Genomic DNA, 230,686 nt, shown 5'->3' with positions numbered 1-230,686 from the left:
GGTCGCGCGTGACCGCCGGGGCCTTGGCGTATTCGGCCACGATCTTGTCGAAGCGCGCGGCATTGCCTTCGGCCGTGTTCTCGACGGTGGCACGATAGCCCTGTGCGTCCTGCAGCTGGCGCGCCGCGCGGCCGCGCGCCTGCAGGATGACGTCGCTGGCATAGGCATCGGCCTCGCTGCGCAGGCGCGCGCGGTCCTCTTGCGCGCGCACGCCGTCCTCGAAGGCGGCCGCGACCTGCTCCGGCGGCTGCGCCGACTGGACGGTGACGGCGACGACCTCGGCGCCGAGCTTGTAGCGCTCGAACATGTCCTGGATGCGCCCGCGCGCCTCCAGCGCCACGCGTTCGCGGCCGTCGTACAGCACGTAATCCATCTTGCTGCCGCCGACCACTTCGCGCACCGCGGTCTCGGCGGCGCCGCGCACCGTATCGACCTGGTCGCGGTTGTTGAACACCCAGGCGACCGGGTCCTTGATCTTGTATTGCACCGAAAACTGCAGGTCGACGATGTTCTGGTCGCCCGTCAGCATCAGCGCCTCGTTCGGCTGCTTGTTGCGCACGTTGCCGCGGTAGCCGATCTCGGCGGTTTGCACCTGCGCCACGTTGACGACTTCATGCGCCTGGAACGGCGCCGGCCAGCGCCAGCTGACGCCGGGGCCGGTCTTGTGCGACAGCTGGCCGAAGGTGGTGACGATGCCGACCTGCCCTTCCGGCACCACGAAGGCGCCGCTGGACAGCCAGATCGCCGCGGCGATGGCGGCGGCCAGGCCGGCGACGGCGCCGACGCCGCGCGCGCCCGGGCGGAACGAACCGTCGCCGCCGCTACCGCCGCGCTTGCCGAACAGGCGGTTCAGGCGCTGGTTGAAGTCGCGCCACAGCTGGTCGAGGTCGGGCGGACCGTCGCCGCCGTCGTTCTTGTTGCCGTTCTTGTTGTCGTTCTTGCCCGGACGGCGGCCTTCCTGCGCCTTGTGGCCCTCTTCGGGACGGTGGCCCCAGCGCGGGTCGTTCAGCGAGAGCTTGATCCCGGAAGAGACAGGGAAACGGAAGCCGGCACCGCCAGCGGGCGGCGCAAGCGGCGCCGGGACGCCGCGCGGCGCACCCGCCGGCATGGCGGCCGCAGCGGGACGCTTGAAGGAAAGAACGGGCATAAATCGCTTAATAAGGCCTGCGCGCCGGTTGAAGGTGCGAACGCTCAATGCGGCCCGACAGGCGTGGTTGCGGAAATACTCTCGGCCGGGCCACTGATGCCGGTTTCCAGGTCGTGCACGAAGCCGCGTGGGTCGGCGTCCTCGTCGGACTGCGCCGGACCGGGTCCGCGGCGCGCCGCCTCGACGATCGCCTCGCGCAGCAGGTCCAGGCCGGCGCCGCTGTGGGCGCTGATGAAAACGCGGCTGATTTTATCATATTCATCACGTTCCACTCCCGGCTCGAGGCCGGCCGCATCGATCTTGTTCCACACCAGGATCTGCGGAATGTGGTCGGCGCCGATCTCGCGCAGCACCTCGTTGACCTGCTGGATCTGCTCCATGCGCACCGGCGACGAGCCGTCCACCACGTGCAACAGCAGGTCGGCGTGGATGGTTTCCTCGAGCGTGGCGCGGAACGCCGCCACCAGCTGGTGCGGCAGTTCGCGCACGAAGCCGACGGTATCCGACATGACCACGTTGCCGGTTTCCTCGCCCAGGTACAGGCGGCGGCTGGTGGTGTCCAGGGTCGCGAACAGCTGGTTCGCCACGTACACCCCGGCCTTGGTCAGGGTGTTGAACAAGGTCGACTTGCCGGCATTGGTATAGCCGACCAGCGATACCGAAAAAGTCTTGTTGCGGCCACGCGCACGGCGCTGGGTCTCGTGCTGCTTGCGCAGCTTGGACAGGCGCGCGCGCAGCATCTTGACGCGCTCGCCGATCAGGCGGCGGTCGGTCTCCAGCTGGGTTTCGCCGGGACCGCGCAGGCCGATACCGCCCTTCTGGCGCTCCAGGTGGGTCCAGCCGCGGATCAGGCGCGTGGCCAGGTGCTGCAGCTGCGCCAGCTCGACCTGCAGCTTGCCCTCGTGGCTCTGGGCGCGCTGGGCGAAGATATCGAGGATCAGGCTGGTGCGGTCGACCACGCGGATGTTGAGGCGCCGCTCCAGGTTGCGCTGCTGGGCGGGCGACAGGGCGTGGTTGAAGATGACGATGTCGATGTGCTCGGCCAGGCAGGCCTGGGCGATCTCGTCGGCCTTGCCGCTGCCGACGAAGTGGGCCGGATCGGGGCTGCTGCGTTTGGCGGTGATGGTGGTGACCGGCGTGGCGCCGGCGGAACGCGCCAGCAGCGCCAGCTCTTCCAGGCTGGCCTTGAAGTCGCCGGCGCCGAAGTCGATGCCGACCAGTGCCGCGCGCATGGTGTCGGCGCCCTGGCCGTCAGGCTTGTCCCTCACTCAGCGTCGTGCTCGAGGTTGAGGTTGACGGCGCGGGCCGGAACGACGGTGGAGATTGCGTGCTTGTAGACCATCTGGGTAACCGTGTTACGCAGCAAGACCACGTACTGGTCGAAGGATTCGATGTGGCCTTGCAGCTTGATGCCGTTGACCAGGTAGATCGAAACAGGGACATGCTCCTTGCGCAAGGCGTTCAGGAATGGGTCTTGTAACAGTTGCCCTTTGTTGCTCATAACAGCTCCGTAATGTTGTTGTCGTATAAAAATTGAGGCGGTATGCCGTTTTTCAAGTGCTTGGGCCAGCATTCTCGGGTTGAATGCTTTCCTAGGGCTACTCTACCCTGTTTCACCGATTTTTGTCGTCCTGCTAGGCTTATGAAACGCTTAAAGCCGCGTTGCCGTCGCCCCAGGCACGCCTGCGACGACGCCCGCGCAGGCACATGACTGTCCAAGATGATCGTACTGACCTAGAGACCGTCTTCCCCGCGCAGGCGGGGACCCATGCAGAGTGTCATGCAGCCGCAGTGCCGGCAGGCCGACGATAGTTGCCACGTATGGGTCCCCGCCTGCGCGGGGACGACGTGCAGGTGGCTTGCCGCGCGGTACGTCGTCGAAGCGTTTTACTCGCCGCCTTTGGCAAACGGGTTCTTGCCGCTGCGCAGCTCGATCCGCAACGGCGTGCCGATCAGGTCGAAGGTATCGCGGAAGTGCTTTTCCAGGTAGCGCTTGTACGGCTCGGTGATGCCGTCCAGCGCATTGCCGTGGATGACGATGATCGGCGGATTCTGGCCGCCCTGGTGGGCGTAGCGCATCTTCGGGCGGGTGCTGCCCTTGCGCTTCGGTTCCTGCTTCTCGATCGCTTCCTGCAGCGCGCGCGTCAGGCGCGGCGTGCTGAGCTTGGCGGTGGCGGCGGCATAGGCGGTGTCCACCGACTTCAGCAGCTGCGGAATGCCGGTGCCCTTCAGCGCCGAGATGAACTTCATTTCGGCGAAGCCGAGGAAGTCCAGCTTGCGGTCGATGTCGTTCTTGACCTGGTCGCGCTGGTCGGAGGTCAAGCCGTCCCACTTGTTGACGGCCACCACCAGCGCGCGCCCGGTTTCCAGGATGAAGCCGGCGATGTGCGCGTCCTGCTCGGAAATGTCGAGCTGGGCGTCCAGCATCAGCACGACCACGTTGGCCTCCGAGATCGATTGCAGCGTCTTGACCACCGAGAATTTTTCGATGGCCTCGAACACCTTGCCGCGGCGGCGGATGCCGGCGGTGTCGATCAGCGTGTAGTTCTTGCCGTTCTTTTCGAACGGCACCTCGATCGAGTCGCGCGTGGTGCCCGGCATGTCGAAGGCGATCACGCGCTGCTCGCCGACCAGGGTATTGATCAGGGTCGACTTGCCGACGTTCGGGCGCCCCACCAGCGCGATCTTGACGCCGTGGTCGGCCGGGTCGAACTCGGCCTCCTCGGCCGGACGCAGGGTCACGGCTTCGTCGATCGCCTCGTTGACCAGGTCGAGCACGCCGTCGCCGTGGGCGGCCGAGATCACATACGGGTCGCCCATGCCGAGCTCGTAGAACTCGGCGGTGACCGAGGTGTACTTCATGCCCTCGGACTTGTTCACCACCAGCATGACCTTGCGGCCCGACTTGCGCAGGAAGTCGGTGATGGTCTTGTCGTGCGGGGTCAGGCCCTGGCGGCCGTCGACGATGAACATCACCACGTCGGCCTCGGCCACCGCCTGGCGCGTCTGCAGCGCCATCTCGTGCATGATGCCTTCCTTGGCGACCGGCTCGAAACCGCCGGTGTCGATCACCAGGAACGGGCGTTCGCCCATGCGCCCTTCGCCGTAGTGGCGGTCGCGCGTGAGGCCGGGCAGGTCCGCCACCAGCGCGTCGCGCGAGCGGGTCATGCGGTTGAATAAGGTCGACTTCCCGACGTTCGGGCGTCCAACGAGTGCGATTACCGGCTTCATGTAATTATGCTATTCGACCGCGATGGCGGTCACAGTTCCATTTTGTGTTTGAAAAATCAGGTTCGACCCCGCCACCAGCGGGGTCGACGAGATGGCGCTGCCGTCGGTGGCGGCGCGCGCCAGGAAGGCGCCGTCCTCGCGCGACAGGAAGTGCACGTAGCCCTGGTAGTCGCCCACCGCCACCGTGCGGCCGTAGGAGACCGGGGTCGACAGGCGGCGGTAGGACAGCTTGTCGTTCTTCCAGGCGCTGGTGCCGCCGTCGCGGTTGTAGGCGGAGACGGCACCCTTGTCGTCCGGGACGAACACGAAGCGCTGGTCGACCGCCACGCCGGCCTCGGACGAGATGTCGCGGGTCCAGCGCGGGCTGCCGGTGGCCAGGTCGAAGCAGCCGACGCGGCCCTGGTAGGTCACGGCGCAGACATCGCCCTCGTAGACCACCGGGTAGCCGCCGATGTCGGTCACGCGCTCCAGTTCGGTGGCGCCCTTGGCCACGCCGACCTCGATTTCCCAGCGCGGCGCGCCGGTGGCCAGGATCAGCGACATCAGCTTGCCGCCCGGCTGGGCGATGATGACGTCCTTGTCGTGCACCACCATGCCCGGCGCCAGGCGCAGGGTCAGCGGCGGCGAAGTACGCTGCACGGTCCACTTCTTCTGGCCGGTCTTGACGTCGTAGCCGACGATGCGGTTGTCGATGCTGCGCGCCACCACCACGCCCTGCCCCACGGCCGGCGCCGACAGGATCTCGCTCGACAACTGGGCTTTCCACAGCGGCTTGCCGTCCATGTCGAAGGCCATCAGCACGCCCTTGGCGCCGCCCACCACGATGGTCTCGCCGTCGGTGCCGACGCCGGCGGTCAGGTCGCTGCCGGCTTTCACGCGCCACAGCTGGCGGCCGCTGGCGGCGTCCACGCGCACCAGGGTGCCGTCGCCGCCGGCGGCGACCACGGTGTTGCCGGCCAGCGCAGGCGTCAGCGGGTAGTTGTTGGACTTGCCGACTTCCAGCTTCCACGCGGTACGCACCGCCATCGACGCCTTCAGCTCGACCAGCGGCGCCGGCAGGTTGCCTTTCGGCTTCGAGGCGAACGGATTGAGCGAACTAATCGTCGAGCAGCCCGTCATCAGGGCGAGGACACCGACACCAACCAGCTTGCGGGAAATACGCATGTTGTTTTTTACCTTGTTCTGAAAATCAGCTTGCGAGAGCAACTTGAGCGTCGTCCCCGCCCTAGCCGGGCGCCTCGGCGGGGACCCATACAGAGCATCCATGACGCGACATATGAGAGGCCGCAAAATACGCAAATGAACGATTTCTGTGCTTCAGTATGGATTCCCGCCTGCGCGGGAACGACGGTGGTTATGCTGCGACCGACAAATTACGTAACGCTCGACGATTACGCGGCGGCTTTCTGCGTCACGGTCACGGCCGGATTCACCGGCGCGCCGCCGATGGCGTCCAGCTTGACCTGCACGATCTGGCGGCCAGGATGCTGTTTGCCCATCTTGTCGAGCGCGTTCTGGTAGGCGGTGCGCGCGTCCGCCAGCTTGTTCTGCGCCACCAGCACGTCGCCCCTGCGGTCGGCCACCTCGGCGGCGAACTGCGGCAGGAAGTCGCCGTTCAGCGCGGCCAGCGCGCCGTCGTAGGCTTTTTCGTCGAGCAGCACGCCGGACAGGCGCAGGCGCGCCACCGACTTGTACTCGTCGTTGCCGTGGTCGATCGCCCACTGCAGCTGCGCCTTGGCGGTCTTCAGGTCGTTGGCGTCGAAGGCCGACTTGGCGGCGGCCAGCGCCGCCATCGGGGCATAGGCGCTGCGGCCATATCCCTTCTCGACTTCGCCGGCGATGCGCTGCACCTTGGCGTTGTCCTTGGCGTCGAGCGCCTCGGTCAGCAGCACGTAGCGGTTGGACGCTTCGCGCGACAGGTCGCGTTCGTGCGAGTTCCAGAAATTGTAGGCGGCATAAGCGCCGCAGGCCAGGATCAGCACCCAGCTGATCAGGTTGCCGAAACGGTTCCAGAAAGCCTTGAAATTGGCTATCTGTTCCTGTTCTTCGAGATCGTATGCCATGGACGTGTTGTAAGTTATCGGTGGATCGGATGGTTGGGATTACGGGCGGTGCACGTGATGGTGGTCGTCGCAATCGGGGCCGCAGTCGTGCTCGCCACCGCCGCCGACGATCTGGTCGACCAGGTAGTCGACCGCGGCGCCGAAGGCGACGGTGGCCTGCTGCGCGTTTTCGCCCTGCGCGGCGCGCAGCGACTTGACCGCGACCTCGTCCTTGGCGACCTCGTCCTCGCCGATGATCACGGCGAAGGCGGCGCCCGAGGCGTCCGCCTTTTTCATCTGGCTCTTGAAGCTGCCGGCGCCAGCCGGGGTGGCGCAGTGCAGCACCACGTCCAGGCCGGCGTCGCGGATGCGCTCGGCCAGGATGAAGGCCTTCATGCGCGCCTCATCGCCCTGGTGCACCATGTAGACGTCGCACTGGCCCGGCGCGGCCGGTTCGCCCTGCGCCTTCATCAGCTCGATCAGGCGTTCGATGCCCATGGCGAAGCCGATGCCCGGGGTCGGCTTGCCGCCGAAGGTCTCGATCAGCGGATCGTAGCGGCCGCCCGCGCACACGGTGCCCTGGGCGCCGAGGGCGTCGGTGACCCACTCGAACACGGTGCGGTTGTAGTAGTCCAGGCCGCGCACCAGGCGCGGGTTGACCGTGTACTGGACGTTGGCGGCGTCGAGGATTTTCTTGAGACCCTCGAAGTGCGCCAGCGACTCCTCGCCCAGGTAGGACAGCAGCTGCGGCGCGGCGTTGACCAGATCCTGCATCGCCGGATTCTTGGTGTCCAGGATGCGCAGCGGATTGGCGTGCAGGCGGCGCTTGGCCTCGGCGTCCAGCACGTCGATGTTGGCTTCGAAATAGGCGATCAGGTCGGCGCGGTGGCGCTGGCGCTCGTCGGCATTGCCGATCGAATTCAGTTCCAGGCGGATCTCGTCGAGGCCGATGTCGTCCCACAGGCGGCGGCACAGCATGATCAGCTCGGCGTCGATGTCCGGGCCGGAAAAGCCGATCGCTTCCGCGCCGAACTGGAAGAACTGGCGGTAGCGGCCGCGCTGCGGACGCTCGTGGCGGAACATCGGGCCCTTGTACCACAGGCGCTTGGGACCGTCGTAGGCCATGTTGTGCTCGACCACGGCGCGCACCACGCCGGCGGTGCCTTCCGGACGCAGCGTCAGCAGGTCGCCGTTCATCGCGTCGGTGAACGAATACATTTCCTTCTCGACGATGTCGGTGACGGCGCCGATGGCGCGCGCGAACAGGCCGGTTTCCTCGACGATCGGGGTGACGATCTTCTGGTAGCCGTAGCTTTTCAAGACCGACTCGGCGGTGTTTTCGAACAGTTCCCACAGCGGCGCGTCGGCCGGGAGGATGTCGTTCATGCCTTTGATGGCGCTGATTTTTTCTTTTTTCTCGGACATTCTATTTCTTCCTCGGCGTCGTTCCCGCCCTGGCCGGTCGCCTTGGCGGGAACCCATACGGAGCATCTTCGGCCAACTCGGCATGGGTCCCCGCCTGCGCGGGGACGACGCTAGCTATTCGCGGTCTCTCGACCGTAATTTTTCTTCACGTATTCCAGCACGATCGCCTGGAACTCGTCGACGATGCGCTCACCGCGCAGTGTAGCGACCTTTTCGCCATCCACAAAGACCGGGGCCGCCGGCGATTCGCCGGTGCCGGGCAGGCTGATGCCGATATTCGCGTGCTTCGATTCGCCCGGACCGTTGACGATGCAGCCCATCACGGCCACGTTCATCGCTTCCACGCCCGGGTAGGTCTTCTTCCATTCCGGCATCTGCTCGCGCAGGAAGGTCTGGATGTTGTCCGCCAGCTCCTGGAACACGGTCGACGTGGTGCGCCCGCAGCCCGGGCAGGCGATCACCATCGGCGTGAACTTGCGCAGGCCCATGGTCTGCAGGATTTCCTGGCCGACCACGACTTCGCGCGTGCGGTCGCCGCCCGGCTCCGGCGTCAGCGAGATGCGGATGGTGTCGCCGATGCCTTCCTGCAGCAGCACGGACAGGGCGGCGGTCGAGGCCACGATGCCCTTGCTGCCCATGCCGGCCTCGGTCAGGCCCAGGTGCAGCGCATAGTCGCAGCGCCGGGCCAGCTCGCGGTACACCGCGATCAGGTCCTGCACGCCGGAGACCTTGCACGACAGGACGATCTGGTCGCGGCGCATGCCGATTTCCTCGGCGCGCTGGGCGTTCTCGATGGCCGAGGTGATCAAGGCTTCGTACATCACCGCCTGGGCGCTCCACGGCTGCGCGCGCGCGGCGTTCTCGTCCATGATGCGCGCCAGCAGCGCCTGGTCCAGGCTGCCCCAGTTGACGCCGATGCGCACCGGCTTGTCGTTGCGGATCGCGATCTCGATCATCTGGGCGAACTGGCTGTCGCGCTTGGCGCCCTTGCCGACGTTGCCCGGATTGATGCGGTACTTCGACAGCGCCTGCGCGCATTCCGGATAGTCGCGCAGCAGCAGGTGGCCGTTGTAGTGGAAGTCGCCGACCAGCGGCACGTCCACGCCCATGCGGTCGAGCTGCTCGCGGATCGCCGGCACCGCCGCCGCCGCCGCCGGCGTGTCGACGGTGATGCGGACGATCTCGGAACCGGCGCGCGCCAGTTCCTTCACCTGGATCGCGGTGCCGATGGCGTCGGCGGTGTCGGTATTGGTCATCGACTGCACCACCACCGGGGCGTCGCCGCCGATGCGCACCTGGCGCGCGCCGTGGCTGACCAGCACGCCGCGGCTGGCGCGCCGGCCCAGCGGACCGGAAGGGATCGGCGACGGGCCGGCCGGCGCCGCGTCGGGCGGCACGGTGTCCGGCGTATCCGGGGCGGCATCTAGCATGCGCACCGCCTCCGGCGCGTCGGGCGTGTTCGTCATTGGAGAGGACATTGGGTTGGTCATGGTACGTTGTGCTTCATTCCAGGTTCACGCGCGCCAGGGTCTTGCCCGGCACCGGCGGCAGCGCCACCGGGGCGCCGCGCAGGGTGACCGAGACGCCGCCCGGATTGCCGACGGTGACGCGCACCGGGCCGCTGACATTCACGGTCTCGGTGCTGCCGGCCTTGACCAGGCGCGAGATCAGCGGCGCGCCGCCCTTGCCCGGCCTGACCTCGATCCACGAATCCTGGCGCACGTTCAGCACGAGCGCGCCGGGCGTCGCTACGCCGGGCGTCGCCACGCCGGGCGTCGCCACGCCGCTACCGGCGGCCGGGGTTGCGGCGGCATTGGCGACGTTCGCGGGCGTCGCCGCCGCGGCTGGCACGGCGGCGGGCGGCGCGCCCGTGGCGGTGGTGGCGGGCACGTTGACCACGGCGCCGCCGGCGGCTGCGCCCGGCGTAGCGACGCCCGGCGTGGCGACGCCCGGCGCGGCCGTCGTCGATGCGGAGGCCGCGTTCGGCGCCGGCACCGAGATCAGCGGCACCGACGGATTCTGCAGCGTCTCGACCGTGCTGCCGTGCGCGCCCTCCGCGGCGGCGCCGGCCGGCGTGGTCACGCTCGTCGATGTCGCCGCGGCGTCGCCGTGCTGGCCGGTCGGCAGCAGGCCGAAGTGCCATGCCGCGGCGGCGGCGGCCACCACGGCGACGGCGCCGCCGATCCAGGCCAGCGGCAGCTTGCTGCGCTTGTTATGCAGCGGGAACTTGGCTTCCGAAAACGACGTCGGACTCGGACGGCGCGCGGCGGCCGCAGCGGCGGTGTTGCCGCTCGGGACCGGCGGCGTGTCCATCTCGATCTGCGCCACCAGCGGCGCCGGGTCCAGCTTCATCAGCTTGGCGTAGGCGCGCACGAAGCCGCGCGTCACCGCCGGGCTGGGCAGCGCGGCATAGTCGCCCGCCTCCAGCGCCACCACCTGGCGCACCGCCAGCTTCAGCTGGTCGGCGACCTGTTCCACGCTCCACCCCATCGCTTCGCGCTGGGCCGCCAGGGTCTTGCCGGGAATGGCGTGGCGGTTGTCGGGCGCCGCCGGCTGTTCTGCACGCTCGGAACTCATTGTTGTCGTCTCACTCATTAAAGGCACCGCGCTCGAACGCCGCGTATTCCGGCGAGCCTGGGAAGCGCTTGCGCAGCTGCGCCGCCAGCGATGCTTCCATGGACCGGTCGCCGAGCCTGTGCTCGACCCGGATGGCCAGCCACAACACGTCGGCCGACAGCGTCTCGAGTTTCGCCGTCTCGGTCAAGCGGTTGATGAAAAACCCGGCGCGGTTGTCGTCGCGCCGCTCGAAGTAGACCCGCGCCAGGCCGCTGCTCACGGCCGGCAGCGCCGGATCGTAACGCAGCGCATCGAGCAGGTAGCGCTCGGCCGCGTCGGTATTCTTCATCTTCAGGCTGCAGTTGCCGGCATTGACCAGGGCCTTTACCGGCGAACCGTAGGCCGGATTCTTCAGCGCGGCCTCGAAATGGCCCATGGCTTCGGCCGGCTTGCCGCCGGCCTCGCACAGGAACAGCCCGTAGTTGTTGGACAAGTCCGGATTGCGCGGCGCCAGGCGCAGCGCGTGCCGGTAGTTCTCGTCGGCCAGGGCGTTCTCGCCCATGGCGGTATAGATCAGGGCGCGGAAGCCGTAGGCGTCGGCATAGTCCGGATCGGCGGCGATGGCCTGCTTGACCTCGTCCAGCGCGATGGCGTACTTGCGGTCCTGGTAGTAGCCGACCGCCAGCTGCAGTCGGATCTGGGCGCGCTTCTCGGCCGCGGTCTGGTCGGACGCGGTGCGCAATTCGCGCGGCGCGCCGCCGTACCCGCCCTGCGTGCCGGCGCAGCCCGGCAGCAGCGTCGCCGCGAGCGAGATCGCGAGCAGCGCTGCGGTGCGGGCACTGCGTCCGGCCGGCGCAGCCATCAGGAAGCGATCTCCACGATCTTGCCGAAGTTGGCGCCGAACTTCTGCTGGTATTCCGCCATCTTGCTCATGCGCTCGTTGACGCGGGTGCGGTCCTGCACCTCGCCGGCCAGCTGGCCGCAGGCGGCGTCGATGTCGTCGCCGCGCGTCTTGCGGATGGTGGTCACGATGCCGGCATCCATCAGTACCTGGGCGAAGGCCTTGATGCGCGGGTTCTTCGAGCGCAGCAGGCCGGATTCCGGGAACGGGTTGAACGGAATCAGGTTGAACTTGCAATTGACGCCGACCTGCGGGTCGTTGACCAGGGCGATCAGCTCGCGCGCATGCTCGTCGCTGTCGTTGACGCCGTCGAGCATGCAGTATTCGAAGGTGATGAAGTCGCGCGGCGCGAATTCGAGATAGCGGCGGCAGGCGGCCATCAGCTCGCGCAGCGGGTACTTCTTGTTCAGCGGCACCAGGCCATCGCGCAGCGGGTCGTTGGACGCGTGCACCGACACCGCGAGGGCCACCGGGCATTCCTGGCTGAGCTTGTCCATCATCGGCACCACGCCCGAGGTCGACAGGGTCACCCGACGGCGCGACAGGCCGTAGGCGTTATCGTCGAGCATCAGCTTGAGCGCGGTGACGGTCGGCTCGAAGTTCAGCAGCGGCTCGCCCATGCCCATCATGACCACGTTGGTGATCTGGCGCTCGCCCTTCGGGCCGGGCTCGATGCCCTTGGTACGGCGCAGCTCGAACTCGGCCATCCACAGCTGGCCAATGATCTCGGCCACGCTCAGGTTGCGGTTGAAGCCCTGCTTGCCGGTCGAGCAGAAGCGGCAGTTGACGGCGCAGCCGGCCTGCGTGCTGATGCACAGCGTGCCGCGCGTCTCTTCCGGGATGAACACGGTCTCGACCGCGTTGCCGTTGCCGACGTCGACCAGCCACTTGCGGGTGCCGTCGGCGGAGGTGTGGTCGCTGATGATGGCCGGCGCACGGACCTCGGCGCGGGTCTTCAGTTTTTCGCGCAGCGACTTGGCCAGGTCGGTCATATCGTCGAAATTCGACGCCCCGAACTGGTGGATCCAGCGCTGCAATTGCTTGGCGCGAAATGGCTTCTCCCCCAACTCGGCGCAGTAGGCGACGAGCTGCGCGGGATCGAAGTCCAGCAGGTTGGTGAGAGTGGCCATATCGATTCCTGTATTTACCAAAATAATCCCGCCCGCGGGCAGCCGGCCAGTCAGTGGCAGGCCGTCGGCGGGCGGCTACAACATGCGCAGCCGGGCGCCGGCGGACGATCCGTCCGCCGCGCCGCAGCTGCGGATCAACGCGAGTAGACGTTCAGTGCCGGGAAATAGTAGGCGATTTCCACGGCGGCGGTCTCGGCGGCGTCCGAACCATGCACGGCGTTGGCGTCGATCGAGTCGGCGAAATCGGCGCGGATGGTGCCGGCGTCGGCCTTCTTCGGATCGGTGGCGCCCATCAGTTCGCGGTTCTTGGCAATCGCGCCTTCGCCTTCCAGCACCTGGATCATGACCGGACCCGAGACCATGAAGTCGACCAGGGCGCCGAAGAACGGACGCTCCTTGTGGACGGCGTAAAAGCCTTCGGCTTCGGCGCGCGACAGCTGGGCCATGCGGGCGGCCACGACCTTCAGGCCGGCGCCTTCAAAGCGGCTGTAGATTTGACCGATCACGTTTTTTGCGACTGCGTCTGGTTTGATGATCGACAGGGTGCGTTCGATTGCCATGTAAAAACTCCAATGAAAAGAAAGGTTTAAATCGAGAAGGTAAGAACCCGACTAACCTTCAATTCTAGCATAAGAAGCCATTGCCGTAGATTCTAACTCCTCCGCATGGCCGATATTGGCCCGCTTTGCGTCGAAGTGTTACAGTGGCGGCGTACATACCGTATGGGCCTGCGGGGATGGTCGCCAATTTAAACCAATCCTAAGCCTGCCGCAGTCTTTACACGGTAAGCTGGCAATCGATCGGTCCATCCCCACATGGGCTGCAACAGCAACAGTCATTCAATCCAACGGAGGCAACATGATCCCGAGCCTGCAAAAAACCTACGACGTCGGCGCCGGCCAGGCGTCGCGCAACCGCGTCCTGCGCAACACCTACTGGCTGCTTGCGCTGTCGATGATCCCGACCGTGCTGGGCGCCTACATCGGCGTGACCACCGCGCTGCCGATGCTGAGCGGCGGCATCGGCATGCTGGTGTTCTTCGCCATCGCCTTCGGTTTCATCTTCGGCATCCAGAAGACCAAGGATTCGGCGCTCGGCGTGCCGATGCTGCTCGGTTTCACCTTTTTCATGGGCCTGATGCTGACGCCGCTCCTGCGCTACACGCTCGGCTTCTCGAACGGCGGCGGCCTGATCATGCTGGCCTTCGGCGGTACCGCGATCGTGTTCGCCACCATGGCCACCGTCGCCACCGTCACCAAGCGCGATTTCTCCGGCATGGGCAGCTGGCTGTTCGCCGGCGTGATCGTGCTGATCCTGGCCAGCGTCGCCAACATCTTCCTGCACCTGACCGCCCTGACCCTGGTGGTGTCGGTGATGGCGATGGGTATCTTCTCGGCCTTCATCCTGTTCGACGTGCAGCGCATCGTCAACGGCGGCGAGACCAACTACATCACCGCCACGCTGTCGATCTACCTGGACATCTACAACGTCTTCACCAGCCTGCTGCAGTTGCTGGGCATCGGTTTCGGCAACCGCGATTGATCGGTGCAGCGTTTCACGAAAACCGGCCTCATGGCCGGTTTTTTTTCGCGCCGTTGTCAGAATCGCCGCAACGCGCTTAGAATGGGCGCCGTGTCGCACCTCCAGCCCCGAATCCCGTTCCCGCATGCCGCGTAGCCTGGTCCATGTATTGCTGTCGCTGCTGCTGCTCGTCTCGCAGCAGCTGTCGCTCGGCCACGGCTATACGCACTGGAACGAGGTGCGCGAAGCGCTGGCGCAGGCCGGCGCGCCGGCAGGCGAAGACGGCGGCGGCAAGCCGCAGAAGCCCGGCCTGCACGACCTGTGCGGCCAGTGCGCCGCCAGCGCCCAGGTGGCGTTCGCGCTGCCGGCCGGCATCCGCCGCTTCATCCCCGCCGAACTGGCCTATGCCATCCCCAGCCTGCCGGCCACGCCCGGCATCTGCCTGCTGACCGACTGCGTCTTCCAGTCGCGCGCCCCGCCCCTGGCCTGATAACCCGCACTGCAATCCACCCGCTTTGCCCGACCGCCGCTGCGCCCAACCACATCGCGCGGCGCGGCCGGACCGTTATCATTTGCCCGAGGTTTTACACCATGAAGATTCAACGTACGCTGCTGTCCAGCGCGATCCTGCTCGCCTTCCACCCTGCCCTGTTCGCCGCCGCATCCGCCCCCGCCGATGCTAGCGCCGACGCGCCCCAGAACCAGACCGTCAGCGAAGGCCAGATCCAGCAGGTCGTGGTTACCGCCAACCCGCTGCGCAACGGCGAAGGCGACCAGATCCTGACGCCGGCCAAGGTGCTGGCCGGCGACGAACTGCGCGACAAGGTCGGCAGCTCGCTGGGCGAAACCCTGCAGGGCGAACTCGGCGTCTCGGCCTCGGCCTTCGGCGCCGGCGCCTCGCGCCCGATCATCCGCGGCCTGGAAGGCTCGCGCGTGAAAATGCTGGAAAACGGCATGGCCACCTCCGACGTGTCCGGCCTGTCGAACGACCACGCGGTGGCCTCCGAAGGCGCGGTGGCGCGCCAGATCGAGATCCTGCGCGGCCCGGCCGCCCTGCTGTACGGCTCGGGCGCGATCGGCGGCCTGGTCAACGTGGTCAACGAGCGCATCCCGACCGAGCTGGAAGCCAGGCCGATCGGCCAGCTGGAAACCCGCTACGGCACGGTCGACAATGCGCGCAACGTGTCCGGCTCGGCCGACGGCTCGGTCGGCAAGTTCGGCCTGCACATCGACGGCAACTGGCGCGACACGGGCGACTACAAGATCCCCGGCAACCGCGTACTGAACGACCCGTCCACCGCGATGGACCGCCTGCCGCACTCCGACACCGCCGAGCGCAACATCGGCCTGGGCGGCTCGTACATCGACGACTGGGGCTATGCCGGCTTCTCGGCCTCGCACCTGTCCAACGTGTACGGCATCCCGACCGACGAGGGCTCGCGCATCGACCAGCGCCAGAACCGCTACGACTTCGACAGCCTGGTGAAGAATCCGCTCGAGGGCCTGGAAAGCGCGCGCTTCAAGGCCGGCTTCACCGACTACAAGCACGCCGAGCTGGAAGAAGACGGCTCACCGGCGGTACTGTTCACCAACCGCTCGTTCGAATCGCGCCTGGAGCTGACCCACCGCCCGCTCGCCGGCCTGCACGGCACCTTCGGCGTGCAGACCGAGAACACCCATTTCTCGGCGCTGAGCCCGAGCGGCGGCCCGGACACGGTGCCGGTCACGCACTCCACCTCGTCCGCACTGTTCCTGGTCGAGGAAACCACGGTCGGGCCGCTGCGCGTGAACGCCGGCGCGCGCTACGAAAACGTCAAGCGCCAGCCGGTCGGCAACATCGAGCGCCGCTTCGACCTGGGTTCCGGCTCGGTCGGCGCGCTGTGGCCGTTCACCAGCGACTACGCCGCCGGCGCCACCGTGTCCTACGCCCAGCGCGCGCCCGCCACCGAGGAGCTGTACTCGGGCGGCCCGCACGACGCCACCCTCACCTTCGACGTCGGCGATCCGGACCTGCGCAAGGAAATCTCGCGCAACGTCGAGCTGTCGCTGCAAAAGACCAGCGGCCTGCTGCGCTGGAAGGCCAACCTGTTCCGCAACAACGTGTCGAACTTCATCTACGGCCAGGTGAACGGCAACAGCTTCGACGAGGACGGCAACCCGGGCGGCGAATTCCGCCAGCGCCTGTTCCAGCAGGCCGACGCCCACATCCAGGGTGCCGAGGCCGAGCTGACCTGGAACCAGGTCGGCATGGGCTGGAACGGCCGCCTGTTCGCCGACAGCTCGCGCGGCAATCTGGACCGCGGCGGCAGCCTGCCGCTGCAGCCGGCCGACCGCATCGGCGCCAGCGTCGGCTACCGCCAGGCCGACTGGCGCGCCGGCCTGAGCTGGATCCACGCACGCGGCCAGGAACGCCTGGCGGCCTTCGAGGACAGCACCACGCCGGGCTACAACCAGGTCGACGCCAACCTGTCGTACACGCAGAAGCTGGACAAGACCGACCTCACCTGGTTCGTGCTGGCGAAGAACCTGCTCAACGAAGATATCCGCCTGTCCACCTCGCTGCTCAAGGAAATTTCGCCGCTGCCGGGTAGAAACTTCGTGTTCGGCGTGCGCGCCAAGTTCTGATGGGCACCGGCGGCGGTCGGCGCCGGCCGCCGCCGGTTGTTGTATCGGCGCACGGCGCCGATGCCGTCGAACGCCGCGCCGCCATGCAAACGACATCGAAACCGCCGATTACAGCGGTTTTGTTATTTCCAAGATAAATAAATTTTTTCTCGGGCAATTGAATATTTTCTCTAGTGCATTGAAGTGGCTGCGATTGTGCATAAAATGGCTGTATTCAAGTACGGGAGACGCAAGCATGACAATCGCAACCCGTGACATGCATCTATTTCATGGCACTGGCGCCAGGCGGGCGGGCTACCACGATGTCGATTGGTCGGACACAGCGATCGGTGCGCCGGCCTGCTGGAGCCCGGCGCTGCGCAACGCGGCCAGCCTGATCCTCGAATCCGAGTTCCCCATGTACCTTGCCTGGGGACCGCAGCTGACCTTGCTGTACAACGCCGCCTTCGCCGAGCGCCTGGGCAACCACCATCCTGTCGCGCTCGGTCGTCCGCTGCCGCAGGCCTGGCCCGACCTGTGGCCGATCGTCAAGCCGCTGATCGAGAGCGCGCTGGAGGGCCGTTCGACCTATGGCGAGGACGTGCCGCGCCCGGTGTACCGCGACGGCAAGCGGGTCGACGGCTGGTTCACGCTGGCCTACTCGCCGCTGCGCGACGAAGGCGGCAAGGTGCGCGGCGTGCTGTGCGTGACCAGCGAAACCACCCAGCGCGTCCAGCTCGAACGCCGCCACGCGATGCAGCTGCACGTGGTCGACAGCCTGCGCCGCCTGTACCACCCGTCCGACATCACCGAGCGCGCCTGCGCCCTGCTCGGCAAATACCTGCAGCTCGACCACGTCTGCTACGTCGAGGCCGACGAGGAGGATGGCAGCGTCGAGGTGATCCAGGACTGGGGCCGCGACGGCGACGCCGCCACCGGCCTGTTGTCCGGCAAGCGCGCGCCGCTGGACGACTTCAGCGCCGCGGCGCTGACGCTGATGCGCACCGGCGCCCCGCTGGCAGTCGGCGACGTCACCGCCGACCCGCGCCTGCCGGCGCGCGGCGCCCGCTACGCCGAAGCCGGCGTGCGCGCGCTGCTGGCGCTGCCGCTGGTGCGGCGCAGCGAACTCAAGGGCGCGCTGGTCGGCTACGCAGCCGCGCCGCGCGACTGGGACGAGGAAGACCAGCGCCTGGCCGCCGACATCGCCGAGCGCAGCTGGGAAGCGCTGGACCGGGTGCGCGCCTCGCAGGCGCTGCGCGACGCGGTGGCGCGCCAGACCACGCTGCTCGACATGAACGAGTTCCGCCTGGAGCTGGCCGACCTGCTGCGCCGCCTGCGCGACCCGGGCCGCATCTTCCTCGACACCAGCGCCATGCTGGGGCGCTTCCTGCAGGCCAGCCGCGTGGTGTACGGCGACTACGACGCCGACAAGGACCTGGTCACCTTCCATTCGAACTACACCGACGGCTTGACCGGGCCGCTGGGCGGCGCCTTCCAGTCCGGCATGTTCGGCCCTGCCAACTTCGCCGCCTTGACCCAGGGCACCTGGGTCTCGAGCGACCTGCAGCGCGATCCGCGCACGGGCGCGCCGGACATCCTGCAGCATTTCAACGCCATGCAGATCCGCTCGTGCGTGGTGGTGCCGCTCAACCGCAACGGCGTCCTGAGCGCCTGCCTGTTCGTCAACGACAACCTGCCGCGCGTCTGGAGCGCCGACATCGTGCGCCTGATCGAGGACGTGGCAGAGCGCTCCTGGAGCGCGGCCGAACGGGTGCGCGCGGAACAGGCGCTGCAACAGGCCGACCGCCGCAAGGACGAGTTCCTGGCGATGCTGGCGCACGAACTGAGGAACCCGCTGGCGCCGATCTCGGCCGCCGCCCAGCTGCTCAACATGGGCACGCCGGACAGCGAACGCGCCCAGCGCACCAGCGCCATCATCGGGCGCCAGGTCACGCACATGACCGGCCTCATCGACGACCTGCTGGACGTGTCGCGCGTGACGCGCGGGCTGGTGGTGCTGGCGCGCGACGAGGTCGACCTGCGCCGCGTGATCGCCGACGCGGTCGAGCAGGTGCGCCCGTTGATCGAGGCGCGCCGCCACCAGCTGGCGCTGCACGTCGCGCAGGAGCCGGGCGCCGCCTGCGTCGAAGGCGACCACAAGCGCCTGGTGCAGGTGATCGCCAACCTGCTCGGCAATGCCGCCAAGTACACCCCGGAAGGCGGCCGCCTGGCGGTGTGCATGGACAGCACGGCGCAGCAGGTATCGGTGAGCGTGTCGGACAACGGCATCGGCATCCCGGCCGAGCTGCTGCCGACCGTATTCGACCTGTTCTCACAGGCCGAACGCACCCCCGACCGCGCCCAGGGCGGCCTGGGCCTGGGACTGGCGCTGGTGAAGAGCCTGGCCGAACTGCATGGCGGCAGCGTCACCGTGACCAGCGAAGGCCGCAACATGGGCAGCGAATTCGCGCTGCGCCTGCCGCGCCTGCAGGCCCGGGCCGCACCCGCGGCGCCGGCGCCGGCCGCCGCGGCCGACGCCGGCGCCGCCAGCCTGAACCTGATGCTGGTGGACGACAACGTCGACGCGGCCCTGACCCTCGGTTTGCTGCTGGAAGCCGGCGGCCACACGGTGACGGTGGTGCACACCCCCGCCGACGCCCTGGCGTGCGCCGCCCGCCAAGCCTTCGACGGCTTCCTGCTCGACATCGGCCTGCCGGGCATGAGCGGCTACGAACTGGGACGGCGCCTGCGCAAACTGCCGGGTACGGACAAGGCGCTGCTGGTGGCGATCACCGGCTACGGCCAGCGCGCCGACCAGGACAGCGCGGCCGAGGCCGGGTTCGATCATTATTTCGTCAAGCCGGTGGAATCGCAGGCGCTGTTCGGGGTGCTGGCGAAGGTGGGACGGGCGGAATAGGTTGTTAGGGCCGGTGCGTTGCGGTACGTATCACCACTTTCCCCCGATCTCAAAACCGTCGCCCCCGGCCTCGGCGGCCCCCTTGGCGGGGGCCCATGCTGAATGAAGCGAAGCCGGATTGCCGGCATGACGACTACGGTGACTCAGCATGGGTCCCCGCCTCCGCGGGGACGACGTGCCAAGGCTGACACAGGGAACCGACGTCGGCGCTCAGCCCTGCGTTTCCAGCGCTTCCTGGCCCTGCCCCACCGCCTCGAACGCGCGCGGCTGGAAATCCGGGATCAGCTCGAACACCCCGATCGACTCCACGTGCGAGGTATGCGGGAACATGTTGGCCACGCCGGCCTTGGTCATGCGGTAGCCGGCGCGATGGGTCAGGATGCCGGCGTCGCGCGCCAGCGTGGACGGACTGCACGAGACGTAGACGATGCGGCTGGGCAGCAGGTCCGGGTGGCTCAGGCGCAGTTCGGCCAGCGCCAGCGCCAGCGCCACGGCGCCGTCGCGCGGCGGGTCGACCAGCATGCGGTCGAACTTGCCCAGTTCGACCAGGTCGTCCCTGGTGACTTCGAACAGGTTGCGGGTATAAAAGCGGGTCTTGTCGGCCAGGCCGTTGGCGCGCGCATTTTCCAGCGCGCGCGTGGTCAGCGCGGTGCTGCCCTCGATGCCGACCACTTCGCGCGCCTGGGTCGCCAGCGGCAGCGTGAAATTGCCCAGCCCGCAGAACAGGTCGGCCACGCGCTCGCCCGGCGCCACCTCCAGCAGGCGCAGCGCCTTGTGCACCAGCAGGCGGTTGATCTGGTGGTTGACCTGGGTGAAATCGGTCGGCTTGAACGGCATCCTGATGCCGAATTCCGGCAGCGTGTAGTACAGTTCCTTGCCCAGCGGGTAGTACGGATACGCGCTGTCCGGCCCCTTCGGCTGCAGCCACCACTGGATGTGCCACTGGTCGGCGAAGGCCTTCACCAATCGTTCGTCGGCCGCCGACAGCGGCGCCATGACGCGCAGCACCAGCACGGTCACGTCCTCGCCCACCGCGACCTCGATCTGCGGCATCTGCTGGTAGATCGACAGCGCGCCCACCAGCTCGCGCAGCGGCACCAGCATGTTCGACAGGTGGCGCGGGATGATCTCGCAACTGGTCATGTCGGCCACGTACGAGGAATGGCGCTCGTGGAAGCCGACCAGCACCGTACCCTTCTTGGGCACCCAGCGCACCGACAGGCGCGCGCGCAGGCGGTATTCCCAGGTCGGGCCGTACATCGGGCGCATGATGTGTTCGGCCTTGGTCTTGCCGATGTGCCACAGGTTATCTTCCAGCACGCGCTGCTTCATCGCCACCTGGCTCGAGGCCTCCAGGTGCTGCATCGAGCAGCCGCCGCAGTGCCAGAAGTGCGGGCACTTCGGCGTCACGCGCATCGCCGAGGCGCGCTGCAGCGTGACCATGCGGCCCGATTCCCAGTTCTTCTTCTTGCGCAGCGTCTCGAAGCTGACGCGCTCGCCCGGCAGCGCGCCCTCGACGAAGATCACCTTGCCTTGGGTGCCGTCCTCGTTCTGCAGGTGGCCGACGCCGCGCGCGTCCATGTCGAGGGATTTGATGTCGATGAAGGTTTCTTGCATGGTCGGAAGAAGGAAGATCGAGAGGGAACCGGGACGATGGAAACGGCCGGCGGCGTCGACGCGTCGCCCCCGCGAAGGCGGGGGCCCATGCTGAATGAAGCGAAGCCGGATCGCCGGGCACGGCGACAATGGCGGCTCAGTATGGGTCCCCGCCTGCGCGGGGATGACGGATCATCGGCATTGCGCCCATCATCGATCGGCGGCGCAAACGGTCCGGCGGGAATTCATCATGAAAAACGGGCCTCATCCGGCCCGGCGGGCATCATAGCAAGGAATCGCGCACGACGCCACGGGCGGCCATGGCCCGCTTCAGTTTCACCAGGGCTTCCTGCTGGATCTGGCGCACCCGTTCGCGCGTCACGCCCATTTCCTCGGCCAGGGTTTCCAGCGTGGCCGGATCGTCGTTGTCGAGGCCGAAGCGGCGCACCACCACCACGCGCTGCTTGTCGGGCAGCTTCTGCAGCCAGTCGCGCACCAGCAAGGTCATCTCGTGCTGCTCGGCGTGCGTGTCCGGGCTGACGTCGGCCTCGTCGGGCAGCATGTCCATCAGGCTGCTCTGCGGATCGTTGTCGAGCGGAGCGTCGAGCGAGGTGGCGTGCTCGGACAGCGCCAGGATGTCCTGCACCTCTTCCACCGGGCGCCCGACCAGGCTGGCGATGTCCTCGGCGCAGGCGTCCTTGCCGTCGTGGTGCTGCGATTCGAGGTGGTACTTGGCGCGCAGCACCTGGTTCAGCTCGCGCACCATGTGCACCGGCAGGCGCACGGTGCGCGCCTGGTTCATGATGGCGCGCTCGATGCTCTGGCGGATCCACCAGGTGGCGTAGGTGGAAAAGCGGAAGCCGCGCTCGGGCTCGAACTTGTCGATCGCGCGCATCAGGCCGATGTTGCCTTCCTCGATCAGGTCGAGCAGCACCACGCCGCGGTTGATGTAGTGCTTGGCGATCGACACCACCAGCCGCAGGTTGTGCTCGATCATTTTCTGGCGGGCGCCGAAGTCGCCGGCCTTGGCCAGCGTGGCGACCTGCACTTCCTGCTCGGCGCCCAGCAGCGGCTTGGCGCCGATGCGGTTCAGGTAATGCTGGGTGGTGTCGGTGGAGAGTTCCGCCTGCAGCGCCTTCTTCAAATCGTCGGCGGCATCGAGCGCGGCGCCTTCGGGCAGCGCATCGGCGCGTTCGACCCCATCCGCACCGAACTCGCCGCCCTCGTGCGCATCGTCCGCGGCGTGGTCCGCCGCATCGTCCGATGCATTGTCCTGTGGGTCTGGGTCGAACGGATCGGGCGGCGGCGTCATTGGACCTCTCTAACGGCTCGGCAGGAACTTGGCCGGGTCGACCGGCTTGCCTTGCTGGCGTATCTCGAAATGCAGTTTGACGGTGTCGGTATCGGAATCGCCCATTTCCGCGATCACCTGGCCCTTGGTCACGCTTTGACCTTCCTTGACCACGATGTTGCGGTTGTGCGCATACGCCGACAGCAAGCTGTTGCTATGTTTGACAATCACCAGATTACCATATCCGCGGATGCCGCTGCCGGCATACATCACCTTTCCGGAACCGGCGGCCAGCACGTGCTGGCCGATCTTGCCGGCGATGTCGATGCCCTTGTTCTTGCCTTCGTCGAAGGTGGCGACGATGCGGCCGTCGGACGGCCACATCCAGCTCAGGCGCTCGTCGTCGCTGGCGGTGACGGTGCTGCCGGCGGCCAGCGCGCCCGGCGCCGTCGACGCCGCCTGCACCGGCGCCGGCACGGCCAGCGCACCGGCCGGCGGACGCTCCGGCTTGCCGTTCTCGTCCTTGTCCTTGTCCTTCTGCGCCTCGGCCAGGGCGGACTCGCCGTACGGCTTCTTGTCGCCGCGCGGCGCGGTCTTCTTCGGCGGCGCGGCCGGGCGCTCGGCGCCCGGCATGGCGATCGGCGCGGTCACCACGGCGCTGCCGCCGGCGACGGCCGGGCTGGCATTCGCGGCGCCGCCGGTCGGCGCCACCCGCAGCACCTGCCCGACCTTGATGTCGTTCGGATCGGACAGGCTGTTCCAGGCGATCAGGTCGCGGTAGTTCTGGCCGAAATCGAGCGCGATGCGCAGCAGCGTGTCGCCGCGGCGCACCGTGTACATGCCTCCGGCGTCGCTCCTGGGCTGCTCGACCGGCTGCGGGGCCGGCGCGGGGCGCGGGCGGTGGGCGGATGCGGGCGGGGTCGGACGGTCGATCACGGGGGCCTGGCGGGTCTCGGTGCTACAGGCGGACAGGACGCCGAGACTGATCGCCAGCAGGGCTAAACGGGGTGTTGGTTTCATTCTCATCTAAATCTGTTACGACATTCCGGCATGCTCAGGCGATGCCCGGCCGCAGCGGGACGAAATGGCAGGCTTCCAGCGTTTCGCTGGTCCATTCCGACTTGCCGGTGCGGATGATACGCTGCAAGTGCTGGACCTGGGCGCCGACCGGCGCCACCAGGCGCGCACCGATGGCCATCTGTTCGAGCAGGGCGCGCGGCACCTCGGATCCGGCCGCCGCCAGGATGATGCCGTCGAAGGGGGCGGCCTGCGGGAGCCCTAGCATACCATCTCCGTACTGCAAACGCAGGTTGGCGACGTGCAAGGGCCGGAGATTGTGCTTGGCCAGCTCGTGCAGCGGCTTGATGCGCTCGACCGAAAACACCTCCTGCGCGACCCGGCACAGCACCGCGGCCTGGTAGCCGCAGCCGGTGCCGATCTCGAGCACGCGGCGCAGCGGCTGGCCGTTGGCCTTGAGCAGTTCGATCATGCGCGCCACCATGTACGGCTGCGAAATCGTCTGGCTGTAGCCGATCGGCAGCGACACGTCGGCATATGCCTGCGACGACATCGCCGGCTCGACGAACAGGTGGCGCGGCACCGTTTCCAGCGCGCCCAGCACCTGGGCGTCGGCCACGCCCTGGCGCGCCACGCGCGCCGCCATGGCGCGGCGCGGGGCCTCGGTCGCCATCAGGTCGGAACGCGCCAGCGCCTGCTGCGGCTGCGCCGGCTGCGCGCCGCGCTGGCGCGCATCGCCTGCCGGCGTGGCCGGCGCCTGGCCATTGCTGCGCGCATTCTGGGTCGCCGTCTGCGGCGTGGCCACCGGCGCCGGCGCGGCCGGCTTGCGCGCGCCTGCGCCGGTCACCGACGACAACGGCAAGGGGAAATTGCTGCGCTTCTCGCTCATGGTTTCCTCATGCTCATGGTTCGCTCATGCTCATGGTGCGTTCATCCCAGGCTGCGCCGCAACGCGTCCAGCTGTTCCCTGTGGGTCAGGTCGACCTGCAGCGGCGTCAGCGATACCCTGCCCTGCGCCGTCGCATGGAAATCGGTGCCTTCCGCGGCGTCGCGGCAAGCGCCGGGCGCACCGATCCAGAAAATTTCCCGTCCGCGCGGATCCTGGGCGCGGATCACCGGCTCGGAGTGGTGGCGGCGGCCGAGGCGGGTCGGGGTAAGCGGCCCCATCCGTTCATACGGCAGGTTCGGGATGTTCACGTTCAGCAGGAAGGGCGCATCCAGCGTGTCGAAGCCGCGCAGCACGATGTCGCGCGCCACCCGCGCCGCCGATTCCACCTCGGCCCAGCCGCTCCTGACCTGCGAAAACGCGATCGCCGGGATACCGAACAGGTAAGCCTCGGTGGCGGCCGCCACGGTGCCGGAGTACAGCGTGTCGTCGCCCATGTTCTGGCCGTTGTTGATGCCGGAAACCACCAGGTCGGGCGGCGCGTCGAGCATCGCCGTCAGCGCGATGTGCACGCAATCGCTGGGCGTGCCGTTGGTGAAGAAGAAACCGTTGGCGGCCTTCGAGACCGACAGCGGGCGGTCCAGCGACAGGGAGTTCGACGCGCCCGAGCGGTTGCTGTCGGGGGCGACCACCACGATCTCGGCCACCTGCGCCAGGGCATCGGCCAGGGCGTTGATGCCGGGGGCGAGGTAGCCGTCGTCGTTACTGATAAGGATTCGCATGCATGGGATTTTACCTGAAGCAACGGGAACAGCGATCCACGCCGCTGCACATTTCTTGTTCACCGCCGCGCGCTGCGCCGGCGTAGCGGATGCACCACACCGCGCCGCCGCGCCAGCGCGATCGCCGGCGCTAGGTCATGCGCGCCTCGCCGTGCCGCCGCGCCGCCGGCAGGCCGCGCTTGCCCTCTTCCATCGCATGGATGCCTTTCTGCAGCGCGATCGCGTGGCGTTCGATGCAGCGCGCCGCCTCCAGTTCGTCCTGCTGGCTCAGGTAGGATTCGCCCAGGCGCGCCATTTCGCGCAGCAGGACCGGCGCCTGCGGATCGGCGGCGCGCTCGCGCAAGGCCTCGATCGCCTGCAGCAGGCGCACCTCGACCAGCGAACGCCAGGGAAAATGGCCTGGTTCCAGCCATTCGAGCAGCGCCTCGATGCTGCGCACCGCGCCCAGCCGGTCGCGCTTGCCGCGGTGCCCGCGGCCGGACGGCAGGGCCGCGCCCAGCAGGCCGGCCTGCGGCAGCACCACCTCGTCCAGGTAGCTGTCGAGGCACATGGCGGAGATGCCGTAGCACCGGCCCAGCAATTCCTCGAGCGCGGCCTGGTAGCCGGCGCCGCCCTGCTGCGCATCGCCGAGACGCCAGCGCAGGCGCGCCTCGCCGGCGCTGTCGACCGGGCTGGGCAGCGGATACACCAGCAGCGGGCGCTGCTCGTCCTCGTGGCTGCAGCGGTAGTCGAGCGCGCGCGCCACCACGCCGGCCAGGCCGTCCAGGCTGCGCCGGTCGGGGGTGAACAGGCCGACCACCTTGTCGGGCAGCAGCGCGGTGCAGACGCTGGCGGCGGCCGAGCGCCCGCCCCGGCAATCGACCAGCACGTGGGCGAAGCGCCGCTTGAGGCCGGCGGCAAAGCTGCGGAACAGCGCCGGGCAGGTGCCGAACAGCGCGTCCCAGTCGATGCGGTCGGCGCGCTCGCCGTAGCTGTCGTCGAAGCGGCCGGCGCGCATCAGGTACAGCGGGCGCACATCGTCCACGCGCTCGATATGCGCGTCCCAGTCGATGGCGTCGAGCACGCGCGCGGCCAGCGCCTCGGCGCCCTCGCCGTCGCCGCGCGCGGCGCCGTCCTCGCCGCGCAACCGGTCGCGGCACCCTTCGAACAGTTCGAGCACGCCGGCGCGCTGGCCGTCGCCGCGCTGGAAATAATGGTGCAGGCCCGGACTGTCGAGGTCCCAGTCGATCATCAGCACCGGCGTCTGCGCCTGGCGGCGCCCGGCCAGCAGCCAGCCGGCATGCGCGAGCGCCAGGCTGCGCACGGGGGCGCTGTCGTAGGAATAAAACGTCGTCACCTCGCCGGCCATCCCGGCCGGCTGCGCGGTGATGCGGGTGGTATCCATAGGGCTCCTTATTTTTTGGGGAAGGTTGGGTCCGGGCTCTCGCGCCATGGCGGTGGGACAGCGGGCAGCACGAATTGGTTGCAATCGTGCCCCGGCGGCATGTGTCTTTTCTGGAGCTGGTAATGGGCGGCGATGCGCTGGACCATCTTGTCGATGTCCGGCAGGAAGTCGGTGTTCGACTTGAGGTCGCCCGTCGCCATCGTGAAGCGCGAGAAATCGACGTAGAACGATTCGGTGATCTGCGGCGGCAGCCGGTCGGGGTGGCGGGTCATGATGACCGGGATGATCAGCCGGCTGGGCAGCTGGTACCACGCGCTGCGCTCGGCTTCCAGCAGGCGCATGGCCGCGTATTCGCGCCGCGTGTAGGCGTGCGCTTCGTACTTCGGCGTGTAGATCAGCACCATGCAGGCGCTTTCGCACAACGCGCGCGCGATCTTGCGGTCGAGGTCGTCGCCGCCGCCGAGCTGGTCGGTATCGACGAAGAGTTCGTCTTCGTCGTCGAAATGGGGTTCGAGGTAGCAGCGCAGGGCATCCACCAGCGTGGCCTTGAACTGCCGCATGAGCTCATGCCGGCCATGGGCATAGCTGAAGAAACAGCCGTAACGGATTGCCATTGCGGTCTCCTGTCGAAGTCCTGGAGACTCTAGCAATCCACCCATGGCGCATGTTGTGGGAGCACAAGCGCGCTCAGCCTCGGCCGCCAGGCCCGCGCCGGCACGGCGCCTACGGCTTGGGCTGCCTGAAGAAGTCGATCACGTCCGCCTGCACGCGCGTGCGCCGGAACGGCGGCAGGCTCTGCCAGATGCGCCGGCCGTAGGGCTTGCTGATCACGCGCGGGTCGCACAGCATCAGCACGCCGCGGTCGTCGACGTCGCGGATCAGGCGCCCGGCGCCCTGCTTCAGGTTGATGATGGCTTCCGGCAGCGTGTGGTGGACGAAGCCGTTCATGCCCTTCTTTTCCATGATCTCGATGCGCGCGGCCAGCACCGGGTCGTCCGGCGGCGCGAACGGCAGCTTGTCGATGATCACCAGCGACAGCGCCTCGCCGCGCACGTCGACGCCTTCCCAGAAGCTCTGGCTGCCCACCAGCACCGCGTTGCCGGCGTTGCGGAAGGAATCCAGCAGTTCGGTGCGGCCGCGCTCGCCCTGCACGAACAGCGGGAACGCCAGGCCGCGCGCGGCGAACTCGGCGCGCAGGCGCTCGGCCACGCGGTTGACGGCGCGGATCGTGGTGCACAGGAAAAAGGTGCGCCCGCCGGCGGCCTCGATCACCGGCAGCGCCGCGTCGACCACGGCGTCGGTATAGCCCATGGTGTTCGGTTCCGGCAGGCCGGTCGGCACGTACAGGATACCCTGCTCCTGGTAATCGAAGGGGCTGGGCCAGGTAACGGCGGGCTCGCCGGTCATGCCGAGCTGGGCGGTGAAATGCTTGAAGTCGTTCTTCACCGCCAGCGTGGCCGAGGTGAAGATCCAGCTGCGCGGGCTGCCGGCGCGCTGGCCGGCGAAGATCGGCGCGATCGACAGCGGCGTCTTGTGCAATTGCAGTGCGGAAGCGAAGGCTTCGACCCACAATACCGCGTCGCCGCTCCCGGCTTCTTCCTCGCCGGGGTCGGCATCCTTGGCCTTCTTCGGCTCCCTCTTCTTTGGCGGTTCGGCTTTCCACGCCTTGAACTGTTCCAGCAGCTCGACCGCGCGCACGCGGCACTGCTCCAGCGTCTCGGCACGCTCGGCGTTTTCCTCGAGCACGTCGACCAGGCCTTCCAGCTCTTCCTTCAGCTTTTCCAGCGCCGGGAAGAAGTCCGAACTGGGCGGGATCTGCGGCAGCGACAGGCGCGTGCCGCCCTCGGGGAAGGTCAGGCGCAGGTCGCGCGCCGCCTTTTCCACCACCGTCACGACCTTGGCCCAGTCCGGGCTGCCGCGCGCGTGCGCCAGGCCCTCGGCCAGCACGTCGCGGCACAGTTCCAGCACCTGCGAGGTGGAAACGGTGGTGCCGAAGAACAGCGTCGCCACCTCGGGCAGCTGGTGCGCCTCGTCGAACACGATGGTGTTGGCGGCCGGCAGCAGCTCGGCCATGCCGCCTTCCTTCAGCGCCACGTCGGCGAAGAACAGGTGGTGGTTGACCACCACCACGTCGGCCTGCTGGGCTTCGCGGCGCGCCTTCATCACGAAGCAATCCTGGTAGTACTGGCACTCCTGGCCGACGCAGTTCTCGCGCGTCGAGGTCACCAGGTTCCACACGGACGCGGTTTCCGGCACCTTGGCCAGCTCGGCCTTGTCGCCCGAGTTGGTCATCTTCATGAAGCGCGAGATCTCGCGCAGGTGGCCGACGTCGTCGCGCGAGGTCAGGCGGCCGTTCTGCAGCGTGCGTTCCAGGTGGTAGTGGCAGACGTAGTTGGCGCGGCCCTTGAGCAGCGCCACCGACACCGGCGCGCGCAGGGCGGCACGCACGGTCGGGATGTCACGCGAGAACAATTGATCCTGCAAGTTCTTGGTCCCGGTCGAGACGATCGTCTTGCCGCCCCACAGCAGTGCCGGCACCAGGTAGGCGAAGGTCTTGCCGGTGCCGGTGCCGGCCTCGGCGATGAGCGTGCCCTGGGTGCCGATCGCGTGCGCGATCGCCTTGGCCATCTCGGTCTGCGACTGGCGCGGCTTGAAGGTGCCGACCGCGGGCGCGAGCGGGCCGCCGGCGCCGAAGATGCGGTCGACTTCCTCGTCGTATTTGCCGGGCGCCTGGCCGGACGCCTGTGCCGGCGACTGTTCGGCGGATGCGGAAGGAATGGGCTCGCCGGCGCCGGCGCCTGGCATGGGAAGATGATCGGTCAAGGTGATGGCGGTGGAACAGGAAATGGCGGAGGTGAAATCCGGTCGGCCTGCGGGCGCGGCAAGGCGGATGGGCGCACCGGAACAGCGATTGTAGCAGCCGCCGCGCCTTGCCGGTTGCCGGGGCGCAGTCCGGGGCGACGCCGCCGGCCGCGCCGGCCTCAGGCCGGGACGTCGGGCACCAGCTGCATCTTGAGCAGCGTGATATGGTCCTTCAACTGCAGCTTGCGCTTCTTCAGGCGGCGCAATTGCAACTGGTCGGTGTGGCCGTCACGCGTGAGCATGTCGATCACGGCGTCGAGGTCGCGATGTTCCACGTCGAGTTCGATAATGCGGCGCTGGATCTCCTGGACGTCGATCATGGTGGGTGGTTCCGAGATAGATAGGGCTGGATGGGGAAGGATGACGCCGCCCCTGAGCCGGGATGGCACGATTCGCTGTTACCGCTTGCAACACGGCTTGCAACACTGGCATAAACCGGTGCATAGTTTAATCTACACCGCCGTTGCCGCCAACAAAGTTCGGCAAGCCGGTATCGGAAAGCCACGTTTATGACCGCATACAAGATAGAAGCCGGAACCGCGCAGCACCTGGGCAATCGCCCACAACAGAACGACCGGGTGGCGCTGATGACCGGCGCCCGCGCGCCCGGCTACGTGCTGGCCGTGCTGTCCGACGGCATCGCCGGCGCCGCCGGGTCGGAACAGGCGCTGCATACCGCCAAGCAGATGTTCGACGAATTCAAGCCGGGCGACCGGGCCTCCGTCGAGCGCTTGGCACAACTGCTGCGCGACATCGTCCAGGAAACCCATACCGTCATCAAGATGAACGCGGTGGCGGCCCAGTCGACCGCGCACGCCACTTTCGTCGGCCTGGTGCTGAGCCCGCACGGCGAAGCGGTGTGGGCGCACGTGGGCGACTCGCGCCTGTATTACTTCCACGACGGCAAATGCGAAACGCGCACGGGCGATGCCGCCTACGTCGAGCACCTGACGTCCAGCGACCGCCTGCCACCCGAGGCGGCGCGCAACCACCGCAAATCCAAGCTGCTGCTGAACGTGCTGGGCAATGACCGCAAGGACCCGTTCGTCACCGTCGGCCAGCGCGCCGCGCTGGCGCCGGGCGACATCTTCGTGCTGTGCACGGATGGGCTGTGGCACTTCTTCACCGATGCCGAACTGGGCGCGGCCACCGCACGCTCGTCGCCGCGCCAGGCGTCCGAGATGCTGATCAACAAGGCGGGCGAGCGCTCGCAGGGCAAGGGCGGCAATTGCAGCATGGCCATCGTCAAATTGGTCGCCGCGTAGGGTGGACGGCTACGCCGTCCACCCTACGCCGAACCCGGTAGTCCGTATAACGCGATATCCCGTATTACTGCGCCGGCGCACCCGCCGCGGCGGCCTTGGCCTTGTCCGCCGATTCCGCCGCCTGCCTGGCCGCCTTGGCCGCCTTGTCGGCCTGGCGCTGGGCCACGCGCCGCTGGCGCTCTTCCGATTCGGCCTTGCGCTCTTCGTAGGCGCGCACATTGGCGGCGCGCTTGTCCGTTTCCGCCGCTTCCTTCTGCTGCGCCGCGCGCACGCGGGCATCGCGCTGGGCGGTGCGCGCCGGCACGCTCGACTTGCGCGGCGCCGGCGCGGGCGCCACGTCCGGCGCCGGCTTGGGCGGCGCGGCGGCCAGGTGCGCTTCCTGCTCCTGGTAGCGTTGTTCGGCTTCCGCCAGGTTGCGGTCGCGCTCGTCGACCTTGGCCTGGCGCTTGAAGCGCGCGGCCTGCACCTCGATCGCGCGCTGGGCGGCGAGCGCGCTGCGGTGGCGTTCGCGCGCCTCGTTGATGCAATTGGTGACCAGGAACTTGGTATAGCAGACGCGTTCGCGCTCGGCGAAGCGCGCCTCGATCGCGGCGCGTTCGCGCGCCACGGCGGCCAGCTGCTGGTCGGCCTGGGCCACCGAGGTCACCGGCGGCGGCGGGATTTCGCGCGGCACCGGCTCGGGTCCGGCGCAGGCGGCCAGCGCCGCCAGCATGCCTGCCGCGCCGGCGCTGCGCAAGGCGCGCATGAAGGATGTCGGATCGTGTTTCATCGGTTCCTCTTGATGGAATCTTGTCGGAGATGTCAGGCCAGCGCGTCGGCGGCGCCGCGGCGCTCGGCCAGCATGTATTCGCGCGACTGCATCTCGATGATACGCGACACGGTGCGATGGAACTCGTTCGACATCGATCCTTCGGTATACAGCTGCTCGGGCTCGACCTCGGCCGACATCAAGAGCTTGACCTTGTGGTCGTAGAACACGTCGATCAGCCAGGTGAAGCGGCGCGCCTCGGACGACATCGAGGCCGACATGCGCGGGATGGCGGACAGGATCACGGTGTGGAACTGGCTGGCCAGTTCCAGGTAATCGTTCTGCGAGCGCGGACCGCCGCACAGGGTGGCGAAATCGAACCAGATCACCCCTCCCGCGCGCCTCAGTGCGCGCAGTTCGCGCTGCTCGATGCGCACGCGTGGGTCCTCGTCGGCGGTGTCGGCGATCTTGGCATAGGCGTCGCGCAGCTGGCGGTCGCTGGCGGCGTTCAGCGGCGTGTAGTAGGCCTCGACCTGCTCCAGCGCGCGGTGGCGGTAGTCGATGCCGGCGTCGACGTTCAGCACGTCCATGCGCGCCTTGAGCAGGGCGATGGTCGGCAGCATGCGGTCGCGGTGCAGGCCGTCCGGATACAGCTTGTCCGGGTCGTAGTTCGAGGTCATCACGAACGACACGCCGAGGTCGAACAGGTTCGACAGCAGGTTGTACATGATCATGGCGTCGGCCACGTCGTTGACGTGGAATTCGTCGAAGCAGATCAGGCGGTATTTCTTGGCGATGCGCTTGGCGACTTCGACCAGCGGGTCTTCCATGCCCTTCAGCTCGTCGAGCTGGCGGTGCACCGCGCGCATGAATTCGTGGAAGTGCAGGCGCGTCTTGCGCACCACCGGCACCACCGAGTAAAAGCTGTCCATCAGGAAGGACTTGCCGCGCCCCACCCCGCCCCACAGGTAGACGCCGCGCGGCACGTCGGGACGGTTGATCAGGCGCTTGAACGCGGACGAGCGCCGGGCCTTGTAGTCGACCCAGCCGTCGTAGGCTTGCTGCAGGCGGTCGACGGCGCGCTGCTGCGCGGGATCGGACTTGAAACCGCGTTCGGTGAGCGCGTGCTGGTAGTACTCTTGGACGTTCATGGGGATCAAATAATGCGGGGTGGACGGGTTGTCCCGTCCACCCCACGTCGGCCGCGGCGGCCGGATTAGAAGTTCAGCGACCGCTTGTCGACGGCGAGCGCGGCTTCCTTGGTCGCTTCGGACAGCGACGGGTGGGCGTGGCAGATGCGGGCGATGTCTTCGCTGGAAGCGCGGAATTCCATCGCGACCACGGCTTCCGAGATCAGTTCGGACGCCACCGGGCCGATGATGTGCACGCCCAGGATTTCGTCGGTCGCGGCATCGGCCAGGAACTTCACCATGCCCGAGATGTCGCCCAGCGCGCGCGCGCGGCCGTTGGCGGCGAACGGGAAGGTGCCGGCCTTGTAGGCGACGCCTTCCGCCTTCAGCTGCTGCTCGGTCTTGCCGACCCAGGCGATTTCCGGCGAGGTGTAGATCACCCACGGGATGGTGTTGAAGTTGACGTGGCCGTGCTGGCCGGCGATGCGCTCGGCGACCGCGACGCCCTCTTCTTCCGCCTTGTGCGCCAGCATCGGGCCGCGCACCACGTCGCCCACCGCCCAGATGCCCGGGACGTTGGTGCGGCATTCGTCGTCGACGGCGATGAAGCCGCGCTCGCCGAGCTGCAGGCCGACCGACTCCAGGCCCAGGCCGGTGGTGTTCGGCACGCGGCCGATCGAGACGATCAGGCGGTCGAAGGTGGCGGTCTGCGCGCCGCCGGCGGCGTCCGTGTACTCGACCGTGACGTCGTTGCCGCGGTTGCTGATGGCGCCGATCTTCACGCCCAGGTGGATGTCCAGGCCCTGCTTCTTGAACAGCTTGTGGGCTTCCTTGGCGATCTGCTCGTCGACCGCGCCGAGGAAGGCCGGCAAGCCTTCCAGCACGGTGACTTGGGCGCCCAGGCGGCGCCATACCGAACCCATTTCCAGGCCGATCACGCCGGCGCCGATCACGCCCAGCCTGGCCGGCACGTTGTCGATGGTCAGCGCGCCGGTGTTCGACAGGATGACTTTCTCGTCGAACGGCGCGCCCGGCAGTTCGCGGGCGTTCGAGCCGGTGGCGACGATCACGTTCTTCGCGGTCAGCGTATCGGTGGTCGGGCCGGACACGTTGATGGTGTACGCGCCTTCGGTACCGCCGGCCAGGGTGCCGCGGCCGTGGAAGAAGCTGACCTTGTTCTTCTTGAACAGGTAGACGATGCCGTCGTTGTTGGACTTGATCACGCCGTCCTTGCGCTTGAGCATCTGCGGCAGGTTCAGCTGCAGGCCCTGCACGTCGATGCCGTGCTCGGCGAACGCGTGGCCGGCGTGCTCGAAGTGTTCCGACGATTGCAGCAGCGCCTTGGACGGGATGCAGCCGACGTTGGTGCAGGTGCCGCCCAGGGCTGGAGCGCCCTTGGCGTTGGTCCACTCGTCGATGCAGGCGGTCTTGAAGCCCAGCTGGGCCGCGCGGATGGCGGCGATGTAGCCGCCGGGGCCGCCGCCGATCACGACGACGTCAAATTGTTTTTCGGTGCTCATTTATCGTTCCTTGTCTGGCCCGCGCCAGCCTCGTGCCAGCGCAAACCACCGTCGTCCCCGCGCAGGCGGGGACCCATGCTGAGCATCTCGAAGACGCAAGCGGTGCGACTCCAGTAACGTCTCTATGGGTTCCCGCCTTCGCGGGAACGACGATCAATCAGTCGTAGCCGGAACACCCTCTTCCGGCACAAAAATCCACAACAACAGGTAAATCACCGCGCCGAAGCCGAAGGTCAGCGTCAGCAGCGCGAACAGCAGCCGCCATACCCAGGAATCGACCCTGGTCGCCACGGCCAGCCCGCCGCACACGCCGCTGAGCCAGCGGTCGGTGCGCGAGCGGCGCAGCGAGTTCAGGTCGCCGGCGAAGCGGCTGCTGGACGCATCCTTGTCCAACCGGATATTCGCGGTGGACAGCAGGCGCGCCTTGGCCTGTTCGAATTCGGCGTCGCTCAGCGCGCCGGCCTGGTGCAGTTCATGCAAACGCTTGATTTCATCCGCAATCATGATGCCTCCATCGGTTCGAACAGCGGCCAACGCGCGCAGCCGGCGCCACCCGGCTTGCGGCGGCGGCGATTACAGGTCGAGCAGCAGGCGCGCCGGGTCTTCCAGCGCGTCCTTCATGGCCACCAGGCCCAGGACGGCTTCGCGGCCATCGATGATGCGGTGGTCGTACGACATCGCCAGGTAGTTCATCGGACGGATCACGATCTGGCCGTTCTCGACCACGGCGCGGTCCTTGGTCGCGTGCACGCCCAGGATCGCCGACTGCGGCGGGTTGATGATCGGGGTCGACAGCATCGAGCCGAAGGTGCCGCCGTTGGAGATCGAGAAGGTGCCGCCGGTCAGGTCTTCCAGGGTCAGCTTGCCTTCCTTGGCCTTCTGGCCGAACTCGCCGATCTTCTTCTCGATCTCGGCGATGCTCATCTGGTCGGCGTTGCGCAGGATCGGCACCACCAGGCCGCGCGGCGAACCGACCGCGATGCCGATGTCGAAGTAGCCGTGGTAGATGATGTCGTTGCCGTCGACCGAGGCGTTCAGGATCGGGTACTTCTTCAGCGCGGCCACGGCGGCCTTGACGAAGAAGGACATGAAGCCCAGCTTGACGCCGTGTTCCTTCTCGAACTTGTCCTTGTACTTGGCGCGCAGTTCCATGACCGGGGCCATGTTGACTTCGTTGAAGGTGGTCAGGATGGCGTTGGTCGACTGCGACTGCAGCAGGCGCTCGGCGATGCGGGCGCGCAGGCGGCTCATCGGCACGCGCTCTTCCGGACGCTCGCCCAGGTTGGCGCTCGGGGCGGACACTTGCGGCAGCGCCGGCTTGGCGGCCTGCTGCTGCAGCGGGGCCGGGGCGGCCGGGGCCGACGCGGATGCGCCCGGTGCGGCCGGGGCCGGCACGGCGCCCTTGTTGGCGACGGCGGCCAGGGCATCGCCCTTGGTCACGCGGCCGTCGCGGCCGGTGCCGGTGGCGTCGCTCGGGCTCAGGTTGTTGTCGGCCAGGATCTTGGCGGCCGACGGCATGGCGATGTCGGCCTTGGCGCCACCGGAGGCGCCGGTCGCGGAAGCGGCGCTGGCATGCGGGGCCGGCGCCGGGATCGGGGCGTTCGGGGTGGCGGCGGCGGTGATGCCGACCGGGCTGGTCTGGGCCGAGGCTTCGGTATCGATGATCGCGATGGTCTCGCCGGCGACGACGGTGGCGCCGTCGGCCTTGATGATCTGCACGATCACGCCGGCATTCGGCGCCGGCAGTTCGAGGACCACCTTGTCGGTCTCGATGTCGATCATGTTTTCGTCACGCGAGACGGATTCGCCGACCTTCTTGTGCCAGGACAGCAGGGTCGCTTCGGCGACCGATTCCGACAGTTGGGGGACCTTGACTTCGATTTGTGCCATTTAAAAAACTCCGTTTATTTTTTCTGTGCGAACGTCCCGCGTGCTTGCGGGGCCGTTCGGTCTGCAATGCGTGATCCGGGCGGGCGCCGCGCAAGGGTGCGCGGCGCCGCGTGGGCTTACTTGGTGAGGATGAACCCCTTCAACTTCGAGAACGCGGTCTCCAGCAGTTCCTTCTGTTGCGCGACGTGCTTGTCGGAGTAGCCGACCGCCGGCGCGGCGGAAGCGGGACGGCCGGCATACGCCAGGCGCTGGCCCGTTTCCATGCTTTCGAACAGGTTGTGCTGGATCTGGAACCACGGGCCCTGGTTCTGCGGCTCGTCCTGCGCCCACACCACCTCGGTCACGTTGGCATACTTCTTCAGTTCCGCGGCGAAGGCCTTGTGCGGGAACGGATACAGCTGCTCCATGCGGATGATGGCGGTATCGCTGGTGCCGCGCGTCTTGCGCGCGTTGATCAGGTCGTAGTACACCTTGCCCGAGCAGGCGATCACGCGCTTGACCTTGTTGGCGTCGATCTTCTCGTCGTGTTCGCCGATCACGGTCTGGAAACCGCCGCCGGCCAGGTCGTTCAGCGGCGAGCCGGCGTCCTTGTTGCGCAGCAGCGACTTCGGCGTGAAGATCACCAGCGGCTTCCTGAACTGGCGCACCATCTGGCGGCGCAGCAGGTGGAAGATCTGGGCGGCGGTGGTCGGCTGCACGACTTGCATGTTGTGGTCCGCGCACAGCTGCAGGAAGCGCTCGATGCGCGCCGACGAGTGCTCCGGACCTTGCCCTTCGTAGCCGTGCGGCAGCATCAGCACCAGGCCCGAGGCGCGGCCCCATTTCACTTCGCCGGAAGCGATGAACTGGTCGATGACGACCTGCGCGCCGTTGACGAAGTCGCCGAACTGGCCTTCCCAGATGGTCAGCGTGTTCGGCTCGGCGGTCGAGAAGCCGTATTCGAAGCCCAGCACCGCTTCTTCCGACAGCACCGAGTCGATCACGGTGAAGTTGGCCTGGTTTTCCTGGACGTTGGCCAGCGGCAGGTAGATGCCCTGGTCCCAGCGCTCGCGGTTCTGGTCGTGCAGCACGGCGTGGCGGTGCACGAAGGTGCCGCGGCCGGCGTCCTGGCCCGACAGGCGCACCGCGTAGCCGGACGCCAGCAGCGAGGCGTAGGCCAGGTGTTCGCCCATGCCCCAGTCGAGGTTCATCTCGCCGCGGCCCATGGTGGCGCGGTCGCCCAGCACCTTCTCGACCAGCGAGTGCAGCTTGAAGTTTTCCGGCACGGTGGTGATGCGCTGGGCCAGGCGTTTCAGCTCGGTCAGCGGCACCGCGGTGTCGGCGGCGTCGGTCCACTTCTTGTTCAGGAACGGCGCCCAGTCGACGGCGTACTTGTTCTTGAAGTCGGTCAGCACCGGGTCGATGGTGTGCTTGCCGGCGTCCATCGCGTTGCGGTAGGCCGTCACCAGCTGGTCGCCGCCATCAAGCTCGATGGTGTTCTGTGCGGCCAGCTTGTCCGCGTACATCTTGCGGGTGCCCGGGTGCTTGGCGATCTTCTTGTACATCAGCGGCTGGGTCAGCGCCGGGGTGTCCTGCTCGTTGTGGCCCAGCTTGCGGTAGCAGACGATGTCCAGCACCACGTCCTTGTGGAATTCGGTGCGGTAGTCCATCGCGATCTGCGTGGCCAGCACGACCGCCTCCGGATCGTCGGCGTTCACGTGCAGCACCGGCGCCTCGATCATCTTGACCACGTCGGTGCAGTACAGCGTCGAACGGGCGTCGCGCGGGTCCGAGGTGGTGAAGCCGATCTGGTTGTTGATGACGATGTGGACGGTGCCGCCGGTGCCGTAGCCGCGGGTCTGGGCCAGGTTCAGGGTCTCCATGACCACGCCCTGGCCGGCGAACGCGGCGTCGCCGTGCACCAGGATCGGCAGCACTTCCTTGCCGGCGTGGTCGCCGCGGCGTTCCATACGCGCCTTGACCGAGCCTTCGACGACCGGGTTGACGATCTCCAGGTGCGACGGGTTGAACGCCAGCGACAGGTGGACCGGGCCGCCCGGGGTCGAGATGTCGCTCGAGAAGCCCTGGTGGTATTTCACGTCGCCCGACGGCAGGTCGTCGGCGTGCTTGCCTTCGAATTCCTCGAACAGCTCGGACGGGGCCTTGCCCAGGGTATTGACCAGCACGTTCAGGCGGCCGCGGTGGGCCATGCCGATGACGATTTCCTGGACGCCCTGCTCGCCGGCGCGCTGGATGACTTCATCCATCGAGGCGATGAAGGATTCGCCGCCTTCCAGCGAGAAGCGCTTGGCGCCGACGTACTTGGTGTGCAGGTAGCGTTCCAGGCCTTCGGCCGCGGTCAGGCGCTCGAGGATGTGCTTTTTCTTTTCGGCCGTGAAGGCCGGGGTCGAGCGGATCGATTCCAGCTTTTCCTGCAGCCAGCGCTTCTCGGTCGGGTCGCTGACGTACATGAACTCGGCGCCCACCGAACGGCAGTAGGTATCGCGCAGCATGTTCAGCAGGTCGCGCAGCGAGGCGGTTTCCTGGCCGAAGTAGGTGTTGCTGATGTTGAATTTGGTGTCGAGGTCGGCTTCGTTGAAACCGTAGAAGGCCGGATCCAGTTCCGGGATCGGCGGGCGCTCCTGGCGCTGCAGCGGGTCCAGGTTGGCCCAGCGCGAACCGAGGTAGCGGTAGGCGGCGATCAGCTGGGTGACGGCCACGCGCTTGCGGCCGAGTTCGGCGTCCGGGGAGGCGATCACGGTGCGGATCGGACCCTGCTTGGCGCGCTCGGCGAAGGAGGCGATCACCGAGGCATGGGCGACGTCGGGCTTTTCGCTGCCGTCGACCGCGGGCATGTGCTGCATCGCGTCAAAGTAGGCGCGCCAGTTGTCCGGCACCGAGCCGGGATTGTCCAGGTACGCTTCGTACAGCTCTTCCACGTACGGCGCGTTACCGCCGAACAGGTAGGAGTTGGCGTTATATTGTTGCATCATTCTTGCTCACCTTTCATCGCGTTTCGCGAGGTTGGGGCGGGTTAATCTAACCTTCCGCGACACGGCCTGACCGGTTAGCGGATCGCACTTACTACATCAAGTTGTGGGGGAAGGACTTTATACCGGACCTCGATCGACGAGCGCTGTCACCAGCGACGGCACATCGCGGCCCCTTTGACACATGATTCGATCCAACGGCGCATCCACATGGCATGACTGCCCGTTTTGCGCACGGTATTGTAACGCAAGCCTCATGCGCAAACAGGGATTGTCAACACTTTTATTTGTTACGAAATCTGTGCAAAAAATTGCCGGGTTGACCTGCTAAATGATAATCGTTATCATTTAAAAATGTCTTCTCCCCCATCCGCCGCCGCCCGTTCCGACGCCACCGTTCCCGCCCTGCCGGGCGCGCGCCGCGCCGTCTGGCTGCGCCAGCTGCACCAGTGGCACTGGATCAGCTCGGCGCTGTGCCTGACGGCAATGCTGCTGTTCAGCGTCACCGGCTTCACCCTCAACCACGCGTCCCAGATCGAGGCCAAGCCGCAGGTCACGCGCCTGAAGGCGGCACTGCCGCCGGCGCTGCAAGCGCAGCTGGCGGATTTCGCTGCCGCGCACGCCGATGCCAAGCTGCCGCTGCCGGCCGGGCTGGCCGACTGGGCCGAACGGACCTTCCCGGCCGAGGTGCGCGGCAAGCGCGCCGAGTGGAGCGAGGACGATGCCTACGTCGCGCTGCCGCGCCCGGGCGGCGACGCCTGGCTGCGCATCGGCGCCGACGGCAAGGCCGAATACGAACGCACCGACCGCGGCTGGATCTCGTGGCTGAACGACATGCACAAGGGCCGCAACGCCGGCGCCGTGTGGGGCTGGTTCATCGACATCTTCGCCGGCGCCTGCCTGGTGTTCTGCATCACCGGTTTCCTCATCATGAAGTATCACGCCGCCAACCGGCCGTCGACCTGGCCGGTGATCGGCTTCGGCATCCTGCTGCCGGTGGTGCTGGCCCTGCTGTTCGTGCATTGATCCGCCCTTCTCCATCACACCTACAAGAAAGCGTCCCATGAAACTGTCCCGCACGCTCGCCCTGACCCTGCCGCTCGCCTCGAGCTGGGCGATGGCCGCCGATCTCACCGTCAAGTTCGACCTGCCGCAGCTGAACGTGGCCGAGTACCACAAGCCCTACGTGGCGATCTGGATCGAGCGCGCCGACCAGACTATTGCTTCGACTCTTTCTGTGCTGTACGACGTCAAGAAGCGCGACAACGCCGGCGAGAAGTGGGTCAAGGACCTGCGCACCTGGTGGCGCAAGGCCGGCCGCGACGCCAAGCTGCCGATCGACGGCGTCTCCGGCGCCACCCGCCCGGCCGGCACCCAGACCATGAACTTCGGCCCGGCCATCACCGGCCTGGACAAACTGCCGGCCGGCGACTACAAGCTGGTGATCGAGGCCGCGCGCGAAGGCGGCGGACGCGAGCTGGTGCGCGTGCCGTTCGCCTGGCCGGCCAAGGGCAAGCTGGCCGCCAGCGGCGCCGGCAAGGAAGAACTGGGCGCGGTCGCCATCGCGGTGCAATAACCATCCATCGGAGACGCTCATGCACACCACCACCGTCAAGAAACTCGTCCTGGCCGTGTCCCTGGCGAGCGCCGCCCTGGCCGCGCACGCCCACCGCCAGTGGATGATCCCGACCACCACCGTCATCGAGTCCGACCGCGAAGCCTGGGTCACGATCGACGGCGCCACCTCGGAAGGCCTGTTCGAGGCCGACTTCATGCCGCTCAAGCTCGACGGCCTGACGGTCACCGATCCGGACGGCGCCACCGCGCCGGCGCCGGCGGCCACCGTCGGCAAGCACCGCTCGACGGTCGACATCCGCCTGCCGAAGGACGGCACCTACCGCATCACCCTGGCCGCCGTCAACGTCATGGGCAGCTACAAGCTGAACGGCGAAACCAAGCGCTTCCGCGCCAGCGAGCAGGCCGCGCAGAACGAGATCCCGGCCGGCGCCGCCGAGGTGCGCCGCACCACCATGGTCCAGCGCCAGGACACCTTCGTCACCCTGAACAAGGCTTCCGCCGGCGCCCTGAAGCCGGTCGGACGCGGCCTGGAGATGGTGGCCGTCACCCACCCGAACGAGCTGCACGCGGGCGACAAGGCGCGCCTGCGCTTCCTGCTCGACGGCAAGCCGCTGCCCAACTTCCCGTTCAGCATGATCCCGGGCGGCGTGCGCTACCGCGGCACCGCGGGCGAAGTCAGGCTCACCACCGACGCCAACGGCGAAGCCAGCTTCACGCTGCCGGCGCCGAACATGTACTGGCTGAGCGCCGCCTATCCGGCGAATGCACCGCGCGGTCCGGGCGCAGAGGGTCCGGCCGAGTCGAAGCGCTACAGCTACTCGGCCACCTTCGAGATCCTGCCGGAGTAGGCGTGCGCGACGTCCTGGTTCCGCTGGCGATCGACCCCGCTCCGGCGCCGCCCGGCAGCCGCCCGCTGGCGCTGTCCGGCACGGCGATGGGCAGCGGCTGGTCGGTGCGGCTGATGCAGCCGGCCGGCGCCACGGACGCCGCCGATTTACGCGCGGCGCTGCAGGCGGAACTGGACATGGTGGTGGCGCAGATGAGCCACTGGGACGACACCTCCCTGCTGATGCGCTACAACCGCGCCCCGGCCGGCAGCTGGCACGACCTGCCGGCGCCGTTCTTCGAGGTGATGGACTACGCGCTGTGGGTGCACGAAGCCAGCGCCGGCGCCTACGACCCGGCCGCCGGCGCGCTGGTCGACCTGTGGGGCTTCGGCGCCGCGGGCCGCTACGACCAGGCCGGCTTCTATGCGCCGGCGCCGGCGGCGGTGCACGCCGTGCTGGCGCAGCGGCGCGCCGCCGCGCCGGTGCTCGACCGCGCCGCGCGCCGCCTGTACCAGCCGGGCGGCGCGCGGCTCGATTTGTCGGCGGTGGCCAAGGGCTACGCGGTCGACCGCCTGGCGCTGTGCCTGGAACGCCACGGCGTGCGCCACTACCTGGCCGAAGCCGGCGGCGAACTGCGCGGCGCCGGGGTCAAGGCCGACGGCCAGCCCTGGTGGGTCGAGGTCGAGGGCGTGCCGGACGGCAGCGGCGATGACGGCCAGGATGGCGCCGCCGGCAGCGAGACCGGCACTGCGGCGCCCCCGGCGCCGCTGCTGGCGCTGCACGGCCTGGCGGTGGCCACCTCGGGCGACTACCGCCGCTATTACCGCTGCCCGGACAGCCGCCGCCGTTCGCACACGCTCGATCCGCGCAGCGGCCAGCCGATCGCCAACGGCGTGGCCTCGGTGACGGTGCTGGCGCCGGCCTGCATGGCGGCCGACGCGCTGTCCACCGCGCTGACCGTGATGGGCCCCTTGGCCGGCCTCGCCTTCGCCGAGGCGCGCGGCGTGGCGGCGCGCTTCCTGCTGCGTGCGGACGCGCCCGGCGCGCCGCTGTCCGCCGTCACCTCGTCCGCCTGGCGCGCCCTGCTGCAATGATGCTGACCACCGAACCCTTGCGCTGGGGCGGCGCGCTCGCGCTCGCCGGCAGCTGGCTGGCGCTGTGCGCCGGCATCTGGCAGGCGCGCCGCGCTGCCGCGGCCGGCGCCGTCGACGGCGGCGCCGGCGTCTGGCTGGTGGTGTATGCCAGCCAGACCGGCAATGCCGAATACCTGGCGCAGCGCAGCGCCGAGACGCTGGCCACCGGCGGCCTGGCCGCGCGCGCCGTGTGCATCTCGACGCTGGACGAGGCCGCGCTCGGGCGCGCATCGAACCTGCTGCTGGTGGCCAGCACCTACGGCGAAGGCGACGCGCCGGACAGCGCGGCGCGCCTGGCCGCCCGCCTGGCGGCGCCCCCGGCCGGCGCCGGCGCCGGGTCGGCGCTGGCGCACCTGCACTACGCCGTGCTGGCGCTGGGCGACCGCAGCTACGCCAACTACTGCGGCTTCGGCCGCGCGCTGGACGGCTGGCTGGCGGCGCGCGGCGCCACCCGCCTGTTCGAGCGCATCGAGGTCGACCGCGGCGACGGCGCCGCGCTGGCCGCATGGCAGCACCACGTCGGCCGCCTGGCCGGCACGGTCGATACGCCCGACTGGGAAGCGCCGGCCTACGGCGACTGGTGCATCAAGGAGCGCGTGCTGCTGAATCCCGGCAGCGCCGGCGCGCCCCTGTACCGCCTGGCGCTGGTGCCGCGCAGCGGTCCTTTGCCCGACTGGGAAGCCGGCGACCTGGTGCAGGTCGGCGCGCCGGCCGACCCCGGGCATCCGCGCGAATACTCGATCGCCTCGCTGCCGCTGGACGGCCGCCTGGAACTGCTGGTGCGCCTGCAGCGGCGCGCGGACGGCAGCCCCGGCGCCGCCTCCGGCTGGCTGTGCGAGGGTGCCGGCGCCGCCGACACGATCGCGCTGCGGGTGCGCGCGCACCAGCGCTTCCGCCTGGGAGAAAACGCGCGCCGCCCCCTGATCGCGATCGGCAACGGCAGCGGCCTGGCCGGCCTGCGCGCCCTGCTCAAGGCGCGCATCCACCTGGGCGAACACGACAACTGGCTGCTGTTCGGCGAACGCAACAACCAGCACGATTTCCTGCTGCGCGAGGAGTTGCAGGGCTGGCGCGACGCCGGCTGGCTGGGCCGCCTCGACCTGGCCTTCTCGCGCGACCGGCAGGAACGGCGCTACGTGCAGGACGTGCTGCGCCTCCACGCCGGCCAGGTCGGCGACTGGATCGACCGCGGCGCCGCCATCTACGTCTGCGGCAGCCTGCAAGGCATGGCCGGCGGCGTGCATGCGGCGCTGGTCGATATCCTGGGCGAGCAGGCGCTCGACCTGCTGGCGGCCGACGGCCGCTACCGCCGCGACGTCTACTGACAGCGGCGGCGTACGGCATACGCGCCGTGTTCCCTCATCAATTCCGGCAAATGCCGCCGCAAGCTGCCCGGCAGGACCAGCGCCGGTACACGCACACCGCACGAACGCCGTCAATACGAAAACTGCGCTATATTGTTGCCAACCATCAATTTCAATATTTTCACAACAACTATTGAATTGATACTGAAAGACAATTAGATTTCTTTTCGGAAAAAGCTTAAATTTCCACCAGTTGATCTACCGGCATGTTCGATGCATCGTCCGGGGCGCGTGCCGGCGCCGCAGGGGTCGGGGACCGGTGTCCCCGTCATAGTCCATCCATCACGTTACTCGTCCACATTCCATGCTCACTTCCGTCGACACGGTTCTCTCCCACGCCGATACGCGCCACGACCTGGCGCGCGCCGCCCTGGACGCCATCAACCGCACCCAGGCCGTGGTCGAATTCGATCTCGACGGCCGCGTGATCCACGCCAACCAGAACTTCCTGGATGCGGTGAGTTATACCCTGGGCGAAGTGGTGGGCCAGCACCACCGCATGTTCTGCAGCCGTGAATTTTCTTCCTCCAGCGACTACACCGCCTTCTGGCAGGCGCTGGCGCGCGGCCAGGCCTGCAGCGGCGAATACATGCGCCTGGACAGCAGCGGCGAGCCGGTCTGGCTGCAGGCTTCCTACAATCCGGTGTTCGACGGCGCCGGCAAGGCGGTCAAGATCATCAAGTTCGCCACCGACATCACGGCGGCCAAGCTGCAGAGCGCGGACGATGCCGCCAAGATGGACGCCATCAACCGGGTCCAGGCCGTGATCGAGTTCGGCCTGGACGGGCGCATCCTGCACGCCAACGCCAACTTCCTGGACACGATGGGCTACGGCCTGGACGAGGTCGCGGGCAAGCACCACCGCATCTTCTGCGACCCGGCCTACGCGGCCTCGGCCGACTACGCGGCGTTCTGGCTGCACCTGGCCTCGGGAGAGCCGCACGCCGGCCACTTCAAGCGCCGCCACAAGTCGGGGCGCGAGATCTGGATCAACGCCTCCTACAACCCGGTGTTCGGCCTGGACGGCAAGCCGTTCAAGGTGATCAAGTACGCCACCGACGTCACCGCCGCGACCGAGCGCAACGCCGAGTTCGAAGGCAGCATGACCGCGCTCGACCGCGCCCAGGCGGTGATCGAGTTCGACCTGCAGGGACGCGTGCTGCGCGCCAACCGCAATTTCCTCGACACCCTCGGCTACGCGGCCGACGAGGTGGTCGGGCAGCACCATGCGATGTTCTGCGACCAGGCCTACAGCCGCTCGAGCGAATACCGCGCCTTCTGGCGCATGCTGGCGGCCGGCGAGTTCCACGCCGGCGAATTCAAGCGCGTCGCCAAGGATGGCCGGGCGGTCTGGATCCAGGCCAACTACAACCCGATCCTGGACGCCGACGGCAAGCCGGTCAAGGTGATCAAGTTCGCCACCGACATCACCGCCGCCAAGCTGCACCACGCCGATTCGCAGGGCAAGCTGGACGCCATCGGCCGCTCCCAGGCGGTGATCGAGTTCGACCTGCGCGGCAACGTGCTGGCGGTGAACGACAACTTCCTGCGCACCATGGGCTACCTCGGCGAGGAAGTCCTGGGCGGCCACCACAGCATGTTCTGCGAGCCGGAACTGGTCAAGAGCCCGGCCTACCGCCATTTCTGGGCCAACCTGGCGCAGGGACAGTTCCAGTCGGGCCGTTTCAAGCGGCGCGGCAAGCACGACGCCGACATCTGGATCCTGGCCACCTACAACCCGATCTTCGACGCCGACGGCAAGCCGTACAAGGTGGTCAAGTTCGCGATGGACGTGACCGAGCAGGTGCACCGCGAAGAACTGGTCAGCGCCAAGGTGAAGGCCATTTCCGGCGTGCTGGCGGAATTGTCGCAGTCGATCGCCGCCATCGCCCAGGGCGCGCAGCAGTCGGCCGGCATGGCCAGCCGCACCCAGGCCGACGCCGCCGAAGGCAGCAAGCTGCTGGAGCGCTCGCGCCAGGCCATGCTGGGCATCCAGAAATCGTCCGGCGACGTGCACGACATCATCGACACCATCAGCGACATCGCCGGCCAGACCCACCTGCTGGCCTTCAACGCCGCCATCGAGGCGGCGCGCGCCGGCGAGCACGGCAAGGGCTTCTCGGTGGTCGCCAACGAGGTGCGCAAGCTGGCCGAGAAGTCGGCGCAGGCCACGCGCGAGATCGCCAAGCTGATCAACGAGACCGTCAACCGCGTCGGCGAAGGCACGCGCCTGGCGGCCGAGGTCGAGGATGCGTTCGCCCGCATCGTGCAGTCGGTGGGCGAGACCAGCGCCTCGATCGCGCAGATCCACGCCTCGACCAGCGCCCAGGCCAACGCCACGCGCGACGCCTCGGCGCTGCTGACCGAACTCGACCGCGTGGCCACGGAGCGCTGACCATGGCCGCCTGCGAAGCGCCCGCCGTGCAGCTGGCCGAAGCCGTGGTCGGCGCGGTACGCATCGGCATTCCGGCGGCGGCGGTGCTGCAGGCGATCCCGGCGCCGCCGCCGGAGGCCGTGCTGCCGCGCCGCCGCGGCGCCCTGTGCGGCGTGGTGGAACACGACAGCGGATTGGTGCCGGTGGTCGACCTGGCGCGCTGGGTCGAGGTCGGCGCAGCGGCGCCCGGCGCGGCGGCGCCCGGCGCGGCCGCGCATGCGCGCGTGCTGGTGCTGCGCGATGGGTTACGCAGCATCGGGCTGCGGGTCGACGCGGTGGGCGGCCTGGTCGACCTGGCGCCCGGGCAGCTCACGCGCCTGCACCACGACGAGGACGAAGAGGAAGTGTTCCACAGCGTGGCGCGCGCGCCCGACGGTGGCGCCGTCCTGAGCGTGCTCGACGTCGGCCGCCTGGCCGACCTGGCGCAAGCCTGGCACCGGGCCGACGGCGCGCCCGGCCAATCCACCGGCGCTGCAGCGGCCGTTGCCGCGGATACCGGCAGCGCGGCGGATGCGCCTCGCCATCCCTATGCCGTGCTGCAAGCCGGCGCCATGCGCCTCGGGGTGCCGGCGGCCGACCTCGCCGAGATCATCCCGATGCCGGCGCTGGAGCGTTTCGGGACCGGCGCCGGCGGCGCCGCTTATTGCCTGTGGCGCGGCCGGCACCTGGCCGTGCTGGCGGCCGATGCGCTGGCGCCGGACGCCACGACGGACGCCGCTGCGGATGCGCAGGGCGAAGCCCCCCTGCTGGCGGTGATCGTGCACGCCGGCCTGGCGCTCGGCCTGCCGGTGCATGCGGCGCTGGAACTGCGCGCCTTCGGCGCCGCCACCGTCCCCTGCGCCGGCGGCATCGGCGCCACCCTGTTCGACGAGGAGGGGCGCGCGGTGCGCCTGCTCGACACCGCGCGCCTGTTCGCGCGCTTTCCCGAAGCGGCGCTGAGCCGCGACGGCGCGCTGCAGGGCACGCAGCACGCCCCGCGCGGCGCGGCGCAGGCCGCCAACGCGGTCGCCTACATCGTGTTCGAGGCCGACGGCCACGGCGCGCTGCCGATCGACACGGTCGAGGAAGTGCTGGCGCTGCCGCCGGCCGTCGCCGCCGCGCCGCGCCTTCCCGCCGCCATGGCCTGGCGCGGCGGCTCGATCGCGCTGGCCGACCTGCGCCCGGACGCCGGCGTGCGGCCCGGCGCCCCCGGCCACGTGCTGGTGGTGCGCGGCGCGCACGGCCCCGCCGCCTACGTGGCGACGCGCCTGCACGTGATGGTGCCGGCCGGCGCCGGGCGCCTGTACCGCATGGGCGTGGGCAGCCGCGCCGTCGAGTTCATCGCCACCGGCGAAGGGACACAGCAGGCCAGCTACCGCATCGTCGACCCGGCCGCGGCGGCCGTGGCGGATGTGGCGGCTGTGGCGGCTGCGGCGGCTACGGCGACGGCGGCGCGCGCGGCCTGAGCGCGGCCCGGCGTGCGGCCGGCGAGGCGGCCGAAGGTGTGGCCGCCGGCCCGCGCTTGCCCTAGAATGGGTTCCCGACCATTCGTCACCTGACCGCCTTGACCTTTTCCATCGGCCACCGCCTGTTCGCCAGCGTGCTGCTCGCCATCCTCGCGGTGGCGGCCGGCGCCGTGTTCCTGCTGCGCCAGAACGTGCTGGCCGGCTTCGGCGAATACGCGGCCGGCATCGAACTCGACCGCCTGGACGAGCTCTCGGCCGCGCTGGCGCGGCGCTACCGTACTGGCGGCGGCTGGCAATTCATTCCCGACGGCGCGCGCCAGGGCTGGATCGTGACGGAACTGGCGCGCCTGCAGCGCGCGCGCGAAGAAGCGGCGCCGCCGGCCCCGCCCGCACCGCCCGCGGTGTCTGCGCCCCCGGCGTCAGCGGCAGCGCCGGCGCCGGCCGCCATCGGCGCCTCGATCTCCGCTTCCGCCGCGGCGCCGGCATCCGCCGTCCCTGTGCCGGCCGCCTCTGCCACACCCGCGCCAGCGGCTGCGCCGGCCGCGTCCGCCGCGCCAGCGATGGCGCCGGCCCCAGCCGCGCCCCCGGCCGCACCGGCGCCGCCCCTGCCGCCGCTGCCGCCGCCGCACATCGGCGTGCCGGCGGCGCCGCCGGATCCCGCCGCCGGCCCCGCCGCCATCGACGCCGCCCAGTCGCTGCCGCGCCGCATCACCCTGCTCGGCGCCGACGGGCGCTGGCTGGCCGGGCGCCGGGCAGAGGTGCCGCCGCCGGCGCGGCGCGCGATCGAGGTCGACGGCCGCACCGTCGGCTGGCTCGGCGTGGCGCGCGGCGCACGGCCCGGCGATGCGCTGGCGTACGCCTTCCTGGCGCAGCTGAGCAGCAGCCTGTGGCTGATCGTGGCCGCGGCGGTGGCGATGAGCGCGCTGGCCGCGATCCTGCTGGCGCGCCACTTCCGCCGTCCGATCCTGGCGCTGGAAGACGGCGCGCGCCGGCTGGCCGAAGGCCGCTTCGACACGCGCCTGGCGGCCGCGCGCAGCGACGAGCTGGGCGACCTGGCGCGCCATTTCAACGCGTTGGCGCAGCGCCTGGACGGCGCCGAGGCGGCGCGGCGCCAGTGGGTGGCGGACACCTCGCACGAACTGCGCACGCCGCTGGCGGTGCTGCGTGCCCAGCTGGAAGCGCTGCAGGACGGCGTGCGCGAAGCCAGCCCCGCCCACCTGGACGCCATGCTGGCCCAGGTACTGGCCCTGAACAAGCTGATCGACGAGCTGTACGCGCTGGCGCGCGCCGACGTCGGCGCCCTGGAATGCCGCCCGGCCGCGCTCGACCTGTGGCGCCTGGCGGCCGGCCGCGCCGGCGCGTTCGAGGCGCGCTTGCAGGCGGCCGGCCTGGCGCTGGAACTGGGCGCGCCGCCGCCGCGCGCCACCGTGCTGGCCGACGCCGACCGCATGCGCCAGGTGTTCGACAACCTGCTGGAAAACAGCCTGCGCTACAGCGCGCCGGGCGGTCGCGTGCGCCTGCGCGCCCGGGCCGGCGCCGGCGTGCTGCGGCTGGAACTGGACGATGCGCCCCCCGGCGTACCGGACGCCGCGCTGGCGCGCCTGGGCGAGCGCTTCTACCGCGTGGATGCCTCGCGCAGCCGCGCCCACGGCGGCGCCGGCCTCGGCCTGGCGCTGTGCCGGCGCCTGCTGGAAGCGCAAGGCGCCACGCTCGCCTTTTCGCACTCGCCGCTGGGCGGCCTGCGCGCCAGCGTGACGATGCCGCTGGCACAGGAGGCGGCATGACGGCGCCGGCGCGCATCGCCATCGTCGAGGACGAGCCGGAACTGGCGGCGCTGGTGGCCGACTACGCGCGCGCGGCCGGCCACGCGCCCAGCGTGTACCACGACGGCGCCGCCGCGCTGGCGGCATTCCGCGAAGACCCGCCCGACCTGGTGGTGCTCGACCTGATGCTGCCCGGCCTGGACGGGCTGGCGCTGTGCCGCGCGCTGCGCACCTTTTCCGACGTGCCGATGATCATGGTGACGGCGCGGGTGGAAGAGATCGACCGCCTGCTGGGCCTGGAAACCGGCGCCGACGACTACGTCTGCAAGCCCTTCAGCCCGCGCGAGCTGATGGCGCGCATCAAGGCGATCCTGCGCCGCAGCGGCCACGGCGGGGCGCAGGCCGCAGCGGCGCCGCAGCAGCCGCCGGCGGTCGCCATCGACGAGGACGCGCGCCGCATCGCCATCCACGGCCAGCCGCTCGACCTGACGCCGAGCGAGTACGGCATCCTGGCCGCGCTGGCGCGCCGGCCCGGCCAGGTGTTTTCGCGGGCGCGCCTGCTCGACCTGGCGCGCGAAGGCAACGCCGGCCTGGACGTGGCCGACCGCGCCATCGACAGCCACGTCAAGAACCTGCGGCGCAAGCTGGAAGCGGCACTGCCGGGCGTCGAGGCAATCCATTCGATCTACGGGCTGGGCTACCGCTTCGACACCTGAGGTTGCGCCGGCCGCGCAGCGTCTCCACGCGGCGTCCACATTTTCTCCACATTCGGCAGGCACCATGTCGTACATGGCCCGCCGCATCCGGCGGGCGCCACAGGAGAAAGCCCATGAAACTCGCCACCACCCACTTCAAGCCGGCCGTGCTGTGCGCCGCCCTCGTGCTGACCAGCGCCTTCGCCCGCGCCCAGAGCGCCGACCGGGACCCGCCCCCGCCGCCGCCGCTGTCTGCGCCGCTGCCGCCGGCACCGCCGGCAACGACGCCGGTACCGCCGGCGCCCCCCGCACAGCCCGGCGCCGCGCCGCGCGCCGGCAAGCACGGGGTAGTACCGACACCGCCGAAGCCGCCGAAACCGCCGGTCGCGGGCCGGATGGCGCCGCCCAAGCCGCCGGTTGCAGGCCAGGTGCCGCCGGCACCGCCGGCACCCTCCGCGCCGCCCGCGCCGCCCGCGCCGCCCGCACCGCCGCAAGCCGGCGCGCGGCAGCAGCCGCCCGTGCCGCCCGTGCCGCCCGTGCCGCCCGTGCCGCCCGCACCGCCCGCCCCGTCCGCCCCAGCCGCCCGTCCTGCGGCCGAGGCAGCGGCGAACCCTTCCTAACGAACGGTGGGAAAACGCTGTATTTATTACAATCCCGCCATCGGCGCTGCCTTTGGTGAGGATTGATCATGTTCGATATGGATTTGCCCTGGTGGGAATTCGTGGCCCGCGGCACCATGGTGTACCTGGCGCTGCTGCTGATGGTGCGCCTGTCCGGCAAGCGCACGGTCAGCCAGCTGAGTCCCTTCGACCTGCTGGTGGTCATGCTGCTGTCGGAAGCGGTGTCGAACGGCCTGTCGGGCGGCGACGATTCCGTCAGCGGCGGCCTGATCATCGCGGCCACGCTGATCGTGCTGAACGCCAGCATCGGCCTGCTCTCGGCGCGCAGCCGCAAGATGGAATCGCTGCTGCAGGGCGAAGCCGTGCTGCTGGGGCGCGATGGCGTGTTCTTCGACAAGGTCATGCAGCGCAACCGCGTCGGCGAGGCCGACATCGAGCAGGCGCTGCGCGAGGCCGATTGCGCGCGCCACCAGATGCAGTGCGCCTTCCTGGAAGCCGGCGGCAGCATCACGGTGCTCAAGCGCAGTTAGGCGCTCTCAATCTCCCGTTGGCACAGTCGCTCGTCGGCACTATCTCGGCCGTATGGTGTGCGCCGCGGCCTGCCGATGATGCTAGGTTTTGCACGGCACTCCGGGCACCGCCGTGGTGACGCTGGAAACCGGCGGCCGCTCGATCCTGGTCGACATGCCCTTCCGCGACCTGGTCGGCACCACCGCCGCCGCCCACATCCATTGCTGCACCAGCGAAGCCTTTACGGGCACGGCGCCGGTGGCCCTGCCCTTCGCCGGCTTCCCGACCGGCGTGCGCGCCGGCGACTACAGCGCCTCGATCCCGCTGGCCGACGCAGCGTCCTGGGAACCGGCCTTCCTGGCCGCCCATGGCGGCACCGTGCAGGGCGCCGCCTCGGCCCTGCTCGACGCCATCGCCGCCAACGAGGCCTACGTCAACATCCACACCAGCGCCTATGCCAACGGCGAGATCCGCGGCTTCCTGGTGGCGGCGCCGGTGCCGGAGCCGTCCGGCTGGGCCATGCTCGGGGCCGGCATGGCGGGCCTGCTGTGGCTGGGCCGGCGCCGTCCGCAGGCGCCGGCGGGCCGTCTCGCAGCCTAGCCCGGCTCAGGCATCTTCCCCGCGCGCGGCCAGCAGCCGCTGCCAGGCCGGGACGGCGGCCTCCCGGAACGCGGCCAGCGTGCCCGGCGATTGCCGCCCGAGGTCGAGCCCGAGGAAGCCGGCGGCCTGGCGCAGCGCCGCCACGGCGCCGGCCTCGTCGTCCGGCTGCACCGCCAGCGCCCCGGTCTGCTTCGACAGCTTTTCGCCGGCGCCGTTGCGCACCACCGGCACGTGCAGGTAGCGCGGCGTCGGCACGCCGAGCAGGCGCTGCAGGTAGATCTGGCGCGGCGTCGAATCGAGCAGGTCGGCGCCGCGCACGACGTCGGTCACGCCCTGCGCGGCATCGTCCACCACCACCGCCAACTGGTAGGCCCAGTAGCCGTCGGCGCGCTTGAGCACGAAGTCCCCGGATTCCAGCGCCAGCCGCTGGCCGACGCGCCCGGCGAAGCGGTCGTCGAAGGCGATCTCGTCGGCGCCGGCGTCCGGCACGCGCAGGCGCAGGCTGCGCGCTTCCCGCCCCGGCGCCAGGCCGTGGCGGCAGGTGCCGGGATAGATGGCGGCGCCGTCCGGCCCCGTGCCCAGGCGCGAATCGGCGATCTCGCGCCGGTTGCAGCCGCAGCCGTACACCCGCTGCGCCAGCCGTTCGCGCGCGGCCTGGTAGAGGGGCTTGCGCCGGCTCTGCCACACGATCTCGCGGTCGGACACCATGCCCAGCCGGCCCAGCAAGGCGACGATGTCCTCGGCGGCGCCGGGCACGCTCCTGCCTTCGTCGATGTCCTCGATGCGGACCAGCCACGCGCCGCCGTGGGCGCGCGCGTCGAGCCAGCTGGCCAGCGCCGCCACCAGCGAGCCGGCGTGCAAGGGGCCGGTGGGGGACGGGGCGAAACGGCCGACGTAAGGAATGGTGCTCACTGCGCGATGGTCCGGTGGATGCGATGCGCCACCTTAGCACACCGGCGCTGCTATCATGGCGTCTCCCTCCCCACGATCGGTCCGCCATGTGCGTCAACTACCGCCCTCCCCTGCCCGAACAGCTCGACATGGTCCTCGGCGAGCTGGTCGACCTGTATCGCGACCTGGAATGGGCGATTGAAACCTGGAAGGATTACGACGCCCCGATCGTGCGCGCCGGCGCCGGCGGCCGCCGCGAACTGTGCCTGGCCGGCTACGGCATGGTGCCGCGCCGCCATATCCCGCCCGGCGTGAAAGTGTTCGACACCATGAACGCGCGCGCCGAATCGGTCGCCGAAAAACGCTCGTTCGCGCCGGCCTGGCAGCGCAGCCAGTTGTGCGCGGTGCCGATGACCTGCTTCTACGAACCGAACTACGAGAGCGGCCATGCCGAGCGCTTCGGCATCGGCATGCGCGACGACGCGCCCTTCTTCGTGGCCGGCCTGTGGCGCGAATGGGCCGAGGACGGCGGCCGCGTGGCGGCCTCGTTCACCCAGATCACCATCAACGCCGACCAGCACCCGCTGATGCGCCGCTTCCACAAGCCCGGCGACGAAAAGCGCGCGCTGGTGATCCTGGCGCCGGATGAAGTCGACGCCTGGCTGCATTGCCGCGACCGCGAACTGGCGCGCAGCTTCCTGCGCCCGTTCCCGGCCGCGGCGATGAAGGCCTGGCCGGCGCCGCAGCCGCCGAGAAAGCCGAAAGCCGCCCGGCCGGCCCCGCCGGCGCCGCCGGAAAACCTGTCGCTGTTCTGACCGGGCGATAGGTTCTTGGTCAGGTGCGGCGCTCCAGGGCATGGCGGCCGCTGGTACGGCGCCGGCGCGCCCACGCCAGCACGCCCAGGCCGCCCGCCAGCATCGCCAGGCTGCCCGGCTCGGGCACCTCGGCGTCGGCACTGATGGCGATATTGTCGACCGCGATGTCGTACGCCGTCCAGCCGTAGAAATACCCCGGCACGAAGGTGGTGAAACTGATCTCGTCGACGCTTGCCAGCACGTCGGCGAAGCTGCGTCCCGGCGGCAGGCTCGGCTCGTCCACGGTATTGCCGTAGCCGCCCCAGCCGGCCGGCAGCGCCGCCGCGGCGGTGTCGCCGATGGTCACCGACAGGTGCTGCCAGCCGCCCTTGTCGGCGCCGATCTCGCCCAGGTCGTACCAGACGCTGGTGTACGGCATGTCCTGGTAGGGATCGTCGTAGTCGCGCAGCTCGACCACCAGCCTGCGGTGCACTTCCCGGCCGAGATAGACGATCGAGTTGGCCAGCACGTCGATCCCCAGTGTCACCGAAGCGCTGGCGCCGTAGTTGCCGATGAAGGCCTGGTTGCCGGTGGTGCTCCAGTGCACGCCGAAGGTTTCCGGGTTGACCGTGTGCAGCGCGGGCGCGCCGTTGCCCAGCGAAGCATCGATCCACACGCCCTGGTTGCCGTCGAACGGCGGGCCGGCGTCCCAGCCTTGCTGGCCGTTGGAAAAGTCGACGGTGGTCGAGATGGGCGACGCGAGGGCGGCGGCGGATGCGGCGGCGAGTACTGCTGCAGCGAAAACACGTTTCATGGGATCCTCGTAGTGGTTGGACAGGCGCCGTGGGAACGGCAGGTCCATGCTGCGAGTGTCGCCGCCGCCGTGTCAAAGCCTGGCTTGCACTGAATTGCCTCGGTTTGTCACCGGAATGCACACAGATTTCACCAGTTGTATTTTGTGCAATTGCAGTGCGTGCGGCGGCGGCGGCGACGCCGGGGGGCGCGTCGTCACGGTGCGCGCCGGATGGCCGGGCGGCTGAAAGCGGTGCATGCCGCAACGGGCGGCGGATTGTCGCCTTGGCGCGACGGATCGGGGCGCGGAAGGCGCCGCGATGCGCCAGCCCGGCAGCGTCAGGCCGGCAAGCGTTCCTGGTCGCGCCCGTGCGCCTGCGTGCGCACCGGCTCGTCCAGCTTGCGGATCAGCTCTTCCAGCGGCGCCGGGCGCGAGAACAGGTAGCCCTGCATGGTCGGATGGCGGTTGGCCGACAGGAAGCTGGCCTGCTGGGCGGTCTCGACGCCTTCGGCCACCACGCGCAGGCCGAGGTGGTCGGCCATCGCCAGGATCGATTGCACGATGGCGGTGCCGTTGACATCGTTCGGCGTATCGCGAATGAAGCTCTTGTCGATCTTCAGCTCGTACAGCGGCATCTTTTTGAGGTAGGCCAGGTTCGAATAGCCGGTGCCGAAGTCGTCGATCGAGAAGCGGATGCCCAGCTGGGCCAGCTGGTGCATGCGCGCGATGGTCTGGTTCAGGTCGTCCACCAGCAAACCCTCGGTCACCTCGAAGATCAGCTGGCTTGCCGGCGCGCCGGTCTCGCGCAGCACCAGCTCGACCTGCTCGACGAAATCCGGCTGGCGGAACTGCAGCGGGCTGACGTTCACCGACAGCGGCATCGCGTGCCCGGCCGCGTCCAGGCGCAGCCAGCACAGGCAGGCCTGGCGCAGCGCCCACTGGCCCAGGTGGACGATCAGGCCGCTGGCTTCGGCGGCCGGGATGAACACGTCCGGCGGCACCATCGAACCGTCGGCGCGGCGCCAGCGCATCAGCAGCTCGGCGCCGACCGGGGCCTGGTCGTGGTCGACCTGCAATTGCAGGTGCATCGACAGTTCGCCGTTCTCGAGCGCGGCGGCGAGGTCGGTTTCCAGCGTCAGCTTGCGCTCGGCCTCGGCCAGCATGCCGGTCTCGAACAGGGCCACGCCGTTGCGGCCGGCCTCCTTGGCGTGGTACATCGCGGTGTCGGCCTCGCGCAGCAGGTCGGCCGCGGTCTGGCCGGCGCGCAGCGGCAGCGCCACGCCGATGCTGGCCGGCGCGTGATACGACTGGTCGTCGATGGCGATGTCCTGGGCCAGCGCCACGCGCACCTTTTCCGCCACCGCCAGCGCGGCCTCGGTGGCGCCGAGCGGGTCGCTGCCCAGCTTGTCGAGCAGGACCACGAATTCGTCGCCGCCCAGGCGCGCCACGGTGTCGCTGTTGCGCACCACGCCGGCCAGGCGCGCCGCCGCCTGCTTGAGCACCAGGTCGCCGACCGCATGGCCGCGCGCATCGTTGATGGTCTTGAAGTTGTCGAGGTCGATGAACAGGATCGCGCCCAGGCCGGTGCCGGCGCGCACGCCGCCCAGCATGCCGTCCAGGCGCTCCATCAGCAGGCGCCGGTTGGGCAGGCCGGTCAGCACGTCGAAGAAGGCCAGGCGGTGGATGGCATCGGCCGAGTTCTTGCGCTCGGTGATGTCGCGCGCCACCACCACCCAGTGCGTGTTGCGCCCGCCTTCTCCGGTGAACGGCACCATGTCGGCCTCGATCCAGTAGGGCGTGCCGTCCTTGGCGTAGTTGACCATCTCGGTCTTGACCGGCTCGTTGCGGCTCATCGCCAGCGCGATGCGCGCCACCTCGTTCTGGTCGGTGTCGACGCCGTGCAGCATGCGCAGGCTCTGGCCCAGCACTTCGTCGCGCTGGTAGCCGGTGCGGCGCTGGAAGGCATCGTTGGCGAAGATGATCGGCTGCACCGCGCCCGCCTCTTCCACCACCTTGGCGATCAGCACCATGTCGTTCAGGCGCGCCACCGCTGCGGAGGTCAGGCGCAATTCGGCATTCAGCTCGTGCAGCTGCGCGTGGCCCTGCTTGAGCGAATCGGCGGTGCGGCGCGCATCCTCGAGCGTGCTGCTCAGGCGCTGCAGCACGGTGCCGCAGGTCAGCGTGAGCAGTACGCCGATGCACAGGTAGTTCAGGGTCAGGATCAGGCACGGGACCAGCGTGTAGTCCTCGATGGCGGCGGACACGTACAGCCGCGCATGGCCGGTCAGTCCCAGCACCAGGATCGAGAGCGCGCTGACCGCCAGCGCACCGATCGCCGGACGCATCCCGAGCAGCACCACCGCCAGCACCGGCGTGGCCAGCAGGAAGATCTGGCTGACCGGGCCGATGGTGACCATCATGCCGATGCCGATGAGGAAGGCGACCGCCAGGAAGTTGTACACGCGCACGCTGTACGACAGCCGCTTGAGCGCCCAGATCGCGCTCAGCCAGACCATAGCCACCGCGTCCATGACCACGATCGGCCAGATGCCGTGGGTGCCCGCCAGCCACATGCTGGGCACGGCCATGACCATGCCCAGGGCCAGCACGTAGTTCAGCAGCGAGGAAAAGACCTGGTTGCGCCAGTAGCGGATATCGTAACGGGTTCCCAAGATCTCTTCCTCGGATGCTCTACAGAATATTTTTTCTACAGTGCACTATAAATTGTAAAAGAGAAAAATTCTATGGGGAAACGTGAACTCTGTCACGGTCTGCACGATTGGCTGTTGCTGGGTAAAGACAAAAACCGCGAAATAAACCTCAAAACCAAACTATCTCGGCAAGAACCGTATTGTCCGCATGCCCCGTCGCCATCGTTCCGCTACACGCCCGGACACGCCCGTGCAACGTGCTACTTCGCCGCCGCGCCTGCCGCCTCGGCCTCCTTGACCATGGCGCCGACCTTGTCGACGATCTCGTTCGGCACCGCGATCGACAGCTGGTAGTGCACGATCTCGAATCCCTTCGCCGTCTTGCGCAGCACGCCGCTGGCCATGCAGTGGCCCAGACTCCTGGTGTCGAGCAGTTCGTCGAACCAGATGGTCTTGCCGTCGCCCGAGGCGTACACATTGCGCTGCGTGGCGTGGAACACCCAGGCCGACGATTTACCCTGGAAATAGCCGCGCGCCCACTCGCGGAACGCGCTGCGCTCCCAACGCTCGCCGCGGTCGGTACCGATGTACACGCCGTCCGGCGCGATCTTGTCGAAATACGCCATGCGCGCGTGGGCGGCATCGTCGTGCCAGCCGTCGACGAAGGCGTTGACCTGCTTGAGCAGGGCGGGACTCGGCGCGGCGGCCTGGGCCAGGCCGGTCAGGAACAGGCAGCATGCAAGGAACAGGGATTTCATGGTTTCTCCTGGGTTGGGATCGTCAAGGGCGAATATCCGGCACTTTTTCGATATGTATATTGCAAGTTTCGGATCGGTCGCCGTGTATAGTTGTTCCGTATTCTCTCGTCGATACGGTCACCATGGCAATCGCTTGTTTTATTCGCATGCGCCTCACGCTTTCCTTCGCTCTTGCCGGGATGATGGGCATGGCGACGGCACAGGCGCAGGAAGCGGCGCTTCCATCCCCGCCGCAGCCGACAACGGCGGGGTCGGTCGGCGGGATCAGCGATGCCGCCATCAAGGAAGCGGTGCGCGCCGCCCTGGCAGACGAGCCCAAGGCCGCCAGCGGCGACCGCGGGCCGGCGCTGAGCGGCGATCGCCACCGTGAATTCTCGCGCCAGTTTTCCGAGGCGGAGAAACCGTCCTGCCTGGGGCCGGACGCCTTGAAGCACCAGCCGGCGGAGTTCCGCACCAAGACCTGGGTATTCGGCCTCGGCGGGGTGCTGGCCCTGCCGTTCTGGGGCGCAGCGATCGTGCGCGGCAAATGCAATTGAGACTGGCACCGACGACGTGGCGCGCATCCGCTTGGCGTGCTCGCTTCGGCGCGCGGAATCGTGGATAATCGCGGGCATGAACGATACCACCCAACTCCCTCCCCTGCCCGACCATCTCTCCATCGATCCGAGGAGCCCGCACCACGATGCGGAGATCTTCAAGCACCCGGTCGGCATCCGCTTCAACGGCAAGGAACGCACCGACGTCGAAGAGTATTGCATCAGCGAAGGCTGGATCAAAGTCGCCGCCGGCAAGACCCTGGACCGCAAGGGCCGTCCGATGCTGATCAAGCTGAAGGGCACGGTCGAGGCGTATTACGCCGTTTGATCCTTTACCGAACCATCCTGCCTTCAACGGCCGCCGGAGCGATCCGGCGGCCGTTTTCCATTGCGCCGCGTCGTCCCCGCGAAGGCGGGGACCCATGCTGACGATCCACAGTTCGTATTTCTGAAATATCTCAGTTACTTCAATGGTAACGAATTCTGTTGCTCAGTATGGGTCCCCGCCTGCGCGGGGAGTCGTTTCAGGCAGTGCCTGGAACGACGTGTTTTCACGTACGGGCCACAAAATAAAAAAGCGGACCGCAGCCCGCTTTTTCATCGACGCCGAAGCGCGATCAACGCTGGTCGATGCCCGGCACGTCGCGGCGCGGCGAGCCGACGAACAGCTGGCGCGGACGGCCGATCTTCTGTTCCGGATCGGCGATCATTTCGTTCCACTGGGCGATCCAGCCGATGGTGCGCGCCATGGCGAAGATACCGGTGAACATCGAAACCGGGATGCCCAGCGCCGACTGCACGATACCCGAGTAGAAGTCGACGTTCGGGTACAGCTTGCGCGACACGAAGTATTCGTCGTTCAGGGCGATCTTTTCCAGTTCCATCGCCAGCTTGAACAGCGGGTCGTCCTGCAGGCCCAGCTCTTCCAGCACTTCGTGGCAGGTCTCGCGCATCAGCTTGGCGCGCGGGTCGAAGTTCTTGTAGACGCGGTGGCCGAAGCCCATCAGCTTGACGCCCGAGTTCTTGTCCTTGACCTTCTCGATGAAGGCCGGGATGTTGTCGACCGTGCCGATTTCCTTCAGCATGTTCAGGGCGGCTTCGTTGGCGCCGCCGTGGGCCGGACCCCACAGGCAGGCGATGCCGGCGGCGATGCACGCGAACGGATTCGCGCCCGACGAACCGGCCAGGCGGACGGTCGAGGTCGAGGCGTTCTGCTCGTGGTCGGCGTGCAGGATCAGGATGCGGTCGAGCGCGCGCACCAGCACGTCGTTGACCTTGTACTCTTCGCACGGGTTACCGAACATCATGTACATGAAGTTGGCGCTGTACGACAGGTCGTTGCGCGGGTACATGAACGGCTGGCCGATCGAATACTTGTAGGCCATGGCGGCCAGCGTCGGCAGCTTGGCGATCAGGCGGATCGCCGAGATCTCGCGCTGCTTGGCATCGTTGATATCGAGCGAGTCGTGGTAGAACGAGGCCAGCGCGCCGACGGTGCCGACCAGCACCGACATCGGGTGCGCGTCGCGGCGGAAGCCACGGAAGAAGAAGTTCATCTGCTCGTGGATCATCGTGTGCTTGGTCACGGTGTCCGTGAAGGTCTGCTTCTGCTCGGCGTTCGGCAGTTCGCCGTTCAGCAGCAGGTAGCAGGTCTCCAGGAAGTCGCAGTTCACCGCCAGTTGCTCGATCGGATAGCCACGGTACAGCAGCTCGCCCTTGTCGCCGTCGATGTAGGTGATGCTCGAGTTGCACGCTGCGGTCGACATGAAGCCCGGGTCGTAGGTGAACTTGCCGGTCTGGCCGTACAGCTTGCGGATGTCGATGACGTCCGGGCCGATCGAGCCCTTGTAGATCGGCATGTCGATCGATTGGCTGCCGTCCGAGAACGACAGGGTGGCTTTGGTATCAGAGATGTTCATGGCACTTCCTTCTGTGGGAGGTGGATACAAAATAAACGAAATCGTTTTCGTCACGCTTGGCGCAGCCGCGCGAGCAAGGCGCGCACCTGCGGCAGGTCGACCTCGCCTTCGGGCTCGGTGCGCCCCAGCAGCAGGTCCATCAGCGGATTGTCCGCCAGGTCCAGCAGCCGGGTCAGCGCATCGACTTCCTCGTCCGTCAACGCTTCCTCGTGCGCGTCCAGGAAGCGCGTGAGGATCAGGTCGTTCTCCAGCAGGCCGCGGCGCGCGCGCCAGCGAAGGCGGGCCCGGTTGGCCGGGTCGGATTGATGCGTGCTTGGATGGGTTGTCACACTCGGGTCCGTTGTTCGGTCAACACTATACCTTGGCTGTCCGGTGGGGACAGTACGGTAGTTCTACTGTACTTATTGGCAACAATCCGGGCGCAATGCCGCCCGCAATATACCGGTTCCGCGGCGACAGCGACGCCGCGTTGGTGCCGCTCGACGATCGGCCGCGACGCGTAGGGTGGACGGCGGAGCCGTCCACCCTACGCGTCGGCACAATGCCACGCTCTCTCAAATCGCGCGGCGGACCAGCAATTCCTTGATCTTGCCGATCGCCTTGTTCGGATTCAGGCCCTTCGGGCACACGTCCGTACAGTTCATGATCGACTTGCAGCGGAACAGGCGGTACGGGTCTTCCAGATTGTCCAGGCGCTCGTTGGTGGCTTCGTCGCGGGTGTCGGCGATGAAGCGGTAGGCCTGCAGCAGGCCGGCCGGACCGACGAACTTGTCCGGGTTCCACCAGAACGACGGGCACGAGGTCGAGCAGCACGCGCACAGGATGCACTCGTACAGGCCGTCCAGTTCCTCGCGTTGCTCGGGCGATTGCAGGCGCTCCTTCTCCGGCTTGATCGAGTCGTTGATCAGGTACGGCTTGATCGAGTGGTACTGCTTGAAGAAGTTGGTCATGTCGACGATCAGGTCGCGCACCACCGGCAGGCCCGGCAGCGGACGCAGCACGATCGGCTGGGTCAGCTCGTTCAGGTTGGTGGTGCAGGCCAGGCCGTTCTTGCCGTTGATGTTCATCGCGTCCGAACCGCACACGCCTTCGCGGCACGAACGGCGCAGGGCGATCGAGTCGTCGACGTCGGACTTGATGCGCTGCAGGGCGTCCAGCAGCATCTTGTCGGTGTCTTTCAGCTCGACCGTGTAGTCTTGCATGTAGGGCTTCGAATCCTTGTCCGGATCGTAGCGGTAGATCTTCAGGTGGACTGTGCGTGCCATGTTTTACCTATCTCTGCGCGCCGGTTGAACCGGCATGACGAATATTAGAAAGTACGTGCCTTCGGCTTGAACGTGTCGACCGTCAGCGGCTTGGTCACGACGGCCTTGTACTCGAGGCGGTTGTTCTCCGAGAAGAACAGGGTGTGCTTCATCCAGTTCTCGTCGTCGCGCTTCTCGTAGTCGCTGTGGGCGTGGGCGCCGCGCGATTCCTTGCGCGCCGCGGCCGAGACGATGGTCGCCTTGGCGGTCTCGATCAGGTTGTCCAGTTCCAGCGCTTCCACGCGGGCGGTGTTGAAGACCTTCGACTTGTCCTTGAACGAGACGTGCTTGCGGCGCTCGTCCAGCTTCATGATCTCCTGCACGCCTTCGTTCAGCAGGGCGTCGGTGCGGAACACGCCGCAGAACTTCTGCATGGTCGAGCGGATGTCGTTGGCCACGTGCTGCACCTTCTCGCCGCCGGTCGAGTTTTCCAGCTTGTTCAGGCGGTTCATCGCGAAGTCGGCGGCGTCGGCGGGCAGCGGCTTGTTCGACTGCGCCTTCAGGTTCGACGCGACCACGTGGTTGCCGGCCGCACGGCCGAACACCACCAGGTCGAGCAGCGAGTTGGTGCCGAGGCGATTGGCGCCGTGCACCGAGACGCAGGCGCATTCGCCGATCGCGTACAGGCCCTGCACGATCTTCTGGCCGCCGGTGCCGTCCGGCGCGACGACTTGCCCGTGGATGTTGGTCGGGATGCCGCCCATCTGGTAGTGGATGGTCGGCACCACGGGAATCGGTTCCTTGGTGGCGTCGACGTTGGCGAACTTGTGGCCGATCTCCAGGATCGACGGCAGGCGCTTGCGGATGGTCTCCGCGCCGATGTGGCGCAGGTCGAGCAGCACGTGGTCCTTGTTCGGACCGACGCCGCGGCCTTCCTTGATCTCCTGGTCCATCGAGCGCGACACGAAGTCGCGCGGCGCCAGGTCCTTCAGGGTCGGCGCGTAGCGCTCCATGAAGCGTTCGCCGTTCGAGTTGATCAGGATGCCGCCCTCGCCGCGCACACCCTCGGTGATCAGGACGCCGGCGCCGGCCACGCCGGTCGGGTGGAACTGCCAGAACTCCATGTCCTGCAGCGGCAGGCCGGCGCGCGCCGCCATGCCCATGCCGTCGCCGGTGTTGATGAAGGCGTTGGTCGACGCGGCGAAGATGCGGCCGGCGCCGCCGGTGGCGAAGATCGTGGTCTTGGCTTCCAGGATCATGATGTCGCCGGTTTCCATTTCCAGCGCCACCACGCCCAGCACGTCGCCGTCGGCGTTGCGCACCAGGTCCAGGGCCATCCACTCGACGAAGAAGTGGGTGCGCGCACGGACATTACGCTGGTACAGCGTGTGCAGCAGCGCGTGGCCGGTACGGTCGGCGGCGGCGCAGGCGCGCTGTACCGGCTTCTCGCCGAAGTTGGCGGTGTGGCCGCCGAACGGACGCTGGTAGATGGTGCCGTCCGGGTTGCGGTCGAACGGCATGCCGAAGTGTTCCAGCTCGTACACGACCTTCGGCGCTTCGCGGCACATGAATTCGATCGCATCCTGGTCGCCCAGGTAGTCGCCGCCCTTGACGGTGTCGAACATGTGCCAGTACCAGTCGTCCTCGCTCATGTTGCCCAGCGAGGCGCCGATGCCGCCCTGCGCCGCCACGGTGTGCGAACGGGTCGGGAACACCTTGGACAGGACCGCCACGTTCAGGCCGGCCTCGGCCAGCTGCAGCGAGGCGCGCATGCCGGAGCCGCCGGCGCCGACGATGACCGCGTCGAAGCGACGCGAAGGGATTGCGGTTTTGATTGCTGCCACGATTTACACGCTCCAGAGAATTTGCACAGTCCAGGCGGCGCAGGCGAGCAGCCAGAGCACCGCGGCGATCTGCAGGGTCAGGCGGATGCCGACCGGTTTGACGTAGTCCATGAAGATGTCACGCACGCCCACCCACACGTGGTAGAACAGGCCGAAGAAGGTGACCATGGTGAACAGCTTGAACCACTGGCGGGCGAACAGGCCGGCCCAGCCTTCGTAGGTGAAGTTTTGCGCGGTCAGGAAGGAGACCAGCAGGATGACGGTGAAGATCGCCATCACGATCGCGGTGACGCGCTGGGCCAGCCAGTCGCGCATGCCGTAGTGGGCGCCGACGACCAGGCGGCGCTGTCCGACGTTCTTGGGGGTTGCCATGATTAAAACACTCCGAACAGTTTGAGGGCGACCAGCACGGTCAGGGCGACGACGATCATCAGTACCCAGCGCGCGGTTTTCTGCGACGCTTCCCTGTCGAGGGCGATGTGGTTGTCCATCACCAGGTGGCGCAGGCCGGCCACGAAGTGGTGCAGGTACGCCCACGACAGCGCCAGGATCACGATCTTGATGAGCGGATGGCCGACCACGCCGGCGAAGTGCGCGAACGAGATTTCCGAACGCAGGCTCTCTTGGAACAGGTACAGCAGGAACGGCAGAGACAGGAACAGCAAGAAGCCGCTGATGCGGTGCATGATCGACACGATCGCCGACGGCGGCTGCTTGTAGTTGACCGTAATATCCTTGATGCCGATATTACGCAGCGGCTGCCCTCGCTTCTGCTGGTTTCTGATGGCTTCCGACATTGGTTGACCTCCCTTGGTACTTATCTAGTTATGAAACCCGCAATATTGACCGGTTTTGTAACTTGCTCCGATGCACGCCGCGCCAGGGCGCCGAGCAGTGGAGAAAGTGCGCCGACCGGGCTTCGGCGCCGCTACCGCAAAACCAATCCATTTTAATCGCTACACACAATTCCTGCACCAGCATGGAGCTTGCGCAAACGCGCTTTACGACAATTCATTTTGATAATGATGTTGCGCAGTCGAATACAAACCGCGCCGCAATTCCACCGCCTTGTCGCCATAGGTGAACGAGATCCGGTCGACGCACAGCAAGGGCGTGCCGGGCGCCACCTTCAGGTGGCCGGCGCTGCCCTCGTCGGCCGCCACCGCGCGGATCTTTTCGCTGGCGCGGATCATGCGCGTGCCGAACTCGGATTCGAACAGGCCGTACATCGGCCCCTTGTATTCCGCCAGGCGCTCCGCCGTCAGGCCCTTGAACAACTGTCCCGGCAGCCACAGCTCTTCCAGGATCGTGGGCGCGCCGTCGAACGACATCAGGCGCTTGATGTAGACCACCGCGTCGCCCGACTTCAGGTCGAGCAGGCGCGCCACCTCGGCGCCGGCGCGCACGCGCCTGACTTCGAGGTAGCGGTGGTCGGCCTGGTGCGGCACGCCTTCGTCCGGCACCAGCTTCAGGAAGCGGAAGTGGGCGCGCGCCTCGTTGTGGCTGGCGACGAAGGTGCCCTTGCCCTGGCGCCGCAGCACCAGGTGCTCGGCGGCCAGCTCGTCGATCGCCTTGCGCACCGTGCCCTGGCTGACCTTGTAGCGGCCGGCCAGCTCGACTTCGCTGGGAATCAGTTCGCCCGGCTTCCATTCTCCCGACTGCAGGCTCTGGGTGATCAAGGCCTTGATCTGCTGGTACAGCGGGGAAAAGGTCGGGGACATGCCCGCGGGCGGGGCGCCCGCTCCGGAGCCAGCGTTGCCTGCGCCACCCGCGCTGTTGTTGCCGGCGGCGCTGCTGACGTTCGGATTGGACGATGCTTGGTTCATAACCTGCGATTTTTTCACAAAACCCCTGCCCCGTCCAGTGCGAGGGACCGGAGATTATGTGTCTTATATAAGACATATGATATGAATTGACAGCAGCAACGGCACAGGAATACACTCCCGGTCGACCGGGCGTGGCGCACCCAGCCGATGGCGCGCCCGCCCCCGCCCGTGGATGGCCGTTTTGGTATGATTGCAGTTTTCCCAAACTGGCGTATCCTCGGCGTCGCCCGCTTGTCAGGTCTCGTTCAGTTACCGTCTTTCCCACTTTTTGGAGATTCATCATGGCTAAAAACCCAATGCGCGTCGCGGTCACCGGCGCTGCCGGCCAGATCGGCTATTCCCTGCTGTTCCGCATTGCCAGCGGCGACATGCTGGGCAAGGACCAGCCGGTCATTCTGCAGCTGCTCGAGATCGACAACGAAAAGGCACAGAAAGCGCTCAAGGGCGTCATGATGGAACTCGACGACTGCGCGTTCCCGCTGCTGGTCGAAATGACCGCGCACAGCGACCCGATGACCGCATTCAAGGATGCCGACGTCGCCCTACTGGTCGGCGCGCGTCCGCGCGGCCCGGGCATGGAGCGCAAGGACCTGCTGGAAGCCAACGCCCAGATCTTCACCGTGCAGGGCAAGGCCCTGGACGCAGTCGCCTCGCGCGACGTCAAGGTGCTGGTGGTCGGCAACCCGGCCAACACCAACGCCTACATCGCCATGAAGTCGGCGCCGAACCTGCCGGCCAAGAACTTCACCGCCATGCTGCGCCTGGACCACAACCGCGCCCTGTCGCAAGTCGCCGCCAAGGCCGGCAAGCCGGTCGCCGGCATCGAGAAGATGGTCGTGTGGGGCAACCACTCGCCGACCATGTACGCCGACTACCGCTTCGCCACCGCCGACGGCCAGTCGCTCAAGGACCTGATCAACGACCAGGAGTGGAACGCCAACACCTTCCTGCCGACCGTCGGCAAGCGCGGCGCCGCCATCATCGAAGCGCGCGGCGCCTCGTCGGCCGCCTCGGCCGCCAACGCCGCCATCGACCACGTGCGCGACTGGGTGCTGGGCACCAATGGCAAGTGGACCACCATGGGCATCCCGTCGGACGGTTCGTACGGCATTCCGGAAGGCGTGATCTTCGGCTTCCCGGTGACCACCGAGAACGGCGAGTACACCATCGTGCAGGGCCTGGACATCGACCAGTTCTCGCAGGAGCGCATCAACAAGACCCTGGACGAGCTGAACGAAGAGCGCGCCGGCGTGGCGCACCTGCTGGGCCAATAAGATCTGCCGTCGTCCCCGCTAGAACCAACGTCGTCCCCGCGCAGGCGGGGACCCATGCTGAAGTACCGGAGTTGATATATTTGAAAATTAGCGCTCCTTCAAACTGATCGACTTTTTTTTGTTAAGTATGGGTCCCCGCCTTCGCGGGGACGACGCAATCACATTTTTACCTAACATGCATCCTTCCGAGGTTTTATTCCAGGGTAAACGCCAGCCGTTGCTGCTCCCCGCCTGCGATCACTACGCCGGCAGCGAGAAGCTGATGCGCAAGTCGATGGCCCTGCAACAAGAGCTCGGCCCGGTGTTCGACATCACCTTCGACTGCGAGGACGGCGCCACCGCCGGGCGCGAGCGCGAGCATGCCGAGCTGGTGGCGGCGCTGCTGCTGGACGCCGGCAACCGCTACAAGCGCATCGGCGCGCGCCTGCACGACGTCGCCAGCCCGTTCTTTGCCCAGGACGTGCAGGCCATCGTCGGCGCCGCCGCGAAAGAGCTGGCCTACGTGGTGCTGCCCAAGCCGGAAGGCTTCGAGGACGTGGTGCGCGCGCGCGCGCTCATCAACCGCGCCGCCCAGGCTGCCGGCCGCGGCCCGGAAAACCCGCTGCCGCTGCACGTGCTGGTCGAGACCCACGGCGCGCTGCACCAGGTGTTCGAGATCGCCGCCCTGCCCCAGGTCGAGTGCCTGTCGTTCGGCATCATGGATTTCGTCTCGGGCCACCACGGCGCGGTGCCGGCGGCCGCCATGCGCACGCCGGGACAATTTACCCACCCGCTGGTGGTGCGCGCCAAGCTGGAGATGGTTGCGGCATGTCATGCGTATGCCAAGGTCCCTTCGCATAATGTGACGACCGATATCAAGGACAGCGCGACCGTCGCCAACGACGCCACCCGCGCCGCCGGCGAATTCGGCTTTACCCGCATGTGGAGCATCCACCCGGACCAGATCAAGCCGATCGTCAAGGCGTTCACGCCGCGACTGTCGGAGGTGAACGAGGCCACCAATATCCTGCTGGAGGCGATGGCGGCGAACTGGGGTCCGATCGCCCAGCATGGCCGCTTGCACGACCGCGCCAGCTACCGATATTATTGGACGGTGTTGCAGCGCGCTAAGCTGGCCGGCCTTGCGCTGCCGGATGCCGCGGCGGCAATCGTCAATCAACCGGAAACCACCTGATGGCCAACACCCTCCAACAACTCGCCGCCGCCTGCGCTTTTGCACTGGCGGCCGCCGGCCTGTGCGCGCCGGCCTCGGCCGCCTCCAGCCAGGACCACCCCAAGGCCACCAAGGTGCTGGCCGACCAGGCCAAGGCGCAAGCCAAGGCCGAAGGCAAGCACAAGAAATCGAAGAAGGAAGCGGCGGCTCCCGTCGTGGCCGACGACGAGCCGGAACCGGACGTCACCGACAACAGCGTCGCCGAATACTCGTGCGAACTGAACAACAAGATCACGATCTATACCAACGACAAGGACGATGCCCACATCGCGCTGCGCTGGAAGAACCGCCTGCACCGCCTGGACCGCGTCGGCACCACCACCGGCGCGGTGCGCTTCGAGAATCCGAAGTTCGGCCTGATCTGGATCGGCATTCCGGCCAAGGGCATCCTGCTGGACTCGAAGCTGAACCGCCAGCTGGCCAACGAATGCAAGAACGCCGAACAGGCCAAGCCGATGGTGACCGCCGCGGCCGCGCCGGCTCCGGCGCCCGCCTCCGTGGGGGCTTCCGCGCCTGCGGAAAAGAAGAGCTGACGCCGACGCAGCGTCGCCGCTGCCCTGCCCGGTTTCAAGTAGTTAAGAAAATACCTTTTACCAAGGAGAGCTTTACATGTCTCACAATACTTTGAACACGCTCAAGGAATTCCCGCTGAGCGAAGGCCAGAACGGCCAGTTCCACTCGCTGCCGGCCCTGGCCGAAACCCTGGGCGTGAACCTGTCGCGCCTGCCGGTGTCGATCCGTATCGTGCTCGAATCGGTGCTGCGCAATTGCGACGGCAAGAAGGTCACCGAAGAACACGTCAAGCAACTGGCCAACTGGAACCCGACCGCCCAGCGCACCGACGAGATCCCGTTCGTGGTGGCGCGCGTGGTGCTGCAGGACTTCACCGGCGTGCCGCTGCTGGCCGACCTGGCCGCGATGCGCAACGTCGCCGCCAAGACCGGCGCCGATCCGAAGAAGATCGAGCCGCTGGTGCCGGTCGACCTGGTGGTCGACCACTCGGTCACCATCGACCACTTCCGCACCCCGGACTCGCTCGACCTGAACATGAAGATCGAGTTCCAGCGCAACAACGAGCGCTACCAGTTCATGAAGTGGGGCATGCAGGCGTTCGACACCTTCGGCGTGGTGCCGCCGGGCTTCGGCATCGTCCACCAGGTCAACCTGGAATACCTGGCGCGCGGCGTCATGCAGCAGAACGGCATGTACTACCCGGACACCCTGGTGGGCACCGACTCGCACACCACCATGATCAACGGCGTCGGCGTGGTCGGCTGGGGCGTGGGCGGCATCGAGGCGGAAGCCGGCATGCTGGGCCAGCCGGTCTACTTCCTGACCCCGGACGTGATCGGCGTGAACCTGACCGGCGCGCTGCGCGAAGGCTGCACCGCGACCGACCTGGTGCTGACCATCACCGAAATGCTGCGCAAGGAGAAGGTCGTGGGCAAGTTCGTCGAGTTCTTCGGCGAAGGCACCCGTTCGCTGTCGACCACCGACCGCGCCACCATCGGCAACATGGCCCCGGAATACGGCGCCACGATGGGCTTCTTCCCGGTCGACGAAAAGACCGTCGAGTACTTCCGCGGCACCGGCCGCACCGACGAGGAACTGGCCGCCTTCGAAAACTACTACAAGGCGCAGAACCTGTTCGGCATCCCGCAGGAAGGCGAGATCGACTACACCCGCGTGCTGCACCTGGACCTGTCGACCGTCACCCCGTCGCTGGCCGGCCCCAAGCGTCCGCAAGACCGTATCGAACTGGGCGCCGTGAAGTCGACCTTCGCCGACCTGTTCTCGAAACCGACCAATGCCAACGGCTTCAACAAGAGCGCCGACGACCTGGGCAAGGTCTACGAGACCACCAACGGCGTGCGCGTGAAGAACGGCGACGTGCTGATCGCCGCGATCACCTCGTGCACCAACACCTCGAACCCGAGCGTGCTGCTGGCCGCCGGCCTGCTGGCGAAAAAGGCGGTCGAGAAGGGCCTGACCGTGGCGCCGCACATCAAGAGCTCGCTGGCGCCGGGATCGCGCGTGGTCACCAACTACCTGCAAGCCGCCGGCCTGCTGCCGTACCTGGAACAGCTCGGCTTCGGCGTGACCGCCTACGGCTGCACCACCTGCATCGGCAATGCCGGCGACCTGACCCCGGAACTGAACGCCGCGATCACCTCGAACGACATCATCGCCGCCGCCGTGCTGTCGGGTAACCGCAACTTCGAAGCGCGCATCCACCCGAACATCCGCTCCAACTTCCTGGCCTCGCCGCCGCTGGTGGTCGCCTACGCGATCGCCGGCAACGTCACGCGCGACCTGATGAGCGAGCCGGTCGGCAAGGGCGCCGACGGTGTCGACGTCTACCTGGGCGACATCTGGCCGACCTCGCAGGAAGTGCAGGACCTGATGAAGTTCGCGATGAACTCGGACGTGTTCAAGGCCAACTACGCCGACGTCAAGGGCAACCCGGGCGCGCTGTGGGAAGCCGTGTCGTCGGTGTCGGGCCAGGTCTACGACTGGCCGGAGTCGACCTACATCGCCGAGCCGCCGTTCTTCGGCGACTTCGAGATGACCCCGAAGGCAACCGCCGCCAACATCGAAGGCGCGCGCGCGCTGGGCGTGTTCGGCGACTCGATCACCACCGACCACATCTCGCCGGCCGGCTCGATCAAGGAAGACGGTCCGGCCGGCAAGTGGCTGAAGGACCACGGCGTGCTGAAGGCCGACTTCAACTCCTACGGCTCGCGTCGCGGCAACCACGAGATCATGATGCGCGGCACCTTCGCCAACGTGCGCATCAAGAACAAGATGATCCCGCCGAAGGCCGACGGTTCCGCGGTCGAGGGCGGCATCACCATCCACCAGCCGAGCGGCGAACAGCAGTCGATCTACGACGCGGCGATGAAGTACGTGGCGGAAGGCACCCCGACCATGATCTTCGGCGGCGAAGAGTACGGCACCGGCTCCTCGCGCGACTGGGCCGCCAAGGGCACCCAGCTGCTGGGCGTGAAGGCCGTGATCGCCCGTTCGTTCGAGCGCATCCACCGCTCCAACCTGGTCGGCATGGGCGTGCTGCCGCTGCAGTTCCTGGCCGACGACAGCGTCGACACGCTGGGCATCACCGGCGACGAGACCTTCGACCTGGTCGGCCTGGAAGGCGAGATCCGCCCGCAGATGCAGGCGACCCTGGTGATCCGCCGCGCCAACGGCGAGGTCAAGCAGACCCGCGTGCTGCTGCGCATCGACACCCCGATCGAAGTCGACTACTACAAGCATGGCGGCATCCTGCCGTTCGTGCTGCGCCAGCTGCTGGCGGCGTAACCGGCGCCCTGCCCGCCTTGGCGCAGGGGTCAGAGCCCGGTTCTTCTTTTGAAGGGCTCTGACCCCGGTGCTGATTGGCGGCGCGTCTAACATCCCTCGTCATTGCCGGCGTTGCGGCTGACCACCGGGGCCGGCGCTTCGGCTGACCACCGGGGTCAGAGCCCACCCGTGTAAACCGGGCTCTGACCCCTTGGGCTCTGGCCCCCTCCTACGTCTCCGCCCACTGCCGCAGCAGGTTGTGGTAATGCCCGGTCAGCCCCACCAGTTCCGGCGTGTCGCCGACCTTGCCGCGCAGCGCCTGGATATTGCTGTCGAGCTCGAACAGCATCGATCGCTTCCAGTCGTCGCGCACCATGCTCTGCACCCACAGGAAGGACGCCAGGCGCTCGCCGCGCGTCACCGGCAGCACCTGGTGCACGCTGGTGGACGGGTACACGATGGCGTCCCCGGCAGGCAACTTGACCTCGTGGGCGCCGTAGGCATCCACCACCGACAATTCCCCGCCCTCGTACTCGTCCGGCTCGCACAGGAACACCGTGCAGGAAACGTCCGAGCGCACCGGCGCGCCGCCGCGCTGGGCGCGGATGGCGCCGTCGACGTGGGCGCCGTAGTGCTCGCCGCCGGCGTAGCTGTTGAAGAACGGCGGCAAGATGCGCAGCGGCAGCACGCTGGCAAAGAACAGCGGATTGGCCATCAGCGCGGCGCTGACGGCCTGGCCCAGCTCGACCGCCAGCGGCGAGCCTTCCGCCAGCTGGCGGTTGCGCTTGACTTGCGCGCCCTGGGCGCCGACGCTGGCACGGCCGTCGACCCAGTCGATCTGGCGCAGGCGGGTGCGGAACTGCGCGACCTGTTCCGGCGTCAGCACGCCGGGAATGTGGAGCATCATGGTGTGGCCCTTGCAGTGGCATCTCGAAATGAGAACGATTCTCATTATGTTCGCTGATGCAACTTTTTTCAAGCAGGCCGGTCGGTGCCGGTCCGGGCAGGGATTACAGCCATGTGGCCTAATCAACTACAATACCGGGGATAAGGGTTTATCATGACCCCTTCGGACTGTCGGTCCGACCTCCATTCATCCACTGAAGAGACTCCTCAAGCGCTATGCGTCGCTCCTCCAAAGATTCAACCAAATTATCGGCAGACAGCCAGCGTCTCGTCAGTATCAGCCAGGCCATCGTGCAGGCCGCCAGCCGCGTCGAAGAACGGACCTGGGAGCGCAACCTCGACCAGCAGTTGCAGAAGCTGCTCAAGACCAACCACCAGGACAGCATCGACGCCGCCCTGAATGTCCTGTTCAAGGGCGAACTGGCGGTGTACGACGTGCTGATGGACGGCGTCGAAGCGGTCAGCGAATCCTCGACCATGCTCGAACAGGGCGCCGACGGCGAAGTCTGCTGGCAGGCGCTGCTGGTGGCCGCCCCGGTGCTGGCCTGGACCCGTTTCGCCATCGCCTCCGGCACCATCCCGAACGACGTGCTGGCCACCCTCGGCGCCCACTTCAGCGCCCACCTGCTGGCAGAAGGCGCGCAGGCCGCCGTGGCGCCGACGCTGTATTCGATCGACCAGCTGCCGCGCACCCACGCCGAGACCTATGCGCTGACCCACAAGCTGGCCCAGGCCGCCCACAAGAACAACGGCGGCAACGGCAACAAGAACGGCAGCGGCGTGAAGCCGGCCGCGCCCGGCCCGGACACCTCGCAGTTCCTGGCCGACACCCGTTACCTGTTGATCGCCGTGGTGGCGCGCAAGGATGCGCCACTGTTCCGCTGGCAGGAAGCGCAGCACCACCTGAACTTCGAGGCGGTGCGCGAGGCCGCGCTGGAACAGTGGCGCGCCCAGGCCGGCCCCAACGTCACGCGCCTGCTGCCGGGCTGCGGCGTCGAACTGCTGCTGCCGGAAGCCTATTACATGGCCTGCCGCGAAGCCGACCGCCAGGTCCGTCCGGTCTCGATCCGCGCCGCCGTGCACTACCTGACCCACACGCTGAACGTGGAGCCGTCCGACCTGCGCGCCGTGGTGGCCGGCTTCGGCGACGAGCCCGGCGACAGCCAGGTCGACGAATACCGCGTCGGCTTCACGCTGCGCCAGTCGACCGACGTGGTGTACGGCATCGTCTGGCCGCTGTACGGCCAGGAAGACGAGGACGGCGCGCCGGCCGAGGGCGCCCCGGCGGGTGCCGGTCCGCTGCCGCCGGTCGAGGAGATCGTCGGGCACCTGCACGAAGTCGGCGTCAGCCACGTCAAGCGCATCGGCGAACGCTACGTCGCGGAATACTGCGACGATTGCGGCGCGCCGCTGTTCGCCGACCCGTCCGGCGAACTGGTGCACGCCGAGATGCCGGAAGACGCGCCGGCCGGGAACGAGCACTTCCACTGACCTTGCACGGCGCCGGCCGCCGCCGGCGCCGCCCGACGCGGCCGTGCATGCCGCGTCCTCCCTCCCCCGTCAGTCCGCCCCGGCCGCCCGCGCCAGGAGGCGCTCGAGTTCGGCCATCTGCACCGGCTTGGTCAAATGGTGGTCGAAGCCGGCCTCGCGCGAACGCTTACGGTCGTCGTCGGCGCCCCAGCCGGTCAGGGCGACCAGCCTGAGCTGCTCCAGGCCCGGCACGGCGCGCATCGCCAGCGCGGTCTCGTAGCCGTTCATGCGCGGCATGCCGATATCGAGCAAGGCCAGCTGCGGCGTGAATTCCGCCAGCGCGGCGATCGCCTCGACGCCGTCGTGCGCCACGCGCGTCGCGTGGCCCTGCATTTCCAGGATCATCGCCAGCGTCGCCGCGGCGTCGACGTTGTCGTCCACCACCAGCACGCGCAAGCCCGGCGCGGCCGGCGCGGCGCCGCCCGGCGCGGGCGCCGGCGCGGCCTCGCTTGGCGCCGGCGCCAGCGGCAGGCGCACCGTGAACACGCTGCCGGCGCCGGCACCGTCGCTGTGCACGCTCACGCTGCCGCCATGCATCTCCACCAGGCGCCGCACCAGCGACAGGCCGATGCCCAGGCCGCCCTGGGCGCGGTCGATGTTGCGTCCGACCTGGGTGAACATGTCGAACACGGTGGGCAGCGCCTCGGCCGGGATGCCGACGCCGTTGTCCGCCACCGTGACCAGCGCATCGCCGCCGTCGCGCCGCAGCGCCAGCCCGATGCGTCCGCCGGCCGGGGTGTACTTGGCGGCGTTGTTGAGCAGGTTGGCCACCACCTGCGAAATGCGGGTGGCGTCGACGTCGGCCGCGAACGCCTCAGGTGCCAGCTCAGGTGCCAGCTCCAGCGCCAGCGCATGGCCGGCGGCCTCGATCATCGGCATGCTGGTCTCGACCGCGCTGGCCAGCACCTCGTGCAGGTCGACGCGCGCCTTTTTCAGTTCCAGCTTGCCGCCGCTGATGCGGGCGACGTCGAGCAGGTCGTCGATCAGGTGCACCATGTGGCCGACCTGCCGCTCCATCACCGCGCGCACCTTGGCGACGGTGGCCGGGTTGTCGCCGCTCAGGCGCATCACGCCCAGGCCGCTGCGGATCGGCGCCAGCGGATTGCGCAATTCGTGCGCCAGCGTGGCCAGGAACTCGGTCTTGCGGCGGTCGGCTTCGGAGAGGTCGGCGGCCAGCGTGCGCAGCTTTTCGTCGGCCTGCTTGCGCGCCGTGATGTCGCTGAACAGCAGCGCCACCAGGCTGCTGCCTTCGCCGCCGATGCGGGCCGCGTAGACGTCGAACCAGCGCGCCATGGCGCCGGCCTCGTTCTCGAAGCGCATCGGCTCGCCGCTGAGCGCCACCTTGCCGTAGGTGTCGATCCAGAAGCCGTCCAGATCCGGCACCAGTTCCCGGACGCGCTTGCCGGCGACGTCGGCCAGGCCGGTATGGCGCTCGAAGGTCGGATTCATCTCGACGAAACGGTAGTCGACCGGCTTGCCGGCGGCGTCAAACAGCATCTCGATGATGCAGAAACCCTGGTCCATCGATTCGAACAGGGTGCGGTAGCGTTCCTCGCTGGCGCGCAGCATGCGCGCGGCGCGCTTGCTCTCGGTGGTGTCGAGCACGATCGCCACCACGCCCTGGAATTCGCCGTCCGGGCCGCGCAGGGCGTTGATGGCGCTGGTGGCCGGCATCGTCGAGCCGTCCTTGCGCAGGTAGTATTTGTCGATGATGCCGCCGTCGCCGCCAGCGCGCAGACCGCCGACCAGGTCGAGGGTGGCGCCGAGCGAATCCGGCGCGGTGATGCGCTCGACCTCGACGCCGATCAATTCGCCGGGCCGGTAGCCCAGCATGTCGGCGTACTTCTGGTTGACGAAGGTGATCCGGCCCGCGGTATCCATCTCGACCACGCCGGTGGTGGCCTGGCTGACGATCTTCTCGAAGCGCTCGCGGCTTTCGTGCAGCGCGATGTCGGCCTGCTTGCGGTGGGTCTGGTCGACGCCGTGCACCAGCAGGCCGGTCACCGCGCCGTCGGCGTCGCGCAGCGCCATGTAGACCAGGTCGCTGAAGCGTTCCTCGAGCGGCATGCCCGGCTCGCGCTGCAGCAGCACCGGCATCTCGAAGCCGAAGAACGGCTCGCCGGTGCGGTACACGCGGTCGAGCAGCTCGAAGAACCCCTGTCCTTCCACTTCCGGCAGGGCCTGGCGGATCGGCTGCCCGACCAGGTCGCGGTTGCCGACCAGCTGCAGGTAGCGGTCGTTGACCATCTCGAACACGTGCTCCGGACCGCGCAGCACGCACATGAAGGCCGGCGCCTGGCGGAAGATGTCGCCCATGCGCTCGTTGGCGGCGCGCACCTCGGCCAGCAGGCGCTCGCGCTCGGCATGGGTGCGGATGTCGTCGGTGATGTCGGTATGCACGCCCACCCACTCCGTGACGGCGCCGCCGTCGTCGAAGATCGGCACGCCCTTCACGCTCATGTGGCGGTATTGCCCGTCGGCGCGCCGCAGGCGGTGCTGGCAACCGTAGATCGAACGCGTGGCCACGGCCCGGTCCCAGGCCGCCAGCGTGGCGGCGCGGTCCTCGGGGTGCACGGCGGCCAGCCAGCCGGCGCCACGGTACTGGGCGAAACCCTGGCCGGTGAACGCGGCCCAGGCCGGCTGCTCGGCGGCGAAACCGCCTTCGCCCGGCGATTCCCACACGATGGCGCTGGTGGCGGTGACCAGCGAGCGGAAACGCGCTTCGCTGGCGTGCAGCGCACGCTCGGCCTGGTGGGTAGCGGTAATGTCGCGCGACACCGCCAGCAAATTGCCGGCTTCCCCGTCCACGCCGATCACCTGCATCATCGTCACGTCCCACCACTTCGGCGTACCGCGCGCGGTCGGACAAAAGGCTTTAACATGGCCGCTGCCGCCGCGGACGGCGGTGGCGATCGCATCTTCGATCGCGGCGCGGCTTTCCTGCGGCCAGAACGCGGTCCAGGCTGCACCGGCCACGTTCGAGAAATCGTCGATTTCCATGGCACATTGGCCATTCTTGTTCATGGCCAGCAGGCAGCCGTCGAGGCTGAGCAGCTTGACGCAATCCGGGCTGCCTTCGAACAATTGCAGCCCTACGGGCGCCGCCAGTACATCCACGCTTGGTTCGGGTTGAGGCGACATGAAATACGCAATTTTAATTGATTTTATCCAACAAAAAGCATTCGGCAATCAATTTATTTGATGAAAGTGACGATATACGACACGCAGAAGCGCGGCAAGCACCTCCGCGCTGCCGTTCATATATTTACACAATGTGGCTGAAAGGGGCGTCCGCTTCAGCGGACCGCGGCGATCACCCGCTTGGCGAACTCGGCCGGATTGCCGGCATGCCAGCGCCACACGATCACCAGGTCGTGCTCGGGCGAGACCACGATGTCGTTGCTGCCGGCGCCGAGCGCGGCGTAGGCCGTGGCCGGCAGGCCGGGCAGGTTCTTGCCCCTGGTGTTGAGCCACCACAGGTAGCCGTAGTCGGGGCCGTTCTCGCTCGGACGCAGCGCCGCCCTGACGTAGTCCGGCGGCAGGATCTGGCGGCCATTCCAGGCGCCGCCGCGCAGCCACAGGTAGCCGAAGCGCGCCATGTCCCAGGAATCGATCCACATGCCGCCGCCCCAGCGCGTGCCGCCGCTGACGGAGGCGACTTGCCGGCCGCCGATGTCGACGTAGCTGTTGGTGTATGGCACCCATTTCCAGCTGTTGGAGGCGCCGATCGGGTCCATCACCCGCTCCTGCAACACGTCCGGCAGCGGCTTGCCGAACACCCGCAGCAGCGACAGCGCCAGGCGGTTGATGCGCACGTCGTTGTACTCGAAATGCGTGCCCGGCGCGCCCAGCGCACGCGGCTTGCGCTCGCCGGCGCCGAAGGCATCGTGGCCGATGAAGTCGGCGTTCTTGCCCCACAGGCTGCCTTCCCACTCGGATTCCTGCTGCAGGTGCTGCTTCCAGGTGATCGTCGCATTGTGGGCCGAGGCGTAGCCGCCGTCGTCCACGCTGCGCGCCACCGGCTGCTCCAGGCCGGCAATGAGGCCGTCGCGCAGCGCCACCCCGGCCACGGTCGACAGCATGCTCTTGGCCACCGAATAGGTCGGGTCGACGAAATGCGTGTCGCCGAACTCGGCCACCACGTAGCCCTTGTAGACGACCACGCCGTTGGTGGCGGCGCGCTTGCTCGGCAGCGAACCGAGCGGCTCGCCGAAGGTGGCGCGCTGGTCGGAAAAATCGCGTGCGCGCTCGGTCTCGTGCGACTGGGCGTAGGCGACCGCCTCGGCCAGTTTCGCCGGGTCGAGCCCCAGCTGCGCCGGGGTGCGGTGCGCCCATCCGGCCGCCGGCGGAAAATAGGATGAGGCGGCGACGGCCGGCACGGCAGGCGCCTGCGGCGCCGCGGCGGCGACGCCGGCAAGCAGGGCCAGGGAACAGGCTGCCAGCACGGCGCGGCGGCCGCGCAAGCGCGCGGGCGCCCTCATGCCCCGTCCTTCCAGCGCGCATACGGCAGCCGCACCAGGCTGGAATTGTAGTAACGCTTGTCGCCGGTGACTTCGCGCCCGATCCAGTCCGGCCTGTCGAAGGCTTCCTCCTCGGCGCCGAGCTCGATCTCGGCCACGATCAGGCCGGCGTTCTGGCCCAGGAACTCGTCGACTTCCCAGACGTGGCCGGCATGCGCGATGCGGTGGCGGATCTTTTCCACCAGCGGCTGTTCGCACAGGCCTTCCAGCAGCTCGGCGGCGTCGGGCACGGGAATGGCGTATTCCCACTCGCCGCGGCTGGCGCCCGTGCTCTTGCCCTTGATGGTGACGACGGCGCGCGCCCCTTCGATGCGCACGCGCACGGTGCGCACCGGGTCGGCACACAGGTAGCCCTGGCGCATCAGGGTCGGCTGGCCGAGACCGCGCCAGTCATCGCCGTTCAGCAGAAACTTGCGTTCGATCTCGATGCCCATGGTGTCAGTCGTCCAGCGATTGCAGGATCGGCTGCAGCATCGCCGCGCCCAGCGCCGCGCTGCGCGCGCCGTTCCAGCCGACCTGCGGGTCGGGCAGGTCGGCGTTGTCCTTGAACGGCAGTTCCAGGGTCAGCGACAGGCACTTGAAGGTGTGGCCGATGTACTTCGAGGCCAGCGTCAGCAGTTCCTCGTTGTACTTGCTGGCCAGGTAGCCGTAGACGTTCTGGAAGTCCGGGCTGGACGCCATGTAGCGGTCGACGAAGGCGTTCTGGGCCGCCGCGCGTCCCTCGGTGAAGTCTTCCAGCATCTCGCAGCCGGCCACGAAGTTGTACGGCAGCGCCTCGTCGCCGTGGATGTCGAAGAACATGTCGACGCCGGTGGCGTGGATCTTGTCCTTCACGCACAGCACTTCCGGGCTGCGCTCAAGCGACGGCGTCATCCATTCGCGGTTCAGGTTGGCGCCGGCGGCATTGGTGCGCAGGTTGCCGCGCACCGAGCCGTCCGGGTTCATGTTCGGGACGATGTAGAACACGGCGCGCTGCAGCAGCTTGCGCGCGACCGGGTTGGCGTCGTCCAGCAGCGCATCCATCATGCCCTCGACGAACCATTCGGCCATGGTCTCGCCCGGATGCTGGCGCGCGATCACCCAGATCTTCTTTTCCGCCTGCGGATCGCCGACCACCACCATGTTCATGTCGCGGCCGTCGATCGTGGTGCCGATGTCGTGCACGCGCACCAGCGGGTGTTCCGCCACCTCGCCCAGCAGGCGCAGGTGGCGTTCCCAGGTATACGGTTCGAAGTAGGCGTAGTAGACGCTGTCCAGCTCGGGGGTATGGTTGACGGTCATGACCTGGCCGTCGAAGCTGGTCGGCACCCGGAACCAGTGTTCGGTGTCGTAGCTGGCCGCCACCTGATAACCCTCGAAACCCTTCGGATAGGTGGCCTGGCCGGCGTTCAGGAAGCGGATGGTGCAGGCTTGCCCGCGCGCGCCCTGCAGGCGGAAGTGGAACCACTGGTGGATGTCGGCGTGCGAATCCTTGCGCAGGTTCAGGTCGATCCGGCGCGGATCGTCGGCCTGGACGACGTCGATGGCGCCGGAATCGAAGTGCTGGCTGATCTTGATGGGCATGGCGGTTCTTTCGTAACGCGTTCAAAAACGCATGATAGCCGATGCCCCGGCGCCGGCGCATGGCTGGCGGAATGGCGGCGCGCAGGCCGCCGGATTCAGGCGTCCAGGTCGATCAATTCCTGGCTGTAGGCGTGCATGACCTGGCGCATCATCTCGACGTTGCTGCGGTCGAGCACGACCGTCAGGTCGGGTTTGCGGTCCAGGTTGAAGGTCATGCTGATCTTGCCCGGCAAGACCTTGCAGTTGACCGTGAAGGCATGCGGCACGTGCGGATTGTCCCAGTCCAGCTGGGTGATCTGCGGCGGCGCCGGCGGCGGCTGCAGGTTCGGGTCCTGGTTGGCGGGCAGGTGCTGCAGCAGCCAGAACACGATCGAGGCAGGCAGGAACACGCAGACATCGCCGGCGCCCTGCGCGGAAAACTTGACCAGCAACAGATTGCCGACCCGGTCGCATGACATCGCCATGCTCTTGACTTGACGGATAACCGCTGATTTCACGACCAATTCCTATGAAATGACAATATGAAAAGCGCAGCGATTCTACCGCATCCCCTTCGTGACAGGTGCGAAAGAATGCCTACCGCACACGCAAAAAGGGGAGCGCCTCCGCTCCCCTCTTCCGGCCGCGCCGCGGCTGTCTGTCGTGCCAGGCGGCCATGACGGCGCGCCTGGCGCATGGAATCCGTTATTGTTTGTTGCCCTTCGACGCGCTGCGCGACGACGAACCCGACGCCGACTGACGGTTGCCGTGGCTCATGCTGCCGGCACGGCGTGCTTCTTCCGAGGTGAACTCGTGTGCGGTGCCCTTCTGGTGAGCGGCCTTGCCGCCCTCGCTGGCGATCTGGCGCTGGCGCTCCGGGTCCATCGATGCGAAACCGCGGTTCTTGGTGCCGCCACCGCTCTGCTTGTTGCCCTGGTTGCTTGATGCCATGGTTCTCTCTCCTTGTGCGATTGAAACCGCCGCGTCTTGCGGCAGGCTGGCCGATACCATCGAGCAAGCGCCGTTGAGTGATCGGTCGGGAACATCTTAGGGATGCAAAGTGAATGCCGATATAGGACGTTTTCAGATGACTTTGTAGGACAAGATGAGACAAAAAATTCAATATTGAAACTTTACTTCCAGTAGTAAAGAATTAACACCGTTCCGTCCGTATTCGTCCTACAGATGTCCGCTGCGTCTTCCTATACTGGACACCGTGGCAAAGAGGCATCATGGCTGCAACCGGCGGATAGGAATCCGCTTACCAGCATCTGTTCAGCTCGAAAGGAAACGATCATGGACGCAAACCAGCGCAGCGAATTCAACAACCAGACCAACAACGGCGCCAATGAAAAAGGCACGCCCGGTGCGGAAGGCAAGGCCGTGCGCAGCAATGCGCCGCTCGACCATACCTATCCGCAGGGCAGCGGCGTGCTGTCGGGAAGCAATCCGCAACGCGACATGATGGGCAGCGGCAGCGACGGCATGGGCGCGGCCGACGACACCGGCGGCGTGAATCCGGAAATCGGCACCCGTACCTCGCTCCAGAGCGGCGCCGGGAAAAACCAGTTGAGCGGCGGCAGCGGCGCCGTGAAGGGCATCACCGACAGCCACCAGCGGGTGATGGAAACCCAGCGTTCCAGCGCCTACGGCGTGCTCGAGGAACCGGTCGGCCACCAGTCGCGCGACGACAGCGTGAACGTCAGCCCGCGCGGCAACATGCAGTCGGTCAACGACACCGCCGTGCGCGACGGCGGTACCATCCCGCCGCGGCCGGTCGGCAGCGGCAACGCCCAGGGCGGGCAGGAAGCGCAGCACGGCAATACCCAGGAAGGCGTGGCCGGCTCGCACATGGCGTCCAACCAGCGCGCCGACCACGGCGGCGTGCACCAGTCGAACGACGTGGCCGGTGGCCTGCCGCGCTCGCCGGGCAACGCCGGCGCCGACCATGCCAAGCACAGCACCGACCGCGCCGGTTCCCAGACCGGTCCGGACGGCGACGAGGGTACGGAAGTGCACGATTCGAACGATGCCGCTGGCGGCTACCCGCGCAGCCCGGGCTTCGCCAACCGCCTGGCCGGCGACAGCAACATGGACGACGATACCGGGTTCAAGCGCAAGCCTTGAGCGGTGCTGCCGCTACCGGCGGCCCGGCCGCCACGCCTTATCCAGGGCGCCCCATGCGGGCGCCTTTTCTTTTTCCGCCGGCCAGGCGACATCGCCCGATGCACTGAGACAGGTTCTGATTGACGCAGGTTGAAGCTGCACCGGTGTGCAGGAACCCTGCCATTTCGTTCGCGGTCGAACCGGTCACATCATCGACGGATTCGAACCAGCGAGCCAGCCATGCCCGACGAGAGATTGCTTACGCCTGTTGCGGCGACGCCTTTGGAGGCGCCATGCGCCGCCTGAACGTGCTGACCTGGCACACGCACGGCAGCTACCTGTATTACCTGTCGCATGCGCCGCACGAATTTCACGTGCTGTCCCGGCCGGGCCGGCCGCCGGGCTATGGCGGACGCTGCGGCCCCTTCCCCTTCGGCCCCAACGTGCACGACCTGCCGGCGGAGCAGGCGCGCGAGCGCGAGTTCGACTGCATCCTGTTCCAGGAAGACCATCACTGGCACACCGACCAGCATGCGCTGCTGACGCCGGCCCAGCGCGCCCTGCCGCGCATCTACCTCGAGCACGATCCGCCCGGCCTGGCCGCCGGCACCGGCGGCGCCACCGCCTGGCCGACCGACGTGCGCCACCCGGTCGACGACCCGGACGTGCTGCTGGTGCACGTCACCCCGTTCAACCAATTGATGTGGGACAGCGGCCGCAGCCCCACGCGCGTGATCGAGCACGGCGTGACGATTCCGGACGGCGTGCGCTACCGCGGCGACATCGCGCGCGGACTGGTCATCACCAATCACCTGGCGCGGCGCAGCCGGCGCATGGGGGCCGACCTGTTCGGTGCGCTGCGCGCCCAGGTGCCGCTCGACCTGGTCGGCATAGGTTCGCTGGACGGCGACGCGGCCGGCGGCAGCGCGGGCGGCCTGGGCGAGATCGACCATCCGCAGTTGCCGGCGTTCGCGGCGCGCTACCGTTTCGTGTTCAGCCCGGTGCGCTATGCCAGCCTCAGCCTGTCGGCCATCGAGGCGATGATGGCCGGCATTCCGGTGGTCGCCCTGGCCACCGCCGAGATGGCCACCGTGATCGAACACGGGGTGTCCGGCGTCGCCGTCACCGACACGCGCCTGCTGCAGGCCGCGATGCGCGCGCTGCTCGACGATCCGGTGCTGGCGCGCAGCCTGGGCGCGGCCGGACGGCGCAGCGCGCGCGAACGGTTTTCCATCGAACGGTTCGGCGCCGACTGGGACGCCGCCCTGCGCCACGTCGCCGGCTAGCCGGGACGCCACACGAGACCCGACGATTCCATGCTCACCGAACCGCCCGCCGCCTCCGCCGCCGCATCCGCCATAGCCGGCGCAGCCGGGACGCCGGCCGCGCCCGGGCTGCCGCGCGCGCGGCGCATCGCCCTCATCAGCGACCATGCTTCGCCGCTGGCGGCGCCGGGAGGTATCGATTGCGGCGGCCAGAACGTCTACGTGGCGCAGCTGGCGCGCGAACTGGCGCTGTCCGGCTGCCTGGTCGACGTGTTCACGCGGCGCGACGCCATCGGCCGGAAGCAGCTGGTGCACTGGCACCAGGGCGTACGCGTGATCAACGTGCCGGCCGGCCCCGCCCATTACGTGCCGAAGGAACAGATGCTGCCCCACGTCGAGGCGTTCGCACGCTTCGTCACCCGCTTCGCGCGCCACCAGCCGGCACCCTACGACATCGTGCATGCCAATTTCTTCATGTCCGGCATGGTCGCCCAGCACCTCAGGCAGGCGCTCGGCCTGCCCTTCGTGATCACCTTCCACGCGCTGGGCCAGGTGCGCCGCCTGGCCCAGCGCGCCGCCGACGCCTTCCCGCCGGCGCGCGTGCGCATCGAGGCCGCGCTGATGCAGCAGGCCGACCGCATCATCGCCGAGTGCAGCCAGGACCGCCAGGACATGGAGCGGCTGTACGGCGCCAGTCCGGCGCGCATCGCGCTGGCGCCCTGCGGATTCGATCCGGACGAACTGTGGCCGCTGCAACGCGAGGCGGCGCGCGCCCTGCTCGGGCGCGGCGCCGCGCGCTTCGATCCCGCGCGCTTCACCGTGCTGCAGCTGGGACGCATGGTGCCGCGCAAGGGCGTGGACACCGTGATCGACGCCATCGCACTGCTGCGCACGCGCCATGGCGTCGATGCCCAGCTGCTGGTGGTCGGCGGCGACGCGCAAGACCGTGCGCGCCGGCACGACGGACGATCGGATACCGACAACCACGACGGACCGGAATCGGTACGCCTGCAGGCGCTCGCGCGCCGGCTCGGCATCGGCGAGCACGTGCACTTCCTCGGCCGCAAGGCGCGCGCGGAACTGCGCCACTGCTACGGCGCCGCCGACGTGTTCGTGACCACGCCCTGGTACGAGCCGTTCGGCATCACGCCGGTGGAAGCCATGGCGTGCGCGCGGCCGGTGATCGGTTCCGAGGTCGGCGGCATCAAGAGCACCGTGATCGACGGCGCTACCGGCTTCCTGGTGCCCTCGCGCGACCCCCAGGCGGTGGCCGACCGCCTGGCCACGCTGCAGCGCGATCCGGCGCTGGCGCGCGCCATGGGCGAGGCCGGGCAGCGGCGCGCGGCGCGGCACTACACCTGGCGCACGGTCGCGCGCCAGGTGGCGGACGTGTACGCGGCGGTGCTGGCCGAAACCGGGTGACGCCGCCCATTCGAAGCAACCCGTCCGGTGCAATCGAACCGGCAAGCAAGCCTATCCATCGACGAGATCCCTCCAGGAGCCAGCATGGCAGACATTCCATCACGTAACCTCCCCCGCCCCGCATCGCCGCTTCGCGCCCCATCGGTTCCCGTTTCACCGATTGCATTTCCGCACGACCCCGCCGACGTGCCCGGCCTGCGCGGCAAGGTCGCCTTCATCACCGGCGCCGCCAGCGGCCTGGGCGCCGCGCTGGCCGCCGTGCTGGCCGGGGCCGGCGCCGACATCGTCGCCGCCGACATCCGCCCCGAGCCGCTGCAGGCGGGCGTCGCGGCGCTGCAGCGCTACGACGTGCGCGCCACGGCGCTGGCGCTGGACGTGGCCGACCCGTCCGCCGCGCGCCCGGCGATCGAGCGCACGCTGGACACCATGGGCCGGCTCGACATCCTCGTCAACAACGCCGGCGCCGACGTCACCCTGCCGATCGACGAATTATCAGAACAGGACTGGCTGCGCGTGGTCGGCACCAACCTGAACGGCCCGTTCATGCTGGCCAAGCACGCGGCCGCGCACATGCGCGCCGCCGCAGCCGGCGGCAATGGCGGCGGCACCGGCGGCGACATCGTGCTGCCGGTGCACGAAACGTCGTGGCCCTGACATGAAGGCCGTCTTCCTGGACAAGGACGGTACGCTGGTGGACGACCTGCCCTTCAACGTCGAACCGCGCCGCATCAGCCTGTGCAGCGGCGCCGGCCCCGCGCTGCGCCTGCTGTCGCGCCTCGACTACCGGCTGTTCGTCATCAGCAACCAGGCCGGCATCGCCTTCGGCCGCTTCGACGAGTCTTCCATGCACGCGGTCGGCGACCGCCTGCGCGACCTGCTTTTCCGCGAACGGCTGTCGCTGGACGGCTTTTATTATTGTCCGCACCATCCTGGCGGCAGCGTTACCGCCTACGCCCACGATTGCCATTGCCGCAAGCCGGAGCCGGGCCTGCTGCTGCAGGCCGCGCACGAGCACGGCATCGACCTGCATTCGTCGTGGATGATCGGCGATATCCTGCACGACGTCGAGGCCGGCAACCGCGCCGGCTGCCGCACCGTCCTGCTCGACAACGGCAACGAAACCGAATGGCGGCTCGGTCCGCGCCGCGTGCCGACGCGCATGGCGCCCGACCTGTACACGGCGGCGGTGCTGATCGCCAGCCACGGGGAGCCGGCATGAACGCGCACACGACGCCCCTCGATGCGGCGGCGCCCGCCATGGCGCCGGCATGGCGCCGGGCGCGCCGCATCCTGTGCGTGCGCCTCGACTCGCTCGGCGACGTGCTGATGTGCACGCCCGCCATGCGCGCGCTGCGCGACAGCGTGCCGGGACGCAGCCTGACGCTGCTCGCATCGCCGGCCGGCGCCGCTGCCGCTGCCTTCGTTCCGGAAATCGACGACGTCATCGTGCACCGGGCGCCGTGGATGAAGGATGGCGGTGAGGGGTCATCCGGCGCCCGGCCGGACGATGACATGGCAGCCGGCGCGGGGCCGGCCGAGCGGCCGCAATCCGCAGCGGCGCCGGTCGCCGGCCTGGCCGATGCGCTGGCCGCGCGCGCCTTCGACGCCGCCGTGATCTTCACCACCTACACCCAGAGCGCGCTGCCGGCGGCGCTGCTGTGCCACCTGGCCGGCATCCCGCTGCGGCTGGCCCATTGCCGCGAAAACCCGTACCGCCTGCTGAGCGACTGGGTCGCCGATCCCGAGCCGGCCACGATGGTGCGCCACGAAGTGCAGCGCCAGCTCGCGCTGGTGAAACGGGTCGGTTGCCGCACGGCGGACCAGCGCCTGTCGTTCGCGCTGCGTCCGGCCGACCTGGACACGGTGCGCGCCCTGCTGCGCAGCGCCGGCATCGATCCCGGCCGCCCCTGGCTGCTGCTCCACCCGGGCGCCAGCGCCGCCGCGCGCCGTTATCCGCCCGGCCGCTGGATGCAGGCGATGCGCCTGCTGGCGCAGCACCCCGGCCTGCCGCTGGTGCTGACCGGCAGCGCCGCGGAAAGCGCACTGGCCGGGCAGTTGCGCGATGGCGCCGGCATCGCTGCCCCGGTCCACTCGCTGGCCGGCCGCCTGAGCCTGGGCGAACTGGGCGCGGCCGTGCGCCTGGCGGCGGTGGCGATCACCAACAACACCGGCCCGGCGCACATCGCCGCCGCGCTCGGCACGCCTGTGGTCGACCTGTATGCGCTGACCAATCCGCAGCACACGCCGTGGGCGGTGCGCAGCCGGGTGCTGTTCGAGGACGTGCCCTGCCGTTTCTGCTTCAAGAGCAGTTGCCCGATGGGCCACCATGCCTGCCTGGACGGCGTCGCGCCGGAACGCATCGTGCAGGCGGTGCGCGAGCTGCTGGAACCGGCGCGGCAGGCGGACACCATGCCGACGTCATGACACGTCGTGACACCCCGTTGCACGCCTCAACGCGCTCCAGCGGCCGGCTTGGCAGCCTTGGCGGTCCTGGCCGCCCTGGTTGCCCTGCCTGCATCGGCCGGGTTCGCTGCCCTGGTTCCATTCGGCACAGCAAGGGCCGACGCCGATGTCGCGGCACGGGCGGCGCTGCCCAGGCCGCGGAACAATTCCAGCGGAATCGCATTCGCCATCGCCTGCATGCCGAGGTCGTTCGGATGCAGGTGGTCGCCGCTGTCGTAGGCCGGCAGCATCCGGGCCGGGTGCGACGGATCGCGCACGGCGCGCTCGAAGTCGATCACGCCGTCGAAGGCATCGCCGCTGCGGATCCAGTCGTTCACGGCCTGGCGGATCTGTTCTTTCTCCGGCGAATAGTAGCCCGGGAACACGGTACCCTCGAACGGCGTCAGCGTCGCACCATAAGCGGCGATGCCCTTGGCGTGGGCGCGCTCGATCAGCTGGCGGTAGCCGGCAATCAGGTCGCTCACGGTGGGCGCTTCGGAGGCCGGAATGGTGCCGGTGCCGGGATGGCCGATATCGTTGATGCCGATCAGGACCACCATGTAGCGCACGCCGGCGGTCGCCAGCACGTCGCGGTCGAAACGGGCCAGCGCCGCACGTCCGAACAGCGGCTGCTCGCCCGGGTCGCGCAGGAGGCGGTTGCCGCCGATGCCGCGGTTGATCACGCCCAGGCGCGCGTTCGCCGCCAGGCCGGCGCCGCCTGCAGCCCCCCCAGCCTGGCCCGTCGATGCGGCCACCAGGTCGCGCGTGGTCTGCAGGCGCAGTGCCAGCAGGTCCGGCCAGCGGCGGTTGGCGTCGACCGTGGTCACGGCGCCGTCGGTGATCGAGTCGCCCAGCGCCACGATGGCGGCGCTGCCCGGGGCATCGACGTCGACTTCCGTCAGGAAGGGCCAGGACGTGATGGTGCGGTCGGTCGGCAGCGTCGCCGCGCCGGTGAAATTGCCCGGCAACGAAACGTAATTGGTCTGGAAGGCCGCGCCGTGGAGGGTGTTCGCCTGCACCGTCTCCGGCAGGTACAGGCTGACCGCCAGGTCGGACAGCGCCGGCACGTCCAGTTGCACCGGGTCGGACAGTACCGGGGCGCCGGGCGGAATCGTGACCGACCGGGCGCCGCCGAAGGTCAGGGGACGGTCGCTGCCGGCGACGATGGCAGCGCCGCCCTGGCGCAGGGCGACGTGGGCTTCGCCGATGCGCAGCGGCATGGTGCCGAACTCGTTGGAGATGCGGATGCGCACCTGCGCGCCGCCGATGCTGGTATGGACGATCATGCGCAGCGTCTGGTTGCTGAAGGTTTGCAGCTGGGCGGCCAGCGGCGGGCCGGCCGGCGCCGTGCCCCAGGTGCCGACCCATTGCTCGCCGTCCCAGGGACGCGCCTGCGCCATCGCCGGCGACGGCGGCAGCGATAGCGACAAGCCGGCCACGGCCAGCGTGACGGCCGCCACCAGGGCGCGGCGGCGGCGCTGCAGGACGCCTGCCTGCGGGGCGAGAAGTTGTCTCAGTCCGGAGATGGATCGCAGAATCGGTTTCATCGCTTGCTCCTCGAAAGTGTGCATCGGGTTCGCCGACGGCGCCGGCCATGCGGCCCCGGCGGCAGGATCAATCTAGCCAGCGCCCTCTGCCGTAACAAGACGGCAACGGGCCGATTCTTTGCGTTATCTCGATGAGTCGGCGGGAACTTGTAGCGCGCAAGAACTATTTTTGTCGCGCTGCAAATTGTTGACGGGCGTAAGATGTGATGCGGCATCGCCCGAACCAGTCGGCGACAATCAGGAAAGTGCGAGGAAACACGGATGAAGATTGGCGTGGCAGTCACCGAATTGCAGGGCGTGCGTGTGGCGATCGCCTTTCCGCCGCCCGCCTACGTGACGCCGGGTGCAGGCGACGCCTTGCTGGCGCGGCTGCAGCCGTATTTTCCGGCCTTGCCGGTGATGCTGGCCTCCGTGCAAAAGCATGGGGCCCGTGTGCATGCGGCATTCCAGGCGCCGGCCCTGGCCGAGGGCGCCGACCTGGGCGCCCTGCCGCGCAGCGAACTCGACCTGGACGTGGCGCCGCCCTTGCCGGACGCGCCGCCGCCTTTTTAGCGGGTATCCCGGTAGGGAGCGGAAAGTTGCAGGCGATGCATGGCGAGCGCCGGCAAGGAGTGGAAACGCCGTCAGGCGGCGTGGTCGAGACCCAGGTCCCAGCCGCCGGCGGTGTTGCCGCCACCGCCGCCGATTTTTTGCTGGGTATATTTCCACTGCACCTTGGAGAACTTCAGGGCGAGATGTTCGATCGGAATGTCGCCGCCATGGAAGCTGGGTGCGATGTGTGTGATAGCACGTTTTCCAGTTCCACTTCATAGTATTTGGTGGCTTCCCCATTGCCGCCGGCGCGCAGCATTTCCAGCCTGGCGCGCGGAATCGTCTTGCCGCAGGCGCACAGCTCCGCCAGCATCGGCGAGGACACGTCGATCAGCTTGTCGATGGCGATCTCGCTCAGTTCGGCGCGTTCGGTCCGTTCGGCACGATCGGCGGCGCGCTCGGCGGCATGGCCGTTGGCAGCGGCCGGCGCCGGCACGCGCCTGGTGCGCTGGATCGACCAGCCGACCGACGTGCACTCGATCCAGCCGGCGTGGCGCGGGTCCGCCGATTCGCCCTTGATGCCATCCAGCTGCAGGTAGTAGTCCGTAGCCATGGTCCCTCCTTGTGGTGACGACGCATTCTGGCTGAAATATCCTCCAGGAAATTAAATCGACATCGAGACGCGTATTAAGAGAAGGTGCGGCCAAGCGAATATTTGATACGACGCAAAGCGATTCGGCTCGGATCGCACTTGCCGGTCGATGGCTGAAGTGCGCCCTGCCGCACGGCTTGATGATAGCTTTTCATCAATATCAACGGAAATCGATGGAGAATGGCATGGCACTGGATGGATTGAAACGCGCGTGGCGCACGCGCCGGGCCGGCAATGGACAGGTGGCGGGACTCGCCTTCGTCTTCCTCTGGTTCTTCATCGGCGGCATCGCCCACTTCGCCGCCACCGGCACCGAGGCGCGCATCGTGCCGCCCTACATCCCGTGGCCGGTCGCCGCCGTCCTGGTCAGCGGCGTGTTCGAGCTGCTCGGCGCGGTGGGCATCCTGGTGCCCGCGACCCGCCGCGCCGCCGGCATCGGCCTGATCCTGCTGACGCTGGCCGTGACGCCGGCGCACATCTACATGCTGCAGCGGCACGACCTGTTTCCGTTTCCGTTGTGGGTGCTGTGGCTGCGGCTGCCGATCCAGGCGGCCTTGCTGTGGCTGATCTGGTGGAGCACATGGCGCCTGCACCCACGCCGCCACGAACGGCTCGCGCATGCATGAGGTGATGAATGGAACCTGCATTCCATCCCCATTTTTAGTACATACACTTGCTTGAATTTCCTAAAGCAGAATGTATTTACCAAATGGAGTATAAATTCGCAATGAAACGACTATAAGGGAAAACGCTTATTGTCACGCTTGCCGCTTCCGCTGCACGATACCGTTGCAGTCCGAATAACATCCAAGCAGCCACCAAAACGGAGACAATCATGCATGTTCCTTTCAACCCCAAGCGCTGGTCCTGGCGCGCCGCCTGTGCCGCGCTCGTGGTCGCGGCGGCCCCGGCCGTCAGCGCCGCCCCCATCGAAATCCTGTTCGTCGGCAACAGCTACACCTTCGGCCGGGTCGACCCGGTGATGCGCTACAACGCCGCCAACGTGCACGACCTGACCGCCGGTTTCTACGCCGCCAACGCGACCGGCGCCAACCCCTGGGAACCGCACCCGTGGGGCGGCATCGCCGGTATCTTCAAGCAATTTACTGTCGAAAAAGGTCTCGATTACGATGTCTCGATCTCGGCGCGCAACGCGGCGTCGCTGCGCGGCCAGTTCCTAAACACCGCGAACAGCGCCTGGGACTTGCGCGGCAATGTCGCCTCGCAGAAATGGGACGTCGTGGTGCTGCAGGAGCAGAGCGATGCCACCCTGCCGGTCGGTTCGGGCAAGAACGCCAATCCGGCCCAGTTCCGCGCCTATGCGGACAAGCTCGAGCAATTCATCCACTCGGGCAAGGCGCAGACCTATACCGAAACCGCGCTGTACGGCAGCCTGGCCGCCTGCATGGCCACCGGCTCGTCGGCCGCGACCTGCAACACCGTGCGCACCATCCCGCAGAACGTCAATGCCAATCCGGACGCCAAGGTCTACCTGACCGAAACCTGGGCGCGCCCGGACATGGTGTATGCCCACCTGGTGACGACGGCGGACACCACCAGCCCCACCGGCAGCCCGGTCCCGGACGGCACCAACACCCAGGCGACGCTGTACTACCAATCCCTGGCCGCCATGACGTCCGACCTGCACGCGTCGATCTATGGCGAAGCCGCCGCCAACGGCCACTTCGCGGGCGTGATCGGCGCCGGCGACGCGTTCCAGCTCGCCTTCGACCAGGGCTTGGTCAAGACCGGCGGCTTCTACGACGCCAACGGCGTGTTCGTGCCGAACCAGGCGGGCGACGCCATGAATCTGTGGTGGGACGACTACCTGCACGCCAGCAAGTACGGCTCCTACCTGGATGCGCTGGTGCAGTTCGGCACCATCACCGGCCTCGATCCGCTGTCGCTCGGCGCCAACGAAATCGCCGCGCGCGACCTGGGCATCTCGCAAGCCGATGCCCTGACGCTGCAGCGCATCGCCGCGCAGCAACTGGGCATGGTCCCGGAACCGGCCTCGGCGGCGATGGTGCTGCTGGGACTGGCGCTGATCGGCGGCACGCGCTTGCGCACGCGCAGGAAGTAATTGTCGCGACACCATCCGCAACCACAACGAAAGCGCGTAAACGAAACGAGCCGGCGTCAGGGCCGGCTCGTTTGCATGACGCTCCTCGACTGTTCGACTCAGCCGACGACCAGATGCTTGATGTTCTGGAAAAACACGTTTTCGGTGGCCGTGTTCGGCACAACCTGGTTGCCCGACAAGACGCGCCGCACCCGGAATTCGCGCGATTTCAAATCGAAATCATCGACCCGGTATCGTTCGCCGTCGATCTCGACCACCGTGCCGATCATGCGGCCGCACAGCAGCAGGCGCACTTCCTGCGGGACATCGCTGCGAAATTCGATGAGCATCGTTCCTCCACCGTTGAATGACATCATCGGTGGATGCTAGCCGGCCCCGGTATTCGCTTACTGTGCGGATACAGCTCATGCGCAAGTCGCCAGTTGCCACCGGTGCGTGTCTTGCGCAAGCGCATGCCGGCGGCCGGATCTTCCTGCCCGTTCAGGGCGCCAACCCCTGCTGGCGCAACACCGGTTGCCAGCGCGCCGCGATCTTGGCGAAACCGCCCGGCGTCGGATGCAATTCGTTGGCCCAGTCGCCGCGCTGCAGGGCTTCGCGGCTGTCGACCACGAACACGCGGCCCGGATAGCGCGCCGCGACCCTCTGCAGCATCGCCGTGAACCCGTCGATCAGCAACACGATGCACTGGTCGCGCAGCGGCGGCGCCACCTTGGCGGCCAAGAAGGCGGGTAGCAGCCAGGGCGAGCTGCCCGGCCCGAACAGCCCCGCGCCCGTCACCGGCGCGTAGTCGTAGTTGTGCAGGATGATCCTGGTGGCGCCGGTGGCGCTGGCGGTACGGCCGCCGGCATCCACCACGCCGGTATGCCAGGTCGCGCCGGTGACCCGGTCGATCAGCGCGATGTAACTGGCGCCGATCTTGTCGAGCAGCCAGCCCAGGCTGCCCGCCTGCGCGCGTTCGCGGAAGCACCCCGCGGCCGTGGCGCAGGCCGAGCAGTCATCCAGCAGGAGCGGCCGCAAGTCGTTGATGCCGGCGAAATCGTTGCCGCCGCCGCTGATGAACACGGCCGACAGCGAACTGCCGTACAGCTGCAGCGCCGTATCGATCGGGCGCGCGTACTTGCCGCGCACGTAGTCGTAGGCTTCGGCACCGTTGTTGCCATAGGCCAGGATCACATGCTCCTTCGGGGCCACCATCGGCCCCAGGTGATTCAGCAGCGAACCGCCGGGGAATGGGTACCAGAACCAGGAATCGCCGATCGCCAGGATCGAGGGATAGCGGTCGTCGCTGCGCATCAGGGCGGCATCCCAATAGACGTTACCGAATTGCATATGACCTCCCGTTCAAGGAAGTCCAACGCTAGCATTGATATTCGTCAGCGTCAAAACCAGCGGAACGAGTGACTGGTTCATCCAGGATCAATCGTCTTGCACCATGCCCGCTTCGGAAACACGCGTCAAACCATGCGTCGATGAGATCGATCAGATAATTTCATTCCAATAACACAGCAGGAAATCAGCCGGATCTTGTGTTATTTACGCGACCCCCAGCACGAATCCATGCACTCATGCTTGCGCTACGGCAACTAAATCTGCAATGATCTGTTTGCTCGCGCCGGCATCGCGTCCATCGGCGGCGGCGCGCGCACATGCACCGGCCTTGCCTGCAAAGGCATCCAGCCGCTACCCGATATTCCGACATGCCTACCGAGCGACGCGTGATGCGCCAACGCCCCCTGAACGCTTATTTCCCCCTGATGCTGGCCGTGGCCGCGGCCTGCGCCATCGTGCCGCTGGCCGCCTGGCAATGGCATGGCTGGCTGTTCGCCGCCCTGCTGCTGGCCGCCGCCGCCGGCATGCTTTTCCAGGCGCCGGCCGCGGCGCCGGCCCGAAACGCGGACCTGGACGCCTACCTCGCCAGCCGCCGCCGCTTCGGCGAACAGGTGGCGCAGGTATGGGGCGCGCACATCGACGCCTCGCGCATGCAGACCGCGTCGGCGGTGGAGGCGCTGGCCGAACGCTTCGGCGGCATCGTCATGCGGCTGGAACAGGCGCTGGCCGCCTCGGGCGCACATCGCGTCGGGAAGGACGGCCCCGGCGAGGACGGTGCGGACGCGGACCTGGCCGGCGTGTTCGCCGCCAGCGAAACCGAATTGCGCTCGCTGCTGGACATGCTCGCCGCTGCGGCCGCCACCAAGCAGCAGATGGTGGGGCGCATCGAAGGATTGCAGCAGGTCACGGCGCAATTGCAGAAGATGGCGGCCGACGTGGCCAGCATCGCCTGGCAGACCAACCTGCTGGCGCTGAACGCGGCGATCGAGGCGGCGCGCGCCGGCGAGGCCGGACGCGGCTTCGCCGTGGTCGCCAACGAGGTGCGCATGCTGTCCAACCGCTCGGCCGACGCCGGCAAGCACATCGCCGAGCAGGTCGGCCAGATCAGCGCGGCGATCGACGCCACCTGCCGTGCGGCCGGCGAATCGATGCGCGAGGAGACGCGCGCGGCGCAGGCGTCGGAACGGACCATCGGCCACGTGCTGGCGTCGCTGCGCCAGGTGACCGAGGCGCAGGCGCGTTCGTCCGAGCTGCTGCGCCGCGAAAGCGCCGGCATCCAGGCCGAGGTCGGGCAGTCGCTGGTGCAGCTGCAGTTCCAGGACCGCGTCAGCCAGATCCTGTCGCACGTGCGCCAGAACGTCGAGCGCCTGCCCTCCTACCTCGACGAACACGCCGCGCGCTGCGCCGGCGGCCTGGCGCCGCTGGAGGCGCAGGCGCTGCTGGCCGAGCTGGAAAGCACCTACGCGATGGCCGAGGAACGCACGCTGCACGTGCGCAAGTCCGCCGCGGCCGGCAGCCCGGCCGCGGCGCCGGCCGAAGAACTCACCTTTTTCTAGGAATACCCATGGCAAAAACCATCATGGTGGTGGACGACTCGCTGTCGATCCGCCAGGTCGTCGGCATCGCCCTGCGCCAGGCCGGCTACGAGGTCATCGAAGGCTGCGACGGCAAGGACGCGCTGGCCAAGCTGACCGGGCAGAAGGTCAACCTGATCATCAGCGACGTCAACATGCCCAACATGGACGGCATCGCCTTCCTGCGCGAGCTGAAGACCCGTCCCGCCTACAAGTTCACGCCGGTGCTGATGCTGACCACCGAGTCGCAGGAAGAAAAGAAGGAGCAAGGCAAGGCCGCCGGCGCGCGCGCCTGGATGGTCAAGCCGTTCAAGCCGGAAGCGCTGCTGGCCGCGGTCCAGAAGCTGACGCTGGCGTGACGCGTGCCGAGCCGCCAATGAACCTGCAAGCGAACGCACCCGCCCCCGCGCCGCTGGCGATCGCCGGCGAGATGACGATCTACCGCGCGGCGGAACTGAAGCCGCTGCTGCTGGACGCGGTGCGCACGCATCCGGCGCCGGCCCTCGACCTGTCCGCCGTCACCGAATTCGACAGCGCCGGCCTGCAGCTGCTGCTGATGGCGCGGCGCGAAGCGGCGCGGCTGGGCAAGCGGCTGGCCGTGCCCGCCGCCGGCGCCGCCGTGCGCGACGTGCTGGCCCTGCTCGGCTTGACGCTCGAGGGCGAGCTGCCATGAACATCGACCAGTTGATGCACACCTTCATCGCCGAGAGCCGCGAGCTGCTCGAGCAGATGGAAAGCGCGCTGCTGGCGGCCGGGCACGACGGCGCCGACGCCATCGACGCCATCTTCCGCGCCGCCCACACGATCAAGGGCTCGGCCGGCATGTTCGGGCTGGACCCGGTGGTCGACTTCACCCACGTGGCGGAAAGCGTGCTGGACAAGGTGCGCGCTGGCGCCCTGCCGTTCGGCGACGACCTGGTCAGCCTGCTGCTGGCCTGCCGCGACCACATCGGCGCGCTGGTCGACGCGGTCGAGGCGGGCACGCTCGATGCCGACGCCGGCCTGCTGGCCGCCGGCGCGCCGCTGCTGGCGGCGCTGCACGGCCATCTCGGCGGCGCCCCGGCCGCGGCCGCGGCCCCACCCGCCACGCCGTCGTCCGCGCCCGCACCTGCGCCGGCAAACGAGCACGAGCAGTGGCACATCTCGCTGCGCTTCGGCCCGGACGTGCTGCGCAACGGCATGGACCCCTTGTCCTTCATCCGCTACCTGGGCCAGCTCGGCCAGGTCACCGGCATCGCCACGCTGGCCGACGGCCTGCCCGAGGCCGACGAGTTCGACCCGGAATCCTGCTACCTCGGCTTCGAGATCGGCCTGTCGAGCAGCACGGACAAAGCCACCATCGACGACGTGTTCGACTTCGTGCGCGACGATTGCCAGATCCGCATCCTGGCGCCGCACAGCCGCGCCGCCGAATACATCGCCTGGCTGGACGAGGTGCCCGAGCAGCGCGAGCGCCTGGGCGAGATGCTGGTCCGCTGCGGCAGCGTCACCGCGCACGAACTGGAACAGGCGCTGGCGGCGCAATCGGCGGCCAGCAGCGGCGGCGGCGAATTCGTGCCGATCGGCGCCATCCTGGTCGACCAGGGCGCGGTGCGCGCGCCGGTGGTGGAAGCGGCGCTGGCCAAGCAGCGCCAGGCGCCGGAACCACGCCCGCAGCAGGAGGCGCGCACCGTGCGCGTCGACGCCGACAAGCTGGACCGCCTGATCAACCTGGTGGGCGAACTGATCATCGCCGGCGCCGGCGTCGACCTGGTGGCGCGCCGCACCGACGTTCCCGAGCTGCTGGAACGCACCGCTACCCTGTCCGGCCTGGTCGAGGAAGTGCGCGACAGCGCGCTGCAGCTGCGCATGGTCAAGATCGGCGCCACCTTCAAGCGCTTCGAGCGCGTGGTGCACGACGTGGCGCGCGAACTGCGCAAGGACATCCGCCTGGCCCTGAGCGGCGAGGACGCCGAGCTGGACAAGACGCTGGTGGAAAAGATCGGCGACCCGCTGACCCACCTGGTGCGCAACGCCATGGACCACGGCATCGAGAGCGCCGAGCTGCGCGCCGCGCGCGGCAAGCCGGCGCAGGGCACGGTGGCGCTGAACGCCTACCACGACTCGGGCAGCATCGTGATCGAGGTGGCCGACGACGGCGGCGGTTTGAACCGCGCGCGCATCCTGGCCAAGGCGGTCGAGCGCGGCCTGGTGGAGCCGGGACGCGCCTTGTCCGACAAGGAAATCTTCAACCTGATCTTCGAGCCCGGCTTCTCGACCGCCGAGCAGGTGACCAGCCTGTCCGGGCGCGGCGTCGGCATGGACGTGGTCAAGCGCAACATCGTGGCGCTGCGCGGCAGCGTCGACATCGCCAGCACCGAAGGCGCCGGCACCACGGTCAGCGTGCGCCTGCCGCTGACGCTGGCAATCATCAACGGCTTCCAGGTCGGCGTCGGCAAGTCGGTGTTCGTGATCCCGATGGACGTGGTCGAGGAATGCATCGAATTCCACGCCGTGCCGGGACGCGACTACGTCGACCTGCGCGGCCGGCCGCTGCCCTTCGTGCGCCTGCGTGAACGCTTCGGCATCGAGGGCGCGCTGGCGCGGCGCCAGAGCATCGTGGTGGTGCGCTACGGCGGCCGCCGCGCCGGCCTGGTGGTGGACGCCCTGCTGGGCGAGTTCCAGACCGTGATCAAGCCGCTCGGCAAGGTGTTCGCCGGTGCGCGCTTCCTATGCGGTTCCTCGATCCTGGGCAACGGCGGCGTCGCCCTGATCCTCGACGTGGCGGCGCTGTTCGCCGGCGTCGAACACGACAACCATGATTTGATTTCCCATCGCGCGGCAAGCGCCGCAAGGAGTATCCCGTGTTCCGCAATCTGAAAGTAAGTGTCCGCCTGGCCCTGGGATTCGGCGTCGTCGGCCTGTTGCTGGTGGCCGTCATCCTGCTGGCCGTGCGCAGCCTGGCCAGCGTCAGCGCCAACGTCGACGAACTGGTGAAAGACAAGTATCCGAAGGTCGCCGCCAGCTACGACCTGATCGGCGACATCCAGGAAATCGCCATCGCCATGCGCAGCATCGTGATGACCGACGACGCCGACGTGACCCGGCGCGAGCTGGCCAGCATCGAGTCCTCGCGCAAGGACATCCTGGTCGACCTCGACAAGCTGAAGAAACTGGTCAGTTCGAGCACCGGCAGGGAATACTTCGACGCCGTGCTGGAGCAGCGCCAGAAGTACATCGGCACCCAGGAGGAATTCGTCAACCTGGTCAACGCCGGCCGCCGCGCCGAGGCGCGCGACCTGGTGCTGAACCGCATGGCGCCGCTGCAGGCCGCCTACATCAAGGCGATCGACAACATGATCCAGCACCAGGCCGGGTCGATGGAGGAATCCGGCAAGCAGGCCGCCGCCGAATACGTAGGCGCGCGCGACCGCATGCTGATGCTCGGTGCGCTGGCCGTGCTGATGGGGATCGGCATGGCCGTGTGGATCACGCTGAGCCTGACCCGCACGCTGGGCGGCGAGCCGGCCTACGCCGCCGCCGTCCTCAGGCGCATCGCCGACGGCGACCTGTCGAGCGACGTGGTGGTGCGCCAGGGCGACCATGGCAGCATGCTGTTCGCCGTCGGCCAGATGGTCACCAAGCTGCGCCAGGTGATCGCCGGCCAGCGCACGGTGGTGGAAGCGGCCAACCGCGGCAACTTCGACGCCCGCGTCGACACCGCCGGCATGCAGGGCTTCCAGAAGGAGATGGGCGACGGCCTGAACCAGCTGGTGACCACCACCGGCGCCAGCGTCGACGACGTGGTGCGCGTGATGTCGGCTCTGGCCGAGGGCGACCTGGGCAAGCGCATCGACAAGGACTACCAGGGCGCCTTCGCCAAGCTGAAGGACTACTCGAACGCCACCATGGACAAGCTGTCCGTCGTGGTCGGCGAAGTCAATGGCAGCGCGCAATCGCTGGCGTCGGCGTCGGAACAGGTCAGCGCCACTGCCGAGTCGCTGTCGCAGGCGGCCTCCGAGCAGGCCGCCGGGGTCGAGCAGACCAGCGCCTCGCTGGAAGAGATCACCGCCTCGATCGCGCAGAACACGGAAAACGCGCGCGTCACCGACGGCATGGCGGCGCAGGCGGCGCGCGAGGCGGTCGAGGGCGGCGAAGCGGTCAAGGCGACCGTCGCCGCGATGCAGCGCATCGCACGCCAGATCGGGATCATCGACGACATCGCCTACCAGACCAACCTGCTGGCCCTGAACGCCGCCATCGAGGCGGCGCGCGCCGGCGAGCACGGCAAGGGCTTCGCGGTGGTGGCGGCCGAGGTGCGCAAGCTGGCCGAGCGCAGCCAGGTGGCGGCGCAGGAGATCGGCGAAGTGGCCACCAGCAGCGTGGAACTGGCCGAGCGCGCCGGCGCCCTGCTCGACCGCATGGTGCCGAACATCCGCAAGACCTCGGACCTGGTGCAGGAAATCACGGCGGCCTCGGAAGAGCAGTCCACCGGCGTCACCCAGATCAACGCCGCGGTCGGCCAGATGAGCCAGACCACCCAGCAGAACGCTTCCAGTTCGGAAGAGCTGGCGGCCACCGCCGACGAGATGAGCAGCCAGGCCGAGCAGCTGCAGCAGGCGATGGGCTTCTTCCGCGTGGGCGGCGATGCGGCGGGCGCGCAGGCGCCGCGCAGCAGGCTGGCGATGGTGGCGCGGCCGGCCCCGGTGCGCCCGGCGCGGCGCGGCAATGCGCTGCGCCTGGCCGACAGCCCGGCGCGCCACGGCGAGCCGGACGAAGCCAACTTCACCCATTTCTGAGCGCGCCATGACGACAGCATCGCAAGCGCCCGCGCCCGCGACCGCGCCCGAAGCGGCAGCAACGGCGCAATACCTGACCTTCGCGCTCGGCGGCGAAGCCTTCGGCATCGGCATCATGGCGGTCAAGGAAATCATCGAGTTCGGCAACGTCACCGAGGTGCCGATGATGCCGCCGTCGATCCGCGGCGTGATCAACCTGCGCGGCGCGGTGGTGCCGGTGCTGGACCTGGCGGCGCGCTTCGGCCGCGCGCCGGCCGTGCCGGGCCGGCGCACCTGCATCGTCATCGTCGAACTGGCCGCGCCGGACGGGCCGCAGGTGACCGGCGTGATCGTCGACGCGGTCAGCGCGGTGCTCGACATTCCCGCCGCCGAGATCGAGCCGGCGCCGGCCTTCGGCACGCGCATCCATGGCGACTACATCGCCGGCATGGGCAAGGTCAATGGCGGCTTCGTCATCCTGCTCGACGTGGCGCAGGTGCTGGTGCTGGACGACGCGCCCGAGCCGGCGGCGCCGGCGGCGCTGGCGGCCTGACCCCGCCATGTCCCACTGCGCGATCAGCCCGGGCGAATTCGCCAGCTTCCGCCGCTTCATCTTCGAGATGGCCGGCATCACGATGGTCGAATCGAAGATGGCGCTGGTGGCCGGGCGCCTGGCCAGGCGCCTGCAGCACCACGGCCTGGCCTCGTACGACGCCTACTTCCGCCTGCTGAGCAGCGGCAGCCATCCGGACGAGGTGCAGCTGGCGGTCGACCTCTTGACCACCAACGAAACCTATTTCTTCCGCGAGCCGCGCCATTTCGACCTGCTGCGCGCGCAGGCGGGGGCCGCCAGGGCCGGCCTGCGCGCCAACGCGCCGTATCGCGTCTGGAGCGCCGCCTGCTCGTCCGGCGAGGAACCGTACAGCATCGCCATGGTGCTGGCCGACGTGCTCGGCGAACTGCCGTGGGAAGTGGCCGGCTCCGACATCAGCGCCAGCATGCTGGAACGCGCCCGCACCGGCCACTACCCGATGGCGCGCGCCGACCACATCCCGCCCGACTACCTGCGCCGCTTTTGCATGAAAGGCATCCGCGAGGAGCACGGCACGCTGCTGGTGGAGCGCGCGCTGCGCCGCCGCGTGCAGCTGCGCCAGGTGAACCTGAACACGCAGCTGCCGGCCGACCTCGGCCTGTTCGACGTCATCTTCCTGCGCAACGTGATGATCTACTTCAGCGGCGACACCAAGCGCCAGGTGGTCGCGCGCGTGGCCGCGCACCTGAAGCCGGGCGGCCACTTCGTCATCGGCCACGCCGAAAGCCTGCACGAGCTGAGCGACACCCTGGTGCACGTGATGCCCTCGGTCTACCGCAAGGCGGCTTGATCCCGGCATGCCCAACCGGACGATCGACGTGATGGTGGTGGACGACTCGGCCGTCGTGCGGCGCACGGTCGGCGCCCTGCTGGCGCAGGCGCCCGGCATGCGCCTGCTGCATGCGGTGTCCGACCCGCCGCGCGCGCTCGAACGCATGCAGCGCCAGTGGCCGGACGTGATCGTGCTCGACATCGAGATGCCGCGCACCGACGGCCTCGCCTTCTTGAAGAAACTGATGGCCGAGCGGCCGACGCCGGTGGTGGTGTGCTCGGCCCTGGCCGGCGGTCCGGAAGCCGCGATGGCGGCGCTGGCGGCGGGCGCGGTGTCCGTGATCGCCAAGCCGCAGCTCGGCCTGAAGGATTTCCTGCACGAGCGCGCCGGCGAACTGGTGGCGGCGGTACGCGCCGCGGCCTATGCCGACGTGCGCCGCCTGGGTGCACGTCCGCCGCCAGCAGCACCGGCGCCGAAGCTGACGGCGGATGCCGTGCTGGCGCCGCTCGGCGCGGCACAGGCATCGGCGCACGGCGACGAACGCGTGGTGGCGATCGGCGCTTCCACCGGCGGCACCCAGGCGCTGGAAGCGGTGCTGGCGGCGCTGCCGCCCGGCGCGCCCGGCATCGTCGTCGTGCAGCACATGCCGGCACAGTTCACCGCGGCATTCGCCGAGCGCCTGGACCGCCTGTCGCGCATCGCGGTGCGCGAGGCGCGCCACGGCGACCGCGTGCTGCCCGGGCTGGCGCTGATCGCGCCGGGCGGGCGCCACCTGCTGCTGCGCCGCGACGGCGACCACTACCGCGTCGACGTGGTGGACGGCCCGCCGGTGAGCCGGCACCGGCCCTCGGTGGACGTGCTGTTCCGCTCGGCGGCGCGGCATGCCGGGACCAACGCGCTGGGCATCTTGATGACCGGGATGGGTGACGACGGCGCCGCCGGGATGCTGGAAATGCGGCGCGCGGGGGCGCGCACGCTCGCGCAGGACGAGCACAGCTGCGTGGTGTACGGAATGCCGAAGGAAGCAGTCAAGCGCGGCGGAGTCGAGCGCACGGTGGCGCTCGGGGCGATCGAGCGGGAGATCGTGCAGTTCGGGGCGGCGCCGCTGACGTGGGACTGAAGCGTTCCTGAATCGCCGGTCCGGCGGCGTCCAGGCATGCCGTCAGTCGTTGTCGACGTCCTGGGTCAAGCGCTCGGCGATGACGGCGGTAGCGACCGCCTGCAGCACGTGGATCGCCCAGCGCTCGCCCGCCTTGCGCGGGCCGGCTTCGACCTCGCCTTCGGTGATGCCCAGCAGCGGCGCGATGCAGCCGATGTTGATGGCGTACAGCGCGGTGCCGTACAGGGTGCCGAGCGCGACCGGGGACAGCGTGGGCGCCAGTTCCTTCAACTTGGGCAGGGCCAGCGCGAACGCGGCCGAGGCGCCCAGGTGGTTGACGAATTCCACCGCGCTGGTGCCCGTGTCGCCGATGACGGCGCGCGAGTCGGTGTGCCTGTCGATCCAGTCGACGGCGTCGCGGTCGAGGGTCTTGGTCAGAACACCGGTGCGGCGGCCTGCCTGCATGACGGCAGTGGTGAGGAGGCCGGCGATCAATCCGCCGACGATGGCTGCTGTGTTTTTTTGCATGAAGTTTTCCGATCCAAGTGGTGATCAGCCGGTTCGCTGTGTCGGCAGTGGGGCCAATCGGGTTACATAGCCAGGAGGCTTGATCGAGATGACATGCCACTCCCGGGGAATCATGACAATACGTCTATCCCGTCAGCCTTTCGGTACGGTACAACACGCAAGAAGACACCCGTACGTCGTCAAAATCGTCAAATTTTTATGCACCACTCATACACCCGTTCGCTTGGTGAAAACACACCCATGCGAAATTAAAGTTAAGGTAACATTTGACGAAATCGATTGCTATTTTGGAGACGTGTCATGGGCACTGCCAACAGCCAGCTAGTCAGCCGCCTTGCCGCGCTGGAGGTCGCACACAACGAATGGTGTGCGGCGACCGATGAGTTCCATTGTTATATCCGCAGCATGAAAAAGGGCGCTACCGGATCGAGCCATGTCTTCGAGACGCTGCGCGATATCCTCGACGCCAAATACGAGCGTTATCGGGAACTTGCCAGAATGCTGATGGCACAACATTGACGGTCATTGGTTTAAGCTTGCGACCGCAATCTTTTTCCAGGCAGGGCGCATAAATGGCGTACTATTTGCCGTCCATAGTTTGCTCGGAGCCTAGCGATGGAAATGCCCAGTTTCAACCCGTATGCCGACCTCGATAACATCGAAAGCGCACATCGGAAGTGGCGCGATGCCACCGCAACTTTCCATCGTTATATCCGCGAAGTCGAACTGGGCTTCGTCGTCGCCGGCAGCGAATTCGATCGCCTGTACGATGATTTGAAAGCGAAGCACGAGGAATACAGCAAGCTGGCCAAGTCGCTCATCCGGTTCAGGTGAAGCGGTATTGAAAAAAAGGGACGATGCCGGAAGCATCACCCCTTTTTCGATCTTGCATTCTTTGGTCGGGGCGAGAGGATTCGAACCTCCGACCCCCTGCACCCCATGCAGGTACGCTACCAGGCTGCGCTACGCCCCGACTCAGCCTGCGATCATACCAGAGCCGCACCGATCCACAAAGGAAAACGATGCGGATTTCGTAAGACTTACTTCCACGCCCTTCACTTCCACTCCCCGCGCAGCGCCAGCACTTCGTCGTGCAGGTGCTCCGGCGTCACCTCCTGCGGCGGCACCGGCCGCCCCACCGCCAGCGCCAGGCGCGAGCGCCAGCCGCGCGCGAACGAGCGCTCGAACACGTTGGATGGGTCGCGCGAGAACACGCTGCCCCACAGGCCGCGCAGCGCCATCGGGATCACCGGCACCTGGCTGCGCTCGACGATCCTGGCGATGCCGCCGCGGAATTCATTCATCTCGCCGGTGCGCGTCAGTTTCCCTTCGGGGAAAATGCAGACCAGCTCGCCGTCGTGCAGCGCGTGGGCGATGTCGATGAAGGCCTTTTCCATCAGCCACGGGTCTTCCTTGGCCGGCGCGATCGGAATCGCCTTGCCGGTGCGGAAAATGAAACCCAGCAGCGGTGTCTTGAAGATGCGGTGGTCCATCACGAAGCGGATCGGGCGCGGGCTGGCCGCCATGATGACGATGGCGTCGACGTAGCTGACGTGGTTGCACACCAGGACCGCCGCGCCCTCTTCCGGAATGCGTCCGGACTCCACGGTCGACACGCGGTGGATCGTATGGATCAGCAGCCAGGCCAGGAAGCGCATCAGGAATTCCGGCACCAGCGAGAAGATGTAGACGGCGACCACGGCGTTCAGCAGCGCGGTGGTCAGGAACATCTCGGGAATGGTGAAGCCGCGCTTGATCAGGAAGATGGCAACGCCGGCGGCGGCCACCATGAACAGCGCATTCAGGATGTTCATGCCGGCGATGGTGCGCGAGACATGCTTGGGGTCGCAGCGCGTCTGGATCAGCGCGAACAGCGGCACGATGAACAGGCCGCCGAACACGCCCAGCAGCAGCAGGTCGGCCAGAATGCGCAGGGTGCCGGCCTGGTGCAGCAGGCCGAGGGCGCCGACCGGCGCGCTGTTCGTGTAGTGCAGGCTGGCGAAGTACAAATCGATGCCGAACAGCGACAGGCCGATGGCGCCGAACGGCACCAGGCCGATCTCGACCTTGCGGCCGGAGAGTTTTTCGCACAGCAGCGAGCCGGAGCCGATGCCGAGCGAGAAAATCGTCAGCAGCAGCACGAACACGCTGTGGTCGCCATGCAGGTAATCCTTGGCGTACAGCGGGAATTGCGACAGCACCAGCGCGCCGTAGAACCAGAACCAGGAATTGCCCAGCATCGACAGGAACACGGTGCGGTTCTTGCGCGAATAGGCCAGGTTGCGCAGCGATTCGCCGGCGATGTTGGCGCTGATCTTCAAATCCGGCTCCGGCGCCGGCGACGCCGGAATGCGCCAGCTGGTGGCCAGCCCGAGCACGGCCGCCGCCAGCGTGGCGCCCACCACCAGGTGGATGCCGGTGGCCCCACGGCCGGCCAGCAGCGCGCCCGCCACCTCGCCCAGCAGGATGCCGACGAAGGTCCCCATCTCGATCACGCCGTTGCCGCCCACCAGTTCGTCGGCCTTCAGGTGCTGCGGCAGGTAGGCGTATTTCACCGGGCCGAACAGCGTCGAGTGGATGCCCATGCCGGCCACCGCCGCGATCAGGAGCCACAGCTGGTGCGTCAGCCAGCCGGCGCCGGCCACCAGCATGATGCCGATCTCGACCGCCTTGATCCAGCGCGCCATGCGGCCCTTGTCGAACTTGTCGGCGACCTGGCCGGCGGTGGCGGACAGCACCACGTAGGGCAGGATGAACAGGCCGGGGATCAGGTTGTTCAGCAGCGCCGGCGACATCGACGTCCACGACAGCGCATCGTAGGTCAGCACCACCATCAGGGCGGTCTTGAACAAATTGTCGTTGAACGCGCCCAAGAACTGGGTCCAGAAGAAGGGACCGAAGCGGCGCTGGGTCAGCAGGGAAAACTGGCTTGGATGGCTCATGCGGGGCTCTCGCGGGCACGGGAAGTCGTCGATGGATGCGTAATCTACAGCACAACGGCGACTGCGTACATGACATTGCCAAGAACCAACGCAAGGTAGCGGATCATGCTACCCGGCCATGCAAAGACGGCTACCCGACAGGCATCGGTAGCGTCATCCTCGACCCGCATCGGATCGGCGCCAGTGCACCCAGGCGCGGTACAGCGGCCCGATGCCGAGCACCACCACGACCATGCGCGACACGTGGAAGGCGGTCACCACCGGCACGCCCAGGTGCAGCACGCGCGCCGTCAGCGCCATCTCGGCGATGCCGCCGGGCGAGGTCGCCAGCATCATGGTGCCGGGGTGCAGTCCGGCGACATGCGCGAGCCCCCAGGCGAAGCCGGCCGACGTGAGGACGGTCGCCGCCGTGCAGACGGCCACGCTGGCCAGGAAGCGCGGCGCGGTGTGGACGAAGCCGGGCGTGAAGCGGGTGCCGAGCGAGACGCCGATGCACAGCTGGCCGGCGCGGATCATCCATTCCGGCAGGCGCGACAATTCGATGCCGGCGGCGGTGAGCAGCAGCGCCACCGCCAGGGGGCCGATCACCCAGGCATTCGGCAGGCGCAGGCGTTTCAACAGCAGCGCCGCCGGGCTGGTGGCCAGGATCAAGAGCAGCAGGCCGGGCGTGTCGACGCGGCTGGCCAGCGGCACGAAGGTGTCCAGGCCGGCCATTTTGCCCATGCTGCCCATGCCGCCGTGGCGGCTCCACCAGCGCAGCGCGAACGGGATCGTGCCGACCACCATCATGATGCGCAGGCTGTGGGCGGCGGCGACGCGTTCGACCACGGCGCCGTGGCGCTCGGCCTGCACCGCCATCTCGGAGGCGCCGCCGGCCGCCATGGCGAAGAAGGCGGTGACGTCGTCGCTGCCGGACAGGCGCCGCAGCAGCGCGCCGGCGGCCACGCCGAGGCAGACGGTGAAGCCGACCGCCAGCACGATCCAGCCGGCGTGGCGCCCCAGTACGGCCAGTACCGGGGCGCTGAAGTACAACCCGAGCGCGGTGCCGATGGCCCACTGCCCGGCTTCGCGCGCCTGCACCGGCGCTCCTAGGGGCGCGCCCAGCATGCAGGCGATGGCGGTGGAAAACAGCGGGCCGATCATCCACGGCAGCGGCGTGTCGAGCGCGATGCAGGCCTGCGCCGCCAGGAAGGCCAGCAGCAGCGCCGGCACGAAGGTGCGCAGCGTCACCGCGAGGCGGGAACGGACGGACGGCGACGCCGCATCGCCCTGCCCCGCTGCCGGCGGCGATGCCGATGCAGGCGCTTTGGACAGGCGCGTCATCGTCGATGCCCGCGTGCCGCCGGCCTTAGAACACCCAGAGCTTCTCGGCCGGCATCTCCAGCCAGTAGTTGCCCGGATCGATGCGCCCCTTGGAGTAGGCGCGCACGCTCGATTCGCCGCTCTTGAACAAACACTCCCAGCGGTCGCCCAGGTACATGCAGGTCGACAGCGGCAACTGGATGCCGTTGTCCACCGGGGTGCGGCCGATGCGCACTTCCTCGACCCGGATCAGCGCCTTGGCGTCCGCCGCGGCGTCCATGCTGCGCACGGTGGCGTTGAGTTCCCTGCCCTCCACGCGCACGCGCGCGCCGGCGCCGCTGCGCTGCACGACCTGGGCCGGCAGGCGGTTGTTGCTGCCCATGAACTCGGCGGTGAACAGCGTGTCCGGCGCCTCGTACATCGATTGCGGCGTGCCCTGCTGCTCGATCTTGCCATTGTTGAGCAGCAGGATGCGGTCCGAGATCGCCATCGCCTCGGCCTGGTCGTGGGTCACCATCAGTGCCGACAGGCCCAGGCGCACGATCAGTTCGCGCAAAAAGGCGCGCGCTTCCTCGCGCAGCTTGGCGTCCAGGTTCGACAGCGGCTCGTCCAGCAGGATCACCGGCGGGTTGTACACCAGCGCGCGCGCGATCGCCACGCGCTGCTGCTGGCCACCCGACAGCTGGTGCGGGAAGCGCTCGCCCAGGTGACCCAGGCCGAGCTGGGCCAGCACTTCCTTGACCTTGGCGGCGATCTCGCTCGAGCCCATACGGCGCAGCTTGAGGCCGTAGGCGACGTTGTCCGCCACGGTCTTGTGCGGCCACAGCGCGTACGACTGGAACACCAGGCCCAGGTTGCGCTCCTCGGCCGGCAGTTCCAGCTTGCGGGCGCCGTCGAACACGCGCCGCTCGCCGATGTCGATGGTGCCGGCCTTGGGGCTTTCCAGGCCGGCCACGGCGCGCAGCAACGTGGTCTTGCCGCTGCCGGACGGGCCCAGCAGCGCCACCACCTCGCCGCGCTGCAGGTGCATCGACACACCTTTCAGGATGGGGTTGGCGGAAGCGCCGCTGCCGTAGTCGAGGTGCAGGTCGTTGACGGTCAAAACGTTCATGATGATGTCTCGCTTATATTTAGTTATGCAGCTTCACGCCGAAGCGCAGCGCGATGCCCAGGCCGATCGCCACCAGCACGATGTTGATGAACGAGAGCGCGGCCACCAGGTCGGTCGAACCGCCGGCCCACAGCGACACCAGCATCGCGCCGATCACCTCGGTGCCCGGCGACAGCAGGTAGACGCCGGTCGAGTATTCGCGCTCGAAGATCAGGAACACCATCAGCCAGGCGCCCAGCATGCCGAACTTGATCAGCGGCAGGGTGATGTCGCGGGTGACGCGACCGCGCCGCGCGCCCACCGCACGCGCCGCCTCTTCCAGTTCCGGCCCCACCTGCAGCAGCGCGGTCGAGACCAGGCGCATGCCGTAGGCCAGCCATACGACCGAGTAGGCCAGCCACAGCGCGAAGATGGTCGAGCGCACCTGGCGCAGCGCCGGAATGAGGTGCTCGGACAGCCACAGCGCGGCGCCGTTGTCCATGCTCTTCAGGATCGTGTCGAGCCAGCTCGGCACGAACAGGAACACCCACAGGAAGGAGAGGCCGGCCAGCAGGCCCGGCACCGCGCGCGGCACCAGCACGCTGTAGTCGAGCACGCGGGTCACGCCATCCGGTTTGCGGTGCATGGCCAGCGCGATCGCGGTGTAGCAGGCCACCGCCAGGCCGCCGCCGATCACGCCGATCAGGATGGTGTTGACGATGCCGCGCACCAGCGACGGCTGCTCGAAGATGTCGCGAAAGTGCTGCAGGGTCAGCACATCGGCCAGCCTGACGCCTTCTCCCCAGTACTGGACGAACGAGCGCAGCGCGATGCCCGACAGCGGCAGCACGATGGTCACCAGGATCCAGGCGCCGATCAGCGCCATCGCGACCCACTTCCACTTGCCCAGCGGGAGCGGCTTCTGGCGCGCGCCCTTGCCCTTGATCGACACGTACTTGTTGGCCGACTTCAGCAGGCGGCGCTGCAGCATCACCAGCGGCATCGTCACCGCCACCAGGCACACCGCCACCGCCGCCATCAGGTGGTACGAGGGCGTGCCCAGTTTATTCGTCAGCTTGTACAGGTAGGTGGCCAGCACCAGGTGGCCTTCCGGATCGCCCAGCACCAGCACCAGGCCGAACACCTCGAAGCCGAGGAAGAACACCAGCACGCCGGCATAGGCCAGCGCCGGCATGATCATCGGCAGCGACACGTTGAACATCACCTGCCACGGCGAGGCGCCGGACACGCGCGCCGCCTCCTCCACGTCCGATCCCAGGCTTTTCAGGGCCGAGGAAGCGTACAGGTACACGTGCGGCACGTGGGTCAGGCCGGCGATCACGACGATGCTGCCGAACGAGTACACGTTCCACGGGATCACGCCCAGCAGCTGGTGCGCCCAGGTCGAGTAGAAGCCGACCGGCCCCATCGACACCACGTAGCCGAAGCCCATCACCATCGGCGATACGAAGATCGGCACCAGCAGCAGCGGCGCGATGAACGAACGCCCCGGCAGGTCGGTGCGCACCATCAGGAACGCCAGCATGCCGCCCAGCGGCACCGCGATCGCGGCCAGGCCGGCGGCCAGCATCAGGCCGTTTTTAAAGGCGAGCCAGAAGTCGCTGTCGGCGAAGATGAATTCGTAGGCGTCCAGCCCGAGCATCTTGTCCGGCATGAAGAACGGCGCGGTCAGGAAGCTCTGGTAGAACACCAGGAACAGCGGCAGGAAGATCGCCACGCAGGTCAGCACGACCACGATCGCGCGCGGCCAGTTGAAGCGCCTGCGCGCCGCGCGCCGGTCGTCGGCGCCGGACGGCTCGACGCGCGCGCCGGGTAGGGAAAAGGTGGGCATGGAAGTCTCCGTTGCGTTGGATGGGGCGGATTACTTCTTGCCGGCCGTGTCTTTCCAGGTCTTCAGGAAGGCCATGCGCTTGGCCGGGGCCAGGTATTCCAGCACCTGCGGGCCGACCGGCACCGGCTTGACGTTCTTTTCGCCGACCTGCTTGATGAGTTCCGCCGAGGTGGTCTCGCCGGTGACGTCTGCGCGGATCGCGTACAGCTTCGATTCGTTGGCGATGACGGTCTGGCCGCGCTTGGACAGCATGTAGTCCATCCACAGCTTGGCGGCGTTCGGGTGCTTGGCCGACTTGTTGATGAACTGGACGCGCGACATCACCAGCGTGTAGTCCTTGGGCAGCACCACGCCCAGCGACGGGTCGGTCTTGGCGCGCACCAGCGCATACGAGCCGATCACGTTGTAGCCGATCAGGTTCTCGCCCGACGAGATCCGTTCCAGCATGGTGCCGGTCGAGGATTGCACGCGCACCTTGGCCGTGCCCAGCGCCTGCTGCAGGGCGCCGAACTGCGGATAGTCCTGCGCGTCCTGGGTCATGAACATGAAGCCGACCCCGGATTTCTCGATATCGTAGGTGGTGACCTTGTCGCGGAACTTCGGCTGCACGATCAATCGCGCGAAGTCGGCGTGGGTCTGCGGGATCTCGGCGCCGGTCACCAGGCGCTTGTTGTAGACGAAGGTGGCCGGCTCGAAGGTGGTGCCGTATGCCATGTCCTTCCACGCCGCCCAGCCGGGGATGTTGGCCGCTTCCACCGATTTGTAGGCCATCGCGTAGCCGCCCGAGGCCAGCTTGATCTGCAGGTCCATCGCCGACGACCACAGCGCGTCGGCGGTGTCGCCGCCGGCCGCCGCTTCCGAGATGAAGCGGTTGTACACCTCGGTCGAGTTCATGTCGTTGTACTCGACCACGATGCCCGGATACAGCTGGTTGAAGTCCTTGATCAGCGGCGTGGTGGCCTTGCTGTCGGTGGCGCCGTACACCACCAGCTTGCCCTCCTTCTTGGCGGCGTCGACGATCTGCTGGTAGCCGGCCGGATAGCCGGCCGGCACTTGCGCCAGGGCCGGCATCGCTGCGGATGCGGCCAGGGTGGCGATGGCGGTGAAGATGGCATTGCGTTTCATAGTTGTCTCCTTGGTGATCTCAATGGCCCGTGGCGGTATCGCCCTGGCGCTCGCGCACCAGGTTGAATTCCCGGGCCAGATGGTTGTAATGGACGACGGCTTGCCGGATGTACCGGGTCAGCGCGTCCCCGGTGAGTGAAAAGGGATACAGGCCGGCCTGCTCGCGCCGGCGCGCGAAGCCGGGGTCGGCCTGCACGCGCTCGAAGGCGGAGACCCAGCGCCGGTAGTCGGCGTCCGCCACGCCCGGCCCCATCCACAGGCCGCGGATCACCGGCCACACCAGGTCGTAGCCCTGTTCGCGCGCGGTGGGCACGCCGGCCAGCACGCCCGGCAGGCGCGTCTCGGACAGCACCGCCAGCACACGCACCTTGCCCGGCCCGGCGTACAGCGCGGCTTCCGAGACGTCGCCCGACACCACCTGCACGTAGTCGGCCTGCATCGCAGTGAAGGTCTCGCCGCCGCCCTCCAGCGCCACGAAGCGCAGCTTCCTCGGATCGATGCCGGCCAGGCGCGCCAGCAGCGCCATCTTCATCCAGTCCTGGCTGCCGATGGTGCCGGACATGCCGACCAGCACCCGCTGCGGGTCGCGCCGCAGCGCGGCGACCAATTCCTTCAGGCTGCGGTAGGGCGAATCGGCGCGCACCGCGATCATGCCGTAGTCGGCGCCCAGCGCCGCCACCCAGCGCACGTCGTCGGGACCGGCCTTGCCGAACTTGCCCTGGGCGAGATTCAGCAGCGAGCCGCCCGAGAACGCCACCAGGGTGTTGGCCTCGGTGCGCCGCTGCGACACCAGCGTGTGCCAGGCCACCGCGCCGATCCCGCCCGGCAAGTAACTCAGCTTCAGCCTGGGCACGGCCGCTTCAGGCACGGCCGGTCCAGGCACGGCCGCCTTGTCCGCCGCCCTGGCGTCGTCCAGGGCATGCACGGCGAGCTTGCAGGTCAGGTCCATCGCCCCGCCGGGTTTCGACGGGATCAGGCATTCGGCCTCGGCAGGCTGGAAGGTGGACGCGGCGGACGCGCCGGCCGCGAGCCACAGGCCCGTTGCCGCCAGCAGCGCCGGCGTCAGGAAGGTGCGCAGGATAGTCATGGCGACCATCATATTGGCAGCGGCGGCGCAGCGCTCAGAACCGGTGCTGGATGCCGGCGGTGACGCCGTTCTGCGTGCTGCCGGTACCCACGTCGTCGCGCGACAGGCCGATCGGCTGGCCGTGGTCGGCCTTCGCATGCGCGCCCACCAGGTACAAATCGGTGCGCTTGGACAGCGCGTACATCGCGCGCGCCACGAACATGGTCGGATCGGCGTCGCGCGCGACCGGCAAGTCCTTCGTGTTGATGTGGTAGGCGGCGCCGGTCAGCGTGAACTTGTCGATGGTATGGATGACGCCCAGCCAGTAGGTGTCGCCGCGCAGGTCGGCGGTGGCGGCGCGCCCGGCCACCAGTTTATAGCCGCGCATGCCAGCGATGGCGCGCCAGCTTCCCATGCGGTAGTCGGCGCCCAGGTGGTAGGCGGTGGTGCGGTCGCGCCGGCCGGTAGCGGCGAGGGTAGCACCGTTGACCTGCTCGTAGCTGGCCATCAGGCCGACGCTCTTGCCGATCCAAGAGCCGCCCACGGCATATTTGCGGCCGTCGGCGGTGCTGCCGGCCTGCTCGCCCAGCCCGATCGTGGCGCCATACGTGAAATTGCCGCTGGTGCCGGTGTACTTGGCCAGGTTGTCGAAGGCGGTGGTCATGCCGTACTTGGACGGGCCGGTGGCGCTGCCGGTGGTGGCCCAGGAATAGTTGGGGGCGAAGCCGAGCGGGTCGAACTTGATCACCAGGTCATAGGTGGTGGTGAACGAGCGGCCCAGCACCAGGCGGCCGAAGTCGCCTTCCAGGCCGACCACGGCCTGGCGTCGGAACAGCGCGCCGTCGGCGGCGCCGGTGTCGAGCAGGATGCCGCCTTCCAGGTTGTACACCGCCTTCAGGCCGTTGCCCAGGTCTTCGCTGCCGCGCAAGCCCCAGCGCGACGTGTTCTTGCCGCCCGAGATGACGCGCACCATGCTGCCGTCGTTGGCGCCGGCATGGTTGACGGCTTCGACGCCGGCGTCGATCAGGCCATAGACCTGGACGTTGCTCTGGGCGTGGGCGGACTGGTTCAGGGAAAGCGCTGCCATTACGGCGAGCGCGAGGGCCGAGTGTTTCATGGGTTGTCTCCGGTTGTTGTAAGCGTTGCGTGACGCCTGAGCGGTCGCTTGTGTCTTCTGCGCCGCTTCGTTTGTGCCAACTATATGCGGCCCCAGCTTTCAAAAAGCTTTCAGCGCAGCCTTCAGGCACGGCGGCCGCCGTTGTGGAAAACCCGTAGCGGCCGGACGGCTATCCGCGCCCGCACGTTTGCGCTTACACTGGCGCGATGCGAATCCTGTTAGTCGAAGACCACGTCGAGCTGTCGCACTGGGTGTCGAAAGCCCTGCGCGACGCCCATCTCACCGTCGAATGCGCGGCCAACGGCGCCGATGCCGACGCCCTCCTGCACACCCAGGACTACGCATTGGTGATCCTGGACCTGACCCTGCCCAAGATGGACGGCCTGGACGTGCTGCGCCGCCTGCGCGCGCGCGGCGGCGAACGGGCGCGCACGCCGGTGCTGATCCTGACCGCGCGCGGCGGCCTGGAAGAACGGGTGCAGGGCCTGAACCTGGGCGCCGACGACTACCTGGCCAAGCCGTTCGAACTGGCCGAGCTGGAGGCGCGCATAAAAGCACTGCTGCGCCGGCGCGGCGGCGGCGTCGAGAACCTGGTGCAGCGCTGCGGCCAGCTCAGCTTCGACACCGTGGCGCGCATGTTTTCGTACTGCGGCGAGCCGCTGGCGCTGACCCCGCGCGAGCACGCGGTGCTGGAAGCGCTGATCGCGCGCCCGGGGCGCGCGCTGTCCAAGGAAAAGCTGTTCGACGAAGTGTTCGCGCTCGACGACGACGCCAACCTGGACGCCATCGAGCTGTACATCCACCGCGTGCGCAAGAAGCTGGACCGCCGCCCGGACGGTGGCGCCGCCATCGCCACGCTGCGCGGGATCGGTTACCTCTTGCAAGAGCGCCCGGTATGAGGCGCCGTTGAGCCGTCAACCCGGCAGCCTGCGCAACCAGCTGCTGCGCTGGCTGATCGCGCCGCTGGTGGTGCTGGTGGCGCTGAACACGGTGTCGCTGTACCAGGACGCGCTGGAGGCGGCCGACATCGCCTACGACCGCTCGTTGCTGGCCTCCACGCGCGCGCTGGCGGAGCGGGTCTCGGTCCAGGACGGCAAGGTGGTGGCCGACGTGCCCTACCTGGCGCTGGACAGCTTCGAGACCGACACCCTGGGGCGCATCTACTATCGCGTCGGCGGCCTGCGCGGCGAGACCGTGTCCGGCTACGACGACCTGCCGCCGGTGCCGGACAGGGTGCCGCGCTCGGAACTGTACCCGGCGCTGGTGCGCTTCTACCACGCCGACTACAACGGCGAGCCGGTGCGCATCGCCGCGCTGCTGCAGCCGGTGTTCGACGATTCGATGCGCGGCATCGCCCTGATCCAGGTCGGCGAAACCCTGGATGCGCGGCGCGCGCTGTCGCGCCGCATCCTGCTGAACACGCTGGTGCGCCAGGCGCTGATGGTGCTGGCGGTGGCGACGCTGGTGTGGTTCGCGGTGCGCCTGGTGCTGCGCCCGCTGATGCGCCTGAAGAACGAGGTCGAGACACGCGCGCTGTCCGACCTGTCGGACGTCGACCCGGCGCTGGTGCACAAGGAGGTGCGGCCGCTGGTGGCGGCCATGAACGGCGCCATGACGCGCATGCAGGACCTGATCGCCAGCCAGCGCCGCTTCATCGCCGATGCCTCGCACCAGTTGCGCACCCCGCTGGCGGTGCTCAAGACCCAGGCCGAACTGGCGCTGCGCGAACACGACCCGGCCGCGGCCCAGGAGATCGTGCGCTCGATCGCCGCCACGCTCGACGCCACCGTGCACCTGGCCAACCGCCTGCTGACGCTGGCGCGCATCGAGCACGGCGGCGACGGCGCCCATGTGGAACCGGTATCGCTGACCGCGGTGGCGCGCCAGGTCGGCCTGGAACTGGCGCTGCCGGCGGTGCAGAAGGGGATCGACCTGGCGCTGGAAGCCGAGGACGGCCCCGGCACCACCGTGCCCGGCCAGGCCCTGCTGCTGCACGAACTGGTGACCAACCTGGCCGACAACGCCATCCGCTACACGCCGCCGGGCGGCAGCGTGCTGCTGCGCGTGCGCGCCACGCCGGCGGGCGCGCTGCTCGACGTCGAGGACAGCGGACCGGGCATCCCGGAGGCGGAGCGCGATAAAGTGTTCACGCCGTTCTACCGCGCCCAGGCCGCACTGGAAAGCAATCCCGGCGGCACCGGCCTCGGGCTGGCGATCGTGCGCGACATCGCCGCGCTGCACGGCGCAGGCGTGCGCCTGGATGCGGCCGAGGATGGACGCGGCTTGCGGGTCGAGGTGCTGTTCAAGCTGCCGGCGCCGCCCGATTGAAGCCGCCGCATCTTGCGCGGTTCGCGGCCGGAACGCGGTCCTTGCGGCTGCTCACACGGGCGCGACGGCAGCGCCGGTGCGTTGGGAAAGTGCGGCGCACAGGCCCGCAGGTACCGTTAGATGCGACTAATTATGAGCCACCAGGAAACTGATCTTACGCCTGGACAAGCCTGATCCTGCGTAAAAAGGGATATGCTTGAGACAACGCAAATCCAAATGCGAGCACGCTTTTTGTGCGGTGCAGCGCAGGTAGAATTTGCCCATGAATTCGACCAACCACCCCCTCAATCACTGCGGCGCTCCGGAAGCGCCGTACGACCGGGTCGAGCGCGACCTGCACGCCCTCCTTACCGCACCGCTCGACACGCCGAGCACGGCGCCGCGCGAATGCGTGGACGAGTTCGCCGACGAGTTCCTGGGGCACTGGGTGATGCCGCCGAGAAGGCGGTGCAGGACGGTGTGGTGACCGATGCGGCCATGGGATTGGCAGCGCGACGCCGTCGTCCCCGCGCAGGCGGGGACCCATGCTGAGTGTCCAGCACTATGTACTCGAAAGCGCTGGGACGGTTCTCACGTCGCAAATTCTGATATTCAGTATGGGTCCCCGCCTGCGCGGGGACGACGGGGCCAGCCCCTGCCCTGTCAGCCCAGGCTCTCCAACCGGATCCGCACCACCTGCCCCACGATCGCCGCCAGGCTTTCGATCTTCAGGATCGCCGCATTCACGTACTTCTCGCGGGTCTGGTGGGTGATGATGACGATGTCGGTGCGCGCCTTGTCGCCCGGCTGCTTCTGCAGCACGGCGTCGATCGAGATGCCGGCTTCGGCCAGGATGCGGGTCAGGTCGGCCATCACGCCCAGCTGGTCCTGCACATGCACGCGCAGGTAATAGCTGGTGCTGATGTCGTCCATCGGCAGGATCGGCAAATCGGCCAGCTCGGACGGGTGGAAGGCCAGGTGCGGCACGCGCGAATAGGGGTCGACCGTGGCCGAGCGGGTCACGTCGACCAGGTCGGCGATCACGCTGGAGGCGGTCGGCTCGGCGCCGGCGCCCTTGCCGTAGTACAGCGTGGTGCCGACCGCGTCGGCCTTCACCAGCACCGCGTTCATGGCGCCTTCGACGTTGGCGATCAGGCGCGCCGCCGGGATCAGGGTCGGGTGCACGCGCAGCTCGATGCCCTCACCGCCGTCGACGCTGCTGCGGCGGGTGATGCCCAGCAGCTTGATGCGGTAGCCCAGTTCCTCGGCGTAGCGGATGTCCACCGCCTGCAGGCGGCTGATGCCCTCCACGTGGGCGCCGCCGAACTGCATCGGGATGCCGAACGCGATCGCCGCCATGATGGTCAGCTTGTGGGCCGCGTCCACGCCCTCGATGTCGAAGGTCGGGTCGGCCTCGGCGTAGCCGAGCTCCTGCGCCTGCTTGAGCACGGTGGCGAAGTCCAGGCCCTTGTCGCGCATCTCGGACAGGATGAAGTTGGTGGTGCCGTTGATGATGCCGGCCACCGATTCGATGCGGTTGGCTGCCAGGCCTTCGCGCAGCGCCTTGATGATCGGGATGCCGCCGGCGACGGCCGCCTCGAAGGCCACCATCACGCCCTTTTCCTGGGCCGCGGCGAAGATTTCGTTGCCGTGCTGGGCCAGCAGCGCCTTGTTGGCGGTGACCACGTGCTTGCCGTTGGCGATGGCGCGCAGCACCAGTTCGCGCGCCAGGTCGTAGCCGCCGATCAGTTCGACGACGATGTCGATGTCCGGGTTGTCGACCACGGCGAACGGGTCGTTCACGACCTCGCACTGGCCGGCGGCGCCGGCGTCGAGGACGATGTCGCGCGCGCGCTCGAGGTTGCGGGCGGCGACCATACTCACTTCGATGCCGCGTCCGGCGCGGCGGCGGATTTCTTCCTGGTTGCGTCGTAGCACCTGGAAGGTGCCGGCACCGACGGTGCCGATGCCCAGCAGGCCTGCTTTGATGGGTTTCATAAGTTCTTGTCTGTATTCTCAGCGCGCATGGCGGCGCCGGTAGCCGTCGAGGAAGCGCGCGATACGGCCGCATGCATCCGTCAGGTCGTCGGAATTGGGAAGGAACACCAGCCGGAAATGGTCCGGGGTCTTCCAGTTGAAGCCGGTGCCTTGCACCAGCAGGACTTTTTCCTCGGACAGCAGCTCGCAGATAAATTGCTGGTCGTCCGCGATCGGGTAGATCTTCGGGTCGAGGCGCGGGAACATGTACAGCGCGGCTTTTGGCTTGACGCAGGACACGCCCGGAATATCGGTCAGTAATTGGTAGGCGAGGTCGCGCTGGCGCGCCAGGCGTCCGCCCGGCGCCACCAGGTCGGCGATGCTCTGGCGCCCGCCGAGCGCGGTCTGGATCGCGAACTGGCCCGGCGCATTGGCGCACAGGCGCATCGAGGCCAGCATGTTCAAGCCTTCGATGTAGCCCTTGGCGTGGCGCTTTTCGCCGGACACCACCATCCAGCCGGCGCGGTAGCCGCACGAGCGGTAATTCTTGGACAGGCCGTTCAGGGTGACGAACAGCACGTCGTCGGCCAGCGCGGCGATCGATTCGTGCTCGTTACCATCGTACAGGGTCTTGTCGTAGATTTCGTCGGCGTAGATGATCAGGCCGTGCTGGCGCGCCAGCTCGATGATCTCCAGCAGCACCTCGCGCGAATACAGCGCACCGGTCGGGTTGTTCGGGTTGATGACGACGATCGCGCGCGTGTTCGGCGTGATCTTGCTGCGCATGTCGGCGATGTCCGGCATCCAGCCGGCGCCCTCGTCGCACACGTAGTGCACCGGGTTGCCGCCGGCCAGGCTGACGGCGGCGGTCCACAGCGGATAGTCGGGCGCCGGCACCAGCACCTCGTCGCCGCTGTTCAACAAACCCTGCATCGCCATCACGATCAGTTCCGAGGCGCCATTGCCCAGATAAATGTCGTCGATACCGACGGCGGCGATGTTCTTGCTCTGGGTATAGTGCATGACCGCCTTGCGCGGCGCGAACATGCCCTTCGAGTCGGTATAGCCGGCGGCGCCGTGCATGTTGCGCATCATGTCCTGCACGATCTCGTCGGGCGGGTCGAAGCCGAACACGGCCAGGTTGCCGATGTTCAGCTTGATGATCTTCTGGCCGTCTTCCTCCATCTGGCGCGCCTTGTCCAGCGCCGGCCCGCGGATCTCGTAGCACACCTCGTCCAGCTTGTTGGATTTCAGAATCGGTCGCACAATCTCCCCTTTATTTGCACAGTCATCGGTCACGGACCGGGCTGGAATGCACCACATTGTTGCAATGCGAAAAATTCCATTCTGCCCAAAGCAGCCTGATTAAGCAACCGTGCATTACTGGCAAGCCCGGCAACGGCTACAATTCGCCGCACCGAGCGGATACAATACGCGGCCCGCGTGCGCGCCCGTTTCCCAACCCCAGCCCTCCATTTCATCATGAAGCTTCATTCCGACAGCACAGAGAAATACCAGACGGTGACCGGCTACGACCGGAACGGTGTCGAGATCAACGCCCAGCGCTTCGACTACAGTGTGCTGGTGCTGCCCGAGGTGGCGCCGCGCCCCTGGGACGTGACGCGCTTCGAGGACCTGGCCGCCGCCCATTTCGAACAGATCGCCGCCGACCGCCCGGACGTGGTCATCCTCGGCACCGGCGAGCGCCAGCGCTTCGTGCATCCGCGCCTGGTGACCAGCCTGTCGTCGCAGCGCATCGGCGTGGAAAGCATGGACAGCCACGCCGCCTGCCGCACCTACAACATCCTGATGGGCGAAGGCCGCAAGGTCGTGCTGGCCCTGATCATCGAGGGTGCGAAGGCGCCCGAATGAACGAGCTGTACCGCAACAAGACCCTCAACTGGACACTCCTGATCGCCTTTGCCGTCGCCCTGCTGTACGTGCTGGGCGCGCGCACCCTGGTGCCTCCCGACGAAGGCCGCTACGCCGAGATGGCGCGCGAGATGTTTGCCAGCGGCGACTGGATCACCACGCGCCTGAACGGCATCAAGTACTTCGAGAAGCCGCCGCTGCAGACCTGGATGAACGCCCTGACCTTCACGCTGTTCGGCGTGGGCGAATGGCAGGCGCGCCTGTGGACCGGCCTGTGCGGGCTGCTGGGCGTGCTGCTGACCGGCCTGGCCGGACGGCGCGTGTTCGGCGCACGCATCGGTTTCTACGGCGCGCTGGTGCTGGGCTCGTCGATCTACTGGATCGCCTGCAGCCAGGTCAACTCCCTCGACATGAGCCTGTCGGCGATGATGACGCTGGCCCTGTGCGCGCTCCTGATCGCGCAGCGCGACGGCGCCGCCCCGGCCGAGCGGCGCAACTGGATGCTGGCCTGCTGGGCCGGCATGGCGCTGGCGGTGCTGGCCAAAGGCCTGATCGGCGTGGTGCTGCCGGGCGCGGTGCTGGTGCTGTACACGCTGTTGTCGCGCGACTGGGCGATCTGGAAGCGCCTGCACCTGGGTAAAGGATTGCTGCTGTTCTTCCTGGTCGCCGCGCCCTGGTTCGTGCTGGTCGGCCTGCGCAACCCGGAACAGCCGCATTTCTTCTTCATCCACGAACACTTCGACCGCTTCCTGCGCAAGGAACACCACCGCGAAGCCTCCTGGTGGATCTTCTTCGCCCTGCTGGCGGTCGGCAGCGTGCCCTGGGCCGGCGTGCTGCTGCAAGGCCTGCTGCTGGGCGCGCGCCGCGACGCGCTCGCGTGCGAGCGCGAAAGCCAGGCCACGGCGGGCGCGCAACGCTTCCGTCCGCGCCTGATGCTGCTGGTGTGGGTGGTGTTCATCCTGCTGTTCTTCACCAAGTCGAATTCCAAGCTGCCCGGCTACATCGTGCCGGTGTTCCCGGCGGTGGCGCTCCTGATCGCGCTGTACCTGGATGCCGGCACCCGCCGCAGCCGCATGCTGACCGCCGGCCTGACCTCCTTGCTGGGTGCCGGCTTGCTGGCGCTGGTGCCGTTCATGGAGCGCCTGGCCAAGAAGCCGGGCGAGGACGTGGTGTACGCCGCCTACCAGCCCTGGGTGCTGGCGGCCGGCCTGGTGCTGCTGGTCGGCGGCGCGCTGGCGCTGCTGACTGCGCGCCAGATGCGGCGCGACCTGACCGTGCTGGTGCTGGCCATCGCCGGCTTCGCCGGCGCCCAGCTGCTGCTGGTCGGCTTCGAGCCGGTGGCGCAGGTGCGCGCCGGCAGCGCCCTGCTGCCGGCCCTGGAGGCGGCAGGCGCCGCCGACCCGAAGATCCCGCTGTACTCGGTCGGCATCTACGAGCAGTCGCTGACCTTCTACCTCGGGCGCACCGTGACGCTGGTCGACTACCGGGACGAATTCGCCTTCGGCCTGGAGCAGCAGCCGGCCTTGTGGGTGCCGACCATTCCGGCATTCACGGCGCGCTGGCGCCGCGACGCCGCCGCCGGCGTGCGCAACCTGGCCATCACCCGTCCCGAGATCGTCGAGGAACTGCGCCGCCAGGGCGTGCCGCTGCGGGTGGTGGCCGGCGACGCGCGCCGCGTGGCGATCGCCAATTTCTGAGGCGGCCGCACCCGGCCCGCCTGCCCGTTCATCTTCGACCCGACCCCATGAATTTCACGACGTTCGCATTCATCATCACCGGCGTGCTGCTCAACGCCGCCGCCCAACTGCTGCTCAAGGCCGGTACCAACGCCATGGGCGGCGCCATCCACCTGACCGCCGGCAACTGGTTCGGCACCCTGCTCAAGATCGGCATGCAGTGGCCGATCATCGCCGGCCTGGGCTGCTACGCGGTGTCGGTGGTGGTGTGGATCATCGGCCTGTCGCGCACCGACGTGACCATCGCCTACCCGATGCTGTCGCTCGGCTACGTGGTGTCGGCCTTCGGCGCCTGGATGTTCCTGGGCGAGGTGGTGCCGCCGCAGCGCATGCTGGCGATCGGGGTGATCATCGTCGGCGTGGTGTTATTGGCGCGCTCATAAATACGCGATTGCGCTGCTACAATCGCAACGCCGGCCGCGCCGGTTCAGCCAATCATAAGAATTATCCATAATAATAGTGTCCAGCGAGCATCTTTGCCGTGACGACATACCAACAATCCCAAGCACACGACGAGATGCCATGACTGCCGAGCTGCCCTTCCTGCCCTTTTCCCGGCCCACCATCGACGAGGAGACGATCGCCGCCGTCGGCGAGGTGCTGCGTTCCGGCTGGATCACCACCGGTCCCAAGAACCAGGCCTTCGAGGCGCTGCTGTCCGCCTACTTCGGCGGGCGCCCGGTGCGCACCTTCAATTCCGGTACCTGCACGATGGAGATCGCGCTGCGCATCGCCGGCGTGGGCGCCGACGACGAAGTGATCACCACCCCGGTCTCGTGGCCGGCCACCGCCAACGTGATCCTGGAAGTCGGCGCCACCCCGGTGTTCGCCGACATCGACCCGGTCACCCGCAACATCGACCTGGATAAACTGGAAGCGGCGATCACGCCGCGTACGAAAGCGCTGATCCCGGTCTACCTGTCCGGCCTGCCGGTCGACATGGACCGCCTGTACGCCATCGCGAACCGGCACGGGCTGCGCGTGATCGAGGACGCGGCGCAGGCGCTCGGCTCGACCTGGAACGGCAAGCGCATCGGGTCGTTCGGCGACTTCGTCTCGTTCAGCTTCCAGGCCAACAAAAACCTGACCACCGGCGAAGGCGGCTGCCTGGTGCTGAACACGCCGGAAGAAGCGCGCCTGGCCGAGAAATACCGCCTGCAGGGCGTGACCCGCAGCGGCGTGGACGGCATCGACGTCGACGTCCTGGGCGGCAAGTACAACATGAGCGACATCATGGCGGCCATCGGCCTGGGCCAGATGAAGCAGCTCGAGGCATTGACCGCGCACCGCGCCGCACTGGCGCGCCACTATTTCGATTGCTTCGGCCCGGATTTCGAGCGCGACACCGGCGCCCAGCTGCCGCTGCAGGCCTTCGGCACGTCGAACTGGCACCTGTTCCAGATCATCCTGCCGGACCAGGGCCCGGGCACGCGCGCCGCCTTCATGACGCGCCTGCAGCAGGACTACAACATCGGCACCGGCTACCACTACGCGCCGATCCACCTGCTGACCCTGTACCGCGAGCGCGGCTTCCGGGAAGGCATGTTCCCGCACGCCGAACAGATCGGCCGCCTGACGGTGACGCTGCCGATGTTCAACGCCATGACCACGCAGGAGGTCGAGCGCGTGGTGGCGGCGGTCAAGGCGGTATTGAAGAAGGACGCGGCGCAATGAGGGTCGTGTCGAGCAAGCCGGAAGTCTCGATCGTCATCCCGGTCTACAACGAGGAAGCCGGCCTGGCCAACCTGTTCGGGCGCCTGTACCCGGCCATGGACAAGCTGGACCTGCCGTACGAAGTCATCTTCGTCAACGACGGCAGCCGCGACGGCTCGGTATCGATCCTGGCCGAACAGTACCGCAAGCGCCCCGACGTGACGCGCGTCGTGCTCTTCAACGGCAACTACGGCCAGCACATGGCGATCCTGGCCGGCTTCGAGCAGACCCGCGGCGAGATCGTGATCACCCTCGACGCCGACCTGCAGAATCCGCCGGAAGAAGTCCACAAGCTGATCGAGAAGATGCGCGAAGGCTACGATTACGTCGGCTCGATCCGCCGCAAGCGCCAGGATTCGGCCTGGCGCACGATCGCCTCCAAGGCCATGAACCGGCTGCGCGAGCGCATCACCAACATCCACATCACCGACCAGGGCAACATGCTGCGCGCCTACGGCCGCAACGTGATCGACCTGGTCAACCAGTGCGGCGAGGTGAACACCTTCGTGCCGGCGCTGACCTATAAATTCGCGCGCCGGCCGACCGAGATCGTGGTCGAGCACGAGGAGCGCGCGGCCGGCGAATCGAAGTATTCGCTGTACAGCCTGATCCGCCTGAACTTCGACCTGATGACCGGCTTCTCGCTGGTGCCGCTGCAGATGTTCTCGCTGCTGGGCATGACCATGTCACTGCTGTCGGCGCTGCTGGTGCTGACGCTGCTGGTGCGGCGCCTGATCTTCGGCGCCGAGGCCGACGGCGTGTTCACGCTGTTCGCGGTGGCGTTCTTCTTCATGGGCGTGATCCTGTTCGGCATCGGCCTGGTCGGCGAATACGTCGGCCGCATCTACCAGCAGGTGCGCGCCCGGCCGCGCTACGTGGTGGCGGCGGTGCTGCAGGGCTTGCCGGACGAGCAGCTGGATGCCGAGGGGGAAAAGCGCAAAGTCGTGCGCTGAAAACCATCAGGCGAGCCGTCGCCCCCGCGCAGGCGGGGGCCCATACCGCGTATCAGAAATTGGATACTTTGCATCGAGGCGTCTTCTCCAACTTCGGTAGCTCGGCATGGGTCCCCGCCAAGGCGGCCGGCCAGGTCGGGGACGACGTCCGAACGTACGTGCCCCCATCGTTCGCTACCAGCCTCACCGAATTCGTTATTCCATTAATCACACCATGACCCAACCCTCCAAACGTGCAGTCGTCTTCGCCTACCACAACGTCGGCGTACGCTGCCTGAAAGTCCTGCTGGCCGGCGGCGTCGACGTCGCCCTGGTCGTCACCCACCAGGACAGCGCTCTTGAAAACATCTGGTTCGAATCGGTCCAGTCACTGTGCGAACTGGAAGGCATCCCCTTCATCACGCCGGACGACCCCAAGTCGCCCGAACTGCTGGAACGGGTAAAAGCCGCCAAGCCCGACCTGATGTTCAGCTTCTACTACCGCCACATGCTGCCGCAGGCGATCCTGGACGTGGCGCCGGCCTACAACATGCACGGTTCGCTGCTGCCGCAATTCCGCGGGCGCGCGCCGGTCAACTGGGCGGTGCTGCACGGCGCGGGCGAGGCCGGCGCCTCGCTGCACGAGATGACGATCAAGCCGGACGCCGGCGCCATCGTGGCCCAGCAGGCGGTGCCGATCCTGCCCGACGACACCGCCTTCGAGGTGTTCGGCAAGGTGACGGTGGCGGCCGAGCTGGCGCTGTACGGCGTGCTGCCGGCGCTGCTGGACGGCAGCGCCCCGCGCACCCCGAACGACCTGACCCGCGGCGGCTACTTCGGCGGGCGCAAGCCGGAAGACGGCCGCATCGACTGGACCCTGCCGGCGCAGCAGGTGTACAACCTGCACCGCGCGGTGGCGCCGCCCTACCCCGGCGCGTTCACCGACGTCGAGACTGCCGCCGGCACGCGCCGCTACGTGATCGAGCGCGCGCGCCTGCTGCCGCGCGCGCCGGCCGGCCTGCCGGCCGATGCGGCGCCGGGACTGGCGGTGGCGGACGACGCCATCCTCGGCGTGTGCGGCGACGGCCGCGTGCTGGCGATCCACGGCTTGCTGCTGGACGATGCGCGCGTGTCCGCGGCCGCACTGCGCTCGCAACTGCAGGCGGCGCAGGGATAAAATAAGCGCCGAGCGCGCCGCCACGAGCGCGCGTAAATACCTACAATATAAACGTTTTCGGCGCGCGGGCACGCGCGCCAACCCAGGCACCCAACAAGACAATCACGGAACACCATGAAGAAAGTACTCATCCTCGGCGTCAACGGCTTCATCGGCCACCACCTCTCCAAGCGCATCCTGGAAACCACCGACTGGGACGTGTACGGCATGGACATGAGCTGCGACCGCATCAAGGAACTGCTCGACCACCCACGCATGCACTTCTTCGAAGGCGACATCACGATCAACAAGGAATGGGTCGAGTACCACGTCAAGAAGTGCGACGTGATCCTGCCGCTGGTGGCGATCGCCACGCCGTCGACCTACGTGAAGCAGCCGCTGCGCGTGTTCGAGCTGGACTTCGAGGCCAACCTGCCGATCGTGCGCTCGGCCGCCAAGTACGGCAAGCACCTGATCTTCCCGTCGACGTCGGAGGTGTACGGCATGAGCCGCGACGCCGAGTTCGACCCGGAGCAGTCGGAACTGGTGTACGGCCCGATCAACAAGCCGCGCTGGATCTACGCCTGCGCCAAGCAGCTGATGGACCGCGTGATCTGGGGCTACGGCATGGAAGGCCTGAACTTCACGCTGTTCCGCCCGTTCAACTGGATCGGCGCCGGCCTGGACTCGATCCACACGCCGAAGGAAGGCTCCTCGCGCGTGCTGACCCAGTTCTTCGGCCACATCGTGCGCGGCGAAACCATCCAGCTGGTCGACGGCGGCCACCAGAAGCGCGCCTTCACCTACATCGACGACGGCATCTCGGCGCTCATGAAGATCATCGAGAACAAGGACGGCAAGGCCAGCGGCCAGATCTACAACATCGGCAACCCGACCAATAACTACTCGATCCGCGACCTGGCCGACATGATGCTCAAGCTGGCGGCCGAATATCCGGAATACGCGCAGGGCGCGCAGAAGGTGCAGATCGTCGAGACCAGCTCGGGCGCGTACTACGGCGAAGGCTACCAGGACGTGCAGAACCGCGTGCCCAAGATCGAGAACACCATGCGCGACCTGGACTGGTCCGCGGACACCACCATGGCCGACGCGCTGCGCCACATCTTCGACGCCTACCGCGGCCAGGTGCCGGCGGCGCGCGCGCTGGTGGACTGACCGATGCAGGACCCGAACGCGGCGCCGCTGATGGTGCTCAAGATCGACGTCGACACCTACCGCGGCACGCGCGAGGGCGTGCCCAACCTGGTGCGCATGCTGACCCGGCATGCGGCCGGCGCCACCTTCCTGTTCGCGCTCGGGCCGGACCACACCGGCTGGGCGATGCGGCGCGCGCTGCGTCCGGGCTTCTTCCAGAAGGTGTCGCGCACCTCGGTGGTCGAGCACTACGGCATCAAGACGCTGATGTACGGCGTGCTGCTGCCGGGGCCGGACATCGGCGCCAGGGCCGCGGCCGAGATGCGCGCGGTGCGCGACGCCGGCTTCGAATGCGGCATCCACACCTGGGACCACGTGCTGTGGCAGGACAAGGTGCGCGGCAAGGATGCCGCCTGGACCGGGCGCATGATGGCGAAAAGCGAGCAGCGCTACGCCCAGGTGTTCGGCCGGCCGCCGCATACCCACGGCGCCGCCGGCTGGCAGATGAACGGCCACGCCTTTGCCCGCCACGACAGTGTCGGCTATCGCTACGCCTCGGACGGGCGCGCCTGCCTGCGCGAGGACGGCGCCCTGCGCGACCCGGCCGCCGGCCCCTACCGCTACCAGGGCCTGGACTGCATCCAGATGCCGACCACGCTGCCGACGCTGGACGAACTGCTGGGCCGCGAGATCGACGGCACGGTGATCGACGACGACAACATCGCCGCGCACCTGCTGGCGCTGACGGCGCGGAACCGGCGCGATCACGTGTACACCCTGCACGCCGAGCTTGAAGGGCAAAAACTCGCCCCCATATTCGAGCAGCTGTTGACGGGTTGGAAAGCGCAAGGCTACCGGCTGGCGTCGATGGCGCAGTACCATGAAAAGATCGCGGGGACGCCGCTGCCGGAATATCCGGTGCAGTGGGGTACCCTGCCGGGACGGTCGGGCCAGCTGATCGTGCTCGACACGCTTGCATCACCAACCAGGTAAACCACCCGAACACCGCCGCCGGGGCGTCGGCGGCGATTCGTGGTCCAGACAGGAGACCTCCGTGGCCGACAGCCCAACCGCTTCACCCGCCCTCACCGCCGGCATGCAGCTTGCCAACTTCAGCGCCGCCATGACCGGCAACCAGACCTTCGAGCTGGCGGGCCGGCCGGCCAAGTACACCGTGCTGTACTTCTACCCGAAGGACAATACGCCCGGCTGCACCACGGAATCGCTGGCCTTCCGCGACCACCTGGACCAGTTCACCGCGCTGGGCGCGCAAGTGGTCGGCCTCAGCCGCGACTCGCTGCGCTCGCACGAAAGCTTCAAGGCCAAGCTGGGCCTGCCGTTCGAGCTGATTTCCGATCCGGAAGAAGCCGTGTGTAACCAGTTCGGTGTCATGAAGATGAAGAACATGTACGGCAAGAAAGTGCGCGGGGTCGAGCGCAGTACGTTTGTCATTGACGCTGACGGCAAACTGGTGAAAGAATGGCGTAGCGTGAAAGTCAACGACCATGTCGATGAGGTGCTGGAATTCCTCAAGACCCAGCCATAGGCCGCCGTTGGCAACCGCCGTTCGCAATGCATGACGGACATCCATAGGCCCGCCTATTTTGAGTCACAGTTTCAAGTCAACGCATCATTCCCATCAGCCCGCCGGATGGATTCCCTTCCGGACCCCGGCCGGCGTTCCCGCAGTCTCCCCTGTTGCATCTGTCCAGCCCGGCGGCGCATGTGCGTCCGCATGGTGCGTTTATCCGCCTTTTATCCGAGATTGAGAACCTGATGCCACTACCGAAAATACCGAGCAAGCCAGCGACCATCCTGCTGGCCAAGGATTACCCCCAGGCCGAACCCGGCCGATCGCCTGTCCGCGCAACCGCGAAGGCGGAGAACGACCCCGTCGAAGACCTGATCAGCGGCCCGGCCGTGGAGAGCGCCAAGAGCGGGCGCAACCGCAAGTCGAAGGCCGCACTGCTGGCCGAGGCACCGGCGCGCGACGCCGCGCCGCAAGCCGCGCCCGCCGGCGTGGCCGCTGCGGTGACCGCCCCCGCGCCGGCCGCGGCCCGCGCCGAGACGCGCACGGACCAGGCCGCCCCGCAGTTGCGCGGCGCCGAAGCACGCGACCAGCGCGAGCCGCATCCGGCCAAGCACAAGCCGGTCGAGGTGGGCGTCAAGTCGACCGCCAGCCGCAAGGCCGACCGCGCCGGCGAAGCCAAGGTGTTCGTGCTCGACACCAACGTGCTGATGCACGATCCGAGCTCGCTGTTCCGCTTCGAGGAACACGACGTGTACCTGCCGATGATGACGCTGGAAGAGCTCGACAACCACAAGAAGGGCATGTCGGAAGTCGCGCGCAATGCGCGCCAGGTGTCGCGCACGCTGGACGCGCTGATCGCCAACACCGACGACGACGCCATCGAGGCCGGCCTGCCGCTGTCCAAGCTGGGCAACAAGGATGCCAAGGGCCGCCTGTACTTCCAAACGCGCCTGAACGCCGCCGCGCTGCCGGAAGGCCTGCCCTCGGGCAAGGCCGACAACCAGATCCTGGGCGTGGTGCGCGCGCTGGAAGCCGACCGTTCGGGCCGCACCATCGTGCTGGTGTCGAAGGACATCAACATGCGCATCAAGGCGCGCGCGCTGGGCCTGGCCGCCGAGGATTACTTCAACGACCACGTGCTCGAAGACACCGACATGCTGCACTCGGGCATCGTGCAGCTGCCGGACGATTTCTGGGCCAGGCACGGCAAGGACATGGAGTCGTGGCAGGAAATCAAGGGCGGCAACTCGGCCACCTATTACCGCGTCACCGGCCCGCTGGTGCCGTCGCTGCTGCTGAACCAGTTCGTGTTCTACGAGCCGAAGAATGGCGAGGCGCCTTTCTATGGCCAGATAAAACAGATCACCGGCAAGACCGCGGTGCTGCAGACCCTGCGCGACTACAGCCACAACAAGAACAATGTCTGGGGCGTCACCGCGCGCAACCGCGAGCAGAATTTCGCGCTGAACCTGCTCATGAATCCGGAAGTCGACTTCGTCACCCTGCTGGGCCAGGCAGGCACCGGCAAGACCCTGCTGGCGCTGGCGGCCGGCCTGGCGCAGGTGCTGGAAACCAAGGTCTACAACGAGATCATCGTCACCCGCGTGACGGTGCCGGTGGGCGAGGACATCGGCTTCCTGCCCGGCACCGAGGAGGAAAAGATGTCGCCGTGGATGGGCGCCTTCGACGACAACCTGGAAGTGCTGATGAAGTCCGACGGCGACGCCGGCGACTGGGGCCGCGCCGCCACCCAGGACCTGATCCGCTCGCGCATCAAGATCAAGTCGCTGAACTTCATGCGCGGTCGTACTTTCGTCAACAAGTTCCTGATCATCGACGAAGCGCAGAACCTGACGCCGAAGCAGATGAAGACCTTGGTCACGCGCGCCGGTCCGGGCACCAAGATCCTGTGCCTGGGAAATATCGCCCAGATCGACACGCCCTACCTCACCGAAGGCTCGAGCGGCCTGACCTACGTGGTCGACCGCTTCAAGGGCTGGGCCCACAGCGGCCACGTGACCCTGGCGCGCGGCGAACGCTCGCGCCTGGCGGACCACGCCAGCGAGGTGCTGTAAGCGGTTTTCGCGTCGGCTGCAAGGCTGGCGCGGAAAGGCAAAAAGCCTGTGCTTCCGAAAGGGGCACAGGCTTTTTTTATGCGCTTCGTCCGACAACTCGTCGTTTCCGGCACTGCCGAGAACGACTGCTTGCGAAGGTACTGCTGTCCAAGATAATCGTTATCTCTGCTTTAACCCATAGCTCGTCGTCCCCGCGCAGGCGGGGACCCAAGCCGACTTTACTGAAACCATATTGGCTGCGTCATCCGAGGCATTACGGAAAACACCTTAAGCGCTTACCGCACCACGCAATCCGCGCCCGCACCCTGCTGCGGCGCTGCACCCTGGCCCTGTGCACCCATCGGCTGGTTGGCGCCGAACGACGCCGGCGGCACGAACGCCGGCGCGGCTGCCGGCGGCGCCGGCACCGGCGCGACGGTGGCGCTCGGCACATAGCCGGCCTGCCCGGCCAGGAAGCCGAGCGCACCGGCGCCGTTGCTCACCATGATGGCGCCGTCGCTGACCGACACGTGCAGCCCCGGTGCCGATTCGGCCGGCAGCGCCGCGCCCGCCGGCACGGCGGACGGCGTCCCTGCGGGCGCCTCGATCCACTGCGCGATGAAGGTGGTGCCGCGGATGCCGATGGTCGCGCCCGGCGTCTTGAGCATGAACTTTTCCTTGTTGCGCTTGCCAAGCAGGCCGGTAATCGAGCGCAGGCCGCCCTTGACCAGGCCGAAGGCCGCGCTGTCGCCTTCCGGCTTGGCGGCATCGTAGGAAAAATGTTCGATGCGGAAGGTGGTGCCGGGACGCAGCGTGATCTCGCTGTTGTCCACGAAACGGATCTGGGCGTAAGTGTTCTTTTCCGAGACCAGCGTGTCGCCGCTCTCGACCTCGGACTTCGGACCCAGCACCTTGACGCTGCCGTCGGGCTTGCGGTCCAGCAGCGGGCCGCTCAGGTGCGCGACCACGCCCACCGGCGCGGCCCAGGCTGCGCTTCCCGCCAGCAGCGCGCCGGCGCACAGCAGCGCCCTGGCGAACCGCGCCGCGCGGGCGGGCGCCGCCGCATCAATTGCAATAGTTCTTGGGCGCTGCTTTGTCATTTCCTGCTCCATTCTGTTGCGCCGGCGCCGATGCGGCGCGCTTGTCCGCTCCGCCCTGGCGGCTGTCGTCTTCCGATCCTGCCGCACGCCCCGGCGCGCCGGGGGCGACGGCGGCGGCGCCCACGTTGAGCAGGTGGACCGAGCCCTGCACTGCCTGCGCCAGCGGCACGCCTTGCGCGTTCTGGCCGCCGCCGTTGCCGCTGAAGATGGCGCAGGTCGCATCGCCCGGATTGGTGCTGCAGAACGCAGCGCTCGGGAGGGTCGACACGGGCGTCGTCGGCGTCGTCGGCGTCGTCGGTTCCGGCGTCGTCGGCGTCGTCGGTTCCGGCGTCGTCGGCGCCGGTGTCGGGGTCGGCACCGGCGTCGGCGTGGGTGTTGGTGTCGGCTCTGGGGTTGGCGTCGGCACCGGGTCCGGCGTGGGTGTCGGTGTCGGTGTCGGCACCGGATCAGGCGTCGGTGTCGGTGTCGGTGTCGGCGTCGGCACCGGTACCGGGTCCGGTGTCGGTGTCGGCACCGGCGGCGCGGCCTCGACGATGGTGCCGGGTGCGATGTCGGTGGCGCCGGCGCTCACGGTCACCTTGCCGCCCGGGGCGGACACGCCGGCCCCGGCCGCCACCGTCAGCAGGCCGCCGTTGTCGGCCAGCAGGCGCACGTTGCCGCTGGCGCTGCTCACCCGGCCGCGGATGGTCAGCGGGCCGTGCGCGGCCAGGCCGATGTCGCCGCCGCCGCTGCGCACGTCGCCGACGGCCTGGGCGCCGCCGCTGCCGGCCGCGTACGCCGGCACCGTGATGCCGCCGGCGCTGTCGATGGCGATGGCGCCGCCGTTGACGCCGGCGGCGGGCTGGTCCTGCACCGCGCCGCGCAGCACCAGCGCGCCCTGGTTGGCGATGGCGATCGGCGCCGTCCCGACGGCCTGGTTGTAGGCGGACAGCGTGGCGGTGGCGGTGCGCAGCGGTGCGGCGGCGCTGCCGATGCCGGCGCTGGAACGCAGCGTCAGGCTCGGCGCCCGCAGCATGCCGTTGCCGGCAATGCCGGCGGCGGCCAGCGTCGCCTCGGTGCCGGCGCTGACGCCTGCATCGAGCGTGATGGCGCCGCGGTTATCGGTCAGCAGCACGCCCTTCGACGCGTTGACGCCGGCCAGGCCGTCGACGCTGCCGATGCGCATGGCGCTGTCGTTCACCAGCTGCAGCGTGCCGGCGCTGCCGGCGAAGACGGCGATCGCGTTCAGCCCGCCCAGCACCACGTCGCCGGCGCCGGCGCGCACGGCGACGGCGCCGGCATTGATCAAGCCGGTGTCGCGCTCGACGATGGAGCGGGTCGAGTTCAGGACCAGCGTCCCTTGGGTAGCGCCGCCGCCGGCGCTGGTGTTGGCGCCGTTGACGACCAGCGGCGAGCGGATCGCCAGTTCGCCGGCGCCGGCATCGAGCGTCAGCCTGGCGGGCGCGGTGGCGCCGCTCAGCGCTAGCCCGCCGGCCACTTCCAGCCCACCACTGGCGCCTTCCAGGCCGCCGATGGTCAGTTCGCCGGCGCGGATGTTGTTCAGCGCCGCCTGGCCGAGCGCGAAGCCGGCGGCGTTGCCGTTGCCGCCCACCGTGATGTGGGTGCCGGCATTGAACGGCTGCAGGGTCACGCTGCCCTTGCTCACGCTGACCGCGTCCTCGATCGCCAGGCGGTCGGCCTGCAGCTGCACCGACGTTGCCGCCTTGACCGGCGCACCGATGCGGATCGGGTCGGCGCCGTAGGCCACGGCCAGCAGCCGGCTGTCCGCGCCGGCGCCCAGGTCGACCGGCGCCAGTACCGAGATCGCGCCACGATTGTTCAGGAACAGGCTGGTCGAGGCCGTCAGAGCAGCGTCGATCGTCAGCGCGCCGCCGTGCGCGTCGTCGCCCAGTGCGATGCCGTACAGGCCGCCGCTCAGCGCGCCCAGGCGGGCCGCGTCCAGCCACAGCGCGCCGGCGTCCGCCGCGCTGCCGACGCGGATCGCCCGGCTGGTATCGGTCGAGGTGAGCGACAGCAGCGGCAGCTGGGCATTGCCGCTCGCCGCGCCGATGCTGCCGCCCAGGCTGACCTGGTTGGCGCGGATGTCGATATTGTTGGACGACTTGAGCGCGCCCGTAGCGCCCAGCACGAAGGCGTTGCCGGCGCGGAAATCGAGGTCGCCGCCGCTGCTGCTCACCTGTGCGTTGACGCGGATGTCGTTGCCGGCCTGGGCGTGCACGCTGCCGGCCGCATCCAGCGCATCGCTGACGGTGAGGTCGTGGCGCGCCTGCAGCACGACGTCGGTGCCGGCGGCGCCGGCCGCCGCCAGCGTGGCCGGCGCGATGCGCGTGATGCCGGTACCAAGGCCGGCGGCGGCGCTGCGCACGTCGCCGGTGCCGGCGCTGCCGCCGGCCACCACTTCGATGTCGTAGGGATCGAGCAGCCAGCTGCCGTTCCTGCCGCCGGCGGCGCCGGCGTCGACCCGCAGTCCGCTCACGTCGAGCGCATCGCCCGAGGTCTCGACCAGGCCGCCGGCGCCGGCTTGTGCGCCGGCGCCGCCCGCGCGCGCCGAGATGGCGCCGTGGGCCGCGGTGGAGCCGTCCGACCACAGCACCACGGTGCCGCCGTTGCCGCTGTCGAGGGCGTCGGCGCGGATGCTGGCGCCGGCGTCCATCGTGGTGCGGCTGGCGCGCTGCACCGCATTGCCGGCGGCGTCGCTGCCGCCCTGGTAGGCGCCGCCGACCAGCACCGTGCCGCCGCCCTGGCGGCCGCTGGCGTCCACGCGCGCGTCGCCGGCCAGCGCGACCGCGTCGCCGAGGATCCGCACGTCGCCCCCCTGCCCGGCGCCGACCGCGCTGGTGACGCTGCCGGCATCCAGGGTGGCGGCGCGGCTGGCCTTCAGTACGACCTTGCCGTTTTCCCCGACCACGGCGCTGTCGGCATTCACCACGCCGCGCTGGTTGACCAGCGCGCCGTAGATGCCGATGCGTCCGCCCGCGGCCACGATGCGGCCCAGGTTGAGCGCCTGGTCGGCCGGGGCCGACACCACCACCTGCAGGTTGGTGTCGCTGGAATCGACCAGCTGCACGCTGTGGCCGGCGGCCAGCACGACTTCACCGCCGGGAGCGCTGACGATGCCGTTGTTGGTCACGTCGGGGGCGACCAGGAACACCTTGCCGCCATTGGGCGTGACGATGGCGCCGTCGTTGCGCACGCTGCCTGCCGCGGCGCCGGCCTGGAAGTTCTTCCTGCCGGCCAGGAAATCGGCGTCGCTGAGGTTCAGCGTCGAGGCCACCAGGCCGTTCACGTCGACGCGCGCGCCCTGGCCGAACAGGATGCCGTTCGGGTTGATCAGGAAAACCTTGCCGTTCGATTGCAGCGCGCCCAGGATCTTGCTCGGGTCCTGGCCCAGCACGCGGTTCAGCACCGCGCTGTCGCCGTTTTGCTGGATGAAGCGCGTGATCTCGCCGGCGCCGATGTCGAAGCTCTGCCAGTTGATGATGGCGCCCGGCGTGTTCGTGATCGAGAACACGTTGCCCTCGCGCGAAAAGGTGGCCTTGCCGGCCGCCACCTGGGGCAGCGTGGGCGCCCCCTGGGCGCCATGCTGGACGGCGCCCAGGCCCAGGGCCAGCAGCAGCGCGCCGCGGCGCAGGCGCGGCGCCGCACGCGCCGATGCAGGCCCGGGCTTGCCCGGCTTGGAATTCGTGGTCGTCATTCGATCCTCCTAGTAGGCCAGGCCCACGCGGACATGGAGCTTGTTCTTGCTGGTCGGCGTCACCTGGCCGACGTGGATGGCGTGCCCGTAGTCGAGCTGCACGCTCGCATTGCTGCCGGCGGCGAAGCGCAGGCCGAGGCCGACGCTGGAGATGGCGCTGCGGCGCAATTCTCCCGGCAACGCGTGGTGGCGCTCGCCGTAGGCGCTGTCGTAGAAACCCAGCAGGCGGCATTGCCACAGCGCGCGCGTGCACAGGTTGGGCGTGTACAGCTCGACGTTGGCGACGGCGCCGGAATCGGTCGCCAGGTCGCGCTCGCCGAAGCCGCGCACCGAGGTGGCGCCGCCGGCGCCGAACTGCTCGCCCGGCACCAGCGCGTCGCCGGTGAGCTGCGCGTTGAGCAGCGTGCGTGCCTGCCAGTCGCCGGCCAGCACGCCGATCACCGAGGCCGACAGGCGCAGCATGGTGTAGGCCGGCTTGGCGTTTGTACGCACCGCGGCAATGTCGGCCGCGCCGCCGCGGCTGCCGCCGGCGAGGTTCTGCAGCGCCGCCGCGGAAAAATCGAACTGGCCGCCGGGCAGCGCCATGCTGCCGACGTAGCCGATGCTGAGCGGGCGCACGGTAACGTCGTTGCCGAAGTTCTCGCCGCCGAACACGACATTGTTTTTGAAAGCCTTGACGTCGATGCCGACCACCAGGCGCCCTTCCAGGCTGCCGCGCTTGGCCAGCACGTGGTTGTAGCGCGCGCCATAGACCGCGCCCTTGCCGCTCACCGCCAGGTTGTACAGGCCGGCGCTGACGGTGCCCGAATCCACGTTCGAATAGCTGGCGTACAGGTCGAGCGCATCGCCGGATGCATACAGCGGCACGTGGTAGCCGGCGGCCCACACCGCCACGCGGTCCGGGTGTTCGGCGGTGGTGACGTACTGCAGCGAGCCGACATGGTCGCGCCCCCACAGGTTGGCGTGCTGCAGCAGCACGCCGGCGTGGGTCTTGCCGGTGGCTTCGGTGCCGGTGTTGTCGACGTTGAGCATCACCTTCCACGGGCGCTCGTCGGCGACCTCGACCCTGGCGTCGACCTCGTCGCCGTTCTCCGTGTTCGCATCGGCCAGTTTCAGCGTCACCTTCCTGGCCGGGTTCTCGTTCGCCAGGCGCAGGTTGGCCGACACCTCGCGCAGGTTGGGGGTCTGCCCCGGGCGCAGCGCCGGCAGGGCGGCGCGGATGTTCGATTCGGAAAAATGGCGGTTGCCGCTGACTTCGACCTGGCGGATGCGGGTCTGGACCACGTTCAGCCGCACCACGCCGCCGCCCAGTTCCTGTTCCGGCAGCTGCACGGTGACGACGTTGTAGCCGTGCGCGTGGTATTGCGCCTCCAGCGCTTCCAGCGCGCGCTGGACGTCGCCGAAGTCGCGCCCGCGGCCGGCGAACGGCGCTACCGCGGCCTGCGCCTCGGCTGCCGGCAGCAGCGTGTTGCCCTGGATGTCGAAACGCCTGATGTCGAAGCGGAGCGTGTCGCCGGCCTGGGCGGCAGCGCCACCGGCGGCGCCGGCCAGCAGCGCGGCGGCGATCAGGCGGACGAGGCGTCGTTTGATGTATGGGCTGTGCATTGGTCTCGTGTTCTGGCCCGGCGGGCAGGTGCATGCCGCGCTGCCGGCGGCGCGCTGGCGCGGCTTTCACGGCAGTCTAATCAGGTTGGAAGTTTCCTGAGGGAAAATTTGCAATAAAACGCTCATTTTCCCCTGCCGGCCGCGGATGGGATAGAGGATGCGTTGCGCATCCGATACAAACGTCGTGGCAAACGAAAAAGCGGCGCGTGATACGACCACGCGCCGCCGCTCCTTCGTTACGCCTGCAATCAGAACTTGTAGCGCGCTCCCAGCATGTAGCGCGGTCCGCCGGTCGTCACCGTCAGCACCTGCTCCTTGGTGCGCCCATGCGTGCGCTGGGTGGCGTCGGTGAGGTTGATGGCTTCGAACGACAGGCTCAGGTTCTTGTTGACGTTGAAACCCACGCTCAGGTCGACCTGGCCGTAGGGTTCGACATACACCGGGTTCGGCAAGCCATTGTTGGTCGGCGACAGCAGGAACTCGTCGCGCCAGTTGTAGGCCGCGCGCACCGACCACTTGCTGTCTTCGTAGATGCCGACCAGGTTGGCCGAATCGGACAGGCCGACCAGCGCGAACTGGTTGCCGGTGCCCATGTTGTCGAACGCCAGGTCCGATTTCACCCAGGTGTAGTTGGCCTGCACGCCGAAGCCGCTGTTGCCGAACATGTGCTGGACGTTGAGCTCGGCGCCCTTGAGCATCGCCTTTTTCTCGTTGACGTAGGTGGTCAGGAGGTAGGGCAGCGCCGGGTCGCCGGCCACGCCGCTGATGGTGCCGGTGGCGTTGCCGGCCGAATTGGTCCCGGTCAGGGTCACGCCCGGCTGGCCGTTGAAGGTGCGCAGGATGTAGTTGCGCATGCAGTTGGTGTCGGTGGCCACGCAGCCGGCCGCGATCGCCGCGTTCCAGTACTTGCCGCCGACCGGCGTGGTGGCGGTGCTCGACGGTTCGTTGACTACCTGCTGGCCAGCGTAGTTTTCCAGGTCCTTGTGGAACAGGCCGAGCGAGACCATGCTCTGCTTGCTGTAGTACCACTCGGCCGAGAGATCCAGGTTCTTCGACTTGACCGGTTCCAGCGCCGGGTTGCCGCGGTTGCCCGTCACGCCGCGCACCGAGGCCGTGGTGCCGATGCTGGTGCCGCCCTCGATCTGGTCGAAGCGCGGACGGCCGATCGACACGCCGTAGCTGGCGCGCAGCTTCAGGTCCGGGCGCACGTCCATGTCCCAGTCCAGCGTCGGCAGGAAGTTGCTGTACTTGCCGCGCAGGGTCTGGTAGGTGGTCGAGCCGAATACCAGCGGGTATTCGTTCTGCGAGATCCAGTTCAGCTGGGTCGGCGCCTTGGCCAGGCCGGTCGAGGTGACGTCGGTCTTTTCGTAGCGGAAGCCGACGCCGGTGTGCATCGGCATCGCGGTATCCCAGTCGGTGTTGAACTGCAGGTACAGCGACTTGGTCTTTTCGACCGTGGTGCGGTCGAAGCTCGGATCGTTCAGGCTCGGGGTGTAGCCGGCGCGGTCGCCGGTGACGGCGATGGCGGCGTCGCGCACCTTGGAAAAGTCGAACAGGTGGAGTTGGTTGAACAGGCGCGGGTCGCCCGAGCCATCCAGCTTGCTGAAGTACTGGCTCAGGGTGTCAAGGCGCCACAGGCTCTGGTCGTAGCTGGTCGGACTGGTGGCGGTGCCGGACCAGGAATCGCGCTGCACCTGCTGGAATTTCGAGTGGTTGTCGACCTTGGTATGCGCCAGGCCGAAGTTCAGGTTCGAGGATTCCATCAGCTTCAGGCTGCCGCTGGCCTGGGCCTGGTCGATGACCATCTTGTTGAGGCCGTCCTGGAACCAGGAACCGCTGACCTGGTTGGGCGCGCGCACGTAGTCGGCGCCCTGGATCGACAGCACCGGCATCTCGTGCGAGAAATCGATGCCGGTGGTGCCGCGGCTGAAGCTGACCGTGGCCAGGTCGTTGTTCGAACCGAACGGGCTGTCGGCCTTGGCTTCCGCGGTCGAGTGGTGCGCGTCGAAGGTCAGGCGCAGGTCGGGGGTGGCCTTCCACTGCGTGTTGAAGCCGATGGAGCCGTTGGTCGACTTGGTGGCGAAGTCGCCGCCGTTCATGGCGATGTCCTGGTTGACCACGCGCTCCTCGTAGTACAGCGGCGTGGCCACCGGGCCCTTGCCGAAGGTGCTCGACTGGATCGTGGTGTCGTGGTTGAACCAGACCGACAGTTCGTGGTACTTGGTCTGGATCTTGTTCTGCGAATAGGTGTAGTCGAGGGTGCTGGTCCAGTCCTTGTTGGGCCGGAACTGCAGCGTCAATTGGCCGTTGGTCCGCTGGCGCTGCGAGCCGCGCATGAAGTAGGAGGCATTCTGCGGCGTCAGGTAGATGTCGCTGCCCGAGGGCGGATTGGTGACGGTACGGTAGCCCGGCGTGCCCGGCTGCGGAATGGCGCCGCTGCCGGTATCGCCGATGCGGAACGGTCCCAGCCAGCCGTTGGTGATGGCGGCCTGGTTCACGCCCAGGTTGCGTTCCTGGTAGCTGCCGCTGGCGGCGATGCCGAACATGCCGTTGCCGAACACGTTGCTGTAGATGCCCGAGATTTCCGGCGTATAGGAACGCTTGGCCTTGTCTTCGCTCGGCAGGTTGTTGTTCGACCTGTCGTACACCGCCTTGGCGCCGATGCTGGCCTGGTTGCCCAGGTCGAGCGGACGCGCGGTCATGATGTTGATGGTGGCGCCGATGCCGCCCGGCGGGGTGTCGGCGCGTGCGCTCTTGTACACCTGGATCTGCGACACCGACTCGGAGGCCAGGTTGCTGAAGTCGAAGGCGCGGCCGGCCTGGTCGCCCAGGTTGGCGGTCGGCATCTGGCGGCCGTTGAGCAGCACCATGTTGAGGTCGGGACCGACACCGCGCACGGTGACGTTGGCGCCCTCGCCGCGGTTGCGGTCGATCGACACGCCGGAAATGCGCTGCAGCGACTCGGCCAGGTTGGTATCCGGGAACTTGCCGATGTCGTCGGCCACGATGCCGTCGACGATGCCGTCGGCGTTGCGCTTGAGGTTCAGCGTCGACTGCATGCTGGCGCGGATGCCGGTCACCAGGACGGTCGCCGGCGCGTTCGGGTTGGCGGCGCCGGCGTTGTCCGGCGTGGTGGCGGCCGGCGCGCCGATGGCGGTGTCGGACGGCGCGGCGCCGGCTTCCTGGGCGTGGCCGGGCATCGCCAGCGCCGCGCAGGCGCCGGCCACGGCCAGGCTGATCAGGCGATGGCGCGTGGATAGGGAATGGGTAGGTCGGGTCCGGTTGTTGTACGACATGGTGTCTCCTCTCTCGTCTCTGAAATGGCGCCGCGCTCGATTGAAGGTGCGGCGTCCGCGGTGGTTACTGCAACTCACCTGTCCCGTGCCAGGCTACGCCATGGCGCGCCGTGTTCTTGTCGTCTTGCGGGACTGTCCGCCCTGCACCGGCTTCTCACGACAGGGCTGTCGCGGGCCGGCTCGCTGCAGGGCGGCATAACTTTTCGTTATCCATTGCTCAAAGAAATTTATGAAAGATTAAGAACAAATGACCTGATTGGTCAATCGATCGAACCAACTATTTTTCGCCGCCATACCCGGCGCGAACGCGGCCGCCTGGTGTTTTCGGACCCGGTTTTTCCGGTCCGGATCGCGCTGCGCTGCAACGAACCAAGGCTATCCTGAAATCGATTTCACAAATAAATCAATGACTTCGTGTTAACGCTAACGGTACGCATGAGCAGCAGCCGGGGTTTATACTGGCCTTGATAAAGCGACAAAACAGCCACGATGACGCCGATGACGCCGATGGTTTCTTGTTGCGGAAAAATCACATGAGTGGACCCAGACATGCCCGTAACCGGTGACCAGCAATTACTGAAGCAACTCAACCGCATGGCGCTGGTGCGCCAGGTCGGCGCCCGACCCGGCCTGTCGCGCGCCGCGCTGGCCGAGCAGCTGCACCTGACCAAGTCGACGGTCAGCGCGCTGGTGCGCGAACTGGTGGACGAAGGCTGGCTCGCCGAGCGCGACCTGCTGGTCACCGGCGAAGTCGGCCGGCGCGCCACCCCTCTGCACCTGGATCCGTCGCGCCTGGCGCTGCTGGGCGCCGAACTGGGCGTGGACGAGGCGCGCGTGGTCGCCGTCGACCTGCTGGGCGGGGTGCTGGAAACGCGCGTGGTGAGCTACGACGACGCGCACGATGCGGCATCCTGCATCCGCCTGGCTGCGCGCGCGCTGGTGGCGCTGGCGCAGCGCCTGGAGCGCCCTGCCCGCGCCGCTGGAGGAGACACGGCGCGCAGCGCAAGGCGCATGCTCGGCGTCGGCATCGGCCTGCACGGCGCGGTGGACGAAGCACTCGGCCTGCTGCGCCACGCCCCCCACCTCGGCTGGCGCAACGTCGACGTCGCCGGCCAGGTGCGCGCCTGCTTCGCCGGCACGCCGCTGGCGGCGCTGCCGCTGGCGATCCAGAACGAAGCCAACGCCGCCGCATTGGCGGAGTTCGAATTCACCGCCCAGTCCAGCACCGATCCGCTGATCTACCTGTCGATCGGCTACGGCGTGGGCGCCGGCGTGATCGTCGGCGACCGCCTGCTGACCGGCCTGCACGGCTTTGCCGGCGAGGTCGGCCACGCCATCCTGCAGAGCGACGGTCCGCCCTGCTCGTGCGGCCGGCGCGGCTGCGCGGACGCGCTGATCGGGCTGGGATCGCTGCTGCATACGGACCCGGCGGCGACCGGTCCCGACCGGCATTACAGCCATGGCGCGCTGGAGCGCCTGTTCCGGCGCGCCGCCGCCGGCGAAGCGGCCACGCGCGCGGCGGTCGAGGCGGCCGGCCGCCAGCTCGGCGTGTTGCTGAACAATTTGTGGGCCGGCTTCGACCCGATGGCGATCGTCATCGGCGGCCCGGCGCTGCGCCTGGGCGACGCCTTCGTCAAGCAGGCGCGGGGCGTGCTGGCCGGGTATGCCGACGCGGCGCAGCTGGCGGCGCCGGCGATCCGCACTTCGCAGTTCGGCGAGCAGGCGGTGGCGGTCGGCGCCGCGGCGCTGGTGCGTTATCGCGTGACGCGGCCGCTGGACCTGCAAAGCATGGCGCGGCGGGAGCAGCGCTCGGGTACGGCCAGGGACAGTGGCCTGGAACGCGTGGCAACGGCGCCAGGCCGGTAATGGTGACAAACCGCGCATTTCAACGAGCACCTTTTGCGGTAGATTACCGGGAAACGAAGAGGAGCCCCATGCGCTTGCCGAAAATCACCGCGTCACTCGCTGCACTGCTGCTGAGCAGCCCATTCGCCGCCCTGCCCGTGCAGGCCGCCCCGGCCGACACGCCGGCGAAGCAGCGCTTGTGCAAACCGTGCAGGATGCCAAGCCTGCCCATCGCCCTGCCGCGTCATGGCATGGTGCTGGCCGCCGGATCGTTCCTGAGTACCGGTTCGTTGTGGTACATGGTCGATCTGGAACGCGGCGAAGCGAGCCGTATCCTGGCGCGCGACGACCGCACCGCGCACAAGACCGACATCGTGGAACACACGACGCGCCCCATCCCGCCCGACGACCTCGCCACGCTGAGACGGATCGCCGACGGCATCTGGGCCAGCACCGGCCCGCTGCCGACGGTGATGGCGACCGACGCGGCCTGGGACCTGTGGCAGCTCGACGGCGACGATGTGCGCCGCGACTTCGGTCCCGGCGACCCGGACGGGTTGGGGAAGGAAGCCAAACAAATCATGCAGCGCCTGGTCGGCGTAGCGGCGCCCGCCTAGGCGGTGCGAGCGTTAAGCGATCCACCCCCATGGGCCGATCTACTTGGTCTCGAACGTGGTCACCCCATCCCAGTCCACCCCCGGCGGCTCGGCGCGCCAGCGGGCGATGCGCTGCAGGTACAGCGCATACAGCCCGCGCCGCGGGTGATCGTCCGCCAGTGCGTCGTGCAGCGCCGCGATGCGCCGCTGCGCCCCGTCCCAGTCGCGCGCCCGCACCAGCGCCAGCGCCGCATCCCAAGTACGCAATTCGTCCAGCAGGCCCGCATCGAGTTCCGCCGGCCGGCCCAGCGGCTCGAAAATGGCCACCGGTTCGTTCTTGCCCTTCACCCGCACCCGGTCCAGCTCGCGGTAGGCGAATTCCGGGGCCGCCAGGCGTGTCGCCTCGCCCACCGCGATGCCGACGCCGTACACTTTGGTGATGCCTTCCAGGCGCGCGCCCAGGTTCACGGCGTCGCCCATCACGGTATAGGCGCGGCGGATGGCCGAGCCCATGTCGCCCACGTGCATCAGGCCGGAATTCACGCCGATGCCGATCTTCAGGGGCGGCCAGCCGCGCGCGCGGAAGGCCTCGTCCAGGCGCGCCGCGCTGGCCTGCATCAAGAGCGCCGTGGCCACCGCGCGGCTGGCGTGGTCGGCAAAGGCCACCGGCGCGCCCCAGAACGCCATCACGGCGTCGCCGATGTATTTGTCGAGCGTGCCCTGGTGGCTGGAACGGATGTCTTCCGACATCGCGGTCAGGTACAAATTGATGTACTCGCGCAGTTCTTTGGGCGGCAAGCCTTCGGAGATGGTGGTGAAGCCGCGCACGTCGACGAACATGACCGATAAATCCCGGCTCTCGCCTTCCATGTCGTAGGCGTGCGGGTTCTCGGCCATCTGCGCCACCAGTTCCGGCGCCACGTACTCGCCGAAGCGAGACACCAGCGCCCTGCCCTTGCGGAATTCGAAAAAGTAGCCCCAGCCCAGGTTCAGCACGAACAGCAGCGCCACCAGCAGCAGGCAGATCACCATGTCGAGCACGGTGTCCTCGACGAAGTACATGGCCATGTTGATGCCCGCCACCAGCGCGAAGGCGGCGCCGGCCGCCAGCACCGCCGCCAGCGGCGACAGCGCCGGCAGCAGCAGCGCCAGCAGCGTGCCCACCGCCAGCACCTGCAGCACTTCGATCGGGAACGCGTACTGGGAGCGCGTCTTGAAGCGCCCGTCGAGGATCGACTTGATGACGTTGGCGTGCACCTCGACGCCGGGATAGGCGGACGACACCGGCGTGGCGCGCAGGTCGACCAGGCCGGGCGCGGTGGTGCCGACCAGGACGATCGCGCCGCGCAGCACCTGCGGCGCCACGCGTCCGGCCAGCACGTCGCTGGCGGACACGTAGCGGAAAGAGCCGCCCTGCGGGCCGCCGCTGCCGTGGTACTGCACCACGGTCAGCAGGCCGTAGCCGGCCGGGATGCTGCGCTCGACACCGGGGCCGGCGATGCGGATCGCCTTGGCGCCGCCGGATTCCAGTTGTGCCTCCGACTGCATCATGGCATCGTCTTCGAACACCGGCGCGATCGACGTCGCCTTCAGGTAGACCGCGGCGGTGGCCAGCGCCAGCGACGGGTAATAGCCGTCGCCGATGCGCTGCAGCAGGGAGCTGGAGCGCACCACGCCGTCGGCGTCCTGTACCACCGTGAAGCTGCCGGCGCCGCGCGCGGCCTGCTGCAGCGGCGCGATGTTGGCTTCGTAGCCGTCGGCCTCGTAGGCGAGCAGTTCGCGCCCGCCCAGGCTGGCCGCGGTGAACGGCGGCGGCGGCAGCACGCCACGGGTCAGGCCCGGCGACAGGTTATAGCCCAGCACCACCGGCCGTCCGGCCAGCGCGCGCGCGAACTGGCCGTCGTAGTCGAGCGCCGGCCGCAGCGCGTCCAGGCGGCGCCGCATGCCGGGCACGTCGCGCAGCTCGGCGCCGGCCAGGCGTTCCAGCACCGCGTAGCCGGAACTGGTGTCGGGTTCCGGGAAGGCGATGTCGAAGCCGACGGTCGCCGCCCCATAATGTCCGACCAGTTGGTCCACCAGGCGCGCCATCGTGTTGCGGCTCCAGGGAAAGCGCCCCACTTCGCCCAGGCTCTTGGCGTCGATGTCGACGATGACGATGCGCGGGTCCGGCACCGGCCGTTCCAGGCGCATGCGCAGGTCGGCCACGATGGTGTCCTGGCGCGCGATGGCGTGGCTGCTCCACACGCCCATCAGGTACAGCAGCGCCGCCAGCGTCAGCGCCAGTCCCAGGGCCCAGCGCAGTCCGTATTTGCGCGCCAGGCCGCGCATGCGCCCGCGCGCCGGCGCGCGCGCTGCCTTCCTTGCGAATCGCGGCATCGTCCGTGCTCCCGCTTACGGCCGGTAGCCGGGAATGGCGGCCTCGTCGACCTCGTCCACCTGCGCCGGGTCCAGGAACTTGCTCGAGAACTGCGCATAGACCTTCTGGCGCACGAAAATGTCGAACAGGTCCGGATCGATGTGGCCGTTGAGGGCGAACTTGCCGAGGATATGCAGTGATTCCGACAGCGTCTTGCCCTTCTTGTAGGGGCGGTCGGGCGCGGTCAGCGCCTCGAAGATGTCGGCGATCGCCATCACCCGCGCCTGCACCGACATCTGGTCGCGCCTCAAGCCGCGCGGGTAGCCCTTGCCGTCCACCCGCTCGTGGTGGCCGCCGGCGTACTCCGGCACGTTGCGCAGGTGCTTCGGCCAGGGCAGCGATTCCAGCATGCGGATGGTCACCACGATGTGGTTGTTGATGATCTTGCGTTCTTCCCCGGTCAGGGTGCCGAACGGGATGTTCAGGTTGTAGATCTCGTCCTCGTCCAGCAGGTCGCGCTCGACGCCGTCCGGGCCGGTCCAGCGGTAGCGCGCGATGCGGCGCACGCGCTGCTGGTCGGTGACGCTCATGCCTTCGCTGCCGACGTTGGCGTGGCGCAGGAAGTCGCGGTCGGCGCGCAGCTTGGCCTGTTCCGCGGCCAGGCCGGCGTCGAGTCCGGCCAGCTCGTCGGCGCCGAGGCCCGGCTGGCAGCGCGCGCGCAGCATGCGGATCTCGGCATCGCGCAGCAAGACCTCGAAGCGCGCATCGACCAGGTGGATGCGGTCGAAGATGGTTTCCAGCTTGGTGGCCTTGTCGACCACGTGCACCGGGGTGGTGATCTTGCCGCAATCGTGCAGCAGGCCGGCCAGCCACAACTCCTTGCGGTCGCCCTCGCTCATGCGGAAGCCGGCCATCGGCCCCTCGGCGGTGGCGTGCACGGCGTCGGCCAGCATCATCGTCAGTTCCGGCACGAACTGGCAATGGCGGCCGGTGTGCGGCGACTTTTCGTCGATGCCGATGTTGATCAGGTTGACCAGCGATTCCAGCAGGTGTTCCAGCTGGCGGATCAGCTGGCGGTTGGTCAGCGCCACCGCGGCCTGCCCCGCCAGCGCCTCGATGAAGCGCTGGTCGGTGGGCGAGAACGGGCGCACCGCACCGGTGGCCGGATCGCGCGCGTTGATCAGCTGCAGCACGCCGGTGAGTTCCTTCTCGTGGTCGCGCATCGGCACGGTCAGGAACGATTGCGAGTGGTAGCCGAAGGCGTCGTCGAAGCGGCGCATGCCGGAAAAATTGAAGTCCTCGGCCTGGTACACGTCCTCGATGTTGACCGAGCGGTCCAGGTTGGCCGCGTAGGCCGCGACCGAGGACAGGTTCTTGCCGCCGTCGGCATCGTACAGCGGTACCGGCGACAGGCCGACCGGATCGCCGCCGGCCCCGCCCTGGCGCAGCCCGAGCGTGTCGTTCAGCGAGAACTGGAAGCACAGGCTGCGCCCGTCCGCACTGGGCCGGTACAGGGTGCCGCCGTCGGCGTTGGTCAGGTTTTTCGCGGCCTGCAGGATGCGCTCGAGGAAGGCGTCGATGTCGTGGTCGCCGGCGAGGGCGAGGCTGACTTCGGTGAGGAGGTCGAGCCGCTCGGCGATAGGGGACTGGGTTGGCTCTTGCATGGCGGTAGGGGGCTGGAACGGCTGCTGATGCGGCGGCCGGGGCGGCAGACGGCGGCGTAAAGACGATCCGTGTATTGCCGAGCTGAAATTTTTTAACAGTGTAGCCGCCTTCCTGCGCCCTGTATACCGTGCCTGCCCAAACGGCTATCATCCCGTTAATATCAAGCAGCAAGGAACAACATGAAATTCCGATTCTGGGGCGTGCGGGGGTCGATCCCGTCCCCCGGGCCGCGCACCGTGCGCCACGGCGGCAACACCACCTGCATCGAAGTACGCACCGGCGGCGGCACCCTGATCGTGCTGGACGCGGGCACCGGCCTGTACCCGCTGGCGCAGGACCTGATGGCGCGCCGCACCGCAGGCACCGGCATCGATGCCGACATCTTCATCTCGCACAGCCACTGGGACCACATCCACGGCCTGCCCTTCTTCATCCCGTTGTTCGTCAAGGGCAGCCGGGTGTGCCTGCACGGGCCGCGCGACGCGGCCAGCGGCAGCGGCATCGAGCGGGTGATGGCGGTGCAGCTGCAGAACAGCTATTTTCCGGTCAGCGAAGAGCGCATGGCCGCCAGCATTTCCTACCGCACGCTGGAAGCCGGCGAGCAGCATACCGTCGGCGATGCCGTGGTCGACAGCGTGGTGATGAACCACCCGGTCGCCAACCTCGGCTACCGCATCGCCTGCGGCGGCAAGTCGCTGTTCTTCACCGGCGACCACGAACCGTTCAGCAACCCGCACGCGCCGGGCGCGCCCGGCCACGCCGCCGCCCAGCAAGAGATCGCGCGCCGTCAGGCCGAGATCGACCGCGCCATGCAGGGCGTGGATGCCTTGATCGTCGATTGCTCGTACACGCTCGAGGAATACCCGGCCAAGCAGGGCTGGGGCCACGGTACCTTCGATGCCGCGCTGGAGATGGCGCTGCGGGTCGGCGCGCGCACGCTGTACTGCACCCACCACGAGCCGACCCGTGCCGACGACGAACTGGAAGCCGTGTTCGCGCAGGCGCTGGCGCGCTTCGCCGGCCGCCTGGAACACCTGGCGGTGGTGCTGGCCTACGAGGGACTGGAAGTCGAGCTCTCCTGACCGGCCACCGCCATCCGCTCCAGCCGCGCGTACGCCGCATCGGGCAATACCAGGTCGGCCGCCGCCAGGTTTTCGCGCAGGTGCGCGAGCGACGCCGTGCCCGGTATCACCAGGATGTTGGGCGAACGCCGCAACAGCCAGGCGATCGCCACCTGCATCGGCGTCGCTTCCAGCTGCGCCGCCACGGCCGACAGCGTCTCCGATTGCAGCGGCGAAAAGCCGCCGAGCGGGAAGAACGGCACGTAGGCGATGCCCTCCCCGGCCAGTTCGTCGATCAGCGCGTCGTCGCTGCGGTGCGCCAGGTTGTACTGGTTCTGCACGCAGACGATCGGCACCATGCGCCGCGCCTGCCGCACCTGCGCCGGCGTCACGTTGCTCAAGCCGATATGGCGCACCAGCCCCTGGCGGCGCAGTTCGGCCAGCGCCGCCAGCGGTTCTTCCAATGAGCCTTCCACCGGACCGTGCACGCTCAGCATGCTGCGCAGGTTGACCACGTCCAGCGCGTCCAGGCCGAGGTGGCGCAGGTTGTCGTGCACCGCCGCGGTCAATGCCTGCGCCGAGCAGGCCGGCAGCCAGGCGCCCTGGGCGTCGCGGCGCGCGCCGATCTTGGTGACCAGCGTCAGCCCGGCCGGATACGGCTGCAGCGCTTCCCGGATCAAGCGGTTGGTGACGTGCGGCCCGTAGAAGTCCGACGTGTCGATGTGGTCGACGCCGCCCTCCAGCGCCGCGCGCAGCACGGCGCGCGCCTGTTCCGGGTCGCGCGGCGGGCCGAAGACGCCCGGGCCGGCCAGTTGCATGGCGCCGTAGCCGAGGCGCTTGACGCGGCGCTCGCCGAGCATCCAGGTGCCGGCGCGTTCGAGTCGGGTCATGGTGTTCTCCTTGTTGGGTGAGTGTAAGGACAAGATAACGCCGGCCCCGCCGGCGGACAATCCACTACAATCCGCACGGGCTGTACGGAAAAACGGACAATGGACATCGACCTGGACGACTTGCAGATTTTTGTGGCGGTGGCGCGCGCCGGCGGCTTCCGCGAGGCGGCGCGCGCACGCGGCGCCAGCCCCTCGGGCCTGAGCGACGCGGTGCGCCGGCTGGAGCAGCGGCTCGGCGCGCGACTGCTGAACCGCACCACGCGCAGCGTGACGCCGACCGAGGCTGGACGCACGCTGCTGGAACGCCTGGGGCCGGCCCTGGGCGAAGTCGAGGCGGCGCTGGGCGCGGTGGCCGACGCCGGCGGCCAGCCCGCCGGCATCCTGCGCCTGAACGTGCCGCTGGCGGCGTCGCGCCTGGTGCTGCCGGACATCGTGCCGCGCTTCCTGACGGCCTACCCCGACATCACGCTGGAAGTGACGGCGGAAGACCGCTTCGTCGACGTGCTGGCGTCCGGCTGCGACGCCGGCATCCGCTACGAGGAAGCGCTGGAGCAGGACATGATCGCGCTGCCGATTGGCCCGCGCGTGCAGCGCCTGGCGGCGGCCGCGGCGCCGGCCTACCTGGCCCGGCATGGCCGCCCCACCCATCCGGACCAGTTGCCGGCGCACGCCTGCCTGGCCGGGCGCTTCGCCGGCGGCCCGGTGGTGCAGTGGCAGTTCGAGCGCGCCGGCGAGGTGGTGCACGTCAACCCGCGCGGCCCGCTGATCGTGCGCCTGGGCATCACGGCCGACCTGGCGGTGCAGGCCGCGGTGGCCGGCAGCGGTATCGTCTACCTGTTCGAGGACTGGCTGCGCCCGTACTTCGAAAGCGGCGCCCTGGCGCCGGTGCTGGAAGACTGGTGGCCCAGTATTTCCGGCCCCTGGCTGTACTATTCCGGGCGGCGCCTGGTGCCGGCGCCACTGCGCGCCTTCGTCGATTTCATCAAGGGCGACGCTGGCTAGGCGCCCGCCGCGGCATGCACCGGCCGCTCAACCGACGACTTCGAACCTTTCGATCGGCTCGAACACGGTGATCGTCACCTGCACGTGCAGCGGACTGTCCCAGTCGACGTGGAGGTGGAATTCGACGCCGCCGGGGCCGCCCTCCGGATCGTGCGGCCCGATGTTGGTCACGTAGACATTGGCCTCGCCCAAGTTCGGACGGCCGGTATCGTCGTAGGGATCGTTGCCCGCCCGCCATTCGGCCGCAGTGATCAATACTGCGGCACTTTTGGTGATCGCTTCCCAGTTATGGTTGATCCGGACGCGGCCCTGGATATTGCGATAGATGAGCCTGATCGAGCGTGCCATGTGTGCTCCTTCACGGTTGTCAACCGATTCTGGAAGACCGAGCGCATGGTGTGTCTGTGCCCGATCAAAATAATCACGCATGCACGCGCGATACGTGATTATTCGTGAGATTCATGCCGGCGCTGCTCGTCTATGATCGAGGATGGCAATTTCCAACCGTAGTCATCACCGAGGAGGCATTCAATGAAATCGATCACCCTGGCCGCGCTGGCGGGTGCAACCCTGCTGTGCGGCTGTGCAGCCAACAATCCGGCCCAGGATGGCCAGCAGGCCATGGCGGACCGCGGCACCACTTCGGTCGCCAGCTATATCCCGCGCAAGGGCGGCCGTCCGGACAACGTGACCGTGGCCGACAAGCAGCAGCTCGAGAACCAGCGGGTGATGGAAAACGGCGTCAACAACTCCGGCAAGGATTGGTGATCCGCCGCGCCCGGCCGACGCCCCGCATGCATGAAAAAAGGGCCGCAAGCGCAAGCTTGCGGCCCTTCGCGTCGGCGCGCCGGCGGCGCGCCTCCCCTTCAGGCGCCGCGCATCAATCGTTCTGCACGAACACCGCCGCGGTACGCGCCGGCACGCTGAAGCTGCCGCTGGTGCGGTCGTAGCTGGACGATTTCACCACATCGTCGCTGCCGCGGCGCTGGATGCTGTGCAGCGCCAGCTTCTTGCCCTTCAGCTCGGGGATGGCGAAGGTCTTGGCGGTCTTGTCGACGTTGAACAGCACCACCACGCGGGCGAACTCGTTGCCGGCGTAGCTGCGCGGCTGGCTGCCGTCGATACCCATCACCACCAGGCCCGGCACCTGATTCGGTCCGACGTTGTAGAACTTCAGGCGCTCGTTGACGTCCTGCGCGGTGCGCAGGCGGAACAGCGTGGTGTCCTTGCGGATCGCCAGGAAGTCCTCGAACACGTCGCGCGCCTGGACGATGGCGCGGCTGTCCGGCTTGATCAGCGGATTGGCCAGCAGCGGCGCCATGATCGGCCAGTTGTCGCCGTTGGTGTTCTGCAGCGGCAGGCCGACGCCGAAGTTGTTCGACGCGTAGCTGTAGTCCAGGCGGTTGAACCAGTCGCCGGCGTTGTAGCTGTCGCGGTCGAGCGACTTGGAACGCAGGATTTCCTGGCCGGCATGGGTGAACGGAATGCCCTGCGCCAGCAGGTTAATGGCCGTGCCCAGGTTCTGCACGCGCACCCGGTCGGCCAGCGAGGTCGTCTGCGGCAGGCGGAAGGCGTCGATGTCGAACAGGGTCTGGTTGTCGTGCGCCTCGATGTAGTTGATGGTCTCGGCCGGGTTGGCGGCGAAGCCGGCCTTCTGGCCGAAGTAGTCGATCTCGGCGTTGCTTTTCACGGCGCCGGTGCGATCTAGGAAACGGTAGTCGCGCAGCGTGCCGGACAGGGCCACGCGCACCATGTCCGCCAGGCGCAGCGCGTCGTCGCGGGTCTGGCTGGCCTTGCCGTTCGGGTCGTACCACACGCCGTTGATGAAGCCCTGCTGGGTGAACAGCGCGTCGCCGTTGTCGCAGCAGCCGCCGCCGCGGACCGAGTCGCGCATGCGGTCGTTGAACGAACCGATGCCGGTGCCGTACATGTTGGCCTGGCGCGCCTGCACGAAGCGGGCGTCGTTGGCAACGGCGCCGAAGTTCCAGGCTTCGCCGTACAGGTAGATGTCGCGGCCGGCCGCCTTGTTGACGTCCGCCTGCAGGCGCTTGATCAGGTCCAGCGGACTCAAGCCCATGATGTCGAAGCGGAAGCTGTCGACCTTGTACTGCTTGGCCCACATCGACACCGAATCGATCATCAGCTTGCCCATCATCGTGGTTTCCTGCGCGGTGTCGGCGCAGCAGCTGTCGTTCAGGATGCCGCCGTTCGGATTCAGGCGGTAGTAATACGTCGGGACGATGCGGTCCAGCACCGACAGCGGGCCCTGCTGCGACTGGCTGGTGTGGTTGTACACCACGTCCATGGTCACGCGCAGGTCGGCGTCGTGCAGGCCCTGCACCATTTCGCGGAACTCGCGCACCCGCACGGCGCCGTCGCCGGCATCGGTGGCGTAGCTGCCTTCCGGCGTGTTGTAGTGCACCGGGTCGTAGCCCCAGTTGAAGCAATCGCTGTCCTGCACCGCCGCCACCGCCGCCTGCTGGGCGCTCGAATCCGGCCCCGCGTTCGGGATGCTCGGCACGCTGCACTTGGCTTCGTCGACGCTGGCGAAGTCGAAGCTCGGCAGCAGGTGCACGTGGGTCATGCCGGCCTTGGCCAGCGATTTCAGATGGCGCATGCCGTCCGAGCGGGTGTCGGTAAAGGCCAGGTACTTGCCGCGGTGCGCCGCCGGCACCGTGCTGTCGGAGGCCGAGAAGTCGCGGATGTGCAGCTCGTACAGGGCGATGTCGGTCGGATGCGCCAGCGCGGGAATGGTCTGCACGTCCCAGCCGAACGGCTTCAATGCGGCGCTGTCCAGGTTGGCGACGAAGCTGCGCGTGCTGTTGGCGCTCACGCTCAGCGAATACGGATCGGTGACGGTGTTGGCGACGACCTTGTTGTCGGCCCAGCGCGACAGCACGTTCACCGTGTAGGTGTAGTAGGCCTTGTTGGTCCAGGCATTGTTGGGCGCGGTGTAGCTCCACACGCCGCTGGCGGCGTCGCGCGTCATCGGCACCGTGGCGGTGGCGCCCGCGGTGGCGTTGGCGTACACGTTCAGCGCCACCGACTTGGCGGTCGGCGCCCAGACGCGGAAGGTCGGCACGCCGGCGGCATTGAAGGTCACGCCGAGCTGGGCGTTCACCGCCCTGGCGGCGAACACGTCGTCCAGCATGCCGGCGCTCTGCAGCGAGGTGATCTTCATCAGGTTACCGGCGCTGTCGTACTGGGCGATCGCGAACTGGCTGCTCGCCAGCTGCGCCACGGCGGCGGCGTCCTTGGCCGACAGGCTCAGGCCGGTGGCGCCGGTCAGGTGCGGGAACTTCTGGCGGATCGCTTCCGGCAGCGTCCCGATGCGCAAATCGACGCTGCCGTCCGCGCCGGTGACGCCGCCGGCATTCGCGTTCAGGCCGCCGTTGGAGGCGTAGAACAGCTTGTAGCTGCCGCTGGTGGCGGCGCCCGGCCAGGCCAGCGTGGCGGCCGACAGCCAGTAGGCGCTGGCGTTGCCCAGGTTGCCGTAGGTGAGCGCCGGCGCCGCATCGTAGGTGGCGCAATCGCCTTCCAGCATCCAGATTTCCTGGCCGCGGGTGGCGATGTCGCCGTTCAGGCGCACGTTCTGGTCGGCCGCGCAGTTCTTGGTGCCGTAGCCATCCGTGACCAGGAACGAAATGGACGTCTTGCCGGCCGCCAGCGGGATGTCGACGTAGCCGCCGAAGGCGTCGGTGCCGCTGAACAGGAAGCGGTCGGTGATCCAGGCCGAACTCGGCGTTTGCGGGCCGTCCCAGGAATACACGCCCCACTGGGCGGCATCGTTCTCGACACGGTGGAAGTGCATGCGGATGGTGCCGGGCGCCACCGCTGCCGCGGCCGCGGCCACGCTCGTGCTGACGGCCAGCTGGCGCGATCCGGACTGGGCGCCCTGCTGGGTGGCATCGCCGGCCCCGCAGCCGGCGAGCAGCATGGCCAGCAGCGGCATGCTGCACAGGGTCGCGGCCAGGCGTGGCCGTGAAGTCAAACTACGTCGAATCATTGTGTTGTCCCCTCTTCATTCTTGTTTGGACCGGCGGGCACTGCCCGGGCGGCAACGCTGGCCGGCGGTCGTGTGTAATATTACTACTACACCTTGCAAAAATTTTAAAAGGAGACAGGAGTGCGCAGGCAATGTTCACGAAATGTTGCGTGCTTGCCGCATACGGAGGGTTCGATGCGATACGTTCGCGTTCTGGCAGTACAAGCGGAAATCGCCGGCCCAAATACGTCGTCCCCGCGCAGGCGGGGACCCATGCCGAGTTTCAGAAATCGTCAGCCCAGAAGCATCGAGGTGTTTCCGAAGCCGCCGTATCTTGAAGTTCGCTATGGGTCCCCGCCTGCGCGGGGAGTCGTTTCAGGCAGTGCCTGGAACGACGGTGATGGTGCTGTTTACAGGATGTGCGTACCCACCCACCACGCGATCGCCGACATGAACGCCGACGCCGGGATCGTGAAGACCCACGCCCACACGATGTTGCCGGCCACGCCCCAGCGCACCGCCGAGGCCTTTTGCGCCGAGCCCACGCCGACGATGGCGCCGGTGATGGTGTGGGTGGTGGACACCGGCACGCCGATCATCGAGGCGATGAACAGGGTGATGGCGCCGCCCGATTCTGCGCAGAAGCCGCCGACGGGCTTGAGCTTGGTGATCTTCTGGCCCATGGTGCGCACGATGCGCCAGCCGCCGAACAGGGTGCCCATGCTGATCGCCGTGTAGCAGGAAATGATCACCCACATCGGCGGCGCGGCGTCGCCGGCGCTGGAGGCGCCGGCGACGATCAGCAGCATCCAGATGATGCCGATGGTCTTCTGGGCATCGTTGCCGCCGTGGCCGAGCGAATAGGCCGCGGCCGAGACCAGCTGCAGGCGGCGGAACCAGGTGTCGACCTTGCGCGGCGGGGTGCGCACGAAGATCCACGACACCGCCAGCATCACCAGCGAACCGAGCACGAAGCCCAGCAGCGGCGACAGGATGATCCACTGCACGGTCTTGAGCAGGCCGCCGCCGACCAGTGCGCCGGTGCCGCCCTTGGCCACCGCGGCGCCGACCAGGCCGCCGATCAGCGCATGCGAGGACGACGACGGGATGCCGTAGTACCAGGTGATGACGTTCCAGACGATGGCGCCGACCAGCGCGCCGAACACCACGTAGTGGTCGACGATGTGCGGATCGACGGTGCCCTTGCCCACCGTGGCGGCCACGTGCAGGCCGACCGTGAAGATGGCGACGAAGTTGAACACCGCCGACATGGCCACCGCGGTTTGCGGTTTCAGCACCCCGGTCGACACCACCGTCGCGATCGCGTTGGCGGCATCGTGGAAGCCGTTCATGAAATCGAAGACCAGCGCTAAAAGGACGAGCAGGCCCAGCACGTAGATGCTGATGTGAAGAGAGTTCATCGTTGTTGTTATTGTTATGGGCTTACGCGTTTTCGACGATGATGCCTTCGATGATGTTGGCGACGTCTTCGCAGCGGTCGGTGACGGTCTCCAGGATCTCGTAGATCGCCTTCATCTTGATCAGGTTGCGCACGTCCGGCTCGTCGCGGAACAGCTTGGACATGGCGGCGCGCATCACGTGGTCGGCGTCCGATTCCAGGCGGTCGATCTCTTCGCAGATCGCGACCATCTTCTGGGCATTGTCCATGTTGTTGAGCATGCCGACCGCCTGCTGGACCTTTTCGCAGCAGGCCAGGCACAGCTCGGCCAGGCGCTTGGCTTCCGGGGTGACGGCGTGCAGGTCGTACAGCGAGATGGTCTGAGCGGCGTCCTCCATCATGTCGAGGATGTCATCCATGCGCGTGATCAGCTTGTGGATGTCGTCACGGTCGAGCGGCGTGATGAAGGTCTTGTGCAGCAGGTCGACGGTGGCGTAGGTGATCTTGTCCGCCTGTTTTTCGAGGCTTTCCACGGCGTGGGTGCGGTTTTCGAGGTCGTCGAAGTTGGTCATCAGGCCGACCATCTCTTGCGCGCCCTTCACGCACAATGCGGCGTGCTGGTTGAACAGGTCGAAAAACTTGCCCTCGGTGGGCATCAGGCGTCCAAACATGGTTTTCTCCGTTTCTGGATCTCTTGGGGACTTCTTCTTGGTGGGCCGCGGCGCCGCGGAGTGCGTCGCCGTGGTCGTGGTGTCGCGGCTCAATCGCCCTGGTATATAGACAGGCTACCGCTGTAGTTGCCGAACTTGGTGTACATGCCCATCCAGGTCAGGCGAATGGCGCCGATCGGGCCGTTACGCTGCTTGCCGATGATGATCTCGGCGGTGCCCTTGTCGGGCGAGTCGGGGTTGTAGACTTCGTCGCGGTACAGAAAGATGATGACGTCGGCGTCCTGCTCGATCGCGCCCGATTCGCGCAGGTCGGACATCACCGGACGCTTGTTGGGGCGCTGTTCCAGCGAGCGGTTCAGCTGCGACAGCGCGATCACCGGGCAGCCGAGTTCCTTGGCCAGGCCCTTCAGGCTGCGCGAGATTTCCGAAATCTCGGAGGCGCGGTTGTCGCCCGGCTTGGAACCCTGCATCAGCTGCAGGTAATCGACGATGATCAGGCCGAGCTTGCCGCACTGGCGCGCCAGGCGGCGCGCGCGCGCGCGCATCTCGATCGGGTTCAGCGCCGGGGTCTCGTCGATGAAGACCTGCGCATCGTTCATCTTCTGGATCGCGTGCGTCAGGCGCGGCCAGTCCTCGTCGTTCAGCTTGCCGGTGCGCAGGCGGTGCTGGTCGAGCTGGCCGACCGAGCCGAGCATACGCATGGCGAGCTGCGTGCCGCCCATCTCCATCGAAAAGATCGCCACCGGCAAGCCGGCCTCGATCGCCACGTTCTCGCCGATGTTGACGGAAAACGCGGTCTTGCCCATCGACGGACGGCCGGCCACGATCACCAGGTCGCCCGCCTGCAGGCCGGAGGTCATGCGGTCGAGGTCGATGAAGCCGGTCGGCACGCCGGTGATCTCGCCCTGGTTTTCGCGGCTGTACAGTTCGTCGATGCGCTCCACCACCTGGGTCAGGAGCGGCTGCACCGCCAGCCAGCCCTGGGCGCCGCGCGCGCCCTGCTCGGCGATCGCGAAGATGCGCGACTCGGCCTCGTCGAGGATCTGCTTGACCTCGGCGCCCTGCGGATTGAAGGCCTTGCCCGAGACTTCGTCGGCGACGGTGATGAGCTGGCGCAGCACGCCGCGGTCGCGCACGATCTCGGCGTAGCGGCGGATGTTGGCGGCGGACGGCGTGTTCTGCGCCATCGCATTCAGGTACTGGAGGCCGCCCACGTCGTCGGCCTTGCCGAGCTGGACCAGCGCCTCATAGACGGTGATCACGTCGGCCGGTTTGCCCGAGTTGATCAGGCGGACCATCTGTTCGAAGATGATCCGGTGGTCGTAGCGGTAGAAATCCTCCGCATGCATGAAGTCGGCGATGCGGTCCCACGCCGCATTATCGCGCAGTAGGCCGCCGATGACGGACTGTTCTGCTTCGATGGAATGCGGGGGAATGCGGAGCGACTCGATCTGCGGGTCTGCTGGGGTGTTCATGGCCGGCATTATACCCGTTAGACACCGGCCGCTGAAAAGATTGGTGAGTTTCTAAAAATAAAAACGACGTTTTTTGCGTACCAAAAACGACGCTTTTCGACGACTTCAAATGCGTCGTCCCCGCGAAGGCGGGGACCCATGCTGAACACCGGAACTCGTTACATCGGACACACCAGGGTGTATTCGACAGCGAGACTTCGGTTACTCGGCATGGGTCCCCGCCTGCGCGGGGACGACGGCATCAGTTGCGAGACTGATGGAACGACGATTTATTTAGGCTGCTTCGCCGACGACGGCGATGGTGACGTCAACCACGACGTCGGTGTGCAGCGCGACGGCAACCGGGTGCTCGCCGGTGGTCTTCAGCGGGCCGGCCGGCATGCGCACTTGCGCCTTTTCGACGGCGAAACCTTGCTTGCTCAGGGCTTCGGCGATGTCGAAGTTGGTCACGGAACCGAACAGGCGGCCGTCGACGCCGGCCTTCTGGGCGATGGTGACGGTCATGCCGTTCAGCTTCTCGCCCTGGGCTTGCGAAGCGGACAGCTTCTCGGCGGCGGCCTTTTCCAGCTCGGCGCGCTTGACTTCGAACTCGGCCACGGCCGATTGGGTGGCGCGGCGGGCCATTTTTTGCGGGATCAGGAAGTTACGCGCGTAACCGTCCTTGACCTTGACCACGTCGCCCAGGTTACCGACGTTGACGACTTTTTCCAGCAGGATGACTTGCATATTATTCTCCAGGTTCTCTGACTGCGTACCGCGATTAAGCGTTGTGCAGATCGGTGTACGGCAGCAGGGCCAGGTAACGCGCGCGCTTGATCGCGGTGTCGACTTGACGCTGGTAGTGCGCCTTGGTGCCGGTCAGGCGTGCCGGCATGATCTTGCCGTTTTCCTGGACGAAGTCCTTCAGGGTGTCGACGTCCTTGTAGTCCACCTGTTCCACGCCGGCGGCGGTGAAGCGGCAGAACTTCTTGCGCTTGAACAGCGGGTTCTGCTGTTTGCGCTTCAGTTTTTCTTTTGCTTTGTTTTTGTCGAACTTTTTACCGAATGCCATTTTTGGCTCCTGTATCTATATAAACGTGCGCGCTTGGATCTTGGATCGGCTAGGCGGCACTGAAATCAATGATATGAAACACCAGGGCTTTGCTGTGACGGCTTTTCCTGGCCAGGAATCCCGTGAAGCGGTGCACTGCGCCGAGTTCGGCGTGGGCGAAGCGGCCCGAAATCTCGCCCGCGGCGACCGCGGTGATCTCGAACTCGACCTGCCTCTGCACACCCGCTTCCATCTGCTGCGACCCGTGCTGCAGGATCGCGCCGACGATCGGAATGCCGGCCGGGGTATAGCGCAGGGTGTCGCGTTCCGTGATGCTGGCAACCAGCGACAGCTCGTTCACCCCGTGCGCGTCGGCCCGTTACTCAGGCAGCGGCAGCGGCGGCCGGCGCGGCCGACTGCTCGGCGCGATGGGTCTTGGCTGCGTCTTCGCGCTGGACCGACTTCATCATCGGCGACGGCGCGGTCTCGGCCTTCTTCATCTTCACGGTCAGGTGACGCAGCACGGCATCATTGAATTTGAATGCGGTTTCCAGCTCGACCAGGGTCTCGTTGTCGCACTCGATGTTCATGCAGATGTAGTGCGCCTTCGGCAGCTTCTGGATCTGGTAAGCCATTTGACGGCGGCCCCAGTCTTCGACGCGGTGGATCTGGCCGCCGCGCGAGGTGACCGTGGTCTTGTAGCGTTCGATCATCGCCGGGACCTGCTCGCTCTGGTCCGGGTGGACGATAAACACGATTTCATAATGACGCATGCAACACTCCTTGAGGACGTTTAAACAAATGCCCACCTCGGCGTCAAGACGAGTGTGGGAAGGGAAAGCCCGCTATTATAACTGCAAAAAGTCAACCGCTCAATCGCTTTATCGTTCGTGATAAGCCCGCTTTTTACCGCTTCCTTGCTGCGACTGCGCAAAAAAGATGCGCCAATTGTGTAATTTCCCTTGCACGCCACGCCATACTGTACAAAAATACAGTCTGTCCTCATACCCACTCGCACCCCCATGCTTAAGCTCACCGCACGGCAAGAACAGATCCTCAACCTGATCAAGGAAGCCATCGACAACACCGGCTTCCCGCCGACCCGCGCCGAAATCGCGCAAGAGCTTGGCTTCCGCTCGGCCAACGCCGCCGAGGAACACCTGCAAGCCCTTGCGCGCAAAGGCGCGATCGAAATTTCTCCCGGCACCTCGCGCGGCATCCGCCTGCTCGGCGGCACGCCGCCGTCGGCCGTGCCGGCGGTATCCGCGCCGATCCCGCTGCCGGCCATTCCGCCGGCGCTGCTGATGGCACTGCCGCTGGTCGGCCGCGTCGCCGCGGGCTCGCCGATCCTGGCCCAGGAACACGTCGAAGCCACCTATTCCGTCGACCCGGCCATGTTCTCGGCCAAGCCGGACTTCCTGCTGAAGGTGCGCGGCTGGTCGATGCGCGATGCCGGCATCTGCGACGGCGATTTCCTGGCCGTCAAGAAGGTCGACAGCGCCAAGAACGGCCAGATCGTGGTGGCCCGCATCGGCGAGGAAGTCACCGTCAAGCGCTACCGCCAGAATGGTCCGACCATCGAGCTGCTGCCGGAAAATCCGGAGTTCCCGGTGATTACGGTGGATCCGAATACGGACGAGTTCGTGCTGGAAGGTTTGGCGGTGGGACTGCTGCGTTCGTGGCATTGATCCACGCTGCTCTTCGCCATTGAAGCGATAGCGGGCAACACAGCACGTCGTCCCCGCGCAGGCGGGGACCCATGCTGAGCTACCATCATTGGCGATGTATGGGTCCCCGCCTGCGCGGGGACGACGTTCATACGCATCGCATGATTGTTACCAGCGGCGCATCAAACCTCACTTCCGCTCCTCCTTCTCCGGCGGCGGCGCATTCTTGACCATCTCGTTGTGCTCGTTGACGTAGGCTTCGGTCGCCGTGCGCCATGCCGTGAAATCCGCCACCACCAGCTTGCCGCCGACCTGCGTGTCTTCCGAGATCCGCTGTCCCACGTCCGCCAGGTGCGCCGTCGCCTTGTCCATCTCGTCCTTGGTCAGCAGCTTGGCGATGTCGTCCGGGATGCGCTTGGTCAGCGGCATCGAACCGTTCAGGTACTGGACGAAACGGTTGTGGCAGGCCTGCCAGGCCTGCATGCGCGCGCTGTAGCGGTCGATTTCCTCGTTGATCTTGGACATCGCCGGGAAGCGCGGCGCCGGGCAGCGGTATTCGTCGGTGCGCAGGTCCGAGCCGTCATACTTGACGATCCAGTAATCGAGGTCGGCGCGGCGCGCGGCGCGCTGCTTCATCAGGTCGAGCGAGGCGATCGCCACCGCGTTGCCCTTGGCAGCCGCCTTGCCGAACCAGAGCGATGCCTGGGCCATGTCGACGCTGCCCGCTTCGCCGTAGAAATACATTTCGCCCAGGTGCTGCTGGGCCGTCACGTTGCCGGCATTCGCCAGCTTGGTGTACTTCTGCAGCGCTTGCGGATAGGCTTTCTTGGCGAACAGGGCATCGGCGTCGGCCAGCTCGTCGGCCAGCGCCGCGTCGGTGAACAGCAGCGCGGCGCACAACAGGGCAATTTTCATGGGCGGAATGGCGTAAGGTGGCGCGGACGGCAATGGAAACGATGCCACGATCATAACCCGGGCGGGGCCACGGCTCAACCGGCAAGCGCCGCCGCAGCGGCCGCTTTACCGGATTTTACGAAACCGGCGCTGCGGGATTCAGCCCTGCAGGGCGTTGCCGAAATCGGCCAGCAGGTCGTCGGTATCCTCGATGCCGACCGACACCCGGATCAGGGATTCGGCGATGCCCATGCTGGCGCGGCGCTCCGCCCCCATCTCGAAGAAGATCGTGTGCGCCACCGGGATCACCAGCGTGCGCGTGTCGCCCAGGTTGCTGGCCGGGATCGCCACCTGCAGGCGGTTCAGGTAGTCGAAGCAGTCGATGCCGTCCTTCAGCTCGAACGAGAACAGCGAACCGTAACTGCGGAACAGCGCGCCGCACAGCGCGTGCTGCGGGTGCGATGCCAGGCCCGGGTAGTGCACGGCCGCGACGCGCTCATCGGCTTCCAGCATCGTCGCCAGCGCCAGCGCGTTGGCGCAGGTGCGCTCCATGCGCAGCGCCAGCGTCTCGGCGCCGACCGCGATGTGGTGCGCCGCTTCCGGCCCGAGCGAGGCGCCGAAGTCGCGCAGCGACTTGGCGCGCAGCTGCGCCATGCCCTGGGCGGCCGGCGCCAGGCGGCGGAAATTCGGGGCGATGTTGGGGAAGGCGCTCCAGTCGAACAGGCCGGTGTCGGTCAGGGCGCCGCCCAGCGCCATGCCGTGCCCGCCGATCGACTTGGTCAGCGAATTGACCACCAGGCCGGCGCCCACCGCCTTGGGACGGAACAAATACGGCGTGGTCATGGTGTTGTCGACCACGTACAGGATGCCGCGCGCGCGGCACAGCGCGCCGATGCGCGCCAGGTCGGCCACCTGGGTGCGTGGGTTGGCGACGGTCTCGACGAACACCAGCCGCGTGTTGTCCTTCAGCGCCGCTTCGACGTTGGCGACGTCGGTGGCGTCGACGAAGTCGACCTCGGTGCCCTGCCCCGCCACCGTGTTCCACAGGCTGTTGGTGTTGCCGAACAGGAACGCGGACGACACCACGTGGTCGCCCTCGCGCAGCAGCGCCTGCGCCAGCGCGCCGATGGCGGCCATGCCGGTGCCGAAGCACAGCGTGGCGGTGCCGTCTTCCATCTTGGTGATCTTGTCTTCCAGCGCCGCCACCGTCGGGTTGCCCTGGCGGCCGTAGCGGAAGCCGGGTTCCTTGCCCTGGAAGACCGAGGCCAGCTGGCGCGCGTCGGTGTAGCCGAAGGCGACCGAGGTGTGGATCGGCTTGTGCAGCGAGTGTTGTTCGATCGGCTTGCGGCGATCATTGTGCAGGATGGTGGTGGTGAAGCCGTAATTCGCTTGTTCGGTCATGGTAAGTAGTGTGGGCGGGTTCCCCGTCCACGCGGTGATTGTTGACGGCGAAATCATCCGGTTACGACGACGGCGCCGATATCGATCGAATCGGCATGGGTCCCCGCGTTCGCGGGGACGACGGCGCCGTTTACTCCGCGGCGACCGGCGGATTCAGGTTCAACTGGGTGCGCACCAGGTCTTCCGACGACTTGCCGGACGACTGGTGACGGTGGTTCTCCAGCTTGTCCAGGTAGGCCGGGGTCACGTCGCCGGTGATGTACACGCCGTCGAAGCACGAGGCCTCGACGCTGGTCAGTTCCGGATTGACGTCCATGATCGCCTGCTTGAGCGCCGCGATGTCCTGGTACACCAGGCGGTCGGCGGTGATCTCGCGGCAGACTTCCTCGACCGTGCGGCCGTGGGCGATCAGTTCGTCGCGGGTCGGCATGTCGATGCCATACACGTTCGGGTACAGCACCGGCGGCGCGGCCGAGGCGAAGAACACCTTGCGCGCGCCGGCCTCGCGCGCCATCTGCACGATCTCGCGGCTGGTGGTGCCGCGCACGATCGAGTCGTCGACCAGCAGCACGTTCTTGTCCTTGAATTCGGCGGCGATGGCGTTGAGTTTTTGGCGCACCGATTTCTTGCGCATGCCCTGGCCCGGCATGATGAAGGTGCGGCCGATGTAGCGGTTCTTGATGAAGCCTTCGCGGTACTCGACGCCCAGTTTCAAGGCCAGCTGGATCGCAGCCGGACGCGACGAATCCGGGATCGGCATCACCACGTCGATCTCCTCGACCGGGATCTCCTTGCGGATCTTGTCGGCCAGGTACTCACCCATCTTGAGGCGGGTGGCGTACACCGAGGCGCCATCGATCACCGAGTCCGGGCGCGCCAGGTACACGTATTCGAAGGCGCACGGATTCAGCGAGGGATGGTCGGCGCACTGGCGCGCGTGCATGTGGCCGGCGTCGTCGATGAACACCGCCTCGCCCGGCGCGATGTCGCGCATGAAGCGGAAGCCCAGGCCTTCCAGCGCCACCGATTCGCTGGCCACCAGGTACTCGGGGCCGTTCTCGGTCTCGTTGACCCCGATGCACAACGGACGGATGCCGAACGGATCGCGGAAGGCCAGCAGGCCGTGGCCGGCGATCTGGGCGATCACGGCGTAGGCGCCGCGCACGCGGCGGTGCACCACGGCGACCGCCTTGAACACCGCGTCCGCATCCAGCGTGTAGCCGTCGGCGGCCTGCTGGATCTCGTGGGCCAGCACGTTGAGCAACACTTCCGAGTCGGAGTCGGTGTTGATGTGGCGGCGGTCGTTGCGGAACAGCTCGTCCTTCAACTGGGCCTGGTTGGTCAGGTTGCCGTTGTGCGCCAGTGTGATGCCGAACGGCGCGTTGACATAGAACGGCTGCGCTTCTTCTTCGCTGGACGAACCGGCGGTCGGATAGCGACAGTGGCCGATGCCGGAATTGCCCATCAGCGAACGCATGTTACGCGTGCGGAACACGTCGCGCACCAGGCCGTTGGCCTTGTACATCGAGAACATGCTGCTGTGATTGGTTGCGATGCCCGCGGCATCCTGGCCGCGGTGCTGCAGCAGCAGCAATGCGTCATACAACAACTGGTTGACGGGGGCCTGCGAAACGACGCCGACGATGCCACACATGGTGCGCTCCTAAAACTGACTGCTAAACGAGGAATCCGCCCAGGCTGCCGCATGGCGGCCCGGCCGGGTTCCCAAACGAGAAATCAAAACTGGACATGCTGCGCCAAGGCAGCGGGCAGGAAAGGCTTCACGGTGCGCACGCCGCTCTCCGCCATGGGAGCGAACAGCGCCTCCTGCCAGAAAGCCTGTCGGGGAATGGATGTCATCCCGCACAATATGACCCCGGCCAGCACGATGACGATACCCCGCCCCAGTCCGAACAGGCCGCCCAGGCCGCGGTCCGCCAGCGACAGGCCGGCCGCGTCGACCACGGCGCGGATCGCCAGGGACAGCAGGCCGGTCAGCACGCGCACGCCGAGAAACAGTGCGATATAGGCAACGATCAACCTCCCCGCCTCGCCCGGAATCACCGATGGTAGCATGGGCGCCAGTTTGGCGCCGCAGGCATTGGCGACCACGAAGGCGGCGACCCAGCCGGCCAGCGACAGGATTTCCTTGACCAGGCCGCGCATGGTGCTGATGACGACCGACGAGATCAGGATGAACAGCACCAGGTAATCGAAAATGGTCACGGCGCGCGGACGGTCATGGCGTGTGCAGCGCCGGCGCGCTCGCGACGGCGGCGCTCGCGGCGGAATCGGTCACGGAAAACGGCATCGTCACGAGCGGCGCGTCACACCGGCTTGAGCGCGCCGGACATGCCCAGCTTGCCCGCCTTGGCGCGTACCTTTTCCGCCTCGTCCCGGCTCATCGGGCCGATCAGCACGCGGATCAGCTCGCCGGACGAGGTGCTGGCTTTTTGCGTGTACGAACTGATGCCCGCGCCGCGCAGCCTGGCCTGCACCTCGGCCGCCTTTTCCTGGCTCGACATGGCCGCCACCTGCAGCACGAAGCGCTGGCCGGATTCGTCCGCCGCCTTGGGCTTGTCGGCCGGCTTGCCTTCCAGGATGGCGAGCGCGCGCGCACCCTCGGCGGGCTTGGCAGGCCTGTCTTCCTTCGCCTTTTCTTCCTGCTTGGCCCTGGCGATGCGCTCGGCGCGTTCCGCCTTTTCACGTTCGGCGCGTTCGGCTTTGTCGTGCTCCGCCTTTTCGGCTTTCTCGCGCGCCAGGCGCACGGCCTTGTCGTGCTCCGCCCTGTCCTGTTCCGTTTTGTCGCGCGCGAGCTTGTCGCGATCGGCGCGCTCCTGCTCGGCCTTGCGCGCCTTGTCGCGCGCCGCCTTGTCGGTGGCCGCCTTTTCGCTGGCCAGCTTGTCGCGGTCGGCGCGCAGCGCGCGCTCCACCCGTTCGCGCTCCAGGCGGTCGGCGCGCTCGCGCGCCAGCCGCTCGGCCTTTTCGGCGGCGCGGGTGTCGGCTGGCGCGTCGGTCCTGGCCGCATCGGCCTTCGGCGCCGGCTCGGCGCCGGGCTTGGCGGCGAGGGCCGCCGGCGTCCTGGACGACGGCGTGCGGGGCGGTTCGTTGACGATTTCCTCGCCGCTGTCGACGCTGTCCTCGGCCGCCACCGCCTTGTCCGATGGCGCGGGTTCGCGCGGCGCCGGCAGCGCGCCGGCCTTGTCCTTCGAAGGAATCTGGATGGCGATGTCGCCGGCCACCGGCGGCTTGGGCTCGGAATCGAGCAGCATCGGCAGGCCGACCGCGGCCGCGAGCGCCAGCGCGACGGCACCGACCAGGCGCCGGCGCGCGCGTTTCTTTTCCGGCAGCAGCGGATCCTTGCCGGGACGGCGGGTGGCGCCGCCGGCGGCGTTGCCGGCGCGCTTGGAACGGGCGCGCTCGTTGAGGGCGGCGTCCTCGTCCTTGCTGTAGAACCGGCCGCTGTCGTCGGCGGCGCGGTCTTGCTTGTTTTTATTGAGGAACGAGAACAAGCCCATGCGAATTCTGATCAATGAAGGGAGGATTTACGGGCGGCCATCACGCCGGCCACCGTATAGAACGAGCCAAAGACCACTATTCTATCATCCTGTCCGGCCCGCTTTGTGGCATCCGCGAACGCCGCGCCCGGATCGGCGAAGACCTTCACCGAAAACTCGTCGGCCTTGGCCCCGGCCGGACGTTTCTCTTCCAGCTTCGCCGCCAGCGCGGCCGGATCGGCGGAGCGCGGCGACGGCAGCGCCGCCACGCACCAGTGGTCGACGTGCGGCGCCATGTGGGCGATCACGGCGTCGATATCCTTGTCCTGCATGATGCCGAACACCGCGTAGGTGAAGCGGTGGAAGCCCATGTTGCCCAGGTTCTGGGCCAGCGTCGCCGCCGCGTGCGGGTTGTGCGCCACGTCCAGCACCGTGGTCGGCTGGCCCGCCAGCACCTGGAAGCGGCCCGGCAGCTCCACCAGCGCCAGGCCGGTGCGCACTTCCTGGGCGCCGACCGGCAGCGTGGTGCGCAGCGATTCCAGCGCCGCCAGCGCGGCCGAGGCGTTGAGCAGCTGGTTGGCGCCGCGTAGCGCCGGATACGCCAGCGCGTTGCGGCGCTGGCCGCGGCCGCCGTAGGCCCACTGCTGCTTGTCGCCGGCATAGTTGAAGTCGCGGCCCAGCAGCCACAAGTCGGCGCCGATGCTGTCGGCGTGGTCGATCAGGGTCTGCGGCGGCAGCGGGTCGCTGCAGATCGCCGCCTTGCCCGGCCGGAAGATGCCGGCCTTTTCGAAACCGATCTGTTCGCGCGTGTCGCCCAGGTAGTCCTGGTGGTCGATGTCGATGCTGGTGACGATGGCGACGTCGGCATCGACCACATTGACCGCATCCAGGCGCCCACCCAGGCCGACTTCCAGGATCGCCACGTCCACGCCGGCCTTCGAGATCAGGTGCATGATGGCCAGCGTGGTGAACTCGAAATAGGTCAGGTCGATGTCGCCGCGCTGCGCCTCGACGACCTCGAAGCTGGCCACCAGCGCCTCGTCGGGCGCCATGTCGCCGTTGATGCGGGCGCGCTCGTTGAAGTCGAGGAAGTGCGGCTTGATGTACAGGCCGACGCGGTAGCCGGCGTGCAGCAGGATCGATTCGAGCATGGCGCAGGTCGAGCCCTTGCCGTTGGTGCCGGCCACCATGATGACCGGGCAATCGAACTGCAGCGCCATGCGTTCCTTCACGAGGCGTACGCGGTCCAGGCCCATGTCGATATGGGTTTCGGCGTGGCGCGATTCGAGCAGCGCCAGCCAGTCGGGCAAGGTGGTCGGGAGAGTGGACATGGGCGGAAGATGCGGTGCGTGGCGGCCGGCAGGACCGGCGGGAAGACGGAAACGGAAACGGCTGCCTGCCGCGATGGACGGCGGCAGTCGGCGCAGGGACGACAGTATAAACGGATCGAAAGCGGTAGAGGCGGCAGAGAGGCCGGGGCCGGCGGCAGGCAGCGTCGCCGGCCCCGGCGCGCGCTCAGGCCAGCACGTCGGCCGGCTGGCTCTGCAGCAGGGCCAGCAGGCGCGCGATCTCTTCGCGCATCTTGCGGCGGTCGACGATCATGTCGACCGCGCCCTTTTGCACCAGGAACTCGGCGCGCTGGAAGCCTTCCGGCAGCTTTTCGCGCACGGTGTTCTCGATCACGCGCGGGCCGGCAAAGCCGATCAGCGCCTTCGGCTCGGCCATCACGACGTCGCCCATGAAGGCGAACGAAGCGGACACGCCGCCCATGGTCGGGTCGGTCAGCACGCTGATGAACGGCAGCTTTTTCTCGGACAGCTTGGTCAGCATGGCGGTGGTCTTGGCCATCTGCAGCAGCGACAGCAAGCCTTCCTGCATGCGCGCGCCGCCGGTGGCGGTGATGCAGATGAACGGCACCTTCTGTTCCAGCGCGACCTGGGCGCCGCGCACGAAGCGCTCGCCGACCACGGACCCCATCGAGCCGCCCATGAATTCGAATTCGAAGCAGGCCACCACGACCGGCAGGCTCATGATCGAACCGCCCTGCACGATCAGCGCATCGGTCTCGCCGGTGGCGTCCATGGCGGCCTTAAGTCGGTCAGGATATTTCTTGCTGTCCTTGAACTTCAGCGTGTCGACCGGCAGCGTTTCCTGGCCGATGTCGTAGCGGCCGCCCTCGTCGAGCAGCGCATCGAGGCGCGCGCGGGCGCGGATGCGCATGTGGTGGCTGCATTTCGGGCAGACGTGCTGGTTGGCATCCAGGTCGGCGCGGTACAGCACCGCTTCGCACGACGGACACTTGACCCACAGGCCTTCCGGCATGGTCTGTTTCTTGGCGGCATCGGAGCGCTGGATGCGGGGGGGCAGCAGTTTTTCCAACCAACTCATATTGTTCTCCTTTGCGGCTAGTCTGAGTGGCGGTAGTGTAATCGTTCGATTCCGGCTTGTCGAATGCTTGCTCTAAACATATTAGCTGTTCGATAAGCTTGAAAACCGGGCGACAGGCGGGCTGTGCCGCCTAGCCCGGCGTCATCGCGTCGGCCAAGTCGGCGGTGACGGTCTTACGGCCGGCGATCACGGCGCGCACGAGGCTGTCGTCGTCGGGGCCGGCGCCCCAGAACGTCAACCGCTTCGGTTCCCCCGTCGCGCCGCTCATCCGTAACGGGCCTGGTCGCCGACTTCCGCGGTCTCGAACTCGAAACCGCCGATGCGCGCCGCGACCAGGTTGTAGACCCAGGCGCCCAGCAGCGTAAACAGGAAACCGATCACCACGTACATCAGCGGCATCATCAGCGCCATCAGCATGCTGGTGCCGGGCTGGGGACTGATCATGGACACCAGGATCATGATCAGCGCCAGCGGAATCGAGAACACGAAATACAGCGCGGCCATGACCTTGGCCGACTGCATAGGCGACACACGCAGGATTTGTTTTTTCATGTCGGAAGCGCCTCGGTGGGAGTGAAACAACTGTCGGTACACTCTACCGCAGGGTTTTCAAAAAGACCACAAAAAAAAACGGCGCCGGAACACAAGGTCCGGGCGCCGGTCGTTACGGGCCAGGGCCGGCCCGGCCGGGGGTCAGCGCGCGTCGAGCGCCGTGCGGATGCCGGCCACGAAGTCGCGCACCGCCTGCGGGCCCTGCTCCTTCGGGGTGTTTTCCAGTTCCTGGATGATGCGGCTGCCGATCACCACCGCGTCGGCCACCTCGGCCACCTGCTTCGCCGTGGCCGCATCGCGGATGCCGAAGCCGACGCCGATCGGCAGCTGCACGTGCTCGCGGATCGCCGCCACCCGGCGCGCCACGTCGGCGGTGTCGATGCTGCCGGCGCCGGTCACGCCCTTGAGCGAGACGTAGTACGAAAAGCCGCTGCCGTGGCGCGCCACCTGCCGGATGCGCTCGGGCGTCGAGGTCGGCGCCAGCAGGAACACCAGGTCGAGGCCGTTTTCCTGCATCTCGGCCGCGAACTCGGCGCATTCCTCGGGCGGATAATCGACCACGATGGCGCCGTCGGCGCCCGCCTCGCGCGCCTGGCGGATGAATTCCGACGGCCCCATGCGCTCGATCGGATTGGCGTAGCCCATCAGGACCACCGGCGTGGCCTGGTCGGTGCGGCGGAACTCGCGCACGTAGCCGAGCACGTCCTTCATGCCGATGCCGAAGGTCAGCGCGCGCTCGCAGGCGCGCTGGATCACCGGGCCTTCGGCCATCGGGTCGGAAAACGGGACGCCGAGTTCGAGCACGTCGGCGCCGCCCTCGACCAGCGCGTGAAGCAGCGGCACGGTGAGTTCCGGGCCGGGGTCGCCGGCGGTGATGAAGGTGACGAGGCCGGTCTTGCCCTGCTCCTTGAGGGCGTTGAACGTCTGTTCGATTCTGGACATGCTGTGCTTTCTTGTTGGATTAACCGAAGTTCAGGCCGGCGCGCTGCGCGACCGTGTGCATGTCCTTGTCGCCGCGGCCCGACAGGTTGACCAGGATGATCTGGTCCCTGGGCAGCGTCGGCGCCAGCTTGGCGGCGTAGGCGATCGCGTGCGCCGATTCCAGCGCCGGGATGATGCCTTCGATGCGGCAGCAATCGTGGAAGGCGGCCAGCGCCTCCTCGTCGGTGATCGAGACGTACTCGGCGCGCTGGATGTCCTTCAGCCAGGCGTGCTCGGGGCCGACGCCCGGATAGTCCAGGCCGGCCGACACCGAGTGCGTCTCGATGATCTGGCCGTTGTCGTCCTGCAGCAGGTAGGTGCGGTTGCCGTGCAGGACGCCCGGGAAGCCGGCCGTCAGCGACGCGGCGTGCTTGCCCGAGTCCAGTCCCTCGCCGGCCGCCTCGACGCCGACCAGCTTCACGCCCGGCTCGTCGATGTACGGATAAAAGATGCCCATGGCGTTGGAGCCGCCGCCGATGCAGGCCACCACGTAGTCCGGCTGGCGGCCGGTCATCTGCGGCATCTGCACGCGGCATTCCTCGCCGATGACGGACTGGAAGTCGCGCACCATCATCGGGTACGGGTGCGGGCCGGCCACGGTGCCGATGATATAAAAGGTGTTTTCGATGTTGGTGACCCAGTCGCGCATCGCTTCGTTGAGCGCATCCTTCAGGGTCTTGGAACCGCTTTCGACCGGCACCACGGTGGCGCCCAGCAGCTTCATGCGGTACACGTTCTGGGCTTGGCGCTTGACGTCCTCGCTGCCCATGTAGATCACGCATTCGAGGCCGAAGCGCGCGCAGATGGTGGCGGTGGCCACGCCGTGCTGGCCGGCGCCGGTCTCGGCGATGATGCGCGGCTTGCCCATGCGGCGGGCCAGGAGCGCCTGGCCGATCACGTTGTTGATCTTGTGGGCGCCGGTGTGGTTCAGGTCTTCGCGCTTGAAGAAGATCTGGGCGCCGAGCTCGCCGCTCGCACCCTGCTGCGACCAGCGCTTGGCGTGGTACACCGGCGAGGGCCGGCCGACGAAGTGGGCCAGCTCGTAGCGGAACTCTTCCAGGAATGCCGGATCGTGGCTGAAGCGCGCATAGGCGTCGTTCAGCTCGGCCAGCGCGTGGCTGAGGGTTTCGGCAACAAAACTGCCGCCGTAGGGGCCGAAGTGGCCGGTGGCGTCCGGCAACTGGTAATCGGTGGTCTTGAACAGCTTCTTCGAATCGATGGTCATGGTGTGGCTCGCTTTTCAGGTGATGGCGTCGGCAGCCCGCACCGCGTCGACGAACGCGGCGATCTTGCGGGCATCCTTGATCCCCTTGCCTGCCTCGACACCGCTACTGATGTCGACCGCAAAGGGACGTACTTGCGCCACCGCGCCAGTCGCGTTTTGCACGCTCAAGCCACCACTCAAAACGACCCGAGGCGCGAGCTCTTTTGGAATAACAGACCAATCGAAGACCTTTCCTGCGCCGCCGTAGGCATCGACCCAGGTGTCGAGCAGGAGGCCCGAGAACCAGGCGCTGGCGGCGCGGTATTGAGATTCCGATTCTATCAAATCCGCGGCCGTGGTGTCCGGCCTGACGCGGTAGGCGCGCACGAACGGGCGCTGCACGGCCGCCGCCAGCGCCGCGCACGCGTCCGCGCTCTCGTCGCCGTGGAACTGCAGCAGCGCGATCGGCCCGGCCGCGACCGCTTCCCTTACCTCGTCCAGGGTGGCGTTGACGAACAGGCCGACGCCGCTGACGAAGGGCGGCAATGCGGACGCCAGCTCGCGCAGGCGCGCGGGCGCGACGTAACGTGGGCTTTTCGGATAGAACACGAAGCCGACGGCGTCGGCGCCGGCATCCACGGCCGCGCGCAGGTCCTGCTCGCGGGTGATGCCGCAGATCTTGATGCGGGTACGGGACATGGTTTTGGCTGGTTTGTTGGATTATCGGCAGGGGTCAGCGTCCGCAGGGGTCAGAGCCCGGTTCATTCGGTTGGGCTCTGACCCCGGAGTTGTCAGCAGTTGCGTATCCGGATTTGGCCACGCGGCTGAACACCGGGGTCAGAGCCCTTTTAGAAGCAACACCGGGCTCTGACCCCTGCGCTGGCTCTAGAACGGCAGTGCGGAGACGGCCTCCTGCGGCAATCCCCACTTCGGATCGTAGTCGATGCTGGCGAGGTACAGGCCGTCCGGCATGAAGGTCGGCGCGGCGGCGTCGCGCGAGCGGGCGTCGAGCACCTCGGCCATCCAGTCCGGCCGGTTGCGCCCGGTGCCGACGTAGATCAGCGAGCCGACGATGTTGCGCACCATGTGGTGCAAGAAGGCGGAGGCGCGTACGGTGAAGACGATGACGTCGCCGCGCCGCTCGATATTCACCTCGTGCATCTGCTTGACCGGCGTGTTCGCCTGGCAGCCGGAAGCGCGGAAGCTGCTGAAGTCGTGGGTGCCGATCAGGTGGCGCGCCGCCTCGCGCATGCGCTCCACGTCGAGCGGGCGGAATACCCAGCCGGCGCGGCCGGCCAGCAGCGCCGACGGGTTGGCGTGGTTGTACAGCACGTAGTGATAGGTGCGCGAGCGCGCCGAGAAACGCGCGTGGAAATCCTGTCCTTCGGCGTCGGCAGGCACCACGTGCGCCCAGCGCACCACGATCGACTCCGGCAAAAAGGCGTTGGTGCCGCGCACCCAGGATTGCGGCGCGCGCTCCAGCTCCGTATCGAAGTGGATCACCTGCTCGATGGCATGCACGCCGGCGTCGGTGCGACCGGCGCAGGTGGTGGCCAGCCTGGTGCAGGCAAATTTTTCGAGGGCGATCTCGAGCCGGTCCTGCACCGTGTCGCGCGTTGGTTGTTTCTGATACCCGTTCCAGGCGGTGCCGATGTACTGGACACCCATTGCAATTCTCGTCACGCGTGTCACCCCAGCGATGCGCGCATGGCGTTGGCGCGTTCGACCTGGGCGCTGCTGCCGCCCTTGACGACTTCGTCGAGCAGTTCGCGCGCGCCTTCCTTATCGCCGATTTCCTGATAGGCCACGGCCAGGTCCAGCTTGGTTTCCATTTCCATGTGGGCGGGCGACAGCTCGGCGCTGTCCACGGCCTGCACGTCCGCCAGCGGCAGCGGCGCGTCGCCCGGCAATTCGAGGTCGAAGGCCGGCATGTCCAGGTGCGGTTCGCGCTGCGGTTCGAGCAGACTATGAGGCTCGAGCAGATTCTGCGGCTCGAGCAGATCGTGCGGGGCGTAGGCGGCGTCGGCGGCCGGCGCCGGCGTCGCGGGCGGCAGGCCGTCCAGCGCCGGCAGCGCGAACGGATCGTCGTCCAGCGCCAGCGGCGGCACCGGTTCGTCGCTGCGCGCCGGCGCCGGCGCTGGCGCGGCCGGGAAGTCACGGTCGACATCGAAGGCCAGGTCCGGCGCCGGGGCGGGCTGCGCCGCCGGACGCTGCGCTTCCAGGCCGAAGTCCATGGCGTCCAGGTCGAACAGCGGATCCTTCAACTCGCTGGCCGGGGCGCTGCGTTCGGGCGCGGCCGGATTGGCGTACGGGTCGGCAGGCACCCCGGTCGACAGTTCGGTCGGCAGGTCGGGCAGGTCGAATTCGCGCGCCAGGTTGGCCATGTCGATGCCGGTATCCGGCGCCGCGGCCGCTGCGGGTGCAGTTGCCGTTGCGGGCGCGGGCACCGGCTCGAACAAGTCGTCGTCCAGCAGCGGATCGTAGTGCGGCACCGGATTCGGCGCCGGTGCGGCGCCCAGGTCCATGTCGAAGGAAAAGTCGAGCGGACGCTCGGCGGCCGGCGCGGCCGTTTCGGTTGCAGCGGGAAAAGCTGCCGCTGCCGGCGCCGCATCGAAGGCGCCCATGTCGAACTCCAGGTCGGGCACGTCGCCCGGCTTGTTGAAGCGCTCGAAGTCGTCGACGCCGCCGGCCGGCGGCGCGGCCGGCGCGTTGGCGCTCACCGGCTCGAAGGCCAGGCCGCCCAGGTCGAAGTCGAGCGCATTGTCGTCCTCGGGCGCCGGCACGGGCGCGGCCGGACGGTTCATCGCCTCGGCGAAGTGCTGGTCGAAACCGAGCGGCTCGCGCCCGCCGTCGAGCGCGGCAGGATCGGCGAAAGCGGCGGCCGGCGTCGTATCGGCCCCGGGCGCATAGGTGTGTTCGTGGGCGGCGCGGTCGTCGGCATCGGCGGCGCCGAAGGCATCGTCGAGGTCCTTCGACAGCATGTCGTGGCGGCCGCCGTCGCCGAAGCCGGAAGCGGCGCCGGCAGAGGCGCCCGCCGCCAGGCCCGCGGCTGCGCCGGCTGCCAGGCCGGCGCCGGTGGCATGCACCGGGTTGCCGGCGTACAGCGGATTGTGCGGATCGATGCTCAGGCCCAGCGCCGCGGCCTGCGCCCATTCGCCGCCCTGCCCGCGCGTCATGCCGTACACCTCGCCGGCCTGGGTCTCGAAGGCGCGCAGGTCCTTGCGCGCGGCGTAGATCTCGAGCAGCTTCAGGCGCACCGGCATGCGGTCCGGGTGGGTACGCAGCGCTTCCTTGAGGATTTCCTCGGCCTGGGCATCGCGGCCGTAGGCGATGTAGACGTCGGCTTCCGCCACCGGATCGACCTCGTTGGTGTCGAGCTGGCTGGCGGACGGCGCGAAGCTGGAATTGAACACGCTGTTGTTGGTGTCGACGCTCTGGCCGCCGGTCTCGGCGAACATCGAGTGCGCCGGTTCGGCCGGCGCGCCCGCCGCCACCGGCTCGACCACGGTCCTGGCCGGCTTCTTCTTGCGGCGCTGGGCGACGGCAAGCGCTGCCAGCAGCGCCACCGCGGCGGCGGCGCCGAGATAGGTGAGGTTGTCCATGATGAAGTCGAGCAGGCCCGGCTCCGGCGTGGCCGGCTTGACGACCGGCTTGATCGGCGCCAGCTTCCTGGCCGGCGGCTGCGCCGCTTGTTCCGCGGCCGGCTGGTCGAGCTTGATCGCCGGCGCGGGCGATGCAGCGGCGGCGGCCTTGTTCTGGGCATCGGCGCCGGCCTTGCTCTTGACCTCGGCCAGCTTTTCCAGGTCGGTGACGTTGCGCTCGAGTTCCTTCACGCGCGCCTGGGCGTCCTCGAGCGCCTTTTGCTTGGCGATCGTGTCCTCGGTGCTGGCGGTGCCGGCCTTGGCGCCCGGTGCACTAGGGGCCGCCTTGGACAGGCGCAGCCGGTCCTGCGATTCGTTGGCGGCGGTCGGGCGCTCCTCGACCTTGGCGCTGATCTTGCCGGCGGCGCTCTGCCCGGCCGGCGGCGTGCGCGTCGCTTCCGATGCGCCCACCTGGCCGGCCAGCTTGTTGCGGTAGGCATTGAAGTCGGCCGCGTGCGCCACCACCACGCCGTGCGCCTCGCCGTCGCCGATGGCGCGCACGGCCTCGCCCGCCGGCACCGACAGGATGCGGCCCGACTTCAGGCGGTTCATGTTGTTGCCGACAAAGGCTTCCGGGTTGGCGCGGTACAGCGCCACCAGCATCATGTCGAGCGAGACATCGACCGGTTTCAATTGGGTGGCGATGCGGCCCAGGCTGTCGCCCGGCTTGACGCGGTATTCGCCGGCGCCGCCGCGCCCTCCCTCATCGGCACTGGCGGCGGCGCGGCGCGCGGCGCGGCGGCTGCGCGGGGTATCGGCGGGCGCCACCGCATCGGCGGACTGCGCCGGCGCGGCGAGGGCGGCATCGCTGCGCGCACGCTGGGGCGCCTCGCTGCGCGCCACCTGGGCCGACTGCGTCGCGCGCAGCTCGGCCGGATCGAGCAGGAAGGTATATTCGCGCACCAGGCGGCCATTGTTCCACGACAGTTCCAGCAGCAGGTCGACGAAGGGTTCGTTCAGCGGCTGGGTTGAGCTGACCCGGATGAACTGGCGTCCGCCGCGCTGCTCGACGTTGAAGCGCAGCGACAGCAGCGCCGGATTGAATTCGATGTTGGCGGTCTTGAATGCCTCCGGCGACGCCAGCTTGGCGGCCAGGCCGGCCGCCTCGTCGGCCGACACCGAGGTCAGCTCGATCTCGGCACGCAGCGGTTGCCCCAGCGCGGACAGCACGGTCAGCTTGCCCAGGCCGGCCGCGTTGGCCGCCGAGGTCAGGACCATCGCACTGGCGAGCGCGGCGGTGAGCTTTTTCAGCGCGGACGACTTCAACGGGAGGCGGCGGATGGGATGCATGTTCGGAACCGAGTGAGTTGATCGGAGGAAAGACTTTGCCGGAGGTCTCAGCAACATATCATCATGACCCGTGGCGTGCAAGTTCTGCCCGAATAAACGCCCGGAAGGCATGAGATATATGGACAGTGTACTCAGATAACTGATGTTTTTTGGCCGATTCACGGCCGAGCCGCCAATAAAAAAGGCGGCCTCGGCCGCCTTGGGGTTGCCGCCCGCAGGCGGCCGGCGCTATGACTGGTCCAGCACGATGCGTAGCATGCGGCGCAGCGGTTCGGCTGCGCCCCACAGCAGCTGGTCGCCGACGGTAAAGGCTGACAGGTAATCCGGTCCCATGGCCAGCTTGCGCAGGCGCCCGACCGGGATGGTCAAGCCGCCGGTCACCGCCGCCGGGGTCAGCTCGCGCATCGAGGCTTCGCGCGTGTTCGGCACCAGCTTGCCCCACTGGTTGTGCGAACCGATGATGTCCTCGATCTCGTCCAGCGGCACGTCCTTCTTGAGCTTGATGGTCAGCGCCTGCGAGTGGCAGCGCATGGCGCCGATGCGCACGCACAGGCCGTCCACCGGGATCGCAGCCGAACCGAAGGCCTCGCCGCGGCCCAGGATCTTGTTGGTCTCGGCGCCAGCCTTCCACTCTTCCTTCGACTGGCCGTTGCCCAGGTCCTTGTCGATCCAGGGGATCAGGTTGCCGGCCAGCGGCGCGCCGAATTGCCTGGTTTCGTCGGCGGACAGGCCGTGCTGGGTGGCCAGCACGCCGCGGTCGATTTCCAGGATGGCCGATGCCGGATCGTCCAGCAGCGGCTTGACGGCGGCGTTGATGGTGCCGAACTGGGTCAGCAGTTCGCGCATGTGCTGGGCGCCGCCGCCGGACGCGGCCTGGTAGGTCATCGAGGTCATCCACTCGACCAGGTCGTGCTGGAACAGGCCGCCCAGGCCGATCAGCATGCACGACACGGTGCAGTTGCCGCCGATGTAGTTCTTGACGCCGCGCTGCAGCGCGTCCTTGATCACGTGCTGGTTGACCGGGTCGAGCACGATCACCGCATCGTCGTTCATGCGCAGGGTCGAGGCGGCGTCGATCCAGTAGCCGTTCCAGCCGCTGGCGCGCAGTCGCGGAAACACGTCGGTCGTGTAGTCGCCGCCCTGGCAGGAGATGATGATCTCGCATTTGGACAGTTCGGCGATGTCGGTGGCGCTCTTCAGCGTGGTTTCGTTCTTCGCCATCTGCGGGGCGGCGCCGCCCGGGTTCGACGTCGTGAAGAATACCGGCTCGATGTGGTCGAAATCGCCCTCTTCGCGCATGCGCTGCATGAGGACCGATCCGACCATGCCGCGCCAACCTACCAGACCTACTAATTTCATCGTTTTTCCTCGGTTAAAAATGTGTTTCCATGCCCTGCGGGCGACAGCTTTATATCACGACCGACCCACCGTCGTCCCCGCGACCCACCGTCGTCCCCGCGACCCACCGTCGTCCCCGCGCAGGCGGGGACCCATACTGAGCGTCAAAATCCATTCCATTCAAAATGGCGTAACACTCTCCAGTTCATGATTCTAGAAGCGATGCATGGGTCCCCGCCTGCGCGGGGACGACGTGCGCGACGGTGCGAAGACCGCCTTTTTAGCCCAGCGCTTTCACTACCGCGTCGCCCATCTCCTCGGTGCCGACGCGGGTCGTGCCTTCCTCATGAATGTCCGGCGTGCGCAGGCCCTGGGCCAGCACGCGCTTGACCGCGGTGTCGATGCGCTCGGCCTGCTCGACCTTGCCGAGCGAGAAGCGCAGCATCATCGCGGCGGACAGGATGGTCGCCAGCGGATTGGCGATGCCCTTGCCGGCGATGTCCGGCGCCGAACCGTGCGACGGTTCGTACAGGCCCTTGTTGTTGGCGTCCAGCGAGGCCGAGGGCAGCATGCCGATCGAGCCGGTCAGCATGGCCGCGGCATCGGACAGGATGTCGCCGAACATGTTGCCGGTGACGATGACGTCGAATTTCTTCGGCGCGCGCACCAGCTGCATCGCCGCGTTGTCGACGTACATGTGTTCGAGTTCGACGTCCTGGTAGTCCTCGTGCACCTCGGTGACGACGTCGCGCCAGAACTGGAAGGTTTCCAGCACGTTGGCCTTGTCGACGCTGGTCACCCGGCTGCCGCGCTTGCGGGCGGCCTGGAACGCCACGTGGGCGATGCGGCGGATCTCGCCTTCGGCGTAGCGCATGGTGTCGAAGCCTTCGCGCTGCCCGGCGAACGGGCCGTCCGGGCATGTGCGCACGCCGCGCGGCTTGCCGAAATAGATGTCGCCGGTCAGTTCGCGGATGATCAGGATGTCCAGGCCGGACACCACCTCGGGCTTCAGGGTGGAGGCGCCGGCCAGTTCCGGGTACAGGATCGCCGGACGCAGGTTGGCGAACAGGCCGAGTTCCTTGCGCAGTCCGAGGATCGCCTGCTCCGGGCGCAGCGCGCGCTCGAGCGTGTCGTATCGGTAGTCGCCGACGGCGCCGAACAGCACCGCATCGGCGGCCTTGGCCAGCGCCAGCGTGGCCGGCGGCAGCGGATGGCCGTGGGCGGCGTAGCCGGCGCCGCCGACGTCCGCGCTTTCCATCTCGAAGCGCTCGTCCAGCGCGTGCAGGACCTTGACCGCCTGGGCCGTGATTTCGGGACCGATGCCGTCGCCCGGCAGGATTGCAATCTTCATGTGGGGGTATCCGCTTCGTTCAGATGGTGTTGGCCAGCCACGGCTGGTTGTGCAGGTGGCGTTCCTCGAACGCGCGGATGTCGTCGGCGTGGCGCAGGGTCAGGCCGATGTCGTCCAGGCCGTTCAGCAGGCAGTACTTGCGGAACTCGTCGATCGGGAAGTCGAAGGCCATGGCGCCGTCCGGCGTGGACACGGTCTGCTTTTCCAGGTCCACCACCAGCTTGAAGCCGGGGAAGGCCTTGACCGCGTCGAACAGGCGGTCGACTTGCGCCTCGCCCAGCACGATCGGCAGCAGCCCGCTCTTGTAGCAATTGTTGAAGAAGATATCGGCGAAGCTGGGCGCGACGATGGCGCGGAAGCCGTACTGCTGCAGCGCCCACGGCGCGTGCTCGCGCGACGAGCCGCAACCGAAATTCTTGCGCGCCAGCAGGACCGACGCGCCCTGGTAGCGCGGCTGGTTCAGCACGAAGTCCGGGTTCAGCGGACGGTTGGCGTTGTCCATGCCCGGTTCGCCGTGGTCGAGGTAGCGCCACTCGTCGAACAGGTTGGGACCGAAGCCGGTGCGGCGGATCGATTTCAGGAACTGCTTGGGGATGATGGCGTCGGTGTCGACGTTGGCGCGGTCGAGCGGCGCCACCAGGCCTTCTTGTACGATGAATTTTTCCATGGTCTGGCCTTTATTTGCCGCCGGCGCCGGTGATGACCTGGCCGACCTTCTGCACGTCGCGGCCCATGCCGGAGATCGTGTTGCAGCCGCTGACGGCCAGGGCGACGAGTGCGAGGGCGATGATGTTCTTCATGCTGTTGTGTTCCTGTTTTGATGTTTCCGCAGGGGTCAGAGCCCGGTTTTCGCGAATGGGCTCTGGCCTCTAGCGCACGTCGACGAAATGGCCGGCGATCCCGGCCGCGGCGGCCATTGCCGGCGATACCAGGTGCGTGCGGCTGCCCTGCCCCTGGCGGCCTTCGAAATTGCGGTTCGAGGTCGAGGCGCAGCGCTCGCCCGGTTCCAGGCGGTCGGCGTTCATCGCCAGGCACATCGAGCAGCCCGGTTCGCGCCATTCGAAGCCGGCGGCCTTGAACACCTGGTCCAAGCCTTCGCGCTCGGCCTGCTCCTTGACCAGGCCGGAACCCGGCACCACCATCGCCAGCTTGACGTTGGAAGCGCGGTAATGGCCGCGCACCACGGCGGCGGCGGCGCGCAGGTCCTCGATGCGCGAGTTGGTGCAGGAACCGATGAACACCTTGTCGATGCGGATGTCCGCGATCGCCGTGTTGGGTTTCAAGCCCATGTAGACCAGCGCCTTTTCCATGGCGTCGCGCTTGACCGGGTCTTTTTCCTGGTCCGGATCGGGCACGCGGCCGTCGATGGTGGTGACCATCTCGGGCGAAGTGCCCCAGGTCACCTGCGGGCGGATCTGGGCGGCGTCCAGCGTCACCACCAGGTCGAACTTCGCGCCCGGATCGGTGTGCAGGGTGCGCCAGTAGGCCACGGCTTGCTCCCAGTGCGGGCCGCTGGGCGCGAACGGACGGCCTTTGACGTAGTCGATGGTGGTCTGGTCGACCGCCACCATGCCGGCGCGCGCGCCGGCTTCGATCGCCATGTTACAGACCGTCATGCGGCCTTCCATCGACAGCGCGCGGATGGTCGAGCCGGCGAATTCGATCGCGTAGCCGGTGCCGCCGGCGGTGCCGATCTTGCCGATCACGGCCAGCACGACGTCCTTGGCGGTCACGCCCGCCGGCAGCTGGCCGTCGACCTGCACCAGCATCGATTTCGACTTCTTGGCCAGCAGGGTCTGGGTGGCCAGCACGTGCTCGACTTCCGAGGTGCCGATGCCGTGCGCCAGGCAGCCGAAGGCGCCGTGGGTCGAGGTGTGCGAATCGCCGCACACCACCGTCATGCCGGGCAGGGTCGCGCCCTGCTCCGGGCCGATCACGTGCACGATGCCCTGGCGCTTGTCGTTCATGTTGAAGTACGTCAGGCCGAACGACCTGGCATTGCCGTCCAGCGTCTCGACCTGCAGGCGCGAGGTGGGGTCGGCGATGCCCTGGCGGCGGTCGGTGGTGGGGACGTTGTGGTCGGCTACGGCAAGGTTGGCGGCCGTGCGCCATAGCGGACGCCCGGCCTCGCGCAGGCCCTCGAAGGCTTGCGGGCTGGTGACTTCATGGACCAGGTGACGGTCGATATACAGTACGGTGGTGCCATCGGCATCGGCACGCACGACATGCGAATCCCAGAGTTTGTCGTAGAGCGTCTTTAACATGATCAATCCTGAAAACGACCGCCATATGCGGGCATGGTCTTAAATTATGCCATATTTGTGCATTGCGGAAGCGGGCTGGCTTGCAAGATTCTTTCAACAAATAAACTAATCGATAAATATTATTTTGCTTCGTTTTTTAAAACATGAATAAAAAAAGCCTGTGCGGGAATCGCACAGGCTTTTGTGGCTTTGTTGCGTAAAAGCGTCAGGCGGCCAGGCGCACGCTCCCGCGGCAACCGTCCATCAGGAACGACAGGCCCACCACCAGCACCAGCGAGCCTTCCGCCGAGCGCGCGGTGCCGGTGATGCCTTCCACGGTGAGCGCCGTCATCGGCTTGATCACCAGGTCGGCGGTGCCGTCCACCGCCTGCATCGCCAGGATGTAGGGCTGCGGCGCGTTGATCACGATGCCGACGCGCTCGGTGCACACTTCGTAGCCGAGCGAGGCCGCCAGCGAGCGCACCGGCAGCGGACGGCCCTGGTCCTTCAGCACCGGGGCGCCGCCGACCTGCATGAAGTTTTCCGGCAGCTCGACCACGCGCTCGACCACCGCCATCGGCAGCGCCAGCTGGGCGCCCGAGGTCGACACCAGCATGGTCGGCACGATCGACAGTTCGATCGGCAAGCGGATCGAGAACTTGGTGCCCTTGCCCAGGTTCGAGTCGATGCGGATCGCGCCGCGGTTCTTCTCGACCGCGGTTTTCACCACGTCCATGCCGACGCCGCGGCCCGACACCGACGACGCCACTTCCTTGGTCGAGAAGCCCGGCAAGAACACCAGCTGGTAGGCTTCGTCGTCGCTCGGCGCGGCGCTCTCGCCGATCAGGCCCTTCTCGACCGCCTTCTTGCGCAGCTTGCCCGGGTCCATGCCGCGCCCGTCGTCCTGCAGCACGATCATGACGCTGTTGGCTTCCTGCCAGGCCTTCAGCAGGATGAAGGCCTTGGCCGGCTTGCCGTTGGCGACGCGGTCCTGCGGTCCTTCGACGCCGTGGTCGAGCGCGTTGCGCAGCATGTGCACCAGCGGGTCGTACAGGCTGTCCACCACCACGCGGTCGACTTCGGTCTCGGCGCCTTCGATGGTCAGCTCGACGTCCTTGCCCAGGTCCTTGGCCAGCTCGCGCACCAGGCGCGGGAACTTCTGGAACAGGCGGCCCACCGGCTGCATGCGCGTCGCCAGGGTGGCGCGCTGCAGTTCGGCCGAATAGCGCGAGGCGCGTTCCAGCGTCTCGGTCAGCGTCGCCATCAGCGTCGCGGCCTGGCCCTCGAACTTGAACTGGGACAGGCGCTCCAGCAGCACGGCGGCCTGGTTGGCGGCCTGCACCGATTCGCCGGCCACTTCCAGCAGCGCATCCAGCTTGACCGCGTCGATGCGGATGCTTTCGTCCTTGGCCGGCGCACTGGCGGCCGGCTTGGGGTCGGCGCGGCGCTCGGCGCCGTCCCAGCCCGGCCTGGCGGGCGCGTGCTCGGCGCCGGCCGTTGCGGCAGCCGGGCTTGCAGTCACCGGGCTTGCCGCGGCCGGCTCGGCTGCTGCGATGGCCGACACCGTGGCTACCGAGGGCGCAGGCATGGCGGCGGCCGGCACGGCGGCTTGCGGCGCCGGTGCGGACCGGGAGGCCGGCACATGGGTGCCCGGCGGGACCACCGCCATGAACAGCGCTTCCCAGTCGACGCCATCGGCCGGCGCGACAGGCGCTGCCGCCGCGACCGGCGCAGGTGCAGCCGCGGCCGGCGCTGCGGCCGCTGCGGGCGCCATGGCCGGCGCCGGCGCCGCCTTGGGCGCGTCCTCGCCGGCGATCGCCTCCTTGAGCATGCGCTCCAGGTCGTCCGGCATCGACGCCAGCTGTTCGGGCGTGGCGCCGTTGTTCAGGTCGTTGAGCTGGTCGGCCACGAAGCCGGACGCCTGCAGCGATGCCTCGATCGCCGCCGGCGTGACCGGCGCGGCGCCGGTGCGCAGCGCATCGAACAGGTTCTCGGTCAGGTGGCAGGCCGTGACCAGCGCCGGCAATCCCATGAACCCTGCCCCACCCTTGATGGTGTGGAACGAGCGGAACACCGCGTTCAGCGTTTCCTTGTTGTCCGGGTCGCGTTCGAGTCGCAGCAGATGCTCTTCGACATTCGCTGCAAGATCCATCGCCTCGACGACGAAATCCTTGAGCATTTCATCCATTAGAATCCCAGATCGGCAAGAAGGTCATCGACACTGTCCTGGTCGAGCGCCGCGGTCGGCACTGACGGACCCTGCATCAGCGGCGCCGCCGGTTCCTGCACGGCCTGCTTCTGCGCCAGTTTTTCCTTGACGTCGGCCGGTGCGCTGTCGCGCAGCAGCTGGGCCAGTTCGTTCTCGACGGTCTTGGTGATGTTGACCACCTTCTTGATCAGCTGACCGGTGATGTCCTGGAAATCCTGGGCCATCATGATCTCGAGCAGGCGCGCCTTTTCGGCTTCGGTGGCTTCCGACACCAGCTGGGCGAACTGCCTGGCGTCGCCGGCCAGCGACTTGAACTGGTCGATCGAGAGCTTGCCCGCGAACAGGTCGGCCCAGCGGTTTTCCATGTCCTTGGCCTGCTTGGACAGCTTGTCCTGGGCCGGCATGCCGTCGTCCAGCGTATTCAGTACCTTGTTGGCGGCCTGCTCGGTCAGCGAAGCCACGTATTCGAGGCGGTCCTGGGCGTCGACGATCTGCGACGAGGCTTCGGTCAGCGCCTTGTCGTAACCCAGTTCGCGCAGCGAATCGTGCATCACGCGCACGATGCCGCCCAGGCGCTCGTACATGTTCTTTTCGTGCTCGTCCGCCGGCTCGGCGTGTGCGGCAGCCGGTGCTGCGGCAGCCGGTGCTGCGGGAGCCGGTGCCGTGGCAGCCGGTGCCGCGGCGATGGCGGGTGCCACGGCGGCAACGGCGGGCGCCGGTGCGGCGCCGGCGGCGACCTGGTCGAACAATGCCTCGAGGTCGTCTTCGTCGGCGGCAGCGGGCGGCGCCGGGGCCGGCGCAGGAGCCGGCGCGCTGGCCCGCTGCGCTGCCACTTCCTCGAATAGTGCGTCGAAATCGTCAGCGGCGTCGGTCATATCCCTGCTTCTCCCTAATATAGATGTCGCAATCTCGTTGCGGTGTGCGGTGCGTATTGCCGTCCAGAAATGACAGCTGATTCGAACACGAGTGTAGCAGCGTGGTTGCCGTAGGTAAATCTTACTTGTGGGCAGCGTTGCCGTTTGGCCCAAGAACGTGGCGGCAGAACAAAAATTTCTCTCAATGTATGAATATTTTCATAAAGAAAGTGTTGTATTTATTAATTTCAAGCATTTTCGCCATATAACTTGTTTTTTACTGGGTCAAGCAAACCCATCTCTGAGCGAGATCAAGCGTTACCAACACCTCCAGGCGAAAAACCCGAACTACAATGGAAAGGTGACGAGACGAGGAGGGACTGGCCATGTACCGCAAGATTCTGATCACCACGGACGGCTCCGCCGTGTCGCAGCACACGGCTTGCGCCGGCGTCAAGTTTGCGCAACAGATGGGGGCCGAAGTGCTGGTGCTGTTCGTCGCGCCCGAATACCAGTATCCGGTGTACGTCGAAATCGTTCCGCCTGCCTATCCCAGCGAGGTGGAGTACATCGAACAGATGCAGCGCATGGGGCAGGAAACCATGGGATCCGTGCTGCGCTCGGCGCAGGAATGCGGCCTCAAGCATACCTGTCTCACGGCATTCTCCGACGCCGCCGCGCTCAAGATCGTCGACGTCGCCGAGCAGCAGGACTGCGACCTGATCTTCATGGGTTCGCATGGGCGCAGCGGCTGGGGCCAGCTGCTGCTGGGCAGCGTTACCAACAAGGTGCTGTCGCAGACGTCCAAGCCGGTTCTGGTGCATCGCCTCATCCGCGAACCCGGTTCGTGATTTGCCGTACCTGCATTGTCAGGCATCACTGCTCAACAACCTACTGTTTGTAAAAAAGAGACGATTCACCCAGTTACAACGGTGTTACGATGAAAGCTTCGCTGCCCATGCATATCCGAGGAACCTTATGATTCGCATTGTCATCGCCGACGACCACACCATCATGCGCGAAGGCCTCAAGCGCATCCTCGACGGCGCCGTCGACATCGAAATCGTCGGCGAAGCCATCAATGGCTTCGAAGTGCTGTCGCTGGTGCGGCAAGGCGGTTTCGACCTGCTGCTGCTGGATTTGTCGATGCCCGGACGCAGCGGGGTCGACCTGATCCGGCAGGTGCGCAGCGAAGCGCCCAAGCTGGCGATCCTGATCCTGACGATGCACGAGGAAGAACAATATGCAGTGCGGGCCATCCGCGCCGGTGCCCAGGGCTACCTGACCAAGGAAAGCGCCGGCACCCAGCTGGTGGGCGCCATCCGCAAGGTCGCCTCCGGACGGCCCTACATCAGCACCGAGGTCGCCGAGCAGCTGGCGCTGAACATCATGGCGCCCAACGAACAATTGCTGCACAAGCAGTTGTCGGACCGCGAATTCGAAGTCTTTTCCCTGCTGGTCGGCGGCAAGTCGATCACCGAGATCGCCAACAACCTGCACCTGTCGGTGAAGACCGTCAGCACCCACAAGACCCGCATCATGCAGAAAATGGGCATGACGTCCTTGTCGGAAATGGTGCAATATGCGGTCGCGCACCGTCTGCTTTCTCCGATGAAAGCGTAGGACAAACGGAAGCATCTTTGGGTAGAATTCTGTTTTGACACCTCCACGCCACGTTGGTGCCGGTCTCCCCGGGTGGCGTCGCTTTTCTCACAGCAGGGCCCACAGCGCCCTCCTGCCCGCTCCAGCTAGGATTTCCCCTCTGTCGCAGTGACTTTTGGTAGGAAAACTCCTACAACCTGACGTTCTGTCCTACCTACACATTCAGCCGTTGCTGATATGAATGACGAACTCGTGTTGGCATACTGATTTCAGCGTTTCGTCTTGCTTGCGGTCTATATCCGTTTTGAGTGAATCTGCCTGGCGCCTAAAACCTTGCGCCAAGTAAGTCGGACTGGCCCGCCTGAAACCTTGATTTCCTTTACCTGGAGATGAGTATGCAGTCCCAGCCAACGCCAGAACAACGCAACGCCCCTCAATCGACGCTGCACTCGTCACAGATGGAAGCCGGTCGCCAGCGCCAGGGCCGTCTGTGGTCCAACCTCAAGGAAGTCTGCGACCTGCTGCATATCCCGGCAGCCGTATCGATGAATACCGAGGAACTGCTGTTCCAGCACGTGCAGTTCAAGACCGGCCAGCGCGTCCATACCATCGGCCAGGCGTTCGACACCTTGTACATCGTCAACTCCGGCTTCCTGAAAACGGTGCTGATCGACGAGTTCGGCAACGAACAGGTGCTGAGCTTCCCGATGAAGGGCGACATGCTCGGCGTCGACGGCATCCATACCCGCCATTACGCATCGGAAGCGGTGGCCCTGTCGGACTGCGATCTGATCCTGGTGCCGTTCAAGAAACTGACCGCGCTGGGCCGCGTGCATGCCGAGCTCGAGAACCTGATGTACGGCGTGATGAGCCGCGAACTGGTGCGCGAACAGGCGATGATCGGCATGCTCGGCGCCCTGTCGGCCGAAGCACGCGTGGCCCGCTTCCTGATCTCGCTGGCCGAGCGCTTCGCGGCGATGGGCTATTCGAGCAAGCTGTTCAACCTGCGCATGACGCGCCATGAAATCGGCAGCTACCTCGGCTTGACGCTGGAGACCGTCAGCCGCACCCTGTCCGCCTTCAACGAGATCGGCCTGATCACGGTCGACCAGCGTACCATCGGCATCAAGGACCCGGAAGCGCTCAAGACGCTGCGCCGCCTGCCGCCCTCGCGCTCGCGCGCCAAGCAGAACGCCAAGGGCAAGTCGGACTCCGACTCGTCCGGCGACGGCCAGGTCCTGGCGACTGCATGATGTCCAGCGCATCACGGCCGGCACATCGCAGCCGGCGCATCACTGCCGGCGAATTACAGCCGATGCATTACAGCCGCCGCATTACAGCCGCATCGACCGGCCGGGCCTTCAGCGGCCCGGCCGCTAGTCCGTCTCCGAGGATGTTTCCTCGCCTGTGCTGACCGTACCGAGTACTTCCTTCCCTGCCGAAAATGCGCGCGGTGCTTCCTTACTGGTCGCGCACCAGCACGCCGTTGTCGACCTTGACCCGGTCGCCGGCACGGAATCCCGGATCGTTGTCGAACGGGACGGTCTGGGTTGCCCCATTCTCGTAGCGCACCACGACCTCGAAGCGGTCGCCGCTGCGCGCATTGCGCTCGATGCTGCGCCCCGCCAGGGCGCCGCCGACCGCACCCGCCACCGTGGCCGCCGTGCGGCCATTGCCGCTGCCGACCTGGTTGCCGAGTAGGCCGCCGACCGCGGCGCCGCCCAGCGTGCCGAGCGCCGACGCCTCGCCGTTCGCATGCACCATGTTGACCGCCTCCACGGTCGCGCAATTGGTGCAGTAGCGCGCCACGCGTCCATCGTCGCGCCCGTTGTCGCGTCCATCGCGCGGCCCCTGCCCTGCATCGCGCGGCGGCGGCGGTACATCGCGCACCGGTCGCGGCACCGGGCCGCCGGTCAGCAGCGGGCGGCCGAGCGACGCGGTCGCATAGCGGCCATTGTTGCGGATGGTCGCGGTGACCGCCGCATCCGGGGCGATGCGGTCGTCGCGGCGAATCGTGTACAGCCCGCTGTATTCGCCCGGCCGCACCTCCGGCAGCGTCACGATGCCGCGCGTGCCGGCGATCTGGATATCGACCTTGGCGCCGGGCGTGCCGAACACCGAGAAACGCAGTTCGTTGCCGGGGCCGAGGTCGTCGCTGCCGCGCACGTCGAAGCGGTCGACGCGCGGCACGGTGGCCAGCTGGCCGCTGCGGTCGTCACGGTCGCGTCCCGGTCCGCGCACCAGCGCCTCGCCCAGCACCTGGGTGGCGACCCGGCCGCCGGCGCGCAGGTTGGCCGTTACCGAGCTCCCAGGGCGGATACGGTCGTGCGTGCCGATCGTGTACGTGCCCTGGTAGGTGCCGGGACGGGTTTCGGTCATGTGCAGGTTGCGCGTGGCGCCGTCGATGCGCAGCGTGACGTCGCCGCCGGGCGAGCCGTGCAGGTCGAAGTTCAGTTCGGTGCCCGGATCGAGGCGGCGCACGGAATCGACGTTGAAATCCTCGATGCGCGGGCCGATGGCGGCCACGCGCGGGTGGTTTTGCGCCTGCGCCGGCGCCGGGACGGCCGCCGTCAGCAGCGGCAGCGCAGCGACCATGGCCGCGGCGAGGGTTTGTCGGGTTGTTGCCATGTCGTCCTCCGTCCTGAATGGGAAGCGTCGCCGCACCTGCACCGGATGGGGGTTGCCGGCACGCTCCACGCGTTGTCAATGTGATCAGCTTACGCTGCTCGACAATACGGCTCGGTGCGCTAGCGTACGCTGTGCACGGCGTCGCCGGAGGTGACGAAGATGCGCTCGCCGCGCGCCGCGCGTACCGTATACCCGCCGGTAAAGGCGCCGAAGGATGGCAGGATCATGCGCTGCGGCCCGACCACGAAACACGGCAGGCGCAGCGTGTCGGAGCGGGTCGCCAGCCGGTAGGCCGGATGCACGTGGCCGGCCAGCGCATAGCCGGGTGCGGCGATATCCGGATGGTGGCAGAACGAGAACGGCCCCAGCGTATGCGGCTCGTCGACCAGGTGGATGCCGAGCGCGGCGGCAGGATCGCCCGCATGCTGGTCGTGGTTGCCGCGCACCAGGGTCAGCGTCAGGGCCGGATGACGCAGGCGCCAGGCCAGCATCGCCGCCTGGGTGGCGGCCGCATGCGATGCGCGCGCATGCAGGAAGTCGCCCAGGAACAGCACGTGCGTCGCGCCGGTGGCCGCGACCAGCGCGTCCAGCGCCTCCAGGTTTTCGGTGGTGGTGCCGCGCGGCACCGGAATACCGAAGGAGCGGAACGCGGCCGCCTTGCCGAAGTGGATGTCGGCGATCGCCAGGATGCCCAGGCGCGGCCAGTACAGCGCCTTCTGCGGCAGCAGCAGCACCCGCTCGCCGGCCAGTTCGATCGCTAGCGCGCCCGCCGGTGCGGCAGCCGCGGTTTCCGGACCGGCGACCGTAGCGGCAGCCGCATCGTGCCCGCCGCCTACCGGCTTCGCATGCTGCGCGCTCATGCCTCGGCCGCCTTTTCCAGCTCGCGCACCATGCGCGCCACCCGGTCCGACAGCTTTTCGGACGAGATCTTTTCGCGGAAGCGCGCCACCATCAATGGAAAGGCGAACGGCGTGGCGCGCTTGACGTCGCGGTAGGCGATGCGGCGCCCGTGCAGTTCCACCAGCGTGTGGCGCAGGCGGCCCAGTTCCAGTTCCTGCTCCAGCACCTCGCGCTCGGCCTGGGTCAGCAGCAGGTTGGCGCTGTCGTGCTTGCGGAATACCTCGAAGAACAGCGAGGACGATGCCTGCACCTGGCGCGTCGACTTGTGCTGGCCCGGATAGCCCTGGAACACCAGGCCGGCGATGCGCGCCACCTCGCGGAAGCGCTGCTGCGACAACTGGGTCGCGTTCAGGCTGGCGAGCACGTCTTCCAGCAGGCGCTCGGTGGCGAGCACGCCGGCGTCGGCGCCGGTCTCGCCGGCGAACACGGCGGCCCAGTCGACCGGATCCGGCGACAGCAGCTCGAACCCATAGTCGTTGACCGCGATCGAGAAGGTGATCGGCTGCAGGCGGCTGACGCGCAGCGCCACTAGCGAGGCCAGTCCGGTATGCACCGAGCGTCCCGCGATCGGATAGGCGAACAGGTGCCAGCCTTCGCGGCTCTTCATCGATTCCACCACCAGGGTGTCGCTGCTGGGCAGGGCCGACCAGGTCTGCTGGACTTCCAGCAGCGGCTGCAGCGCGCGCATTTCCGGTCCTTCCAGGCGGCCGGCCGCGGCCAGCTTCAATTCTTCGCGCGCCGCCTGCGCCAGTTCCTCGGTCAGCGGCGCCTTGGTGCCGCCCCAGCGGCTGATCGCGCCCTTGGTGCTACTGCTGCGCTTGACGAAGGCCGTCATCTCGTGGACCCGCACCAGTTCCAGGATGCGGCCGCTGAACAAGAAGTGGTCGCCCGGCTTCATCCGCCCGATGAAGGATTCCTCGACCGTGCCGATGCGCCCGCCGCTCTGGTACTCGACGCGCATCTGCGCATCCGAGACGATGGTGCCGATGCTCATCCGGTGGCGCCGGCCGATGGCGGCGTCCGGCACGCGGTAGACACCCTCCTCGTCCGGCAGCACGCGCCGGTATTCCGGGTAGATGGTCAGGCTCTGGCCGCCGCGCGCGATGAAGTCAAGCGCCCATTGCCATTCCTCGGCGGTCAGGTGACGGTAGGACCAGGCGGTCTTGACTTCCTCGTACAGTTCCTTGGCGTCGAACCCGCCGCCCAGCGCCACCGTCACCATGTGCTGCACCAGCACGTCGAACGGCTTGTTCGGCACTTGCCGCGCCTCGATGCGGCGGCTGGCCACGGCGCGCTTCACGGCCGCCGCTTCCAGCAGTTCCAGGCTGTGGGTCGGCACCAGCGTCACGCGCGAGACCCGCCCCGGCGCATGGCCGCTGCGCCCGGCGCGCTGCAGCAGGCGCGCGATGCCCTTGGCGCTGCCGATCTGCAGCACGCGCTCGACCGGCAGGAAGTCCACGCCCAGATCGAGGCTGGCGGTGCACACCACCGCCTTCAGTTCGCCGCGTTTCAGGCCGCTCTCGACCCAGTCGCGCACCGAGCGGTCGAGCGAACCGTGGTGCAGCGCCACCACGCCGGCCCAGTCGGGACGCGCCTCGATCAGGTTCTGGTACCAGATTTCGCACTGCGCGCGGGTGTTGGTGAACAGCAGCGTGGCCTCGTGCCGTTCGATCTCGTCGATCACCGGCTGCAGCATCTGCAGGCCGAGCTGGCCGGCCCAGGGAAAGCGCGCCACGTTGGCCGGCACCAGGGTGTCGACCACGATTTCCTTCTTGAGGTCGCCCTCCACCAGCACGCCCGGCGCCGCGCCCGCGCCATCCGCAGCGCCCAGCAGCACGCGGCGCGCGTCGTCGAGGTTGCCCATGGTGGCCGACAGGCCCCACACCACCAGCGCCGGGTTCCAGCGCCGCAGGCGCGCCAGCGCCAGCTGCAGCTGCACCCCGCGCTTGCTGCCCATCAGTTCGTGCCACTCGTCGACGATCACCATGTCCAGCTGCTTGAACTGCTCGCGCGCGCCCGCGTGCGACAGCAGCAGCGACAGGCTTTCCGGCGTGGTGATCAGGGCGCCGGGCAGGCCGCGCGCCTGGCGCGCGCGCTCGGCCGACGTCGTGTCGCCGGTGCGCGCGCCCACGCTCCAGGCGCCGATCACGTCCGGACTGGCGGCGCCGAGGTCGTGCGCGGCGGCTTCCAGCGAGCGCTGGGTATCGGCGGCCAGCGCGCGCATCGGCGTGATCCACAACACGCGCACGCCGGCGGCGCGGCGCTTGGGACGGGCGGCGGCGCCGCCATTCCCGGCCGCCAGCCTTGCCGTATCCGCGGCCGCACCGCCGGTGGCAGCGGCTTTGGCGGCACGCTTGCCGGTGCCGGCGTCGATGCGTTTGTCCGCGCCCTTGCCGGCAGCCTTGGCATTCATCGCCCCGCGCAGCAGCGCCGCGAACCACACCGCGTAGGTCTTGCCGGCGCCGGTATTGGCGTGCAGCAGCCCGGAGTGCCCGGCCAGCGCCGCCTTCCATACCGCGCGCTGGAACGGGAACACCTTCCAGCCGCGCGCCGCGAACCAGGCGTCGACCGCCTGCTCTGCCTGCGAACGCGTCATGCTGCCGACACCTCCGGCAAGCCTTCCTGGATGCCCTCCACCGGCGCTTCCAGCAATCCCTTCAAGGTGTCCAGCGTATCGGCCTGGTCCACCGTCTTGTCGTCGCGCCGGCGCAGGATGCGCGGGAAGCGCACCGCGATGCCGGCCTTGTGCCGGGTCGACAGGGCGATGCCCTCGAAGCCGATCTCGAACACCATGGTCGGCTTCACCGAGCGCACCGGCCCGAATTTCTCGACGGTGGTCTTGCGGATGGCGTTGTCGACCTGGGCGATCTCGGCGTCGGTCAGGCCGGAATAGGCCTTGGCGAAGGGCACCAGCTTGCGCTCGTCCCCGTCGCCGTCCCACACGGCGAAGGTGTAGTCGGTGTACAGCGAGGCGCGCCGGCCGCTGCCGGCCTGGGCATAGATCAGCACCGCATCGATCGCATACGGATCGATCTTCCACTTCCACCAGGTGCCGACGTCCTTGGTGCGCCCCACGCCGTACTGGGCGTCGCGCGCCTTGAGCATCATCCCTTCCACGCCGCGCGCGCGCGATTCGCCGCGCAGCTTGCCCAGGTCTTCCCAGGTATCCGCCGTCACCAGCGGCGAAATGCGCAACTGTGGCCTGGCCACGCCGGTGACCAGCGTCTCCAGCAGCGCGCGGCGCTCATGCTGCGGCAGCGCGCGGGTGTCGACGCCGTCCAGCTCCAGCAGGTCGTAGGCCACTAGCACCGCCGGCAGTTCGGCCAGCAGCTTGGCCGACAGGGTCTTCCTGCCGATGCGCTTCTGCAGGTCGGCGAACGGCGCCGGCGCATCGACCGCGCCGGCATCGGTGCCGCTACCGCCCTGCCAGATCAGCACCTCGCCGTCGATCACCGTCCCTTCCGGCAGCTGGAGCGCGGTCAGTTCCGGAAAGCGCTCGCTGATCAGGTCTTCGCCGCGCGACCACAGGTAGCTCTGGCCGCCGCGCCGCACCAGCTGGGCGCGGATGCCGTCGTACTTCCACTCGACCTGCCAGCCGCCCATGTCGCCGAGATTCGCCGGTTCGCCCTGCAGCTGGTGCGCCAGGAAGAACGGGTACGGCTGGCCGCCGCGCAGGCGGTGCTCGTCGTCCGACTGCGGCGCGATCAGCTGCAGGAAGCCGGCGCCGGTCGGGCGCACGCGGCCGTCGGTCCAGCCCATCAGGCGCTGGGCGATCAGCTTGGCATCCACCGCCGCGATTGCCGCCAGCGCGCGCGTCACCAGCAGCTTGGAGACGCCGACGCGGAAACCCCCGCCGATCAGCTTGGCGAACAGGAAGCGCTCGCGCCAGGTCAGCTCGTCCCAGTACTGGAACAGGGCGGCGCGGATGGTGCCGGGATCGGCGCCGCGTAGCGGGCCGATGCGCTCCTCCATCCACACCGCCAGGCCGATGTCGCTCTCGCGCGTGGGCGGCGGCAGGATGTGGGCGATGGTCTCGGCCATGTCGCCGACCGACGAATAGCATTCGTCGAACAGCCAGTCGTCCAGGCCGGCATACTCGATCGAGTACTGGCGCATCAGCTTGCTGGGCACCGCCTGGCGCGGCTTGCCGCCGGCCAGGAAGTACACGGCCCAGGCGGCGTTCTCGGGCGCGGCGCTGGCGAAATAATTGCGCAGCGCCTCCAGCTTGCGGTTGGTGGCGGTGGTCTCGTCGAGTTCGGCGTACAGGCAGGCGAATTCACGCATCGGACGGCTCCCCGCCGGCGGCGGCGGCCGGCACGGCGCCCTCGCCGGTATCCTCGTCTTCTTCCTCGTCGCTCATGGCCGGCTGCGCCCTGGTGCGCGCCCGGCGCCGCGCCGGCTTGCCGGCGGTGGTGGAGTCGGTGGGGTCGGCGCCATCGGACTGCGCGGCAGCCTGCGCATCCGTGCCGGCATCGGCCTGCGCATCCGTGCCGGCATCGGCCTGCGCGTGGGCGCCGCCGTCCGCCGGCGCCGGCGCGTCGTCCGGCGCATCGTCGTCCTCTTCACCGTACTCGGTATCGAAGCCCTTGGCGTCCAGCCCGATCTGGCACAGCCAGCGCACCAGCACCGGAATCGAGCCGTGGGTGACGATCACCTGCTGCGCCTCGGTGGCGCGGATCGCCGACAACAGGCCCGGCCAGTCGGCGTGGTCGGACAGCACGAAGCCGCGGTCGACGCCGCGCCGCCGCCGGGCGCCTCGCAGCAGCATCCAGCCGCTGGCGAAGGCGTCGCTGTAGTCGCCGAAGCGGCGCGTCCAGGTCGAGCCGGATGCCGACGGCGGCGCCAGCACGATCGCATGCCTGAAATCGGCCTTGTCGGTTTCGCTCACCAGCTGCGTGTGCGGCAGCGCCACCCCGCCTTCGCGGTACACGCGGTTCAGCGGCTCCACCGCACCGTGGCAGACGATCGGGCCGATCGACGGGTCCAGCCCCGACAGCAGGCGCTGCGCCTTGCCGAACGAGTAGCCGTACAGGATGCTGGCGCGTCCCTCGGCGGCGTTGGCGCGCCACCAGGCGTTGATGTCGTCGAATACCTGCTGCTGCGGGTCCCAACGGTAGATCGGCAGGCCGAAGGTCGATTCGGTGATGAAGGTATGGCAGCGCACCGGCTCGAACGGCGCGCAGGTGCTGTCCGGCCCGACCTTGTAGTCGCCGGAAGCCACCCAGATCTCGCCCCGGTGCTCCATGCGGATCTGGGCCGAGCCGAGCACATGCCCGGCCGGATGCAGCGAGATGGTCACGCCGTTGCGCACGATGCGCTCGCCGTATTCCAGGCCTTCGATATTGATGTCCTTGCCCAGGCGCGATTTAAGTATGTTGACGCTCGGCGCCGACGACAGGTAGTGGGCGTGCCCCCAGCGCGCATGGTCGCCGTGGGCATGGGTGATGACGGCCCGTTCCACCGGCCGCCATGGGTCGATATAGAAATCCCCGGGGACGCAATACAGTCCCTCCCTGCGCACTACCACCATCTCCGTCATGCGGTCCTTTCCCGGCCTCGATCGCCGATGTCGTGTCGATTCGGCCCGATCATACCAAGCAGCACGCCGGGACCGCGTTCCGCCAGGCGCGCCTAGGCCGCGTGCTCGACGTAGTCCTTCATGAAGGAGCGGTGTTCCCCGTCCGGGAATTCGATGCAGACCTGGTCGCCGGCCATCGACAGCACCACGCCCTCGCCATATTTCGCCACCCTGGCGCGGCTGCCCGGCTCGAACACCGAGGCCGGATCCGGCGCGCTCTCGGGGGCATGGTCGAACTCGTCGTCGCGGATGACGATATCGTCCGCCAGCGCGGCGGCCGGCGGATTCAGGCAGTTGTCGCAGCGACAGCACTTCTCGAAACCGTCGACGTGGTCGCCGAAGTAATCGATCAGGAGCTTCCAGCGGCAGAATCCGCTGACCGCGTACGACACCATTTCTTCCAGCGCCTCCTTGTCGCGCTCCTGCTTCTGGCGGTAGATCTCGGCCATGGCCGAGAACAGCTTCGAGGACGGCTCGGTAGCGGTGGCCAGGTAGGCCAGTTTGCGGTTCTGGCGCAGCAGTTTCGCATCCTTGAGCAGCTTCAGGCACACCTTCAGGTGCGGCCCGGCCAGGTCCTCGGCCACGTCCTCGACCCGCTCGCGGGTCGCGCTCTCCTGCTGCGCCAGCGTGCGCACGGCCTCATAGACGCTGCGGATCTCGTCAGCGCTCGGGTAGTGCTTCACCAGGAAGAACTGCTGCAGGCGCTTGTCGTCCTGCAGGAACAGCAGCGTGCAGGCGGCATCCTTGCCGTCCCGTCCCGCGCGGCCGGATTCCTGGTAATACGCTTCCAGGTTGGCCGGAATCTGCAGATGCACCACGAAGCGCGTGTCCGGCTTGTCGATGCCCATGCCGAAGGCATTGGTCGCCACCATCACACGGCGCTCGTCGTCCATGAACAGGTCCTGGTTGGCCTTGCGCTCGCTAGCCGACAGCTTGCCGTGGTAGATGGTGACCGACTCGCCTGCCTCCTGCAGCAGGTGGTACATCTCTTCTGCCATCTTGACCGTGGCGGCGTAGACGATGCCGACGCCCTGCGCCGCCTGCACCAGGCGCAGCGCTTCCTGCATCTTTTCCCTGGCATTGGTGACCTGCACCACGCCGTAGTGCAGGTTAGAACGGTACACGCCGGTATTGACCACCTTCATGCGCGGCCGGTTGAGCTGGCGGCCGATGTCGTCCATCACGTCCTCGGTAGCGGTGGCGGTCAGCGCCAGCACCGGCGGGCGTCCCAGCGCTTCCAGCGCGCCCGCCATCTCCAGGTAGGCCGGGCGGAAATCGTGGCCCCATTGCGAGATGCAGTGCGCCTCGTCGATCACCGCCAGCGCCACCTTGACGCCCTTGAGCAGGTCGACGAATTCCGGCGTGGTCAGGCGTTCCGGCGTGCAGAACACGATCTCGCAGCGGTGTTCCGCGATCGCCGCCAGGGCGTTGCGCTCCCCTTCCGCATTCAGGCTGCTGTTGACCTGCACCGCGCGGATGCCGATTTCCTCGAGCCGTTCGAGCTGGTCCTTCATCAGCGAGATCAGCGGGGAAACCACGATCGTCATGCCGTCCAGGATGCGGGCGGGAATCTGGTAGCACAGCGACTTGCCGCTGCCGGTCGGCATGATGGCAAGAGTGTCGTTGCCGTCCAGGACACTGTCGATCACGCGTTGCTGGCCGTCGCGCAATTGGGCGAGGCCGAAGACGGATTTCAGCAGGCGGCGGATGGTATTGCGGCGCACTGCGAGCATGCCGTTATGCAGGAGTTGGGAGTTGTATGTGGTCATGCCGACAACTGTAAGCGTGACAACTCGAGCACGGTATAGGACGCCATGCATCGGCTCCGTAGGATCGCGACGAGATCGCCTCTCACTTGTTCAGACAGGGCGACAAGGTGCGCTCCTACAAAGCGACGGAATCGAAGCCGATAGTTTCTCTACAGCACACAACTTAAGATGGCACCGTCATCACCGACAAACCATTCATACCGCACGGAGCGCCATCATGACCCGCATCTTCCCGACCGCCTGGACCGCATTGCATGTTGGCCTGATCAGCGCTACCACCTGGCTGGTGTGCGCCAGCGGGGCGCTGAACGCTTCCGGCCCGTTATTCTTCCACTGATCCGCTCCTGCCGCAGCGATCGCGCGGCGCTCGGCATAGCCGGCGAGCGTTTTTCGCGCAACGGACGTTCTCCTGCCATACGATAGGCAGGCAATTCCTTCGCGAATGCAGGGCACGCACAGCGCGGGCATCCTGAAAACAAAAAAGCAGCGCTCCTTGCGGAAGCGCTGCTTTTTTCTTGTCGGTCCATGCAGGCCAGCCGGGACCGGCCTGCATGGCCGGCGCCCTGCCCGAACGACTTCGTTACGCCGCTTCCACCGCCACCGGCATGCGGATCAGGTAGTCGAAAGCCGCCAGCGACGCCTTGGCGCCCTCGCCCGCCGCGATCACGATCTGCTTGAACGGCGTCGTGGTCGCATCGCCGGCCGCGAACACGCCCGGGATGTTGGTGCGGCCATGGGCATCGACGATGATCTCGCCGAAGCGCGACAGCTCGACCGAACCCTTCAGGAACTCGGTGTTCGGCACCAGGCCGATCTGGACGAACACGCCGGCCAGGGTCACGTGCCTGTCTTCGCCGCTGAGGCGGTCCTTGAAGGCGATGCCGTTCACCTTGCTGCCGTCGCCGGTGATTTCGGTGGTCTGGGCATTGGTGTGGATGGTCACGTTCGGCAGGCTTTCCAGCTTGTGCACCAATACCGCGTCCGCCTTCAGCTGGCTGGAGAACTCCAGCAGGGTCACGTGCTCGACGATGCCGGCCAGGTCGATCGCCGCTTCCACGCCCGAGTTGCCGCCGCCGATCACCGCCACGCGCTTGCCTTTGTACAGTGGGCCGTCGCAGTGCGGGCAATAGGCGACCCCGGCGTTCTTGTACTCCTGCTCGCCCGGCACGTTGACGTTCCTCCAGCGCGCGCCGGTCGACAGGATCACGGTGGCCGACTTCAGCGAACCGCCGTTGGTGAAGCGCACCTCGACCAGCTCGCCCGGGGTCGCCGGCGGGATGATCTGGGCCGCGGTCTGCTGGGTCATGACGTCGACGCCGTAGTGACGCACCTGTCCTTCCAGCGCCGCCGAGAATTTCGGGCCGTCGGTCTCCAGCACCGAGATGTAGTTCTCGATCGACATGGTGTCGTTCACCTGGCCACCCATGCGCTCGGTGGCGATGCCGGTGCGGATGCCCTTGCGCGCCGCATACACGGCAGCCGCCGAACCCGACGGGCCGCCGCCGACGATCAGCACGTCGTACGGGTCCTTGGCCTGCAGCTTGGCCGCGTCGCGCGCCGCCGAGCCGGTGTCCAGCTTGGCGACGATCTCTTCCAGCATCATGCGGCCGGAACCGAACATCTCGCCGTTCAAGAACACCATCGGCACCGCCATCACCTTGCGCGACTCGACTTCCTGCTGGAAGGCGCCGCCCTCGATCACGGTGGTTTTCACGCGCGGATTCAGGATCGCCATCAGCGACAGCGCCTGCACCACGTCCGGGCAGTTATGGCAGGTCAGCGACATGTAGACGTCGAAGGTGTAGTCGCCGTCCAGCGCCTTGATGTTGTCGATGGTTTCCTGCTCGACCTTGGGCGGGTGGCCGCCGGTCCACAGCAGCGCCAGCACCAGCGAGGTGAATTCATGGCCGAGCGGCAGGCCGGCGAAGCGCAGCGCCGTGTCGCTGCCGACGCGCTTGAGCGAGAACGACGGCTTGCGCGCATCGTTGCCGTCGTAGCGCACGGTGATCTTGTCGCCACGCAGGCTCTGGATGGTTTCCAGCAGGTCGCGCATCTGCTTGGCGGTCTCGCTGTCGTCCAGCGAAGCGACCATTTCGAAGGATTGCTGTACGCGTTGCAGGTAGGCGCCCAGCTGGGTTTTCATGTCGTTGTCTAACATCGTCGACTCCTTTATGTGTCAAGTGCGGGCGAAGCGGGGCCTCGACGCATCGAATGTGCATCAATCAAATTAGTGAATCTTCTGGCGCGGCAAAATCGACTAGTTTGATCGCCCGGTTCGGGACGGGATCATGCGCGCGATCGAGGGGTTCGGCGCCGGCCGGGGTCCGCATCGCGGATGGCCGGCGCCGGGGTGCTACAGAGTGCTGCAGGTTACTGCCGGCGGGCCGTGCGGCCCGCACCGTACTGCTCGAAGCGACTGCTTAGATCTTGCCGACCAGGTCCAGCGACGGCTTCAGGGTCTCGGCGCCTTCGCTCCACTTGGCCGGGCAGACTTCGCCCGGATGTGCCGCGACGTACTGGGCTGCCTTGACCTTGCGCATCAGTTCCGATGCATCGCGGCCGATGCCGTTGTCATGCACTTCCATGACCTTGATCTCGCCTTCCGGATTCAGCACGAAGGTACCGCGCAGGGCCATGCCTTCTTCTTCGATCATGACTTCGAAGTTGCGCGACAGGGTGCCGGTCGGGTCGCCGATCAGCGGGTAGTTCACTTTCTTGATGGCTTCCGAGGTGTCGTGCCATGCCTTGTGCGCGAAGTGGCTGTCGGTCGACACGCCGTAGACTTTCACGCCCATCTTTTCGAATTCCGGCTGGAAAGCGGCCAGGTCTTCCAGTTCGGTCGGGCAGACGAAGGTGAAGTCGGCCGGGTAGAACATCAGGATCGACCAGGTGCCTTTGAAGTCGCCTTCGGTCAGGTCAACGAACTTGCCGTTGTGGAATGCGGTTGCCTTGAACGGCTTGATCGTGCTGTTGATGAGGGACATGAAATCTCCTGGTTAAAAAGGGGTGAACAAAAACGTCAGGTACACACTATACATCGCGTACGATTGAATTTGAAATTAATTGATTGGATTTCTTTGATTGATTTTAGCTATCGAATGGCAATGGACGGGTACTATCGGGTATATGGCAAGCGCAACGACTGCGTCGTCCCCGCGAAGGCGGGGACCCATACCGAGCAACAGGATTCGGTACTTGAAGAGCTAACCCGAATGTTCAAAGATATCGGCCTTGGATACTCCGCATGGGTCCCCGCCTGCGCGGGGACGACGGTTTTTAGGCCAGCAATACTATCTTGGACAGTAGTGCGCCTGAGCGGGGAGTCGTTTCCGGCAATGCCGGGAACGACGGTGGCTGGATGCCGGCTTCTGGGCCGGATCGGCCACCTGCACCGCCTCAAGCCGGCGCCACCGCCTTCAGCGCCGCTTCCGTGCACGGCAGCAGCAGGCTGAAGGTCGCGCCCTCGCCCGGCACGCTGCGCACCGTCAGCTGGCCGCCGTGCGAGGTGGCCAGCTGGCGCGAGATGTACAGGCCCAGGCCCAGTCCCTTCGGCTCGCCGCTCTTGGCGCCGCGTTCGTAGGGCTCGAAGATGCGCTCCAGGTAGTCCGGCGCGATGCCCTTGCCGTGGTCGGCGACGTCGATGCGCACGTGGCAGCCATCCTCGTGCACGCTGACCTCGACCGGGCCGCCGCCCACGCCGTAGCGCAGCGCATTGGTCAGCAGGTTGACCACCACCTGCTCGATGCGGAATTCGTCCCAGAAGCCGGTCACGGGCGCGTGCGGCGCCAGCACCACGTTGCAGCCGGCGGCGGCGGCGGCCAGCGACAGGTCGCTGACCACGCGCTCCAGCAGCGGCATCAGTTCGACCTTGGCCGGGCGGATCGACAGCGTGCCGCTCTTCATGCGCGACACGTCCAGCATGTCGTCGATCAGGCGGATCATCGACTTGATCTGGCGCTCGTCGCGCTTGATCATGGTGCCCATCTGTTCCGGGTTGAAGGCCGGCAGGTTGCCGCGCTTGAGCTGCAGGCTGCGCATCTGCGTTTCCAGGAACAGCGTGTTGAGCGGCGTGCGCAGCTCGTGCGCCACTAGCGACATGAATTCGTCGCGCATGCGCAGCGAGCGCTGCAGCTCGGCCTGGGTCTCGTTGAGTTCGCGCACCAGCACTTCCTGCTCGCGCCGGCTGCGCTCCAGCGCCTGCAGCTGGCGCCGCATCTCGCCGCGCTGCTGGTCGAGGGTGACGAACACCTTGACCTTGCTGCGCACCGCGTCCGGGTCGAGCGGCTTGTGCAGGAAGTCGACCGCGCCGCTCTCGTAGCCCTTGAAGGCGTAGTTCAGCTCGCGGCCGGCGGCCGAGACGAACACGATCGGGATGTTGCGGGTGCGCGAAGTGGCGCGCATCAGCTCGGCCAGCTCGAAGCCGTCCATGCCGGGCATCTGCACGTCCAGGATCGCCAGCGCGAACTCGTGCTCGAGCATCAGCGACAGCGCCTCCTCGCCCGAGCTGGCCTGGTACACCGTGCGCTGCTCGTCGCGGATCAGGGCATCGAGGGCGCGCAGGTTTTCCGGCAGGTCGTCGACAATCAGGAGTTTGGTCGGTTCTGGGACGCTCATGATTCTTGATTCTCCAACATGGACAACAGCGCAAAAATACGGGACAACGGCAATACCAGGTTCGGCTGGCTGCGTTCGATGGCGGCCAGCGGCATGACGGCGACCTGGGCCTCGGCCGGGTCCTGCACCACGGTGAAGCCGCCGCGGACGCGGATGTGGGCCATGCCGTCGGCGCCGTCGCGGTTGGCGCCGGTGAGCAGGATGCCCACCAGGCCGGGGCCGTAGGCGTCGGCGGCAGACTCCATCAGCACGTCGATGGCGGGACGGGCCCAGTGCACCGGCGGCTCCAGGCTCAGGGAAAAAGTGCGGTCCTGCTCCACCGACAGGTGGTAGGCGGAACCGGCGAAATACACCGTACCGGGCACGATCGGTTCCTTGTCGGCGGCTTCGCGCACCGGCACGAGCAGGCGTTCGTTGAACAGCTCGGCCAGCCGGCTTTCGCGGTCGGGCGGCAGGTGCACGATGCAGAATACCGGCAGTCCCAGGCCGTCCGGCAGCGCCGGCAGCAGATTGATCAGCGCATCCACGCTGCCGGCCGAGCCGCCGATCACCACCGCTTCCACGGTGCGCCCGCGCAGCGCCGTACGCAGCGCCTGGTCGTCCTTGACGGCCGCCGCGCTCATGTTCCCACCTTGCGGAACACGCGCTCGCGCTTGGCCAGCGGCTCGAAGCGCTGGGCATAGCTGGAAAAGTCGATGCTTTCCTTGCTGCCCAGGCCGAGGAAGCCGCGGTGCACCAGCGATTCGTGGAACAGGCCCAGCACCCGGTTCTGCAGGCGCTTGTTAAAGTAGATCATCACGTTGCGGCAACTGATGAAATGGGTCTCGGCGAACACGCTGTCGGTGGCCAGGCTGTGGTCGGCGAAGGTCACGTGCTCGATCAGCTCGCGGTCGAACAGCGCGCCGCCGTAGGCCGCCGTGTAGTAGTCGGAAAAGGCGCGCTTGCCGCCGGCCTTCTGGTAGTTCTCGGTGTACAGGCGCATGCGGTCGAGCGGCATCACGCCGCGCCGCGCCGCGTCCAGCGATTCCGGGTTGATGTCGGTGGCGTAGATCAGGCTGCGTTCCAGCAGTCCCTCTTCCTTGAGCATGATCGCCATCGAATACACCTCCTCGCCGGTGCTGCAGCCCGCCACCCACAGCTTCAGCGACGGATAGGTTTCCAGCAGCGGCAATACGTGGCGGCGCAGCGCCGCGTAGTACTCCGGATCGCGGAACATTTCCGTGACCGGAATCGTCAGGTACTGCAGCAGCCGGGCGAACGCGGACGGGTCGTGCATGACCTTGGACTGCAGCTCGGACACCGTGTTGCACTCCATCGCGCGCAGCGCCACCATCACGCGGCGCTTCTGCGAGGCGCCGGTGTAGTCGCGGAAGTCGTAGTTGTACTTCAAATAGACGGCTTCGACCAGCATGCGAAGCTCGATGTCCATGTCGCTCGTCAGGTGTTTCAAATGCGCTCCAGGGTCGGCATCCATACCCGCAACAGCGAATACAGTCGGGCCAGGTCGATCGGCTTGGCCAGGTAATCGTTGGCGCCGGCGGCCAGGCACTGCTCCTGGTCATCCTTCATCGCCTTGGCCGTGATGGTGATGATCGGCAGGCGCGCGAAGCGCCCGTCCTGGCGGATGCGTCGCGTCGCTTCCAGGCCGTCCATGCCCGGCATCATGACGTCCATCAGCACCAGGTCGACGTTCTCCACTTCGTCCAGGCGGGCGATGGCTTCGAAGCCGTTGCGTCCCACCACCACGTTGGCGCCGCGCTGCTCCAGCGCGCTGGTCAGCGCGAACACGTTGCGCACGTCGTCGTCCACCAGCAGGATGGTCCTGCCCTCGAACACGCGGTCGCGCCCGCGCACGGTCTTGAGCATGCTCTGGCGCTCGGCCGACAAGGTCGACTCCACCTTGTGCAGGAACAGCGTGACCTCGTCCAGCAGGCGCTCCGGCGAGCGCGCGCCCTTGATGATGATCGAGCGCGAGTACTTGGACAGCTCCGCTTCCTCGTCGCGGGTCAGGTTGCGGCCGGTGTATACGATCACCGGCGGGAACGAGAACAGCTCTTCCATCGACATCTTCTGCAGCAGCTCGTTGCCCTGCATGTCGGGCAGCTTCAGGTCGATGATCATGCAATCGAAGATCTGCGAGCGCAACAGCGCCAGCGCTTCGCCGCCGGAGCCGACCGCCGAGATCTCGACGTCGTTGTCGGAGATCAGGTGCACCACGCTGTCGCGCTGGCGCTCGTCGTCCTCGACCAGCAGCACGCGCTTGACCTGTTGCGTGGACTTGTCCTTGAGCTTGTGGAAGACCTCTTCCAGCTGCTCGCGCGTGGTCGGTTTCAGCGCGTAGCCGATGGCGCCCAGGTGCAGCGCTTCGCCGCTGTTGTCCATGCTCGACACCACGTGCACCGGGATGTGGCGGGTGGCCGGGTTTTCCTTCAGCTGCTGCAGCACCGACAGGCCGGAGCGGTCCGGCAGGCGCATGTCCAGCAGGATCGCGTCCGGGTTGTTGGCGGCGGCCAGCTCCAGGCCCGCTTCTGCGGTCAGGCCGACCAGGCAGCGGAATTCCATGTCGTGCGCCAGGCCGTACAGGATGCGCGCGAATTCCGGCTCGTCCTCGATCACCAGCACGGTGCGGCGGCCCTGGGCCGGCTGGGCACGATCGTCCGGGAAGTCGCCGCCGTCGGCCTGCGGGGCGGCGGCGGTTTCCACAGCCGGCGCGGGCGCCGGGATGCGCGGCGTGCGCGCCGGCAGCGCGGCCGCGACCGGGGCCGGCGGCGGCGTGGCCGCCACGGTGCCGTTGCGCGGCAGGCTGAGCGTGAACACGCTGCCCTCGTCCGGCGTGCTGGCCACCGCCAGGGTGCCGCCCAGCAGCGCGGTCAGGTCGCGCGAGATCGACAGGCCCAGGCCGGTGCCGCCGAAGCGGCGGCTGGTGGTGCCGTCGGCCTGGTGGAAGGCGTCGAAGATGCGCTCCTGCTGTTCCGGCGCGATGCCGATGCCGGAATCCTGCACCGCGAACTGGACCCAGCCGTCGGCGGTGGCGCTGACCGTCAGGCCGACGCCGCCGGTTTCGGTGAATTTCAGCGCGTTCGACAGCAGGTTCTTGAGCACCTGCTCGATGCGCTGGCGGTCGGTGCGCACGGTGGCCGGCACGCCGGGGGCGATGTCGACCGAGAACGCCAGTTCCTTCTGGCGCGCCAGTGGCTCGAAGATGCGTCCCATGCCTTCGACCATGCGGCGCAGCGGCACGTCTTCCAGCACCAGTTCCATCTTGCCGGCCTCGACCTTGGAAATGTCGAGGATGTCGTTGATCAGGTTGAGCAGGTCGTTGCCGGCAGAATAAATGGTCTGGGCGAAGCGCACCTGCTCTTCGTTCAGGTTGCCGCTGGTATTGTCCGACAGCAGCTTGGCCAGGATCAGCGAGCTGTTCAGCGGCGTGCGCAGCTCGTGCGACATGTTGGCCAAGAATTCCGACTTGTAGCGGCTGGCGCGTTCCAGCTCCAGCGCGCGCTCGCGCAACTGGTCCTGCGCCTGCAGCAGCGAGGCATTCTTCATGTCCAGGCTGAGCGCCTGCTCGGCCAGCTGGTCGTTGGTCTGCTCCAGCTCGGCCTGCTGGTTTTCCAGCGACGATTGCGACTCTTCCAGCGCGCGCGACTGTTCTTCCAGCTCTTCGTTGGCGGTGCGCAGCTCTTCCTGCTGCACTTGCAATTCCTCGTTCATGGCCTGCTGCTCTTCCAGCGCGTTCTGCAGGCGCTGGCGGTACAGCACCGACGCCACGCCGGCGCCCACGGATGCCGCGATGAACTGCATGAATTCGATGTCGCGTTGTTCCACCGGATGCAGGAAACCGATCTCGATCACGCCCTTGATCTTGCCGTGGTTCGAGATCGGCGCGATCAGGAGCTGGCGCGGCGACGCCTCGCCCAGCGCCGAGCCGACCTTGATGTAGTCGGCCGGCAGGTCGCGTAGCGTCAGCACGCGGTTTTCGTTGGCCGCCTGCGCCGCCAGCGATTCGTTCGGCATGATGGTCGCGGCGCGTTCGCCATCCTGGTGCGCGAAGCCGTAGGTGCCGATGCGGCGCAGCACGCCCTCCTCGCTGCGCACGTACATGGCGGCCACCGCGCCTTCCAGGTAATGCGTGACGTAGGCCAGGGTGGCGTCGGCCAGCGGCTCCAGTTCGTGGATGCCGCTGGTGCGCGCCGCCAGCTCGCCCTGGCCGGCACGCAGCCAGTCCTGGTGGCGCAGCTGGGCATTGTGCTCGGCTTCGTGCTCGAGCGTGTCGTTGTAGGAACCGGACAATTTGACCAGTTCGCGCCGGCCGAACAGCGCCAGCAAGCCCGCCACGACCAGGCTGAACACCAGGAAGGCGCCGACCGACCAGGCGATCACCGCGCGCGAGGACGCGGTGCGCTCCTGCAGCAGGCGCTGTTCGTCGCCCAGGAACCCGCCGATCTGCAGGCGCACCTCATCGGTCAGCAGCTTGCCACGCCCGCTTTTCACCAGTTCGATGAAATCGCTGTTCTTGGTGCGGCGCGCGATCACGTCTTCGGCGAACACTTCCCATTGCTGGATGGCGATGCGCACCCGCTGGATGCGCTCGCCCTGGCTCTGGTTGTCGCTGACCAGCTTGGTCAGGTTCTCCATCTCGGCCTGGATCTTCGGCTTCGACTGCAGGTAGGGCGCCAGGAAATCGTCGTCGCCGGACAACAGGTAGCCGCGCATGCCGGCCTCCATGTCGGACGCCAGCTTGCTGACCTCGTTGGCGCGGCCGATCACGTGTTCGGAATGTTCGACCCAACTCAGGACGTTGATGAGGTAGGCGATGATGCCGACGAACACCAGCGCGCTGAGCATCCCCATGCCCAGGGGCATGGCGACGTTGCGCGACAGGATGCGGCGGAATTGGTTGCTATCGATACTCGTGCCAGGCATGCTTGTACGGTAACTATTAGAAAAAAAATATCCCAAGTGTAACGCAAATGCAAAATGCTCTGCGTCCTTTTGACGACATTCTAGCCCTGGAGTCCGTATTTACATGAGGTATTTATCTGGCGTAAGCAACCGTTAGCTTAACGATGCCTTCAGGTAAGGCGCAGTTCGACTGGCGGCGGCCTTGGCAACCTCGTGCGGCGCCCCGGCCGCCACCACCGTGCCGCCGGCCTCGCCGGCGCCGGGACCGATGTCGATCACCCAGTCGCAGCCGGCCACCACGCGCATCGTGTGCTCGACCATGATCACCGTGTTGCCGGCATCGACCAGGCGGTTCAGCTGCGCCATCAGGCGATCGGCGTCGACCGGATGCAGGCCGGTGGTCGGCTCGTCCAGCACATACAGCGTGCCGCCGCGGCCGGCGCGCTGCAGCTCGGTGGCCAGCTTGATGCGCTGCGCCTCGCCGCCGGACAGCTCGGTCGCGCTCTGCCCCAGGCGCAGGTAGCCCAGGCCGACCTCGCGCAGCACCTGCAGCGGGCGCGCCACCGCTTCTTCTTCCAGGAAAAAAGCGTGGGCGTCGTCCACCGTCATGCCCAGCACCTCGGCGATGTTCTTGTCCTTGAAGGTCACGGCCAGGGTGTCGGCGTTGTAGCGCGCCCCTTCGCAGGTCGGGCACGGCGCGTACACGCTGGGCAGGAACAGCAGTTCGACCATCACGAAGCCCTCGCCGGCGCAGTGCTCGCAGCGGCCCTTGGCGACGTTGAAGGAAAAGCGCCCGGCGTCGTAGCGCCGCTTCTTCGCCTGCGGCGTGGCGGCGAACAGCTTGCGCACCTGGTCGAACAGGCCGGTGTAGGTGGCCAGGTTCGAGCGCGGCGTGCGCCCGATCGGCTTCTGGTCGACGCGCACCATGCGCCGCACGCCGCGCATGCCATCTTGCGCGCCGTCCCGGGCATCGTGGACGATGCGGCCCAGCGTCGGCACGATGTCCTCGCGTTCCAGCTCGGCGCCCTCTTCCACCTCTTCCTCCGGCGCGGCCTGGCCCAGCGCGGCGCCGACCAGGTCGACCAGCACCTGGCTGACCAGGGTCGACTTGCCCGAGCCGGACACGCCGGTGACCGCGCTCATCACGCCCAGCGGGAAGGCCACCTCCAGGTCGTGCAGGTTGTTGCGGGTGATGCCGGCCAGGCGCAGCCAGCCGGTCGGTTCACGCGCTGCCCGCGCCGGCGCATGGGCGGCATCCTGCAGGTCATCGAACAGGTAGCGGCGCGTATGCGAGGCCTCGACGTCGCGCAAGCCTTCCGGCACGCCGCTGTACAGCACCTTGCCGCCGCCCTCTCCGGCCTGCGGGCCGACGTCGACGATCCAGTCGGCCTTGCGGATCACGTCCAGCGCATGCTCGACCACGAACAGCGAATTGCCGGCCGCCTTCAGGCGCGCCAGGGCGTCCAGCAGCGCCTCGGTATCGGCCGGATGCAGGCCGGCGGACGGCTCGTCCAGCACGTACACCACGCCGAATAGGCTGGAGCGCACCTGGGTCGCCAGGCGCAGGCGCTGCAGTTCGCCCGGCGACAGCGTCGGCGTGCTGCGCTCCAGCGCCAGGTAGCCCAGGCCCAGGTCCAGCAGCACCGTCAGGCGCGCGCACAAATCGGCGGCGATGCGCTGGGTGACGATCGCCTGCTCCGGATGCGCGGCCGCCCTGGATCTGGCGTCCGCGCCCGTGCCGGCGCCATCCTTCACGTACGGCTGCAGCAGATCCGCCAGGCGTTCGAGCGGCATGCGCGACACTTCGGTGATGTCGAGCCCGGCGAAGGTGATCGCCAGCGCTTCCTGGCGCAGGCGCTTGCCGCGGCACAGCGGGCATTCGGTACTGACCATGTAGCGCGCCACGCGCTTCTTCATCGACGCGCTCTCGGTGGTGGCGAAGGTCTGCAGCACGTAGCGGCGCGCGCTGCTGAAGGTGCCCTGGTAGCTGGGCGTATCCTTGCGTTTCAGCGCCTGTTTCGTCTCGTCCGGCGTGAGGCCGGCGTACACCGGGACGGTCGGGGTCTCGTCGGTAAACAGGATCCAGTCGCGGTCCTTTTTCGGCAAGTCGCGCCACGGCGTGTCGACGTCGTAGCCCATCGTCACCAGGATGTCGCGCAGGTTCTGCCCGTGCCAGGCCGGCGGCCAGGCCGCCACCGCGCGCTCGCGGATGGTCAAGGAATCGTCCGGCACCATCGATTGCTCGGTGGCCTGGTACACGCGGCCCAGGCCGGAGCACTCGGGGCAGGCGCCTTCGGCGGTGTTGGGCGAGAACGATTCGGCGTACAGGATGCCCTGCCCCGGCGGATAATCGCCGGCGCGCGAATACAGCATGCGCAGCGAATTCGACAGCGTGCTGACGCTGCCGACGGAAGAACGCGCAGTCGGCGTGCCGCGCTGCTGCTGCAGCGCCACCGCCGGCGGCAGGCCGTCGATGTCGTCGACTTCCGGCACCGGCATCTGGTGGAACAGCCGGCGCGCGTACGGCGACACCGACTCCAGGTAGCGCCGCTGCGCCTCCGCGTACAGCGTGCCGAACGCCAGCGACGATTTGCCCGAGCCAGACACGCCGGTGAACACCACCAGCGCATCGCGCGGAATGTCGACGCTGACGTTCTTCAGGTTGTGCTCGCGCGCCCCGCGCACGCGGACGTAGCCGGAGGTTTGCAATTCACCTTCCCTGCGCAAGCGTCCATCACCCGCGGCCTTCAAACCGTCGTCCCCGCGCAGGCGGGGACCCATACCCCGCGTGTGCTGCTTCTGCATCGTGCTGTCGGACGGCTCATCGCTCGTCGTTTCCTTGGACATGCGTTTGCCGGCATGCTTCGTGGATTCATGGTCAGCTTGGTCGGCAGCTTCGTTCTTGCGGCGCATCGGCGCTCCGGATGAAATCGTGATGTCTCCATTACAACCCACCCCGCCCCCCGCCTGCGGTGCGTTGACGCACGCAACCCCTGGATTCCCGCCTGCGCGGGAACGACGGGCTCAGGGAATCAAGCGCTCCACCCGCAAGGCCGTGAACAGGTCGAAGAACGAGTCCTCGGTCGCCTGCCAGGCGGCGAACCCCAGCCGGCGGCTGTTGGCCATGTCCGTCATCACCTCGATCGGCCGCCCCAGGTCCAGGTCCGTATGCCAGGGCGACACCAGCCGCCCGAGGTCCGCCTCGCGCAGCTTGTGTTTCGCGGCGATCGAACGCCACACGTCCGCATCGTTCGCCATGATCCCTTCCAGCGGCTGCGCCTGCCCATCGAACCCGGCCGCCTGCACGCCGAACCAGGCTGCCAGCCGGCGCCACAGCCAGCTCCAGCGGAAGTAATCGCCGTTGGTGATGTTGAAGGCCTGGTTCCTGGCGGCGTCGGTGTCGGCGGCCCAGCGCAGCTGCCTGGCCAGCATGCGCGCATCGGTCACGTCGGACAGGCCGTCCCACTGCGCCTGCGAACCGGGAAACTGGAACGGCCGCCCGGTCTCCTTGCAGATACTGGCGTACACGGCCAGCGTGGTGCCCAGGTTCATCGCGTTGCCCACCGCCAGCCCGACGATGGTGTGCGGGCGGTGGACGGTCCAGGTGAAGCGGTCGCGCGCGGCGGCGGCGTAGACCTCGTCTTCCTGCGCGTAATAGAAATTCTCGAGCGGCAGGCGCGGCTGCGACTCGCGCAGCGGCGTGTCCGGCAGCGTGCCGGCGCTGGCATAGGCCTCGAACGGTCCGAGATAGTGCTTCAGGCCGGTCACCAGCGCCACGTGGCGCAGCGCCGTGCGCGCCGACAGCGCATCGAGCAGGTTGCGCACCATGGCGGCGTTGACGCGGATATTCTCGGCTTCGCTGTCCTGGCGCATCCAGGTAGTGATGAAGACGTGGGTCGGGCCGTCGCCGGCCAGCGCGGCATCCAGCGCCATGTTGAGGGCGGGCGGATCGAGCAGGTCGGCCGCCACCGGGATCATGCCCGGCAGGTCGCGCGGCGGCGTGCGCGCCAGGCCGTACACGGTCCAGCCGTTGGCCAGCAGTTCCCTGGCGGTGTAGCGGCCGCCGATGCCGCTGGCGCCGACCACCAATGCGCTTCGTTGCATGATCCGTTCCTGTGTCGAGTGGGGAAAAGCTCATTCTGGCGCGATTCGGGATGCGGCGGCGCCGGGGTGTGTGGCGCCGATGCATTCGATCATGTCGGCCAGATCGTTTCAGGTATCAACCAGCGCATCCAGACCACGACACAGCGACTGCAACGGGTCATGCGTCCCGAAGCGCGCTGCTACAGCGGCGCAGCGGCGCGCCACTTCCGCATTCCCGACCACCTGTCCCAGCACGCGCGCCATCCTCGTGCCATCCACGCGCGACGCCGCCAGGCTGGCCCCCACGCCCAGCGCCGTCACCCGCATCGCATTGTCGAACTGGTCGTGCGCGAGCGGCACCACCAGCTGCGGCGTGGCGGCGCGCAGCGCCTCGGCCGTGGTGCCGATGCCGCCGTGGTGCGCCAGCAGCGCCGCGTGCGGCAGCATGCGGCGCAGCGGCACGTAGGCTTGCCACAGGATCGACGGCGGCAGGTCGGCCGGCAACTGGTCGCGGTGCACGGTGAGGAATACCGCGCGCAGGCCGAGTTGCTGCACCGCGGCGCGCGCCGCGTTGAAGTAGGCGCGCGACTGGGTGTTGGCGGTGCCGTGGGTGAACACCAGCGGCGCCGGCCCCTCGTCCAGGAAGCGCGCCAGTTCCGGCGACAGCGGCGCGTCCGGGTTGGGATCGAACAGCGGAAAACCGGCGCGCAGCAGCGGCTGCGGCCAGTCGGGCTGGGTCGGCGCGAACCATTCGGGGAACAGCGTGATCGACAGGTCGGCCAGGTTCAGCATGTCCGGCAGCAGGCTGTTCAACGGCGCCAGTCCGTGCGCGGCGCGGTCGGCGTTCACTTCGGGCAGCGCGACCGGATCGACGATCTTCCGTACGCCCTGGCGCAGCATCCAGCGGCGCGCACCCAGCGGCACCCAGGACGGCACCCGCCACGGCCCGGCCATCAGCGGGTCGTGGATGGTCGGCAGGTTCTGCGGCGCCAGGTAGGCGGCGGCCACCTTCAGGCCCGGGTGGATGGTGCGGCACAGGTCGGCCTCGGGCAGCGCCAGCGGATGCACCAGCAGCACGCAGCGCTCGTCCCGCGGCAGCGCCGCCACGGCCGGCACGATGCGCGCCATGCCGGGCCGCGTGACGCGCCAGACCACGCCGAAGCCGCGCGTCGGGTGCCACAGGTCGGGGTCGTGCAGCACCGCCTCGTCGGCAGGCAGGCCGACGAAGTCCAGGCCGGACGGCGTGACGAACGGCGCGTGCTGCTCCGGCGCCAGGAAGGTGGCGCGGTGGCCGGCCGCGCGCAGGGCCAGCGCCATCGCCATGAAGGGAAACAGGTCGCCGGCCGAGCCGATGGTCACCACGACGAAGTGGATCGGGTTGCTGGTAGGTGTGTCGATGCCGGCCTCCGTCGCAAAAAGACCTGGCAACTGTACGCGAAAAGCGGAAGGGCCGGCGGCCAGTGCCGCGGCGGCTACTGCGGGATGGCATAAAACGATGCTAGAATCGCATCGTTCCAGTACGGAGGATTCCACCCATGCGCCTGTAATGCCCCGCTGCGCGCCCCGCGCGACAGCATCGAATGTACCGCCACGGCACCGGTTGCCGCGGCACGCAGATTCACGGCATCACAGGAGTCACACATGGCGCATCCCTATTTCGCGGCCCTGCACGGGGTCGACATCGTCCTGCCCGACGGCAGGGTCCTGTTCCACGACCTGCACGAGACCTTCGGCCTTGAAACCGTCGCCCTGATCGGTCCCAACGGCAGCGGCAAATCGACGCTGGCGCGCACGATCGCCGGACGGCTGGAACACATGGCCGGCCGCATCGAGCGCCCCGGGCGCAGCGCCTGGGTCGAACAGCAGACGGGTGCCACCGACGCACCTACCCTCGCCCACCTTGCCGGGCTGGACCGGCCGCTGGCGGCGCTGCGGCGCCTGGCGCAGGGCACGGCCGCGGAAGCCGACTTCGAGCTGGTCGGGGATGACTGGGATCTGCAAGCGCGCTGGCAGGCGATGCTGGACCAGGCCGGCCTCGACGAATCGCTCGCGCCCGCGGCCCTGTCGGGCGGCCAGCGCACGCTGCTGTCCCTGATCGGCGCCTTTTGCGGCGATGCCGGCCTGCTGGTGCTGGACGAGCCGAGCAACCATCTCGACCCCGCGCACCGGCGCTTCCTGCTGGAGCAGATGCAGGCTTGGCGCCAGGCCGGACGCGGCCTGCTGCTGGTCAGCCACGACCGCGAATTGCTGGACCACGCCGACCGCACGCTCGAAGTCCACGCGGGCGGACTGCGCCGTTACGGCGGCGGCTGGTCGCTGGTGGCGGCCCGGCGCGAAGCCGACCTGGCGGCGGCCGCGGCGCGGCTGGCGCGGGCGCGCGTCGAGCGGCGCCAGGGAGAAGCGCAGCTGCGCGACCAGGCCGATGGCGCGGCCCGGCGCAATGCGCGCGGTGAACGCGCACGCGCCGCCGGCGGCCAGCCGAAGATCGTGCTAAGAACCTATCTCAGCAGGGAACCGGTCGTTGCTGAGGCGCTTGACAAGCGGGTGCTGCGTTACTCGTCGTTGCATGGCTCGCCATGCGCCTCCTCGCGCCTTGCCCGCGCTTGCCACGCATCGTCATCAACTTCCCTCTCCCTACTGAGATAGGTTCTAATGCCCTGCCCCAGCGCGCCCAGCAGACCGACGGCGCGCGCGCCGAACGCAACGCGCGCCGGCGCCTGGATTTGGAGGAAGCGGTCGGCGCCGCCTTCGACGCGCTGGGCGGCGCGCTGCAGGCACCCGGCTTTCCTCGGCTGGACATCGCGATTCCGGATGGCCAGGCGGCATTGGTGCTGGACGGCCTGGTGGCGCGCTTCGGTCCGCACGAGGCGCTCGACTGGCGCGCGAACGGCGCGGCGCGCATCGCGATTTGCGGCCCGAACGGCTGCGGCAAGTCGACGCTGCTGCGTACCGTCGCCGGTGACATCGCGCCCCTGTCCGGCACGGTGCGGCGCCTGCCGTGCGTGCTGCTCGACCAGCAGCTCGGCATGCTGGACGCCTGCACCGGCGTGCTCGACCAGTTGCGCGCCGCGGCCACCGGCACCGCGCAGGGCCGGCTGCGCCAAGTCCTGGCGCTGGCGGGACTCGGCCCGACGCGCATCCTGCGCCCGGCGCGAGAACTCAGCGGCGGCGAGCGCATGCGCGCGGCGCTGCTGCTGGGGGTGCTGCAAACGCCAACGCCGCGCCTGCTGCTGCTGGACGAGCCGACCAACCACCTCGACCTGGCCGGGATCGAGGCGCTGGAAGCGATGCTGGCGTCCTGGACCGGGGCGTTGATGGTGGTGTCGCACGACGCGCGTTTCCTGGAGCGGCTGGACCTGACGCACCGGCTCGACTGGAGTGCGCACGGCTGGATGGCATCGCGCGCTGGCGCGGCGCCGGAATAGGCGCTTGCAACGGCAGCCGGGCGGACCGGTACGGTCCAGCCCGCTTCACGACGTATCGATGAGCATGCGCAAAGGGTGCGCGGCCGGGATGGCTACGCTGGGAGGGTATCCATCCCGCATGTCCAGCCGCAGGAGCATCCCATGAGCAAGGTATCGGCAGCCCAACAGCATCTTCCGCAATCGTCCGGCAAGGCCGCGCACGGTACCAGCGCGGCATATAGCTGCGTAGCACTGCTGTGTACCGCGCTGCTGTGCGCCGCGCTGCTGGCCGGCTGCGGCGGTTCCGACCATCCCGGCCAGGCCGCATCGCCTTCCGCACAGCCATCGGCGCCGCCGGCAGCGTCGCTGGACGACCAGCTCGGCGCGGCACTGGCGCAGCAGGGCTTCACCGGTACCGTCGAACAGAAACTCGAACAGCGCCTCGGCCGGCCGCTGGACCTCAAGATGGCGGGCCTGGGCCTGCTGCTGTTCTTCGACCCGGTATCCAGCCTGCACAACGACAATTCCTGCGCCGCCTGTCATTCGCCCAGCCACGGCTACGGCGACACGCAATCGATCGCCATCGGCATCCAGAACAACGGCCTGGTCGGCCCGAACCGCCTGGGGCCGCGCAACATGCGGCGCTCGCCGATCATCCTGAACGCCGGCTTCTATCCGAAGCTGATGTGGAACGGGCGCTTTTCCGCGCCCTCCGGCGACCCGTTCGACAATTCGCTCGGCTTCAGCTTCCCGCAGCCGGAAGGCACGGCGCAGTTCCGTCCCAACGACCCGCTGATCCGCCACCTGCTGCAGGCGCAGGCCTTCTTGCCGATCACCGAGCTGGTCGAGGAAGCCGGCTTCACCGGCATCCGCGACGGCCTCGACCCGCGCTACTTTCAGTTCGACGACGGCAAGGGAGATACCTGCCCGCTACTGGATGCCGGGGGCTTTCGCAACGGGCCGATCCGGGCGCACGTCGAGGCGCGCCTGAACGCCATCCCGGCCTATGTCGACAAGTTCGGCGAAGTGTTCGACAGCGTGCGCGCCGGCGCCCCGATCGACATCGGCATGTTCGCGCGCGCCATCGCCGAATATGAATTCATCCTGAAGGGGGCCAACGCCCCGCTCGACCGCTACGCGCGCGGCGACGCCGCCGCCATGACCGACCGGGAAAAACACGGCGCGCTGCTGTTCTTCGGCAAGGCCAACTGCGTGGCTTGCCATGCGGTGGGCGGCACGGCCAACGAGATGTTCAGCGATTTTAAAATGCACAACATCGGCGTGCCGCAGATCGCGCCGGTATTCGGCGTCGGCACCGGCAACAAGCTGTTCGACGGTCCCGACGAGGACGAGGATTACGGCCTGGAGCAGGTCACCGGCCAGCCCGGCGACCGCTACCGCTTCCGCACGGCGCCGCTGCGCAACGTGGCGCTACAGCCGGCGTTTTTCCACAACGGCGCCTTCACCCGGCTGGAAGACGCGGTGCGCCACCACCTCGACCCGGCGGGTTCGCTGCGCGGCTACGACGCCAGGCGCGCCGGCGTCGCGCCCGACCTCGCCGTGCGCATGGCGCCGATCGAGCGGGTCGCGGCCACGATCGACCCGCTGCTGCAACGCCCGCCGCGCCTGAGCGAGCGGGAAATCGCCGACCTGGTGCAGTTCGTGCGCACCGGCTTGCTCGACGAAAGCACGCTGCCGGTGCACGCCTGCGCGCACGTGCCGGCGTCCTTGCCGAGCGGGCTGCCGCTGGCGAAGTTCGAGTCCTGCCCGGCGGCGCCCGCAGACCCGGGCACCGAGACGGCGGCGCTCAATCGGCCTTGAAATTCTGCCCCAGCGACATCGGCTTGTTCAGCAGGATCGTCTGCGGATTGCGGCAGATGACCACCAGCACCACGATGGTCGCCAGGTAGGGCAGCATCGACAGGAATTCCGACGGGATCGCCAGGCCCAGCCCCTGGCCGTGGAACTGCAGCACGGTCACGCCGCCGAACAGGTAGGCGCCCAGCAGCAGTCCGCGCGGCTTCCAGGTGGCGAACACCACCTGCGCCAGCGCGATCCAGCCGCGCCCCGCGGTCATGCCCTCGACCCACATCGGCGTCAGCGCCAGCGACAGGTAGGCGCCGCCCAGGCCCGCCAGCGCGCCGCCGAACAGCACCGTGGCGTAGCGCAGCTTCAGCACCGGCATGCCGATCGCGTGGGCACTGTGCGGCGCCTCTCCCACCGCGCGGATCGCCAGGCCGAGGCGGGTACGCGCCAGCACCCAGCCAACCAGCGCCACCAGCGCCAGCGAGACGTACACCAGCGCATCGAAGCGGAACAGCAGCGGCCCGACGAAGGGCAGGTTCGACAGCAGCGGGATCGACAGGTGCGGCAGCGGCGCCACGGTCTGGCCAACCAGGTCGCGCCCGAGAAAGGCCGACAGGCCCAGCCCGAACAACGTCAGCGCCAGCCCGGTGGCGACCTGGTTGGTCTGCAGCGTCAGCACCAGCACGGCGAACACCAGCGCCATCGCCATGCCGGCCGCCATCGCCGCCAGCAGGCCGAGCAGCGGCGAGCCGCCGTGCAGCGTGACCGCGAAGCCGGCCACCGCGCCCACCAGCATGATGCCTTCCAGCCCGAGGTTGAGCACGCCCGAGCGTTCGGCCACCAGTTCGCCGGTGGATGCCAGCACCAGCGGCGTGGCGGCGCCGGCGGTGCTGGCCAGGATGGCGATCAGGTAATCAGGATTCATGCGGGACGGTCTCCGTGGACAGGGCGGCCGGCGCGGCGGGCCGGGTGCGCGGCTTGACGCGGTAATGGATGAACAGGTCGGCGGCCAGCAGGTAGAACAGCAGCAGGCCCTGGAACAGCCCGGTGATCGCCGACGGCAGCTGCAGCTCGATCTGGGCCGACTCGCCGCCGATGTACAGCAGCGACATCAACAGCGCCGCCAGCACCACGCCGAGCGGATGCAGCCGGCCGACGTAGGCGACGATGATGGCGGCGAAGCCGTAGCCGGGCGACACCGAGCCCTGCAACTGGCCGAGCGGGCCGGCGACTTCACCGACCCCGGCCAGGCCGGCCAGCGCGCCGCTGGCCATGAAGGCCAGCCACACGTTGCGCGGCTCGGAAAAGCCGGCGTACAACGCCGCCGCCGGCGCCATGCCGCTGACCTGCATGCGGTAGCCGGCGAACGTATGGCGGCAAAAGAACCAGGCCCCGCCGGCGGCCAGCAGGGATAGCGGAAAGGCCGCGTTCACGCGCAGGCCTTCCACCAGCAGCGGCAGGGTGGCGGCGGCGCCGAACATCTTCGATTGCGGGAAATTGAAGCCGGCCGGGTCGCGCAGCGGCCCGTGCACCAGGTAGCCCAGGAACAGGTAGGCCACGTACACCAGCATCAGGCTGACCAGGATCTCGCTGGTGTTGAAACGGGTGCGCAGCAGCGCCGGCACGGCGGCCCAGGCCATGCCGCCCAGCGCGCCGGCCAGCAGCATCAGCGGCAGCACCCACGCCGCTTCCACACCGTCGAAGTACAGCGCCACGCAGCCGGCCGCCACCGCGCCCATGGTCAGCTGGCCGTCGGCGCCGATGTTGTGGACGTTGGCGCGAAAGCCGAGCGCCAGCCCGACCCCGCACAGGATCAGGGGCGTGGCCTTGAGCAGCAGCTCGCCTACGCCGTACAGGCTGGTCGCCGGCTTGACGAAGTAGACGTAAAAGGCGTGCAGCGGTTCCTGGCCGAGGAACAGGAACAGCAGCGAGCCGGACACCAGCATGGCGGCGGCCGCGATCAGCGGCGAGGCCAGCATCATGGCGCGCGAGGGCGCCGGACGTGCTTCAAGCCGCGACATGGTGCGCTCCTTGCCCGGCATCGGCGTGGGCGGCAGTGTCGATATCGCCGCCCATCCAGCGCCCGATGCGGTCGACGCTGGTGGCCGACACCGGCACCGCCGGCGACAACCGTCCCTTGGCCAGCACCGCGATGCGGTCGCACATCATGAACAGCTCGTCCAGTTCCTCGGACAGCACCAGCACCGCCACGCCGGCGTCGCGCAAATCGATGATGGCCTGGCGGATCAGCATGGCGGCGCCGATGTCGACGCCCCAGGTCGGCTGGGCCAGCACCATCACGTGCGGCGACAAAAGGATCTCGCGCCCGACGATGAATTTCTGCAGGTTGCCGCCCGACAGGCTGGCCGCCGCCGCGCCGGCGCCGCCGCACTTGACCTTGAAGCGCGCGATCACGGCGTCGGCAAAGGCGCGCACCGCGCCGCGCCGCACCAGCCCGCGCCGCAGCATGCCGTCGCGCTCGGACAGGTAGCCGGTCAGCAGCGCATTGTCGGCCAGCGACAGGGCCGGCGCGGCGCCGCGGCCCAGCCGTTCTTCCGGCACGAAGCCGAGGCCCAGGCGCCGCCGTGCGGCCGGGTCCAGGCGTCCGGCGTCGGCACCCATGATGCGCACCGCGTCCGCGCGCGGCGCCGCCAGTTCGCCGGAAATCGCCTTGAGCAGCTCTTGCTGGCCGTTGCCCGAGATGCCGGCCAGGCCGACGATCTCGCCGGCGCGCACCTCCAGGCCGATGCCGCGCAGCGGCGTGCCGAACGGGTCGCCGCTGTCCAGGTCGAGCGCGTCGATCTGCAGGCGCGCTTCTCCGGGCGCGCGCGGCGCCAGGGTGCAGGTGGGCAGGTCCGATCCGATCATCAGTTCCGCCAGCGATTGCGCGCTTTCCTCGCGCGGCAGCGCGGTGCCGGCCACGCGCCCGCCGCGCAGCACCGTGGCCTTGCCGCACAGCGCCTGGATCTCGTCGAGCTTGTGGCTGATGTACAGGATGCTGACGCCCTCGGCCGCCAGCCGGCGCAGCGACACGAACAGCGTCTGCACCGCGTCCGGCGTCAGCACCGAGGTCGGCTCGTCCATGATCAACAGGCGCGGCGACTGCAGCAGGCAGCGCACGATTTCCACGCGCTGGCGCTCGCCCACCGACATGCTGTGCACGCGCCGGTCCGGGTCGAGCGGCAGGCCGTACTGTTCGGACACGGCACGGATGCGCGGTGCCAGCTTGGCCGGCGTCTCGCGACCGTCCAGCGCCAGCGCAATGTTCTCGGCCACGGTGAGCGTCTCGAACAGCGCGAAATGCTGGAACACCATGCCGATGCCGAGCCGGCGCGCGTCGGACGGCGAACCGATGCGCACCTGCCGGCCTTCCCACACGATCTCGCCGGCATCCGGCTGCACCACGCCGTAGATGATCTTCATCAGCGTGCTCTTGCCGGCGCCGTTCTCGCCCAGCACGGCGTGGATCTCGCCGGGCAGCACGGTGAGGTCGACGCCGTCGTTGGCCACCACCGACGGATAGCGTTTCGAGATGCCGAGCAGTTGCAGGCGCGGCGGCACGCGCGCGGACGTGGCGTGCGGCGCGGCGGGTGAATCGGGGGATGCTGTGATCAAGGTGCGCTCCATGGTGCGTGCATGAAAACCGGGGACCATCGCCAGCTGTTCTGCAAGTTGCATGCCACCGCTGCCGGCACAGCGGGCGCGCCGCCGAGACGGCAATCCGCCGTGCACGACTTGTATACAAGTTGCACCATTTCGAGTCGACAATTTCACCAAGACTGCGCAGGGATCGGCACACGCACCTGCTTCGCCTGCGGCGCAAGGGCGCGCACGATTCCTGCTACATCCCCGGCAGGCGGCCACCCCGCCACAACAAATCAAACCATGCTGCGGAGACCACCATGACCAAGCACACGGCTGCGCCCGGCCCACAAGGCCGGCGCAGACAAGGCGAACCGACCGTTCCCACTACCACCCCGGCCGCGCTGCCGGCGCCGCCCGATGCGCCAGCGCCAGCCAGCAAGCGCGGCGCCGCGGTCGACGAGCGCATCTACCGCGCCGTCGTCCAGGCCGTGATGGGCCGGCGCCTGCCGCCCGGCACGCGCCTGGGCGAAGCCGATTTCTGCGAGCTGTACGGCGTCAGCCGCACCACCGTGCGCAAGGCGCTGCAGCGGCTGGCGCACGACCACATCATCGAGCTGCGGCCGAACCGCGGCGCGGTGGTGGCGTCTCCCACCCCGGCCGAGGCGCGCGACGTGTTCGCCGCACGGCGCGCGCTGGAGCGCGAGATCGTGCCGCTGGTGATCGCCAACGCCACCCCGGCGGCACTGGCCGCACTGCGCGCCGCGCTGGCGGCCGAGGAAGCGGCGCGCCGCGGCGGCGACCGCGCCCTGTGGATCCGCCTCGGCGGCGAATTCCACCTGCTGCTGGCCGACCTGGCCGGCAACGCGGTGCTGCGGCGCTTCCTGGGCGAACTGGTGTCGCGCTGCTCGCTGATCATCGCCCTGTACGAACACCCGGGCGCGCCGATGTGCGCCGACGGTTCCCACGGCGACCTGCTGGCGCTGATCGAAAGGGGCCAGGCGGCGCGGGCGACGGCGGCGATCGAGCACCACCTGCTGGAGATCGAGGGACGCCTGCGCCTGGATACCGGCGAACGCAAGGTCGACCTGGCGCAGGCGCTGGCCGGCTGCTGACACGGCGCGCCGCGGTGGAACATGATGTAACCGAGGCCGGCAGATAGTGACAGACAGTAGCGGGCAGCGGCGGCAGCGCGCGCACCACGGCAGCGCAGCAAGCAGTGCAGGCGGTGGCGCAAAAAGGGCCGCCGCGGTGCGTGCGCCGGCCACCCGCTGCGGTCATGCGGCGCGACAGGCGGCGGCGCCAGACGCGAGCGCTCCGGCAACGCGGCGAATACCGGTCTGGCCCGATACTTGCTAATCGGTTATTCGAAGATTGCATCCAATCTGTGTGACATATTGGATGCAATCCGTTGCCGCGCCGTTCCTGCCATTCCAACCATACCAAGGATCAGCATGAAGCCCCTCGTCCAAAACGCCCGCATCGTCCTCCCCTTCCTCCTTGCCGCCCTCGCCGGCGGCGCCCACGCCGCCGACTGGAGCGACACCGCGCTCAGCTACCGCTACGGCAGCAAGTTCGCCGAACCGTACAACAGCGACGACATCAGCAAGCACGTCGTCAACTTCAGCCACGTCAGCGGCTACAAGTACGGCAAGAACTTCTTCAGCGTCGATTTCCTGCTGTCCGACGAACACGACCCGTCGGCGGTCGGCGCCACCAACGGCGCCCACGAGGCCTACGCGGTCTACCGCAACACCGTCGACCTGGGCAAGGTCGCGGGCAAGAACCTGGCCTTCGGCCCCGCGCGCGGGGTCGGCCTGACCTTCGGCTTCGACGTCAACAGCAAGACCGACGCCGGCTACAACTCCAAGAAGCGCATGCTGGTGCTGGGGCCGACGCTGATGCTGGACGTACCCGGCTTCCTCGACGTCGGCATCTACGCCCTGCACGAGAGTAACGCGCCGTTCAACGGCTTCACCGGCGTGGCGACCTCGCGCTACACCTACGACACCCACGCCATGCTGAGCGCCGCCTGGGGCATCCCGTTCGACTTCGGCATCCCGCTGTCGTTCGAGGGCTACGCCAACTACATCGGCACCAAGGGCCGCAACGAATTCGGCGGCCCGACCGCGGTCGAGATCAACGTCGACATGCAGGTCATGTACGACCTCAGTGCGGCGGTCGGCGCCGCCAAGAACACCTTCAAGCTGGGCGTCGAGTACCAGTACTGGAAGAACAAGTTCGGCAACCCGTCCCGGACCGTGCCCGGCGCCACCGCGAAGACGCCGATGGTGCGCGCCGAATACCACTTCTGACACGCCGTCCACCCGCTTCGCTTCGAACCGATTCGCCATCCACATTCAAAGAGGAACACCATGCATCGTCGCACGCTGATCGCCCTGGCCGGCCTGGCCGCCTCGCTCTCCCTGGGCGCCGCCCTGCCCGCCCGCGCCGCCGACCCGTTGAAAGTCGCCTTCGTCTACGTCGGCCCGGTCGGCGACGCCGGCTGGACCTACGCCCACGAACAGGGCCGGCTGGCCATGGAAAAGGCCCTGCCCGGCCAGGTCAAGTCGACCTACGTGGAAAACGTGCCGGAAGGCGCCGACGCCGAGCGCGTGATCCGCAAGCTCGCCGCCGACGGCAACAAGCTGATCTTCTCGACCTCGTTCGGCTTCATGAACCCGACCGAGAAGGTGGCGCGCGCCTTCCCCGGCACCGTGTTCCTGCACGCCACCGGCTTCAAGACCGGCAAGAACATGGGTGTCTACGAGACGCGCCAGTACGAGGGCAGCTACCTGCAGGGCGTCATCGCCGGCAAGATGACGAAATCGAACACGATCGGCTTCGTCGGCTCGTTCCCGGTGCCGGAAGTGATCCGCAACATCGACGCCTTCACCCTCGGCGCCCAGAGCGTCAACCCGGCCATCAAGACCAAGGTGGTGTGGGTGAACACCTGGTACGACCCGGCGCGCGAGCGCCAGGCCGCCGAGACCCTGATCGCCCAGGGCGCCGACGTGCTGACCCAGAATACCGATTCGCCGGCGACGCTGCAGGTGGCCGAGCAGAAGGGCAAGTACGCGTTCGGCTGGGATTCCGACATGGCGCGCTTCGCGCCCAAGGCGCACCTGACCGCCAGCACCAACTACTGGGGCGATTTCTATACCCGCACCGCGCAAGCGGTACTGGCCGGCACCTGGAAGAGCGGCGAAACGCGCGGCGGCCTGGCCGAGGGCATGGTGCGCATGTCGCCGCTGAACGCGGCGGTGCCGGCCGCCGTCGCCAAGCTGTTCGAGGAAAAGAAGGCGGCCATCGTCGCCGGCAAGCTGAAGCCGTTCCAGGGACCGCTCAAGGACCAGTCGGGCGCCGTGCGCGTGGCGGCCGGGGCGCAGATGGCGGACAAGGATATCCATTCCTTGAATTTCTACGTGCAGGGGGTGGAGGGGACGATTCCGAAGTGAGTCAGTCTCGCAGGCCAATGACGATTGGCTGCCCCTGATCCGTCGTCCCCGCGGAGGCGGGGACCCATACATACTATCTCGAGATGCAAGAAGCGCGACTTCGGTAAAGCTTCTATGGGTCCCCGCCTGCGCGGGGACGACGTGGTGGTAAGCCGGCTACATCATCTATCGCTCACGTGAATCGACAAACCATGACGATGCCCACACCCCAAGACCACGACTTCCTCACCTACGTATTCGCCCTCGCCCAGCGCTCGCGCGACGCCGGCCACCACCCGTTCGCCGCCATCGTGGTCGGCGCCGACGGCCGCGTGATCGCCGAGGCGATGAACGCCTCCAGCCTGGACCGCACCGCCCATGCCGAGATGAACGCGCTGCGCCAGGCCTCGCAGCGGCACCCGCCGCACGAACTGGCCGGCGCCACCCTGTACAGCAACGCCGAGCCGTGCGCGATGTGCGCCGGCGGCGCCTACTGGAGCGGCGTCGGGCGCGTGGTGTACGGGATGTCGGAAACCAGCCTGCTGGCGCTCACCGGCAGCGATCCGGAAAACCCGACGCTGTCGCTGCCGTGCCGCCAGGTGTTCGCCGCCGGCCAGCGCGCGACCGAGGTGATAGGGCCATTAAGAGAAGAAGAAGCACTTAGTGCACAAGAGAATTTTTGGGTTCAAGACAGACAGCCTTAATTTTGCTCTCAAGATTGTGAAATATTTAATTTTTATTTAACATTTACCAATTTTCTTGTTTTCAAATTCTACATATATTATTCTTAATTTACTAACGTCTTTTTCATGCACACAGGATAAAAATGAGCAGAACTGCGGATAGTACAATTAAGGGATTTCTTTATCAATTTAATAAAACAATAGTTACTATTGCGACTTCCGATTTAAATTCAGAAGTAACGGTAGAAGGTTTAATTGAGGATATTGATGTAAAGCTTTCTTCAAATAATTTTCTTGCAATACAGTGTAAGTATCATGAATCGGCTGATAGTTTCAACGAAAGTTTGATTTTCAAGCCACTTCTACAAATGGCTGAAGCTTTTTCCCATGCCTCAAACAAAAATATTGCTTATAAAATTTTCCTTCATGTTCCTGGCGAGACGTACGGTCAGCGCCCTGTGTCGACAACTACATTGGATAATGCTTTAGCAACAAAAGATGTAAAGTTAAAAAAGATCGTAAATCGCATAAATCCAATCTTTAACAAATCCTCATTTTTAAATGCAGTAAATTTAGACTTTGGTCCATCTATAGATGAACTTGAAGAGCAAGCAAAATTGGCGCTATCAAAATTTGAGATAAAAAATTCTGATGTAGATTCTCTTCTTTATCCCAACTCAATTGCTCATATCGCAAAGCTATCAAGCCTAAAAAAAGTGCAAGACCGAAGGATAACAAAGAGTGCGTTAATTGAATACCTTTCCAAAATAAATTTAACTTTAATTTCAAAATGGGCACTGGCCTCAAAAACGAGGGACAAAATACTTGCCGCAGCAAGAAAACAATTGCTTAAAAATTTAGGCCAAAATTCACGCGAAAGGTTTTTCTACTTCATACCATCTACAATTCTGGATTTTGAATCCCAGTTTGTTATATTCGCTAGCGAATTTATTGCAAAATATCATAGCAAGCCTACACACATAAAAACTCCTTTGATAGCTCTAGATTGTGACTTAGATACCGTTAAGATTATCCAGTATAGACTTTTCAAAAAAGGAATACGGGTAGAAACTGGTATCATAGGAGACACATTTGAAATGTCAGAATTATTCAAAGAGCCACTCTCCAAAAGTTCCAATGGAAAAATTAGCGAGCGTGAGTTCGACTTAAGATTATGCACTGTGCAGCCAAAAAAATGCCCATTGAACTATAGAAAGAGTGATGACCTTTTTTGCGTCAATGAAAAGTTACCAAGCCATGTGGACACTGTTGACGTTAGCCTTCATCATTTCGATGTATCTACAATAAAAGAACTTAGCTATCTATTTCACTTGAGAGAAGATTATGAATAAGATTGGTTACGTTGTAGCAAGCGCACCAGCAAAGATTATTATAGAAATTGATGGACTAGAAATTTTAGAAAAAAATAAAAATGAACTCCAGATTGGGAAATTCCTAAAAATAGCAGATGGGAATCACAATTATGCGGTAGCAACCATCAATAATATAAATAGCGCACAAGTTTCAGATAAAGACGAAAAATTACATTGGCGCTTTACACTTGAAGCTACTCCTTTAGGAGCTCTGCTATATAACGGAGCAAACACTTCTTTTACACGAGGAACTCCCGTACTTCCGGTTCCAACAGAACCCGTTTTTATATTTAACAAAGAAGATATAAAAGCGGTTTTTTCAAAAACATCTTCACTAGATTTTAAAATTGGTCATCTGGCGGGAAATTCTCTAGTCCCTATATTTATTGATGGGAATAAATTTTTTGGGAAACATGTCGGAGTAGTAGGGTCAACTGGAGCGGGAAAATCGTGTACTGTTGCAAGCCTGCTTCAAAACGCGATGGGAATTTCAAATGCTAAAAATTCTCATGCAAATGCCCAAAAAAACTCTCATGTAATAATATTTGACATACATGCAGAATATGCTGCTGCATTCAAAATTGCTGACGAGGAAAAATTTAATTTAAATCTTCTAGATGTTGATAAATTAAAAATTCCTTACTGGCTTATGAATGCCGAAGAATTGGAAACAATTTTTATTGAAACAGGTGAACAAAATTCACACAATCAAATATCACAATTTAAAAAAGCCGTAATTGCAAATAAAGAAAAATATAATCCTAAACTTCAAAAAATAAATTACGACACACCCGCATATTTCTCAATCAAAGAAGTATATAACTATATAAAAAACAAAAACAACTTCACTTCTTATGAAAAAAATTCCAAGACATATTTTGCCTCGATCGATTTAAAGGACATTGAAATATCGGAAGAAAATTTATGGCACCCGATAGCTTTTGAAGCCTCCTCAGGAAATGGATCCAACAAGTCTTTAAATGCCAAAGTTTCTAAAGAAGGCGGATTCAATGGAGAATTTGACCGATTTGTATCAAGATTAGAAACAAGACTCGCAGATAAACGTCTAAACTTCCTACTTGATCCTAAAAAAGATAATGACTTATCTTTTAAAACTGACGATTTTGAAAAAATTCTCCAACAGTTTATAGGTTACATTGACAAATCCAATGTCACTGTAATAGATCTTAGTGGAGTTCCGTTCGAAGTCCTTAGCATCACTATCAGTTTGATATCACGTCTGATATTCGATTTCGCTTTTCATTATTCAAAAATATGTCACGCACAAAATCGAACAAATGATATTCCACTAATGCTTGTTTGCGAAGAAGCTCATAATTACATCCCTCAAAACAGCAGCGCCGATTACAACTCATCAAAAAAATCTATAGAACGGATTGCAAAGGAAGGACGAAAATATGGACTAAGTCTCATGGTAGTGAGTCAGCGTCCGTCAGAAGTGTCAGATACTATCTTTTCGCAATGTAGTAATTTTGTCACATTACGTCTTACCAATAAATTTGATCAAAGCTACATAAGGGGCTTACTCCCTGATAGTTCAAGTCAAATTTTGGAACTATTGCCAGTACTGGGGCAAGGAGAAGCATATGTCGTAGGTGACGCTACTCTAATGCCAAGTCTAGTGCAACTGCCCCCACCAAATCCCGAACCAAAGTCTGCCACAATCAAAACTTTTGCAGAATGGAGTAAAGACTGGAAAAACATTAACTTCAACGACGTCATTCAACGCTGGCACAAAGAGCCAGAATCTTTAAATGATGATGAGCTATAATTATTTAATATAAAAATCTTATTTAAAATTTTTCTTTAAAATGCAGTACTATACTTTGCAAAAAAATCTTCTTTAATTAATTGTCTAGACTCGTGGCATCATATACCGATTCGTAGCTGGCCACTCTTCAAGGCCAGGAACGTTTTGCGTACACTGTTTCAATCTGATCTCTCACCGGCAATTCAATGACCCAAGCACTGCACAGCCAAGCCCGCACTACCCATCTGATCCGCGAGGAAATCAGGAACTCGACGCTATCGCAAGCCGAGCTGGCCAGGCTGTACAACGTCACCCGCCAGACCATCCGGAAGTGGCAAAACCGCGATTCACCGGAAGACAAGTCTCATGCTCCGGTCAAGATGTACACCACGCTATCGCCCGAACAGGAACTCATCGTAGTAGAGCTGCGCAAGACGCTGCTGCTACCGACCGACGACCTGCTGACGATCACGCGTGAATTCATCAATCCTGCCGTCTCCCGAGCCGGTTTGGGACGCTGCCTGCGCCGGCATGGGGTCTCCGACCTGCGCGACCTGGTCGAGCAGGAAAGCGCTGCGCCGGTCACAAAAAAGTCTTTCAAAGATTACGAGCCAGGCTTCGTACATATTGATATCAAGTACCTGCCTCAGATGCCCGACGAAACATCGCGGCGCTACTTGTTCGTCGCCATTGACCGCGCCACGCGCTGGGTCTACATCAACCTGTATGCCGACCAGACCGACAGCAGCAGCGTTGATTTCCTGGCGAAAGTGCAACAGGCGTGCCCCGTCAAGATCATCAAACTATTGACCGACAACGGCAGCCAGTTCACTGATCGCTTTACCTCTGGCGGCAAGAAAAAGGAACCCAGTGGCACGCACGTGTTCGACCGGCTATGCAAGCAATTTGACATCGAGCATCGTCTCATTCCGCCTCGTCATCCGCAGACCAACGGTATGGTCGAGCGTTTCAATGGCCGCATCAGCGACATCGTCAACCAGACCCGTTTCAGTTCAGCTGCCGAACTAGAATCGACGCTGCGCAATTACGTCAAGATTTACAACCACAGCATTCCGCAACGAGCGCTCGGCCATAAAACGCCTATTCAGGCGCTCAAGGATTGGCGAGAAAAATCTCCTGAATTATTTAGAAAACGCGTGTATAACCAGGCGGGTCTTGGCAATTAATAAATTAAAATTTAACGCTATTAAAAAAATTTTTAAAGGAACCGGTCGAGGATCTTGCGGCTCCCCTTGTCGACCGCGAACATGTCGCGGATCAGGAAGTGGATGCCGTGGCTGTCCGCGATCAAGAGGGAAAACGCGCCCAGCCGGCGGATATCCTCTTCCCCCTTGAGCACGAACTCGGTATCGCCGCGATCGGTCTGCACGCTCCAGGTACACGGCGTGGCGAAGCTGGAGACGCTCCTGATCGAGCGGATCTCGGGCATGAACTCGCGCCCCTCCAATTCCTCGGCCACCAGCAGGGCGACCTCCGACGGGATCGCCGCCATGTCCTCGATCCAGGCGACTTCCTTGCCGCCGTCGCGTACCAGCGAGATGCCGCGCGTGGGCGCCTGCACGGGAAAGGCGCGCACCGGCGTCACGCCGACGAATTCCTCGCCCTCGGCATTGGTCAGCACCAGCTTGCCGAAGGCGTCGCGGCGCAATTGGAAGGCGGCCTGCACGACCGGTTGAAACATCGTCATCGTTGTATCCTCACGCATTGCCGTCGTCCGGGTCCTGGTCCACGTTCCTCGCCTGCGCCTCGTACAGGCGGTGGTAGGCGCCCTCGCGCGCCATCAGTTCGTCGTGGCTGCCCTCTTCCACCACCACGCCGCGGTCCAGCACCACCAGGCGGTCGGCGCGGTGCAGCGTCGACAGGCGGTGCGCGATGGCGATGGTGGTGCGACCCTGCACCAGGTTGTCGAGTGCCTTCTGGATTTCCTTTTCGGTCTCCGAGTCCACCGACGAGGTCGCCTCGTCCAGGATCAGGATCGGCGGGTCGATCAGCAGTGCGCGCGCGATCGAGATGCGCTGGCGCTCGCCGCCGGACAGGCCCTGGCCGCGCTCGCCCACCATCGAATCGTAGCCCTGTGGCAGGCGCAGGATGAATTCGTGGGCGTGGGCGGCGCGCGCCGCGGCGATGATCTGCTCGCGGGTGGCGTCCGGCTTGCCGTAGGCGATGTTCTCGGCGATGGTGCCGAAGAACAGGAAGGGTTCCTGCAGCACCAGGCCGATGTGGCGGCGGTAGTCGGCCACCGCGAACGAGCGGATGTCGCGCCCGTCCAGCAGGATGGCGCCCTCGGCCACGTCGTAGAAGCGGCAGATCAGGTTGACCAGCGTGCTCTTGCCGGAACCGGAATGGCCGACCAGGCCGACCATCTCGCCGGCCCGGATCTTCAGCGAGATGCCGCGGTTGACCGCCCGGTTGCCGTAGCGGAAACCGACTTCGCGCAGCTCGATGCTGCCCTCGACCTTGTCGATCCTGGCCGGATTGACCGGGTCCGGCACGCTCGACACGTGGTCGAGGATGTCGAAGATGCGCTTGGCGGCCGAGGCCGACTTCTGCGTCACCGAGACGATGCGGCTCATGGAGTCGAGGCGCACATAGAAGCGGCCGCTGTAGGCGATGAAGGCGGACAGCACGCCCACCGTGATCTCGCTGTGGCTGACCTGCCAGATGCCGAAGCACCAGATGATGAGCAGGCCCAGTTCGGTCAGCAGCGACACCGTCGGCGAGAACAGCGACCACACCCTGTTCAGCTTGTCGTTGACGGCCAGGTTGTGCTTGTTGGCTTCGCGGAAGCGCGCCGCCTCGCGCTGTTCCTGGGCGAAGGCTTTCACCACGCGGATGCCGGGGATGGTGTCGGCCAGCACGTTGGTGACCTCGCCCCAGACGCGGTCGATCTTCTCGAAGCCGGTGCGCAGCCGGTCGCGCACCACGTGGATCATCCAGGCGATGAAGGGCAGCGGCACCAGCGTGATCAGGGCCAGCTTGGCATTGATCGAAAACAGGATGGCGCCGGTCATGATGATCATGAGCACGTCGGACAGGAAGTCCAGCAGGTGCAGCGACAGGAACACGCAGATGCGGTCCGAGCCGCTGCCGATGCGGCTCATCAGGTCGCCGGTGCGCTTGCCGCCGAAAAATTCCAGCGACAGGCGCAGCAAATGTTCGTAGGTTTCCGAGCGCATGTCCGCACCCATCCGTTCCGACACCAGCGCCAGCACGTAGGTGCGGCCCCAGCCCAGCGCCCAGGCCAGGATGGCCGAGGCGAACAGCCCGCCCATGTACTTGTAGACCAGGGAATTGTCGATCTGGTGGCCGTTCTGGTACGGGATCAGGACATTGTCCATCAGCGGCATGGTCAGGTACGGCGGGATCAGGTGCGCGCCGGTGCTGGCCAGCATCAGCAGGAAGCCCAGCAGCAGCTGCCCCTTGTACGGCCGGGCGAAGCGCCACAGGCGCAGCAGGGTCCAGGTAGACGGCGGCGTGTGCAGCACCTTGGTGCAGATGACGCACTCTTCCTGGTCGGCGTCCAGCGGCGCCTTGCAGCTCGGGCAGGCGTGCTGCTCGGGCGCGCCGGCGGCGCGGCCGGAGACGTGGCTCTCGACCTGGTCCGTAAAGGCGTCGACCACGCGGATCGCCTGCAGATTCTGGCCGAGCGTGAAGCGCCAGGCGCCCAGCAGGCCGTCGGCATCGACCAGTTCCAGGTGGCCGACGCCGGCGTGGTCGTGGTGGCGCAGCGCCAGGCCGGCGCGGTACGGCCAGTCGCGCCAGGCTGTTTCGCCGGGCGCGCGCGCCAGCAGGCGACGGCTGGTCACCACCAGGATGCCCTTCGTGAAACGTAATTTCGCATCGAGGTCAACCTCGACGCTGGTCAAAACGTTTTCCCCTGGCGCAAGCTTTTTCTCGACGTCGGCCTGCCACTGCTCGGGCAGGAAACTGGCGGCGACCGCCAGCGGCACGGAGGGAACGAGTTGTTGAGTGGTCATTTGGTGCCGCCCTTGGCGGGCGAGGTGTGCATGATGAGCATGATCGGGCAGTCGGTGTCGCGGCATCTGCGACGGGATTCGGATTACCTGGCGCGCCTCGGCACGCAAGTCTTGTACGATGGAACGTCGCGGGAGGCGCTGCGGTTGACAAGCGCGGCGTCGAAGCGGCCGGGTAATTACGGTATCCTGTCGCATGGCGGCAAGACTGGCAGAATTCGAGTCGGGGCGTTAAGCTTCGTTTCGGCAAGTATACAACATGTGCGCCATAGAAAAACGATGTGGCCGGCACACACAATAGGCAACGCTGCACGGTGGGAGAGAGGTCGCGCCGCGCACCAAGATATTTTCATGACGAACAAGAAAGACATCGACATTCTTCGCGTAACCCACCTGCGTGGGCCGAACATCTGGACCTACCGCCCTGTCATCGAAGCATGGCTCGACCTCGGCGAACTCGAAGAATGCCCCTCGAACACCCTGGCCGGCCTGTATGAACGCCTGACCGGCTGGCTGCCCGGCCTGGTCGAGCACCGCTGCGGCGTCGGCGAACGCGGCGGCTTCCTGGAGCGCCTGCGCGACGGCACCTGGTGCGGCCATATCCTGGAACACGTGGTGCTGGAGCTGCAGAACCTGGCCGGCATGAAGACCGGCTTCGGCAAGACCCGCTCCACGGCCGACGACGGCATCTACAAGATGGCCTTCCGCACCCGCGACGAGGTGGTCGGACGCGCCGCCCTCAAGGCCGGCCACGCCCTCTTGATGGCCGCCATCAACGACACCGCGTTCGACCTGCCCGCTACCGTGTTCGAACTGACCGAACTGGTCGACCGCTTCTGCCTCGGCCCGTCCACCAACAGCATCGTCGATGCCGCCACCGAGCGCCGCATCCCGGCGATCCGCCTGACCGACGGCAACCTGGTGCAGCTCGGCCACGGCGCCGCCCAGCGCCGCATCTGGACCGCCGAGACCGACCGCACCAGTGCCATCGCCGAGAGCATCGCCAGCGACAAGGACCTGACCAAGAGCCTGCTGGCCTCGTGCGGCGTGCCGGTGCCGGAAGGCAGCCTGGTGCGTAGCGCCGCCGCCGCCTGGGACGAAGCGCAGGACATCGGCCTGCCGGTGGTGGTCAAGCCGGTCGACGCCAACCACGGCCGCGGCGTCTCGCTCAACCTGATGACGGAAGCCGACGTGCATGCCGCCTATGCCATCGCGTCCGAGGAAGGCGAATCGAGCGCGGTGCTGGTCGAGCGCTTCGTGCCCGGCAGCGAGCACCGCCTGCTGGTGGTCGGCCAGAAGGTGGTGGCGGCGGCGCGCGGCGAATCGCTGTGGGTCAGCGGCGACGGGATTTCCACCATCGTGCAGCTGTGCGACAGCCAGATCAACGTCGACCCGCGCCGCGGTGAGGCCGAGGAATTTCCATTGAGCCCGGTGCTGCCGGCCGAAAGCGAGGAAAACCAGCTGCAACTGAAGCGCCAGGGCATGACGCCGCAGTCCATCCCGGCGGCCGGCCAGAAGGTGCTGATCCAGCTGAACGGCAACGTCGCCGACGACGTCACCGACCTGGTGCACCCGGACGTGGCCTACATGGCGGCGCTGGCGGCGCGCATCGTCGGCCTGGACATCGCCGGCATCGACCTGGTGTGCGAGGACATCGGCCGTCCGCTGCTTGACCAGCGCGGCGCCATCATCGAAGTCAACGCCAGCCCGGGCCTGCTGGCCCACATCAAGCCGGCCAGCGGCGAGGCGCGCCCGGTCGGCGCGGCCATCGTCGAGCACCTGTTCGCCGACGGCGAGAGCGGCCGCATCCCGCTGGTGGGCGTGACCGGCACCACGGACGCGGCGCTGGCCGCGCGCCTGGTCGGCAGCGTGCTGCACCTGGCCGGCAAGCATGTCGGCGTGGCCAACCGCGAGGGCCTGTTCCTCGACCGGCGCCAGGTCGACGCGCGCGACGGCACCCGCTTCGAGGCCGGCCAGCGCCTGCTGATCAACCGCACCGTGCAGGCCGCCGTGTTCGAATCGAACGCGCGCACCATCCTGGAATCCGGCCTGCCCTACGACCGCTGCCGGGTCGGCATCGTCACCGACATGGGCAGCATTGCCGACGTGGAGCACCTGTACATCCGCGACCGGGACGCGCTGGCCAACGTGGTGCGCAGCCAGGTCGACGTGGTGCTGTCCGACGGCGCCGCGGTCCTCAACGCGGCCGATCCGGACGTGGTCGAGCTGGCCGGGTTCAGCGACGGCGAGGTGCTGTTCTACGCCGCCGACGAAACGGACGCCACGCTGCGCGCGCGGCGCGACGCCGGCCACCGCGTGGCCTTTTTGCGCCAGCGCCGCATCGTGCTGGCCCAGGGCGCCGCCGAATCGACGCTGCTGGCGCTGGACAAGGTGAGCGCGCAGGTGGCCGACCAGCCGCTGGCGGCGCTGGC

At 67.3% G+C, this 230,686-nt stretch carries 192 protein-coding genes and 1 tRNA gene (2 of these 193 cut by a window edge); 77 read left to right on the top strand and 116 right to left on the bottom strand.

Annotated elements, in window-relative coordinates:
- The 12 genes from hflK to ndk form a co-directional block, all read right to left on the bottom strand.
- Positions 1-1,147, bottom strand: the 5' portion of a protein-coding gene (gene hflK, locus HH212_RS15510; RefSeq protein ID WP_229217298.1) for an FtsH protease activity modulator HflK. The gene continues 422 nt to the left of window position 1, outside the view; 1,147 of the gene's 1,569 nt are visible here — the first part of the coding sequence; it begins with the start codon at positions 1,145-1,147; the stop codon falls past the left edge of the window.
- A 44-nt stretch (positions 1,148-1,191) separates the two neighbouring features.
- Complete coding sequence (gene hflX, locus HH212_RS15505; RefSeq protein ID WP_170205468.1) at positions 1,192-2,379, bottom strand: GTPase HflX; 1,188 nt, start codon at positions 2,377-2,379, stop codon at positions 1,192-1,194.
- A gap of 32 nt (positions 2,380-2,411) precedes the next feature.
- On the bottom strand, positions 2,412-2,648 hold the full coding sequence (gene hfq, locus HH212_RS15500; RefSeq protein ID WP_170203294.1) for an RNA chaperone Hfq: 237 nt from the start codon (positions 2,646-2,648) through the stop codon (positions 2,412-2,414).
- A gap of 386 nt (positions 2,649-3,034) precedes the next feature.
- A complete protein-coding gene (gene der, locus HH212_RS15495; RefSeq protein ID WP_170203293.1) occupies positions 3,035-4,378 on the bottom strand; it encodes a ribosome biogenesis GTPase Der in 1,344 nt (447 codons plus the stop codon).
- Positions 4,379-4,387: 9 nt separating this feature from the next.
- Positions 4,388-5,542, bottom strand: coding sequence for an outer membrane protein assembly factor BamB (bamB, locus tag HH212_RS15490; protein WP_170203292.1), 1,155 nt, complete (start codon positions 5,540-5,542; stop codon positions 4,388-4,390).
- A gap of 227 nt (positions 5,543-5,769) precedes the next feature.
- Positions 5,770-6,441: a YfgM family protein gene (locus tag HH212_RS15485; RefSeq protein ID WP_170203291.1), complete on the bottom strand. Its 672-nt coding sequence runs from the start codon at positions 6,439-6,441 to the stop codon at positions 5,770-5,772.
- 39 nt (positions 6,442-6,480) lie between these two features.
- Entirely contained in the window at positions 6,481-7,845 is a 1,365-nt protein-coding gene (gene hisS / locus HH212_RS15480; RefSeq protein ID WP_170203290.1) for a histidine--tRNA ligase, read from the bottom strand.
- Positions 7,846-7,955: 110 nt separating this feature from the next.
- Positions 7,956-9,335 carry a flavodoxin-dependent (E)-4-hydroxy-3-methylbut-2-enyl-diphosphate synthase gene (gene ispG, locus HH212_RS15475; RefSeq protein ID WP_370663877.1) on the bottom strand — a complete coding sequence of 460 codons (1,380 nt, stop codon included), beginning with the start codon at positions 9,333-9,335 and terminating at the stop codon, positions 7,956-7,958.
- Between the two features lie 13 nt (positions 9,336-9,348).
- The gene (locus HH212_RS15470) at positions 9,349-10,422 is read right to left on the bottom strand and encodes a helix-turn-helix domain-containing protein (RefSeq protein WP_170203289.1); all 1,074 of its coding nucleotides are present in this window, start codon (positions 10,420-10,422) and stop codon (positions 9,349-9,351) included.
- Between the two features lie 10 nt (positions 10,423-10,432).
- Positions 10,433-11,263, bottom strand: coding sequence for a type IV pilus biogenesis/stability protein PilW (gene pilW, locus HH212_RS15465; RefSeq protein WP_170203288.1), 831 nt, complete (start codon positions 11,261-11,263; stop codon positions 10,433-10,435).
- Positions 11,263-12,432 (bottom strand): dual-specificity RNA methyltransferase RlmN, encoded by a 1,170-nt coding sequence (gene rlmN / locus HH212_RS15460; protein WP_170203287.1) that lies wholly within the window; start codon positions 12,430-12,432, stop codon positions 11,263-11,265. The genes pilW and rlmN overlap by 1 nt, the downstream gene beginning before the upstream one ends.
- Positions 12,433-12,566: 134 nt before the next feature.
- A complete protein-coding gene (gene ndk, locus HH212_RS15455; RefSeq protein ID WP_170203286.1) occupies positions 12,567-12,992 on the bottom strand; it encodes a nucleoside-diphosphate kinase in 426 nt (141 codons plus the stop codon).
- 298 nt (positions 12,993-13,290) lie between these two features.
- Between ndk and HH212_RS15450 the strand changes: the two genes are divergently transcribed.
- The 4 genes from HH212_RS15450 to HH212_RS15435 all read left to right on the top strand — a co-directional run bounded on the left by HH212_RS15450 (position 13,291) and on the right by HH212_RS15435 (position 19,474).
- A complete protein-coding gene (locus HH212_RS15450; RefSeq protein WP_170203285.1) occupies positions 13,291-13,974 on the top strand; it encodes a Bax inhibitor-1/YccA family protein in 684 nt (227 codons plus the stop codon).
- Positions 13,975-14,098: 124 nt separating this feature from the next.
- A complete protein-coding gene (locus tag HH212_RS15445) occupies positions 14,099-14,443 on the top strand; it encodes a hypothetical protein (protein WP_170203284.1) in 345 nt (114 codons plus the stop codon).
- A gap of 101 nt (positions 14,444-14,544) precedes the next feature.
- Positions 14,545-16,578 carry a TonB-dependent receptor gene (locus HH212_RS15440; RefSeq protein WP_170203283.1) on the top strand — a complete coding sequence of 678 codons (2,034 nt, stop codon included), beginning with the start codon at positions 14,545-14,547 and terminating at the stop codon, positions 16,576-16,578.
- Positions 16,579-16,813: 235 nt separating this feature from the next.
- Entirely contained in the window at positions 16,814-19,474 is a 2,661-nt protein-coding gene (locus HH212_RS15435) for a hybrid sensor histidine kinase/response regulator (protein ID WP_170203282.1), read from the top strand.
- 210 nt (positions 19,475-19,684) lie between these two features.
- On the opposite strand, the gene rlmD is transcribed toward HH212_RS15435, so the two are convergent.
- The 9 genes from rlmD to HH212_RS15390 all read right to left on the bottom strand — a co-directional run bounded on the left by rlmD (position 19,685) and on the right by HH212_RS15390 (position 29,612).
- Positions 19,685-21,091, bottom strand: a complete 1,407-nt coding sequence (gene rlmD, locus HH212_RS15430; RefSeq protein WP_170203281.1) for a 23S rRNA (uracil(1939)-C(5))-methyltransferase RlmD — start codon at positions 21,089-21,091, stop codon at positions 19,685-19,687.
- Between the two features lie 262 nt (positions 21,092-21,353).
- Positions 21,354-22,382: an RNA polymerase sigma factor RpoS gene (gene rpoS, locus HH212_RS15425; RefSeq protein ID WP_170203280.1), complete on the bottom strand. Its 1,029-nt coding sequence runs from the start codon at positions 22,380-22,382 to the stop codon at positions 21,354-21,356.
- A 9-nt stretch (positions 22,383-22,391) separates the two neighbouring features.
- Positions 22,392-23,381: a peptidoglycan DD-metalloendopeptidase family protein gene (locus HH212_RS15420; RefSeq protein WP_170203279.1), complete on the bottom strand. Its 990-nt coding sequence runs from the start codon at positions 23,379-23,381 to the stop codon at positions 22,392-22,394.
- A gap of 34 nt (positions 23,382-23,415) precedes the next feature.
- A complete protein-coding gene (locus HH212_RS15415) occupies positions 23,416-24,267 on the bottom strand; it encodes a protein-L-isoaspartate(D-aspartate) O-methyltransferase (protein WP_170203278.1) in 852 nt (283 codons plus the stop codon).
- A gap of 41 nt (positions 24,268-24,308) precedes the next feature.
- Positions 24,309-25,046 carry a 5'/3'-nucleotidase SurE gene (surE, locus tag HH212_RS15410; RefSeq protein ID WP_170203277.1) on the bottom strand — a complete coding sequence of 246 codons (738 nt, stop codon included), beginning with the start codon at positions 25,044-25,046 and terminating at the stop codon, positions 24,309-24,311.
- A 130-nt stretch (positions 25,047-25,176) separates the two neighbouring features.
- On the bottom strand, positions 25,177-26,430 hold the full coding sequence (locus HH212_RS15405; protein ID WP_170203276.1) for a hypothetical protein: 1,254 nt from the start codon (positions 26,428-26,430) through the stop codon (positions 25,177-25,179).
- Positions 26,431-26,438: 8 nt separating this feature from the next.
- On the bottom strand, positions 26,439-27,044 hold the full coding sequence (locus HH212_RS15400; protein ID WP_170203275.1) for a toll/interleukin-1 receptor domain-containing protein: 606 nt from the start codon (positions 27,042-27,044) through the stop codon (positions 26,439-26,441).
- A 109-nt stretch (positions 27,045-27,153) separates the two neighbouring features.
- Positions 27,154-29,235, bottom strand: coding sequence for a DNA repair helicase YoaA (gene yoaA / locus HH212_RS15395; protein ID WP_170203274.1), 2,082 nt, complete (start codon positions 29,233-29,235; stop codon positions 27,154-27,156).
- Between the two features lie 176 nt (positions 29,236-29,411).
- Complete coding sequence (locus HH212_RS15390) at positions 29,412-29,612, bottom strand: YdcH family protein (protein WP_036168848.1); 201 nt, start codon at positions 29,610-29,612, stop codon at positions 29,412-29,414.
- Between the two features lie 189 nt (positions 29,613-29,801).
- Between HH212_RS15390 and HH212_RS15385 the strand changes: the two genes are divergently transcribed.
- Positions 29,802-30,557, top strand: a complete 756-nt coding sequence (locus HH212_RS15385) for a PP2C family protein-serine/threonine phosphatase (RefSeq protein WP_170203273.1) — start codon at positions 29,802-29,804, stop codon at positions 30,555-30,557.
- A gap of 64 nt (positions 30,558-30,621) precedes the next feature.
- On the opposite strand, the gene HH212_RS15380 is transcribed toward HH212_RS15385, so the two are convergent.
- The 6 genes from HH212_RS15380 to HH212_RS15355 all read right to left on the bottom strand — a co-directional run bounded on the left by HH212_RS15380 (position 30,622) and on the right by HH212_RS15355 (position 38,817).
- Entirely contained in the window at positions 30,622-31,326 is a 705-nt protein-coding gene (locus HH212_RS15380) for a hypothetical protein (RefSeq protein WP_229217297.1), read from the bottom strand.
- A gap of 32 nt (positions 31,327-31,358) precedes the next feature.
- Positions 31,359-32,456 (bottom strand): cell division protein ZapE, encoded by a 1,098-nt coding sequence (gene zapE, locus HH212_RS15375; RefSeq protein ID WP_170203272.1) that lies wholly within the window; start codon positions 32,454-32,456, stop codon positions 31,359-31,361.
- 65 nt (positions 32,457-32,521) lie between these two features.
- Positions 32,522-33,955, bottom strand: coding sequence for a dihydrolipoyl dehydrogenase (gene lpdA, locus HH212_RS15370; RefSeq protein ID WP_170203271.1), 1,434 nt, complete (start codon positions 33,953-33,955; stop codon positions 32,522-32,524).
- 153 nt (positions 33,956-34,108) lie between these two features.
- Complete coding sequence (locus tag HH212_RS15365) at positions 34,109-34,462, bottom strand: PspC domain-containing protein (RefSeq protein WP_170205465.1); 354 nt, start codon at positions 34,460-34,462, stop codon at positions 34,109-34,111.
- 66 nt (positions 34,463-34,528) lie between these two features.
- Positions 34,529-35,845, bottom strand: a complete 1,317-nt coding sequence (odhB, locus tag HH212_RS15360; protein ID WP_170203270.1) for a 2-oxoglutarate dehydrogenase complex dihydrolipoyllysine-residue succinyltransferase — start codon at positions 35,843-35,845, stop codon at positions 34,529-34,531.
- A gap of 116 nt (positions 35,846-35,961) precedes the next feature.
- Positions 35,962-38,817, bottom strand: a complete 2,856-nt coding sequence (locus tag HH212_RS15355) for a 2-oxoglutarate dehydrogenase E1 component (protein ID WP_170203269.1) — start codon at positions 38,815-38,817, stop codon at positions 35,962-35,964.
- A gap of 351 nt (positions 38,818-39,168) precedes the next feature.
- Between HH212_RS15355 and HH212_RS15350 the strand changes: the two genes are divergently transcribed.
- The 12 genes from HH212_RS15350 to HH212_RS15295 all read left to right on the top strand — a co-directional run bounded on the left by HH212_RS15350 (position 39,169) and on the right by HH212_RS15295 (position 51,783).
- On the top strand, positions 39,169-39,840 hold the full coding sequence (locus tag HH212_RS15350) for a PepSY-associated TM helix domain-containing protein (protein ID WP_170203268.1): 672 nt from the start codon (positions 39,169-39,171) through the stop codon (positions 39,838-39,840).
- 37 nt (positions 39,841-39,877) lie between these two features.
- A complete protein-coding gene (locus HH212_RS15345; RefSeq protein WP_170203267.1) occupies positions 39,878-40,390 on the top strand; it encodes a DUF2271 domain-containing protein in 513 nt (170 codons plus the stop codon).
- 19 nt (positions 40,391-40,409) lie between these two features.
- Positions 40,410-41,240 (top strand): DUF4198 domain-containing protein, encoded by an 831-nt coding sequence (locus HH212_RS15340; protein ID WP_170203266.1) that lies wholly within the window; start codon positions 40,410-40,412, stop codon positions 41,238-41,240.
- A gap of 2 nt (positions 41,241-41,242) precedes the next feature.
- A complete protein-coding gene (locus HH212_RS15335) occupies positions 41,243-42,313 on the top strand; it encodes an FAD:protein FMN transferase (protein ID WP_229217296.1) in 1,071 nt (356 codons plus the stop codon).
- The gene (locus tag HH212_RS15330; protein WP_170203265.1) at positions 42,310-43,677 is read left to right on the top strand and encodes a sulfite reductase subunit alpha; all 1,368 of its coding nucleotides are present in this window, start codon (positions 42,310-42,312) and stop codon (positions 43,675-43,677) included. The genes HH212_RS15335 and HH212_RS15330 overlap by 4 nt, the downstream gene beginning before the upstream one ends.
- A gap of 343 nt (positions 43,678-44,020) precedes the next feature.
- Positions 44,021-46,111 (top strand): methyl-accepting chemotaxis protein, encoded by a 2,091-nt coding sequence (locus HH212_RS15325; protein ID WP_170203264.1) that lies wholly within the window; start codon positions 44,021-44,023, stop codon positions 46,109-46,111.
- A gap of 2 nt (positions 46,112-46,113) precedes the next feature.
- Positions 46,114-47,595, top strand: a complete 1,482-nt coding sequence (locus HH212_RS15320) for a chemotaxis protein CheW (protein WP_170203263.1) — start codon at positions 46,114-46,116, stop codon at positions 47,593-47,595.
- Positions 47,596-47,693: 98 nt separating this feature from the next.
- Positions 47,694-49,379 (top strand): ATP-binding protein, encoded by a 1,686-nt coding sequence (locus tag HH212_RS15315; protein WP_170203262.1) that lies wholly within the window; start codon positions 47,694-47,696, stop codon positions 49,377-49,379.
- Entirely contained in the window at positions 49,376-50,074 is a 699-nt protein-coding gene (locus tag HH212_RS15310; protein ID WP_170203261.1) for a response regulator, read from the top strand. Before HH212_RS15315 ends, HH212_RS15310 begins: the two co-directional genes overlap by 4 nt.
- Before the next feature lie 113 nt (positions 50,075-50,187).
- Entirely contained in the window at positions 50,188-50,673 is a 486-nt protein-coding gene (locus HH212_RS15305) for a hypothetical protein (RefSeq protein ID WP_170203260.1), read from the top strand.
- Positions 50,674-50,741: 68 nt separating this feature from the next.
- On the top strand, positions 50,742-51,203 hold the full coding sequence (locus tag HH212_RS15300; RefSeq protein WP_170203259.1) for a DUF421 domain-containing protein: 462 nt from the start codon (positions 50,742-50,744) through the stop codon (positions 51,201-51,203).
- A gap of 88 nt (positions 51,204-51,291) precedes the next feature.
- A complete protein-coding gene (locus HH212_RS15295) occupies positions 51,292-51,783 on the top strand; it encodes a CHRD domain-containing protein (RefSeq protein WP_229217295.1) in 492 nt (163 codons plus the stop codon).
- A gap of 6 nt (positions 51,784-51,789) precedes the next feature.
- Here the strand turns inward: HH212_RS15295 and gluQRS are convergent, their stop codons facing one another.
- Complete coding sequence (gene gluQRS, locus HH212_RS15290; protein WP_170203258.1) at positions 51,790-52,695, bottom strand: tRNA glutamyl-Q(34) synthetase GluQRS; 906 nt, start codon at positions 52,693-52,695, stop codon at positions 51,790-51,792.
- Between the two features lie 86 nt (positions 52,696-52,781).
- Between gluQRS and HH212_RS15285 the strand changes: the two genes are divergently transcribed.
- Positions 52,782-53,489: an SOS response-associated peptidase gene (locus tag HH212_RS15285; RefSeq protein WP_170203257.1), complete on the top strand. Its 708-nt coding sequence runs from the start codon at positions 52,782-52,784 to the stop codon at positions 53,487-53,489.
- A gap of 19 nt (positions 53,490-53,508) precedes the next feature.
- On the opposite strand, the gene HH212_RS15280 is transcribed toward HH212_RS15285, so the two are convergent.
- The 3 genes from HH212_RS15280 to HH212_RS15270 form a co-directional block, all read right to left on the bottom strand.
- Positions 53,509-54,282 carry a PEP-CTERM sorting domain-containing protein gene (locus HH212_RS15280; RefSeq protein ID WP_170203256.1) on the bottom strand — a complete coding sequence of 258 codons (774 nt, stop codon included), beginning with the start codon at positions 54,280-54,282 and terminating at the stop codon, positions 53,509-53,511.
- 317 nt (positions 54,283-54,599) lie between these two features.
- Complete coding sequence (locus tag HH212_RS15275; RefSeq protein WP_229217294.1) at positions 54,600-56,933, bottom strand: putative bifunctional diguanylate cyclase/phosphodiesterase; 2,334 nt, start codon at positions 56,931-56,933, stop codon at positions 54,600-54,602.
- Between the two features lie 239 nt (positions 56,934-57,172).
- The gene (locus tag HH212_RS15270) at positions 57,173-57,670 is read right to left on the bottom strand and encodes a nuclear transport factor 2 family protein (protein WP_170203255.1); all 498 of its coding nucleotides are present in this window, start codon (positions 57,668-57,670) and stop codon (positions 57,173-57,175) included.
- 188 nt (positions 57,671-57,858) lie between these two features.
- Between HH212_RS15270 and HH212_RS15265 the strand changes: the two genes are divergently transcribed.
- On the top strand, positions 57,859-58,206 hold the full coding sequence (locus tag HH212_RS15265; RefSeq protein WP_170203254.1) for a hypothetical protein: 348 nt from the start codon (positions 57,859-57,861) through the stop codon (positions 58,204-58,206).
- 76 nt (positions 58,207-58,282) lie between these two features.
- Positions 58,283-58,534, top strand: coding sequence for a DUF3297 family protein (locus HH212_RS15260; RefSeq protein WP_170203253.1), 252 nt, complete (start codon positions 58,283-58,285; stop codon positions 58,532-58,534).
- Between the two features lie 289 nt (positions 58,535-58,823).
- Here HH212_RS15260 and gltA read toward each other — a convergent pair whose 3' ends face one another.
- The 7 genes from gltA to HH212_RS15225 form a co-directional block, all read right to left on the bottom strand.
- A complete protein-coding gene (gene gltA / locus HH212_RS15255; RefSeq protein ID WP_170203252.1) occupies positions 58,824-60,125 on the bottom strand; it encodes a citrate synthase in 1,302 nt (433 codons plus the stop codon).
- A 50-nt stretch (positions 60,126-60,175) separates the two neighbouring features.
- Positions 60,176-60,454 carry an FAD assembly factor SdhE gene (locus HH212_RS15250; protein WP_170203251.1) on the bottom strand — a complete coding sequence of 93 codons (279 nt, stop codon included), beginning with the start codon at positions 60,452-60,454 and terminating at the stop codon, positions 60,176-60,178.
- A gap of 225 nt (positions 60,455-60,679) precedes the next feature.
- Positions 60,680-61,390: a succinate dehydrogenase iron-sulfur subunit gene (locus tag HH212_RS15245; protein ID WP_170203250.1), complete on the bottom strand. Its 711-nt coding sequence runs from the start codon at positions 61,388-61,390 to the stop codon at positions 60,680-60,682.
- 44 nt (positions 61,391-61,434) lie between these two features.
- Positions 61,435-63,213 (bottom strand): succinate dehydrogenase flavoprotein subunit, encoded by a 1,779-nt coding sequence (gene sdhA, locus HH212_RS15240; RefSeq protein ID WP_170203249.1) that lies wholly within the window; start codon positions 63,211-63,213, stop codon positions 61,435-61,437.
- A 3-nt stretch (positions 63,214-63,216) separates the two neighbouring features.
- The gene (sdhD, locus tag HH212_RS15235) at positions 63,217-63,585 is read right to left on the bottom strand and encodes a succinate dehydrogenase, hydrophobic membrane anchor protein (protein WP_170203248.1); all 369 of its coding nucleotides are present in this window, start codon (positions 63,583-63,585) and stop codon (positions 63,217-63,219) included.
- Positions 63,586-63,587: 2 nt separating this feature from the next.
- Positions 63,588-64,010 (bottom strand): succinate dehydrogenase, cytochrome b556 subunit, encoded by a 423-nt coding sequence (gene sdhC / locus HH212_RS15230; RefSeq protein ID WP_170203247.1) that lies wholly within the window; start codon positions 64,008-64,010, stop codon positions 63,588-63,590.
- A 204-nt stretch (positions 64,011-64,214) separates the two neighbouring features.
- Positions 64,215-65,039, bottom strand: coding sequence for a GntR family transcriptional regulator (locus HH212_RS15225; RefSeq protein WP_170203246.1), 825 nt, complete (start codon positions 65,037-65,039; stop codon positions 64,215-64,217).
- 281 nt (positions 65,040-65,320) lie between these two features.
- On the opposite strand from HH212_RS15225, the gene HH212_RS15220 reads away from it, so the two are divergent.
- The 4 genes from HH212_RS15220 (at position 65,321) to acnA (ending at position 70,844) form a co-directional block, all read left to right on the top strand.
- The gene (locus HH212_RS15220) at positions 65,321-66,313 is read left to right on the top strand and encodes a malate dehydrogenase (RefSeq protein WP_170203245.1); all 993 of its coding nucleotides are present in this window, start codon (positions 65,321-65,323) and stop codon (positions 66,311-66,313) included.
- 175 nt (positions 66,314-66,488) lie between these two features.
- The gene (locus HH212_RS15215; RefSeq protein ID WP_170203244.1) at positions 66,489-67,487 is read left to right on the top strand and encodes an HpcH/HpaI aldolase/citrate lyase family protein; all 999 of its coding nucleotides are present in this window, start codon (positions 66,489-66,491) and stop codon (positions 67,485-67,487) included.
- Complete coding sequence (locus HH212_RS15210; protein WP_170203243.1) at positions 67,487-68,059, top strand: hypothetical protein; 573 nt, start codon at positions 67,487-67,489, stop codon at positions 68,057-68,059. Before HH212_RS15215 ends, HH212_RS15210 begins: the two co-directional genes overlap by 1 nt.
- Before the next feature lie 76 nt (positions 68,060-68,135).
- Complete coding sequence (gene acnA / locus HH212_RS15205; protein WP_170203242.1) at positions 68,136-70,844, top strand: aconitate hydratase AcnA; 2,709 nt, start codon at positions 68,136-68,138, stop codon at positions 70,842-70,844.
- 208 nt (positions 70,845-71,052) lie between these two features.
- On the opposite strand, the gene HH212_RS15200 is transcribed toward acnA, so the two are convergent.
- A complete protein-coding gene (locus tag HH212_RS15200) occupies positions 71,053-71,730 on the bottom strand; it encodes a Fe2+-dependent dioxygenase (RefSeq protein ID WP_170203241.1) in 678 nt (225 codons plus the stop codon).
- A gap of 215 nt (positions 71,731-71,945) precedes the next feature.
- Here HH212_RS15200 and HH212_RS15195 point away from each other — a divergent pair, with 215 nt between their 5' ends.
- Positions 71,946-73,220: a DUF2863 family protein gene (locus HH212_RS15195; protein ID WP_170203240.1), complete on the top strand. Its 1,275-nt coding sequence runs from the start codon at positions 71,946-71,948 to the stop codon at positions 73,218-73,220.
- Positions 73,221-73,289: 69 nt separating this feature from the next.
- Here HH212_RS15195 and HH212_RS15190 read toward each other — a convergent pair whose 3' ends face one another.
- The 6 genes from HH212_RS15190 to HH212_RS15165 form a co-directional block, all read right to left on the bottom strand.
- Positions 73,290-76,400, bottom strand: coding sequence for a PAS domain S-box protein (locus HH212_RS15190; RefSeq protein WP_170203239.1), 3,111 nt, complete (start codon positions 76,398-76,400; stop codon positions 73,290-73,292).
- A gap of 155 nt (positions 76,401-76,555) precedes the next feature.
- A complete protein-coding gene (locus tag HH212_RS15185) occupies positions 76,556-77,740 on the bottom strand; it encodes a serine hydrolase domain-containing protein (RefSeq protein WP_170203238.1) in 1,185 nt (394 codons plus the stop codon).
- Entirely contained in the window at positions 77,737-78,213 is a 477-nt protein-coding gene (locus HH212_RS15180; protein WP_170203237.1) for a CYTH domain-containing protein, read from the bottom strand. The genes HH212_RS15185 and HH212_RS15180 overlap by 4 nt, the downstream gene beginning before the upstream one ends.
- Before the next feature lie 4 nt (positions 78,214-78,217).
- Complete coding sequence (locus HH212_RS15175) at positions 78,218-79,342, bottom strand: M14 family metallopeptidase (RefSeq protein WP_170203236.1); 1,125 nt, start codon at positions 79,340-79,342, stop codon at positions 78,218-78,220.
- 95 nt (positions 79,343-79,437) lie between these two features.
- The gene (locus tag HH212_RS15170) at positions 79,438-79,839 is read right to left on the bottom strand and encodes a hypothetical protein (protein WP_229217293.1); all 402 of its coding nucleotides are present in this window, start codon (positions 79,837-79,839) and stop codon (positions 79,438-79,440) included.
- A 187-nt stretch (positions 79,840-80,026) separates the two neighbouring features.
- Entirely contained in the window at positions 80,027-80,272 is a 246-nt protein-coding gene (locus tag HH212_RS15165) for a KGG domain-containing protein (protein WP_170203235.1), read from the bottom strand.
- A gap of 345 nt (positions 80,273-80,617) precedes the next feature.
- Between HH212_RS15165 and HH212_RS15160 the strand changes: the two genes are divergently transcribed.
- The 6 genes from HH212_RS15160 to HH212_RS15135 all read left to right on the top strand — a co-directional run bounded on the left by HH212_RS15160 (position 80,618) and on the right by HH212_RS15135 (position 86,538).
- Entirely contained in the window at positions 80,618-81,448 is an 831-nt protein-coding gene (locus HH212_RS15160) for a hypothetical protein (protein WP_170203234.1), read from the top strand.
- Between the two features lie 272 nt (positions 81,449-81,720).
- Entirely contained in the window at positions 81,721-82,713 is a 993-nt protein-coding gene (locus HH212_RS15155) for a glycosyltransferase family 4 protein (RefSeq protein WP_170203233.1), read from the top strand.
- A gap of 30 nt (positions 82,714-82,743) precedes the next feature.
- Positions 82,744-84,114 carry a glycosyltransferase gene (locus HH212_RS15150; protein WP_170203232.1) on the top strand — a complete coding sequence of 457 codons (1,371 nt, stop codon included), beginning with the start codon at positions 82,744-82,746 and terminating at the stop codon, positions 84,112-84,114.
- Positions 84,115-84,300: 186 nt separating this feature from the next.
- Positions 84,301-84,768 (top strand): SDR family NAD(P)-dependent oxidoreductase, encoded by a 468-nt coding sequence (locus HH212_RS15145; RefSeq protein ID WP_170203231.1) that lies wholly within the window; start codon positions 84,301-84,303, stop codon positions 84,766-84,768.
- Position 84,769: 1 nt separating this feature from the next.
- On the top strand, positions 84,770-85,333 hold the full coding sequence (locus tag HH212_RS15140; RefSeq protein WP_170203230.1) for a D-glycero-alpha-D-manno-heptose-1,7-bisphosphate 7-phosphatase: 564 nt from the start codon (positions 84,770-84,772) through the stop codon (positions 85,331-85,333).
- Positions 85,330-86,538, top strand: coding sequence for a glycosyltransferase family 9 protein (locus HH212_RS15135; protein ID WP_229217292.1), 1,209 nt, complete (start codon positions 85,330-85,332; stop codon positions 86,536-86,538). Before HH212_RS15140 ends, HH212_RS15135 begins: the two co-directional genes overlap by 4 nt.
- Before the next feature lie 26 nt (positions 86,539-86,564).
- On the opposite strand, the gene HH212_RS15130 is transcribed toward HH212_RS15135, so the two are convergent.
- A complete protein-coding gene (locus HH212_RS15130) occupies positions 86,565-88,103 on the bottom strand; it encodes an SGNH/GDSL hydrolase family protein (RefSeq protein ID WP_170203229.1) in 1,539 nt (512 codons plus the stop codon).
- Between the two features lie 261 nt (positions 88,104-88,364).
- Between HH212_RS15130 and HH212_RS15125 the strand changes: the two genes are divergently transcribed.
- A complete protein-coding gene (locus HH212_RS15125; RefSeq protein WP_170203228.1) occupies positions 88,365-88,655 on the top strand; it encodes a hypothetical protein in 291 nt (96 codons plus the stop codon).
- 172 nt (positions 88,656-88,827) lie between these two features.
- Here the strand turns inward: HH212_RS15125 and HH212_RS15120 are convergent, their stop codons facing one another.
- Entirely contained in the window at positions 88,828-89,247 is a 420-nt protein-coding gene (locus tag HH212_RS15120) for an Hcp family type VI secretion system effector (RefSeq protein WP_308633212.1), read from the bottom strand.
- A 224-nt stretch (positions 89,248-89,471) separates the two neighbouring features.
- Here HH212_RS15120 and HH212_RS15115 point away from each other — a divergent pair, with 224 nt between their 5' ends.
- Both HH212_RS15115 and HH212_RS15110 read left to right on the top strand, forming a co-directional pair.
- The gene (locus tag HH212_RS15115) at positions 89,472-89,912 is read left to right on the top strand and encodes a DoxX family protein (protein ID WP_211172346.1); all 441 of its coding nucleotides are present in this window, start codon (positions 89,472-89,474) and stop codon (positions 89,910-89,912) included.
- Between the two features lie 209 nt (positions 89,913-90,121).
- Complete coding sequence (locus HH212_RS15110) at positions 90,122-91,369, top strand: PEP-CTERM sorting domain-containing protein (RefSeq protein WP_170203227.1); 1,248 nt, start codon at positions 90,122-90,124, stop codon at positions 91,367-91,369.
- Between the two features lie 98 nt (positions 91,370-91,467).
- On the opposite strand, the gene HH212_RS15105 is transcribed toward HH212_RS15110, so the two are convergent.
- Together HH212_RS15105 and HH212_RS15100 are read right to left on the bottom strand one after the other, a co-directional pair.
- A complete protein-coding gene (locus tag HH212_RS15105) occupies positions 91,468-91,698 on the bottom strand; it encodes a hypothetical protein (protein WP_170203226.1) in 231 nt (76 codons plus the stop codon).
- A 151-nt stretch (positions 91,699-91,849) separates the two neighbouring features.
- Complete coding sequence (locus HH212_RS15100; protein ID WP_211172345.1) at positions 91,850-92,698, bottom strand: SGNH/GDSL hydrolase family protein; 849 nt, start codon at positions 92,696-92,698, stop codon at positions 91,850-91,852.
- Between the two features lie 317 nt (positions 92,699-93,015).
- On the opposite strand from HH212_RS15100, the gene HH212_RS27745 reads away from it, so the two are divergent.
- The 8 genes from HH212_RS27745 to HH212_RS15060 are packed head-to-tail and all read left to right on the top strand — an operon-like array spanning position 93,016 to position 101,513.
- Positions 93,016-94,254, top strand: a complete 1,239-nt coding sequence (locus HH212_RS27745) for a methyl-accepting chemotaxis protein (protein ID WP_211172344.1) — start codon at positions 93,016-93,018, stop codon at positions 94,252-94,254.
- Between the two features lie 8 nt (positions 94,255-94,262).
- Complete coding sequence (locus tag HH212_RS15090) at positions 94,263-94,631, top strand: response regulator (protein WP_170203225.1); 369 nt, start codon at positions 94,263-94,265, stop codon at positions 94,629-94,631.
- A 17-nt stretch (positions 94,632-94,648) separates the two neighbouring features.
- Positions 94,649-94,945 carry an STAS domain-containing protein gene (locus HH212_RS15085; protein WP_170203224.1) on the top strand — a complete coding sequence of 99 codons (297 nt, stop codon included), beginning with the start codon at positions 94,649-94,651 and terminating at the stop codon, positions 94,943-94,945.
- Entirely contained in the window at positions 94,942-97,131 is a 2,190-nt protein-coding gene (locus HH212_RS15080; RefSeq protein WP_170203223.1) for a chemotaxis protein CheA, read from the top strand. Before HH212_RS15085 ends, HH212_RS15080 begins: the two co-directional genes overlap by 4 nt.
- Positions 97,116-99,050: a HAMP domain-containing methyl-accepting chemotaxis protein gene (locus tag HH212_RS15075; protein WP_170203222.1), complete on the top strand. Its 1,935-nt coding sequence runs from the start codon at positions 97,116-97,118 to the stop codon at positions 99,048-99,050. Before HH212_RS15080 ends, HH212_RS15075 begins: the two co-directional genes overlap by 16 nt.
- Before the next feature lie 7 nt (positions 99,051-99,057).
- A complete protein-coding gene (locus tag HH212_RS15070; RefSeq protein ID WP_170203221.1) occupies positions 99,058-99,582 on the top strand; it encodes a chemotaxis protein CheW in 525 nt (174 codons plus the stop codon).
- 7 nt (positions 99,583-99,589) lie between these two features.
- Complete coding sequence (locus HH212_RS15065; protein ID WP_170203220.1) at positions 99,590-100,411, top strand: CheR family methyltransferase; 822 nt, start codon at positions 99,590-99,592, stop codon at positions 100,409-100,411.
- 7 nt (positions 100,412-100,418) lie between these two features.
- Positions 100,419-101,513 carry a protein-glutamate methylesterase/protein-glutamine glutaminase gene (locus tag HH212_RS15060; RefSeq protein WP_170203219.1) on the top strand — a complete coding sequence of 365 codons (1,095 nt, stop codon included), beginning with the start codon at positions 100,419-100,421 and terminating at the stop codon, positions 101,511-101,513.
- A gap of 42 nt (positions 101,514-101,555) precedes the next feature.
- On the opposite strand, the gene HH212_RS15055 is transcribed toward HH212_RS15060, so the two are convergent.
- Entirely contained in the window at positions 101,556-102,020 is a 465-nt protein-coding gene (locus HH212_RS15055) for a hypothetical protein (RefSeq protein ID WP_170203218.1), read from the bottom strand.
- A gap of 300 nt (positions 102,021-102,320) precedes the next feature.
- Here HH212_RS15055 and HH212_RS15050 point away from each other — a divergent pair, with 300 nt between their 5' ends.
- Both HH212_RS15050 and HH212_RS15045 read left to right on the top strand, forming a co-directional pair.
- Positions 102,321-102,539 (top strand): hypothetical protein, encoded by a 219-nt coding sequence (locus HH212_RS15050; RefSeq protein ID WP_170203217.1) that lies wholly within the window; start codon positions 102,321-102,323, stop codon positions 102,537-102,539.
- A 96-nt stretch (positions 102,540-102,635) separates the two neighbouring features.
- Positions 102,636-102,854 (top strand): hypothetical protein, encoded by a 219-nt coding sequence (locus HH212_RS15045; RefSeq protein WP_170203216.1) that lies wholly within the window; start codon positions 102,636-102,638, stop codon positions 102,852-102,854.
- A gap of 62 nt (positions 102,855-102,916) precedes the next feature.
- Here HH212_RS15045 and HH212_RS15040 read toward each other — a convergent pair.
- From HH212_RS15040 to HH212_RS15005, 8 genes are all read right to left on the bottom strand, one after another.
- Positions 102,917-102,993, bottom strand: a tRNA-Pro gene (locus HH212_RS15040).
- Positions 102,994-103,075: 82 nt separating this feature from the next.
- Positions 103,076-104,962 carry an MFS transporter gene (locus HH212_RS15035; protein WP_170203215.1) on the bottom strand — a complete coding sequence of 629 codons (1,887 nt, stop codon included), beginning with the start codon at positions 104,960-104,962 and terminating at the stop codon, positions 103,076-103,078.
- Positions 104,963-105,115: 153 nt separating this feature from the next.
- On the bottom strand, positions 105,116-106,285 hold the full coding sequence (locus HH212_RS15030; protein ID WP_170203214.1) for an AbrB family transcriptional regulator: 1,170 nt from the start codon (positions 106,283-106,285) through the stop codon (positions 105,116-105,118).
- Positions 106,286-106,310: 25 nt separating this feature from the next.
- Complete coding sequence (locus HH212_RS15025) at positions 106,311-107,375, bottom strand: ABC transporter ATP-binding protein (RefSeq protein WP_170203213.1); 1,065 nt, start codon at positions 107,373-107,375, stop codon at positions 106,311-106,313.
- A 19-nt stretch (positions 107,376-107,394) separates the two neighbouring features.
- On the bottom strand, positions 107,395-109,206 hold the full coding sequence (locus tag HH212_RS15020) for an ABC transporter permease (RefSeq protein WP_170203212.1): 1,812 nt from the start codon (positions 109,204-109,206) through the stop codon (positions 107,395-107,397).
- Positions 109,207-109,236: 30 nt separating this feature from the next.
- On the bottom strand, positions 109,237-110,331 hold the full coding sequence (locus HH212_RS15015; protein ID WP_170203211.1) for an ABC transporter substrate-binding protein: 1,095 nt from the start codon (positions 110,329-110,331) through the stop codon (positions 109,237-109,239).
- 19 nt (positions 110,332-110,350) lie between these two features.
- On the bottom strand, positions 110,351-111,418 hold the full coding sequence (locus HH212_RS15010) for a Bug family tripartite tricarboxylate transporter substrate binding protein (protein WP_170203210.1): 1,068 nt from the start codon (positions 111,416-111,418) through the stop codon (positions 110,351-110,353).
- Positions 111,419-111,452: 34 nt separating this feature from the next.
- Positions 111,453-112,514 carry a porin gene (locus HH212_RS15005; protein ID WP_170203209.1) on the bottom strand — a complete coding sequence of 354 codons (1,062 nt, stop codon included), beginning with the start codon at positions 112,512-112,514 and terminating at the stop codon, positions 111,453-111,455.
- A gap of 206 nt (positions 112,515-112,720) precedes the next feature.
- Here HH212_RS15005 and HH212_RS15000 point away from each other — a divergent pair, with 206 nt between their 5' ends.
- The 3 genes from HH212_RS15000 to HH212_RS14990 all read left to right on the top strand — a co-directional run bounded on the left by HH212_RS15000 (position 112,721) and on the right by HH212_RS14990 (position 115,308).
- Positions 112,721-113,413 (top strand): response regulator, encoded by a 693-nt coding sequence (locus HH212_RS15000; RefSeq protein WP_170203208.1) that lies wholly within the window; start codon positions 112,721-112,723, stop codon positions 113,411-113,413.
- Positions 113,414-113,420: 7 nt separating this feature from the next.
- Positions 113,421-114,842, top strand: a complete 1,422-nt coding sequence (locus HH212_RS14995) for a sensor histidine kinase (RefSeq protein ID WP_170203207.1) — start codon at positions 113,421-113,423, stop codon at positions 114,840-114,842.
- Positions 114,843-115,104: 262 nt separating this feature from the next.
- Entirely contained in the window at positions 115,105-115,308 is a 204-nt protein-coding gene (locus HH212_RS14990; RefSeq protein WP_170203206.1) for a hypothetical protein, read from the top strand.
- A gap of 176 nt (positions 115,309-115,484) precedes the next feature.
- Here HH212_RS14990 and HH212_RS14985 read toward each other — a convergent pair whose 3' ends face one another.
- Positions 115,485-116,819, bottom strand: a complete 1,335-nt coding sequence (locus tag HH212_RS14985) for a homoserine dehydrogenase (protein WP_170203205.1) — start codon at positions 116,817-116,819, stop codon at positions 115,485-115,487.
- 18 nt (positions 116,820-116,837) lie between these two features.
- On the bottom strand, positions 116,838-118,064 hold the full coding sequence (locus HH212_RS14980; RefSeq protein WP_170203204.1) for a pyridoxal phosphate-dependent aminotransferase: 1,227 nt from the start codon (positions 118,062-118,064) through the stop codon (positions 116,838-116,840).
- A gap of 216 nt (positions 118,065-118,280) precedes the next feature.
- Here HH212_RS14980 and HH212_RS14975 point away from each other — a divergent pair, with 216 nt between their 5' ends.
- The 10 genes from HH212_RS14975 (at position 118,281) to HH212_RS14930 (ending at position 128,968) form a co-directional block, all read left to right on the top strand.
- On the top strand, positions 118,281-118,670 hold the full coding sequence (locus HH212_RS14975) for an Mth938-like domain-containing protein (RefSeq protein ID WP_170203203.1): 390 nt from the start codon (positions 118,281-118,283) through the stop codon (positions 118,668-118,670).
- Positions 118,667-120,367: a glycosyltransferase family 39 protein gene (locus tag HH212_RS14970; protein WP_170203202.1), complete on the top strand. Its 1,701-nt coding sequence runs from the start codon at positions 118,667-118,669 to the stop codon at positions 120,365-120,367. Before HH212_RS14975 ends, HH212_RS14970 begins: the two co-directional genes overlap by 4 nt.
- 47 nt (positions 120,368-120,414) lie before the next feature.
- A complete protein-coding gene (locus HH212_RS14965) occupies positions 120,415-120,789 on the top strand; it encodes an EamA family transporter (protein ID WP_170203201.1) in 375 nt (124 codons plus the stop codon).
- 139 nt (positions 120,790-120,928) lie between these two features.
- Positions 120,929-122,080, top strand: a complete 1,152-nt coding sequence (locus tag HH212_RS14960; protein ID WP_170203200.1) for a DegT/DnrJ/EryC1/StrS family aminotransferase — start codon at positions 120,929-120,931, stop codon at positions 122,078-122,080.
- On the top strand, positions 122,077-123,072 hold the full coding sequence (locus tag HH212_RS14955; protein ID WP_170203199.1) for a glycosyltransferase: 996 nt from the start codon (positions 122,077-122,079) through the stop codon (positions 123,070-123,072). Before HH212_RS14960 ends, HH212_RS14955 begins: the two co-directional genes overlap by 4 nt.
- A 214-nt stretch (positions 123,073-123,286) precedes the next feature.
- On the top strand, positions 123,287-124,228 hold the full coding sequence (locus HH212_RS14950; protein ID WP_170203198.1) for a formyltransferase: 942 nt from the start codon (positions 123,287-123,289) through the stop codon (positions 124,226-124,228).
- 114 nt (positions 124,229-124,342) lie between these two features.
- A complete protein-coding gene (locus HH212_RS14945; RefSeq protein ID WP_170203197.1) occupies positions 124,343-125,383 on the top strand; it encodes a bifunctional UDP-4-keto-pentose/UDP-xylose synthase in 1,041 nt (346 codons plus the stop codon).
- Positions 125,384-125,386: 3 nt separating this feature from the next.
- Positions 125,387-126,355 carry a polysaccharide deacetylase family protein gene (locus HH212_RS14940; RefSeq protein WP_229217291.1) on the top strand — a complete coding sequence of 323 codons (969 nt, stop codon included), beginning with the start codon at positions 125,387-125,389 and terminating at the stop codon, positions 126,353-126,355.
- 103 nt (positions 126,356-126,458) lie between these two features.
- Complete coding sequence (locus HH212_RS14935; RefSeq protein ID WP_170205457.1) at positions 126,459-126,908, top strand: peroxiredoxin; 450 nt, start codon at positions 126,459-126,461, stop codon at positions 126,906-126,908.
- A gap of 230 nt (positions 126,909-127,138) precedes the next feature.
- A complete protein-coding gene (locus HH212_RS14930) occupies positions 127,139-128,968 on the top strand; it encodes a PhoH family protein (protein ID WP_170203196.1) in 1,830 nt (609 codons plus the stop codon).
- Between the two features lie 275 nt (positions 128,969-129,243).
- Here the strand turns inward: HH212_RS14930 and HH212_RS14925 are convergent, their stop codons facing one another.
- The 4 genes from HH212_RS14925 to HH212_RS14910 all read right to left on the bottom strand — a co-directional run bounded on the left by HH212_RS14925 (position 129,244) and on the right by HH212_RS14910 (position 138,642).
- Complete coding sequence (locus tag HH212_RS14925; RefSeq protein ID WP_170203195.1) at positions 129,244-130,047, bottom strand: FecR family protein; 804 nt, start codon at positions 130,045-130,047, stop codon at positions 129,244-129,246.
- Entirely contained in the window at positions 130,013-133,741 is a 3,729-nt protein-coding gene (locus HH212_RS14920) for a two-partner secretion domain-containing protein (protein ID WP_170203194.1), read from the bottom strand. Before HH212_RS14920 ends, HH212_RS14925 begins: the two co-directional genes overlap by 35 nt.
- 9 nt (positions 133,742-133,750) lie before the next feature.
- On the bottom strand, positions 133,751-135,346 hold the full coding sequence (locus HH212_RS14915) for a ShlB/FhaC/HecB family hemolysin secretion/activation protein (protein WP_170203193.1): 1,596 nt from the start codon (positions 135,344-135,346) through the stop codon (positions 133,751-133,753).
- 248 nt (positions 135,347-135,594) lie between these two features.
- Positions 135,595-138,642, bottom strand: coding sequence for a TonB-dependent receptor (locus tag HH212_RS14910; protein WP_170203192.1), 3,048 nt, complete (start codon positions 138,640-138,642; stop codon positions 135,595-135,597).
- A gap of 549 nt (positions 138,643-139,191) precedes the next feature.
- Here HH212_RS14910 and HH212_RS14905 point away from each other — a divergent pair.
- Together HH212_RS14905 and HH212_RS14900 are read left to right on the top strand one after the other, a co-directional pair.
- A complete protein-coding gene (locus HH212_RS14905) occupies positions 139,192-140,508 on the top strand; it encodes an ROK family transcriptional regulator (protein ID WP_170203191.1) in 1,317 nt (438 codons plus the stop codon).
- Positions 140,509-140,576: 68 nt separating this feature from the next.
- Complete coding sequence (locus tag HH212_RS14900) at positions 140,577-141,104, top strand: hypothetical protein (RefSeq protein ID WP_170203190.1); 528 nt, start codon at positions 140,577-140,579, stop codon at positions 141,102-141,104.
- A 39-nt stretch (positions 141,105-141,143) separates the two neighbouring features.
- Here the strand turns inward: HH212_RS14900 and HH212_RS14895 are convergent, their stop codons facing one another.
- Both HH212_RS14895 and HH212_RS14890 read right to left on the bottom strand, forming a co-directional pair.
- Entirely contained in the window at positions 141,144-143,459 is a 2,316-nt protein-coding gene (locus HH212_RS14895; protein ID WP_229217290.1) for a CHASE2 domain-containing protein, read from the bottom strand.
- A gap of 15 nt (positions 143,460-143,474) precedes the next feature.
- Entirely contained in the window at positions 143,475-145,103 is a 1,629-nt protein-coding gene (locus tag HH212_RS14890; RefSeq protein WP_170203189.1) for an HD family phosphohydrolase, read from the bottom strand.
- A 180-nt stretch (positions 145,104-145,283) separates the two neighbouring features.
- On the opposite strand from HH212_RS14890, the gene HH212_RS14885 reads away from it, so the two are divergent.
- Positions 145,284-146,186, top strand: coding sequence for an MBL fold metallo-hydrolase (locus HH212_RS14885; RefSeq protein ID WP_170203188.1), 903 nt, complete (start codon positions 145,284-145,286; stop codon positions 146,184-146,186).
- Here HH212_RS14885 and HH212_RS14880 read toward each other — a convergent pair.
- On the bottom strand, positions 146,156-147,055 hold the full coding sequence (locus HH212_RS14880) for an aldo/keto reductase family oxidoreductase (RefSeq protein WP_170203187.1): 900 nt from the start codon (positions 147,053-147,055) through the stop codon (positions 146,156-146,158). The genes HH212_RS14885 and HH212_RS14880 overlap by 31 nt on opposite strands.
- Positions 147,056-147,154: 99 nt before the next feature.
- On the opposite strand from HH212_RS14880, the gene HH212_RS14875 reads away from it, so the two are divergent.
- Positions 147,155-148,057 (top strand): LysR family transcriptional regulator, encoded by a 903-nt coding sequence (locus tag HH212_RS14875; protein WP_170203186.1) that lies wholly within the window; start codon positions 147,155-147,157, stop codon positions 148,055-148,057.
- A 27-nt stretch (positions 148,058-148,084) separates the two neighbouring features.
- On the opposite strand, the gene HH212_RS14870 is transcribed toward HH212_RS14875, so the two are convergent.
- On the bottom strand, positions 148,085-148,405 hold the full coding sequence (locus tag HH212_RS14870) for a hypothetical protein (protein ID WP_170203185.1): 321 nt from the start codon (positions 148,403-148,405) through the stop codon (positions 148,085-148,087).
- Between the two features lie 183 nt (positions 148,406-148,588).
- On the opposite strand from HH212_RS14870, the gene HH212_RS14865 reads away from it, so the two are divergent.
- Complete coding sequence (locus HH212_RS14865; RefSeq protein WP_170203184.1) at positions 148,589-148,825, top strand: hypothetical protein; 237 nt, start codon at positions 148,589-148,591, stop codon at positions 148,823-148,825.
- Positions 148,826-148,937: 112 nt separating this feature from the next.
- On the opposite strand, the gene pulA is transcribed toward HH212_RS14865, so the two are convergent.
- From pulA to rpsF, 8 genes are all read right to left on the bottom strand, one after another.
- Entirely contained in the window at positions 148,938-152,048 is a 3,111-nt protein-coding gene (gene pulA, locus HH212_RS14860) for a pullulanase-type alpha-1,6-glucosidase (protein WP_229217289.1), read from the bottom strand.
- Between the two features lie 404 nt (positions 152,049-152,452).
- Positions 152,453-153,463, bottom strand: coding sequence for an inorganic phosphate transporter (locus tag HH212_RS14855; RefSeq protein WP_170203183.1), 1,011 nt, complete (start codon positions 153,461-153,463; stop codon positions 152,453-152,455).
- 22 nt (positions 153,464-153,485) lie between these two features.
- Positions 153,486-154,112 (bottom strand): DUF47 domain-containing protein, encoded by a 627-nt coding sequence (locus HH212_RS14850; protein WP_170203182.1) that lies wholly within the window; start codon positions 154,110-154,112, stop codon positions 153,486-153,488.
- A gap of 89 nt (positions 154,113-154,201) precedes the next feature.
- The gene (locus tag HH212_RS14845; protein ID WP_170203181.1) at positions 154,202-155,587 is read right to left on the bottom strand and encodes a replicative DNA helicase; all 1,386 of its coding nucleotides are present in this window, start codon (positions 155,585-155,587) and stop codon (positions 154,202-154,204) included.
- 273 nt (positions 155,588-155,860) lie between these two features.
- Positions 155,861-156,313 (bottom strand): 50S ribosomal protein L9, encoded by a 453-nt coding sequence (rplI, locus tag HH212_RS14840; RefSeq protein WP_170203180.1) that lies wholly within the window; start codon positions 156,311-156,313, stop codon positions 155,861-155,863.
- A 34-nt stretch (positions 156,314-156,347) separates the two neighbouring features.
- Positions 156,348-156,638 (bottom strand): 30S ribosomal protein S18, encoded by a 291-nt coding sequence (rpsR, locus tag HH212_RS14835; RefSeq protein ID WP_036249492.1) that lies wholly within the window; start codon positions 156,636-156,638, stop codon positions 156,348-156,350.
- Between the two features lie 49 nt (positions 156,639-156,687).
- Positions 156,688-156,978, bottom strand: a complete 291-nt coding sequence (gene priB / locus HH212_RS14830; protein WP_170203179.1) for a primosomal replication protein N — start codon at positions 156,976-156,978, stop codon at positions 156,688-156,690.
- A gap of 22 nt (positions 156,979-157,000) precedes the next feature.
- Complete coding sequence (gene rpsF, locus HH212_RS14825; RefSeq protein WP_170203178.1) at positions 157,001-157,390, bottom strand: 30S ribosomal protein S6; 390 nt, start codon at positions 157,388-157,390, stop codon at positions 157,001-157,003.
- A gap of 249 nt (positions 157,391-157,639) precedes the next feature.
- Here rpsF and lexA point away from each other — a divergent pair, with 249 nt between their 5' ends.
- Positions 157,640-158,305 (top strand): transcriptional repressor LexA, encoded by a 666-nt coding sequence (gene lexA, locus HH212_RS14820; RefSeq protein ID WP_170203177.1) that lies wholly within the window; start codon positions 157,640-157,642, stop codon positions 158,303-158,305.
- 168 nt (positions 158,306-158,473) lie between these two features.
- On the opposite strand, the gene HH212_RS14815 is transcribed toward lexA, so the two are convergent.
- From HH212_RS14815 to HH212_RS14715, 20 genes are all read right to left on the bottom strand, one after another.
- Positions 158,474-159,199, bottom strand: a complete 726-nt coding sequence (locus HH212_RS14815) for an SEL1-like repeat protein (RefSeq protein ID WP_170203176.1) — start codon at positions 159,197-159,199, stop codon at positions 158,474-158,476.
- A 138-nt stretch (positions 159,200-159,337) separates the two neighbouring features.
- Positions 159,338-160,579 carry a cystathionine gamma-synthase family protein gene (locus HH212_RS14810; RefSeq protein WP_170203175.1) on the bottom strand — a complete coding sequence of 414 codons (1,242 nt, stop codon included), beginning with the start codon at positions 160,577-160,579 and terminating at the stop codon, positions 159,338-159,340.
- A 130-nt stretch (positions 160,580-160,709) separates the two neighbouring features.
- On the bottom strand, positions 160,710-162,233 hold the full coding sequence (gene purF, locus HH212_RS14805; protein ID WP_170203174.1) for an amidophosphoribosyltransferase: 1,524 nt from the start codon (positions 162,231-162,233) through the stop codon (positions 160,710-160,712).
- Positions 162,234-162,316: 83 nt separating this feature from the next.
- A complete protein-coding gene (locus HH212_RS14800; RefSeq protein WP_170203173.1) occupies positions 162,317-162,805 on the bottom strand; it encodes a CvpA family protein in 489 nt (162 codons plus the stop codon).
- A 101-nt stretch (positions 162,806-162,906) separates the two neighbouring features.
- A complete protein-coding gene (locus HH212_RS14795) occupies positions 162,907-164,097 on the bottom strand; it encodes an SPOR domain-containing protein (protein WP_170203172.1) in 1,191 nt (396 codons plus the stop codon).
- Positions 164,098-164,108: 11 nt separating this feature from the next.
- Positions 164,109-165,407, bottom strand: a complete 1,299-nt coding sequence (gene folC, locus HH212_RS14790; protein ID WP_170203171.1) for a bifunctional tetrahydrofolate synthase/dihydrofolate synthase — start codon at positions 165,405-165,407, stop codon at positions 164,109-164,111.
- A gap of 184 nt (positions 165,408-165,591) precedes the next feature.
- A complete protein-coding gene (accD, locus tag HH212_RS14785; RefSeq protein WP_170203170.1) occupies positions 165,592-166,464 on the bottom strand; it encodes an acetyl-CoA carboxylase, carboxyltransferase subunit beta in 873 nt (290 codons plus the stop codon).
- Between the two features lie 264 nt (positions 166,465-166,728).
- Positions 166,729-167,016, bottom strand: coding sequence for a hypothetical protein (locus HH212_RS14780; RefSeq protein ID WP_170203169.1), 288 nt, complete (start codon positions 167,014-167,016; stop codon positions 166,729-166,731).
- Positions 167,017-167,157: 141 nt separating this feature from the next.
- A complete protein-coding gene (trpA, locus tag HH212_RS14775) occupies positions 167,158-167,958 on the bottom strand; it encodes a tryptophan synthase subunit alpha (RefSeq protein WP_170203168.1) in 801 nt (266 codons plus the stop codon).
- A gap of 19 nt (positions 167,959-167,977) precedes the next feature.
- On the bottom strand, positions 167,978-169,222 hold the full coding sequence (gene trpB, locus HH212_RS14770) for a tryptophan synthase subunit beta (RefSeq protein ID WP_170203167.1): 1,245 nt from the start codon (positions 169,220-169,222) through the stop codon (positions 167,978-167,980).
- Between the two features lie 15 nt (positions 169,223-169,237).
- Complete coding sequence (locus HH212_RS14765; protein WP_170203166.1) at positions 169,238-169,900, bottom strand: phosphoribosylanthranilate isomerase; 663 nt, start codon at positions 169,898-169,900, stop codon at positions 169,238-169,240.
- A gap of 186 nt (positions 169,901-170,086) precedes the next feature.
- Entirely contained in the window at positions 170,087-170,884 is a 798-nt protein-coding gene (gene truA, locus HH212_RS14760) for a tRNA pseudouridine(38-40) synthase TruA (RefSeq protein ID WP_170203165.1), read from the bottom strand.
- Between the two features lie 5 nt (positions 170,885-170,889).
- Positions 170,890-174,132, bottom strand: a complete 3,243-nt coding sequence (locus tag HH212_RS14750) for a motility hub landmark protein FimV (RefSeq protein ID WP_211172343.1) — start codon at positions 174,130-174,132, stop codon at positions 170,890-170,892.
- 228 nt (positions 174,133-174,360) lie between these two features.
- Positions 174,361-175,491 (bottom strand): aspartate-semialdehyde dehydrogenase, encoded by a 1,131-nt coding sequence (asd, locus tag HH212_RS14745; protein ID WP_170203164.1) that lies wholly within the window; start codon positions 175,489-175,491, stop codon positions 174,361-174,363.
- A gap of 259 nt (positions 175,492-175,750) precedes the next feature.
- Complete coding sequence (gene leuB, locus HH212_RS14740; protein ID WP_170203163.1) at positions 175,751-176,821, bottom strand: 3-isopropylmalate dehydrogenase; 1,071 nt, start codon at positions 176,819-176,821, stop codon at positions 175,751-175,753.
- 19 nt (positions 176,822-176,840) lie between these two features.
- The gene (leuD, locus tag HH212_RS14735; RefSeq protein ID WP_170203162.1) at positions 176,841-177,488 is read right to left on the bottom strand and encodes a 3-isopropylmalate dehydratase small subunit; all 648 of its coding nucleotides are present in this window, start codon (positions 177,486-177,488) and stop codon (positions 176,841-176,843) included.
- Between the two features lie 10 nt (positions 177,489-177,498).
- Positions 177,499-177,621, bottom strand: a complete 123-nt coding sequence (locus HH212_RS14730; RefSeq protein ID WP_170203161.1) for an entericidin A/B family lipoprotein — start codon at positions 177,619-177,621, stop codon at positions 177,499-177,501.
- Between the two features lie 69 nt (positions 177,622-177,690).
- Entirely contained in the window at positions 177,691-179,085 is a 1,395-nt protein-coding gene (leuC, locus tag HH212_RS14725) for a 3-isopropylmalate dehydratase large subunit (RefSeq protein WP_170203160.1), read from the bottom strand.
- Between the two features lie 205 nt (positions 179,086-179,290).
- Positions 179,291-181,252: a chemotaxis protein CheA gene (locus HH212_RS14720; protein WP_170203159.1), complete on the bottom strand. Its 1,962-nt coding sequence runs from the start codon at positions 181,250-181,252 to the stop codon at positions 179,291-179,293.
- Positions 181,252-182,148 carry a protein phosphatase CheZ gene (locus HH212_RS14715; protein ID WP_170203158.1) on the bottom strand — a complete coding sequence of 299 codons (897 nt, stop codon included), beginning with the start codon at positions 182,146-182,148 and terminating at the stop codon, positions 181,252-181,254. Before HH212_RS14715 ends, HH212_RS14720 begins: the two co-directional genes overlap by 1 nt.
- A gap of 365 nt (positions 182,149-182,513) precedes the next feature.
- Here HH212_RS14715 and HH212_RS14710 point away from each other — a divergent pair, with 365 nt between their 5' ends.
- From HH212_RS14710 to HH212_RS14700, 3 genes are all read left to right on the top strand, one after another.
- The gene (locus HH212_RS14710) at positions 182,514-182,978 is read left to right on the top strand and encodes a universal stress protein (RefSeq protein WP_170203157.1); all 465 of its coding nucleotides are present in this window, start codon (positions 182,514-182,516) and stop codon (positions 182,976-182,978) included.
- 127 nt (positions 182,979-183,105) lie between these two features.
- The gene (locus HH212_RS14705; RefSeq protein WP_170203156.1) at positions 183,106-183,750 is read left to right on the top strand and encodes a response regulator; all 645 of its coding nucleotides are present in this window, start codon (positions 183,106-183,108) and stop codon (positions 183,748-183,750) included.
- Positions 183,751-184,187: 437 nt separating this feature from the next.
- Positions 184,188-184,982: a Crp/Fnr family transcriptional regulator gene (locus HH212_RS14700; RefSeq protein ID WP_170205453.1), complete on the top strand. Its 795-nt coding sequence runs from the start codon at positions 184,188-184,190 to the stop codon at positions 184,980-184,982.
- A gap of 208 nt (positions 184,983-185,190) precedes the next feature.
- On the opposite strand, the gene HH212_RS14695 is transcribed toward HH212_RS14700, so the two are convergent.
- The 15 genes from HH212_RS14695 to HH212_RS14625 form a co-directional block, all read right to left on the bottom strand.
- Positions 185,191-186,357: a glycine zipper 2TM domain-containing protein gene (locus tag HH212_RS14695; RefSeq protein ID WP_170203155.1), complete on the bottom strand. Its 1,167-nt coding sequence runs from the start codon at positions 186,355-186,357 to the stop codon at positions 185,191-185,193.
- Positions 186,358-186,476: 119 nt separating this feature from the next.
- Entirely contained in the window at positions 186,477-187,217 is a 741-nt protein-coding gene (gene pdeM / locus HH212_RS14690) for a ligase-associated DNA damage response endonuclease PdeM (protein WP_170203154.1), read from the bottom strand.
- Entirely contained in the window at positions 187,214-189,853 is a 2,640-nt protein-coding gene (locus HH212_RS14685) for a ligase-associated DNA damage response DEXH box helicase (protein WP_170203153.1), read from the bottom strand. The genes pdeM and HH212_RS14685 overlap by 4 nt, the downstream gene beginning before the upstream one ends.
- A complete protein-coding gene (locus tag HH212_RS14680; protein WP_170203152.1) occupies positions 189,850-191,541 on the bottom strand; it encodes an ATP-dependent DNA ligase in 1,692 nt (563 codons plus the stop codon). The genes HH212_RS14685 and HH212_RS14680 overlap by 4 nt, the downstream gene beginning before the upstream one ends.
- Entirely contained in the window at positions 191,534-192,796 is a 1,263-nt protein-coding gene (locus HH212_RS14675) for a ligase-associated DNA damage response exonuclease (RefSeq protein ID WP_170203151.1), read from the bottom strand. Before HH212_RS14675 ends, HH212_RS14680 begins: the two co-directional genes overlap by 8 nt.
- Positions 192,797-192,888: 92 nt before the next feature.
- Positions 192,889-194,568 (bottom strand): RecQ family ATP-dependent DNA helicase, encoded by a 1,680-nt coding sequence (locus tag HH212_RS14670; protein WP_229217288.1) that lies wholly within the window; start codon positions 194,566-194,568, stop codon positions 192,889-192,891.
- A gap of 616 nt (positions 194,569-195,184) precedes the next feature.
- Positions 195,185-196,762 (bottom strand): alkyl hydroperoxide reductase subunit F, encoded by a 1,578-nt coding sequence (gene ahpF / locus HH212_RS14665; RefSeq protein ID WP_170203149.1) that lies wholly within the window; start codon positions 196,760-196,762, stop codon positions 195,185-195,187.
- 262 nt (positions 196,763-197,024) lie between these two features.
- Positions 197,025-197,588, bottom strand: a complete 564-nt coding sequence (ahpC, locus tag HH212_RS14660) for an alkyl hydroperoxide reductase subunit C (protein WP_170203148.1) — start codon at positions 197,586-197,588, stop codon at positions 197,025-197,027.
- Positions 197,589-198,000: 412 nt separating this feature from the next.
- A complete protein-coding gene (locus HH212_RS14655; protein WP_170203147.1) occupies positions 198,001-199,218 on the bottom strand; it encodes a hybrid sensor histidine kinase/response regulator in 1,218 nt (405 codons plus the stop codon).
- A complete protein-coding gene (locus HH212_RS14650; RefSeq protein WP_170203146.1) occupies positions 199,215-199,841 on the bottom strand; it encodes a chemotaxis protein CheB in 627 nt (208 codons plus the stop codon). The genes HH212_RS14655 and HH212_RS14650 overlap by 4 nt, the downstream gene beginning before the upstream one ends.
- Positions 199,838-200,647, bottom strand: coding sequence for a CheR family methyltransferase (locus HH212_RS14645; protein ID WP_255486816.1), 810 nt, complete (start codon positions 200,645-200,647; stop codon positions 199,838-199,840). Before HH212_RS14645 ends, HH212_RS14650 begins: the two co-directional genes overlap by 4 nt.
- A 17-nt stretch (positions 200,648-200,664) precedes the next feature.
- A complete protein-coding gene (locus HH212_RS14640; protein ID WP_170203144.1) occupies positions 200,665-204,141 on the bottom strand; it encodes a response regulator in 3,477 nt (1,158 codons plus the stop codon).
- 132 nt (positions 204,142-204,273) lie between these two features.
- On the bottom strand, positions 204,274-206,901 hold the full coding sequence (locus HH212_RS14635) for an excinuclease ABC subunit UvrA (protein WP_170205452.1): 2,628 nt from the start codon (positions 206,899-206,901) through the stop codon (positions 204,274-204,276).
- Positions 206,902-207,144: 243 nt separating this feature from the next.
- A complete protein-coding gene (locus tag HH212_RS14630) occupies positions 207,145-208,224 on the bottom strand; it encodes an SDR family oxidoreductase (protein ID WP_170203143.1) in 1,080 nt (359 codons plus the stop codon).
- A gap of 108 nt (positions 208,225-208,332) precedes the next feature.
- Positions 208,333-209,631, bottom strand: coding sequence for a nucleotide disphospho-sugar-binding domain-containing protein (locus HH212_RS14625; RefSeq protein WP_229217286.1), 1,299 nt, complete (start codon positions 209,629-209,631; stop codon positions 208,333-208,335).
- Between the two features lie 213 nt (positions 209,632-209,844).
- Between HH212_RS14625 and HH212_RS14620 the strand changes: the two genes are divergently transcribed.
- From HH212_RS14620 to HH212_RS14610, 3 genes are all read left to right on the top strand, one after another.
- Positions 209,845-210,849 (top strand): ATP-binding cassette domain-containing protein, encoded by a 1,005-nt coding sequence (locus HH212_RS14620; RefSeq protein ID WP_170203142.1) that lies wholly within the window; start codon positions 209,845-209,847, stop codon positions 210,847-210,849.
- Entirely contained in the window at positions 210,807-211,628 is an 822-nt protein-coding gene (locus HH212_RS14615) for an ATP-binding cassette domain-containing protein (protein WP_170203141.1), read from the top strand. The genes HH212_RS14620 and HH212_RS14615 overlap by 43 nt, the downstream gene beginning before the upstream one ends.
- Positions 211,629-211,769: 141 nt before the next feature.
- The gene (locus tag HH212_RS14610; protein ID WP_170203140.1) at positions 211,770-213,428 is read left to right on the top strand and encodes a cytochrome-c peroxidase; all 1,659 of its coding nucleotides are present in this window, start codon (positions 211,770-211,772) and stop codon (positions 213,426-213,428) included.
- Here the strand turns inward: HH212_RS14610 and HH212_RS14605 are convergent.
- The 3 genes from HH212_RS14605 to HH212_RS14595 are packed head-to-tail and all read right to left on the bottom strand — an operon-like array spanning position 213,415 to position 217,040.
- The gene (locus HH212_RS14605; RefSeq protein WP_170203139.1) at positions 213,415-214,338 is read right to left on the bottom strand and encodes an ABC transporter permease; all 924 of its coding nucleotides are present in this window, start codon (positions 214,336-214,338) and stop codon (positions 213,415-213,417) included. The two genes, HH212_RS14610 and HH212_RS14605, sit on opposite strands and share 14 nt — an antisense overlap.
- Complete coding sequence (locus HH212_RS14600) at positions 214,328-215,434, bottom strand: ABC transporter permease (RefSeq protein WP_170203138.1); 1,107 nt, start codon at positions 215,432-215,434, stop codon at positions 214,328-214,330. Before HH212_RS14600 ends, HH212_RS14605 begins: the two co-directional genes overlap by 11 nt.
- Positions 215,421-217,040 carry an ABC transporter ATP-binding protein gene (locus HH212_RS14595; protein ID WP_170205450.1) on the bottom strand — a complete coding sequence of 540 codons (1,620 nt, stop codon included), beginning with the start codon at positions 217,038-217,040 and terminating at the stop codon, positions 215,421-215,423. The genes HH212_RS14600 and HH212_RS14595 overlap by 14 nt, the downstream gene beginning before the upstream one ends.
- Before the next feature lie 275 nt (positions 217,041-217,315).
- On the opposite strand from HH212_RS14595, the gene HH212_RS14590 reads away from it, so the two are divergent.
- From HH212_RS14590 to HH212_RS14560, 7 genes are all read left to right on the top strand, one after another.
- Positions 217,316-218,110: a GntR family transcriptional regulator gene (locus HH212_RS14590; RefSeq protein ID WP_170203137.1), complete on the top strand. Its 795-nt coding sequence runs from the start codon at positions 217,316-217,318 to the stop codon at positions 218,108-218,110.
- A gap of 339 nt (positions 218,111-218,449) precedes the next feature.
- Positions 218,450-219,310 carry an outer envelope protein gene (locus HH212_RS14585; RefSeq protein WP_170203136.1) on the top strand — a complete coding sequence of 287 codons (861 nt, stop codon included), beginning with the start codon at positions 218,450-218,452 and terminating at the stop codon, positions 219,308-219,310.
- A gap of 60 nt (positions 219,311-219,370) precedes the next feature.
- Positions 219,371-220,453: a BMP family ABC transporter substrate-binding protein gene (locus HH212_RS14580; RefSeq protein WP_170203135.1), complete on the top strand. Its 1,083-nt coding sequence runs from the start codon at positions 219,371-219,373 to the stop codon at positions 220,451-220,453.
- A 191-nt stretch (positions 220,454-220,644) separates the two neighbouring features.
- On the top strand, positions 220,645-221,136 hold the full coding sequence (locus HH212_RS14575) for a nucleoside deaminase (protein ID WP_170203134.1): 492 nt from the start codon (positions 220,645-220,647) through the stop codon (positions 221,134-221,136).
- Positions 221,137-221,258: 122 nt separating this feature from the next.
- The gene (locus tag HH212_RS14570) at positions 221,259-222,467 is read left to right on the top strand and encodes a hypothetical protein (protein WP_170203133.1); all 1,209 of its coding nucleotides are present in this window, start codon (positions 221,259-221,261) and stop codon (positions 222,465-222,467) included.
- A complete protein-coding gene (locus HH212_RS14565; RefSeq protein WP_229217285.1) occupies positions 222,460-224,280 on the top strand; it encodes an ATP-binding protein in 1,821 nt (606 codons plus the stop codon). The genes HH212_RS14570 and HH212_RS14565 overlap by 8 nt, the downstream gene beginning before the upstream one ends.
- Before the next feature lie 185 nt (positions 224,281-224,465).
- The gene (locus HH212_RS14560) at positions 224,466-225,446 is read left to right on the top strand and encodes an IS481 family transposase (RefSeq protein WP_170203132.1); all 981 of its coding nucleotides are present in this window, start codon (positions 224,466-224,468) and stop codon (positions 225,444-225,446) included.
- 32 nt (positions 225,447-225,478) lie between these two features.
- Here HH212_RS14560 and HH212_RS14555 read toward each other — a convergent pair whose 3' ends face one another.
- Both HH212_RS14555 and HH212_RS14550 read right to left on the bottom strand, forming a co-directional pair.
- Positions 225,479-225,967, bottom strand: a complete 489-nt coding sequence (locus HH212_RS14555) for a cyanophycin metabolism-associated DUF1854 family protein (protein WP_370663876.1) — start codon at positions 225,965-225,967, stop codon at positions 225,479-225,481.
- A gap of 10 nt (positions 225,968-225,977) precedes the next feature.
- A complete protein-coding gene (locus tag HH212_RS14550) occupies positions 225,978-228,257 on the bottom strand; it encodes a cyanophycin metabolism-associated ABC transporter (RefSeq protein WP_170203131.1) in 2,280 nt (759 codons plus the stop codon).
- A 348-nt stretch (positions 228,258-228,605) separates the two neighbouring features.
- Between HH212_RS14550 and HH212_RS14545 the strand changes: the two genes are divergently transcribed.
- Positions 228,606-230,686, top strand: partial view of a cyanophycin synthetase gene (locus HH212_RS14545; protein ID WP_170203130.1) — the 5' portion only. Its footprint extends 106 nt past the window's final position; 2,081 of the gene's 2,187 nt are visible here — the first part of the coding sequence; it begins with the start codon at positions 228,606-228,608; its stop codon lies off the right edge, out of view.

Origin of the sequence: Massilia forsythiae, from assembly GCF_012849555.1 — a bacterium.
Lineage (GTDB): Bacteria > Pseudomonadota > Gammaproteobacteria > Burkholderiales > Burkholderiaceae_D > Telluria > Telluria forsythiae.
The sequence above is the reverse complement of the archived record's forward strand: the minus strand, read 5'-3'. Positions and strand labels throughout refer to the sequence as shown.

What these genes read in the sequence shown, in the direction of transcription:
- HH212_RS15045 (WP_170203216.1), top strand. Translation starts at nt 102,636, where the DNA reads ATGGAAATGCCCAGTTTCAACCCGTATGCCGACCTCGATAACATCGAA.
- HH212_RS15165 (WP_170203235.1), bottom strand. Translation starts at nt 80,272, where the DNA reads ATGGCATCAAGCAACCAGGGCAACAAGCAGAGCGGTGGCGGCACCAAG.
- HH212_RS15380 (WP_229217297.1), bottom strand. Translation starts at nt 31,326, where the DNA reads ATGAAACACGATCCGACATCCTTCATGCGCGCCTTGCGCAGCGCCGGC.
- HH212_RS14950 (WP_170203198.1), top strand. Translation starts at nt 123,287, where the DNA reads ATGACCCAACCCTCCAAACGTGCAGTCGTCTTCGCCTACCACAACGTC.
- HH212_RS14635 (WP_170205452.1), bottom strand. Translation starts at nt 206,901, where the DNA reads ATGGGTCCCCGCCTGCGCGGGGACGACGGTTTGAAGGCCGCGGGTGAT.
- HH212_RS14705 (WP_170203156.1), top strand. Translation starts at nt 183,106, where the DNA reads ATGATTCGCATTGTCATCGCCGACGACCACACCATCATGCGCGAAGGC.
- HH212_RS14895 (WP_229217290.1), bottom strand. Translation starts at nt 143,459, where the DNA reads ATGCCGCGATTCGCAAGGAAGGCAGCGCGCGCGCCGGCGCGCGGGCGC.
- HH212_RS15225 (WP_170203246.1), bottom strand. Translation starts at nt 65,039, where the DNA reads ATGAACCAAGCATCGTCCAATCCGAACGTCAGCAGCGCCGCCGGCAAC.
- HH212_RS15185 (WP_170203238.1), bottom strand. Translation starts at nt 77,740, where the DNA reads ATGAGGGCGCCCGCGCGCTTGCGCGGCCGCCGCGCCGTGCTGGCAGCC.
- HH212_RS14910 (WP_170203192.1), bottom strand. Translation starts at nt 138,642, where the DNA reads ATGTCGTACAACAACCGGACCCGACCTACCCATTCCCTATCCACGCGC.
- HH212_RS14595 (WP_170205450.1), bottom strand. Translation starts at nt 217,040, where the DNA reads ATGGAGCGCACCTTGATCACAGCATCCCCCGATTCACCCGCCGCGCCG.
- HH212_RS15310 (WP_170203261.1), top strand. Translation starts at nt 49,376, where the DNA reads ATGACGGCGCCGGCGCGCATCGCCATCGTCGAGGACGAGCCGGAACTG.
- HH212_RS15010 (WP_170203210.1), bottom strand. Translation starts at nt 111,418, where the DNA reads ATGACTATCCTGCGCACCTTCCTGACGCCGGCGCTGCTGGCGGCAACG.
- HH212_RS14580 (WP_170203135.1), top strand. Translation starts at nt 219,371, where the DNA reads ATGCATCGTCGCACGCTGATCGCCCTGGCCGGCCTGGCCGCCTCGCTC.
- HH212_RS14585 (WP_170203136.1), top strand. Translation starts at nt 218,450, where the DNA reads ATGAAGCCCCTCGTCCAAAACGCCCGCATCGTCCTCCCCTTCCTCCTT.
- HH212_RS14710 (WP_170203157.1), top strand. Translation starts at nt 182,514, where the DNA reads ATGTACCGCAAGATTCTGATCACCACGGACGGCTCCGCCGTGTCGCAG.
- hflX (WP_170205468.1), bottom strand. Translation starts at nt 2,379, where the DNA reads ATGCGCGCGGCACTGGTCGGCATCGACTTCGGCGCCGGCGACTTCAAG.
- pdeM (WP_170203154.1), bottom strand. Translation starts at nt 187,217, where the DNA reads ATGAGCGCGCAGCATGCGAAGCCGGTAGGCGGCGGGCACGATGCGGCT.
- HH212_RS15415 (WP_170203278.1), bottom strand. Translation starts at nt 24,267, where the DNA reads ATGAGCGAGAAGCGCAGCAATTTCCCCTTGCCGTTGTCGTCGGTGACC.
- yoaA (WP_170203274.1), bottom strand. Translation starts at nt 29,235, where the DNA reads ATGCCAGGCGCCGGCGCCGGCGAGCCCATTCCTTCCGCATCCGCCGAA.
- HH212_RS14845 (WP_170203181.1), bottom strand. Translation starts at nt 155,587, where the DNA reads ATGAACACCCCAGCAGACCCGCAGATCGAGTCGCTCCGCATTCCCCCG.
- HH212_RS14645 (WP_255486816.1), bottom strand. Translation starts at nt 200,647, where the DNA reads ATGGACATCGAGCTTCGCATGCTGGTCGAAGCCGTCTATTTGAAGTAC.
- HH212_RS14960 (WP_170203200.1), top strand. Translation starts at nt 120,929, where the DNA reads ATGACTGCCGAGCTGCCCTTCCTGCCCTTTTCCCGGCCCACCATCGAC.
- HH212_RS15265 (WP_170203254.1), top strand. Translation starts at nt 57,859, where the DNA reads ATGGCGACGGCACAGGCGCAGGAAGCGGCGCTTCCATCCCCGCCGCAG.
- HH212_RS14865 (WP_170203184.1), top strand. Translation starts at nt 148,589, where the DNA reads ATGAAATCGATCACCCTGGCCGCGCTGGCGGGTGCAACCCTGCTGTGC.
- HH212_RS14925 (WP_170203195.1), bottom strand. Translation starts at nt 130,047, where the DNA reads ATGACAAAGCAGCGCCCAAGAACTATTGCAATTGATGCGGCGGCGCCC.
- HH212_RS15175 (WP_170203236.1), bottom strand. Translation starts at nt 79,342, where the DNA reads ATGCCCATCAAGATCAGCCAGCACTTCGATTCCGGCGCCATCGACGTC.
- HH212_RS14575 (WP_170203134.1), top strand. Translation starts at nt 220,645, where the DNA reads ATGACGATGCCCACACCCCAAGACCACGACTTCCTCACCTACGTATTC.
- HH212_RS15345 (WP_170203267.1), top strand. Translation starts at nt 39,878, where the DNA reads ATGAAACTGTCCCGCACGCTCGCCCTGACCCTGCCGCTCGCCTCGAGC.
- HH212_RS14605 (WP_170203139.1), bottom strand. Translation starts at nt 214,338, where the DNA reads ATGAATCCTGATTACCTGATCGCCATCCTGGCCAGCACCGCCGGCGCC.
- HH212_RS15090 (WP_170203225.1), top strand. Translation starts at nt 94,263, where the DNA reads ATGGCAAAAACCATCATGGTGGTGGACGACTCGCTGTCGATCCGCCAG.
- asd (WP_170203164.1), bottom strand. Translation starts at nt 175,491, where the DNA reads ATGAAATTAGTAGGTCTGGTAGGTTGGCGCGGCATGGTCGGATCGGTC.
- rpoS (WP_170203280.1), bottom strand. Translation starts at nt 22,382, where the DNA reads ATGACGCCGCCGCCCGATCCGTTCGACCCAGACCCACAGGACAATGCA.
- HH212_RS15140 (WP_170203230.1), top strand. Translation starts at nt 84,770, where the DNA reads ATGAAGGCCGTCTTCCTGGACAAGGACGGTACGCTGGTGGACGACCTG.
- leuC (WP_170203160.1), bottom strand. Translation starts at nt 179,085, where the DNA reads ATGTTAAAGACGCTCTACGACAAACTCTGGGATTCGCATGTCGTGCGT.
- HH212_RS14795 (WP_170203172.1), bottom strand. Translation starts at nt 164,097, where the DNA reads ATGGGCTTGTTCTCGTTCCTCAATAAAAACAAGCAAGACCGCGCCGCC.
- HH212_RS15260 (WP_170203253.1), top strand. Translation starts at nt 58,283, where the DNA reads ATGAACGATACCACCCAACTCCCTCCCCTGCCCGACCATCTCTCCATC.
- HH212_RS14720 (WP_170203159.1), bottom strand. Translation starts at nt 181,252, where the DNA reads ATGGATGAAATGCTCAAGGATTTCGTCGTCGAGGCGATGGATCTTGCA.
- HH212_RS15300 (WP_170203259.1), top strand. Translation starts at nt 50,742, where the DNA reads ATGTTCGATATGGATTTGCCCTGGTGGGAATTCGTGGCCCGCGGCACC.
- HH212_RS15390 (WP_036168848.1), bottom strand. Translation starts at nt 29,612, where the DNA reads ATGATCGACGTCCAGGAGATCCAGCGCCGCATTATCGAACTCGACGTG.
- HH212_RS14945 (WP_170203197.1), top strand. Translation starts at nt 124,343, where the DNA reads ATGAAGAAAGTACTCATCCTCGGCGTCAACGGCTTCATCGGCCACCAC.
- HH212_RS14555 (WP_370663876.1), bottom strand. Translation starts at nt 225,967, where the DNA reads ATGACGATGTTTCAACCGGTCGTGCAGGCCGCCTTCCAATTGCGCCGC.
- HH212_RS14630 (WP_170203143.1), bottom strand. Translation starts at nt 208,224, where the DNA reads ATGCAACGAAGCGCATTGGTGGTCGGCGCCAGCGGCATCGGCGGCCGC.
- HH212_RS14715 (WP_170203158.1), bottom strand. Translation starts at nt 182,148, where the DNA reads ATGACCGACGCCGCTGACGATTTCGACGCACTATTCGAGGAAGTGGCA.
- lpdA (WP_170203271.1), bottom strand. Translation starts at nt 33,955, where the DNA reads ATGAGCACCGAAAAACAATTTGACGTCGTCGTGATCGGCGGCGGCCCC.
- HH212_RS15325 (WP_170203264.1), top strand. Translation starts at nt 44,021, where the DNA reads ATGCTCACTTCCGTCGACACGGTTCTCTCCCACGCCGATACGCGCCAC.
- HH212_RS15065 (WP_170203220.1), top strand. Translation starts at nt 99,590, where the DNA reads ATGTCCCACTGCGCGATCAGCCCGGGCGAATTCGCCAGCTTCCGCCGC.
- rlmN (WP_170203287.1), bottom strand. Translation starts at nt 12,432, where the DNA reads ATGGCCACTCTCACCAACCTGCTGGACTTCGATCCCGCGCAGCTCGTC.
- HH212_RS15350 (WP_170203268.1), top strand. Translation starts at nt 39,169, where the DNA reads ATGTCTTCTCCCCCATCCGCCGCCGCCCGTTCCGACGCCACCGTTCCC.
- lexA (WP_170203177.1), top strand. Translation starts at nt 157,640, where the DNA reads ATGCTTAAGCTCACCGCACGGCAAGAACAGATCCTCAACCTGATCAAG.
- HH212_RS15100 (WP_211172345.1), bottom strand. Translation starts at nt 92,698, where the DNA reads ATGCAATTCGGTAACGTCTATTGGGATGCCGCCCTGATGCGCAGCGAC.
- HH212_RS15080 (WP_170203223.1), top strand. Translation starts at nt 94,942, where the DNA reads ATGAACATCGACCAGTTGATGCACACCTTCATCGCCGAGAGCCGCGAG.
- purF (WP_170203174.1), bottom strand. Translation starts at nt 162,233, where the DNA reads ATGTGTGGCATCGTCGGCGTCGTTTCGCAGGCCCCCGTCAACCAGTTG.
- HH212_RS15245 (WP_170203250.1), bottom strand. Translation starts at nt 61,390, where the DNA reads ATGGCACGCACAGTCCACCTGAAGATCTACCGCTACGATCCGGACAAG.
- HH212_RS14920 (WP_170203194.1), bottom strand. Translation starts at nt 133,741, where the DNA reads ATGACGACCACGAATTCCAAGCCGGGCAAGCCCGGGCCTGCATCGGCG.
- HH212_RS15450 (WP_170203285.1), top strand. Translation starts at nt 13,291, where the DNA reads ATGATCCCGAGCCTGCAAAAAACCTACGACGTCGGCGCCGGCCAGGCG.
- HH212_RS14550 (WP_170203131.1), bottom strand. Translation starts at nt 228,257, where the DNA reads ATGACCACTCAACAACTCGTTCCCTCCGTGCCGCTGGCGGTCGCCGCC.
- HH212_RS14955 (WP_170203199.1), top strand. Translation starts at nt 122,077, where the DNA reads ATGAGGGTCGTGTCGAGCAAGCCGGAAGTCTCGATCGTCATCCCGGTC.
- HH212_RS14975 (WP_170203203.1), top strand. Translation starts at nt 118,281, where the DNA reads ATGAAGCTTCATTCCGACAGCACAGAGAAATACCAGACGGTGACCGGC.
- HH212_RS15435 (WP_170203282.1), top strand. Translation starts at nt 16,814, where the DNA reads ATGACAATCGCAACCCGTGACATGCATCTATTTCATGGCACTGGCGCC.
- HH212_RS14650 (WP_170203146.1), bottom strand. Translation starts at nt 199,841, where the DNA reads ATGAGCGCGGCGGCCGTCAAGGACGACCAGGCGCTGCGTACGGCGCTG.
- accD (WP_170203170.1), bottom strand. Translation starts at nt 166,464, where the DNA reads ATGAGTTGGTTGGAAAAACTGCTGCCCCCCCGCATCCAGCGCTCCGAT.
- HH212_RS14810 (WP_170203175.1), bottom strand. Translation starts at nt 160,579, where the DNA reads ATGACCGAACAAGCGAATTACGGCTTCACCACCACCATCCTGCACAAT.
- HH212_RS14700 (WP_170205453.1), top strand. Translation starts at nt 184,188, where the DNA reads ATGGAAGCCGGTCGCCAGCGCCAGGGCCGTCTGTGGTCCAACCTCAAG.
- HH212_RS15115 (WP_211172346.1), top strand. Translation starts at nt 89,472, where the DNA reads ATGGCACTGGATGGATTGAAACGCGCGTGGCGCACGCGCCGGGCCGGC.
- HH212_RS15190 (WP_170203239.1), bottom strand. Translation starts at nt 76,400, where the DNA reads ATGTCGCCTCAACCCGAACCAAGCGTGGATGTACTGGCGGCGCCCGTA.
- HH212_RS14680 (WP_170203152.1), bottom strand. Translation starts at nt 191,541, where the DNA reads ATGCGTGAATTCGCCTGCCTGTACGCCGAACTCGACGAGACCACCGCC.
- HH212_RS15125 (WP_170203228.1), top strand. Translation starts at nt 88,365, where the DNA reads ATGAAGATTGGCGTGGCAGTCACCGAATTGCAGGGCGTGCGTGTGGCG.
- surE (WP_170203277.1), bottom strand. Translation starts at nt 25,046, where the DNA reads ATGCGAATCCTTATCAGTAACGACGACGGCTACCTCGCCCCCGGCATC.
- HH212_RS15485 (WP_170203291.1), bottom strand. Translation starts at nt 6,441, where the DNA reads ATGGCATACGATCTCGAAGAACAGGAACAGATAGCCAATTTCAAGGCT.
- HH212_RS14590 (WP_170203137.1), top strand. Translation starts at nt 217,316, where the DNA reads ATGACCAAGCACACGGCTGCGCCCGGCCCACAAGGCCGGCGCAGACAA.
- HH212_RS14970 (WP_170203202.1), top strand. Translation starts at nt 118,667, where the DNA reads ATGAACGAGCTGTACCGCAACAAGACCCTCAACTGGACACTCCTGATC.
- HH212_RS15005 (WP_170203209.1), bottom strand. Translation starts at nt 112,514, where the DNA reads ATGAAACACTCGGCCCTCGCGCTCGCCGTAATGGCAGCGCTTTCCCTG.
- HH212_RS15355 (WP_170203269.1), bottom strand. Translation starts at nt 38,817, where the DNA reads ATGATGCAACAATATAACGCCAACTCCTACCTGTTCGGCGGTAACGCG.
- HH212_RS14885 (WP_170203188.1), top strand. Translation starts at nt 145,284, where the DNA reads ATGAAATTCCGATTCTGGGGCGTGCGGGGGTCGATCCCGTCCCCCGGG.
- HH212_RS14560 (WP_170203132.1), top strand. Translation starts at nt 224,466, where the DNA reads ATGACCCAAGCACTGCACAGCCAAGCCCGCACTACCCATCTGATCCGC.
- hfq (WP_170203294.1), bottom strand. Translation starts at nt 2,648, where the DNA reads ATGAGCAACAAAGGGCAACTGTTACAAGACCCATTCCTGAACGCCTTG.
- leuD (WP_170203162.1), bottom strand. Translation starts at nt 177,488, where the DNA reads ATGGAAAAATTCATCGTACAAGAAGGCCTGGTGGCGCCGCTCGACCGC.
- HH212_RS15340 (WP_170203266.1), top strand. Translation starts at nt 40,410, where the DNA reads ATGCACACCACCACCGTCAAGAAACTCGTCCTGGCCGTGTCCCTGGCG.
- HH212_RS14870 (WP_170203185.1), bottom strand. Translation starts at nt 148,405, where the DNA reads ATGGCACGCTCGATCAGGCTCATCTATCGCAATATCCAGGGCCGCGTC.
- HH212_RS14765 (WP_170203166.1), bottom strand. Translation starts at nt 169,900, where the DNA reads ATGTCCCGTACCCGCATCAAGATCTGCGGCATCACCCGCGAGCAGGAC.
- HH212_RS14655 (WP_170203147.1), bottom strand. Translation starts at nt 199,218, where the DNA reads ATGAGCGTCCCAGAACCGACCAAACTCCTGATTGTCGACGACCTGCCG.
- HH212_RS15105 (WP_170203226.1), bottom strand. Translation starts at nt 91,698, where the DNA reads ATGCTCATCGAATTTCGCAGCGATGTCCCGCAGGAAGTGCGCCTGCTG.
- sdhD (WP_170203248.1), bottom strand. Translation starts at nt 63,585, where the DNA reads ATGGCAACCCCCAAGAACGTCGGACAGCGCCGCCTGGTCGTCGGCGCC.
- HH212_RS14620 (WP_170203142.1), top strand. Translation starts at nt 209,845, where the DNA reads ATGGCGCATCCCTATTTCGCGGCCCTGCACGGGGTCGACATCGTCCTG.
- HH212_RS15320 (WP_170203263.1), top strand. Translation starts at nt 46,114, where the DNA reads ATGGCCGCCTGCGAAGCGCCCGCCGTGCAGCTGGCCGAAGCCGTGGTC.
- hisS (WP_170203290.1), bottom strand. Translation starts at nt 7,845, where the DNA reads ATGTCCGAGAAAAAAGAAAAAATCAGCGCCATCAAAGGCATGAACGAC.
- HH212_RS15155 (WP_170203233.1), top strand. Translation starts at nt 81,721, where the DNA reads ATGCGCCGCCTGAACGTGCTGACCTGGCACACGCACGGCAGCTACCTG.
- HH212_RS15405 (WP_170203276.1), bottom strand. Translation starts at nt 26,430, where the DNA reads ATGGATACCACCCGCATCACCGCGCAGCCGGCCGGGATGGCCGGCGAG.
- HH212_RS14935 (WP_170205457.1), top strand. Translation starts at nt 126,459, where the DNA reads ATGCAGCTTGCCAACTTCAGCGCCGCCATGACCGGCAACCAGACCTTC.
- HH212_RS15285 (WP_170203257.1), top strand. Translation starts at nt 52,782, where the DNA reads ATGTGCGTCAACTACCGCCCTCCCCTGCCCGAACAGCTCGACATGGTC.
- HH212_RS14675 (WP_170203151.1), bottom strand. Translation starts at nt 192,796, where the DNA reads ATGACGGAGATGGTGGTAGTGCGCAGGGAGGGACTGTATTGCGTCCCC.
- HH212_RS14985 (WP_170203205.1), bottom strand. Translation starts at nt 116,819, where the DNA reads ATGAAACCCATCAAAGCAGGCCTGCTGGGCATCGGCACCGTCGGTGCC.
- HH212_RS15200 (WP_170203241.1), bottom strand. Translation starts at nt 71,730, where the DNA reads ATGATGCTCCACATTCCCGGCGTGCTGACGCCGGAACAGGTCGCGCAG.
- HH212_RS14990 (WP_170203206.1), top strand. Translation starts at nt 115,105, where the DNA reads ATGAATTCGACCAACCACCCCCTCAATCACTGCGGCGCTCCGGAAGCG.
- HH212_RS14565 (WP_229217285.1), top strand. Translation starts at nt 222,460, where the DNA reads ATGAATAAGATTGGTTACGTTGTAGCAAGCGCACCAGCAAAGATTATT.
- HH212_RS14965 (WP_170203201.1), top strand. Translation starts at nt 120,415, where the DNA reads ATGAATTTCACGACGTTCGCATTCATCATCACCGGCGTGCTGCTCAAC.
- HH212_RS15440 (WP_170203283.1), top strand. Translation starts at nt 14,545, where the DNA reads ATGAAGATTCAACGTACGCTGCTGTCCAGCGCGATCCTGCTCGCCTTC.
- HH212_RS27745 (WP_211172344.1), top strand. Translation starts at nt 93,016, where the DNA reads ATGCACCGGCCTTGCCTGCAAAGGCATCCAGCCGCTACCCGATATTCC.
- rlmD (WP_170203281.1), bottom strand. Translation starts at nt 21,091, where the DNA reads ATGCAAGAAACCTTCATCGACATCAAATCCCTCGACATGGACGCGCGC.
- HH212_RS14815 (WP_170203176.1), bottom strand. Translation starts at nt 159,199, where the DNA reads ATGAAAATTGCCCTGTTGTGCGCCGCGCTGCTGTTCACCGACGCGGCG.
- HH212_RS15215 (WP_170203244.1), top strand. Translation starts at nt 66,489, where the DNA reads ATGCATCCTTCCGAGGTTTTATTCCAGGGTAAACGCCAGCCGTTGCTG.
- rpsR (WP_036249492.1), bottom strand. Translation starts at nt 156,638, where the DNA reads ATGGCATTCGGTAAAAAGTTCGACAAAAACAAAGCAAAAGAAAAACTG.
- HH212_RS15020 (WP_170203212.1), bottom strand. Translation starts at nt 109,206, where the DNA reads ATGCCCACCTTTTCCCTACCCGGCGCGCGCGTCGAGCCGTCCGGCGCC.
- ispG (WP_370663877.1), bottom strand. Translation starts at nt 9,335, where the DNA reads ATGACCAACCCAATGTCCTCTCCAATGACGAACACGCCCGACGCGCCG.
- HH212_RS14940 (WP_229217291.1), top strand. Translation starts at nt 125,387, where the DNA reads ATGCAGGACCCGAACGCGGCGCCGCTGATGGTGCTCAAGATCGACGTC.
- HH212_RS15050 (WP_170203217.1), top strand. Translation starts at nt 102,321, where the DNA reads ATGGGCACTGCCAACAGCCAGCTAGTCAGCCGCCTTGCCGCGCTGGAG.
- ndk (WP_170203286.1), bottom strand. Translation starts at nt 12,992, where the DNA reads ATGGCAATCGAACGCACCCTGTCGATCATCAAACCAGACGCAGTCGCA.
- HH212_RS14685 (WP_170203153.1), bottom strand. Translation starts at nt 189,853, where the DNA reads ATGACGCGTTCGCAGGCAGAGCAGGCGGTCGACGCCTGGTTCGCGGCG.
- HH212_RS15420 (WP_170203279.1), bottom strand. Translation starts at nt 23,381, where the DNA reads ATGAAACCAACACCCCGTTTAGCCCTGCTGGCGATCAGTCTCGGCGTC.
- HH212_RS14900 (WP_170203190.1), top strand. Translation starts at nt 140,577, where the DNA reads ATGCGCTTGCCGAAAATCACCGCGTCACTCGCTGCACTGCTGCTGAGC.
- HH212_RS14730 (WP_170203161.1), bottom strand. Translation starts at nt 177,621, where the DNA reads ATGAAGAACATCATCGCCCTCGCACTCGTCGCCCTGGCCGTCAGCGGC.
- HH212_RS15385 (WP_170203273.1), top strand. Translation starts at nt 29,802, where the DNA reads ATGACCGCATACAAGATAGAAGCCGGAACCGCGCAGCACCTGGGCAAT.
- HH212_RS15085 (WP_170203224.1), top strand. Translation starts at nt 94,649, where the DNA reads ATGAACCTGCAAGCGAACGCACCCGCCCCCGCGCCGCTGGCGATCGCC.
- gltA (WP_170203252.1), bottom strand. Translation starts at nt 60,125, where the DNA reads ATGAACATCTCTGATACCAAAGCCACCCTGTCGTTCTCGGACGGCAGC.
- HH212_RS15110 (WP_170203227.1), top strand. Translation starts at nt 90,122, where the DNA reads ATGCATGTTCCTTTCAACCCCAAGCGCTGGTCCTGGCGCGCCGCCTGT.
- HH212_RS15130 (WP_170203229.1), bottom strand. Translation starts at nt 88,103, where the DNA reads ATGAAACCGATTCTGCGATCCATCTCCGGACTGAGACAACTTCTCGCC.
- HH212_RS15060 (WP_170203219.1), top strand. Translation starts at nt 100,419, where the DNA reads ATGCCCAACCGGACGATCGACGTGATGGTGGTGGACGACTCGGCCGTC.
- HH212_RS15015 (WP_170203211.1), bottom strand. Translation starts at nt 110,331, where the DNA reads ATGAAACGCAATGCCATCTTCACCGCCATCGCCACCCTGGCCGCATCC.
- HH212_RS15210 (WP_170203243.1), top strand. Translation starts at nt 67,487, where the DNA reads ATGGCCAACACCCTCCAACAACTCGCCGCCGCCTGCGCTTTTGCACTG.
- HH212_RS14750 (WP_211172343.1), bottom strand. Translation starts at nt 174,132, where the DNA reads ATGCATCCCATCCGCCGCCTCCCGTTGAAGTCGTCCGCGCTGAAAAAG.
- HH212_RS15330 (WP_170203265.1), top strand. Translation starts at nt 42,310, where the DNA reads ATGATGCTGACCACCGAACCCTTGCGCTGGGGCGGCGCGCTCGCGCTC.
- HH212_RS15195 (WP_170203240.1), top strand. Translation starts at nt 71,946, where the DNA reads ATGCGTCGCTCCTCCAAAGATTCAACCAAATTATCGGCAGACAGCCAG.
- HH212_RS15055 (WP_170203218.1), bottom strand. Translation starts at nt 102,020, where the DNA reads ATGCAAAAAAACACAGCAGCCATCGTCGGCGGATTGATCGCCGGCCTC.
- HH212_RS15400 (WP_170203275.1), bottom strand. Translation starts at nt 27,044, where the DNA reads ATGGCAATCCGTTACGGCTGTTTCTTCAGCTATGCCCATGGCCGGCAT.
- HH212_RS15025 (WP_170203213.1), bottom strand. Translation starts at nt 107,375, where the DNA reads ATGAACGTTTTGACCGTCAACGACCTGCACCTCGACTACGGCAGCGGC.
- HH212_RS14670 (WP_229217288.1), bottom strand. Translation starts at nt 194,568, where the DNA reads ATGCTCGCAGTGCGCCGCAATACCATCCGCCGCCTGCTGAAATCCGTC.
- leuB (WP_170203163.1), bottom strand. Translation starts at nt 176,821, where the DNA reads ATGAAGATTGCAATCCTGCCGGGCGACGGCATCGGTCCCGAAATCACG.
- trpB (WP_170203167.1), bottom strand. Translation starts at nt 169,222, where the DNA reads ATGACCATCGATTCGAAGAAGCTGTTCAAGACCACCGATTACCAGTTG.
- folC (WP_170203171.1), bottom strand. Translation starts at nt 165,407, where the DNA reads ATGTCCACTCTCCCGACCACCTTGCCCGACTGGCTGGCGCTGCTCGAA.
- HH212_RS14915 (WP_170203193.1), bottom strand. Translation starts at nt 135,346, where the DNA reads ATGCACAGCCCATACATCAAACGACGCCTCGTCCGCCTGATCGCCGCC.
- odhB (WP_170203270.1), bottom strand. Translation starts at nt 35,845, where the DNA reads ATGGCACAAATCGAAGTCAAGGTCCCCCAACTGTCGGAATCGGTCGCC.
- HH212_RS14640 (WP_170203144.1), bottom strand. Translation starts at nt 204,141, where the DNA reads ATGCCTGGCACGAGTATCGATAGCAACCAATTCCGCCGCATCCTGTCG.
- pilW (WP_170203288.1), bottom strand. Translation starts at nt 11,263, where the DNA reads ATGGCTGCGCCGGCCGGACGCAGTGCCCGCACCGCAGCGCTGCTCGCG.
- HH212_RS14875 (WP_170203186.1), top strand. Translation starts at nt 147,155, where the DNA reads ATGGACATCGACCTGGACGACTTGCAGATTTTTGTGGCGGTGGCGCGC.
- HH212_RS15220 (WP_170203245.1), top strand. Translation starts at nt 65,321, where the DNA reads ATGGCTAAAAACCCAATGCGCGTCGCGGTCACCGGCGCTGCCGGCCAG.
- HH212_RS14880 (WP_170203187.1), bottom strand. Translation starts at nt 147,055, where the DNA reads ATGACCCGACTCGAACGCGCCGGCACCTGGATGCTCGGCGAGCGCCGC.
- HH212_RS14905 (WP_170203191.1), top strand. Translation starts at nt 139,192, where the DNA reads ATGCCCGTAACCGGTGACCAGCAATTACTGAAGCAACTCAACCGCATG.
- HH212_RS15305 (WP_170203260.1), top strand. Translation starts at nt 50,188, where the DNA reads ATGAAACTCGCCACCACCCACTTCAAGCCGGCCGTGCTGTGCGCCGCC.
- HH212_RS14855 (WP_170203183.1), bottom strand. Translation starts at nt 153,463, where the DNA reads ATGAACTCTCTTCACATCAGCATCTACGTGCTGGGCCTGCTCGTCCTT.
- ahpC (WP_170203148.1), bottom strand. Translation starts at nt 197,588, where the DNA reads ATGTCCCTCATCAACAGCACGATCAAGCCGTTCAAGGCAACCGCATTC.
- HH212_RS14570 (WP_170203133.1), top strand. Translation starts at nt 221,259, where the DNA reads ATGAGCAGAACTGCGGATAGTACAATTAAGGGATTTCTTTATCAATTT.
- bamB (WP_170203292.1), bottom strand. Translation starts at nt 5,542, where the DNA reads ATGCGTATTTCCCGCAAGCTGGTTGGTGTCGGTGTCCTCGCCCTGATG.
- HH212_RS15150 (WP_170203232.1), top strand. Translation starts at nt 82,744, where the DNA reads ATGCTCACCGAACCGCCCGCCGCCTCCGCCGCCGCATCCGCCATAGCC.
- HH212_RS15160 (WP_170203234.1), top strand. Translation starts at nt 80,618, where the DNA reads ATGGACGCAAACCAGCGCAGCGAATTCAACAACCAGACCAACAACGGC.
- ahpF (WP_170203149.1), bottom strand. Translation starts at nt 196,762, where the DNA reads ATGTTAGACAACGACATGAAAACCCAGCTGGGCGCCTACCTGCAACGC.
- rpsF (WP_170203178.1), bottom strand. Translation starts at nt 157,390, where the DNA reads ATGCGTCATTATGAAATCGTGTTTATCGTCCACCCGGACCAGAGCGAG.
- HH212_RS15280 (WP_170203256.1), bottom strand. Translation starts at nt 54,282, where the DNA reads ATGAAACGTGTTTTCGCTGCAGCAGTACTCGCCGCCGCATCCGCCGCC.
- HH212_RS15120 (WP_308633212.1), bottom strand. Translation starts at nt 89,247, where the DNA reads ATGGCTACGGACTACTACCTGCAGCTGGATGGCATCAAGGGCGAATCG.
- HH212_RS14780 (WP_170203169.1), bottom strand. Translation starts at nt 167,016, where the DNA reads ATGAAAAAACAAATCCTGCGTGTGTCGCCTATGCAGTCGGCCAAGGTC.
- HH212_RS14890 (WP_170203189.1), bottom strand. Translation starts at nt 145,103, where the DNA reads ATGCAAGAGCCAACCCAGTCCCCTATCGCCGAGCGGCTCGACCTCCTC.
- HH212_RS15030 (WP_170203214.1), bottom strand. Translation starts at nt 106,285, where the DNA reads ATGACGCGCCTGTCCAAAGCGCCTGCATCGGCATCGCCGCCGGCAGCG.
- HH212_RS15470 (WP_170203289.1), bottom strand. Translation starts at nt 10,422, where the DNA reads ATGAGTTCCGAGCGTGCAGAACAGCCGGCGGCGCCCGACAACCGCCAC.
- HH212_RS15070 (WP_170203221.1), top strand. Translation starts at nt 99,058, where the DNA reads ATGACGACAGCATCGCAAGCGCCCGCGCCCGCGACCGCGCCCGAAGCG.
- zapE (WP_170203272.1), bottom strand. Translation starts at nt 32,456, where the DNA reads ATGAACGTCCAAGAGTACTACCAGCACGCGCTCACCGAACGCGGTTTC.
- acnA (WP_170203242.1), top strand. Translation starts at nt 68,136, where the DNA reads ATGTCTCACAATACTTTGAACACGCTCAAGGAATTCCCGCTGAGCGAA.
- HH212_RS15135 (WP_229217292.1), top strand. Translation starts at nt 85,330, where the DNA reads ATGAACGCGCACACGACGCCCCTCGATGCGGCGGCGCCCGCCATGGCG.
- sdhC (WP_170203247.1), bottom strand. Translation starts at nt 64,010, where the DNA reads ATGTCGGAAGCCATCAGAAACCAGCAGAAGCGAGGGCAGCCGCTGCGT.
- trpA (WP_170203168.1), bottom strand. Translation starts at nt 167,958, where the DNA reads ATGTCCAGAATCGAACAGACGTTCAACGCCCTCAAGGAGCAGGGCAAG.
- HH212_RS14600 (WP_170203138.1), bottom strand. Translation starts at nt 215,434, where the DNA reads ATGTCGCGGCTTGAAGCACGTCCGGCGCCCTCGCGCGCCATGATGCTG.
- HH212_RS15035 (WP_170203215.1), bottom strand. Translation starts at nt 104,962, where the DNA reads ATGAGCCATCCAAGCCAGTTTTCCCTGCTGACCCAGCGCCGCTTCGGT.
- HH212_RS14930 (WP_170203196.1), top strand. Translation starts at nt 127,139, where the DNA reads ATGCCACTACCGAAAATACCGAGCAAGCCAGCGACCATCCTGCTGGCC.
- HH212_RS14695 (WP_170203155.1), bottom strand. Translation starts at nt 186,357, where the DNA reads ATGGCAACAACCCGACAAACCCTCGCCGCGGCCATGGTCGCTGCGCTG.
- rplI (WP_170203180.1), bottom strand. Translation starts at nt 156,313, where the DNA reads ATGCAAGTCATCCTGCTGGAAAAAGTCGTCAACGTCGGTAACCTGGGC.
- HH212_RS14850 (WP_170203182.1), bottom strand. Translation starts at nt 154,112, where the DNA reads ATGTTTGGACGCCTGATGCCCACCGAGGGCAAGTTTTTCGACCTGTTC.
- HH212_RS15270 (WP_170203255.1), bottom strand. Translation starts at nt 57,670, where the DNA reads ATGAAATCCCTGTTCCTTGCATGCTGCCTGTTCCTGACCGGCCTGGCC.
- HH212_RS14610 (WP_170203140.1), top strand. Translation starts at nt 211,770, where the DNA reads ATGAGCAAGGTATCGGCAGCCCAACAGCATCTTCCGCAATCGTCCGGC.
- HH212_RS15000 (WP_170203208.1), top strand. Translation starts at nt 112,721, where the DNA reads ATGCGAATCCTGTTAGTCGAAGACCACGTCGAGCTGTCGCACTGGGTG.
- der (WP_170203293.1), bottom strand. Translation starts at nt 4,378, where the DNA reads ATGAAGCCGGTAATCGCACTCGTTGGACGCCCGAACGTCGGGAAGTCG.
- HH212_RS15445 (WP_170203284.1), top strand. Translation starts at nt 14,099, where the DNA reads ATGCCGCGTAGCCTGGTCCATGTATTGCTGTCGCTGCTGCTGCTCGTC.
- HH212_RS15180 (WP_170203237.1), bottom strand. Translation starts at nt 78,213, where the DNA reads ATGGGCATCGAGATCGAACGCAAGTTTCTGCTGAACGGCGATGACTGG.